The sequence below is a fragment of the Leptolyngbya sp. FACHB-1624 genome (assembly GCF_047649235.1).
In the GTDB taxonomy this organism is placed as follows: domain Bacteria; phylum Cyanobacteriota; class Cyanobacteriia; order Leptolyngbyales; family Leptolyngbyaceae; genus Leptolyngbya; species Leptolyngbya boryana.
The window spans coordinates 2,076,177-2,306,862 of the sequence record NZ_CP180258.1; the positions used below are offsets into that span (position 1 = coordinate 2,076,177).

Here is a 230,686-nt window from a genome sequence, read left to right on the forward strand (position 1 = left end):
TCTCGATCGAGCCTAGACTGCTCCAGACAATAGCGGCAATAATAGAGTAAGAGAATTGCGTTCATTTCTTATGAGCATTGAAGAAGTCCTACACCATCGTCAAATTATTCACTCCGATCCAGAAATTATGAGCGGAGCACCTGTCTTTGTTGGAACTCGTGTCCCCATTCAGACTTTCTTTGATTATTTAGAAGGTGAAGAAGGTCTTGCTGAGTTTATGAATGATTTTCCCTATCTACAACCTCAAGCAATGCAAGTGTTAGAAACGATCGCCAAAGTTATGATTGAGCAAGAGCGAAGCACCAGTGCAAATCCTTCTTGATGAAAATCTTTTGAGCAAAAAGCTAAAACGCCCTTTGACTGATGCGGGCTACACTGTCCAGAACGTTGATGATATGGGATGGAGAGGCTTAAAGGATCGTGAGATTTTAAATTTAGCTGAGGCATACCCTTTTGATGTCTTTATCACTGCCGATAAAAACCTTTGTTACCAACAAAATCTGACTCAACGAGCGCTGATACTCATTGTGCTGAACTCAAGTAGTACCCGACCTGATCATCTCGTTCCGCTTATCCTAAAACTTATTCCTCTACTTCCAACGATTGCGCTTGGTACTGCTATCGCAATTAATGATGCTGGTGAAGTCACTCAGATTCATCCATAGGAACGAGTCCTCTATTTCCAATCATCGATCGTGTCTTCTCGATCGAGCAAAACTTCCTCATACTCTGGCATTCTCAACTCTTCAAGCGGTTCTTCTCTCATCTCAAGCTGTAAAGGGCGAACCACTCGCATCACCGCCTCTTGCATAAATGCTTTGATAAATTCATCGCGTCGATTTAGTTGGAACTGTCGCTGCACGACTTCTGTTACACCGCCATCTCCCCAATCTTGATCATTGCGGAAGTACTCAATAAAAGCTCTGCCTGCAATCCGCGTCAAGTAAGCCGCACTCACCCCTTGAATCGCTCGACCGAGTAAAAAACCGCCGACGCTTACTTGCAATGCTGTACTCACAAGCTCGATCGCACCTTTTACAATCCCCAATCCGACCATCGTTTTTGCTAACGACAAAGCCATCTCTTTCGCCTGCTCTGTCGAGATCTCACAGCCATAAATCCGACCAATCTCAACAATCATTTGAGCATTGACTGCAGCCGTTGCTAGTAAATCCACACCGGGAATCGCAGTAACAGCAATTACGCCTGCGCCAATCCATTGATATCGATCGACCAGTTTTTCTGCCTGTCTGCGCCGCTGCTGATCAATTAATCGCCGCGCCTCTTCTCCCAAGCGCTGAGATTGAATCAAGATATTTTCGGCGAGTAAATCCTCACCTTCGGTTCGTAAAATCTCCGCGACTCGCTCAATCAACATCATGACTTCTGGATCAGGCTGTAACCATTCGCCCTCTTCAGTTTGCATCATCGGTGGATTCGCTGCGATCGCCACAACATCCTCCGCGCGCACAACTCCCCGAACCCGCTCTCTTAACCGAGCTAAAATCGCTTCTAAATCCTCTTGCGTATAGAGATCAGCTTTGTTGAGAACCACAATCGATCGCTTGCCAATTTCTGCTAAGCCTTTCAATGGGTCATACTCCGACTGGCGCAAATCATTATCCAGCACAAATAGTAAAAGATCCGCCTCAGTTGCATAACGCCGCGCCAAAGTTTCGCGATCAGTTCCCGCAACTCCAGCTTCGAGAATTCCAGGAGTGTCAATGAGAATCACTTCTCGATCGACTCCCTTTACCTTTAATCGATACGTTGCACTCACATCAGTTGTCCCCATCGGTGCGCCGACTTCACCCACAATTTGCCCCATCAATGCATTGACGAGTGAAGTTTTACCCGACGAACCTGTGCCAAACACAACCACCTTTAATTCGCCTCGCGCTAAATTCTGCTCAATCTCTTTCGATCTCAGAATCAATTCACGCCGCGCCACTTCATCTTGAATCTGCGCCATCTGCTGCCGTACAGCCTGTAGATTCTCCTGCGCCGCCTCGGATTTGACCGCTGAAACTTTCGGCAGCGATCGCCGTTGTTTTTTCCGCTTTGCCTGCTTTGGCAACCAGAAAAAATAATACGCAAACGCTGCAATCAGCCCAACCAGCAAAATCATCACCAACCCGATCAGCGCATTTGCCAGCAACGGATTCCCGATCGCCCAAGTTAACTGAGTCAGCGAACTGACAAGCCAAATGATCAATCCCAAAATGACAGAAACGCCGACAATCAGTGTTACCAGTCGAGATAAAGGCATAGCGTTGGTCAAAACGTGAGGGGCAACCTTTATTCTGACGAATATTCTGATGAATTTTGCCAATTCAATGATTCTGAAGCAATCCTAACGATACAGAACCACCTCTTGATTTCCTCAGACAAATTTTTTATCGTCAAAAAGTTCGTGCGCTTTCAAAATAGAAACGCTTCAAGGAAAACTTTATGAGTCTATTTGATCAAATCATCAGTGCAGTTGCGAATCCGCAACAACAAGGTTCAACCGACCAGCTTGGCAATATTCTAGGCATTGCTCAGCAAGTGGCTGGCAATCAAGGTATCGATTCTGGCGCAACTCAAGCGGTCATGTCGCTCCTCGGCGGACATGTTCGTTCCTCGTTACAAAACCAAGGAAACGACCAAGCTTACTCGCTGGTCAACCAATTTGCTGGACTCGGCAACAATCCCCAAGCTGTGAACGCGCTCTTTCCTGGCTCTATGCAGCAGCAAGTCGCCGAAAGCATCTCACAACATACAGGCATCGACTCCAACTTGATAATGTCGATGCTGCCCGTACTGGTGCCGCTCGTTCTCAACATGCTAAAAAGTGGAGCGCCCGCACAACAGCAGAGCGCTCAGTCGGGTAATCCCGTCCTGAATGCTTTTCTCGATGCCGATCGCGATGGCGATGTTGATATTGGCGACATGATGGGGATGGCTGGTCAATTTCTCAGCCAACGCGGGTAGAAACGCGAAAGCGGACTGCATCACGTGAATTCAGTCCGCTTTGGGTCTCAAGATTAATAATTATTTCTAGCGCCGCGTGGACCGCCTCCAGCCGCACCTGCACGAGGCTCACGCGGTTTTGCTTTATTGACTTTTAGCTCGCGACCTAACCACTCTGCGCCGTCTAGTTCAGCGATCGCGGCATCTTCTTGAGCATCATCTGCCATCTCGACAAAGGCAAATCCACGTTTTCTACCTGTCTCGCGGTCTGTCGGAAGGCTAACTCGGCTGACTTCGCCGTATTCTGCAAACACTTCCTTCAGATCTTCTTCAGTTGCCTGAAAAGACAAGTTTCCAATGTAAATAGTCACGTTACTCTCCAAACCATTCGTGTGAGGGGCAAAGTCGGTGATTGTCAATTCAGCAGGAATCGATATCCTCTCCCCCAAATCGCGATCGCCAAACTTTCGTTGTTAGAGTATTATACCTGACCCTCTCTAGAATGAGAAGCACAAGACCTGCCATTCGTCTACCTGTAAAAATAGGAATTTTTATCAAGTCGATAAACAGAGTCGTTAATTCTTATGCTAGAGAAGGCAACGAACTATTTCTAGATGTAATTTGCTCTGAGAAACTTGTCTCAGAAAGTTGACAAAACGTTACAATGTTAGAGAACCTTGAAAAAGAGTCAGTGCTAGTTCGCTGAATCTAGGGTGATCGAGTTTATATGTTGTGGTGAATCTTAGCGATCCTTTGCAAGAATAGCCACTTCTGTCTGTAACGCAGGCAACATAAGATTGGTTTAAGAGTAGAAAATTTCTGCCCTTAATCTTGTCTTAAATCTATAGGTGTACTCTGTGGGAGATACCTATAAATCATGTTGCCCTGCGTTTTATTTATGGCATTTTCTCACCGAAAACTTCATTTGGGAGTGTCGATGACCTCCCTCGCTGCTCTGATCATGGGACTCGCGGCATGTGCGCCTCAGACAGCGAATACTCCTCCTCAAGGTGCAACAGGCAATGCTCCGGCTGCACCCGCCGCTGCTCCGGGAGGTGCAACTTCAATTAATGGTGCTGGCGCGAGTGCGCCCAGCTTGCTCTACCAGCGTTGGTTCCAAGAGTACAACAAGAAAAATCCAGGCGTTCAGATTAGCTACGATTCGGTCGGAAGTGGTGCAGGGGTGAAACGCTTCATTGATCAAACGGTCGATTTTGGCGCTTCGGATGATCCACTCAAAGACGAAGATCGCTCGAAAGTTCCTAGCGATCGGGGTAAAGCGGTACAAGTTCCATCGACGGGTCTGTTTATTGTAATGGGCTACAATGCACCGGGTTTGACCGATCTAAAACTGACTCGTGAAGCTCTGTGTGGCATTGTCGATGGTTCGATCAAATCCTGGGATGACCCCAAGATCAAGGCAAACAATCCATCCGCACCAAGCCAGCCTCTGACCTTTGTTCACCGTTCTGATGGCAGTGGAACGACCGCAATTTTTACCAATCACATTAAAGCAGCTTGCCCTAACTGGAAAGCAGGAGCAGGCAAATCTGTAGAGTGGCCGACTGGAACGGGCGGGAAAGGAAACGAGGGAGTCACGGCTCAAATTCAGCAAACCGCAGGAGCGATCGGCTATATCGAGTATTCCTTTGCTAAGGAAAATAACATTGCGACTGCAAGCTTACAGAATAAAGCAGGTGAATTTATTGCTCCAACCCCTGAATCGGCAGCGAAAGCGTTCGTTGGGGCTACAGTTCCCGCTGATTTTGCGATGAAGGTTCCTGATCCAGAGGGCAAAGAGGCTTACCCGATCGCAGGCTTGACTTACTTGCTGTTGTACGAAAATCCCAAGGATCCAGCGAAAGCGAAAGCATTCAATGAATTCGTTAAATGGGCGTACAGCGATGGCAAAGCATTTGCAACAGAGCTAGGATTCATTCCTCTGCCAGAGGATTTATCGACAAAAGCTGCGGCTGCATTAGAGACAGTGAAGGTCGCAGGGAAATAAGATGAAGTTAGGGGAGCATATAGAAAAATTGCTCCCCGGCTGATTCCCGTCCCAATCCCGTGATATTGTTGCATCACTTTTTGTTGTATTACTTTCTCTGAATAGGTTTTTTATGGCTTCGCCTGCTGATCGATCTTCGCGCATGTCTTGGAAACGCTCAGATGCGTCCCGATGGATTGACGATGGCTTTGTTTGGTTGACGGCTGCTTTTGCGCTCGGGATTGGCATCCTGCTGTTGACGATCGCAGGTCGAGTCGGAACGGATGCATTTCCAGCTATTCAGAAATTTGGATTCGGGTTTCTCACGACTAGTCGTTGGAGCGTGAATGATGAAGTGTTTGGAGCGCTAACTCAAATTTATGGAACGCTGATCACCTCGTTTCTAGCGCTGCTCCTAGCGGTTCCGGTGGGAATTGGAGTCGCGTTATTTCTGAGTGAAGACTTTTTGCCGCCGCAGGTCAAACAACCGATCGTGTTTATGGTGGAATTGCTGGCGGCGATTCCCAGTGTGGTGTACGGATTGTGGGGTATCTTCGTGTTGATCCCCGTTCTGCGCCCGTTCGGAATTTGGTTAAATGCAGCTTTTGGTTGGATTCCCATTTTTAGTACAGCTCCTGCGGGACCTGGAATTTATGCAGCAGGCATTATTTTGGCAATTATGATTTTGCCGATTATTGCTGCGATTTCCCGAGATGCCTTGGTCGCCGTTCCGTCTGAATTACGCCAAGCTGCGTATGGATTAGGAGCAACTCGATGGGAGACAATATTCAGGGTTTTACTGCCAGCTGCCTTTTCGGGCATTGTGGGTGGAATTATGCTGGCGCTGGGTCGTGCCATGGGCGAGACAATGGCAGTCACCATGGTGATCGGAAACGTCGATTCGATCCGAACTTTCTCGATTTTGTCGCAAGGCTCAACGGTTGCTTCTTTGCTCGCGAACCAGTTTGCTGAGGCAAGTGGACTGCAGGTTGCCTCGCTGATGTATGCGGCACTGATTCTCTTTATCTTGACGCTGATTGTGAACGTGCTAGCCGAGTGGATTGTTCGCCGCTTTAGCATGAAGCTCTAGGCAGATTTAGGACTCTCACTATATGACTTCTCCAGAATTTTCAACTTCATCTGCCGCAAGAAGCTTAAAGCGATCGCCAACTTCCCCGCGAACGCTATTTTCTTCAGGAATGACCGTTCTCGCCTTTGCGTGTGCCGGACTTGCCTTGATTCCGCTAGCAGCGGTCATGATTTATGTCTTGGCAAATGGTTTGTCGCGACTCACGCCTTCTGTCTTTCTGGAGCTTCCCCCTGCACCAGGGCTAGCTGGCGGTGGATTTGGGAATGCGTTTGTCGGAACGTTGTTGACGGTCGGCATTGCCTCATTGATGGCAATTCCTTTCGGGATTGTTGGTGCAATTTATCTTTCGGAATTTGGGCGCGATACGAAGTTTGCAGAAACGGTAAACTTCTTGACCAACGTTTTGAGTGGAGTGCCCTCGATCGTGATTGGGGCATTTGCTTATGCGCTTGTGGTGCTGCGAACTGGAACCTTTTCTGCTGTAGCTGGCGGCTTTGCTTTAGCAGTATTGATGCTGCCAACCATTGTTAGAACCTCTGCTGAAGCCTTAGAGTCGGTTCCAAATGAATACCGTCAGGCTGCAATTGGGTTAGGATCGACAAAGATGCAGACAACGCTCAAAATTGTTTTACCTGCTGCAATTCCAGCGATCGTGACTGGGATTATGCTTGCGGTAGCGCGTGCCGCAGGAGAAACGGCTCCAGTGCTGTTTACGGCTTCCTTTAATCGATTTTGGAATACAACCTTGTGGCAGCCGACAGCAACGATGTCGCGTTTGGTGTTTGACTTTGCCACATCGCCTTTCAAGGCTCAACAAGAGCTAGCTTGGGCAGGTTCTCTCGTCTTGGTTGCACTCGTGTTAATCACGAGTATCCTGTCTCGGATGGTAATCAAACGTCGCTAAGTGCCGATTTGCAACGCATTCAACTTTACTTCCTTATATAAACGGTATGACTTCCAGAACTCAAGACGCTCGCACAACCGAATCAGTCTTTCGCACGCAAGATGTGAACATCTATTATGGGAATTTCTTGGCGGTGCGCGATGTGTCGATCGAGATTGCCAAAAACGCAGTCACTGCGTTTATCGGTCCTTCGGGATGCGGTAAAAGTACGGTACTGCGTTGCTTCAATCGCCTGAACGATTTGATCAAGTCATTCCATCTGGATGGCAAGATGTACTACCACGACCAAGATCTGTATGCGAAGGATATTGATCCGGTCGAGGTGCGCCGACGGATTGGGATGGTGTTCCAGAAGCCGAATCCATTTCCGAAGTCGATTTATGACAACGTTGCGTTTGGACCTCGCTTGTTAGGCTTCAAAGGCGATATGGATGAGTTGGTCGAGCGATCGCTCAAGCAGGCTGCACTCTGGGACGATGTGAAAGATAAGCTAAAAGCGTACGGAACCGATCTGTCTGGTGGTCAACAACAGCGGCTTTGTATCGCGCGTGCGGTTGCGGTGCAGCCGGATGTCATTCTGATGGATGAACCCTGTTCGGCACTTGACCCAATTTCGACGCTGAAGGTTGAGGATCTGCTGCAAGAGTTGAAAGAGAAATATACGATCGTGATCGTGACTCATAACATGCAGCAGGCTTCTCGTGCGTCAGACTACACGGCATTTTTCAATGTGGAAGCGAATGCGAAGGGGCATAGAACAGGCTACATTGTGGAATACGATCGCACAGAAAGAATCTTCCAAAACCCCCAAGAACAAGCAACTCAAGCTTATGTAAGCGGTCGTTTCGGTTAATCCTTCGTCTAGCCGTCAAACTCAAAAAGAACTCCAAGTTGTTAGAAAACCTGGAGTTCTTTTTGATTTAGAGTTCAACTGCGGAGTGGTTAGAAGATGAAAGCAGTATGTCTCAAGCTCTTGCGGGATCGCTAAATCGAATTTTGAGATAGTCCTCTTCCATTTTTGCTCCAGACGGCTGCAGGGCTGCTAACGCTTGCGGCAACACCAAATTGCGCCGATGATTCCCGATGCGCACATTCAGTTCATCGCCTGTCTTGCTCAATTCAATCTGAGATTTCTCAATCCCAGGCAAATACAGCTCTAAGCTGTACTGATTTTGCTCTTGAACAACTCGCAAGGTCGTTTCTTTGTAGTAAACCTGTGACGGATCTTCGTTGTTGGGATACAGCGTTTCTTTTAAGCGATCGAGCGCCTCTAATCCACACATTTCTTGCGAATATAACGGGACTTCCTTAATTGGCAAGGGCGTAAAATTCGAGTGAATCTCTTCGCGATATTGTTTTTGGTTCTCTTTCCACTGTTGGAAAAAGGGATCAGTCACTGATTCAGGAATAATCCGGTTTGCCACGACTAAATCTGTCGCAACGTTATACAAACTCAAATACGCATGAGCGCGCAGTGATTCTTTAATCACCATTTTTTCGGGATTCATCACTAATCGCACGGTGGTCTGCGTGGGATCAGTGAGCACTTTTTCTAACGCTTCAATCTGCTCGTAAAACTCGTAAGGTGCATCCATCACCTCTTTGTCCGGCAAGGAAAAGCCAGCGATCGGGCGAAAAATTGGTTCAACCAGCGGACGCAACGCGACCGAAATTCCCTGAAACGGCTTATAAAACTTCCGCATATACCAACCGCCGACTTCCGGCAAACTCAGCAATCGCAATGCTGTTCCCGTCGGAGCCGAGTCAATAATCAGCACATCAAATTCGCCTTCGTCATAGTGCCGCTTCATCCGCACTAATCCAAAGATCTCATCCATTCCCGGCAAAATCGCCAACTCTTCTGCCTGAACGCCTTCTAAACCGCGCGCCTGCAAGACTTGGGTGATATAGCGTTTGACTGCTCCCCAATTGCCCTCTAATTCCATCAGCGCGTCGAGTTCTGCTCCCCAGAGATTTGGGCGAACTTGTTTTGGCTCATGTCCCAACTCCAGATCAAAGCTATCGGCGAGAGAGTGTGCTGGATCAGTACTCAATACTAAAGTCCGGTATCCCAATTCGGCACAGCGAAGTCCTGTTGCTGCTGCGACCGAAGTTTTACCGACTCCGCCCTTCCCTGTCATCAGAATTACGCGCATTTAATCGAGTCCTGTCTGAGAATTTCTTTACATTCTTTTACTTAATTCTAGCGTCGATCGACAGTTTCTCCGAACTAAAAACCCCCGATCAAATAATTGATCGAGGGCAAATTCAAGGCAGTTCTTTGAGGGGTGGCGTAGAAGTTCCCGCAAAAACCTTATGTACGTGATTATACAGTGGCATTAGCGCAAATACGTAACCGTATTTACAGAAACTACACATTAAATCGGAACAGCATCACATCGCCTTCTTGGACGGTGTATTCCTTGCCCTCGCTACGAACTAGCCCTTTCTCTTTAGCAGCATTCATCGAACCGAGTTCGACTAAATCTTTATATGCCACTGTTTCTGCTCGAATAAATCCCCGTTCAAAGTCAGTATGAATTACACCTGCGGCTTGGGGAGCGAGCATACCAGCACGAATTGTCCAAGCGCGGGTCTCTTTAGGACCCGTTGTAAAGTAAGTCTGTAGTCCAAGCAATGCATAAGTTGCGCGGATTAACGATTTCAATCCGCCTTCTTCAACGCCTAACGAGGCAAGAAAGTCAGCGCGATCTTCTTCAGGCAGTTCGATGAGTTCAGATTCGACTTGTGCCGAAATGACAACGACTTGAGCATTCTCTTGGGCTGCAAGTTTCCGCACTTGTTCAACCCATTCATTTCCGGTGGCTAAATCATCTTCCGAAACGTTACAGGCATAGATGACAGGCTTATGCGAGAGCAATCCTAGCGGTTTGATAATTAGTTCTTCTTCCTCAGTCAGAACCACTTGACGAGCCGATTTTCCCTCGTTCAAGGCAGCACTTAGCCGTTCTAGAATTTCGACTTCTTGTTGGGCTTCTTTACTGGTACGAGCTTGTTTGCGACTGCGCTCGATTCTACGATCGATTTGATCTAAATCCGCTAGTCCCAATTCTAAGTTGATCACTTCGACATCTCGTGCTGGATCAACTGAGCCAGAGACGTGAATAATGTCATCGTCATCGAAACAGCGGACGACATGCACGATCGCATCGACTTCACGGATATTTGCCAAAAACTTATTTCCCAAGCCTTCACCCTGAGATGCACCTTTGACGAGTCCCGCAATGTCTACAAACTCAACGCGGGCTGGAATAATTTCTTCTGATTTTGAGATGTCAGAGAGAACTTTCAAGCGATCGTCTGGCACAGCGACCGTCCCGACATTGGGTTCGATCGTACAAAAGGGATAGTTGGCGGCTTGGGCTTTTGCATTGGCAACGACCGCATTAAATAAGGTTGATTTTCCAACGTTGGGCAATCCAACAATCCCGGCTCTTAACATGTTTGTGTGTGAAATAAAAGGATAGATCGGTTACGACGGAGTCGGAACAGGGTCAGGCATCGGCTCCGGTTCAGTTCCAGGAACAGGTTCCGGAGTCGGATCAGGTATCGGTGCGGGGATCGGACTCGGTTCTGGAGTCGGATTTGGCAACGGCGATGGAACCGGATTCGGTGGCGAATAAACCATAAGATATCCTAACGATAATTTGGCTTCTCTAACCTAGAAAGTCAGAAATCAAGATTCATCTGTCATTCGGTCAGCGTTTGAGGGTGGAGTCAGATCACGATCGATTGGTGAACAGATTTATAATGTCCAGTGTCCTTCTTCATGAAGCGCAGTGCAGCAGTCTCAAACCGAAACGCAGCTAAACATTCAGGTTCCTGAGAAAATTCGGCAGGCGCTAGAAGCCTATGCGACTGCAAATCAATTTCCGATCGAACTCGTGATTGAGATGGCGTTAGCTCAATTCCTGGATATTGATGCGGTGACGTTTGACGATTGCAATCCCGTCATGAGTCCTGGACAACTGCGCGAAGAACTTGAAATGCTCAAGCGTCACAAGAATGCAGTTTGATCGACTCCCATTACTCGAAATCTTGGCAGAGTGTGCTGAAAGCCAAAATGCTGCGTTTCATACACCGGGGCATAAGCGTGGTCAGGGGAGTTTCAAGGCATTTCAGCAACTCGTTGGCGATCGCACATTACAAGCCGATTTGCCCGAATTGCCGGAACTCGATAATTTATTTGCGCCTCAGGGTGCGATCGCGCAAGCTCAAACTTTAGCTGCCCAAACTTTTGGGGCTGAGCAAACCTGGTTTCTTGCCAATGGCTCAACTGCGGGCATCATTGCGGCGATTCTGGCAACCTGCAATCCAGGCGATAAAATTCTTCTGCCTCGAAATGTGCATCAGTCGGCAATTTCTGGCTTGATCTTGTCGGGTGCGATGCCGATTTTTTTACAGCCTGAATATGATGCAAATCTAGACATCGCGCACAGTGTTACACCTGAAACAGTTGCGATCGCACTTCAAACTCATCCTGATGCCAAAGCGATTCTTATCGTTTATCCAACCTATTACGGGGTCTGTGCGGAGATTCAAGCGATCGCAAATCTTGCCCATGCTGCGGGAATTCCGCTTTTAGTTGATGAAGCACATGGCGCACATTTCGCCTTTCATCCTGATTTGCCTATTTCAGCCCTATCAGCAGGCGCAGATCTAACAGTGCAATCAACGCATAAAACGCTCTCTGCGCTCACTCAAGCCTCGATGCTGCATGTTCAGGGAGAGCGCATTGATCGAGATCGGATTGCTCGATCAATGCAACTCGTTCAATCCACGAGTCCAAATTATTTACTCTTAGCTTCTCTGGATGCGGCACGGGCACAGATGGCAATTGAAGGAAAAGAGTTGATGGCAAGAACTTTAGAGCTTGCCGATCAAGCTCGATCGAGTATTGCAGAAATTCCAAATCTTTCAGTTTTTCAGCCCCCAGAACCATTTCAATTCGATCGAACTCGTCTGACTGTTACCGTTTCTCAACTCGGAATCGATGGATTTACAGCAGACGAAATCCTCCACCAAAATCTGGGTGTAACGGCTGAATTACCCTCGCTTCAGCATTTGACGTTTATCATCAGTTTAGGAAATACAGAAACGGACATCGATCGATTAGTGCAAGCCTTGAAACAGCTTCCTTCTGGGTCATTTTCGCCGATGCAAATTTCTGAATTTGATTTGCCTGAAACGGTCATGTCTCCGCGAGAAGCGTTCTTTGCAGGATCAGAAACAGTTGAAACTCATCTGGCAATCGATCTCGTCAGTGCTGAATTGATTTGTCCTTACCCGCCTGGCATTCCAGTCTTGCTACCAGGAGAGCGAATTACAAAAGGCGCGATCACGGCTCTCAAAACTGTCCTTGCCGCAGGGGGATTTATTAGCGGCTGTAGCGATTCCTCTCTCAACACCTTAAAAGTCTTACGCTAGATTTCAATTTCTGAATCACAATTCCTGAATCACAATAGGGTTAAGCCTCTTGCCTCGCGTTTATTATGTCTTCTCCTCTCTGGTCTTATGTGACTCCCGGTATTCCTGATGAGCTATTTGAAAACCTACCTGGAATTCCCATGAGCCAGCGTGAAATTCGACTGCTCATGCTGTGTCAGCTTCGGCTCAAATCAAATTCAGTCTTGTGGGACATTGGAGCCGGAACCGGAACCATCCCTGTCGAAGCGGGATTACTTTGTCCTCAAGGGCAAATTATCGCGATCGAGCGCGATGAAGATGTTGCTAATCTCATCCAGCGCAACTGTGATCGCTTCGGAGTGAAAAACGTCAAAGTCGTTGAAGGCAGTGCGCCTGACTGTTTGAAAACGCTGAAGCAAATGCCCGATCGAGTCTGTATTGAAGGCACAAAATCCATCAAAGAAACCCTTAGCGAAGTCTGGAAACACCTCAAACCTCAAGGTCGAATCGTCGCCACTGCTGCAAACTTAGAAAATCTCTATAAAATTTCAGAAAGTTTCGCTGAGCTTCACGCCCGCAATATTGAAGTTGTCCAATCCGCAATCAATCGCTTGGAAACCCGTGGTACAAGCCAATCTTTCGTCGCAGTTGATCCAATTTTTGTATTGAGCGGCGAAAAACTTGAATAAAAAATTCCACATCCTGGACACGTCACTCTGATAAAGTGATCCAAATGACTCTTAACCTTCTTAACCAAAATCTTATCCAGTCCCAGATTCAGGAGTGTGCCAGATCAGTTGACTTAAGAAGGGACAGTTAGACCAAGTTCTTGTCGTGAACGCTAAACAGTCTTATGCCTTGGTCTCGCATCTTTAGTGGAATTGTAGCGATCGCGATCGCGTTGGTGATGTTTCTGCTGGGCGGCTGGTATTTCACCGCTTTTTTTGGCGTAATTATTTACTTGGGACAACTCGAATATTTTGAGCTTGTCCGCGCCAAAGGCATCGCTCCTGCTGGAAAAACAACGCTCGTTGTCACTCAGATCCTATTGTTCATCTCAAATCTCAATCCTTCGCTTGCCGATGCCATCTTTCCGGTAGCCGGAACGTTGATTTGCTTCTACCTGCTATTTCAGCCAAAATTCGCCACGATCGCGGATATCTCCGCTTCGATCATGGGACTCTTCTACGTAGGATATTTGCCCAGTTTTTGGATTCGATTGCGATCGCTTGGACAAGCCGATCTCAGCAATCTTCCACTGGACGGGTTCTGGATTTTGTCCTGGCAGGGGTTTGAGAACTTACCTCAAGGCTTAACCCACACCCTACTCGCTTTCGTTTGTATGTGGGCAGCAGATATCGGAGCCTACACCGTGGGTCGTTGGATTGGTAGAACTCGCTTATCGGATATCAGCCCGAAGAAAACGGTTGAAGGCGCAGTGTTTGGAGTTTCTGCCAGTGTTGCTGTAGCAGTTATTGGCTCTTGGTATCTCGATTGGTCAGGATGGCCAATTACCGGAGTTATTTTCGGCTTGTTGATTGGAATCGCCAGTCTACTCGGAGATTTAACCGAGTCGATGATGAAACGCGATGCAGGCGTAAAAGATTCAGGGCAACTGATTCCAGGACATGGTGGAATTCTCGATCGCGCAGATAGCTACGTCTTTACAGCACCGCTCGTCTATTATTTCGTCACCTTAGTTTTGCCGCTGCTTCCTAAGACTTGATGCTCAATCGTGCTCAGCCCTGTCGTTCATCACAATCAGTCTGATAGGGAGATAGGGAGAAATTCAAGATTTCTGCTCCCTATCTCCCCACTTCCCACTCCCCAAATGGCTAGGGAAGCACCATTAATTTACCAATACAAGTCACCTTGTCAGGTTCGATCGTCAATTCGTGAATCTCCGTCTCGCTGCCTAAATTAAAGGTATACCCGTCTAGATCTGAAAGCGGTAAGCCTCGTTTGGCAGTTGCATGAGGTAGCCATTGCGGATTGACCAATTTCAATAAATTGGGTGCAGCTAAATCAAAACCTGTCCGAATTGCGATCGGCGTTGCATTTCCACTATCTGAGATCAAATCTGCCCCTAACACCACGAGATTGGAGCGCAGTTGAATCGAGAGATTCTGCAAATTCAATTCGCGATTGCTACTGACTCCTGCGGCACCTGATCTCAGAAGAGTCTGTAAAAATTCAATCACGCCAGTTCTCAGTAAAGGCGCATTCAGAGACGAACTCAGATCCGTCGCTTCTAATAAAACTGATCCCTGAACAGAGATCGGCTCAAGCAGTCGTAACGGCTTGCCTCGGACAATTTGACCAGCGTTTACGCGAATATTTTGCCCTGTCAGTTGAATCTGGCTGAATGCAAGACCTTGATAAATCGCATTTCTCGCGGTCAGCGCAAGTTGAGGAATACAGCCTGAGAGAATTTGCCGATCTCCTGATTCAATCTGAACTTGTAACTCCTCAACTTGCTCGACTTGAGATCTTAACCAGAGTCGAACAGCCGGAGCCAAAACTTTACTGATTAATCGAGTTCCTGTTGCAGCAGTCTCAATTTCATTCGTATCGCGATCGCTCAAAGTCATATGTCATTCAGTAAAGAGGCTTTAGAGCAGTGTACAGGAAAGCCCCTGCGAACTGCATTTGTCATCAAATTTTGACATTTTGCGATCCCAGAACGCTAAAGTGATCCCAAATTGTTATGATTTAATGACATTACGATCCCTGAATTGCCTGAAAAATCGTAAAAGCCTGATCAATCAAGCGCTTTCACCCCTTGATCCTGGGAGAAGATTCCGGCACTATGTAAGGCATCTTGCGATCCCCAAAGATTAAGAGAAGTTAAGTTGGGTGATCCCCCGACCGCTTGAGATAAGGACAATCAACACAATCACGGAGAAGTGATATGGCTACAGAACGTCCCCCTCTCACTGAAATGACCTTGCGGCAATTGCGTCGAGTTGCTAGCGAATATGGCGTATCTCGCTATAGCCGAATGCGAAAAGACCAGCTTCTCGCATCGATTCAGGAGATTGAACGGACACGATTTTCGACCCCTACCCCGTCCCCCCGTACCATAGAGGCACAAGAAGCTGTGGAAGCAACTAAATTCGATGTTGGACAAGACGACGCTCAATCCTTCACGGCAACGACTTTAGCAACGGTTGATGCCGATCTAATGGATCTTCCAGAAGGATATGGAGAAAGCCGCATTGTATTGATGCCCCGCGATCCTCAATGGGCATATACATACTGGGACATTCCCAATGAGCACAAGCAAGACCTACGTCGCCAAGGTGGACAGCAATTAGCACTGCGTGTGTACGATGTCACTGACGTAAATTTGGATTACCAGAGCCCGCACAGCGTTCAAGAATATCCCTGTGATGAGATGGCGCGGGAATGGTATTTGCCTGTTCCGGTCAGCGATCGCGATTATGCGATTGAAATTGGCTACCGGGCGGGAGATGGTCGCTGGTTAGTTCTGGCACGCTCCGCATCGGTGCGCGTTCCTCCGGTTTACCCGTCTGACTGGATCGAAGATCATTTCATCACCTTGGCTTGGGATGAAGATCTGCGCGGCAAGACGCTTCTGGAATTGGTTCCGCCGACTAAGAAGCAAGCAATGGGCACAGGCGTTGGCGGTGCTCAAAGCAATCCGATTTACGACGAAATCTTTGGCATGGCGCAAACGACCGAAGCAATGCGAATTGCGGGATCGCTCTACGGTTCGATGCAGCACTCTGCTTCTGTCTCGCATCTAGACACGATCAGTTCTTACGTCTTCCCATCGGGTGTAGGCATGTGGGCATTGCCGACTGCTTCGGGAGTCAATATGTCGGGTGTTGGGTTCTCAGCGTCTGCCCCGCCAATTCGTCCCCGGAAATTCTGGTTGATTGCGGATGCGGAATTGATCGTATACGGTGCAACTGAGCCAGATGCAAGTGTGACGATCGGCGGTCGCCCCATCACGCTGAATCCCGATGGTACGTTCCGATTCCAAATGTCCTTCCAGGACGGTTTGATCGACTTCCCGATCATGGCGGTTGCCGCAGATGGCGAACAAAATCGCGAGATTCATATGAAGTTCGAGCGTGAAACGCCTGCGCGTCGTACGAATACGAAAGAAGAAGCGATCGAAGAATGGCTCGTCTAATGTAATGCCAAGAGGTGAGCAGCGCTTCGGCTCACCTCGTTCTCAGTTCTCCCTTCCAATCGATCGAGTACTCGATCGATTTTTTTTATGGGCAGAATCCTGATTACATTAGAGGGATGAGACACGACGCTAAGTGGTTAGTGTTCTGCATTCTCTAGTTATCTGTGCTCTATTGATGAATTTGATGAATTATGACGTTAGATGAATTGTCTTCGACGTTGACTGTTCTGTTTGGGGATCAAGTCCAGGCGTTGGCTCCAGGTTCATTTCAAGTTGAAACTCCCCAGTTTCGATTATTGATATTACTTTCAGAAGATGAGTCTTGGGTCAGGGCATTGCTCCCGATCGCACCTGCTCAAGATGCGGAACCTTATTTAGAACAGCTACTCGAATCGAATTTTGATGTCACGCAAGAGGTGCGCTATGGGTTGCATCAAGGCGTACTTTGGGCAGTGTTTCAACATGCGATCGCGGGATTGACGACCAGAGATTTCCAAGCTGCACTTGAACGAATGATCGCGTTACAGCAGGCAGGATTAACAGATCTGTTCAATGCCTTTGTGGAGAAGCAGATCCGACAAATTGTGCAGGCAGCGAAGCTCCAGGGGCAATCCTTGGAGGCAACGATTCAGATGCTCGATCGCTTTTATCAAGAAGGAATGATGGGTGATTTGGCGATGGGAGCGCAGTCGAGAGAACAAACCATAGACGCTTGGCAGCGTCAACTGCGACGACTCTGGGATGAGGGAGAAGACGTATGAATTTAGTGGAAGTGTTGCGCGAAGATTATGCGAGATTTCCAGCTAACCAAACGTACAGCATTTATGCACAGGATGTTTGGTTCAAAGATCCGATGAATGAGTTTCGTGGCATTGATCGCTATCAAAAAATGATCCAGTTTATTGAAACTTGGTTTGTGGATGTCCAGATGGATTTGATCTCGATCGTACAAACCGAGAATGAAATCAAGACGCGATGGATTTTGAGTTGGAATGCGCCTCTACCCTGGAAGCCCCGGATGAGGATTCCAGGATGGAGTGAGTTGCACGTGAACTCAGATGGTCTGATTTCAGAACATGTGGATTATTGGGAGTGTTCTCGCCTAGAGGTGCTGAAACAGGTGTTCCGCAGTTAATTTTCTAGTTAATCCTCTGGGGGCGGTTGCGTATTCAGCGCTTCTTCAGCGGTTTGTGCAGGCAGCCCAGAGGATTGACCAGAAGCATCTGTGGAGGTTTCTGATTGCTTGGATTCGGGTGGCATTTTTGTCGCCGAGACTGGGGATGGTATTTCTGTATTCGTCGCGATCTCGGCTGGTTTGGGATCGCTGACCTTGATGATGCGCTGCCAGTTAATCGCACCAGAAGGTTGAACAGTGACTTGAATTGTTTCCTTGGGTTGATCGGGTTGCTTTGCCGGTTTGTCTTCTGGTTGATTGGAACGAACAGTTTTTTCAGATTTCTCTTCATGCTTGAGGAGCTGACATTCAAAAGTTTCGCCAGGTTTGACGGGTCGATAAAGATTTGTTCCCCCACAATCGATCGCAGCTCGACCCATTTCTTTTTGCAGCCCTTGCTCAAATTCGGTTTTCAGTTGTGCCATATTGAGCAAGCCTTTGACGCTGGTTGCGTCCCAAGTGATACTGCCTTGGTCGTCTCGCTGTTGAACAGAAATCGCAAATCCAACCTTTTCGTCGAGGACACCGACACATTCAAAGGTGCTCGCTGCTTTTGGTTTGATATTGGCAGGACAAATGACGGATTTTACAGCGCTTCCACCTTGTTTTGTGATGCCAGATTTGATGATTTCTTCGATTTTTGCAGTATCTAAGGTTTTTTCACAACCTGCCAGAGTCACAAAGAGAGCTACAAAAGGAATGAGTTTGAGAACGCGAAAGTGATTCATAGTCTAACGTTTGGGTAAACCGATACGAGAATCTAAATTGAGCGATCGAGCGAGTCTGAGTAAGATAATTTCCGTATTGTCGATATAGGGAGGACGAGCCATTGTGAATGGGTAATTATTGTCATTTGCAACCAGAATGGTGTTGGCATCAAGCACAAGCAGATTTTCGATCGTGACGAATGGAAACTGAAACTGTTTGTTTTTATCTCGATTCAGATCATTTGGATCTTCAATATTTAATAAGTCAGCAATCTCTTGTTTTTCAACCCATTGATTTTTGTCTTTTTTGGTTAAATCAATTTTGTATATTTTTTTGAATTTCGCTTCTTTTCCTTGTTTTGCGTCTCGTTCGATGACTAAATATTCATTTTCATTGATGACAGTCATATCACCCGGTGCATGTTCTGAATTTTCGAGCTTGTAATAACCAGCTAATCCGTTAAATTTCCCCGTTTGTGCATCCACTTGATAAATTCTCAACACGCCTTCAGGATCACCTTTCACAGTTCCTTCAAGCATTGGATAAATTTTGGTGAGATCGGGATTGATCGCCATCGCTTCAAATCCCTTTGATGCAGCGAGGTTGGGCTTGTCCGAACTTTGAGGCGATCGTACCCATCCTCCTTTGAGATCGGGAGTCGAAATCGGTGGAGCTAGAAGCTTGCCGTATTGATCAAAATGCAATAAATAAGGACCGAATTCATCCCCGATCCAAACTGAGCGATCGCTGGCAATCACCAAGGATTCAGGATCGAAATCTGCACCCGTGAGCATACGGCTCTCTTCGTTGACCAACTTAAAGGGCACTTTGCGATCGTGATCGATCAGTTGAAAAAATTTGAGTGGTTTCACTTCTCCGTTTCCGCCTCTGCCTCGGAAATTCGGTGTGACTTGATAAAGTCTGAGTAAGAAGTCTGAGCTGTTCTCTTTTGATCCAAATCCGTTGTCTGTCAAGAACCAGAAAGAATCGCGATCGGCAAATTGCACCGCGCTCAATCCTTGAATCGGTTGTCCATTAAAACTGCCCGTCCGCCCGTTTGCTGAGATTTTTGCACCTGAATTTGCACCCGGAACAAATACATCCGCAGGCAAAGCAGCAAATCCAACTAAGGTCGTCAGATTTTGAGCGGTTACAGCAGATCTGAGAAAAAGAATGAGCAATACGATTGCTAAGAACGGTGCAATCCAGCTTTTGTGAAACAGTTTTCTCATAAGCAGTAGCATTTCATAGCAACATTAAGAAGTGAGTATGAAAAGAACAACGATCGGTTAAATCGATCGCTGTTTTCAAAGGAGGCTTTAGAAGTATAAAAAGTCTCTTTGCTCACCTTGCCATCTCACCCTGGAATGAAATTCGGGGCTAGTGAAGTGAAGTCTGTGCAACTTTCTAATACAAAGGTTTGAGCAATCCAGTTCTCGTCAAAGGACTTCGCACTGCTAACCTGGAATTTCAGGGCAGGTGAATGCGTCTCAATGATTACTTTCAAAACATTCTCACACCCCCTGATTAGGTTTGATTCGTCAGAAATTGATTCAACGCTTCCAGCATTTCCACGAGTTGCATGATGAGCAGGGGGGCTTGTGTTAAATCATTTTGCAATGCCTGAACTTCTAGCATTGATGCAACTGATTGCATTTCATATAAACCCACATTTGCACTTGCCCCTTTAATGTGATGCGCTGCACGAGAAAGGTCGATCGCGTTTTCGCTGGCTAATGCAGTTTTTGCAGCATTGAGATGCTGATGCGAATCTTCTGCAAAAATTTGCAATAATTCTCTCTCAAACGCTTCATTTTCGTCTGAGATTTGATGGAGATGCTCCCAATCGATCGCTAAAGTCATAGTCTGTTTTACTACTTGTTGTTCTAACAACTCACCCCAGTAGGTCAGCTTTTCGCTTAGCTTCTCTTTGGAAATTGGCTTACTCAAATAGTCGTCCATTCCCGATTCTAAGCAGCGATCGCGATCTTCGAGCATGGCATTTGCCGTGAGCGCAATAATGACACTGCGACGCGGATATTGCTGAGATCGGATCAAGCGGGTTGCTTCATAGCCATCGACAATCGGCATCTGACAATCCATTAACACAAGGTTGTATGGAATTTGATGCAGCATGTCGATCGCTTCTTTGCCGTTTGCCGCAACGTCAGCAGTGTAGCCTAAATGTTTCAATTGATTCAAAGTCACTTTCTGATTGACAACATTGTCTTCTACCAAGAGAATTTTGAGCTTTGAGTTTGTTTTTTCAGACAACACCGGAATTGCTGTGTTTTTCTCGATCGCGTCCACGTTCTGCATCGTATTCATCATGCAGTCAAGCAACCGGGATTGTTTGACTGGCTTGATCAGATACGCGGAAAATCCAAGCTCTTTCATACGTTTCGCACCGCCCCAGCGATGGGCAGAGGTGAGCATAATTAACCGGGTATGTGCGAGTGTTGGATCGGCTTTAATCTGTGCGCCTAACATTTCGCCATCAATCTCAGGCATTTGCATATCAAGAATCGCAAGATCGTAAGGCATTCCAGCATGAGCGCGATCGCGTAATTTTTGCAGAGCGATCGTTGCATTCTCCGCCTCTTCGACCTCAAGCCCCCACGCCGAAACTTGAGAGCGAACAATCGTTCGATTCGTTTCGTGATCATCGACAACCAGCAATCGCAAATTGGCTAAATCTGGAATTTGGGTCAGAGCATTGTCATCACTATCTTGTGCAACAAGCGGTTGAGATTGCCTTGCAAACGTCAAGGAAAACCAGAATTTGGAGCCAGTATTTGGCGCGCTTTCAACCGAGATCGAACCACCCATCAATTCGACGAGTTGCCGCGAGATTGCTAATCCTAGCCCGGTTCCCCCATATTGCCGAGTCATTGATGCATCAACTTGAGCAAAGGGTTGAAAAAGCCGTGCTTGAGCCTCTTGAGGAATTCCAATTCCCGTATCGCTGACACAAAAGAGAATCGTTGCTTCGCGAGCAGTTTGAGAGTCTAAAATCGCTTCGATCAGGACTTCACCCCGTTTGGTGAATTTAATCGCGTTCCCAACAAGATTCGTGAGAATTTGGCGTAATCGGCTAACATCGCCGCGCAGCGCGATCGGTAAATCATGATGAATCAATGTTGCAATCTCTAATTCCTTCGCAAAAGCAGCAGGTGCAAACAGATCAGCGACTTCTTCAATACAAGTCGTGAGATTAAAATCGAGCGTTTCTAGCTCCATTTCTCCCGCTTCTAGCTTCGAGAAATCGAGAATCTGATTCATCAGGGTCAGTAAGTTATCGCCGCTCGCCCGAATGGTTCCGACAAAATCTCGCTGAGTCGGATTCAGGTCTGTATCTAAGAGCAATCCAGTCATCCCGAGGACAGCATTCATGGGGGTCCGAATCTCATGGCTGATGGTGGCAAGAAACGTACTTTTCATCTGGGAAACTCGTTCTGCTGCGGCTCTTGCTTGCTCTAAAGCTAAATTTTGCTCGGTTAAGCGCGATCGCTGCTGTTGCTCTTGATCGAGCAGCCTTGCCTGCATTAAAGCGATCGCCACTTGATTCGCGAGCTGCACTAAAAACTCGACTTCAAACGCTTGCCATTGACGCGTGCTTTCGCACTGATGCGCAATTAACAACCCCCATAATTGCGGTTCTACTGCATCGTCTTGATGCTGCAAAATTGGAACGACTAAGGTCGCTTTGACTTCAAGCTGTTGGAGTAATCGCAGCTGATACGGCATCAGGTCAGCAAGTTCAGTATCATCGACCACGATCGTTCCGCCCTGCTGATACCATTTCCAAGGTCCCTCTCTGAAGCAGGCTTCCTCAAAGTGTGCACCCAGTGCCGAACTCCAGCCCGCACGAACAGATTCAACGACCACTGTTCCTGATAGCTCTCGCTCAAATCGATAAATGATCACTCGATCAGTTTGCAAAAACTGCCGCACTTCTGCCACAGTCGTTTCTAGAATTTCATTCAGATGCAACGATTGCCGAATCTTCAACGTAATGGCTGCGAGTAATTGCGATCGCGCATTTTGCCGTTGCGCTTCTTCTTCGGCTTGTTTGCGCTCAATAAATTGTCCAACTTGTGCCGCGATTGCCACCATCATCGCGGTCATCATTTCTGCATCCGGCGGGCGTACCCGATGACTAAACAGTGCAATGACACCAACCGTCTGCTCTCGGCTCAGAATCGGACAGCCCATTGCCGCATGCAGTCCGACTCGAGCCGCAATATGCGATCGTAAAAACATTTTGTCATAGACCACATCGCTCATCCAAAGCGGTTGCCCACTGCTCCAAACTCGTCCGGGCAACCCATAACCCGGTGCAAATACCCATGATTCCGAGGAATTTGAAAACTCATGAAACTGAGCGGCTAATCGACTCCAATGTGCCTGACAGCGAATCACGTTGGCAGTGCGATCGGCAATCCACAACTCCCCAAAATCCCAATTGGTATGTTCACAGATTGTCTGCAGCAATCGTGGTGTTGCTTCATTTAACGATGGCGCTTCCGCGAGAACGCGTGTCACAAGATGCTGAAGCTGGAGCTGAAGCTGCATTCCTGTGGATCGCCCTTGTGCAGCCCTTTGCTCTAGTTCAAAGATTTTTCGCTGCTGCTCTAGTAATGTCACAGCTTGTTGAGCCAGCGATCGCAACGCCGTTTTCTGCTGCGCATCTAAACTCTGGGGCACATAATCCATCACGCAAAGCGTCCCCAACGCGTACCCCTCTGCATCAATTAATGGCATTCCTGCATAAAATCGAATGGGGGGAGTAGCCGACGATCCTAAAGGATGACAAATAAACCGTTCATCTCCAGACGCATCCACGACGACGACGACATCCGATTTCGTCAATGTATGGTTACACATGGATTTACGGCGGGGCATTTCAGTCGCATCGATTCCGACACTGGACTTAAAGACTAAGCGATCGGTATCCATCAACCCTAACAGTGCGATCGGAACGTCACAAATCTGTGCTGCCAAGTGAGTTAGGCTATCAAACAGTTCCCGACAGGACTGGTCTAGAATGCCGTACCCGTAGAGGGTGATGAGTCTCGCCGCTTCTTGTTCCGGGGATGCGATCATAATTTTCTTCGCGGACAACTGGCGGTTTTTTTATACCAGGTCAAACAGTGCGCAACTGTATTAATCGCTATTAATCGCTGCGATACAGATATGAGAGCCGCACTAAAAAATGGTCAATCTTTCAGGAGCCAAGTCAATCCACTGAGTATGGTAAACCAGAAGACCCAAACGGGAACCTGGAAATATGTGAGGACTTCTGAAGGAAATAAGATTACTTTAACCACGCTAAGCCCTAGAAATGGTAGCACAGCCAAAATGAAAAATGGCATGACTCTCCTGACTCTGAATGTATCAATAAATGCTGATTTATATGGCGCTACAGGACGCTTGCCACCGGCAGTCTGAAAAGCGAACACTCACTGACGATCGCCCCTCTCTTCGGTTCTAGAATACAAATTAGATGCGGTTAAGAAACGATTATTCACACTTCACGCAGGGAATTTTACAATGATCAGGCGACTTTTGAGCGGAGTGCTAGTGAGTGCGATCACTCTTACTCTGCCTGCACTGGCACAACCCAATAACTTTAAAACTTTGACCATCGACGATCAAACTTCATCGGGAATGATGATGGGATCGACTGGAGGAACAACTTCCCTACCTGCCGTTGTCAGCAACAGCGATCGATCCGAACGCAAATGTCTTGGTTTTGGCGATCCGAATCCCGATCATACGATCGTGCTGAAAAAACCAGTCTCTACTCTGACGCTTCGAGTCGATAGCGGCGGCAGCGACACCACTTTACTGATGTCAGGACCGGGTGGAGTACGCTGTGCCGATGCTGGCTCTAAAAAAGATGCTCGCTTACGAGAGAAAGACTTGCAACCCGGCACTTACCAAGTCTGGGTGGGAACCGTAACTCCAAACACCAATCGAGAGTATCGTTTAATCGTACGGACGGGCAATTAAGATTTATCGGGCGTTTGTTACAAAACTTATACCGTCTCTCATCAGCGCACCCGCTATCTTTTATGATGAGAAGTCGATTCAGCAGCGATCGAGTTCTACACACTTTTTAATAATTCAAGTGTAGGAACCCGAATCGTTTTAATCTTAAAAATGAACTGGTTGACCCTGGGCGGTGTTTGACTTCTGATTTTGGATTTTAGATCTTGGATTTTGAATTTTTGTTCAGAACCCGATCCCTAAATTCCATCAGCCTCAGCATGTGGATGAAATCATATATAGTCAATCCAAAATCGCCAATCCAAAATCTAAATTGGCTGTTCCAGGTGAAGCTCTGGTCAGATTTAACACAGTAACGATCCGTAAATGGGAGCTTTAGAAATCCAATGAGTGTTAAGGCAAGTGGTGGAAGCTCGGTTGCGCGCCCGCAACTATACCAAACAGTACCAGTTGCAACGATTTCACAGGCAGAGCAACAAGACCGCTTTTTAGGGCGGGGCGAACTCGATGAACTCGTGCAGTATTTCAAATCTGGGCAAAAACGTCTAGAAATCGCTGAAATTCTGACACGGAACTCTGAACTGATCGTCTCGCGATCGGCAAACCGCATTTTTACAGGCGGCTCTCCGATGGCATTCCTTGAAAAGCCCAATGTTGACGCAGAACCTGTGAAAACGGTGGCAGGCACAACCCTGAATACCGAAGAAGGGATGAAACTGGGAACTGTCACTTATGCGGAAGGCTCCGGCGGCGGATTATTTGGCGGCATTCGGAACTTCTTCCTAACGCCGAGCGCAGGTGCAATCCCTCCAGGGTTCCGTCCAATTAACGTGGCACGCTATGGCCCGAGCAATATGGCGAAGTCGCTCCGCGACTTAAGCTGGTTCTTACGCTATACGACCTATGCGATCGTGGCAGGCGATCCGAGCATCATCTCAGTCAATACTCGCGGGTTGCGCGAAATTATTGAACGAGCATGTTCCGGTGAAGCAACCATCGTGGCACTGCAAGAAATGAAAGTCGCAGCCGGAATTTATTTCCGGGGGGATGCAGATGCAAAAGCGATCGTCGATCAGTACTTCGATGTTCTGATCACTGAATTTAAAGCGCCCACACCTTCAACCAAACTGCGTCAACGTCCTTCTCCCGACCAACAGGGCTTACAACTGCCGCAAATCTACTTCAATGCAGCAGAACGCCGTCCGAAGTTTGTGATGAAACCAGGACTGTCGGCGAGCGAGAAAAACGAAGCAGTCAAGGCAGCTTACCGCCAGGTATTTGAGCGGGACATCACTCGCGCTTACTCATTGAGCATCTCTGACCTCGAATCGAAGGTGAAAAACAGCGAAATCTCGATGAAGGAATTCATCCGTCGCTTGGCAAAATCACCCTTGTACCGCAAGAACTTCTTCGAGCCGTACATCAATAGCCGCGCTCTTGAATTGGCATTCCGTCACATTCTCGGTCGGGGTCCTTCTTCGCGTGAAGAGGTGCAGAAATATTTCTCGATCGTATCGAGCGGTGGTTTAAATGCCCTCGTCGATGCTTTGGTCGATTCGCAAGAGTACAGCGACTACTTCGGAGAAGAAACTGTTCCGTACCTGCGTGGCTTAGGTCAAGAAGCTCAAGAATGTCGCAACTGGGGTCCGCAACAAAACCTGTTTAACTACAGTGCACCCTTCCGCAAGATTCCGCAGTTTCTCACCACGTTTGCCTCTTACGATCAGCCGTTGCCGGATCAGCACGTTTACGGTTCTGGAAACGATCCACTAGAAATCCAGTTTGGTGCGATCTTCCCGAAAGAAACTCGTACTCCTAGCGCAAGCCCTGCTCCATTCGGCAAAGATACACGTCGAATCTTGATCAATCGCGGACCTGGCATCAACAACCAGCTCAGCAATCCAAGTGCGCGCGGTGTTGCTCCTGGCACGCTTGGTCCAAAAGTCTTCAAATACGACCAAAGTCCTAGCTTTACCAAGTCATTTGGAAAGCGGTCTACTGGCACAAAAGGCATTAGTACCAAATTCTCAGAAAGCTCCACCCAAGCGGTGATCAAAGCGGCTTATCTGCAAGTTTTCGGGCGCGATGTCTATGAAGGACAACGCCTCAAAGTCGATGAAATCAAGCTGGAAAACGGCGAAATCACCATTAAAGAATTCGTCCGTCGCTTGGCGAAGTCACCGCTATTCCGCAGTCTGTACTGGGAAAAACTTTATGTGATGAAAGCGGTGGAATACATTCACCGTCGCCTGTTGGGTCGTCCAACCTACGGTCGCCAAGAAACCAACAAGTACTTTGATATCAGTGCGAAGAAAGGCGTTTACGCGTTAGTCGATGCGATTCTTGACACGGAAGAGTACAACGTAACCTTTGGCGAAGATACCGTTCCTTATGAGCGCTATCTCACCCCCGCAGGTGTTTCTCTGAGAATGAACCGCGTCGGTTCGATTCAAGACAAAGGCACCAAGATTACGAAAGAGGAAACGCCTCTGTTCGTTCAATTGGGAACTTCGACTGGTCTACGGACTCAACCCGATGTAGACTTCCGGATCAACCAAGGGGTCAGCAAGAAGCGCGAACAAACGAAAGTCTTCAAGCTTACCCAACTCAACGACAAGGCGAACCTCAAGACTGTGATCGGTGCGGCTTATCGTCAAGTCTTCGAGCGCGACATTGCTCCGTATGTGATCCAAAACGAATTCTCGGTCTTGGAAACTCAACTCAGCAATGGCGATATCACCTTGAAAGAGTTTATTGCAGGGCTTGGTTCTTCCAGTCTGTATGTCAAGGAGTTCTACACGCCTTACCCGAACACGAAAGTGATCGAGCTAGGAACGAAGCATTTCTTAGGACGTGCTCCTCTGGATCAAGCTGAAATCCGCAAGTACAACAAGATCTTGGCGACTCAAGGCTTGAAGGCGTTTATCACCGAGATGGTCAACACCGTCGAGTACAACGAAGCGTTTGGTGAAGATGTGGTTCCATACAACCGTTTCTTAACCTTGCCGGCTGCGAACTTCCCGAACTCTCAAACCTTGTACAACAAGCTGACGAAGCAAAACGACAAGGTTGAAGTTCCGAGCTTTTCGCCCACGAATTCGCGCCTGGATATTTCCACGATGCCGTTGACTTCTAGCGCGATCGCGGCAAATGGCAAAGATGTAGCTCAAGTGGGTCGTTCTTCGACTCCCTTCGTCCCGGCAGAGTTGGACATGCGCCGTAAGCCTGCTCGCATCTACCGGATGAATCCTGGCATGATGCAGCACGAGAGTGAGATGGTGATCAATGCCATTTATGCTCAAGTGATGAATGTACCAGCGGATCAAGTTCCGGTTGAGTTTAAGCGATCGGATCTCGAAGCTCAGTTGCAGCAGGGCGAAATTTCAGTGCGGGAGTTTGTTCGCGCATTGGCAAGTTCACCGAGCTATAGCCAGCGCTTCTATACTCCCTATCCGAATGCAAAAGCGATCGAGCTATTGTTCTGTCATTTGCTAGGTCGGGCGCCGATCAGTCAGGAAGAACTGCACGAATACAATCAGATCTTATCGGGTCAAGGATTGAGTGCTGTTGTAAATGCGATCGTCGATGGAACTGAGTATGCTCGCTTCTTTGGCGAAGATGTCGTTCCCTACAAGCGCAATCTAGATGTGACTTCGATCTAATTTGCTCTAACTAAAGTCGGTTGAATGATAAAGCCCTCGATTGTTCTGCAATCGAGGGCTTCCTTTTGTGAGCAGCTTGTTTATCTACGATCGCGCTTCTACATCAAACTTTTCTTGACTGAAACGATCGCGACACATCCTGCATTTCTGCGTTCAGACTGGTACGATAGACAATCAAGCTAGGGGTGCCCGACTGGGCTGAGAACAAACCCTTAGAACCTGAGACTGGGTAATGCCAGCGAAGGGAAGCTCATTAATCAGAGGAAAAACTAATGCGGACAGAATGGATCGCAAAACGCCGAGGACAGAAGAATGTTTCTCAAATGCACTACGCTCGCAACGGAGTCATTACCGAAGAAATGCACTATGTCGCTCAGCGGGAAAATCTTCCTGTTGAATTGATTCGCGATGAAGTCGCACGCGGTCGGATGATCATTCCGGCGAATATCAATCACCCCAATTTGGAGCCGATGGCGATCGGGATTGCTTCAAAATGTAAGGTGAACGCGAACATTGGGGCATCGCCCAATTCCTCGAACATTGATGAAGAAGTAGACAAACTCAAACTCGCGGTCAAGTACGGTGCTGATACCGTGATGGATTTGTCTACCGGAGGCGGAAACTTAGATGAGATTCGGACTGCGATCATCAATGCTTCTCCTGTGCCGATCGGAACTGTGCCGATTTATCAGGTTCTCGAAAGTGTGCATGGAGATCTCGATCGCTTAACCCCAGATGATTTTCTACATGTGATTGAAAAGCACGCTCAACAAGGCGTGGATTACATGACCATTCATGCGGGATTGTTGATCGAATACTTGCCGCTCGTCAAATCCCGAATTACTGGGATTGTTTCTCGCGGTGGTGGAATTATTGCGCGCTGGATGTTGCAGCATCACAAGCAGAATCCGCTCTACACCCACTTTGATGACATTATCGAAATTTTCAAGAAGTACGATGTGTCGTTTAGTTTAGGAGATTCACTGCGTCCGGGTTGTACTCACGACGCGTCGGATGAAGCTCAGCTTTCGGAACTCAAAACACTCGGACAGCTGACTCGCAAAGCTTGGGAACATGATATTCAAGTCATGGTTGAAGGACCAGGACATGTGCCGATGGATCAGATCGAGTTCAATGTTCGCAAGCAAATGGAAGAGTGTTCAGAAGCACCTTTCTATGTTTTGGGTCCATTAGTCACCGATATTGCTCCAGGCTATGACCATATTACTTCCGCGATCGGGGCTGCGATGGCAGGCTGGTATGGAACAGCAATGCTTTGCTATGTGACTCCGAAAGAGCATTTAGGCTTGCCGAATGCGGAAGATGTTCGTAATGGGTTGATTGCTTATAAGATTGCGGCACATGCGGCAGATATTGCACGGCATCGACCGGGAGCGCGCGATCGCGATGATGAGCTTTCGGCTGCACGGTATAACTTTGACTGGAATCGGCAATTTGAACTTTCGCTGGATCCAGAGCGAGCCAAGGAATACCACGATGAAACATTACCAGCAGACATTTATAAGACTGCTGAGTTCTGCTCGATGTGTGGACCGAAGTTCTGCCCCATGCAAACGAAAGTAGACGCTGATGCGCTAACTGAACTTGAAAAGTTCTTGGCACGGGAAAAACAGCCCGTTCGCTAATTGCTTGTTGCTCAGTCTTGCTCTCTAAACTCACAAATCTTAGGAATTTAGAGGGCAAGCTTGCTTTTTAAGCGATCGCGGCAGGTTGTAGTAGCCGATGCGAAGGTTGGCGAGTTCGATTCAGACTTTCATTTCTAATCGTATTCATTGCATGTATCCGTTGGTGAAATGAAGCCGGAAAGTATTCACGACAGTGGCTACAATACCAATTCTTCTCTCCATGCAGTACATGGGAGAGTAAAGTATGAGAGCAAATAAAACATTGATTTGAAGCGTTCATGCTAAGCCAAACCCAACTCGTTGCTAATGCTATGGGTAGCTTACTAGGTCAAGAGTTCATCACAAATCTTCCACGCGATAGAACAGGCTTTTAAGAAAAGCTTAAATTTACTATGGCAGTCCTGTCTGCTGCGCGGAAGTGGAATTGAGCGTCGCCGTACCAGTCTTATAGGTGTGACCTGGTAGTTACCATGCCAAAATTTCTGCAATTTGTTCTGCTAAATTTAACGGCTCAAATGGTTTTGCAATCATGCCGGAAATCGGTAGGGGATTGTTTGGATCAGCCGCGATCGCAGGTAGCTTGGCAGTCAAAAGAATAACTGGAATGGCTGCGGTGACTGGATGTTTCTTCAAGTGTCGTAAGAGCATGATTCCATCCATGTCCGGCATCATGATATCTAGTAAGATTGCATCTGGCTGTTCTGTTTCAGCCTTCGTCAATCCGTCTGCCCCTGATGTTGCAACGATCACTGTCCAACCTCCAAGTTTGCTCAGACAGGCTTGAATGACCCGAGCCAGTCTTCTTTCATCATCAATCAGCAGAATCCGCTTGGCTAACATAAACTCTAAGCCAGATTGAAGTGGATATTTCTCTCTTTGCGAAGTATCTTCTCCATTATCTTTTACATCTTCCCTGTATCGGATATTTAGCTTCTTAAGTATGGAGCAATACAAAGCTGTCGAGAACATAGAACCGTTGCTATCGAAAGTCTTGCTGTCACTAAGACTTCTTATAGATAATTTACCCCTAATGGAACTGTACGATTGCATCGTTTCATGCGGATCATAAATTCATCTTCAAAATTCACCCTCATGTTCTGAACGTTGTGCAGCATCGTGATCGTTTACCCTCGTTCACTCACATCTTCAGCTTGGGACAACCTTGTAATGAAGCAACTTGTCATCTGTGTTGAAATATCTTGGCTAGAAAGATTGGCAAGAGCCTTAACAGAATAATTCGCGTTCATGATCAATTCTAAAAAGCCTTTTATTGTACTTTTTAAATTTGAACAAATTTTGGAGAAATCCTGAGTTTATTTGTAGACGCAATTCGTCTGGAAAATGATAATCTTATTCCTGTTTAGAAAAACGATTTAGAGCCAGCAGAATTACTTTAGGAAATCGATCATCCGCCTAGAATTATCAATTCAATTACTCACCAGCCTAAATCGTCTGAGTTTGCTCTCATCCAAGGATTTCTTCTTTCCAAATCGCAGCAGAAAAACCAGGCGTTTTGTTCCCCTCTTCGAGGCTGAGAGGGAATCTAGAGACAGCAACGCATTCGGGAAATTCTCGGTGAATCAACGCTCATTCCTTTTTGAAATTGATACTCCTATCACTTCACAGATTAACTTAAACCCCTCTGTAGATAGATATGATTTTTGCTTAATCACGAGAGATTTTGATATGCATTCTTACGTTGCTGTTAATTGTATGACTGAGATCAAGCTCAGATCGAACGCATCTTAGAGGAAAGAGAGTGCTGAATCAATTTATCTTTGCTGAACTGGCATTCAAACTTTGATATAAGCCTAGAAAGTATGTCCTGTTTTCATTCGTTTCCTTGTTGATGAGCACAATGACGCAAAGCCAACAGACGGTTCTAATTGTTGATGACTTTTTTCAAGATCGGCAAATGTATCGCCGTTACTTAACGAATGATCCAGGAATAACCTACACAATTTTAGAAGCAGAATCAGCTTTCGATGGGTTGAAGGTATGCGAGTTGCAGCAAATCGATGGAATTTTGCTTGACTTTCGGCTGCCAGATTTAGATGGGCTTCAGTTTTTGGCAAAGCTGAAAGCTCAAGGGGGCAAAACTTTTCCGCCGATCGTGATGATCATCGGGCAAGAAGATGAATCTATCGCGGATCAGGCGATGAAAAGCGGTGCAGAAGATTATTTAGTCAAGAGTCAGATTACGCCAAACCGCTTGAGATTGACCCTTCAAACTGCGATCGAACATACTGAACTGAGACGAGCACTCCAGCAAACACAACAGGCTTTGCGAGACAGCGAGGAACGCTATCAGGCGATCGTACAAGATCAAGCCGTTTTGATTTGCCACTTTCTTCCCGATGGAACACTGACCTTTGTCAATCCTGCTTACTGTCGCTACTTTGGGACGACTGCCGAAACCTTGCTCGGGCAGAATTTTTTGCACCTGATCCCCGAAGGTGCTCGTGAGCAGATTCAGCAACAGATTGATGTACTCAATACATTAACTCCAGATCGTCCGACTCTGATTCAAGAACATTTAGTTTGCAGATCGAACGGGGAGATAGGCTGGCAGCAGTGGACAAATCGCGCCATTTTCAATTCAGCAGATCAAATCATCGAATTTCAAGCCGCAGGACGAGACATCAGCGAGCAAAAAGCGACTGAATTGTCCTTGCAGCAAGCAACCGAACGCTTTGAGCTTGCCGTCATGGCGACCAATGGTTTGATTTACGATTGGAATTTCAAAAATAATACCGTTTACCGTTCACGAGGCTTGATGGATCTGTGTGGCTATTGTCCTGAAGAAGTCGATCCTTCGCTGCAATGGTGGTGGCAACAAATCCATCCTGAAGACCTGGCTCGATTTGATTTCAGTAACTTAAATGAGCACTTAGAAAGCCTCGATCGCTATTGTGTAGAATATCGAGTGCGCCATCGCAACGGGCATTATCTGTGGGTTGAAGATCGGGGTTTAGTCGTCAAAGACATCACAGGTCAACCGATCCGCATTGTAGGAAGTACGATTGATATTAGTAATCGTAAGCAAACCGAAGCAGACTTGCGAGAGAGCGAAGCTCGACTCAAACGATTGGTTGATTTGAATCTAATCGGCATTGAATTCTGGGATGCAGATGGAACAGTTTTAGATGCGAATGATGCTTTTCTCAATTTAGTTGGCTACACGCGTGAAGACTTACATGCTGGGAAAGTAAACTGGAGAGCTTTGACCCCGCCAGAACAGATCCAGCTTAGCGATGCGTCGATCGAGAAAATGCGCCAGCAAACCTCGGACACCTTAGAGAAAGAATACATTCGCAAAGATGGTAGCCGCATTAGTGTGCTTTTGGGGGGGGTGATGTTTGAAGGATCACACCATCGCGGCATTAGCTTTGTGGTCGATTTAACCGAACAAAAACAGCTCCAGCGCGAGCGAGAAATGTTACTTGCCGAAGCTCAGAACGCTCGGGCTGCGGCTGAACTGGCAAATCGAACCAAAGATGAGTTTCTCGCGATCGTCTCTCACGAACTGCGATCGCCCCTGAATGCGATTCTGGGCTGGACAAAACTGCTGCGTTCTCGTCAGTTTGATTCTGCAAGAGTTGAACAAGCGTTAGAAACGATCGAGCGCAATACGCAAGCTCAAGTCAAGTTAATCGAAGATTTGCTCGATGTGTCTCGCATTCTGCGCGGTCAACTCCGCTTAGATTGTGTGCCCATACATTTAGCCCCAATTATTACAGTTGTCGTTGCAAACGGACAGCTTGCAGCAACCGCAAAGCAAATTCGACTCTGTTCGACCATTGAGCCAGAAGTCGGACGGATTTTAGGAGATGCCAATCGGCTGCAGCAAATCCTGACAAATATCGTGACGAATGCGATTAAATTTACCCCCAACGGCGGACATGTTACCGTCTCGTTAGAACAGGTCGGCAATGATGCTGCCGTCAGTGTAACCGACACAGGACAAGGCATCAGTGCTGATTTTTTGCCGTATATCTTTGAGCGATTTCGACAAGTGGAAAATAGCACCACCCGATCGAAAGATGGATTAGGGCTAGGACTTGCAATTGTGCGGCATTTAGTTGAATTGCATGGCGGAACCGTTCAGGTTGAGAGTCCGGGGCTAAATCAAGGTGCAACGTTTACAGTCAGGTTTCCACTGATTGATCAGGTTGCTCAACCGACCTCGATTGAGCCGAATCCTACGATCGCAGACTTGAGCAAGGTCAAGATCCTCATTGTCGATGATGTCCTTGATACTTGTGACTATCTTCAGTTTGTCCTGAGCGATTTTGGAGCAACCGTTGCCATCGCTCATTCTGCGGCACAAGCGTATGGGATATTTCAACAGTTTGTGCCAGATGTACTGCTGAGTGATATTGGTATGCCAGAAGAAGATGGGTATTCGTTGTTGCAACGAATTCGACAATTACCACAAGGTCAATCTGTCAAGGCGATCGCGCTCACTGCTTTTGCTAAACCCGAAGACTGCGATCGCGCCTTGGGGGCTGGATTCCAAGCCCATTTAGCGAAGCCTGTAGAACCCGATGACCTGATTAATGCGATCGTGAAGGTATTCAATCATGCCTGAGTCGTTGCAAGTTGGTTGACGGTTTGAATCAGCTCGTCAGGATTCAGAGGCTTGACTAAATGCCGTTGAAATCCAGCCAGAATCGCTTGTTGCTGAGTCGCTTCAGAGGCATAAGCCGTCAGTGCGATCGCGGGAATCAATCGCGCGGCATCCGAGCGCGCTCGTACCGATTCAATCAATTCAAATCCATCCGCACTCGGCATACTGAGATCCGTCACAATCAAGTCGAATCGAGCACGATTCAGTGCAGTCATTGCCTCTGACACAGAATCGACAGCCGTGACGGTCGCACCACAACTTTCCAAGAGAAACTTTAGGAAATCCAGCCCATCCTGCTCATCATCCACAGCTAAAATATGCAGTCCAGCCAAGCTAGGTAACTCATCACCTTTGAAGTCGGTTGGGTGTAAATGAGCCTGAAATCGAGGCTCAGCGATCGGCAGCTTGATAATAAACACTGAGCCTTGCCCCGCCCCGCCACTGTGCACTTCAATCGTTCCGCCATGCAGTTCAACTAAATGCCGAGTAATTGCTAATCCGAGTCCTAGCCCGCCAATTTTGCGCGTACTAGAAGCATCTTCTTGCCGAAATGACTCGAATACATAAGGTAGAAAATCTGAGGTAATGCCTCTGCCCGTATCTTGAACAGACAAAACTGCAAAATTTTCTGCATCGGTTAAGGAGATCTCAATCTGTCCTGCTTCAGGTGTAAATTTAATTGCATTCGTGAGCAAATTCCACACGACTTGCTGTAAGCGAGTCGCATCACCCCGAATCATCATCGAAGCATCAGCCTCAAACTGCAGTTTAATTCTTTTGTTATCTGCCATCAAACGAACCGTATCGAGTGCAGAATGCACCACAGCGATCAGATCAATGATCCCCCACTTGAGGCTTAATTTGCCGCGCAGAATGCGAGACACATCGAGCAAATCATCGATCAATTGCACTTGCAACGCTGCATTCCTAAAGATCGTATTGAGCGCGCGTTGAGCAACCTCGCCTGAAAGCTTGCCTTCACAGAGCAGTTTCGACCAGCCTAAAATCGGGTTAAGCGGGGTACGGAGTTCATGAGAGACGATCGCCAGAAACTCGTCTTTAACGCGATTAGCAACTTCAGCGCTTTCTTGAGCGAGTTTGCGGTTCTCAGCTTCAGCTAAAGCGCGATCGCGCATTTGACGATACTCTTGCACCTGAAAGGTCAAATCGGTGACATCTTGAATCGACAGCATTGCATAAAATCCGTCTCCTTGAGTCGCGGGAATCGAAGTCACGGTGGTATGTTGAATCCGCTGTCTGCCATCCGAGAACGCAGTTGGAATGATGTATTTGTGAAGCTGTGAGGAGAAAATTGTCGGTGGTCCTCCCTCAAAAATCGGAGCGAGGCGATTGGTATAAAGCGATTGACGAAAGTGAGGAAAAAAGTCACAAATCGCTTGCCCCTCAATCCGCTTGCGCCCAATCTGCGTCCATTCTTCTAGCGCACTGTTCCAAAATACGACTTGATAGTCCGATCGGAGCACACAAATCCCGAGTGGCATTTGATCGAGCAGACTAAAGCGATCGTCGAGGTAGGACATGAGATCAAACGGCTCCTTTTTCTGAAGATTGCGAGATTAGCGCAAGTTCGCGATCGATACACGCTAGTAGCTCACTAAAAGAAGTCATCTCAAAAATTAAAATAATCTCACCCACAATTTCAAGCTGTTTAATCTCAAATCGAGCCTGTGCAAGCAAAAAAATGGTATCAACTTTGAAGAGATGGTTCGACAGTAACAAGTGCTCCATCGTGTCTTCATGGTAAGACGGGAGAGCATAGCTCATATGCTCACTGAGTAAGTTACTAATCGATCCGAGAATGCCATTGATGACGATATTGCCTACTTCGGTCAGAGTGCCAATCTTGACACCATCGAGGTCTGGAGAATCTCGGTCTTCGCCAGTCAGGAGTGCGACTAGGGCTGAAGCACTTTCGGTCGGAAAGAGCAGTTCGGCACTCCCACTAAAGCTACCACTAAAGCCTAATCTCACTGCAGAAAAGTGATGCGGATCGAGTCGTTGGGCGAGCTTTTGCTTAAGAGCTGCACCCTCAAACATCTGGAGCATCGGAACACAGAGCTGAATCGGAGTATCCAGCATTTCATTGAGCATTCCAGCCGCCCGCCCGATGCCAATATTAATGAATTCTTGCAAAGCATCTAACTGCTTCTCAGTGATTAAAGTCATTCATTGCTCCTCAGCACTGCAAAAGTTGTTGAACCGTCTGGCGAACTTCAGCTTCTTTTGCGGGTTTATTCAGAAATGCTGCGGCTCCAAGTTCGAGTCCACGCTGCCGAGAAGAATCTTGAATGTCTGCACTGACGATCGCGACCGGAATCGCACAGCCCTCTTCCCGAAGCTTCTGTAAAAATTGAAACCCATCAATGTTGGGCATCAGTAAATCGACGAAAATACAGTCCGGTTGATGCTGACTCACCATCTCTAGTGCTTCTTGTCCATTGGTTGCTTCTAGAACCGTGCAACCTTCTGCCTCGACGTATTTCCGCAGCATTCGGCGCGAAAAGGCTGCATCATCCACAATTAACACTGATACCAAATTCGATGTATCCACAGTCTACTTATGCCTCTTGGAAGGAGATAATTCAGCAAATATTTACAATTCTAATTTTTCTATAGAATGCTGCTCTGCACAGAGCAGCTCTAAGACGTCAACATCTGTTTCACGCAGCCATGACAAAATCGTTGTGTGGTGAATGTTCGTAACTTGTTCAATGCTACGAGCACTCATGCCCTGAAAATACATCCGAATGCAAAAGTGCTTCACCTCCTCTGAGTATCGCATCTGCTTGTAAGTCTCAAGAAATTGCCGTCCACAGTCCTTGCATTTGTAGCACTGGATCTGACTGCGGTATCCATTGCGCTGTAACTGATGCGAACCACAGTTTGGGCATTCCATGGCGATGCTTTCAAATGAAAATATCATTAGTGTTCAGCGTTGTCTACTGCTTAAACATCTATCTTAAGATAGATCCTGACAGATAAGGATGCTGCTTAGGATGTTGAAGGATAAAGCTGGAGTACGCTTGAAAATATGGAGTCTCTACATGAAATCGATGCAGAGGATTTAGCAGCTTTTCTGGTTGAGAGTTACGAGATTTTGAACCAGTTTGAGCAAGATGTTTTGGACTTAGAACGGCATGCGCTTGATCCGGATCGCCTCAATCGGCTCTATCGTGCCCTCCATACAATTAAAGGCAATTGTGGTTTTTTGCCTTTACCGACGCTTGCCGCGATCGCTCATGCTGGAGAAACGCTTTTAGAAGGAATTCGCACCGCCGAGTTTAAAATGACACCTGGTGTAGCAACCGTTTTACTTGACTTAACCGATACCATTCGGCAACTGCTTAAAACGATTGAAACGACTAAAACCGAAGGAACCGCAGACTATTCGCGTTTCATCACCAAGCTGACAGTACTCTATAGCTCAGAGCACCAGGCTGCAACTCGTTCAGGAGTGCTAGAAGATTCGGACTCAACAAGCTTAACTACTCTTGATTCAACGATTCGCGTGCAGGTTGACTTGCTGGATCAGGTCATGAATCTCGTTGGGGAACTCGTTATTGCCCGGAATCGAGTGCTACAACTGACTACGGATAGCAGTGATGTAGCCTTGATGGCTACGTGCCGACAGATTGATTTGATTACCAATGAACTGCAAGATAGTATCATGCGGGCGCGAATGCAGCCAATTAATACGCTTTGGCGCAATTTACCTCGATTAGTGCGAGAGCTAGAGATCGCCTGTGGTAAAGAAATTGCACTCGAACTCGAAGGCAGTGAAACGGAACTCGATCGCAATATCATTGCCGCGATTAAAGATCCACTGATGCATCTCGTTCGCAATTGTATTGATCATGGGATTGAGCCACCGGAGGTGAGAGTTGCAGCCGGGAAATCGGCTCAAGGATCGTTAAAGCTGAGAGCTTCGCAAGAAAATGGGAAAGTGATCCTAGAAATTCGAGAGGATGGGGCTGGAATTGATCCGGCTCAACTGAAAGCGCGATCGCAGCAGCTTGGACTGATTAGTGCAGCGCAAGCCGAATCGATGCGCGATCGCGAAGCGCTCGATCTGATTTTTATTCCTGGATTCTCGACCCTCAATGAAGCGACTCATCTTTCAGGTCGTGGCGTTGGTATGGATGTTGTGCGGCGGAACATTGAATCCGTCAATGGTTCGATTGAAGTTGAAAGCCAGGTCGGGCAAGGAACTACCTTTCGCCTGAACATTCCGCTTACTCTAGCCATCATTCCGACCTTGCTTGTGAAAAGTGGCGGGGAACGATTTGCAATTCCTCAGTCGAGTGTCCAAGAACTGATTCGGATCGAAGGACGCGATCGCATCGATCAGCAGATTGAAACCTTATTCGATGCGCCCGTTTATCGACTACGAGGACACATTCTTCCCTTGGTCAATCTGGCTACTGTGCTCCAGCTTCCGATGTCTTCGAGTGATCTGCTTTACTTTGTTGTCATTGACGCAGAGAGCTATCGATTTGGGCTGATTGTCGATCAAATCGAAGATACCCAAGAGATTGTCGTAAAGCCACTGAGCAAACAGATAAAGTCGCTAGAAGTATTTGCAGGTGCGACAGTGTTAGGAGATGGCAGTGCAGCATTGATTCTGGATGCAGTCGGAGTGGCACGATATGCAGGAATTCAGCCCTCATTCAACCAGATCATTGCTGCTGAACCAACCCCGGAAAATCGGCAATTGATCTTGATTGTTCTAGGGCATCACAATACTCGGATGGGCATTGTTCTCACTCAGTCAACTCGGCTTGAAATGATTGCTAGCCAAAAGATCGAAAAAGTCGGAGAACAATATTTGATGCAGTATCGAGATCGCGTTGTAGCGCTCATTGATCTGCAAGCTGTGTTGAGCCGAATTCCTCGATCGAGCCATGAATTCGAGGAATCTATTGCGGTCGTTGTCATCGAGCGTGAACACAATCAGGTGATTGGATTGATTGTGGATCAGATTCTCGACATTGTAGAAGAATCGCTCACGGTGACTGGAGCAGCGATTCGTCCGGGTTCGTCCTGCTATGCCAGTGTGCAAGGTCAAATTACTGAGATGTTAGATTTAGATGCGATCGTCAAGCTAGCAAATCCCTACCTCGTCTCTGACGAGAGCTGGAGGTAAACTGTAGTGACTCAACAGATCTGCACCTTCTATCTCAATGGTTCTTACTTTGGCATTGAAATTGAGGATGTTCAAGAAATTATTTGTCAACCCTCACTCACCCGAATTCCCCTCGCACCGCCGGAGATTTGCGGATTGATGAATCTCCGTGGGCAAATCATTCCAGTCGTTGATTTAGCTTGTCGTTTAGCCCTGAGATCGACACCCTGCGTCAGAAGCGATGAAACCATCTACAACATCATTGTTCATACGATCGAGGATACGGTCAGTTTCGTTGTGGATGACATTGGAGATGTGCTGCACTGTTCGAGCAGCACATTTGATCCACCTCCGAGTAATTTGAATCCTCAGATGCGAACTTTTCTAAAAGGAGCATACAAACTTGAGCAAGATTTTTTACTCGTTCTCAATACTGCAAAGATTTTAGATTAGGAGAGAGCAATGGTTTCTAACTCATCACAAAAGCAAGATTCGATAGTTGCAATGAAAGCAACACTGCTCGCAGCAATGCAGGCAGTCAATGCAGGCGATCTTTCAGTCCGGCTTGATGAAAGTAACGGACTTGAGGAGATTGCTCAAGAATTTAATCAATGGGTCAGCCATCATCAGCACTCTGCTCAAGGCATGAGTGAAGTAGAACGAGTCCTCAGCGCGATCGCACAAGGAAACCTGAATGCAAGAATTGCGCTAGAAATTGAGGAGCAACCACTTGCAGGCGAAGTGCTGCAAGTGGCAACACAGGTCAATGCCATAGCAGATCAACTCCAGTTAGTCGCAAGTGAAGTCACCCGTGTTACCCGCGAAATTGGAACACAAGGCAAGCTCGACTCAGTTGCAACCGTCAAAGATGTATCCGGAGACTGGCAAGCCCTGATTGAGAGCGTCAATCAGATGTCGAGTCAAGTCAACGAGCAGATTCGCAGTATTGCTCACATTTCGCGTGCAGTTGCTCAAGGAGACTTCGCAAACCAAATTACAGCAGAAAATGTCGGAGAGTTTCGGGTGCTCACTGATGATATCAATCAAATGATTCAGAACCTGCGGGACTCATTAGGTGAAATTGGAGAAATTTCGGCAACTGTTGCAAGCGCATCAGAAGAATTAACAGCCGTGAGCCGAGAAATGACAAGTAACGCCGGACAAACTTCTGAACAAGCGACTTCTGCGTCTGTCTCAGCAGAACAAGTCAGCCAGAACGCTGCCACCGTTGCGACCGCGATCGAAGAAATGAACCTGAGCATTCGCGAAATTGCTAAAAATGCAGCAGCAGGGGCACAGGTGGCGATGGATGCAGTAAAAACCTCGGATCAGACGAATGCCACGATTACGAAACTCGGTCAAAGCAGTGTTGAAATTGGTAAGGTGATCAAAGTCATTACCTCGATCGCTCAGCAAACAAATCTCCTCGCCTTGAATGCCACAATTGAAGCAGCACGAGCAGGCGATGCAGGTCGAGGATTTGCCGTTGTTGCCAGCGAAGTGAAAGAATTAGCGAAACAAACTGCTCATGCAACAGAAGATATCAGCCAGCGAATTGAAGCGATTCAGACCGATACAAAAGGTGCAGTCGAAGCAATTACTCAGATTACCGCAGTCATTAATCAAATTAATGATATTCAAAATACGATCGCGAGTTCTGTAGAAGAACAAACAGCAACGACGAATGAAATTGCTCGCAATGTTACAGAAGCTGCACAGGGAAGCTCTGATATTGCGAAAAATATTGGGGTTTTGGCAGACAATGCTCAAATGACAACCACTGGAGCAGACAACACAGCCCAAGCAGCAACGGAACTAGCACGAATGGCAGTCAACCTGCAAAACATTGTTCAGCAGTTTCGAGGTCTAAGCAGTTGAACATTTCTAGGGAAGAGAATTTGCGACAATACAGGCTCACTCAACTGTCAGCTGTGCTCTTAGAAAGCATCTGAGAACAGGTTATAGTCAACATCAAATCGGCACTGCCCTTTATCCTGTGAGCATGATGCAAAAAATTCGAGTTTTGATTGTGGATGATGCGGTCATGGTGCGAAGCCGTTTGAGTAAAATCTTAGCGACCGATCCGCACATCGAAGTCGTAGGAGTTGCAGCGACAGGACGAATTGCTCTTGCAAAACTGCCACAGCTTAAGCCCGACGTGATCATTCTCGATATAGAAATGCCTGATCTCAATGGGCTACAAACTTTAAGTCATATCCGCAACCTTGACCCAAAGATCCCTGTGATTATGTTTAGTGCAATGACTCTCAAAGGAGCATCTATTACGTTAGACGCACTCGCTTTGGGAGCCTCAGACTATGTGACAAAGCCAGACCACATGCTCAATACAGGAGATGTCACTCAATATCTAGAAGCAACTCTAATTCCAAAAATCAAAGTCTTAAGCCGCAGAGAAAGCACGAAACCTCCGATCGCATCTTCCCTACCTGCGGTTTCTACGCCCTCAAATAGAACTAATGCCCTCGCTGAGGTTGTCGCGATCGGAGTTTCAACGGGCGGACCGAATGCACTCGCTCGGATACTTTCAACCTTACCTGCTGATTTTCCAGTTCCCATCCTGATTGTGCAACATATGCCACCCATGTTTACAAAGCTACTCGCCGAACGACTGACGGCAAAATGCCCTTTGTCTGTGCGCGAAGCAACGATGGGCGCATGTTTGAAGCCCGGCACGATTTGGATTGCACCCGGAGATTATCATCTGAGCGTGCAACACACTCGATCAGAGGTGCAGCTTGTATTGGATCAAACTCCGCCTCGCAATTCTTGCCGTCCGTCGGTCGATGTTTTATTTGCATCCGTCGCAGAGACTTATGGCGATCGTGCTTTAGGTGTCGTTTTAACAGGCATGGGACAAGATGGGCTACAAGGTTGCTACAAAATTCGCGCATCGCATGGGCAAATCTTGGCTCAAGATGAAGCGAGCAGTGTGGTTTGGGGAATGCCGAAATTTGTAGTGAATGCAGGACTTGCAGATGCAGTGTTCGCGATCGATGACATGATGCCCGAGATTTTACGCCGGGTCAGTCGCGCGTCCAACTCGATGCGGAGCACCACCTAATGCCCAATTCTTCGTTTGATTTTGAGTATCTTCGTCATTTGGTGCGAGAGCAGTCTGGAGTTGTGCTAGAGCCACACAAAGACTATCTCGCTACCTTATATCTGAGTGAACTTGCGACTCAAGCTGGATTTGCATCTCTCTCGCCATTCGTTGAATATCTGAAGACAAGTCCTTTGAGTCATGTGCATCATCAAGCTATCGAAGCTTTAGTGATCCATGAAACGTCTTTTTTTCGCGATCGCTATCCTTTTGAAGCACTGCAATCTTGTGTGCTTCCGGCGCTGATTGCAGCGCGAGCCATGCAGAAAACCATTCATATTTGGTGCGCAGCTTGCTCAACCGGGCAGGAACCCTATAGCGTTGCGATGTTGATTCGAGAAAATTTTCCAGAACTTTCCACTTGGACAGTTCGGATTATTGCGAGTGATTTTTCTCAGCAGGCTTTGGATCGAGCCGAGCAGGGACGGTATAGCAGTTTAGAGGTCGAGCGAGGATTAACGCCTAAGTTGCGCGATCGCTATTTCTACAAGACTGAGCAATCTTGGCAAATCATTCATGAAATTCGACAGATGGTTGAGTTTCGACCCCTGAACCTGATTCAATCTTGGAGCGTCCTGCCAAAAATGGATGTTATTTTTCTCAGAAATGTTCTGATTTACTTTGATGTTGAGACCAAGCGATCGATTTTGAACAAAGTTCAGACCTATTTACAGCAGGATGGCTACTTGTTTCTAGGCGGCGGCGAAACTACTTTTCAGTTGGATTCTCGATTTGAAGCAGTTCAAGGTAAAACGAGTCTGTACCATCGTCTCCGAAGTGCATGAGCCGTACTCTGCTTTTATCTTTTCTGTCTATCTGTGATCCAACAAAGCAGCACGGGGACTGTATCTTGGTAAGCGTACTGTAACAGTTGCTCCTTGCCCAATGCCAGGGCTTTCTATCGTAACCGTGCCGTGATGTAATTCAACGAGATTTTTGACGATCGCTAGTCCCAAGCCTAAACCATCTTTCGACCCCATATTCTGCTGACCTTGCTTAAAGCGCTCAAAAATTTGCGGCAAGATCTCAGGCGCAATGCCCTTTCCCGTATCTTGAACTCGCAGCATCACTTCAGACTCGATCGCAGATAGAGAAATCTCGACTCGTCCCCCCGCAGGTGTGAATTTAATTGCATTTGTCATCAAGTTAACGACAATCTGCTGAAGACGATGAAAGTCCCCTGCAATGTGTGGTACAGCAGCGAAGTGCATTTCGATCTGAATCGGCTTAGCCTCGGTCATGGGGCGAACGACATCTAAAGCCGATTCAATCACTTCGATCAAATTCACAGCCGCAATTTGCAGATGCAATGTTCCTCGAACCATGCGAGAAATATCGAGCAAATCTTCGACGAGTTGCACTTGTGCTTGAGTATTGCGCCAGATTGTATCAAGCGCTTTTGCCATTGTTGCTTCATCGAGCTTGCGAGTTTGTAAAAGCTTTGCCCAGCCTGCGATCGAGTTAAGAGGCGATCGCAGTTCATGAGCAACGACAGCGACAAACTCATCTTTACTTCGATTCGCTGCTTCAGCTTCTTCCCGCGCGGCTTGCGCTTCCATCAGCAGTCGAGTTCGATCTGCCTCAATCTGCTTGAGGTCATGAATATCGGTTGCTGTTCCAAACCATTTGATGATTTTCCCCTGAGCATTTTTCAACGGTGTCGCTTGATGCAAATGCCAGCGATAAATGCCGTCTACTCGTTGTATCCGCCCTTCGGCTTGATAAGAGTTGCCTTCTTGCTGTGCCTGTTGCCAGGCTTGAGTGAGAATAGGAACATCTTCAGGATGAACGATCTGCTGCCAGCCATCGGTTTGAGCTTGCTGTAGCGTCAATCCAGTGAACTCCGTCCAGCGTTGATTCACATCGAGCATTACGCCCTCCGCAGTTGCAATCCAAACTAACTGCGGAATCAGACCGGATAGATACCGATAGCGTTCTTCACTTTGGCGTAGCGTTTCTTCGACTTGTTGGCGTTCGGCTTGGTGCTGTTTCGCTTGAGTCACATCGATCGCTGCCAAAATTGCATAATCTGGGCGAGGCGTTTGACCCGAACGATCGAAGAAGATTTGTTTTCGCACACTTAGCCAACGCACCGCGCCATCTCGCCCCCGAATCCGATATTCATGAGCAAACCAACCAGCTCCAGCGGGATGCATCGCTTGTGCAATCAGGCGAGCCAGTTCATCGCGATCGTCAGGATGAACGTTCGCATGAAAGCGATCGCGGGTGACGGTTAAATCTGTAATCTCAATTCCATAGAGAACTGCCGCTTCGGGAGAAAGCGTGACTGTATTCGAGACATAATCAAATCGAGCCAAGGCAACGCCCGCGACTTTGATACCGAGTTGTAATTGTTGCTCTGATTCTTGAAGCTGGTGCTGATGATATTTGAGATCGTTTTCGTACCGCAGTTGCTCAGATTCCGCCTGTTGCAGTTGTAATCGTAATCGAGCACTCTCGATCGCGCTTCGTATGGTCAACTGCAAGAGTTCTGGTGTGAGATAATGTTTTACTAGGTAATCTTCTGCTCCTCGCTTCATCGCTTGTACTGCAAGTCTTTCATCTCCTCCATCTGTAATCATCACCATCGGTGGGCTTCCATCCTTACTCTGCGCGTGCAGTGCTTGAATCATCTCAAGACCATTCCCATCGGGTAGCACATACTCTAAGAGAATCACATCGATCGCTTGGGTTCGACATACCTCTAATGCCTCTGCGATCGATTCAGCTTCCAACAAGCGATAGGCGTACTCCGAATCCGACATCAAATACTGCCGATATCTCTCTCGATCCGGCAGGCAATCTCCAATGAGAAGCAGCGTTTGAGTAGAACAGGTCATACGATCGATAAAATTGACAATGCGACGATAATCTGGGTTATCAATGCTACTCAGGCTCAGAGTGATGCGTTGAGGTAGGACTGATTGTCTTCACACAAACTCTCTAGAGAATGACCACTCCTCTTAACGATGAGAATACTCCTGAAGGGAGAGAAGTGAGAAATGTCAAAGGAATGTTCAAAAGATTGGTTTGAGAAGTAATAGAGTTTATCCGTTATTTTTGATTTTTGAAAGCCCAAACACATTTGTATCGCATCAGCGCGAAGTTCTATCGTAGGACTAAACCACTATGCACTGAAAGTACATAGGTTCCTTCAGGGCTGAAAGCCCAAGTTAACTCATTCCAGCAAGAAATTGTCGTTGTCCTGATTTGATGGATTTCGATGATGTTCCAGATACTCTTGCACTAACTCCTCCGTTAAGTTCCCGGTACTCCAAGCTCCGTACCCAATCGCCCAAAAATGCTTCCCCCAATACCGCTTCTCCAATTCTGGGTATTCCTGCTGTAGCAATCGTGACGTGCGACCCTTGATCCGCCTCACGAGATCACTAATAGATTTTGAGGGTGGATACTCAATGTGCATATGCACATGATCCTTACTCACCACACCCTTGAGGATCTTGACATCTTCAGCATCACAAATCTGGATAATTAGTTCTCGACACCGTTTCTGAATCTCGCCTTTGAGAACTGGATATCGATACTTTGTCACCCAGACTAGATGCACTGTCAATCGGGTTACCGTATGGCTACCTCGGCGTTGGTCACTCATGATAGTTTTTCTCTCAAACCTATCACGTTCGCCTATTTCAGCCATCGGGAGGTGTGTAGCAACTAAAGTCTCCCACTGAAGTGGGTAGTTTCGACTAGCGTGCTGGGACAATGAAGGCGATTTGACGACAACCTCTACGCTGTGAATAGGCTAATTTTTTAGTTAAAATTTTCCGATCTAAAACATAAGGGAACAATTATGCATAAACCATTTCAGTGGGGTTGGCTCAGTAGCGCGATCGTATGGATTGGACTGCTATGGCTCAGCTTCCCAGCACAAGCAGCTCCCTTCGGAAATTTAGATGACAACTTTGTGATGAATGCTGTCGATCGTGCGGAGAATGCGGTCGTGCAGGTCAATGTCTCTCGAACTTTAGGGGGTGAAGTTCCCACAGCATTACGTCCATTTTTAGGAAATCCGCAAGCAGCGCCAGGTCGGGTATTGCGCGGGTTAGGTTCGGGATTTGTGATCAACAAAGTCGGGCAAATCCTTACCAATGCCCATGTTGTAGATAGCGCAGATACAGTCACCGTAACATTTCAAGATGGGCGTGTTTTAGAAGGCAAAGTGCTCGGAAAAGACCCCGTCACAGATGTTGCTGTGATTAAAGTAGAAACTGATAATTTGCCCACAGTGACATTAGGTGATTCGGATCAAGTTCGGCAAGGACAGTGGGCGATCGCGATTGGGAATCCGCTCGGGCTGCAAGAAACCGTGACCGTCGGTGTGATTAGTGGAACAGAGCGATCGAGTGTCGATATTGGTGTTCCAGATAAACGTGTCGGCTTTTTGCAAACGGATGCAGCCATCAATCCGGGTAATTCTGGCGGTCCATTGCTCAATGCTCAAGGCGAAGTGATTGGCATCAATACAGCTATCATTCAGGGCACACAAGGATTAGGCTTTGCGATCCCAATTAACACAGCCAAAACAATTGCAGAACAATTAATCGCAACAGGAGCAGCAACGCATCCTTACATCGGAGTGCAATTAGTCGCGCTAGATCCGAATGTCAAGAACTATGTCAATCAGTTACCGAATAGCCGTCTAAAAGTTGAGCAAGATCAAGGGATCTTAGTCGTGCAAGTTGGTCAAGGAACACCTGCTGCAAAAGCTGGACTCCGTGCCGGAGACGTGATTGAAATGATTAACGATCAGCCTGTTCAACAAGTCAAAATGATTCAACAACAGGTCGATGAAGCCGGAATTTATGGCAGATTAAATGTCCAAGTCAGACGAAAAGATCGCACCGTTGCGATCGCGATCTCACCTGAACAAATGCCAACGATGGAACCTCGGTAATCGGTTTTATCGCAGTCCTCAAAGGGTTGCAAGTTGGGAGAATGGGGGCAACAGAAGTTTGCTGTTAAATTCTTCATATTCAGTAATAATTGGTTCATAATAGAAGAACTTCGCTCCCGTTCTTTTTTCTTGCTTACCATAAGCTAGGAGTTCCGTTGTGAGTCTGAAACCGCTGATGAAACCTGGTGGTGCGCGCGTGGTGTTGATTGGGTCTGCGATCGCACTCGCTTTAACTGGCTTTGGCATTTTCTCTTATTCAATTTTTCGTCCCACATCGCAATCGTCTGCTAGCCCATCCCAGCAAGAACAATCCTCTCAACCCGATGCAGTCAGCGCACTAGGACGATTAGAACCAGAAGGCGGTGTGATTAAAGTTTCGGCTCCGAGTGCGTCTGCTGCGGGCGGATTTGGCGGATCGCGAATTGAACGAGTTTTAGTCAAAGAAGGCGCAAACGTTAAAGCAAATCAGCCCTTAGCTGTTCTCGATACTTACCAATCGCTGTTAGCCACTGCCATGCAGGCAGAAGCACAAGTCAAAGAAGCTGAATCGAGATTGGCACAAGTGCAAGCCGGAGCAAAACGAGGCGATATCAACGCTCAACGGGCAACTGTACTGCGCGCACAGGCAGAATTGCCGAAAGCAGAAGCAGAGTATGCGCGAGTCGATGCAGAATTTCAGAAAGCAAAGTGGGATTACGATCGCTTTTCGACACTCTTCAAAGAAGGAGCCGTGAACGAATCAGAGGTGAGAAATCGTAAGCTGGCTCTGGACACCACAGAAAAACAGCGACAACAAGCTTCCGCAGCGGTCGCACAAGCACAGCTTGAGTTTGAAGGGGCAAAGCAAACGTTAGAAAGTGTTGCCGAAGTGCGCCCAACCGATGTACAGCAAGCAGCAGCAGGCGTACAGGTTGCGATGGCAAACTTTCAGCGAGCAAAAGCAGATTTAGATAAAGCGATCGTTCGTGCGCCTGCTGAAGGTCAAGTCTTGAAAATTCATAGCGATCCAGGCGAAGTTGTTGGAAATGAAGGAGTCATGGATCTCGGTCGCACCAATCAGATGTATGTTGTTGCTGAAATCGATGAGAATTTTATCCGTCGAGTAAAACCGGGACAACGTGCGAAAATCACAGGGTTTGCTTTTCCGGGAGAACTCACCGGAACTGTCGATCGCGTTGGCTTACAAGTGCGTAAGAACGAAGTTTTGAACACTGATCCGGTCGATAAAACCGATACGCGAGTCGTAGAAGTCAAAATTCGCCTAGACAACAGTGAACCCGTTGCAGGATTGACGAACTTGCAAGTGAAAGTTGTGATCGAACCATAGGGGGAGCGGTTAATGTTTGCAATTCCTCTAGCTTGGTTACAACTTAAGCGCGAGAAAATTCGGTTGCTTGTTGCATTAGCTGGAATTGGCTTTGCCGTCATTCTGATGTTTCTGCAATTGGGATTTCAGGATGCCTTATTTGATAGCGCTGTCACACTACATCAGAACATTGAAGGCGATATTTTCTTGGTCAGTCCACAATCGACTTCCTTGATTGCCATGAAAAGCTTTCCAGAGCGGCGGCTCTATCAGTCGTTAGGCTTTGCCGGAGTGAAGTCGATTAGTCCGATTTACATTGGGTTTGGAATTTGGAAGAATCCGTATTGGCAGGGTCTACCGACCCCTCAGACGCGCAGTATTTTGGTGCTTGGAACGAATCCAGGAGATACGTTATTTTCAGTTCCAGGCGTAGAAGAGAATCGATCGAAGATTCGTCTGACTGATGTCGTGCTATTTGATAGTGCGTCTCGTCCTGAGTTTGGGCCGATTCCAGAAAAACTTCAGGCGCTCAGCCCATCTGACCCACCGATTCGGACTGAAGTTGAAAGTCGGCAGATTGAGATTGGAGGCTTATTTCGACTGGGGGCTTCCTTTGGCGCAGATGGCAACTTAATGACAAGCGATCTCACTTTCCATCGCATTTTTCCGAGCCGTGATCCGAGGCAGATTGATATCGGGGTAATTAAGCTCGAACCAGGAGCAGACTTGTATGCAAGTTTAGAACGGTTCAAGAATTTACCAGGAGAACGCCGAATTGACCCGAAAAAACAAGACAATCGCGAGGATTTTGTCATTGGTGATGTGCGTGTGATGTCGAAAGCAGCATTTATCGCTTTTGAGATGAACTACTGGAAAGACAGTACTGCGATCGGGTTTATTTTTACCTTGGGAACTGCGATCGGATTTATTGTCGGAACAGTGATTGTTTACCAAATTCTCTATACGGATGTCGCAGATCATTTAGCTGAATATGCCACGCTCAAAGCAATGGGCTATAAGAATCGCTATCTGTTATCTGTTGTGTTTCAAGAAGCAATCATCTTATCAGTCATGGGATATATCCCTGGCTATGTTCTTTGCATTGGCTTATACCATTTAACTCGCAATGCAACTTCATTACCGCTCGCGATGACGCTCTCAAGAGGAATCTTTGTCTTGTGTCTGACCATCTTAATGTGTGTGATCTCTGGAACGATCGCGGTTCGTAAAGTCCAACAAGCTGATCCGGCTGACATTTTTTAACCTGATATTTTCCAACTATGGCAAGCGATTCCATCATCAAGATTCAAAACGTCAATCACTACTATGGTTCTGGACGATTACGGAAGCAGGTTTTATTTGATGTCACAGCCTCGATCGAGCCTGGCGAAGTTGTGATTATGACCGGGCCATCTGGTTCTGGAAAGACAACGCTTCTCACTTTAATTGGAGCATTACGATCGACTCAAGAAGGCAGTATGCAAGTCTTAGGAGAAGAATTGAGAGATGCACCTGAAAGTAAACTGGTTGAGCTACGGCGCAACATTGGCTATATCTTTCAAGCCCACAATTTGCTGAATTCTTTGACCGCTCGACAGAATGTCCAGATGTCGATCGAGCTTCATACGGATATTCCAAAAGTCAAAGCCTATTCGATGGCAGAGTCGATGTTAGCGGCAGTTGGACTTGGAGAGTGGATCAATCAATATCCTCATGAGCTTTCGGGAGGACAAAAGCAAAGAGTTGCGATCGCCAGAGCTTTAGTGTGTAATCCAAAAATTGTTCTAGCAGACGAACCCACTGCGGCACTCGATAAAAAATCAGGTCGAGATGTAGTCGAGATTATGCAAAATCTAGCAAAGCAGCAGGGCGCAGCAATTTTGCTAGTGACGCATGATAACCGCATTTTGGATATTGCCGATCGCATTATCAATATGGAAGATGGCCAGCTTTCCTCGATCTCAGTTGCGCCAGTCTGACTGCCCTAAAAATTGTCCAGCGCTCAAAGATAAATTTAAGGATTTCGTCGGTTTTGCTACGATACTTCGCCAGAATCTGAAGTAAACATAATGAAAATGCTATCGTAGTCTCAATTCGATATAAAGCGCTTGTTCTTAAAATGCCGATAAATCCTCCCCTTAATCATCGCCAGCAGCAAGTTCTCTGGGCAACGGTCAGGCATTACATTGCCACTGCCGAACCTGTCGGATCAGGCGCATTAGTGAAAGAGTTTAATCTCAGCGTTAGTTCTGCGACGATTCGCAATGCGATGGGACACCTGGAAAAAGTTGGGCTATTGTTTCAGCCGCATACTTCAGCAGGTCGGGTGCCCTCGGATTCGGGCTATCGAATTTATGTGGATCAACTGATTCAGCCATCGTCAGCAGTCTCGATGCAATTAGAGCAGATGTTGAGCGATCGCTTAAATTGGGACAAATGGAGCTTTGAGTCTGTTTTAAAAGGGGCAGCACAAATTCTATCAACGCTGAGTGGATACATCGCGATCGTCACGATGCCGATGACGCACACGACGCAACTCCGCCATTTACAACTGGTTCCTATCGATGCGAGTCGCATCATGTTGATTGTGGTGACCGACACGTATGAAACCCAATCTGTCTTGATGGAACTGCCACCGTCTGAAGATGATCCAGAAGTCATCGATCGCGAACTCAAAATTCTCTCGAACTTTTTGTCTGAGCAATTGCGCGGTCGCTCTTTGACCGAGTTGCAAACTTTAGATTGGGGCGAATTGGGGCGAGAATTCGATCGCTATAGTTCTTTACTCACGTCTGTCCTGACAGATTTACTCAATCGTCTCGCTCAATCGGCGCTGCCGTCTCAATTGATGATTAGCGGCGTGGCTGAAGTATTGCGTCAGCCCGAATTCTCAGAACTCAATCAAGTGCAAATGATCCTGCATCTATTAGAAGAAGAACAGGATCAGCTTGTGCCGTTGATTTTTGATCAACCCGATTCAGAAGGTCGGCGCGTCTCGATCCGAATTGGTTCTGAAAATCCACTTGAACCGATCCGCGCCTGTTCGCTGATTTCATCGACTTACAATCGTGGAACGGTTCCAGTTGGAAGTATCGGTGTTTTGGGGCCGACTCGAATGCTGTATGAAGATACGATCGCCTTAGTTGAGGCGACCGCTGACTATCTTTCGGATAGACTCAGTTAACATTTTCTTCAGAGGTTTGAGCTTATGAGAACACAGCGAGTTTCAGACATGACGATCGAAGAACTTAAAACATTCGTGACTCAAATTGTGGATGAAAAACTGCATCGCGCCCCGGAAGACGATCGTACTATAGAAGAAGTTTTGGCAGCAATGGATCAGATCCGCTGGACTCCGCCACCCGATGCAAAAACGACTTCAGAGATGATTCGTGAGGATCGAGATCAATAATGTCTGCTTACGTCGTCGATGCTAGTGTTTTGATTCAGTATGCAATCACACAAGAATACACACCAGCAGTAAGAGTTTTGATTGCGCGGATGTATCAGGGAGATCGTCTATATGTGCCTGAGTTTTGTCTTCTAGAGTGTACAAACGTGATTTGGAAGGCTGTTCGGTTTAATGATCTAGCACCCTCGATCGCATCTCAAATTATTACAGAGTTGCAACGCCTACCATTGCAAATCGAGCCAGTCATCTCGCTATTGCCCAACGCGCTGCAAATTGGATTAACGTATCAACTTGCAATCTATGACTCGCTCTACATCGCGCTTGCTGAGCAATTGGATCTTCCCCTAATTTCGCTAGATGAGCTTCAGGTGAAAGCTGCGGCTGCAAAGGGTCTTACAATCAAACCCCTTGCAGATTTCTCGCCCATTTAAGAAAAATGTGGAGTGGTTAACCGCATTAATTTTGCAGAGCAGGGAGATGGGAAGAACCCAAACTTAGATTGCTCCCTGTCTCCCCATCACCGAGCGATAACAACCTTTACATCAACCGACTGTAGCGAGCCATTCCAGTGAATTGCAGTTGTTCGACTGAGCTAATCACTATTTTGGTTGCTCGCCAGTTGTAAGTTCCATGAATGTAAATCTGCAAATAGATTTCATTAACAATGCTACGCTTCTGAAGTCCCGTTGATTTAAAGGATGTCCTTTCTTCTTAGAACTTTTCTGAGAAAAATGTGACAGATTGCCGCGAATTTGTACTATTAGTTCAATTAGTCCATCAACACTCATCGTCTTCTTTTCCATTTCCAAAAATTCTTTAAGTTCCTCTAAATTTTCAGAATTCTTCTCGTCTTGAAAGAAGTGTATTGTTTCTTCAAAAGCGCTTCTGATATGCTTTGATGATTTCAATAGATTTTCCACATCTTTATTTTTTGTTTTTCCTTGTCCATACAAATCATCTAGATAAAAATAGAAATTAATAAAGGAACTTGTATATCTTTTTGAGCTAAATTCATTGCATCCTTCTCGATAGAAAGACATTGGTAAAACTAGGTTTCGATGAAGCTGACGGTTCTTTATCAGAGATGCCAACATTTCTGGAGCCATTTCCATATAGCATTTATTTTCATGAGACTCTCGCTGGAAGTCATTTGTGATAAATGCCAAGTCTTTTGCTTCTTCTAGTGTTTCAGCTATCCATCCTCTTTTAGGGCTTTCCCAATAGATTTTTTTGATCCCCAACCAAAAGCTACCGAGAGCTTCGAGGTGCTGTGCGAGATCTATTAGGGAAAATAACAAGGATGAATCTCGTAATTTTATTTGAGTAATTTGGCTCTCTATATCAGAGCTAACTTCAGGCAAAAAGTCTTGATAATTGTTCACTCTTAAAGCGATATTAAGAGTCTCTACTACTTTATTTTGATCCAGTATTACGTCAAGAATAAAATGGTCAATTTCTAATCTATATGGCTGATGATAAACAGAATCAGCATCAACTTTGACAGTGATTTGATATAGCATTAGGCTCAGACTTTACGTGCATTACCTATATACTTTAACGCCCTAGCAGAAAAACAGCTTTATAGTGAATAGATCTCATAGATAGATTTCGGATGCTCTATCACGGGTAGTTTAAGCAGTCAAACAATTGTCGAACGATTTATTGTGGTGAACCAGTAGGTCATTTGCCTTGAATATAACTATTCTTCAATTGCTCTATGCACAATTATCAGGACATCTTACCTTTTCGGTAATAGCGATATTCATGCCCAATGACCCACTAGTAGTCCAGCATGAGCATAGTGAGTAGATCAGGATTAGCACAATCGAAAATCGATTAGAAACTTTGAGCTCTCTAAAACTCGACATTCTGAGGCGTGCGCGGGAACGGGATTACATCGCGAATGTTTGCCATTCCAGTCATAAATTGCACCAATCGCTCAAATCCCAAGCCAAACCCGGCATGGGGCACAGTTCCATATCGACGCAGATCTAGATACCACCAGTAGGTTGCCGGATCTAAGCCTTGCTGAACAATCCGCCGTTCCAACACATCTAACCGTTCTTCGCGCTGCGATCCGCCGATGATTTCGCCAATTTTCGGCGCGAGAATGTCCATCGCTCGAACGGTCTTGCCGTCATCACTCAGCCGCATGTAGAACGCTTTAATCTCAGTCGGATAATCGGTGACGATCGTTGGCTTTTTAAACAAATCCTCTGCTAAATAGCGCTCATGCTCGGATTGCAGATCTAAGCCCCATTCAACCGGATACTCAAATTTCTTGTCGGCTTTTTCTAAAAGCTCGATCGCTTTGGTATAAGTAATCCGCTCAAACTGATTGTTGATAATATTTTCAGCCGTTGACAACACTGACTGATCAATCAGCTTATTGAAAAACTCCATATCTTCAGGACAATGCTCCATCACATAGCTGAAGATGTATTTCAAAAAGCCTTCGGCTAAATCCATATCTCCGTCGAGATCGCAGAATGCCATCTCAGGTTCAACCATCCAGAATTCTGCTAAATGTCGCGAAGTATTCGAGTTTTCTGCCCGGAAGGTGGGTCCAAATGTATAGACATTGCTGAATGCCATTGCCATGATCTCAGCTTCGAGTTGTCCACTCACCGTCAGATAAGCAGGCTTGCCAAAGAAATCCTGACTGTAATCAATCTCTTTTTGATCATTCAGCGGAGGCTGTTTCAGATTCAAGCTCGTCACAGCGAACATTTCACCTGCACCTTCACAGTCACTCGCCGTAATCACAGGAGTATGAACCCACAAAAATCCGCGCTCTTGGAAAAACTGATGAATAGCAGTCGCGCAGGCATTCCGCACTCGGAACACCGCACCTAAAGTATTGGTGCGCGATCGTAAATGTCCAATCTCTCTTAAAAACTCAAACGAATGCCGCTTCTTCTGCAACGGATAAGTCTCAGGATCAGCCTCGCCATAGACTTTCACCGACTCAGCTTTTAATTCAATCCGCTGACCTTTGCCAGGAGACGGAACCAGCACGCCCGACACTTCCACCGAAGCTCCGGTACTGATGCGTTTGAGACTTGCCTCATAATCGGACACGTCTTGATTAATCACAACTTGCAGCCCAGCCATTGAAGAGCCATCATTCACTTCAATAAATGAGAAACCTTTTTGCTCACGCTTTGTTCTCACCCAACCTTGAATCGTTACAGTTTCGTCAGGTTGACCAGCGCGGAGAAGTTCTGCAATACGTCGAGTCATAAATCACTTGGGGCTAGACAAACTAGAAGGAGTCGAAGAAGAATTTGGCGTTGGATTTTTCAGAGTTACGAAGGCAAGCGACCAACCGATCGCAATTCCCAGTCCTCCGAATCGCACCGCCAACCAGAATATTTCTGTCAAGCCAGACCACGAAAACAATCGGCTTTCCAGATTTAATTCTAGTTCTTCTAATTGTTGCTCAATTTCCCGTAATTCGGTTTTCAATTTTGCCGATTCTTTCTGAGTTTCTAGCTCAGCTTTTCGCTGTTGATCTTGCTGAACTTGAGCATAGCGATCTTTGAGGGCATTGAGCGATCGCTCAACATTTTCCAAATTTTGCTCAAAATTGGTTTCTTCTGATTCTGATTGCGAAGCCGACATGCGCCAAAATAAAGGAAGAACGCTTCATTTTACTCACATCTCATCATGTCAGAAACTCTTTCTTCTCCAGCCGCTCTCTCTGAAGCAACCACCCTCGAACTGGCTCAAGCCCTAGTCGAACGCTTAAGCATTACCAATCAAGATTGGCATCGCCTCAAATCGAATCGCAAAGCCAGAGCACTCGAACAATCAGCAGTTGCATTAGTCTACCTGCTCAAAGAAAATCCAGAAGAAGCCCTCCCTCGCTTGCAGCAAGCAGTCGGCTGGCTCGATCGTTCGATTTCTGCCCCGCCTTGTCCGTCTCATGGAAATCGGCATTAGTGCAACTCAGGCACGATCGCATTTCCGCTTTCTTGATCAAACAAATGAATTTTGTCGATCGGCAACGCTAGCCGTAGCGCTTCACCCAGTTTTACCGCCCGATCAGGCGTAATTCGGACTTGCATCGTGTCAGAGTTGTCTGCCAACCGCACCGATAAAACGGTTTCGTGTCCCAACGCTTCGATCAGATCAACCGCAACTAAAAGGGTCTGATCCGTCGAGTCACTCAAACTGAGATGTTCAGGACGAATTCCGAGCGAGATCATTTGCGCGTCATAGCGATTTAGCACAGATGCCCACTGCTCCGGCAAAGTCAGTTGAAATAACGCATGATGCAGCGTGAGGGGGGCGCGAACTTGCACTGGAATAAAGTTCATTGGCGGCGAACCGATGAATTCAGCCACGAAGCGATTGGCAGGAGTGTTGTAAAGTTCCAGCGGAGTCGCCAGTTGTTGAATTTGTCCGGCATTCATGACGGCAATACGATCGCCCATCGTCATCGCTTCAGTTTGATCGTGCGTGACGTAAATTGTCGTTGTGCCTAGCTGTCGCTGGAGTTTGACAATCTGGGCGCGGGTTTCGGCTCTCAGTTTTGCATCTAAGTTTGAGAGCGGTTCATCCATCAAAAAGACTTGCGGATTTCTTGCCATCGCACGACCAAGGGCAACTCGCTGTTTTTGTCCGCCTGAGAGTTGTTTTGGAAGACGATTCAGTAACGGCTCAATTTGTAACATCCGAGCCACGAGTTTGACGCGTTCTTGGACGGCTTGTTCTCGATCGCTGACATAGCGCATTCCGCTCGGTAATTTGCGCGTCACACCGACTGCAAGATTCTCTGTCCATTTCGATCGCTTGCCATCGAGCTTCGTGCGACGCAATCCAAACGCGAGGTTGTCATAAACGCTCATATGCGGATAAAGCGCGTAATTTTGAAACACCATCGCGATGTCACGCTCTTTGGGAGGCAAATCGTTGACAATGCGATCGCCGACGCGAATTTGTCCAGCGGTCAGTTCTTCGAGTCCTGCAATCAGTCTCAGTAACGTGCTTTTGCCACAGCCCGATGGCCCGACAAGCACCATAAACTCGCCGTCTTCGATGCGGAGATTAATCGATCTCAAGACCGCATTTTTTTCGCTCTGATCGCCCTTCTGATAGGACTTATAGATGTTTTCGAGAACAACTTGAGCCACGATCGTTTGCCCTAATTTCGTAGATGCAAGTGTAGCGTATTCCAGAGAGCGAGAAAGTTACAAAATCAAATATAGCTCTGCCCCTGTCACGAGGCATAAGAGGATGTTTGAAACGTATCGTTCATCGCACTCACCCGCCCCGGAATGGAATTCCAGGGCTAACGGTGCGAAGTCCTTAAAAGGACTGCATCGCTCAAACCTCTGTGTAGTCCAGTTTAGTGGACTTCGTTTTACTAGCCCTGGAATTCCATTCCGGGGCGGGAGAACAACGTGAGCGAAGAGTCTTTTTATACCTTTAAAACGTCCTCTCAGCGTTGAGCAAAGTTATACATCACTTACATTTCAATTTCATCGAATTAATCTGAAATTGAATCGTTGAAATCCGATGTTTTCCAGATAACTCCTGCGCTCCAAACAGATAGCCTTCCTCTTTCAACTCATCTACCGTTCGCCAAAAAATTTGATTATTTCGAGAAGAATTACTTCCGAACAAATCCAAATTCTTAAACAAATACTGCTTAGAAATTGAAATGAATTGTCCATCTGTGAGCGTGTCCCATTTCATGCGGCTCGCCAGATAGATCAGAAGCTTTGTTTTATAGTCGCATTTTGCATTACTTCCAAGTCGCTGAGTAATGTCAAACTGGTTTGGAAATAAGACACAATCTCCGTTTCTTGTGCCATCAAAAAATTCCAAAGAGATCGTGTAAGAATCAGCCAATTCATACGTATAATCAGCTGCTTTTGTAATATCAAAGTCTCTAGGAGCATGATCCACCTCGTAATCTTTAATTCTCAGAATGCTTTTAATCATGACCTTTGCGCCACGATTCAGACTTGTCTTCTTGAAAGATTGAGCTAATACCAATTCAGTTCGATGCAGCGCAACCAAATCGCGATTTAACTGCGATCGCAATTTCGATGCAAACCCGCCATCTTTCGTCCGCGTATATCCCAAAATCTCCAATAAATCGTTCGATCGAAATTTAACTGTCCCATTATTTCCCTGCTCGGCTGCCAATTTATAAAGGTAAAGAATGATCGAGATTTGGCGTGGATTTAGGAATGTCATCAACGCCATGAACATTCTTTGAATTCGGCGATCGTGGATTTTTTCTAATCCATTACTCACGCCTTTATTCACACAAGCTGACCAATCCAGATTGGCATATTCCGCTTTGATGTCTGCTAATTCTTCATCCGACAAATTCTCTAAAGGAACGCGCCGAATCACCGAAAACTCGCTGTCATCTTGAGCATCCTCCTCGACTCGCATTTCCAAATAATAGCCATCGACATCCGATCGCAAAATTGGTAATCGCACATCTGGATTTCGCACAGATGCCCCTGCTCTAGGCAAGACCATCAAAAGTTGACTATCGACTGGAAAGGCTGCTTCTAGTTGTTTCATCGCTCGTGAGAATGAGAACCCCACATATAGTGCCTCACCCTCTGAATTTTGTCTAGTGGTAAAACGCTATATCTGGGGTCTTACCGACCAATGATCCACGATGACCCCCACCAGTAGTAGTGTTTTTGCGGAGTCCTATAACACCTGCGTCTGATTTCGCGCGCCGCCTCTGCAACTCCCGCGTCCAAAATCCGACCCCCGAACCCCAAAATTCTACCGCTTCAATTCTACGCGATCTCCCCGAATTTCAAACCTCCCCACTCCCCACTTCCCACTCCCTATCTCCCTAACTCCCCCGTACATTCTCTCTATAACTCCCCCGTCTTTCTGATCCACCCCCTCTTGAGCGGATCAAAAATCGGTGTTAATCTCTTCCTCACGTCAGCGATGTCTACCACCATCCAACTGACCGACCTTGTTTGTCTGGAGTTAAGAAAAAAGATTGTGCGATTCGAGTGTCTACCACCACTCCGCCAAGCTTTGATTCTCTAAAAAAACACAAAAGCAAAACCCCCAAAGCCTTCCTACCACAGTCAGCTTAAGGGGTTGATAACCTTGTTTGCCCAAAAAAGATTGGGCTGATTTCTATGTCTGAACATCGTATCATGTGCAGTCGTTCTGCGCTACTTTTCCATGCATTTTGTTTGAACCCGTTCGCAACTCAGGAGCAAAACTGATGGTGACTTACCTCAGAATTGCTCCTTCAGGAGCAGCGGCACAGTTGGCTGGCGACCTTCATCCGGATCATGAACAGGAATGGTTAGCAAGCGGAGTCGATCGAGAAATTATTCGCCGCAATGTGCGATCGCTCGAAGATACCGAATGCAATCCCTTTACTCGTGAAGCAGAATACCCGATCGCGGAATTGCTGAATTGGCGGGTGACTCGGTTTGGTAAACAGACACGCGCTTCGATGCGCGGCTGGTGGGTGAGTGGAGTTGATCCGCTCAATCATTGGCAGCGAATGGATTGGGGACGGTTTAAGCCAGACGCGGATACGCCAGTTCTCGACCAGAAAAAAGGCAAACCTGCAAAATATCTCAGTCCAAGTTTGGGCAAAGGCTCTAGCCGATTAGTTCTGCTCGATGTTCCGCCACAGATTTGGCAGAACATTTCACAGCGGTTTAATGTGCCGATCGCAGATTCGACGAATTTCTGGGAATGGGTTTGGCAAAATAATTTACCGATCGTTCTCACGGAAGGTGAGAAGAAAGCAGGATGTGTGTTGACACTAGGTTATCCCGCGATCGCATTACCTGGAATTTTTAGTGGCTATCGCCGGGAAACTCGGCAGCTCATTGCAGAACTCGCATATTTCGCTAGCAAAGAGCGGTCTATTCACATCTGTTTTGATTACGAAACGAAACCCAAAACATTACAAAATATTTTTCTTGCAACTTCTCGACTAGGACAACTTTTAACCAATGCTGGCTGTCAAGTTAAAGTTATTACACTGCCAGGCGCTGAAAAAGGCGTTGATGATTTCGTTGTCGCTCGTGGTGCTGATGCATTTACAAACTTATATGAATCAGCGATCGAGCTTGAATTCTGGCAAGCATCCAAACTATGGTCATTAACTTATTCTGCTTCGCTAAAATTAAATCAGCCGTTTTTGGGTGATTTGCCTTACCCAGAGTCAGGTTTAGCTTGTATTAAAAGTGCTAAAGGAACGGGCAAAACGACGGCTCTACAGGCATTAATTAAAAAATCAGCCGGAAGAAAAGTTTTAGTCATTACTCACCGGATTCAACTCGGAAAAGCAATTTGTCAAAGTATTGGCATCGATTGGATTGATGATGCTTTGAAATCTGAAAATCAACATAGCTATGGTTTGTGTGTTGATTCATTGCATCCGAATTCGAGAGCACGGTTTAATCCGGCGGATTGGGAAGGCGCGATCGTCATTCTCGATGAAGTCGAGCAAGTGCTTTGGCATGCTTTGAATAGTGCAACTTGCTATCAACAGCGCGTCAGAATTTTAGAAACACTGCGCGAACTCGTTGCAGTTGTGCTCGAAACGGGTGGATTGTTAATTGCTCAAGATGCAGATTTATCTGACGTGAGTATCGATTACCTGCGAGGCTTAGCTGAAAGTGCGATTCAGCCTTGGGTCGTTGTGAATGAGTGGAAGCCTGAACTTGCTTGGAATGTTTCACTCTACGATACAAAAAATCCTGCACCACTGCTAGATCGCTTAGGCACTGTTCTGCAAGAAGAAGGAGCTGTGTTTGTCTGTCTCGATTCTCAAAAAGTTCGCGGGCGCTGGAGTTCTAGAAACTTAGAAACCTATTTGCGCTTACAATTTCCCCAAAAGCGAGTTCTCCGAATCGATAGCGAAACCGTTTCTGATCCAGATCATGCTGCTTATCACATTGCTGAGCGGATTAACGATGTCGTCGGTGATTACGATGTTGTTTTAGCAACTCCAACGATCGGAACTGGCGTATCGATCGACATTCGCAATCATTTCAAAGCGGTGTTTGGTATTTTTCAAGGAGTTACGCCAGATTCTGAATCGCGTCAGGCTTTAGCAAGAATTCGTGAGCCAATTCCTCGGTATATCTGGGCAGCGCATTTTGGGCCAGGCAAAATTGGTAATGGTAGCTGTAACTATCGCGATGTTGCACAATCTTTGACCAAATCAGTTCAGTACAACATTGCATTACTCAAAGACATTGATTTCGATCTCGATGAGCAAAGTGATCCGATCGCACTTCGGACTTGGGCAAAGATGGCAGCACGAGTCAATGCGTCTCTGTGGCGCTATCGTCGAGAGTTTCGCAACGGTTTACTGCTGGAAGGTCATCAAGTCACAACCGTCACAGATGATTTGGAGAAAATCTTCGGACAGTATAACGATCAAATGTCAGGTGAATTACTCGCTGGAACCTTAAAAGTTCCAGGGTTTGAATATCTCCCAGTTCGACATGATGCCCAAGAGTGCGATCGCATTGCTCAAGTCATGTCCGCAATTCGCACACGCAATCAAACCGCAGAAGCGATCGCGGTTTCTGATTCTCCCGAAATTACCGCAGAAGAATACTACGAACTCAAAGAGCAGGCAAATCAAACCGTTCAGAAACGCCATAGTAGACGCAAACACGAACTACAACGCAAGTACAACGTTGAAACGATCACTCCTGAAATCAAACTCAAAGATGATGATGGATGGTATACCCAATTGCGGTTGTATTACTACCTCACTCACAATCCTGAATATGTGCGTTTACATGATATGCAGGAACTTGAAGATCATCTCGAACGCGGTTACGGAAAGATTTCGATTCAGGATGTCAAACTTTTAACCGCGCAAGTTGAAGCACTACGATCGCTGAGAATTCTCGAATTTCTCAAGCCCGAAGAGAAGATTCTCGCAACAGATGACTTAGTGCAATTTGTGGCGAAGACTGCACTAGAGTGCCGTGAAGACATGAAGGCATTGTTTAAGTTCACTGTCACTGAGAAACTTGCTCCGATTGCGATCGTCCAAACCTTGCTTGGCAAGATCGGAGTGAAGCTGACTTGTACAGGTCGAGCCGTTGCACCCGATGGACGACGAGGTGGTTTGCGAATTTACAAGTATTTTCCACCGCAAGACGATCGAGCTTCGATCTTGGCAGAGTGGGAAAAACGAGATATCTCGATGCTGCAAACGTTGATGGAAATTACAGGATGTAATGACTTCTCAGAAGTCGAGGATTGGATTGGGCAGTCGGCTTAAGAAGGATAGGGAGATAGGAGAGATAGGGAGAAAATCAGACATAATGCTTACTCCCCACTCCCCACCCTTTCCACCTACTAGCAAGACAACCAAATACAGGGTATAGTATGTGTGTATCAACTTACTCTCGTCTTCTATGGACAGCAATCAACTTCTGCAAGCGATTCTTGACGAACTGCGCTCCTCCAAACAAAATTTAGGCTTTAGTCATCCTCCAAAGCCGCGCTATATCTACGCGAATCGCCAATACAGTGATTGTCTGTGGTACTTCTGGAACGGTGCAAAATCAGAACACGAACCGATCGAACATCACGCCCTTACCGGAATCATCGAAAAACTTGAAGTCGAAGAGAAAGAATTTCGCGGCAAACCTGACTATAAAGTGAATTTGCACATGCGTGCCGATCGCGCTTATGTCATCCAATCTGGGTATGACACCCTGTTCGCCCGTGGCTTAGTGTTTATGCTGTCCAAACTTCCGGTCGAAGCCTTTCGGCAACCGATTACGATCGCGGTTGAAGCTGGAGATACAGAACAAGTTCTATTCTGTCGCATCTACAATCCTGTAACCGGACAAGCCGTATTTGCACCTTATCCAGAACAAGTCGATTGGAATGCCACGACCCAACGCGCAATTACAAAAATCCGTGAAGCCCACAGCAAAATTAGTGAAGCAGTCTATAAAAACTAGATGAATTCAATATCGAGTCTTAATAAAGTTTGAGTAATTTCCACAAGGCGCTAAAACCCCCTTGTTAGAATTGCGGGTACTTAACCGATCAGGGAATTCGGCGCAGGCTACCACTTGTTCTTTCGCGTCGCAGTCCTCTTTATGGCTCTTACTTCCAAGAAAATCGTGGGTTCCTCGTTGATTGATTCGCCTCGTGCTAAAAAACTTTGTCGGATTGTTGGTCTTGCTTGTCTCATCGCATTTGCAGTCGATTTTTTCGTCATTGTCCTGCCGCCAAATTTTGGGTTATCGCAGTGGCGATTAGGAACGCTTCAGCAAATTGGCGATCGCAGTATTGTGATTTTGTTCGGAGTCGCATTGCTCATGTATGGTGCTGAGCAGCGGAAAAGGTTGCGATCGCTCGCATTGTTCTGTTTTACGATCGGCATTCTCTTTTTGCTGTCTTGTGCTGTCGTTGCCCAAGATAGTCTAGCGCTACAGCGACAAGCGAATGAGCGAATCAGTGCCCAAGTTTCACAACTCAATTCTAGAATTCAATCCATTCAAGCCAATCCAGAAGCAGCAGCAAAAGTGACTCCTGGACAACTAGAGCAAGCTGCCCAGCGTATCAGTGCTCAAGCAGAATCTGTGAAACAAACTGCAAATAATAGCATTCTGAAAAGTGGGATTCTCAGTATCGGTAATTTAGCTGTGATTGGGACGGCACTCCTCGTTCTCGGACGATATGGGTTGTACCTCTTTAGAAGCTGAGAATGCGCCGAGAATTCTCTCTCTTCAAATCGAGTCTGCGATCGATTCATAACTGGATTCTGCTCGCTGGTGCAACTTTTGGGTTGGGAGTGTATTTTCCAACCTGGCTTTATGGGTGTGCCACAGTCGTGTTGAGCGGAATGCCGCACTTAATTCTCAATGTCTTGCTCATTGGTCTTGCAGTTCAGCAACTCAGGCGATCGCGCTCCCCTGTGCTGGACATTCCACCTGAAGATCGTTGGCTTGGAAGTAGCTTAATCTTGGGGGCATTAGGGATTTTCTATCTGTACTATCCCGCTCTGACTCCACAATCTCTAAGCTGCATGATCATCTTAATCGGTGGAGTTTTGAGTTATCAGGGCTGGCAATTTCTCCGAAAGCAGTGGTTGGCGATCGCGCTCTTAATCGCAAGCTTGCACCCGAATCTAATCCGAATCGCGCGGCATCTTTGGCATTTCGCTTTTTCTCCCGAAGCCCTATCGAAATGGATGGCTTGGGGGGGAGGTGGACTACTCAAAGCGATCGGGCAGCCTGTGTCAGTTGAAGAACAATATGTGGTCTTGCCTGCGGGGGTGGTTGAGGTTGCCCAAGGTTGTGATGGCTTTGAGATGGCATTTGTGATGCTGCTAACAGCAATCATTCTCAGCATTGCATTTCGAGTGCGATCGCGGCAAATGACTGCATTGATTGTGATCGGCATTACCTTAGCCTTAGTTCTGAATGTGTGCAGAATTGCTGTCATGGTTTTAGCTGCGGTGTATTGGGGCAAAGATGCGTTTGAGTTTTGGCATGGTACGGTGGGGGGACAAATTTTTTCAGGAATTTTGTTCACGATCTATTACTATGCAACTCAACCACTGTTGAATGCTCAAAAATCCCAATCATGCTGAAACAGACTGTTTCAATGTATACGCGCGATCGCGTGCGCTTAGATGCGGATGTGTACTATCCCGATGCAGAAGGAGAGTTTCCGGTTCTATTAATGCGACAACCCTATGGACGCGCAATCGCTTCAACAGTTGTGTATGCTCATCCCAGTTGGTATGCGGCTCAGGGTTACATTGTGGTAATTCAGGATGTACGAGGACGCGGAACTTCAGAGGGAGAATTTAAGCTATTTGAGCATGAGATCGAAGATGGATTTGATACAGTCAATTGGGCAGCGAATTTGCCTCGGAGTAATGGCAAGGTTGGGATGTATGGATTTTCTTATCAAGGCATGACTCAGTTTTATGCTGCCCTGAACTGTCCAGAACCCCTAAAAACCATTTGTCCGGCAATGTTAGCGCCTAATTTACAGCACGACTGGGCGTATGAGAATGGGGCATTTTGTTTATTCGCGAATCTGGGATGGGCGATTCAATTGGCAGCAGAAACGGCTCGATTGAAAGGCGATGAGGTTGCTTTTCTAGAACTATCTCAAGCAGCAAAAAACATGCCTTTGAGCGATCGCATTCCAGCTTATCCAGAGGTGATGCAGAAATACGCACATTATGATGCTTACTATCAAGATTGGCTCAATTCAGAAGAGGCGTACTGGCAGAAATTGACACCCGATGTCAGTTCGATCGAGCTACCCATGTTGCATATTGGAGGCTGGTTTGATACTTATATGCGGGGCACATTGCGATCGTATCAAGCTAGCTCTAAAAAGTATGCACAGCATTTAATTGTTGGTGTTTGGGCACATTTGCCTTGGGGGCGGAAAGTTGGCGCGATCGATTATGGAGCTGATGCTGTAAGTTTTTGCGATCGCGCTCAGATTCGCTGGTTTGATCACTTTCTCAAAGGAGCAGAGCTAACTGATCTGGCAGTGCAATTGTTTGAGATGGGAAGCAATCAATGGCGATCGTTCTCTGAATTTCCAAAATGTTCAGAAAAATTGCTTTTCCTCAACAGTAGCGGTCTAGCGGGCATGGACGATCGAGAAGGCAAGTTAACGACGCAACAATCAAATTCAGCGATCGATGTGATTGTGCATGATCCCTGGCGACCTGTTCCAGCTTTGGGAGGGCATGTTGCTTATCCTTGTGGATCGTTTGAGCGTAGCGCGATCGATGCGCGGAGCGATGTTTTAACTTACACGACTGATCCACTGGAAACGGATTTGCACATCGCTGGAGAGGTTGTCATTGAGCTTAATGCTAGTTCAGATGCGGAAAGCTTTGATCTGTGTGCAGTGCTATCAGAGGTACAGCCGAATGGTAGCGTGATGAACTTTTCCCAGGGATACTTACGCAGTGAACGTTCTGAGCGAACTGCTTATCGAATCGTACTGCAACCGACTTGTATTCGGATTCGTCAAGGTAGTGCCATTCGGTTGAGTCTAAGTGGGGCTTGTTTTCCAGCTTATGCTGTCAATGCTGGAATTGGGAAAAAGCCGAAAGATGCAAGAGCGATCGAGTTTCAGATCATCACGATCGAGCTTTATTCAGGAGAATCTTCTCAGATCCGTTTGCCGATTCTGCCTGAATAAATTGAGTCTCATCCTTTGAATCGCTGAATCAAATGATCTCCTACTCGCAACGCATTTGCAATGACGGTAAGACCTGGGCTAACGCTGGAGCTAGACGGGAAGAAACTACTATCGACTACGTACAGATTATTAACCTCATGAGCGCGGCAATTCAAATCCAACACAGACTGAGTTGGATCAGACCCAAACCGACAGGTTCCCGCCTGATGAGCCACAACAGAAATGGGCATATCACTGCGGGGATGAGCATTACGGCTAAAGATTGAAGGTCGTGCTGCTTCTACATTTTTCAAGACATCGATCCAGCGATAAACTAAGCGATCGTGTGCCTCAAAATTATTCACCTTGTACTCAACGCGCAGTTTATCTCCGACAAATCGCACCCGATTGTCTGGATCAGGTAAGTCTTCGGTTTGCAACCACCACCCGATCGAACGAGTCGCTAACTGTCGCAATCCAAAATTAGGTAACAGACTTTTAATCGCAGACAAAATCGGCGGTGCTTCAGAAAAGAGAACATCTCGCAGAATGCCGCCTGAGTTTTGGATATGTCCCATCGGATACGCGAAATCTTTGTCGCCCCAGTAAAAATCATTCACCCCAAGCGTTCTTGGAAATAGCCCAGAGTTCTGTGAAGCCATTAATTGCACAACAACGGATAATTGCTGCTTCATCAAATTACGTCCGACCATGCCGGAGCCATTTGCAATGCCATTCGGATGCTTCTCGTTTGCAGACTTTAAAAGTAATGCAGCAGAGTTAATTGCACCACAAGCGACGACAACAATGTGGCTGAGAAACAGATAGTACTGATCCCCAACTTTCGCCTGCACCCCTTTAATTTCGCTTCCCGATGGATTGGTATGCAGCCAAAGCACTTGCGCCGAAGTCTTCAGCGTCACATTTTCGTATTTCAGAGCAGGAGTGACTCCACTATCTTCGGAATCAGTTCTACCTTGATCGCCCAATCCGAGCGGCAAATAAAAGGGATGCAAGTTTTGCTCAGCCAGCGTTTCGGAAATGCTTTGAATCGGAAAAGGCTCGTGGGCAATTTCTGGAAATGGATAGTCTTCGCGATGAGACGGTTCTGTTGGGTCGTCGCCTGTTTTACCATGCACCTGATAAAGCTTTTCTGCTTCGGTGTAGTAAGGTTCAAAGTCAGCAGCTTTGAGTTCCCACTCAGGAGAAATGCCATTTTGGTGCTGAACTGCTTCAAAATCGCGATCGCGCATTCGCATCAACACACCGTACCAAGTCTTCGTATTTCCCCCAACTCCGTAATTGGTTTGCGGATAAAACGGTTCTCCTGCTTCATCTGTCCAGGATTCAGGCGCATGATATTGCTCGCGTTTGAAGACTTCAAGATCGACTAACTCTGAACTTTCTTTCTCTTGAAAGTCTCCTCGATCGAGAACAAGAATCTTCAGTCCCGTGGGAGCGAGCTTCCGCACTAAGGTTCCGCCACCTGCACCTGTGCCGATAATAATCACATCATAAAGCTGATCATCAATAATCATGGAAATTCCCTCTTATTGCCAAACGTAGATCAGAATGAACAGCACAATCCAAATGACATCGACAAAATGCCAAAACAGCGAGGTTGCTTCGACTCCAAACGAGCCATTGTCATAGTTACCGGGAATAAACGATCGACCGAGCATGAGCGTCTGTAACAACAGCCCGGTCAACACATGAAGTCCGTGAAATCCAGTCAGCAAGTAAAACGTGCCGCCAAACAAACCATCGGTCAGACCAAACGATAAGCTACTCCATTCCACAGCTTGCCCGTACAGAAAGTAGCCGCCCATTGCCATCGTTGCGATCAAAAATAGGCGAAAGCCCCACAGTTTTTTATCATGCAAGTATCGCTCAGCCACATAGATGACAAAGCTACTCGACACCAGCACGATCGTGTTAATTCGAGGAGCATCCACATCTAACCCTGTGACTCCCGGCGGATACCAATCTAAAGTCTGGGTTTTGTAAATAATGTAGCCCGCAAAAAAGCTAAGAAAAATTACGCTTTCCGACAATAAGAACACAATAAAGCCGAATTTACTATTTCCCGCTTCATCGTGTTCTTGATGCGATCGCACTTGAGCTTCAACATCTTGGGCAATGGCTCTTTCTGTCATAGCCTCACTCCTGTTCTGTAGAAGATTCAACCAAACCCGGCATCGGATTGATTGAATCTGGATTTGGATTGTTGGCGACTAAAGGTTCAGTCCTACCATAGCCATAAGGGCCTGCAATCACGATCGGGGTTTCTTCAAAGTTCTCAACTGCTGGAGGCGAAGTCGTCAACCACTCTAACCCGTAAGCTCTCCAAGGATTGTCCCCCGCTTTCTCACCTCGAATCCACCCACTGACCATATTGAGAATAAACGGCACAACAGACACACCGAGTAAAAAGCTGCCCAAGCTTGCAATCACATTCCAGTAAGCAAACTCTAGATCATAGGAAGCCACTCGACGCGGCATTCCCATAAATCCAAGCGGATGCATTGGAATAAACGTCAGCGCAATTCCGAGATAGGTCAGAACAAAATGCAGTTTGCCTAAGCCTTCGTAGTACATTCGCCCCGTCATCTTCGGGAACCAGTGATAAAACCCAGCATAGATGCCCATGCCAATCGCCCCATACAACACATAATGGAAGTGGCCCACCACAAAGTAAGTATTGTTGAGGTGAATATCTAAAGGCACTGAACCTAAGAAAATGCCCGTAATTCCGGCAAACACCCAGTTACTAATTCCGCCTAGAGCGAATAGCATCGGTGTCGTAAAGCGGATTTTACCTCCCCAAATAGTGGCAACCCAGCCAAACACTTTAATGCCAGAGGGCACAGCAACCAGCATCGTGGTTACCATGAAAAACATGCGCATCCAGCCTGGAGTCGCACTCGCAAACATATGATGCACCCAGACGAATGCGCTGATAACGGTGATCAAAACCGAGGATGCAGCAATCACGCGATAGCCAAACAATGGCTTACGCGCGTGAACCGGCAGCACTTCTGAGAAGATCCCAAACACAGGAAGTACCATCACATACACCGCAGGATGAGAATAGAACCAGAAGAAATGCTGGTACAAAATGGGATTGCCACCACGTTCAGGAGCAAAAAAGCTCGTCCCTACCGTTAGATCCAGCAGCAACATAATTGCGCCGCCTGTCAGTGCCGGGAGTCCATAAAGCTGAATCAATTGCGCAGCTAAAACCGCCCACACAAATGCAGGGGTTTTAAACCAAGTCATTCCGGGAGCACGCATTCTGAAAATCGTCGTCACGAAGTTCACGGCTCCCATAATCGAGGAAACCCCAGAAATCGCAACCGCCAAAAGCCAAAGAAATTGCCCGTTAATCAGATTTCCGGTTGGATTTTGCAAGCTGACGGGCGGATATGCCCACCAACCGGACTGAGACGGTCCTCCCGGAATGAGAAAGCTGACCATCATCAGCACCCCTACGATCGGGATCATCCAAAATGAAACTGCATTCAATCGCGGGAATGCCATATCTCGCGCGCCAATCATCAGAGGCACGAGATAATTTCCTAACCCGACGAGCACTGGAAATGTCCACAAAAACAGCATGACCGAACCATGCATCGTGAACAGTGCATTGTAGACCGTACGATCGACTAAATCTGCCTCTGGGGTAATCAATTCACCCCGCATCACCATTGCAAACAGCCCGCCGACTAAGAAAAAGAAGAATGAAGTCGCAATGTACTGAATCCCAATCACTTTGTGATCGGTACTAAACGTAAAAAATCGCTTCCAGTTATCCGGTGCGCCTGGATAAGGTTGTCCACGGACGACTTGGGGAGTGTCGATCGAGATATTTGCCATAATTCAATAATCCTCATCAAGTCGCTGGGCTAGTCGGTTCATGCTGGGGTGAATAGTTCACAATCGGTGGCGGTGCAGGCGGTAACGTTGCCCAACCCCGAACAGCAGTTTTGTCTTTGGTTTTCCGTCCCTGGGCTTGTCCGCGCGCATACTCATCTGCGGCTGGATTAAACGCAGGAGCGGGAGTGCGAGTTGCCGCATCAGCTAGCCATTGCTCATAATCCGCTTGAGACTGAACAACCACATCAGCTTGATTCGCAGCAAAGTAAGTTCCACTGAGCATCGAGTCGCGTAAGCGATACTGTCCGACTCGAACCGGAGTCAGTTCAAAATCAATGTCATGATTGGGAACGACATCCTGCTTGAGCCGAAAGGCAGGAATGTAGAAACCATGCAGGACATCTTCAGAATGCAGCGTGAATTTCACTCGTCGATCGATCGGCAAATGCAATTCAGTACTCGTCACATTCTGCTCTGGATATCGAAAGATCCAAGCCCATTGCTTCGCTGTCACATCAATATGCTCGACCGGAGCCGTTTGCAGAGCATTCTGGATTTCTTTTTGAGGCGTATCATCAAATGGCTCGGCATATGCAGCTTCTACAACCTTCGGCATGTGCAGATGCACGAGTTCCATCGGACCTCGAACTGCCATCTTTTCATACGTTTGATAGCTCGCAAAGGCAAGGCTCAGCACTAAGACCAACGGCACGGCTGTCCAGATGATTTCTAGCCAAGTATTGCCTTCGATCGGAGGCGCATCGCTGAGATCATATTTTGCCGCTCGATGAAAGATCAAAGAATAGACAAAAGGTCCCATCACACCGAGATAGATAAACGTGCCTAAGCCAGTAAACAAGCTAAATAAATCATCAAAGAGCTTCGATTCAGCCGCCGCTTCTGGCGGAAACCAAGAGTAAGACTGTTTTGCGGCCCACAAACTTATGAATGCGATCGCCACAGCATAAATCGTCAGGATAAGGATTGCGCGAAGTTTCATCGTCAGTTTCCTAAGTACTATTGCAAAACCTGATTCGGATTTTCGCCTAGATGGAGTAGTTGATCAGCCGTGACATGAATGCCAAACTCTCCGCCTAAATGCGCACCGAGTGTGCCTTGCAAAAACATCAGCAGAAAGATACCAAGCCCTGCAATTAGATAGCTCCACTGCACCTGCCGCGCCATATCTTTACGCCAGAGAAATCGTTGGTATCCTCTCCAAACCGTCATCCCGACAATGAGCGTCAAGATCAAAATGCCTCCCACACCGTGGAGCACCATTGTTTTTAAAGCCTGCAACCCCCAAGCGCTTTTGACATCCGCCAAAGGAACAGCCAATGAAATTTCAAAGTAGCCCGCTACAACCGTAAAAAATGTCACCACAGCGGCTGCAAGCATGTTGTACCAGCCGACATCAAACAGCCCAGAGCGAGTGGCAGGAATCGCTAAGAATTTGAAGATGGACTTCTCGACTGGATAAAATGCGCCAACAATATCAAATGCGATCGCGGCAATAAACAATCCCAAAGTCAGATGCACAAACAGGGGATGAATCGGCACAACATAGGGCAATCCATTTGCACCGAGCCGACCGAATTGCTCAATTAAGTCTGGATTCATTACAATCCTCCTTCTCGAATTGCATCGACGACCGGAATGCTGTGCAATCCATAGATCCAGACAAGCGCTGTACCTAAATAAGTCTGAATGCAAACGATTAAAAGCGTGAGGACGCTCACGACCATGTAAGCCGTTGGCAATTGCTCTTTTTCACGCAATCGAATCACATACCGCCATCCTGTGACTCCCGCTAAAATTCCCGCGAGCGACCATCCCAACAAGGTATGTAAATTGAGTGTATCTGCGGCGGCTTGATAGGGTTCTGCGAGACCCGCTTCAATTTGACCGAAAATAATTGCAATAAAAATAGAAACAGTTGCAAAAGCGAGATTCCACCAGGAGACCTCATACAATCGTGTATTTTTTGTAAAATATCCCACAATGTCGCAGAAGAATGCGAAGAAGATCATTGCAAGAACAAAATGAATCACAATCGGGTGAATGGTATCTGGATAAGGTAAATTGTGTTCGTTAAGAGGCGGAAGATATTGAAACACAGATTTTCTAGCTAATAATGAACAGAATCGTCATCGGAGAAATACACCTAGAAAGATAGCGTGACCCGCAATGGGCACGTCTCTGTCGAAAGGAGTAGTCCTAAAGACATAATCACGCTGAATTGAGATCGGGGATTCATCACGCTTTATACTAAGAGAGGACTTTACATTCGTTCACCTTGGGAATTGATCTTCGTAGCTACGTTTATATCGATCGCTTACAGCCGCAACATGCCGCGTATTTGGGAACGGAGTCTTTGGGCTTCTTACCTTTGCCGGGTGATGCATCGCTTTGGATTGAAATTTCGCCGGGGATCGAGATTAACCGGATTATGGATGTCGCGCTGAAAGCGGCTGTTGTCCGTCCTGGGGTGCAAGTCGTAGAGCGATTGTATGGATTAATGGAAATTCATGCCAGCAATCAAGGCGAAGTCAATGCAGCAGGACGAGCCATTTTAGCGGCATTAGATGTGCGTAAGCAGGATTGCCTGAAACCCCGCGTGATCTCAAGCCAGATTATTCGCAATATTGACGCGCATCATACGCAGTTGATTAACCGGACTCGGCGCGGCAATATGATTCTGGCAGGGCAAACCTTGTATGTGTTTGAAGTTGAACCTGCGGCGTATGCGTCGCTGGCGGCAAATGAGGCAGAAAAAGCGGCACTGATTAATATTTTGCAGATCTCAGCCGTGGGAAGTTTTGGACGGCTATATCTGGGCGGTGAAGAACGCGATATTATCGCAGCCTCGAAAGCGGTGATTGAGACGATGGAAAATCTGCCTGGTCGCGAATATTACGACGATCGTAAGGAGTAAGCGATCGTGGCGGTGATGACGCAGGTGATGACATTGCAGAGAGGCGCGATCGCGTGGTCAAATTGGCGATCGCAGTATCCCACTCTACAGCCGGATTTAAGTGATGCAGAGTTATCAGGACTAGATTTGCAAAGCGCAGATCTGCGTGGAGTTGATTTCTGTCGTGCCAATTTGACTGAGGCAATTCTCAATCAGTCGGATCTGAGTGGATCTAAGTTCAATAAAGCCCATTTGCATCAAGCGAAATTGATCGGTGCAAAACTGCGACAGGCTGAATTTATTGATGCGAATTTGGTTGAAGTCGATTTTCGGGCAGCGGATTTGACTGAGGTAAATTTAATTGGCTCTGATCTGAAGGGCGCAAATTTGAGTGATACCGATTTGATTCGTGCAAATTTGATTGGCACTGAATTAAGAGGCGCGAGATTGAAGCAGGCGGATCTGATGCAAGCCGAATTGTGTCGAGCCGATCTGAGCAATGCCATTTTACTAGGCGCAAATTTAGCCGATGTGAATTTTGCGGGGGCAAATTTGTTTGAGGCGGAGTTGAGCGGAACGCATTTGTATCGAGCGAATTTTCGGCAGGCAAAATTAGTGCGATCGCATCTGATTGGAGCCTATCTATTTGGGGCGGATTTCACGGATGCAGACTTATCGGGGGCAGATTTGTCTTGGGCAAATCTGAGTAAGGCGAACTTTGCAGGGGCGAATTTGACGCATACAAATCTTCGGGGCGCAATTCTAACGGGCGCGATTTTACCTTAACCGCTTCAATTTTTGTTGCAACAACAGCCAAAAGAAAGGCAAATCATCGACGAGATATCGTTTCCAAAGCCGTTTCGGCTCAGACATTAAGCGGTAAAACCACTCTAAACCGCGATCGCTGACCCATTCCGGCGCTCTGGGTTTAACGCCTGCCTCAAAATCAATGGAAGCCCCAACCGCCATAAAAATATCAATGTTCGGCAGTTGATCCTTATATTTCGCGATCCAAATCTCTTGTTTCGGTGCGCCGACTCCAATCACCAGCACAGTCGCAGCAGAACGATTGATCAACTCCACGATCGCTTGACATTCCATCTCATCTTTCTCAAACCCGAAAGAGGGCGAATGTGCTGCCACAATAATGTCTCGTCCAATCTTTGCATTGATTCTGACTTGAGCTTGTTTCGCGACACCCTCGGCACCCCCAAGCAGAAAAATGGTGATGTTCGGGTTGTCTTTATGGTGTTCACAGAAAGTCGGGAACAGTTCAGAACCAGAAATCTTTGCCTGCAAAGGTGAGCCTAAGAATTTTGAAGCATATAAAACAATTTGACTGTCACAGATTTTGTAATCTGCAACCTCATAGGCTTGTTTGAATTCTGGATCTGTTTGCAGTTTCATCAAATGATCGACGTTCGGCGTGAAGATCACGCCTCTCGTTAATCGATTCAACAATTCAGCTTTTGAGATATTGTCGATTTCTACGTCTAAAATCTCAACTTTCTGCCGAATCTGAGCGCGATTTTCGCGGGTGATTTGCTGGGCAGTAGAAATCAGTACCGACTTACGAAAATCACGATAAAGTTTCTGAACTTCATCGCGACTCACACCTTTCGGATTGGTTTGAGTCATATAAAACAGACGAACGACTTGCTAATTTAATTATTCGCGTCTGCTTTTGTAGCTGAGGACACTACATCAGATTTTTAGATAGAAATCATACAAGCTACACAAATGAACTACAGACGGGCACGGTTTCCGTTCCGGTTTGGCAAACGGGTATACATTTCCCTGTTATCGAGGCTTAGCCCTTCCTGTGACAGATTCCACCTAGACCTGTTTAAACGAGCCGCTTGCTTGACGCGACATCTCCTCATTTGCGTCTTCTGAAAACGCGGATTTTCCGTCTAGTTCGTTCAGCAATGCTTGAGCAGTGGCGATCTGTTCTGCACTGAATCCAGCTTCGGCAAGGAATTTTAGGAAAGCACGATCGCGATACCGAGAATCCATATTCATTGCTTGCAGATAAATTTGCTTGGCGGAAACGCGATCGCCTTGACCTTGATATGCAATTGCTAAAGCAACCCAAGGATGCGGATTATTCGGCTCTAATTCAGCGGCGCGCTTCGCACATTCGATCGCCCAGTCGTACATGGCAAGCCGTTCGTAAGACAGGCTGAGATTGTAGAACGGAATTTCGTTGTTCGGATTGAGCATGGTTGCCCAAGTATGGGCTGCCACAGCTTGAGCCAAATCGCCATTCACCAAGTAAGCAATGCCGAGCGCATTAAAGGTTTCAATGTTGAATGGATTGTAGAGAATCGCACTTTGCAGCATGTCGATCGCTTCTGTGCGCCGATTGGCGAGATGCAATGTCCAACCGAGTCCAATTCGACCCGCGAGATTTTTTTGATCGAGTTCGACTGCTTTTTGAAAAGACTCGATCGCTTGCGGAAATTGTTCTTGAGTCCGGTACTGAATGCCTCGCTGTCGATAATCTGCCGCTGACTGTGCCCAGGTAGCAGGCGCAGTGAGAACTACGGCAATCAGACTGAGTAAGAAAATACGCATAGAGTTTAACGCGCGATCGCGGCTTCGATTTGAGCAGGAATTGACCGACTGTCTGTGGGCAATTCTGCCACGATTAAGTACCCGGTTGGTTTTGCTCCTAATAAATTCAGTAACCGTGGGACATCGCTGGTTTTGAGTCGTCCTTGCTCGTCGTAGAGTTCAAGTGCAGAAAGACACCCAATCGCAGGATTCCAGCCTGCGCTGTCAGGATAGCGCTGATTGTTGGTAAAGAATCCTGGATCTTCACCGCTGCCATGAATTCTAAATTCACTACGTCCCGCCAGTCCAGCCCAGTAGCTTCCTTGAATCGGAAAATAGTTGCGCCAACTCGGGGGAAGGAGTGCGTTGTAGCCTGGAAGTTTTCCAGCCAAGGTTCCTTTGCGTCCGGGAATAAATTCTCTGACTCCTGGCTCAAACGGTGCGAATAGTTTTGCTAACGGAAAAAAACCATAAGCACGAAAGAAATCAGTATCAGGTTGGGGAATGATTCCTTCAATACGATAAATTCCTTGAGGCGTATACCCGCGTGAAAAATTCCAAGAGAGATTATGCAGCGATCGCGTTAACAAAGGAATCGACCACAATCGCCCATTTTCTCGGACAAATTGCCCGCGTCTGTCTTTGAGAAATGCTGAACAGAGTTGAGCGCGATCGCGACTACAAAAGACATAAAGCTGCTGCTGATTTGGTGCGATCGACCAGTTCAGTAAATCTCTAACGGGAGGTGTTCGATTCGGTGCTGCTAAATCCTGAAAGGTTGTGTAGAGACTGACATTCTCAGACCAGCGGGGAAAGCGTTGAGCAATTTGATTGATCCATTGTTGCTGCTCTTGAACCGTTGCGCCGCCTTTGACTAATGCGGAGAGAGAAAGGGCAACCCAGCGAGGATTTGAACTTTGCGCGATCGTTTGAGTGAATCGTTCTCTTAAAGTCGAAGTGGGATTGGTTGAGTAGAGTTGAGTTCCAACCTGGAGCGCCATTTCGACGATGCGAGTTTGGGGAGGATTGAGTTTTTGCGAGGTAAGGGTGAGAATTTGAGCGATCGAGTCTTGGACATACGCATCTTGAGGTTCGATCACCGCCGTTGCCCAAAGCACTTGCCGCCAGCGTCTTTCGGTCTGCGCGTTAATGGGATTGCGAGTGAGATCGTAGGCAGCAGGCGAAATCAAATTGAGTTGGTCTTGGCGCTGCCGGATTCGGGCTTCGGCAGTAGCGAGGGGAACCGTTTGGCTTTGAGCCGGGAGAGCATTGCCAAGGAAGAGGGCAAAAGCAGCGATGAAAAGCGAATTGCGAGGATTCATAGACCAGTTTGTAGAATACGCCCACCGAATAGAGTCCGGTGGGCAATTTGAGCAATCTGGGCAATGGATTTGACGCACCTATCAGGTAATCACGGTCGGTTTGTCCATGCCCGTTAACGATTTAATCTGAGCAATTGTATCCGCGATCGCAATTAATTCACCCAATGCAACTTGAGGATCATCATTGTGTTTCGTCGGATCAGCTTCGTACCGTTCCACATACAGTCGCAAAGTTGCGCCTTGTGTTCCCGTGCCCGATAGTCTGAACACAATCCGCGACCCATCTGTAAAGCCAATCCGCACGCCTTGTTTCTGGCTGACACTGCCATCAATCGGGTCGGTATAGCTAAAGTCGTCACTGTATTCGACTTCGTAACTGCCGAATTTCTGACCTTTGAGCGTCGGCAATTTGTCGCGCAGTTGAGTGATCAGTGTGTTCGCTCGATCGCTATCGATCGCTTCATAATCATGCCGCGAATAGTAATTTCGTCCGTAAGTCTGCCAATGCTCTTTCATCAGTTCTTCAACTGATTTTCCGGTCACTGCCAGAATGTTTAACCAGAACAAGACCGCCCACAGTCCATCTTTCTCGCGAATATGATTTGATCCGGTTCCAAAGCTCTCTTCACCGCACAGAGTTGCTTTACCTGCATCGAGCAGATTGCCGAAGAACTTCCAACCCGTCGGGGTTTCATAGCAATCAATTCCGAGCTTCGCAGCAACACGATCGGGAGCTTGAGAAGTCGGCATCGATCGCGCAATTCCCGCCAGTCCATTCCGGTAGCCGGGAACTAAGGTCGCATTCGCAGCCAGCACTGCCAAACTATCACTGGGAGTCACAAAGAAATTGCGACCGAGAATCATATTGCGATCGCCATCGCCATCGGATGCGGCTCCAAAATCCGGTGCGTTCTCACCAAACATGACTTCGACTAAATCATGTGCGTAGACCAAATTTGGATCAGGGTGTCCACCGCCAAAATCTTCCAGCGGAACGCCATTTTGAACCGTTCCTTTCGGTGCGCCTAAGCGTTGTTCAAAAATCGCGTGAGCATACGATCCGGTCACGGCATGAAGTGAATCCATGCACATACGGAACTTGCCCGTTGTGAACAATTGACGAATTCGATCGAAATCAAATAGTGATTCCATCAATGCAGCGTAATCAATCACCGAGTCAATCACTTCAACGGTCATGCCTTCAAGCGTTGAAGTGCCGAGAATATCGAGATTGATATCCGGAGCATCGACAATTTTGTATTCGGTGATCGTCTTACTGCGATCGTAAATTGCGTCCGTGACTTTTTCCGGTGCAGGGCCGCCATTGTCGATGTTGTATTTGATGCCAAAATCGCCATCAGGACCACCCGGATTGTGGCTGGCGGATAAAATAATGCCACCAAACGCGTTGTATTTGCGAATCACAGCCGAGGTCGCAGGCGTTGAAAGAATTCCGCCTTGACCAACTTTCACCCGACCAAACCCATTCGCCGCCGCCATTTTCAAAATAATTTGCGTCGCCTGACGATTGTAAAATCGACCATCACCGCCGACAACTAAAGTCTGTCCTTTGAAATCACCAATGCTATCGAAAATCGCTTGGACAAAATTCTCTAAATAGTGGGGCTGTTGAAAGACTGAAACGAGTTTCCGTAAACCTGATGTTCCAGGCTTTTGATCGGAAAACGGTTGCGTTGCTACGGTTTTACAGGTCATTCCAGAACTTCCTTCCTTTTTTCGCTGGCATGTCTGATTGTGCATCAATTCTGCACCAACACAAAACTATCCGGAGGTAGCCACTCTCTTCAGCCGGATGATGAGCGAAATTTCAGCGATCGACGCTCCGCCTTTTTCACAATTATTTATTAATCTGAGGTGATTTTTCTTGCTACCTTATCAGCACATCCGTTCTGCGGTCATGTTATGCAAACTGAAGATATTCAAATCAGAATTGAAGACGATCGTACTGGCTTAGAGATTGAAACCCTAAAACGTGCGATTTTAGATAACCTCTTCTATATTCAAGGCAAGTTTCCTGAGATTGCCACACTGAATGATTACTACATGGCACTGGCATATACGGTGCGCGATCGCTTAATTCACCGTTGGCTGATTAGTTCTCAGACTTATACGAAAGTTCAACCTCGCGAAGTGTGCTATCTCTCGGCTGAGTTTCTCATGGGACCGCATTTAGGCAACAACTTGATTAATCTGGGAATCTACGATCGCATGCGGCAAGCGGTTCAAGAACTCGGATTGAATTTTGAGGCATTGCTCGAACAAGAAGAAGAACCAGGACTCGGCAATGGCGGTTTAGGACGGCTCGCAGCGTGCTATCTCGATTCGATGGCGACGTTGGATATTCCGTCGGTTGGGTATGGCATTCGCTATGAATTTGGCATTTTTGATCAAGATATTCACGACGGATGGCAAGTCGAAATTACAGATAAATGGCTAAAAAATGGCAATCCTTGGGAAATTGCCCGCCCAGAATGGGCATTCGAGGTCAAATTTGGGGGACGAACCGAGCGTTACACCGATGAAAAAGGGCGGAGTCGGGTGAAATGGATTCCCGATCGTATGGTGCAGGGTGTGCCTTACGATACGCCGATTCTAGGCTATGAAACGAGTAGTACGAATACCTTGCGGCTTTGGTCAGCCCAAGCAGTCGAGTCATTTGATTTCAGAGCCTTTAATGCAGGCGATTACTATGGGGCAGTTGGTAACAAAGTCTTTTCTGAAAATCTCTCGAAGGTTCTTTATCCGAATGATGAGCAGATCCAGGGTAAGCAGTTGCGCTTAGAGCAGCAGTATTTCTTTGTGTCCTGTTCGCTGCAAGATATGATTCGGACACATTGCGATCGCCGAGGATTACCGATCTCGATATTCCACGAGAAATTTACGGTGCAACTGAATGATACGCATCCCGCGATCGCAGTTGCAGAATTAATGCGATTACTGCTCGATGAACATGGCATCGAGTGGGATCAGGCGTGGCACATTACACAAAATACAATGGCGTATACGAATCATACGCTGTTACCTGAAGCGTTGGAGCGCTGGGCAGTTGGGCTGTTTGGGTCTTTACTGCCTCGGCATTTGGAAATTATTTATGAGATTAACGGGCGATTTCTCAATGAAGTGCGATTGAGATATCCGAAAGATGACGATCGCATTCGGCGCATGTCGATCATTGATGAAAGTGGCGATCGCTATGTGAGAATGGCGCATTTAGCAACATTGGGCAGCTATTCGATCAATGGAGTTGCTGAACTGCATACTCAATTGCTCAAGCAAGATGTCTTGCACGATTTTGCCGAGATGTATCCGGAGCGCTTCAACAATAAAACCAACGGGGTAACACCGCGCCGATTTATGGTGCTGAGTAATCCGAGATTAACAAAACTGATTACCAGTAAAATCGGCGATCACTGGATTAGAAATCTACAAGAACTCCGCAAACTCGAATCCTTTGTAGAAGATTCAGAATTTAGAAATGAATGGCGGCAAATCAAGCAATCGATTAAACAAGATCTCGCAAACTATATTCAAGAGCAAAATGGCATCGAAGTGAATGTTGATTCAATCTTTGACATTCAAGCGAAGCGATTTCATGAATACAAGCGTCAGCACTTGAATGTATTGCACATTATTACGCTTTATAATCGTCTCAAAGCGAATCCTAATCTAGACATTACGCCCCGCACCTTTATCTTTGGTGGCAAAGCTGCACCTGGCTATCAGATGGCGAAATTAATCATTAAATTGATTAATTCGGTTGCAGATGTCGTGAATTCTGATCCGGATGTTCGCGATCGCATTAAGGTCGTTTTCCTCAAAGATTACAACGTCAAATTTGCACAGCGCGTTTATCCGGCTGCTGATTTGTCTGAGCAGATTTCAACTGCTGGAAAAGAAGCTTCTGGCACAGGCAACATGAAGTTCTCAATGAATGGAGCCTTAACGATCGGAACCCTTGACGGCGCGAACATTGAAATTCGTGAGGAAGTCGGAGCCGAGAATTTCTTTTTGTTTGGGCTAACGGCTTCAGAAGTTTCCCAAATCAAAGCGAAAGGCTACGATCCGATGCAGTACTACATCGCCAATTCAGAATTGAAGGCTGCTATCGATCGCATTAATTCTGGCTTTTTCTCCAAAGGTGATGCAGCACTTTTCAAACCGTTGGTCGGTTCATTGATGTATCAAGATCCCTATCTGCTCTTTGCGGATTATCAATCTTATATTGACGTTCAAACGCAAGTGGGCGAGGCTTATCGCGATCAAGACCACTGGACGCGCATGTCCATTTTAAATACAGCGCGGATGGGGAAATTTTCCAGCGATCGCTCGATTCGCGAATATGTGAAAGAAGTCTGGAAGATCGACCCACTGAAAATCTGTCCTCCGAATGAACCCTGTTCGATTCATTGTCCTGATACTTTGATGTAAAAGTTATTCTCTGAATCATGGCATTAACGCTCTACTTCATCCGCCACGGTGAAACGGTCTATAGTCGCAGCGGCGGATTCTGCGGCTCGCTCGATCCCGACCTCACCCCTGAAGGACTCGAAATGGCAGAAGCCTTTGCCGCAGCCTATTCCCATCTCGACTGGACAGCCGCCTATGTCAGCCCGATGAAACGCACGATCGCGACTGCAAAGCCGCTCTGTGACGCAGTTGGACTAGAAATGCAATTACGAGACGGATTAAAAGAACTTCAATTTGGTGAATGGGAAGGCAAAACTCAAGACGAGGTTCGGAAAAATGATTCAGAGAACTATATAGACTGGATGACAGAACCCGCCTGGAATCCTCCCCCTGGCGGAGAAACAGCAGTCCAGATTGATAGCCGATCAGAACTCGTCATTTCTGAAATTACCGCAACTCATAAATCAGGCAATGTCTTAGTTGTCTCACATAAATCCACGTTGCGGATTGTGCTGTGTGGATTGCTCGGCATTGATTTAGGGCGATATCGCGATCGCATCGACATGCCTGCGGCTTCTGTCAGTGTGGTGGAATTCGGCAAATATGGGCCGCAATTGAAACGACTGGGCGATCGCTCTTTTATGAGTGAAAGTTTACGATCGCGCCCAGGAACATGAATAAGCAAGCATAAAACGATGCTTGCTCATTTCCTTTCATTCAAAAGTTTAATCATGTCCAAGGGTTCGCAATGCCAAACTGTGGCTAAACTTGAAAATCGTAGGCTTCAGAACCCACATTATGCTGCACGAACTCATGCACGATACAGACAATAATGGATACAAATCCTTCGAGCTACCCGGCGCACGTCCGCACTACAATCCCGATCGCCCTGGACAAGTTGAGCATATTGCGCTCGATTTGATTTTCGACATCCCGAATCAAAGCTATCGAGGCACTTGCAAGATTCGGTTGAACCCAGTTCGCAACCAGATCGATCGATTAACGTTAGATGCAGTCAATCTCAATATTGAAAAGATTACGATCGACAACGTTTCACAGCCGTTTGACTATGACGGAGAGCTATTAAACATTCAGCTAAAACAGCCGACTAAAATTGCAGAAAGAATCGAGTTAGTCATTGCCTATCACGTCGAGAAACCTCAACGCGGTATCTACTTCATTGCTCCAGACGAACATTATCCGAATAAGCCGACTCAAGTTTGGACGCAAGGCGAAGATGAAGATTCGCGGTTTTGGTTTCCCTGCTTTGACTATCCTGGACAGCTTGCTACTTCTGAAATTCGCGTCGAGATTCCAAAACCTTTTATCGCTGTTTCAAACGGTGATCTGATTGCTACTGAAGACAAAGGTGACACCCAAATCTTCCATTGGTATCAGCGAGAAATTCATCCGACTTATCTGATGACGTTAGCGATCGGAGATTTTGCCGAACTACGCGATGAATGGAACGGCAAACCTGTCACTTACTATGTCGAGAAAGGACGAGAAGATCAAGCTCGTCTGAGCATGAGTAAAACGCCTCGCATGATTGAGTTTTATAGTCAAAAGTATGGCTACTCTTATGCTTTCCCCAAATATGCTCAAGTCTGCGTCGATGACTTCATTTTTGGAGGGATGGAGAATACCTCGACAACATTACTCACCGATCGCTGTTTACTCGACGAACGTGCCGCGATCGACAATCGCAGTACCGAATCTTTAGTTGCTCACGAACTTGCGCATCAGTGGTTTGGCGATTTGATCGTGATCAAGCACTGGTCACATGCGTGGATCAAAGAAGGCATGGCTTCTTACGCAGAAGTTATGTGGTTCGAGGAAGAATATGGGCGAGAAGAAGCCCTGTATTACTTACTGGGTCAAGCGAGACAGTATTTAGATGAAGACTCCTCGCGCTATCGGCGATCGCTCGTAACTCATGTGTATCGAGAAGCGATCGAGCTTTACGATCGACATATCTATGAAAAAGGGTCGTGTGTCTATCACATGATTCGAGCAGAACTTGGTGATGAACTGTTTTACAGCGCGATCGCAACTTTCCTCAAAGACAATGCTCATCGCACCGTAGAAACGATCGATTTACTCAGAGCGATCGAGAAAACAACCGGGCGCAATCTTACCTTCTTGTTTGATCAATATGTCTATCGCGGTGGACATCCCGATTTCAAACTTGGCTACAGCTATGACGCAGATAGCAACCTAGCAAAGATTACGGTGACTCAAACTCAACCCGACTTATTTGATCTGAGAATCCCGATCGCGCTTCGCTACATTGATGGTGAACCGAAACTCTTGAAAGTTCGAGTGCATGAAAAAGAGCAAAGCTTTTACTTCCCCTGCGATCGCAAGCCTGATTTCATTAGCTTTGATGTCGATAACTATCACCTTAAAACAGTAGCTCTAGAGTATCCGCTGCCAGAACTCAAAGCACAATTGCATCATGACCCTGATCCTGTTTCCAGAATTTATGCAGCACAAGCGATCGCGAAAAAAGGCGGACTCGAAGCAGTCAAAGCACTTTCTGATGCTTTGCAAAACGATCCATTCTGGGGAGTTCGTGCTGAAGTCGCAGAAAGCCTAGCCACGATCAAACTCGATCAAGCCGTTGAAGCTGTGCTTGCTGGATTGAGCGATCCTGAAGCACGAGTGAGAAAATCGATCGTCACAAGCCTCGCTCAAATTGCAACGCCGGAAAGCTACAAAGCACTCGCTACAATCGTTGAAAAAGGCGATGCGAGTTACTACACCGAAGCTGCCGCACTTCGGAGTTTCGGGAAAGTAGCTGCATCAGGTCTGAGTGATTCTTCAGAAGCAGACACGTTAAGCTTGATCGACTCCGTTCTCAAGCAGCGTCAAGGTTGGAATGAAATTGTTCGAGCAGGCGCGATCGGAGCACTGAGCCAACTCAAAACGTCTGAATCTGCCCTGAATCTCATTCTGGACTACACGCAACCCGGCGTACCTCAACCTCTGCGTCTTGCTGCAATTCGAGCACTTGGCGCAATCTCAACCGGACAAGACAAGCTCAACTTAGAGCGCATTCTCGATCGACTGAAAGTTCTCTCGCGTGAGACATTCTTCCTAACTCAAGTCGCGGTTGCAGTCGCCCTAGGACAAATGGAAACAACAAAAGCGATCGCAGTTCTGCAATCGCTTGCGGATCAAACCCCTGATGGTCGCGTTCGCCGCATTGCCGAAGAATCCATTCAAACGGTGCAAAAAAATGCAGGTTCTGACAAAGCTCTCAAACAGCTTCGAGAAGAACTCGATCAACTCAAGCAAGAAAACCAGGATCTCAAGAGTCGCCTAGAAAATCTAGAAGCCAAGGCAAAGTAGCAACATCAGAAAAGCCCTTCTCGGGCTTTTCTAATTTCGATCGAGTTGATTTCTAAATCCCGAGAAAGTCCTAACTTGCTAGAACTTGACTAACGTGAATTCGGAATAAGGGATTTCGCTCTTGTGCCGATGCGAATTCCATTCGCCAGTCGCCCAAACGTTAACCCGAACTGACGTTGACTACGTTTAACGCCCCAACTCTCTAGATCGTCATAGACTGACTCGGAACTCCAAAATCGATATAAAGATGTGAAGTGCTTAATAGGACACCCCCCGGTACTTGCGCATCGGAGGTTGTTGCGGAGAAGGCACGTCAGATGCAGATGAATCCGGAACTTCAATCGCCGGAGAAGCATAGGGGACTCCTCGATACTTGCGTATCGGAGGTTGTTGCGGAGAAGGCACGTCGGCTGCGGGTGACTCCGGAACCTCGATCGTCGATGGCTCTACCGGAATCGCCTCAGCCTGCTCCAACTCTGCCAACTCAGGTTGCACCACTTGTGTCGCTTGATCAGGATCGAGAATACTCGTCTCGGTCACTGGCAGTATGCTAACCGTGTCTTGGGGTGGTTGATTGAGCGAGATCACTTCGGTAACATGTGCTGCGATCGGAGCAGCAGGGGAGGGCTTCACTTCTCGCCAGGTCATATAGCCTGTTTCCATCTCAACCACGAGGCAGAAGGTTGTCTCGTCATCTTGCTGCCGCAACTGCTCAATGACACGCTGATAGACACGTTGAGACACATTGAAATCTTCAACAAACGTTCTGCCTTGAAAGAGCAGCCGATTATCTTCTGTCTTGGGCAACGCTTCTAACTCATGTGGACTGAATTGAAATACTTTCATAAGCAGCTACTTACAAGCGATTCAAGGTACTTGTGACCATCCGAAGCTAACACTATCTTCGGTTGTGCTGATGCTGACCCTGGAGCTAGGCTTCCAAAATACAATTGCAAGGCTTAAATTCAATGCCTATTACGATGCTGTATTCGTTAGCGTATCACATGAAAAATGGTATGTATATCGGACTCTTCCCAAGTTTGAGTGAAGGTGGCAACCCATGCAAGTTGAAACCTTAACCCATTCATCACTTGCTCTCGTTGTACTCACCCATAAGCGATGAATTTACATGCTCCCGTCTCCTCCCCACTCCGCAAAATGAATGCCATCAACTAGCATCCAAAACTTAACCCCAAGGAGGGATAGCCGACAGCGCAATTTTGTGTGTGCAAAGCCTGACATCCCCATGCCATATCCGTACGCCACGTTACATATCCGCGAAAGAATGTTTGATACCATACATCCTTGGTGAATTTCATTTGGTGTGAGGAAAAATGGCAAATTCTATTCGACACTGGAAGCTGTGGTTAGCAGCTCCAGTCGCGTTATGTTGGATGCAATCTGCTCAAGCGTCAGAAAAAGTCCAAGTTTCTAATTCAGCGATCGAGGCAGCGAATTTACACGCGATCGTCGATAAAGCAAAATCCGATGTAAAAGATGCAACTCCGGGTTTTGAGCGTGTTCTAAGCGTTTCCGAACTCAATGCGCCTGATACTCAAACTCCGGCTGAGATGGCTCAAGTCACCTCAGTCTCTCAACTGACCGATGTTCGCCCGACTGATTGGGCATTCCAAGCCTTGCAGTCTCTCGTCGAGCGCTACGGCTGTATTGCAGGCTATCCCGATAAAACTTATCGCGGCAACCGCGCACTAACCCGCTACGAATTTGCAGCAGGTCTAAATGCTTGTCTCGATCGTGTCAACGAACTGATCGCCGCTTCAACTGCTGATCTGGTTAAAAAAGAAGACCTTGACGCGCTACAAAAGCTGCAAGAACAATTCGCTGCCGAACTTGCAACCTTACGTGGTCGCGTGGACTCTCTCGAAGCCCGCACCACTACCCTTGAGAAACAGCAATTCTCAACTACGACAAAACTGTTCGGAAACGTCTGGTTCAATATCACAGGTGCAGGTGCAAACCGCGATGTCGTCTTTGAAGGTCCTGCAGGTAGCGGAAACAATACAGAAGGACGATTCTTTGCAACGCGAACGAATGGACAGCCGACTCGAGTTGTCGCTGAAGATCCAGAAATTACAGCAAGTTTCTTGGCTTGGTTAACGTTAGTCACGTCATTTAGCGGGAAAGATCAGTTAGTTACTCAGCTAGCATCTGGTAACGGTCGATCGCCCTACAACCAATACGCTTCAGCAGGCTTTTACAATGCCAGCGGCGTTCCTTTCTTCGATCAAACGGCTGGGACAACCAATGGAGTCAGCGACATCATTATCCGGGACTTGTTCTATAGCTTCCCGCTCAATGATGCAATTAAAGTGACGGTCGGCCCTCGCATCAACTGGTATCGCCACTTTGATGGCAACCGCTTCTTGTCCATCTTTGGCTCTGGAGCAAGCTTTGATACCTCGAATAGTACTCAGTCGAATACAATCGACCGCGGTTCCGGTGCAGTTGTAGAATGGCAACTGAACAGGCAACTCAAGCTTGCGGTGGGCTATCTGGGTGAGAACACTGAATTTCTTCCTTCCCAATTTGGCTTCAATACCTCTAGCTCTCCCAGATTTGGACTCTTTGGCGGCACGAATACTGCATCTGCGGAACTCACCTATTCTCCGAGTAGTAATATTAACTTGAGCCTGCAATATAACTATTCGCGAATTCAAGCCTACGGTGGACAAGTGGGAGGCGCGATCGGTGAACCAATCCCTTATGGCTATCTGGATGCAGGTCCCGGTTTCTCAGAAGGTGGAATCGGAGGCGGTCTACGCTATGCTACAGCCAGTATGTTCGGCGTGAATTTTGACTGGTTGATTACGCCTGGAATTGGGCTGTTTGGACGCTATAGCTTTGCGAATCTCACCCTGAATCCGATCGATGCCAAAGTGAGAACACAATCGTTCCAAGTTGGGGCAGCTTTCCCAGATTTGGGTAAAAAAGGCGCGCAAGCAACAGTGGCATTTGTGATGCCGATGGACATTACGAGAGGTCGCCAATTCTTCGCTTCTGGGGGTGGAGACGGCGGAACGCAGTATGAGCTAGAAGCCTCATATTTCTACCCACTTTCGGAAAAAATCGCGATCGTGCCGACGTTCTATGCGATTTTCAATCCCAACAACTTTGAAAGCAACCCAACCGTGTTTGTCGGTAATATTCGCACCCAGTTCAGCTTCTAGAAGTCTCTAATGCAATGACTAAAATCCCCTCAATAAATGAGGGGATTTTTTTAGCCTAAGCGGTTCAAAACATAGCGCTAAGAATATGATTTCTCGTTGCTATCGGATACAGTGTCGATCGCGTGCCAGACCCATACGAGTAGTCCGCTGCATGAGTGGGAAGAACTCAGACTCAGATTGCTCCCTATCTCCCCATCTCCCCATCTGATCAAAATAAACTCCTAGTCTTGCGGAACCCAAACAGAAACCGAACCTCCATTACAGCGGAATTCGCCCCAACCATGCTCGTTTGTCGTCACAGGCTCACCGACATGTTCAGTAATATCAATGTAAGTGCGATTGGGTTGTCCCACTTCCATATACTTACTTCCGCCTTCACCATTGCTGAGTAAAACTGCCACACCACCCGGATACTCTTCATTACCCAAGCGCGTCCAACCGACTAAATTCGGATGATCAAAGTAATCATATTGGTCGCCATAAGCAAACTCTCGCCGCGCTACTAAGAACTTGTCAATCAGCCAGCGATGGCTATCCATCCAAATCTCATACTCATTCCCATCATTGCCTCTATCTTTGTAACAGGCTCCATAGTAATCAGGATAAAAGATACAAGGATAGCCCTGTGCTCTGAGTAAAATTAACGCATATGCTAATGGCTTAAACCAAGATTCAACCGGAGACTCCAGCGACTGTAACGACTGAGAATCATGGTTATCAACTAACGTTACTGCAAGTGCGGGTTGCTGCTGTACCAAAGTATTATCAAAAATTTGGCGCATATCATAACTATCTCCTGCTTGGCTCGCTGCATGGAAGTTATAGTGCAACGGCGCATCAAACAGTGCGACTCGACCATCCGTGACATCTAAGAAGTAGTGCAACGCATCGACTTCAGCAGACCAGTACTCACCAACTGAGAATAAATCCCTTTGAGCATAATGCCGCACATGCTCAAACCATTCTTTGAAAAACCCTGCTTTCACATGCTTCACTGCATCAAAGCGAAACCCATCGACACCCGTTGTATCGATATACCATTCTCCCCAACGCTTGAGTTCTTCGCGCACCTCAGGATTGTCCATATCCAGGTCACAGCCCATGAGATAGTCGAAGCTACCTTTCTCAAGGTCAACATTCGCATCAAACTGCTTGCCTTTAAGCAGGTAGATTGCATTTTGGTCTGCTTCATCTGCATTGTAATCGATCGCATCAAAGTGCCACCAATGCCATTCCATATCCGAGTACTTGCCATTACGTCCTGGAAAGGTGAAATGTGTCCAAGCTCGAATTGGCTTGTACTCCCCAATCACTTCTCCTCGATTGTCTGGATTGAACGGGGTTGCTTCTACTTCTTCTTCTGCATCTGCACCCATACGATGATTGAATACCACATCAGCATAGACCTGCAATCCCGCATCATGAGCTGCTTTAATTGCTTTTAAGTATTCATCTTTGGTTCCATACTTAGTCCGAACGCTGCCCTTTTGATCAAATTCACCCAGATCATAGAGGTCATACACGCCATACCCAACCTCGTATCCTCCACCCAACCCTTTGTAAGCAGGAGGCAACCAGAGCGACGTAATGCCAGCATTTGCTAGTTCTTCAGCATTCTCGGTCAATTCATTCCAGAAATTTCCATCCGGTGAATTATACCAATGGAAATATTGCATCATCACGCCATTTGGTTCAGACATAGATTTTTTTGTTGAATTGCTTATCATGTCTGCATTCTAGGCTGCGACTCTTCTGAAAGCTATCTATCCCAAGAGAAATTTATTTCGTTAATTCGTAGAGTTGCACTCTACCTAGGGTGAGATCTTTCAATCAAAAAAAGCGCGATCGCAGTAAGCGATCGCGCTTTTTTCCCTAAATTTGAACCTTAAACTTTGAACCTTAAACGTCGGAACCTGAACTACTTTGATTTGCGACAATCCCTAACACTGAAATTCGAGCGGTCTGCAAGGTATCTAGCATCTGCCGCAGATCTTCACGATCGGTTTTTCCTAATCTGGTTACGACTAACATACCATCAGTGTGATTTGCGAGCAGACTACTATCTGCAAAGTTCAACAATGGGGGAGCATCAAAAATCACGAGGTCATACATCGCTTTGAAATAGTCATTCAGGCGCTGCATTTTCTGAGAGGACAGCAATCGTGTCGGATCAAGTGGTATTTTTCCACCAACAAGCACCGAGAAATTCGTTGGCTCTACTGCTGCACGATCGACATTTCCTGCCGTTGCCAATGCATTGATCCGCTGTACGACATCTTGAGGATTTAGATTTCTCGCAATCAGTTCTGTTAACCCTTGCTCATTTGAAACTTCTAAGCGATCTGCAATTTGAGGACTCCGCAAATCCGTGTCCACGAGCAAGACTCTTTGACCCATCGCCGCCGCCGCCTGAGCGAGATAAAGTGCCACGGTAGTCTTGCCATCTCCCGCAGTTGGAGAACTGACCACGAGCGATCGCACAGGATGATCAGTATTGAGCAAACAAAGATTCGTGTAGAGCGATCGAAACGATTCTGTAAATTGTGAATATTGACTGAGATCGTACCTGGGGTGATCGCTCTGCATCGTTTGTAAAATCTGCGGCATCGCACCCCGTCCCAAAGGATTTGTTTCGTGCGGAACCACGCCCAAAACTGGCAGTTTCGAGAGCTTTTTCACATCAGTCACTGTCCGCAACCGCTTGTCAAAGCGTTCAGACATTAAAGCCGCCGCAACCCCTAACAGCAATCCTGCGATCGCGCCTAAGATCAAATTACGTTCTCGCGATTCCTTGGGACTTGTCGGAAGTTCAGGTGGCGCAATCAGTTGCCAAGGAATTTCTTTCTGTGCTGCCTCAATTTGTAGCGTTTCACGAGTTTGCAGGAGGCGATTTAAACTTTCAGTCGCAACCGTGCGCTCGCGATCGAGATCTGTAAACACGCGTGAGAGCACAGGAACTCGTTGAACTTCTCCATTCCAGTAGGCTTCTGCTTGATTGAGAACCTGCTGTCGTGTTGCTAAGACGGATAACTCGGTTCCTAGCTTTGCTACTTGATTGCCTAACACACGCTGAGCTTCTTGACGCAATACGGGCAATAAACTATCTCGCTGCTGGCGAAGTACCCGAATCTCAGCATTATCGTCCTGAAATCGAGTCGATTCAATCGCGAGTTTACTCTCTAACTCACGCAGCTTATCCAGAACTCTTTGATAGGCTGCATCACCTGCTAGGGCGGACATTGCTCCTTCACGCTCTTGCAGGCTATTGTACTGCCGCTGCATTTCGGCAACTTGCTTATCGGTATCGAGTTTTTGCTGAGAAAGTGACTGAATTTGACTACTGACCTGTCCAGCTAAAGACTCTGGCGCAATAAAGTTGTTCTGCTGTCGGAAAGCTTGCAGTTGTCGTTGTAAGCTATCGACTCGTCTGCGCGTCTCTGCAATTTGGCGATCCACGAAAGTAATGCCATAACTCAAATTACTTTCGCGCTCTTTCTGGCTGTACCTTAAATAGCCGTCTGCTACTTTCTCTAAAATAAATTTGGCACGCTCAGGATCTGGACTCACATAAGCCACTTGGATCAGCTTGGTATCCTCTAGGTGCTCGACCCTAAGGTTGGCTATGAGTTCACCATAAGAGATGTCGGGATAACGAGTGTTGATCTGAGCGACGATCGGTTGGAGCAGCTTTGGACTCTGCAACACTTGAACTTGAGTCGCATAGTCGATCCCATCTTTTTCGTTGGTGGTGAGGGGTTCACGAGTCTGCTGAGTTTGCCGATTCACTGGCTCGATCAAGAGTTGAAATCCACTCTCATAAGTCGAAGGCTGATTCCACGTGATTGCCCAAGTTGCTGCGGTGGTTGCTGCCGTCACACCAGCAATCAGAACGAGCCTGCGCAGTAATACGTCAAAAAGCTGTCCGGACTCCTCTCCCACTTCGGAAGATACTGAGTTTTGCAAATACTCAGGGAGTGGCGACTTTTTGCCATTTTGGGAGATCGCTGAGGGGATGGTCTGGTTTTCCATTGAGACACCTAGGGAAAAGTCGGAGGTCGGTTCCAAAAGTCAAGCAAATCTGGCACAGGTGACGGGTGAAGGCAGCTTATAGCCCGAACAAGAAGCGGAAAGGCAAGACTTGGAATACGGGTCTGAGAATGTTTTCGAGCGTATCCCCTGTTTTGGCTGCACCACTACGATCGACAACGAGCACATCGCCATTCTGTAACAGCGGATTGCCTTGCTCATCAATGCCGCGCGATAGATCGATCGAGACGTCACGACGTGTGACGCTGCCATTCGCATTCAAGCGCACTAACTCAACTCGACGGCGATTCGCTTGACGCGTAAATCCACCTGCGGTCAGCAAAGCTTGGTTGAGCGGCGTATTCATAGGTACTTCAATTTGCCCGGGTCGGGTGACTTCACCGACAACCGTAACCTTGACTAAGCCTGCAAAGCTCGCATCTCCGAGTTCTCTTGCCTGTTCAGGATTGATTGCGAGTGCAGTTGGAATAGTGATGGTATCGCCTTGCTGAAGAACGAGATCTTGATTTAAATCGCCGGACTTGAGCAATTGCCACAGGTCAACACTGATTGACTGGGGGGTGCCAGTGCGCGTAGTCCGACTGACTTTGACTTCTTTGAGGTTGGCTAACTGCTTGATGCCTCCCGCTTCTCGAATCGCGGCTGAGAGAGTCGGAGTTTTATCTTTTAGAGTGTAAGGTCCCGGACGCAACACTTCACCTACGATCGCAATACTGACAGGCTGAGTCGAACTGACGCTAAAGTTCGCATCTGCCATCTGAGTTGCTTCTGCTAAATTCACAGTATTGGAGGCGGGAATGAACACTGAATCGCCGTCTCGAAGGGTGAGATCTTGACGAATGTTGCCTGTGGTGAAGAGTTCCCACATATCCAAGCGAATTTGCTGGTCGGGACCGGATCGCTGAGGACGACGCACAATCACCTGCCGGGCATTTGCCGATCGATTCATCCCACCCGCTTCTCGAATCAATTTTGTGACCGTGGGAAACTTACCGTCGGTGGCGGTCAAAGAGTAGGTTCCAGGTTTGCTGACTTCACCTGCGATCGCGAGATTTAATGGGCGCGATGCCATTAGGCTGAGATCGACGACCGGACTTTTGAGCAAACGCGCATATCGAGCCGCGATCGCGCTTTGCGCTTGCCGCAGGGTTAAGCCGCTGACCGAAAGGCTGCCCGCGCGATGCAGCGTGAGTGTTCCATTCACGAGAACCGTATATTCTTTGCTGTACTCCGGGACATTAAAGATTTCAACGCGCACTCGATCGCCTGCACCCAACGTGTAGGAATCGGCGTCGGCGGCATCGGCTGATGCGGTGTTCTGAACGGTTTCAAATGTGAAAGATGGAGAGGTTGTGGGAGGTAGAGGGCTGCTTTGAGCAAGTTCGGGAGGCAAGGGACTGCTTTGAGCAATCGGTGCGATCTCAGCACTGGCAAGTTTCGGCAGCGGGGTTGCAGTTTTGGCAATGAGAGCCTCTGACTCGATAGGATTAGTACGCTGCAACTGACGATGGATATAAGTTGCAGTATCAGCACGGCTCACAATATCGCGAGGGCGGCGCAGAGTCGCAAGAGACTTGGAGCGGTTCGAGGCTTGATTGACGACTGCCCTAAACTGCGCGTCCGTAATCTTCTCATTTGGACGGAATGTGCCATCACTGTATCCCTTCATGATTCCTTGCTGCATCAGGGCTGTAATGTGGGCTTGGGCACGGTGTCCTTGAATGTCTTTTGCAACCTTATTATTTTGAGTATTTTGAGTATTGTTTGCCGCTGTAACTTTCTGAGGAGTAGGTTCTTCGTCTACACCGGAAGCCGCAGCGATTCGCGGTGGTGGGGGAGGCGCTGTGTTCGCGAGATTTAAGGTGGCATCGACGAGTGCATCGATCGGCAGTTGATTAACATCGACAACGCGCAGCCGATTCGGGGTGACACTCACTTGAGGAGGTTGCCGCAGAGTCGGAGTGGCAAAGTTCAGCTGAGGTGCCTCTTTCAGAGAATTTTTGGGTGAGGACGAGGCGGCAGGATTCGGAACGAGGGGCGGGGTTTCAGCAGAAAACAAACTTTCTGGTTGCGAAAGTGCCATAGCGCTGCTGGGCAGTGAAGCAGGCACAGCAGTAGGATTGCGCTTTGACTTGGCATTATTAGGAGTAGCGCTCGGTGTTTTTGCATCAGAACGTGTCAGTTCTTGGGCAACGACTGCTGCGAAAGCCCCTAAAGCAAGGAGCGAAATACGAGTAGGGGTTAATTTCAACTTCATAAGCTCACGGGGTTGAACTTTGCTACACCAACATTGAGGAAATTGAGAGGGAGCCTTCAAAACGATCGCGACCTCTACAGATGCACACGACTACTGATACAGTGATTCTTCGGATAGATCAGGATAAATTTCTACTTGTTATAAAAACCACATAAATAGTTTTCCTGATGCTCCGTGTCTGTACGAGATTGATTTGGGTATATACCCGGTAAATTTGAGGAATAGAGCAGGAAAACCTGGATGATTCGGGAGCCAAAATTACTCAGTTTCAATCAGGGTAAGACAAATCAGCAGGTTCCGCCCGTGAATAAAAACACGGAGATTTCCGTAGAATCCTCCGTGTTTTTATTTATTGATGAACTTGAAATGCGTGAGCACAGCCAGGGGTTGGGGTTGCTCAATCAGGTGTAACTGCTGCCCGTAGCGATCGACAAAATTCCTCAATAGATTTCAATCCTTCTGCAGGCGTTCCTTCCGAAAGTCTTTTCACAAAGGCACTGCCGACGATCGCAGCATCTGATCCCCAGTTCATCACCTGTTTGGCTTGTTCGGGCTGAGAAATTCCGAATCCGACTCCGATCGGTTTATCGGTGACTTGCCGCATTTCGGCAATCAGATCTTTGACGCGCGATTCCATTTGTGTTCGCATTCCGGTGACACCTGTGGTACTCACCAGATAAATGAATCCTTGAGACTGCTCGGCGATCGCCATAATCCGTTCTTTTGGACTCGTCGGTGCAACGAGCAATGTCAATTCAATGCCATATTCTTTTGCAGGTTTCAAGAGCGTTTCAGCTTCTTCTAAGGGCAAATCGGGTACGACTAGACCTTTTGCTCCAACTTCTGCAATATCTTTCAAAAATTTCTCAATTCCCCGGTTCAGAATCGGGTTGTAATACGTAAACAGAATAATCGGCGCACGCAGGTTCGGAGCCGATTGTTTGACCAGTTGGAGGACATCTTCTAGACGGGTTCCTTGGGCAAGCGATCGCGTTGCGGCAGCCTGAATCACCGGACCATCTGCCAAGGGATCGGAATAGGGTACGCCCAATTCAATTAAATCGGCTCCGCTGCGATCGAGAATTTCCAGCGCTTTGGCAGTGGTTTCTAAATCCGGATCTCCGGCAGTTAAAAAGGGAATCAACGCACACTGAGCCTGATTCCGAAGCCGCTCAAAGCATTCCGACACTGAAGACATCTCAACCCTCTAGATTTGACAACTTCAGTAGCGTACTGCAAATCTGGGTCGGAATTTCAAGACTTTTCCTGTTCAATTTCGGCTTGAAGTTTTTCTAATTCTTCAGGCGTTAATTCTTCGAGTCGTTTTTGCAGGACAGCTTCTTCATAGTCGCGCAGTTGCTGGTTGTAAGTCATATTTTTCGACAGGACGCGGGTGAGATAGCTGATCAGCCATCCGATTAAGCCGCCGACGAGTAAAACCTGACTCCAAATTCCGGCGCTAAATTGATCCAGACCTACGCCCTGAAAAATCAGGTACGCAAGTCCGCCCGCAAGAAATACGCCAAATGTTATCCCGATCGCATCAATCCGCCGCATTCTACGCCTCGATTTGTCGCGCTTTCGGTCTGAAATTCAAAAATGGAGCAAGAACCAGCATTCCTGGGAAGAAAAAGAAGACTAAGAAATACATGAAGCCCCGCTCGATCGAACTGGCAACGTACCATCTCGATTTGAGGTAGAAAAAGATCACTAAGGGCACAACGAGTAGATAAGCGCCACCGAGAGCGAGGTATAGAAGTGCTACGTCCATCTATTTCAACCGAATACTAACGTTTCTATCCTACCGCTTTTCTTCGATCGCGCTTCGTGATCCCCATAGTGAAATGTAAAGTGCGATCGTTTTACAAATTTCTATGCTAATTGTGCGATTCTAGTGATATCCTTGGAAAGCTTCCGATTTCGAGTTTGAAATTCAGGACGCAAATCTTGGGGGCGTGGCGGAATGGTAGACGCTACGGACTTAAAATCCGTTGACCGCAAGGTCGTAAGGGTTCAAGTCCCTTCGCCCCCATTCTTCAATTTTAGAAACTGAATAGAAAGCTGCAGGTTTTACGCACAGAACGATTAGACCTATCGATTTTGTCAGAGGCTCTAGACGGAGTTGCCTATATGATCTAAAGTCCATAGAAATTTGGAAATTCAGATCATGACAAAACTCAAGGTAGGATTGCTGTTTGGTGGGCGTTCTGGAGAACATGAAGTGTCGATCGCATCGGCTCGATCGATTGCCCAAGCCTTGAGTGACCCTGCCAACGTGGAGAAATATGATTTGATGCCGTTCTATATTCAGAAGGACGGGCAATGGCGCTCTCCTGATATTGCGCGATCGGTGCTGGAGTCTGGGGCGCTGGAGTGTGACGATCAGGCGACGAATCTCTGGAAGTTTCCTATTGAGGCAGAACAGGTCGATGTTTGGTTCCCGATTTTACACGGGCCAAATGGAGAAGATGGCACAATTCAAGGCTTATTGACATTGATGCAAAAGCCGTTCGTCGGATCAGGGGTGATGGGATCTGCGGTTGGCATGGATAAGATCGCTATGAAAATGGCGTTCGCTGAGGTGGGACTGCCGCAGGTGAGATATTTGGCAGTGAGTCGAGCAGAGGTATATTCCAATCCTTGCGTCTTTCCTAAATTGTGCGATCGCATTGAATCGGAACTGGGCTATCCCTGTTTTGTCAAACCTGCGAATTTAGGATCGTCGGTGGGCATCTCGAAAGTCCGCACACGGGCAGAATTGGAAGCGGCTTTGAATAGTGCCGCGAGTTATGATCGACGAATCATCGTCGAAGCAGGCGTAGTTGCGCGAGAAGTGGAAGTGGCAGTGCTCGGCAATGATCAAGCCAAAGCTTCCGTTGTGGGTGAGATTACGTTTGATAGTGATTTTTACGATTACGAAACAAAATACACAGCGGGTAAATCTTCGCATACAATTCCAGCGAATCTGCCCGATGAAGTCGTAAGTTTGATCCAGGAACGCGCTTTGCAGGCGTTTCATGCGATCGATTGTGCAGGACTCAGCCGGGTCGATTTCTTTTATGTCGAATCGACTGGAGAGGTCTTGATTAATGAAATCAATACTCTGCCTGGATTTACTGCAACCAGCATGTACCCGATGATGTGGGCTGCATCGGGAATTCCTTATCCAGAGCTAGTCGATCGCTTGATTCAGCTTGCATTGGAGCAATAAATACGCTGGAGGTGTGAATCCGTGAAACGAAAATTTTTGGTCGTCATTCTTGTCCTTTTCGCTTGCATTGGAGGAACGATGTCCCACGCTGGAGCCACACCTTCAAATCAGCAAATTCTAGCCATTCTCAAACAACGAGTTGAACAGGAAAAACAAATGCCTGGAATCGTTGTTGGAATCATCGATCGCAAAGGTCGCCGTCTGATTCAGTACAGCCTTGCCGATTCAAAAGTAGACGGCGATACTCTCTTTGAGATTGGTTCGATTAGTAAGGTCTTTACAGCGATCGCGCTGACCCAGATGGCAGAGCGGGGAGAGCTAAAACTTGATGATCCGATTTCTAAGTTTCTCCCAGTCAAAACGCCAACTCGAAACGGTAAAACAATTTCGTTGTTGAATCTAGCAACGCATACGTCTGGTTTACCACGCTTACCGGATAATCTCGCTCCCAAAGATGAGAGCAATCCCTATGCAGATTACACTGTCGAGCAACTTTATACTTTTCTCCGAAACTATCAACTCACGCGAGATATCGGCACACAGTACGAGTACTCGAATCTAGGAGCAGGTTTACTGGGTCATATTTTGAGTTTGAAAGCAGGCGTGAACTATGAAACCCTAATTAAAACTCGGATTGCTCATCCTTTGAAGATGAATGATACGGCAATTCAACTGACTCCAAAACAGCAAGCTCGTTTTACGAAAGGACATAATACCTTTGGTAAACCTGTTTCTTATTGGGATTTGCCAACCTTAGCAGGAGCGGGAGGATTGCGATCGACGACGAATGATCTTTTAAATTTCTTAGCTGTAAACCTACAATTACAACCCTCTGCGCTGAATGCCACTCTGCAAAAAACACATGTTCCTCAACATTCGACACCAACGCCAGAGATGCAAATCGCGATCGGGTGGCATGTTCTCAACCACAAAGGAACAGAAATCATCATGCATGATGGTGGGACAGGTGGATTTCGCAGCTTTATTGGCTTTGTGAAGAACAAAGGAATCGGTGTAGTCGTCCTCTCGAACTCTGAAAATGATATCAATGACATTGGATTACATCTTTTAGATGAGCGCATTCCTTTAGCAAAGCGTGAAGCGCCAAAGCAACGAAAAGCGATCGCAATTAATCCCAAACTGTTAGATGCTTATGTGGGTCGCTATCAATTGGCTCCGGATTTTGTGCTTGCGATTACGAAAGAGCAAAATCGCCTGTTTCTCCAAGCAACAAAGCAACCCAAGGTTGAACTGTTTGCAGAAGCAGAAACACAGTTCTTCATTACAGAACTGGATGTTCAAGTTACGTTTGTTCGCAACCCACAAGGCAGTGTGAATCAACTGATTTTGCGCCAAAATGGGCAGAATCTTCCGGCGAAAAGACTAAATTAACAAGGATTGCGGTAGATTATTGCAGGTCAATCACCGGAAAACTTCGCTATGAATCGTGAAATGCAAGTCAAATTCTCCAAAGTTCTTCGGTACTTGCGCTATTACCCCCAAGATTTGTGGCGAGTTTTGCAATTTTGGGTTGTTCATCTTTTGAAAAAGCGAGATGAGAGCAACCACACCTATGTAAAGCATCTCTATCAGTATTTTTTGAAAAAGCGCGATCGCCAATCTGATATCGATTTCTACACATCACAACTCGATCAAGGTAAAGTCTCGCGCTTAGGTCTGCTATTTTCCTTTTTGATGATTCCTGCAAGTTGGGAACAAAAGTTCTTTCACACCCAGGGGAACTATGCTCATCATCAAGCCCGACTCACACTGATTCAAACTGCGCTCCCTGCGGCTGAGAGAATTTTGGATCTCGGAGGAGCAGGTCTTGAGCCACAGGGAAGCTTACTGACAATGGGTTATCCGCATTGTCCTAAGCAAATTGATATTGTTGACTTACCGATCGAGCAACGGTTTTTTCAATCAGATACCCCTCTGATTCAGCAACATACAACCGAGCAAGGCACTCAGATTTACTATCACTACATCTCGATGACTGACCTCTCGACGTTTGCGGATCAAACGTTTGATTTAGTGTGGTCGGGACAGAGCATTGAGCATATTACGCAAGCAGAAGCAGATCGGGTGATTCAAGAAGTGTATCGAGTCCTCAAACCAGGCGGATACTTTTGTTTAGATACTCCAAATCGTCAGCTAACTATCTTGCAAGTTCGACAAGGCTTTATTCATCCAGAACATAAGTTTGAGTATACGCCGAGTGAATTAGCTGAAAAATTAAGCGATCGAGGATTTCATGTCATTGAGCAAAAAGCAGTTTCTCCGATGCCAATGAGCTATGAAACAGGTCGATTTAGTCGATTAGAGTTAATTCATGCAATTGGCTTGGGAGATGTGCCAGAGCTAGGATACTCGTTCTATCTCAGCAGTCGAAAATAGAATTCGCTATGATCGTAGATACTCTTTGAAAGGGTCAACTATGGCTCATTTAGCAAATCGGCGATCGCAAAACGCTGCAGGCGATTTTTACGTTGATAGTTCGTGTATTGATTGTGATACTTGTCGCTGGATGTCACCGGAGATTTTTTCGCGTGAAGGCAGTCAATCGATCGTGTTTCATCAACCAGCGAATGAAACAGAACGACTCCACGCGATGCAAGCCTTACTCGCTTGCCCAACAGGTTCAATTGGAACGGTTGAAAAACCGACGGATATTAAATTTGCACAAGAAAGCTTCCCAATTTTAGTCGCTGAAAATGTCTATCATTGCGGCTATCATGCGGAGAATTCTTTCGGGGCTGCGAGCTATTTGATTCAACGTCCTGAAGGGAATGTTTTAGTCGATTCTCCAAGGTTCTCGCCACCGCTAGTAAAGCGTATCGAAGCAATGGGCGGAGTGAAATATCTGTATTTGACGCATCGGGATGATGTGGCGGATCATCAGAAGTTTCGAGATCATTTTCAGTGCGATCGCATTCTCCACCGTGATGAAATCAATCCCGGTACTGAAAGTGTAGAAATTCAACTCACTGGAACAAACCCCTTTCAGCTTGATTCTGAACTGCTGATCATTCCCGTTCCAGGACATACTAAGGGACATACTGTTTTGCTGTACAAGAATCAGTTCTTGTTCTCTGGCGATCATTTAGCTTGGTCAGCAAAACTGAATCATTTGGTTGGTTTTCGAGATGTTTGTTGGTACTCTTGGGATGAGTTAAAGCGATCGATGCAAAAGCTCAGTGACTATGACTTTGAATGGGTACTGCCGGGACATGGTAGACGCTATCACGCCGATGTAGAAACCATGCACCAAGCGATGCAAACATGCTTGAATTGGATGGGATTGAATCAAGACACGGGGGACTGGGATGATTGAACAAGAGCGGATTGACGAGATAATTCAGACGCTGAAACAAGACTTACCCACCTTGTTTGAGAAAGATATTACCTATGACATTTACAGTTCCGATATCTTTTTCAAAGATCCCGTCAATACGTTCAAATGGAAGTTCAATTACCGAATTATCTTCTGGACATTGCGCTTTCACGGAAAGCTATTTTTTACAGAACTCTTCTTCGATCTACACAAAGTCTATCCAAAAGATGAATCGACGATCCTAGCAGAATGGACAGTTCGAGGAACTTTGAGAGTTCCCTGGAAAGCGCGATTGTTCTTTAATGGCACATCAACTTACAGTGTGAATTCTGAAGGGCTAATCAACAATCATTTAGATACTTGGGATCGCCCTCCAGGTGAAATTCTCAAACAGTTTTTTCAGCGAGGCGAATCATAATCTTGACGCACAAAGGGCTGCCCCAATCAATCCGACCTGTGGATTGAGCACGATTTGAATGGGAACTTGTTCCATCAGCGATCGCATTCTTCCTTTCAGTTGGAACGATCGCACAAAGCTTCCTTCTTCCATCAAGGGCAACACTTTCGCAGCAATTCCACCTGCAATGTATAAGCCACCATAAGGAAGCAATTTCAAAGCCTGGTTGCCTGCCTCTGCACCATAGGCATCAATGAACATTTGCATGGTTTTTTCAGACAGATGATCGCGCTGTTCTAATGCGGCTTGAGAAATGGCAGCAGCCGGATCAACGGTTTTTTCTCGTCCGATTTCCGAATTCCAAGTATGCATAATCTCTGCAATCTCTGGAGATTCTTTAGCAAAATCGCGATCGCGCAAAAATTGATAAATGGCAATGATGCCCTGTCCCGAAACAATTCGTTCGACCGAGATGCGTTCAATATTTAACTTATCCAGTAAGTAGCGCGACATCTGAAATTCTAATTCCGTCCGAGGCGCAAAATCGGCATGTCCACCTTCAGATTCAAACACTTGATAAGCCGTGCCATCATGCACTAAATAGCCCTGTCCTAAGCCCGTTCCTGCCCCAATCACAGCAATCGGAGCGTTTTCCTTCGGCTGACCTTGTTGTAAGACATGCAGATCTGTCGGCTCTAAGGCGAGAATCCCATAACCGATCGCGGCAAAGTCATTAATCAGGGAAACTTTCGGAATCGAGAGTTGTTCAGATAAGCGATCGCCTTCTAACATCCAGCCAACATTCGTGACTTTACTGGTATTGTTCACAACTGGACCAGCAATTCCAAAACAAGCCTTTTCTGGCGCAAATAATTGTCCGGTTGCCTGCTGTGCTTCTTGCAAGAATTTTTCCACCATCGGCACGAGATCAGGAAAGTCACGACTGACATAGCGTTGCTCAAATAAGCTACTTTTCGCTGTTTCCGTCTGATCTACTTGAGCTTCCACCAGTCGCAAAATTGTTTTCGTTCCACCAATATCGCCAGCTAATAACAGCGCCATTTTTACATTACTCTCCGATCGCAACCTTTTTAAGTTATGCCAGATCGATCGCTTTTTGTGATCTCCCAGGCGAATAGAATAGAAAATGGCGCATAAAAAATAAACGATGATGTCTTCGATTGCGGATCTCAGAAAGGATTACACCAAAGAAACGTTAAACGAAACGGATGTTGATCCGAATCCTTTTCAACAATTTCAACACTGGTTTGATCAAGCGGTGAAGGCAGAGTTGCCAGAACCGAATGCAATGACTTTGGCAACCGCCAGCAAAGATGGCATTCCTGCGGCTCGGATTGTGTTGTTGAAAGCCGTTGACGATCGCGGTTTTACTTTTTTCACGAACTACAACAGCAACAAAGGAAAAGAGTTAGAAGCGAATCCTCAAGCAGCTTTGGTGTTTTTGTGGACAGAGCTAGAACGCCAGGTGCGAATTGTCGGCAGCGTTGAAAAAGTGTCTGCTGAAGAATCGGATGGCTATTTTTTCAGTCGTCCGCACAACAGTCGTTTGGGAGCTTGGGCATCGGAGCAGAGCGAAATTATCCCGAATCGGGATGTTTTGGAGCAGAAATTAGCGGCGTTGAAAGTGGAATATGAGAGCCAGGAAGTACCGCGTCCGCCGCATTGGGGCGGATTTCGAGTGATTCCACGCGAGATTGAATTTTGGCAAGGCAGACCAAGTCGATTGCACGATCGCTTACTCTACCGTCGTCAAGGAGATCATTGGACGATCGAACGGATGTCTCCTTAATACAAGAATGCGATCGTGGCTCAACGCTAAAATTAAGAGCCACGATCGCAAGTCTCTCTATCGTTCTAAGAGGATGTTTGAAAAGTATCGTTTCTGGCACTCACCCGCCCCTCGACTGGAAGTCGGGGCTAACGGTACGAAGTCCTTTGAAAAGGACTGGAAACTTGATGCTGAAAGTCTTTTAGTCCCTTGAGTGGACTTGCTTCTGTTAGCCCGGATTTTCAATCACGGGCGGGATAGCAACGAGAGCGAAGAAACTTTCTATACTTTTAAAACATCCTCTAAAGCGTTCTGAGCAAAAGGATTCAGCGTTTCCAATACGTTGCATCGGCTTCTGCTATCAATGGAGTGTAACCTTTTGCCTGACGATGAACTTGAGGCATTCCAGTCTGATTCACCTTCTCATTCAACAATGCCTGCTGTATGTTTCAATCTGAGTCTATGCCGGAACAGCATAGGCTCGATTCTGAAGCAGATTCACGATCGCAGTTTTTTCGAGCAAGCCCACTAAGATATTGTTTTCTTGAACAACGGAAAGTGCAGTCAACTTGCGTTCTTCCAACAAGGTTGCCACTTCTGACAAGGGACGATCGCTCTGTACCATGAGAGATGGGTCAAGCGGTTTTACGAGGGTTTGAACCAAAGTTTCAGACCACAGATCACTCGGAATCGCTTTCAAATCCTCGATGGAAAGCGTACCCAGCAGTTGACCCTCTGCGTTTGTGACTAAAAACTTCTGCCACACCCGCTGATCCAGAATCCGCTGATCGGCAAACTCTCGTAATGTTGACGAAGCAGCAACAACCGGGCTATTTGTGCTGACGGCATCGGATGCTGTCAGCCCTGCTAAGCGATCCAACACCACGCCATACTGAGCAGCTTGGCTGGCATTCTGAAGCAAGAACCAACCAATCAAGATATTCCAGAAGTTCAGCCCACCGCCAAATACAACCAAGGGTAGCAGTCCCGATGCGATCGCTAACCAACCGATCAATTGACCGACCCGACCCGCAACCTTCATCCCCTTGTAAGGGTTGCCCGTCACTTTCCAGACTAAGGCTTTCAGAATGTTGCCGCCATCCAGCGGTAAACCCGGAATCAGATTAAAGAGCGCTAACGCGAAGTTCACCGAAACCAACACGCCCAAGATTGCAGCAGGTGCCCCAGAGATGCCCGTACCAACTGCCAAAAGGGTTGCCAAACCAGCAAGGAGCAAACTGACTAAAGGCCCTGCGATCGCAACTTGAAATGCTTCAGCGGGAGTTTGCGACTCTTTGTCTAAGCTCGCTAATCCCCCGAATAGAAACAACGTGATCGATTTGACACCCACACCTTGCTTCAGCGCCACAAAGCTGTGACCGAGTTCATGAGCCAGCACAGAACCAAACAATAGCAGTGCTGTGAGCAATCCTAATCCCCAAGACAGCCCCGAAGGCAAATTGGGAAATTGGGCTGCCAGTCCTGAGCCATAGCTAAAAGTGACTAAGCCCAACACTAAAAACCAGGATGGGTTGGCATAGAAAGGAATTCCAAACAAACTGCCGACACGAATGTTATTCATATCGGGTACCTCCGATGTAGCAGACGATTTTGATCGCCCTGGGTTCTGTCTTCTCTAATGTAACGAAGTGTAAAACGCTTTTTAATTTTTCCATTGCCGTAATTACCGTCTTCTTCGGGTTCGTTTACACCACAGCGATATGAAGAGACATGGATCGAACTCTGGAAGTTTGCACGCAGAAATCTTCTGAAGGAAACTTAAGGTCATAAAGGCATATGCAACTTCAGTAAGCATATTTCGGAATCCGCAGCAGCACCTTAATACCCATATGCTTGTGTCGTCCGCGATGCTCTCTCAGAACTTTCACTGTCGCGTCTCTGCCGGGAATTTTCAAGTTCTTCCCGTTGCTTGGTGTAGTTATACGATCGATGCAACGATAGATAACTTGTCCTTGACGTTGCTGGTTCCATCTCATTTAATAGCAATTTAAGGGCTGGGAGTCTTCTACATCTCATGAGGAACCGCCGATTTTTCTCTACTAAACGTCGCTCCTACTTTACGATCGTCATCGTTTTGCTCCTCAGTGGCATTCTTCTACGATCGCTCCCCTATCTCGCGCCGATTCGAGCTTCTGACATTGCCCAAAACGATCAAGCCATCGAATTCCAAGACCGCAATGGTTTGCCGTTAGGAACCTTGCTCACTCGCGATCAAGACCATACTGCGGTTGTTTCACTCAATGCAGTTTCACCGAATTTGGTTCAAGCTATTCTAGCGGCGGAAGATCAAGGATTTTATCATCATGGAGCGGTAGATCTCAAAGCAGGGATTCGAGCGATTGCAGAAGCAATTCAAGCGCGTCGGATTGTTAGCGGTGCTTCCACAATTACGATGCAGCTTGCACGAATGCTGGAACCAAGCCCGCGTACAGCTTGGGGAAAGATTCAGGAAATTTGGCTGTCCTGGCGGTTATTTGCCGGAATGAGTAAAGATGAAATCCTTCAGGCATATCTCAATCGTCTACCGATGGGTGGCAATATTTATGGGGTAGAAGCCGCAGCAAGAGTTTATTTCGGTATTCCAGCGCGGGATTTGAATTTAGCTCAGGCGAGTCTATTAGCAGCCTTACCGAATGATCCGAATGATCTCAATCCCTATGAGCATTGGGAGCATTTGAAGAAACGACAGCAGTATGTGTTGGATCGGATGGTGCAGGATGGTTACATTACTCAAAGTCAGCGCGATCGCATCTTTGCTGAAGCAGTAAAGCTACAACCTCGGCAGCAAGGCATTCTCGCTGCACCCCATTTTCTATTTTGGAGTGCCAACCAACTGCCCAAAAACCATCCCGCTCAAATTCGGACAACGCTTGATTTACCTCTTCAGCAATTTGTAGAAGCGCAAGCTCGACAAGTCATTGAGACTCTAGCAAGAAATAATGTTCATCAAGCAGCAGCGATTGTTCTTGATAATCGAACCGGAAATGTTTTGGCGTATGTTGGTTCGATCGATTATTTTGCTGCCTCACAAATGGGGCAAAATGATGGCGTACAAGCGCTACGTCAACCCGGTTCAACGCTCAAACCCTTTCTCTATCAACTAGCATTAGAAAAACGAATCATTCAACCGAATACAGTGCTAGCAGATGTGCCGACGCATTATGCCATTCCAGGAGCAAAGCTCTATAGTCCAACTGACTACAGTGAAACGTTTCAAGGCCCAGTTCGTGTCCGCATTGCTTTAGCAAACTCCTTAAATGTGCCAGCGGTGCGAGTGTTAGAAAAAGTGGGAGTCGCGATATTTCTCGATCGATTGCATCAATTGGGTTTTGCTCATCTGAATCAATCACCTGACTATTATGGCTTGGGACTGACTTTGGGAAGCGGTGAAGTTAGCCTTTGGGAATTGGCACAGGCGTATTTATTGATGGCAAGGCAGGGACAATCAACCATGCTTCATCCCCAGTCCTATAGTGCTTACTCGACATCAACTTGGTCACTGATTACGAATATGTTGAGCGATCGATATGCGCGTGCCAGATCCTTTGGCGTCGATTCGGTGCTGAGTTTGCCGTTTCCGGCAGCCGTGAAAACGGGAACTTCATCGGACTTTCGAGATACATGGACGGTTGGGTTTACAACAGACTATACGGTTGCAACCTGGGTTGGTAATTTCAATGGTGAACCGATGCGCCAAGTTTCAGGTGTCACAGGTGCTGCACCACTTTGGAGCCGCATTATGCTCCATCTCCATGAACATCGAGAACCTGCTGCTTTGCCATTGCCTAAGGATCTGGTGCAACGTCCGATCTGTGCGTTGTCAGGATTGCGTCCCACGGCTGTTTGTCCCACGATCGTGCAGGAATATTTCTATCCTGAAGATCTCACAGCGTATCAACAACATCCAGATACGTTTTATCAAGCCATTTCAAACGATCAACAGCAGTACCGCCTGAATTTGCCAGCAGAATACAATGAATGGCTCGCGATGCAACAAGAACCGATACTGTCTCCTGGCACGTTAAGAATCATTTCTCCGCGCAATGGCGATTATTTTCTAGTCGCGCCTGAGATGGGATCAGGTCAGAACTTGCAGTTTAGACTCGCTGAAGTACCCAAACAGCCTGTAGAGTGGTGGCTCAATGGCGAGAAGATTGCTACTCAAACCTCTAATACGTTCTTTTGGAATCTACGATCGGGCGATTGGACATTGCAAGCTCGGAGTGGAGCCTCAACAGATCAAGTTCGCTTTCAAGTGGGAGTGGCAGAGAAACCATCGACTCGTCGGGGATTTTCCCTCACTGAAGCGAGCCGTTAGTTAAGAATTATAGGAATTTCAGCAATTCCTCGATCGCGATCAGCTACTAAAGAAATAGCAATCGCTGCTTGTGTGAGGGGTAGACAATGACCGTTCGCAGGCTTTTGACGACTTGGAAATATTTTTTGTTGGGGCTGGCACTCGTTTTAGGAATTACAGCCTGTAATCGATTGAACTTGGTTACGCAAGCACAACCGCTTTCGACAGTAGAAGCATTACCCACACCCAAACTTCCAGATTGGATTGAGCAAATTAGCCCCACAGGTGCAACCAATCTGCTTTCACAGATTCGGATTCGGTTCAAAGAGCCATTAATCCCGATCGAGAGTTTAGAAAGTTCCGATCGAAGAGACATCTTGAATCGCTTTGAACTCACACCGACACTTCCCGGTCGATTTCGTTTTCTCACACCAAAAATGATTGGCTTTCAAGCAGATGCAGCGTTACCAACTGCAACAAGAGTGAGAGTAACCCTGAAAGCAGGACTTACAGATCTAAAGCAACACAAGCTCAATCAAGATTTTGCTTGGACATTTAACACACCTGCGATTCAACTCACAGATTTACCTAAATTACCAAGCGATTCATCAACACCAATCGAACCCATCACACTCAACCCAAACTTAGAAATCACCTCAAACACAGAGTTAGCTCCAGAATCGGTTAAAGCAGTCCTGATACCTGAAGGTAGCCAGCAAAGAATACCACTTCAAATAGAGCTGAAAAAAGAACAATCCCAAGAAGCAGATCAATCCTTTGAGAATCCGCAAGAAAAATTCAATTCTGCGATGCGGGATTGGATTTATGTTTTATCCCCTCGGCAAACCTTAGAGAAAGCAAAACGCTATCAACTTGAACTTGCTCCCGGAATTCTTCCCCGTCAAGGCAATCTCGCGACAACCTCTCCCTTTACAGGAGAGGTCATGACCTATGCACCCTTAGCATTCCAAGGAATTGAATACAGCGATCGACCAAATGAAGGAGGAGCCTTTGGACGGTTTGTGCAAGGATTTGCTCAACTCAAGTTCAATAATGCTTTAGTGGCAGAAACCGTAGCAAAAAATGTCACTATCCAGCCATCTCCAAAAGAACCTGCGCGTTGGCTCAGAGCCTATGATAACGAGCGTGTCATCAGCCTGAATCCTTGGGCACTCGCACCCCAGACAACCTATCAAATTACGATCGGTGCTGGTCTAAAAGACAAGTTTGGACAAACGCTAGAGAAACCTATCACGATAGAGTACAAAACTGGAGAAGTAGCAGCAGATTTTTGGGCACCCTCTGGACTCAATATTTTTCCTGTAACCAAGAGTGTGCAACTCAACTTATCAGCCGTCAATCTCCCAACTTCCCAATACAAGGCTGCTTATCGAGTCGTACAGCCTACAGACTTGGTTTACACCGATTCTGCTGAGCCGCAAGGAAACGGAAAAGATCTCCTGTCAAAATCTGATACTTGGAAATCGTTTAAGATTCCAGTCCAAAAGAAAAATCAATCGACTGAGATTGCGATTCCACTCCGCGAGAAGCTTGGAAGTAAGACGGGAATGCTCGCCTATGGCGTCCAAGCCCAGACCTACCAATACATCGAGAAAGACAATGAGAAATGGCGTGAACCCACTTTTTATGGATTAGTGCAACTGACAAATTTGGGTGTCTTTGCTCAGTGGTTTCCCGACTCAGGAGTGGTTCGAGTTCATCATCTATCCGATGGTTCTCCGGTGAATGGCGCGAAGATTGAGATTTATCGATCGCAGTTAAGCGCAAAATCTAGACCCGAACCTCAACCTTGTGCAACCGGAACAAGCGATCGCGCTGGAACTCTAATTCTCAATGCACAAGCAATTCAAACCTGCATTCCCGATAACAAAGATAGTTTTGCAGAACCTCCCGAACTCTTGACCATCGTGCGTGAAGGACAAGACTGGGCATTTTCTCGTGCGCTCAAGTGGAGTGGGAGCTATGGCTATGGCATCTATGCTGGATGGGATAGCGATCAACCAGAATCGCGCGGTACGATTTTCTCCGATCGACAACTCTATCAACCGGGTGAAAAAGCTTGGTTCACAGGCATTGCAACTTATCTGAAAAATGGTGTCCTTCAACAGGATAAGAATATTCGCTACACCGTCACCCTGATTGATCCCCAAGGAAATAAAACAACATTAGGGGCACAAACGACAAATGAGTTTGGTACTTTTTCTCTAGAAGTCCCGATCGCCTCAGATCAAGCATTAGGAAACTATACAATTCAAGCAAAAGGGACAACCGGAGCCGAAATTTCCGGTGAGTTTCGGGTCGCAGAATTTAAACCTCCGAATTTCAAAGTCGATCTATCGCTCGATAAAGAGTTTGCGAAGGCAGGTGAAACCATCAACGCTCAAGCTCAAAGCAACTATCTGTTTGGTCCAGCGGTAGAAGGGGGACAGGTAGAATACTATGCAACTCGCCAGAAGGCAGAGTTTGCTCCCAAAGGCTGGGAAGAATTTTCATTCGGACGGAAATGGTTTTATCCAGAAACAGAACCCACGATCCAAAGCGATGTCTTACAGAACAAAACTGCGCTAGACGCCCAAGGAAAAGGACAACAATCGGTCACAGTTGCATCGAATTTACCCTATCCGATGACCTATCGCATTGATGCTCAAGTGACGGATGTCTCAAATCTAGCGGTTGCAAATTCTAAAACCTTTACAGCCTTGCCGAGCGATCGCTTAATTGGTCTTAAAAGTAATTTTGTGGCGGATGCTGGCAAGCCGTTCAATCTCCAAGTGATTGTTACTGATCCGAAAGGAAGTGCGATCGCGGGACAATCCGTGAAACTGGAACTCCAACAGATGATTTATAGCAGCGTAACTCAGGTCATTGAGGGAAGCCAAACGCCGAAAGATCAAGTGGAGTATAAAACTGTCGGTCAAGCAGAACTCCGATCAGAAAATTCAGCGCAAACGGCTACATTAACACCGCCAGAATCAGGCTCTTATCGCATTCGAGCAAACTTTACAAACGCGAAAGATGATTTAACCGCAACGGATTCACAAATTTGGGTCACAGGAGAGAATCCAGTCCTTTGGGGTGGACGCTACAGCAATAATCGTCTCGAATTGCAACTGGATAAGAAATCCTATCGACCGGGTGAAACAGCCAATGTCGTGATTCAATCGCCCTATCCCGAAGCAGAATTATATTTTGCGGTTGTGCGTCACAACACAATCTACAAAACTGTCACAAAAGTCCAAGGCGGCGCACCCCAGATTCAATTCAAAGTTACGCCAGATATGATTCCCAATGCTGCGGTTGAGGCAGTTCTGATCCGGCAAGGCAAACCTGTTGAACAAGTTGAGCCAGGTCAGCTCGATAAACTCGTTCGGATTGGATTTACGCCGTTTACGACCAATTTGGATGAACAGTATTTGAAAGTGCAAGTGACGCCACAACAAGCATCTATTCAACCGGGTGCAGAAGAAACGATTCAGCTAGAAGTGAAAAATACTCAAAGCAATCCGGTGCAAGGTCAATTCACGGTGATGGTTGTCAATGAAGCGGTGTTGCAACTCACTAACTATCGCCTACCCGATTTGGTTAAGACAGTCTATGCAGAACAAGCCATCTCAACTCGCTTTGCAGATAATCGCCCGGATGTTGTTCTAGAACCCTTAGCTTCCCCGATCGATAAAGGTTGGGGCTTCGGAGGTGGGCTTTCCAGTGGAGTGGGTGACACACACATCCGCAAAAACTTCAAACCGTTAGCTTACTATAATGGCTCAGTCTTAACCGATGCGAATGGCAAAGCGATCGTGAAAGTCAAACTCCCCGATGACTTAACCACATGGCGAGTGATGGCAGTCGCGATCGATCAAAAAATGCACTATGGCAATCATGATGCAACCTTTATCACAACGAAACCCCTCATCGCGAATCCTGTGCTGCCCCAATTCGCGCGCGTGGGCGATCGATTAGACGCAGGAGTGGCTATCACAAACAACACTGGACAATCAGGTACGTTAACAATTAACGGAGCAGTGAGCGGATCACTGCAATTAACGGGAGATCGATCTGCGAATTTACAAACTCCAATCGAATCTGGAACAAAAGCTTATCGCTTTCCCATGACTGCAAACAATACTGGCACAGGAAAAGTCCAATTCCTAACTCAGTTGAACAATACATCAGATGCCTTTGAAGTTCCGCTAGAAGTAAAACCACTAGAAATTACTGAGCAAGTCGTAGAAACTGGAACAACAGAACGGCAAGTACAAATTCCAATCCAGATCGATCGCAATGTGGTCAATAGCACAGGCGGATTAGAAATTTCGCTTGCTAGTACGTTGATTCCTGAACTTAAAGCGCCTGCACGTCAAGTTTTTGATCAAGAGCAACTCCCATTTTTAGAATCAGCTGCTAGTCAGTTAGCGATCGCAGCCAATCTCCAAATTCTCTCCCGAACTTACGGACAAACATTTAATGAGTTCAATCCGCCGGAACAAGCAGCCCAAGCCCTAGAACACTTACAAGCGCTCCAACGTCCTGATGGTGGATTTGCTTTCTTTCCTGGTGCAGAACAATCTGATCCCTTTGTTTCACCCTATGTAGCACAAGCGCTCTCAAAAGCCGCAACTGCTAAGCTTCCGGTGAATACAACATTAGTCAGCAAACTAAAAACCTATTTGCAAAAGATCCTCGCAGATCCAGGGCAATATGAGTTTTGCACAGAACAACGTTGCAAAGACCAAATCAGACTACGATCGCTGATTGCACTTGCCGAACTTGGAGATCAACGTAATGATTTCTTAGCTGATTTATATGAACGTCGGAAGCAGTTTGACGATATCGATCGCATTAAGTTAACTCGTTACCTCTCTCGCTTCCCAGACTGGCAAAAAGAAGCAGATATGCTGGTCAAACAAATTCAGAAAACCATCTATGAGACAGGACGAACTGCAACCGTAAATCTTCCTCAGAAGTGGCAATGGTTTAGTTCTCCAGTAACAGCCCAAGCAGAAGCCTTGCGGCTGATGATCGATCGCAAGAGTTCAGCAGAAACCCTAGATAAATTACTCTCTGCCTTACTGGCTCTGAGAAAAAATGGTACTTGGGGATGTAGTTACTACAATGCTCAAGCGCTCACCGCTTTAGCAGAATATAGCCAACGCTTACCCAAACCTCCCAACTTTAGCGCGATCGCGCAACTCGACGGAAAACCTCTACTCTCTCAACAGTTTGCAGGATACAAACAACCGAGTGCGAATACAACGATCGCAATGTCAGACCTACCACGAGGGCAGCATAACTTACAAATTCAAAAATCTGGTCAAGGAACGCTCCACTATCTAACAGCATATCGTTATCGACTGGAAGGAAATCCCCTTGGACGATTCAATGGATTGCGAATCACAAGATCAATTCATCCTGCAAATAAGACAGAAACCTTAATGCAAATGGGATTGCAAACGATCGAAAAGCCTTGGCAGATAAAACCTGGACAAGTGTTGGATATTGAATTAGAAGTCATTACGGATCATCCCATTGATCATCTAGTGATTACAGATCCACTTCCCGCAGGTTTGGAAGCGATTGATACGAGTTTTCAAACCTCAACTCCTTATTTTCAGACAAAAGCAGATAGTTGGGAGATTGACTACCAAACGATCTACCGCGATCGCATCATGGCTTATGGAAACCATCTTGAAGCGGGAGTTTACACACTGCATTACTTAGTCCGCTCGATAACCCCTGGAACCTTTGTTTATCCAGGAGCAGAAGCCCATTTGCAGTATGCACCAGAAGAATTTGGGCGGTCTGCATCAGCAATGGTTGCAATCCCAACTCAGTAAGGTGGAAAGGACACTTTGTCAAAATATCGCATGTTTGGGCGCACTTGAACAATTGTCTCTGCGTTTATAACGACTAACGTATCTTGCCTGAAAGCCAATCAGCACATCATGGCACAAAGCCAGTAATACGGTCATATTCCAACTTGGGACTATTTTTGGACTGACGACACAACCAGGTTCAAACCCGCATTATCGTTCAGTCCAATCCAGTACTTCAATTCAATTTAAAATGGCTCAATCCCTCTCTTAATTTGAAATTAAGCCATTTCGCTTCAGTGTGAGTTGATTTTCATCGGTCAGCTTCGATATCTTTGTCTAAAGCGTTTGTCCGGTAAAGAAAGATGTCGATCGATTTAATTGTCTTCAGCGTCACGATTGATCCAAGTGCGATCGCGGGAGCTTGTCTTTGGGCGCTGGCGCTGTATTTGGGATTTTCACCTGTCGGGGATTGGGTGATCGAACAGTTAAATCGTTGGTTTAACTATGCCGAACGATCGCTGTATTCGTCGATCGAGGAATTTGAACGAACGAGAGCAGCTAGAGAAGCTCAAAATGCTTTTTATGCGTCGATTCTGAGCATTCTTCCTTTTTTGGGAGCAGGCGCGCTGTGTAACTTTGGCGTTGAAGCAGGTTTAGGTAAAAGTTGGGCAATTAGCGTCGGAATTTTAGCGTGTATGGGATGTGGAATTTACGAATTAGGTCGGCGCGATGGTCAAAAATCAGATTAATTCTTGATGAATTTCAATGCCTCGACGCTGCATTGCGCGATCGAACAATTCAGTAGGCAATGCTTGCTCGATCGCCCAAACTCCTGGTTTTTTCAATTCACCAGAGAGCAGCATTTCTGCAACCGTTCCCGTCCCAATTCCTGCCGAAACCGCAGTATCCAAGTGCGTCAAGGTTGAAACACAGCGAGTCGGTTGACCGTTCTTTTCTCCGGTCACTTCCGATCGAATTGCCACCCCAATGCCACTAAAACGATCGCTCACATCGGTCATAAAATGGCTGACATACGATAAAAATTCGATCACGGCTTTCGTTTGCAAAAGCTTCGGATGCCACCAGCGAGCCACGCTCCAAGTCAGATAGTTATAAAACTGGGGAACCGTGGCGAATTTTGTAACCACTGTTTTCACTGGGAACGTATCGGGAAGCGTAAATGCTTCTGGCATATCAAACCAGTAAACCCCGACTTTGCCGTATTTCGGGAAGTCGATTACTTCTCGATCACTATAAGGCTTCACCGTTTTCCAATCGCCATCGATCCAAGCTTCAAACGGGCGCTGTAATCCAAGAAATGTCGTTCGCATCACCGTGACACCTGCACCCCCAGAACCTGCGACCACATAACTTAAATGAATTTTCTCTGCATGATCAAGCTGTTCAACATCACGCCGCACCATGCTATTAGAAATACCAGGGAAAATACCTGTGTTAATCACAGCCGTCACATCAGCAGATTCAGCATTGGCACGATATGCTAATGCCTTGCGCGTGAAAGAAGGATGATCACTGACATCAATATAGTTAACGCCTTCGTCAATGCAAATTTGCAAGACGCTGGCATCGCGATAATGAAACGGTCCGGCACAATGAACGACTAGATCGGCTTGCGAAACTGCCGCTCTCAGGTCTGAGGGAGCCGTTAAATCGATCGCTTTAAATTGAGCGCGATCGCCCAATTGCTGACAGATTGAGTTGCCTGTAACCAGATTGCGTCCAGCGATCGTAATGTTGGCTGAGGTATGCGCGATTAGGTCTTCGGCAACTTTACTCCCGATGCGCCCACTGCCACCGAGGATCAGAACTTGCTTGGTCATGAGGCTTCATAACATCTCCGCTTTTCATTGTAGGAGAGATGAGGCACGTCACGTCTCTGCTTTTGAGGGTAGAAGAAACGATTTGTTAGCAACCATGCAATGCAGAGTGCTGGATAAGCCGTCGATCTCTGAATAGGTCTTTCTTTGGCGCAAAAATTCATCCAAAAGACTTCTTAGAAATGATTTTGCAGAGTTTCATGAAATTTAGAAGATGCAGAGCGTTTGATGGAGTCCACCCCAGCGATCGTAAAGAGTCAGCAATTCATCTGCCATGCGATCGCGATTAAATTTCTCGATCGCAGTTCGTCTTGCATTTCGTCCTAGCTCTTGCCGCATCTGCGGATTCCGAATCAGTTGAATCAAAGCTTGTGCAAGTGCTTGAACGTCTCCAGGCGGAACTGCGATCGCATCTTCATAATTGTTGACCAATTCTGCAGCCCCTCCCGCATTTGCAACAATCACTGCTTTTCCAAATGCCATCGCTTCTGCAATCACTAAGCCGAAAGGCTCTGGTTGGGTACTTGCATGAACAACAATATCTAGGTTTTCATAGATAGAAACTGTATCTGGCTGAAATCCAACAAACTCAACAACCTGTTCTAGCCCTAGCTTTGCAACATTGGTCTGTAGTTCTTCTAGCGAAAACTGTGAGCCTTGGGTGCTGTAGATAGGCGCACCGACAATCTGAAATTGAATCGACACCCCTCGAATTTCTGACATCACTTGTGCAGCAGCTTTCAGAAAAATGTCATGCCCTTTCCAGCGTGCAAACGTCGCGACTAAACCAATCCGTAAAACAGGCGATCGCTTTCCTTCAATCCGAAAGTATTGATGATCAATCGCCGGATAAATCACTTCAATCGGGACTTGCATTAAAGCTTGAGCATCATTTTTCACGGCCTGAGAAAGCGCGATCGCTCCAGTTGCAGATCGATTCAACCTCTGAAGAACTTTCGCCATAATTGGGCGCGTGCTATAAAAATCTTGAATATGCCAGATCACTGGGCAATTTAGCTGACCGAGTAATCCAAGTAAAGCATGAGCTTTAACTCCGTTTGAGTGAATCAGATCCGGTTGAATTCTGCGAATGAGTTGCTTTAATCTTTTTAAGTAGCTGAGAATAGCACTCAGCGATCGCATAATTTGTAAGAATGTTTTGGCTTTCTTAGCAAATCGGAATTCTCCTTTGAGATGGCTATCTCCAATCCGACTCATCACAGTAGGCATCGATAGACAAATCACTTGCACACCGAGCGCCTCTGCTGCCTCAATCAAAGCACCCGATGATCCGACAATTAAAGTAATCTCAGCATTCGGTTGCCGCGATCGCAAAGCCGCGATCGAACTCAGTAAAATTCGCTCTGCACCACCAATAAACCCAACTTGATTAAAGAACAGTAGTTTCATCGTGCTCCTAATTGTAAGTAAGCTTGAGTAATGGCTTTCGTGTGAGTTTGCCAAGAGTATCGACTGGCTTGAGCGAGTCTCAATGACTTCTCTGGTGTTCGTTGCCCGACCAATACCGCATCTACCGTTTCTACCCAAGTAGCAATCTCACCGACTGGGCAATAAATGGCTGCTTCTCCCCCCACTTCTCGCAACACAGGTAAATCGCTGACAACTGCGATCGCACCACAAGCTAACGACTCAATCACAGGCAAGCCAAAGCCTTCTGCCTGACTAGTGACGAGAACAGCCGCAGAGCGACGATAAAGTGCAGCAATTTCATAAGTTGAAAGGTTATGAAACTGAATCAGACGAGAGCGAATCTCTAGACGATCGAGTTGTTCATTCTGCTCTGAAGTCCAGTCTCCGCCGACTTTGACTAATCGCAAATTGGGATGTCGATCGCGCAACTGTGCAAACACATCCAGCAAAACATCAATTCGCTTCCGAGGAATACAGCTTCCCACATGCAAAATGAACGGAAAGTCTGCTAGTTCTGGAAACAGCGATGGTGCTGTCTCAATTGGAGAAAACTCTAGAGAAATGCCATAAGAGGCTTGAATTAGACGATCAGGGTTGACTAACTGATAATGTTCAAGTTGCTGTCGAACCGAAGCCGTCGAATAAAAGACGATCGCTGCTTTTTGCAATCCATCTAAAATTCGCTGAGACATTGCTCGATACCAACCGGGTCGAGGTTCCTGTCCTGGTTCAATCAACGATCGAAATGCATCAATATCATGACAATACACTCCTGTTCGCTCTGCGGGAAGCTCGTGCACTAACTGAGCATAGCTATGATCACACACATGAAAAATATCAAATTGCGATGCTAGCCTTTTCACATAGTTTGGATAATCCCAAAAGCGATTCAGTAAGCGATCGCTATTAAAGGCAACTTTTCGACCTCTTAACTTCGGGAGACGAGCCACTCGATGATGAAAAGGAGGACGGATCGGATCAAGTTGCCATCTGCGATCCATACGCCAATGGCTCAACAGCATTTGAGCACAGAGATCCATACTGTGCCATTGTTCTTCGGGATAGTCACAGAGTAAAGCAGCACGCATGAATTTAACCTTTTACTCCCAACTTTGCTAAAGTCTCCACACTTGTCTCTGCTGGAATCAGTAAAACATCTTGCAAAGTGGGTGTGATAGTTTGGACAGGAATAAAACAATCTCGCCCGATTTGCTGATAGAAGTGATAGTTCCAAGACGAGAAAAATTCTGCAACATCTAGGAAAGAGTAGCCAAACTGCTGACACCAGTCAGGGTTAAACTCACCATAGATAATCGGGCGATGAGTCGCTAGAAATTTTTGTCCGCCTCTCAGAAACTCAAGTTCGGCTCCCTCAATATCTACAACCAGACAATCTTGCTCATTCTGATAGTCCGTCAGCAATGGAATGAGGGCTGAAGCTAAACGATATTTTCCCCGAAAGTAAGGTAAAGCTCTAAGCGGTGCTGCAATTGAATTACGAACAATAGACCTAAGCATTTTCAGCATCCTCTCGACTCTCAACAGTATCTATTTTTTGCAGTACAACACAGATCCGGTAAGAAGCTTGACCATAATCGATCGAGTCATCCCAACTGGCAATCCGCTCAAATAATTGGCGAATGGGATGCTCACTTAAGTTCTTTCGATAAAAGAACCAACTCAACCAATCCATCAGAGGATAGAGAAACAAGCCGCCTCGCCTGACGCTGATAACTTTCCAACCTGAACCTGCAATTGCGATTAATGCTTCTAATGTGAAATGCTCATGCCATTCAACTTGACAACCCCGACGCTCATACACACTATCGCGGAGTCCACGTTGAACCACCCAGCGATAAAGTGTTGGTAAACGATAGCGAATGTTGTTCGAGTCCATCCAGGCAAACCAACCCTGATGTGGAGTACTTACAATTAGCTGTCCGCCCTGTCTCAGTACTCGTCGAATTTCTTGCAAGCTGTTCGCTCGTGATTTAGCTGGAATATGTTCTAAGACTTCCAAGCAAGTGATACAGTCAAAGGATTCTGCAGCAAAAGGTAAATCTTCTGCTGACGTATGATGCAGATCAATTCCAGGTAGTTGACGTTGTGCGATCGCAAGTGCGGTTTCATTAATTTCAACCCCTGCAAGCTTCAATCTCGGCATTGCTTGCTGACAGGTTTTGAGAAAAGCACCAACATTACAGCCTACATCTAAGAGCGATAGACTTTCCGGGCGAATCCAAGTGGTTGCTTGCATCGGTTTGATTAGTAAAGTGAGATCAGCGAATTACTTCTTTCTAAAATCGAGTCGAAAAACTCTAAATGTTGTCGTGCAACGACTGACCAGCTATAGGTCGAATGTGCCCTATCGAGTCCTTTTTTTGAGAAGACATTTCTTTGGTCTGGATCATTCAACAACATCGAGATTGCCTGTACCCAAGCTGTCTGATCCTTTTCTTTAACAACAATCCCAGCATCGCCAATCACATAAGGAATTTCTCCACTATCACTGCCAATTACCGGGATTCCAGTAGCAAATGCTTCAATTAACATTCTGCCAAATTGCTCACGCCAGCTTTTTGTCGTCTGGCTTGGCGCGCAAAGCAGATCCATCGCATTCAGATAGTGCGGAACTTGATCATGTCTCACGGTCGTACAGACACGCACTCGATCGCCATAACGCGCACCCCAAGATCGTAAATCCGCTTCCATTCCTCCCGTGCCAACAAACAGAGCACGCCAAGGCTGCGAAATTTGATCGAGCGATCGCATCAATAGCTCTAGCCCTTTCTCAGGTACAAACCGCCCTAAAAAACCAATCACAGGCACATCCCCTGTGTCCCATTCCAACTGCTGTCGAACCTTCTGCCTTGCAGCAAGATCGGGTGCAAATAGCTCCACATCAACGCCATGCGGAATATGTCGAGTTGGCAGATCATAGTGACGACGCTGCTTTAGTGTATTTGCGACGGTCTGACCTGCATAAATCCAAGCTGTCGCACGTTGCATCGAATAGGTTTCAATCCAATTGAACGGGGGTGGATAGGACTTTGGATTGTTCTGGCAGGTGAAATAGACAAGTGGCGTTTTAGGCTGAGTCCATCGTGCAACCTGCCCTCCTGACACCACATAAGGCTCTTGCCAGCAATGAACTAGATCCCACTTTTGCTGAAGAATTTCTCGGAGGCGATCGTGATACATCATCAAATGGGTTGGCTGTTGCCAACGCATCGAAACTCCCTCTAGCACACAGCGATCGTCTTGATCTTGCCGAAGTTGTAAAGGTCTTAAATCGCCTTTTAATGCTAAAGGTGAAACGATCGTAATATCCCAGTCTGATCCACTAATGCGCGCCATCTCATTGGCGAGGCGGCGATTGAGCGGAACAATGTAGGAATGTCCAATGGTCAGGAGTTTACGAGAAGAAAACTGCATTCACTTGCAAAATTTAAGGTAAAACTAAGGCTCGTCGATCGCTGGTTTAATCACACTGAACTATCTAATTTTTATGCAATTCTACCCACCGTAGAAACACTCAATCTAAATTCTAATTCTGCAAAATCACAGCAATTTTATGCAAACTCTCAAGGAAATAATCACGATCGTGCCGAAGTTGCCGCCAGAGATCGATGGATTAGGAGACTATGGTTTTCGGCTGGCTCAACAGCTTTTCGCGGATTATGGAGTACGAACTCGCTTTATCGTAGGCGATCCAAATTGGAGTAGTAATACGCTTTCCCACTCTTCAACGGTTTCAGTAAGATCACCGCAAGCCCTATCCGCATTATTACCTCCTCTAGATCAGGTCGTTTTTCTCCACTATGCAGGACATGGGTATGCGAAACGAGGCTGCCCATTTTGGTTAGTTCAAGCGCTCACAGAGTGGTGCAAGATGGGCGGACGCTTGATAACAATGTTTCACGAACTCTATGCCACGCGTCCACTTCTAAGTAGTGCATTACTAACATCACCTCTACAAAAGAAATTAGCGATTCAGTTGATGCAGATCAGCGATCGGGTTTTCACAAATCGCCAATGCTACGCTGAAAAGATTCAAATGCTCAGCCATCATCGAGAGGTTACAACGCTCCCTGTTTTCTCCAATATTGGAGAGATTACCCATCCGATACCGTTGCAAGCGCGATCGCGAGAATTAGTGATCTTCGGCAGTTCCAGTACGCGCCAGCGAATTTATCAGCAGACATCACTGCTCAAGCGAATCTGCCAAAGCCTAGAAGTTCAGACGATTCTGGATATTGGAGCGGATATCAAACTCAAATCTGATTTGCCGATTCGTCAACTCGGAATTCAACCCGCAGAACAGATTAGCCAGATTTTGAGTCGTGCGAGCGCAGCAGTAGTAGACTATCCAATGGATTCCTTAGCAAAATCAGGTATCTTCGCGAGTTATTGTTCGCATGGTCTTTTACCGATTGTTATCTCATCTCGCTTGCATAATCAAGACGGGCTTGAAATGAATCGTCATTACTGGCTAGCAAATTGTAAGTTAGATCTCAATCAGGCACAAGCGATCTCAACAGCAGCATATACCTGGTATCAAACTCATTCTCTGAAAGTTCAAGCTCAATCGATCGCTCAATCCTTAGAATTATTTATCAAACTCTAGCAACGGCTAAGTGCTGCCAATGCGATCGCAACTGCACGCCCCCTGAATCCCGGAGCAGAATATTTGGAGTCTGTAAACCTGGCAAAACCTCTATCTGCCAGCATCCAGGTAAATAGTCCAAGATTCTGCCAGACTCCAACCGAGCAACCAGATCAAGCAGATAGCGACCTGGCTGAAGAGGAAGGTTTTCTAACTGCATTTGAATTGTGCCAGTATCTCGTGAGAAGTTCCAGAAACGACCAGACACTTCACTATCGAGAGTCATTAGTCGAGTTCCTGCAAGTGAATTGAAGCCGATTCCAAATGCAACTTCCTGAATGGGTTGGTAGGCTTCGTACTCAAGTTGAATCGTCAACGTCTCTCCATACAAAATCTCTCGACCCTGATTGAAGGTTATGGCTAACAGTCGCAGTTTATCTTCGGCACAATACTTTCGCTCTGCTGTGCGAAGATCAATAACTGGATTGGTAGACTGAAACGTAGAGCCTAAGTATTGATCAGCCACGGTGCGAATTGAGCCAGATAGGACAATCTGCCCATCTCTAAGCCAAATGGCTTGATTGCAAAGGTTCTGCATCACAGCAATGTTATGGCTGACAAATAAAACAGTTCTGCCTTCTTCTGCAACTGTATCCATCTTGGTTAAGCACTTCTTTTGAAACTGTGCATCTCCAACTGCTAGCACTTCATCCACAATCAGAATTTCTGGTTCTAAGTGAGCAGCAACAGCAAATGCAAGCCGCACATACATTCCAGAGGAATACCGCTTGACAGGCGTATCTAAAAACTTCTCAATTTCTGCAAACGCAACGATTTCATCAAACTTGCGTTGAATCTCGGCTTTGCTCATGCCTAGAATCGCGCCGTTGAGAAAGATATTTTCACGTCCTGTCAGTTCAGGATGAAATCCAGTTCCAACTTCTAATAAGCTCGCAACTCGTCCCCGCAGGCGGATCTTTCCGGTTGTCGGTCGAGTAATTCGACTCAAGAGTTTCAGTAAAGTAGATTTTCCAGCCCCGTTGCGCCCGATGATGCCGACACGATCGCCTTGTTGAATTTCAAATGACACATCTTGCAGTGCCCAAAATTCCTCGCGATCGCGAGAAGATTGAGACGATCGGGTCAAAGGATTGAACACTGAGCGCGCACGCTTGACGAGTACGTCTCGCAACGCCACATAGTGCTCTCCTTTCTGATGCCGCAGCATATATTTCTTACCGAGATTTTCAACTCGAATTGCTGGGCTAGACATGCATCAAACTCCTTTTCATCAATTCTCAACGTCTAGAAAACTAAATGATATCTGCGAAGGATTCTTCCATCTTGCGGAAATAGCGGATTCCGCTAATCAGCAGCAGCAGCACCAAAGTTAGAGATGTGATAAATCCAGGTAAATGCAGTGTTGCATTTTCACCCAAAATCGCCCAGCGAAATCCATCTATCACGCCGACCATCGGATTGAGTGAATAGAGCCAGCGCCATTGTTCTGGGACAATATTACTGCTAAATCCCACAGGCGACACATACAATCCAAATTGAACGATAAAAGGAACAATATATCGAAAATCTCGGTACTTCACATTCAATGCTGCTAGCCATAACCCTGCACCAATCGCAGCAGCAAAAGCAATGAGAATAAAAGCCGGAAGGGTCAGAATCCGCCAGTTGGGCACAAAGTTATACCATGCCATTAATCCGAGTAAGACCATTCCGGAAATCAGGAAGTCTACAAAGCTGACAATCACACTGCTCATCGGAACAAGCAGCCTAGGAAAGTAGACTTTGGAGAGCAGATTTGAATTGGCAGTTAAGCTATTGCTAGAGTCGCTTAGAGCATTGGAGAAGAACTGCCAAGGCAGCATTGCAGAGAACACAAGAATCGGATAGGGCACACCTTGAGCGGGAAGTTTTGCTAATCCACCAAAGATCACTGAAAAGACGATCATGGTTAACAAGGGACGTAACAGTGCCCAAGCAATGCCGATCGCAGTCTGTTTATACCGGACTAAAATATCTCGCCAAGCTAAGAAATACAGGAGTTCACGGTACTTCCACAAATCTCTCCAATATTGTCGATCGATGCGCCCCGCTTCCAGCGTTAACTCTTCTAAGTGCATTTCTGTTGATTCCTGATTTAGAGCAAGTTATATTTTCAGCAGGATTACGGACTGAGATGACTGAATCATTCAATCAGCGAGTTCGTATAAAATCGCCTGTAGAATTACTAGATTATTCAGTTAAATAATCGATTGTAGTGAATCGTATAGCTTAATTCGGTTGAGCGAGTTCCAATCGGCTTTGCTGGAATGCCCCCAACGATCGTAAAAGCTGGAACATTGCGCGTCACAACAGCACCAGCGGCAACAGCACACCCTTCGCCTAACGTTACGCCTGGCAGGATCATAGCGCGTGTCCCAATAAACACATAGTCTTCAATCACAACAGGGCGTACTTGTCCTAAGAATTCAGAGCACTGCAAGTTATGATCTGCGGTCAGAATACAAACCTCAGCAGAAATAGAGACATTTCTACCGATCGTGACTCCACCCCGTGTGTCGATACGACATTTCTGATTAATCACCGAATTATCGCCCATGATAAAACCATTTTTGGCATCAAAGCAGGTTCCTAAGAAAATAAAGCTTCCTTGCCCAATCCGGAATCTCAAAAAATGCCGATAGTAGAACAGCCGCAGATGATGAGAAGGGAGCTTATTAAGAATATGATTTGCAACATACAAAACTGCTTCTACTGCAATGTACTTCAACCCAATCAAGAACTTAAAGGCGGTTTTCTGAAAATCTGGGGCTAAAGCAACCATGATATTGGTAAAAGAAGAACACTTTCGGTTTAATACTGCATGAAAATTTGAACAGGATCTTTTTTTTAGGATTTTAGAGTACGTTATATTTTCAGCAGGATTACGGACTGAGATGATTCATCATTCAATCAAGAAGTGCGTGTAAAATCGCCCGTGAGATTACGACTTGCACCCTCTATATTGCAGTTCATTCCGTGAAACTACGAGCAATTGCTCAAGCCGAGAGGCTGATCTTTGCTCGATCGCATCACCTGCTCATAAAACTGCATCAATTTTTGCATATGATTTTGCAGCCCAAAGGATTGTTGTGCCATGCGCCGACCATTTTCGCCAAGTTGCTTTGCCAAAGCCCAATCAGTTGCTAGACGTTCTATATGATTAGCTAATCCTGCAATATCGTTTGGCTCAACAAGCAATCCTGTGACTCCATCCAAAACGCCTTCAGGAATGCCTCCAACCCGGCTGGCAATCGTCGCTCTCGCATTGAGCATCGCTTCATAAGCGACAAGTCCAGCAGGCTCGTGCCAAACCGATGGAAAAATTAAAGCTCTCGATCGCTGAATCAGTTGATAACTTGCTTCCATATTGAGCCAGCCATGCAAGGTGACTCGATCTGCTAAACCAAGCTGTTGAATCATCGTTTGCAAGGTTGCAGTTTGATTGCCAACTCCTGCAATATCGAGATGAACTGGCACTTTAACTTGTGCGAGCGCGCGAAGCAACCAAACTACTCCTTTTTCAGGAACTAAGCGCCCTAAAAACGCGAAGTGAGGAATTCCGATTTGAGGTGGCTCTTGAACATGCGCGACTTCTGTTGCACACACGTATAGTGTGTGAATTAAATGAGGTGGATAACCTTCGGCAATCATGTGTTCTGTGACAAACTCGCTATTCGTCAAAACTGGAATTTTTGCTAGAATTCGCTTCTCATTGAACAACGTCTGGAAGTTCTCCGCTAATCGGTGGGGACGGATACTTCCACAGTGATCAATCAGATGCCCCCACAAACACCCCTGCAAACTATAAGCGCGATCGCAAGGAGTTCCTTGTCGCTTTAAGTATTTACTTCCGCTTGGACAGTAAGCCTGATGTCCATGCATTGTTCTAATCGTCACAAAGTCTTCGGGAGGCGCAAGACTCACACTAGCATGAAGATGTAAAAGCTCCACTCCTAGACGTTTTGCTTGTTCGTATAGCGATGCTTCTGTCTCTGCTGCGATCGCTGAATTGTGGTCTGATGGACTTGTGTACTTAGAAAAGTAATAGACAGTATGACCAGCGGCTTGTTGTGCCCCTGCAATCCGTTTCAGATAGACCTCGACTCCCCCTTGACCTTCAAGATGATGAATGTAATGTCCAATAATCATCTCAAGCTCTCGAACTGTTCCAAAATTACCTTAGCCTGTTCAGCAGGCAAAATCAGAATGTCTTGATGTCTAGATTCAAGCTGGCTGAAATCTTGCACTTCTAGCTGAAATTTTCCGTGAGCCTGAGGGTGGATTGCGACTGCGATCGCATCTTCATACAGCAGTGCTTGTAAAGAGAGGTTGTGCTCCTTCAAAATTTGATCGGTCAGCGTTGAAAGCTCCATCAAAATCACAGGTCGATCGCGTTTGAGGGTTTCTGAAAGTCCTTGAAGTACAAAAGGTTCAAATCCTTCTACATCAATCTTGATTAGAGCAACTTCAGAAACTTCAAGCTCAGTCAAAACTTGATCACCTTTGCGAATCGGTAGAGCAATCGGAATATTCTGATTCCAAGATGCACCCGCTACGAAAGAACCTGTTCCCGTATTGTGAGAAGCAGGTTCGTAGTATGCTAGCTCGATTTCCTGTGCCCCTAGTCCAAAGGGGTGAATTTGCCAAGTGTGATCGGCGTAATTCTTCCATTTTGCAAGCAGTGATTGAAAAATTTTAGGATGTGGCTCAAAGCTATGAATCGAATCGACTTTGCCCAACATCAAATTAGAAGTAAAGCCGACGTTTGCACCAACATCAATAAAATGAACCGAACGGCGAAATTGAGCAAGGCAAGTTGCTATCGTAGTCAAAATTTGAGCATTTTGGGGTTCATAAGGCTGCGAAAAGAAGACTTGATAATCAATGCCAAATTTGAGATTACCTGAGTAAGGTTTGCCTTGCTCTAAGACAGTAAAATCATAGTCAAAAATTGCATCCTGCGGGACAGCCCAAAAGAGTAGATTACGCCCTCTCTTCACCCAGTAGCGAAAAAGATGGCTCACAGAATGCAAGATGCATTTCTCAACGGTGTTTGGAGTACGAGTAATCGCCAGTTGCATAGGAATTAGATGAGAGAGAGTAACGAAGATTTTTGTAAGCTTTTCAGCTGGTCGAGCAGTGCTTCCCAGTCTCCAGTTGGCACAATATAACCATTGATCCCTGGCTGGATATGTTCTTTCATGCCTGTGTCTTCTGTGACAATAGCTGGCACGCCACACGCGATCGCTTCCATTGGAGCATAGGAAAATCCATCTTCATACGAAGGATGAACATACACACTGGCACGCTGCAAATGGGGTAACGGATCACCGGGAGCAATCCGAATCCGACAGTCTCGTTTTTGCCAGGCTTCTAAATAGAGCCGCATACCCCGAGTCGTTGAGCCGCCGATTAAAATCAGTTCCGTATCACACCCTTGAAGGCGAGAAAAGGCTTCGAGCAGCACAGGAATTCCCTTCGCCACGCTCAGCGTTCCCGAATAGACAACCCGAAACTTTCCGTCGTTACAAGGTTGAGCAGGGGGCACAAATCGAGGATGGACAGAGAACTGTCGGATATTTAACTTAGATTCTGGCACGCCTGCTCTGAGAAACGACTCATAACTATAACTAGAGGCAACATGAATAATATCTGCTTTCTCATAAGCCTGCAGAATTTTTTGGCGATGTGCATCATTCAGCCAACTTGCTTCAATACCAAAATCTCGAATTGCTTTGAGATGTTGCCGAGCCACATTGTTGATATGACTGTTATCTGCTTGCAGTGCGAGAACGCGATATCCTAGCTGACGCGCGCGTTTAAAAGAATGAAAAGCTTGTCCAGCACACCCTGTCTCAAATTCATCTGCTGGGCGAAGTGAGGCAGCAACAGCGCGATCGAACCAATCATTAAAGTAATAATTAATCCAACCTGGACTAAACCGAAGCGGAGGACAACGAAACAAGAGTTTGCGGCGATTTGAGATTTCAACGGTTCTTCCAATGGCATCCTCTGCTTTCGGACGCGGAGTATAGTACTCGATCAAGCGATTCTGCGATCGCGCTTCTTCGACAATAAATGAGAAGTGTTGTCCCAGTCCTCCCACATCATAAGGAGCAGAGCAGGCTACCGTTTTTTTCATCGAAGTGTCCTCGGCTTTTATCGCATAGAATACTGAGTCTGAACCGTACTGGATGTCGGAGTTTCAACCGCATCAACAATCTGCTTTGCCATGTGATCCCATGTCTCCCGGTGCAATTGGGGGATAACTTGCGTATGCAGAATTTGCTGGTAGTAATTTTGATGACTTCGCCAATGATACAACTTATCAATTAGATGTGAAACATTGTTCGCATCGGTTAAAAGTAAATCTGTTAATCCTTGGGTATAGCGTTCTGCGACTCCAGCCGTTGCAGTCACAATTGCTGGAATTCCGCAGCATAGCGCTTCATGCACGCCTAATCCATAAGCTTCGTACCGTGTCGGTGCAATCAAGCAATCTGAAGCCCGTAATAGATCCGGTACATCAGAGCGAAAGCCGAGAAACTGAATGCGATCGCTCAATTGCTGATCTCGAACCCGCTGCCTCCAGCGCGGCAGTTCTGCACCTTGCCCAACGACGATCAAATCACTATCCCAAGTTGGGTCTTGGCACAACTGTTGCCAGGCTTGAAACAGAACATCAAAGCCTTTTCGTCGATCGCCTAATGCACCGATAAAAATAACGATCGAACGATTTAAAGGCAAATTGAGCTTTTGACGCAGGAATTTTACTTCTTCAACACCGGCAGCGTAGAACTTCGATGAATCAGACCCATAGTAAACTGGGCAAATTTTAGCGGGAGTTGCGAGCTTATACCGAATCAAATCAGAGACAGTTCGATGCGAATTTGCAATAATAATGCGGGCATTTTTCAAGCTGCGTTTTTCAGCTTGACAGTAAATTGGATGAGTCAACGCACACTTCAATCGCTGTACAAAGCTAGCTTGGGTGTTCGGCTGATAGGCAGCATGAACATAATGTACCCAGTTCACATCACTCCAACGGCAATTTCCACCATTGACTAAAACGCGCCCACCTTGGGCTGTGATGCGCTTTGCCCAGAATTGCCCAGCCGCATTGAGAAGAAACTCACCTAAAAAGTAAGACTTTGCAATTTTAGGAACCCGATGCCAGAAAACGTTTGGATAGTTTTGTAACTGGGAGTCAACTCGATGCGCGACAAGATGAACTTCAACCGATTGACGAGCTAAGTAATCGGCCAGAGCATAGTTGGCGCGATCCATTCCGCCTGTTTTTACAAAGTCGGCGGCAACGAGCAGAAAAGATTTCATGGTTGTCTCCGGAAAAAGATTACTTGCCATGTTTGATGTGCGTTGCTGCTGATACACAGAGGGCTGAATTGATGAGCCAAAAATCCATTCCGGTCTGGCTCATAAACGGAACATAGTTAAACGTAATAGCGATCGCGCCAATGTTGTGAGCAAGAATAATCGCGCCCCAAAGCTGTAGAGATGACCTGCGATCGCTAATAATTCGCCAGACTGCGACGCACGCTGCAATGAGCGCACCTGAATAAGCAATAACTAAAGGGATGCCGCCATCGAGTACCCAGCCTGTCCACTGAATTTCTGCCCAGATCGGCTGAGTCAATGGATTCAATTGATTCCCAAAATAGTTATTCATCATCCCCCATCGCGCTAAGCCTGCGCCCAGCGGGTATTGTGGGATGATCTTAGTGATTGTTTCTTCTAGAAAAATACCTCGGTTCTGATACAGTACTGCATCAGGTGGCTCAGTAATCAGGGACAAAAATCGTTCACTGGTGACTGATCCTCCTACACTCATTGCCCAAGTTGTGGTTGCGATTGCAATGAGAATGCCAGCGCCGATCATCGCTGTCAGGTGCCAGAGTCGCTTCAGTTGCAATAGAATTAATGCGGTCACAGCTAAGCAGACAAGCGCGAGAATGAAGATTGAACGGATTTGCGAAAGATAGATACAAAATAGACCGATCGGCACACTGATTACGCCCAGCAGCCGAAAAATCAGATGCCCTTGCTGCAAAGCAATACCTGTACCCAGGAGTAAAGCGTAAAATCCAGAGGTTGCTGCACCTCCAGGCAAATCCGTTAGCCCGGTTGGGCGATAGAGTGTCAATCCATTGGCGATTACGATTTTTAAGTGTTCACCTCCGAACGCGCCTTCTTCAATATTTGAAGAAATGGCAAATTGAAAGATCTCGGGATAGTAAACTTGTAGCACTCCGACGATCGAGCTTAGAACATGAAATCCCCAGAGTAGATAGACCAGCCAAAGAAAATCACGCTCTTTGAGATCGAGCCGACTCACCCAGAACAAAGGTGCAAGAATCGCTAAGTACATCAGGCATTGAGCAGCTCCGGCTGGAATACTACTCAAGTAAGGATGCCAAAAGAACTGCAACATCATGATGCACATCACAGCGATCGCCCAAGGTTTAGCCGGATGCTTTAATCCAGTCTTCGGAATTCTCCATAAAAAAGCTAAGCTTAAGCCAAATACGGCAATCCGAACCAGTGTTCTGAACTCTGCAATAGCCGGAATCAGAAGTGAGACTTGGAAGATGAATTGGCTCACAATAAAAGCGTGTAACCAAGAAAACTTCGGGATCTGAAATCGGACTGAAGAAGATGCGACTGGAGAGTACGTAAGTCGCGAATATTCTTCCTGATGTTTCACAGCTTTACTATTCATAAGCTTAGGAACTTCCTAACATATTGAGCATTCTGCAGGGACTAAGCTGTTAGAACAGCAATAAGTCATCATGTCAGATCCGAATCGGTATGTGATGTTTGTCGGTTCAACTTGAGCAATTAGACTGTCTCAACTAAATCCGAGTTGTAGTTACGGCGGACGTATTCGTGATACTTATGCGCTAAATGCGTACCAGGCTTGAGGCAATTTGCAACGATACCTAAGACTGGGCTACCCGACATTTGCAAGCCCCGCAGCGATTCGATTAAAGCCGTTCGACCTGTATTGCCAAGCCCAACGACCAGTACACTTCCATCCACTTGACCGGATAAGATCAAGCTATCTGAGAAGCCTAGCACCGGAGGTGCATCGTAGATAATCAAATCAAATTCCTCTTTGAGGCCTTCCATGAGCGTCTTCATCTTGCTCGACGACAAGAGACGACTTGCATCCATCTGAGCCTTGCCCGCCGTTAAAACAAATAGGTTCTGCTCCATTGCAGACTGTTGGATCAACGTATCTAACGGAGCATCTGAGGTAAGATACTGGCTTAAGCCTTGTTCATTCGGAACTCTTGCATAGACATGCACTTTCGATCGATACAGATCCGCATCCACGAGCAAAACCCGCTGACCCATCGTTGCAGCCGCAAGTGCCATATTCATTGCAACGGTTGATTTACCATCACTTGCTAGCGCTGAAGCAACGACGATCGAATGCAATGGATTTTGCAGATTCGTCATTGAAAGGCTGAGATTCAAGCTCCGAAATGCCTCGCGGAAGATAGCAGCATCTTCGCTTAAGTCGATCGAGAACGTTTGAGCAGGTTTACCCGCATTTTCAGCCAAAGCTCCACTCGGTAGATTCCGTAACGAAGACATTGCGGGCAAGCTTGGTTCATGCAGGTTCTTGTAGAACGGAATGACGCTTAGCAATGGAATCTTTGTATCCTGTTTGAGGTCTTCCGCAGAATAGAGAACATCATCGAGTTTATCGACGAGGAGTGCTGCTAAAACACTGAGAAACAGGCTGCCGAGAGCGCCTAATGCCGCACTTTGAGGAATGCTTGGGAAAATCGGTGCTGGACGTTGGGAAGGGGCAGAAATAATCTGCCAGGGCTGTGTATTTTGTGCCGCTTCGATTTGCAATGTTTCACGACTGGCAAGGAAGCGATCCAAGCTATCATTCGCAACCTTGAGTTCTCGCTGTAGATCGACATCTTGACGAATCAGAGACGGAATTGCCTTTAAATTCACTTGCAACTGCCGAGCCGTTGCTACGAGGGAGCGATCTCTCGCCTCTAGCGCATTGATCTCATTGCTCACTGTAATCAACTGGCGGTTGAGTTCAATTAACGTTCCACTCAGGTTGCCTTGAGCTTGTTTCACGCCAGTTGTACTCAAAGTTTGTCTTGCTTCTCGTTCCATTTGAGCAAGAATTCCCTGGCGCTTCTTGATCAACGCTTGCACAGGAGGAGCATCTGGAGTGAGGCGCTCTGCGTTCATTGACAGCTGAGTTTCAACTTGCTGGAGTTGCGATCGTAGTTCTTGAAACGCTTTCGATTCACTGAGTGCAGAAGCCGCGATCGCAACTTCAGGAGTATTGCCGACCTGCTTTCGCAACGTTGCGTAAAGTGCTTTGGACTCAGCCAGCTTTGCTTGAGTTTGCTTTTGATTCGTTTCAATCTCACTACTGAGAGTAATCAAGTATTTTGCGCGATCTTCTGGATTCACAATCTGGTTTGATTCTCGAAACCCTTGGAGTTGACTTTGAATCTGATTGACTCGGGTGTAAAGTCCAGGAAGCTGCTTTTCGACAAACTTAATTCCTTGCTGAAGATTGCGACTTCTTAATTGCTCCCCATAATCCAAATAGTTCTGCGACAGCTTCTCAACCACGGATAGCCCTTGATTCGGATCGTGATCGAGATAGCTGACTTCAAGAATTTCAGTATCTTTGAGGCGAGTCACAGAAAGTGATGTGAGAAACTGATCAAACTTAAGATTCGGATATTCTTTTTGCAGTTCTTTGAAAGCAGGCTGTAACACCTGAGAACTTTTGAGTACTTGAGTTAGAGTCGTAAAATTCGTACTAGAAGTAAGTTCACTCAGCCCCATACTGGCTTGCTGTCCCAGCATTTTGCCTTTATCTGCCTCAATCAATAGCCGGAATGTACTCATATAGACAGGCTTGCGCGAGACTGACCATGCCATAGTTGCACCCAATAGAATTAGAGCAACGACTGCGACAAAGAGCTTTCTTCGCTGGACAATATCCCAGATTTTCTTGAGATCAACTTCGGAACGGCTCTCCGTGTTTTTCAGGCTAAAAAGGTGCAGCGGAGTTGCGTGCTCTCGCTCAGATTGATACAGCTTGGATAAAGGATTAGTACTCATGAACTCAAGTGGGTATTCCGTGATGCTACTTGCGTATTTTCTGCTGGCAGTGCAGAACACCATCAGGTTGCGCCCAGTATTTCACGCCATTTTGATTCCAGAGTCCGTAATGGTACTGAATCTCACGTTTTGAGCAGTACTGATAATCTAGGGATATTACAGGGTGGAAATTCCCTAGAATCGTTTACCTTAACGTTTGCCTGTACCTTCTTCTAATTGTCACATTTGCCATTAACTTCAATATGAATAGGGCTTTAACTCGCTTGTGTCTAGGCTTGTCAATGGCAATGATTCAGCCGATCGTTGTGTTGGCTCAGACTCCAATGCCACCCTCTAGAACGCTGCCGCTCCTGCAAGCAGGCGTAACCCCCAAATCTGAGATTACGTCAGCGATCGGAAGTAGCTACAAGTTAGGCGCAGGAGATTTAGTGCGGCTCGATCTGTTTGATGTTCCTGAACTCACGCTGGAACCACGCTACACAATTCTACTAGACGGTATGTTGAATCTACCGTGGGTAGGCAGTGTATCAGTTCAGGGATTGACGCTGAATCAAGCTTCAGAGCGCTTAAAAGAGCGGTATCAAAAATTTATCAAGAATCCTGTCGTTACAGTGAGTTTGGTTGCGCCCCGCCCTTTGAAAGTCGGCATTATTGGTGCAGTCAATCGTCCGGGATCTTACATCGTCAATACGATTGGGAGTGAAGTGAACCAGGCAAGTTTGAGCCAGCGAAGCTCGGCTGAGAGTGGGAGCCAGTGGCCGACCGTTTCTAAAGCAATTCAAACTGCGGGTGGGATTGCTCAACTGGCAAATGTCAAAGAGATTGAAGTGCGCCGTCCCACAGCAGATGGTACGCCGGAAACAATCAAGGTGAATTTGTGGAAGTATCTGAGAGAAGGTGAGCTAGCACAAGATATCCCACTCCAAGATGGCGATACAGTGTATGTGCCCATTGCAGAGAAGATTGATCCAACTGAGGCAACAAACATTGCAATGAGCAATTTTTCGCCTGAGCAAATTCAGGTGAATGTGGTTGGTGAGGTTGTTCGACCAGGGGGTGTTGCTGTACGTCCGAATTCGACGTTGATGCAGGCAATTCTCGCAGCAGGCGGTGTTGCACCGGGGCGAGGTAAAAAGACGAAGATTGAATTAGTGCGTTTGATGCCGGATGGATCAGTGAATCGACGAGAATTTAAGTTTGATGTTGCGATCGGATTAGATGAGAATTCAAATCCAGCAATTCATCAAAACGATGTGATCATTGTGAATCGTAGCAGTACAGCAAAAATTTCTGATCTGTTAGGAGCAGTTGTTAGCCCAGTCACAGGAGCTTTTGGATTGCTACGACTCTTGCTAGGTAATTAGTCTAGTCGTTCGCCACAATAATATCTGCTCATGAACTTCAGGATTGCTCTCGAATCCTGAAGTTCGCTGGTGTTTCGGTTTTGCTCAACAGATACAACCCAGATTTTCGCGGATGCAATATAGTCGATGATTTGATGGTGCATCCACAATAAATTCAAATTGATCATTACACCAAGAAATTATCTAGAAACGTTCTCTTTTCTTCTACAAGCTAAACGAATCCCCGCACATCTACGTAGCTCTCTAGTAAAAGAAACTCTGTAAAATTCAAGTACTAAAATTGATTCGATTTAGTAAGTTTGCAACTATTTCTATCGACCCAGCCTTGGCGACTCATCCTGATCATTGCGGTTGCCCCTTAAGAGTTAGTCGAATGATTGTTCTGGGAGAATTCTACCTGTCAATTTGCTCAGATTTCTTATTGATCTTGTCACACCTGTATTGTAATCATGTCGTACATTCAAATCTCAAATCACATTGAAGCCCCCAGTGTTAGTAGATCTGTACGGAATCCGCATACCCCGCTGCGAATTTGTCATCTATCAAAGTACTATCCACCTCAACCCGGTGGGATTGAAACGCATGTGCGTGCTATCGCCACTTCGCAAGCTGCACTAGGGGCGAAGGTTGATGTTTTGTGCGTGAACACTTGCGATCGCGAAGGTCGAGAAGCTCAGCAAACTCACACGATCGAAGAACTCGACGGTAATGTACGCGTGATTCGACTAGGACGACTGTTGAATGTTGCACGCGTTGATGTTTTTACAACCTTCTCTCAATATTTTGATAGACGCAGGGCTGCCTATGATATTGCTCATCTACATACGCCGAATCCCGCAATGGGAATGCATTGGGCATTAGCAAATTCAACGATTCCGCTGGTTGTGACGCACCATAGCGATATTGTGAAACAGCGCGTACTCAAGCATGTTGTCAATCCGATGCTCAAGCATATTTACCATCGGGCGGCGCGAGTTTTGATTGGTAGCCCAAATTATCTAGCAGGATCAGATTTTCTACGTCCCTATCGCGATCGCGTTGAAGTTCTTCCCTTTGGGATTGATTTATCCATTTATCGCCAGCCGACTCCAGCCGCGATCGCTTACGAGAGACGATTAAGGGCAATGCATTCAGGTCCAATTTGGCTGTGTGTGGGGCGCTTAGTTTATTACAAAGCCTTGCATGTCGCAATTGCCGCTTTACGCGACGTTCCTGGCACCTTAATGATTGTTGGAAAAGGCGAGTTAGCAGACGCCTTGCAGCGTCAGGCAATGGACATTGGCGTGGGCGATCGCGTGGTATTTAAGCAGCAGCTTACTCAAGATGAACTGGTTGGAGCGTATCGGGCATCGACTGCTTTATGGTTTCCGTCGAATGCGCGTAGTGAAGCATTTGGGTTAGTGCAAGTAGAAGCGATGGCAAGTGGGTGTCCGGTAATTAATACTGCAATTCCAAAGAGTGGAGTCACTTGGGTGAGCCGAGGTGGAATTGAAGGATTAACGGTTCCGATGAATGATGCAGAGGCATTAGCAGAAGCTGCTAATCGGTTGTTAAGAGAGCCTCAGTTACGGGGAAAATTGTCGATCGCAAGTCGCACGCGATCGCTGCAATTTGATCAAGATCTGATGGCACAAGAGAGCTTGAGAATTTATGAGCGAGCGATCAATCGCAAGGAAACAGCATTCGTATAAGTTGCAATTTCAGACAGATAGCTTAGCTCAAAGAAGGCTATATTATTTTGATTTTCAGAGGTGCATCCTTCGCAGAAATAGCGTTACATATAAAATTGTTGGATGAGGGGAACCATGTCTAGTCTTGCTGAACAGTTACTTTCTCAACAGCCAAATTGGGATCAAAATCAGGACTTTCTGCATCAGATTGATGCAGATCGAGCGGGTCACTCTTCGATTGATCAGATCGAACAGGACATTGCCCAAATTTGGAAACAGGCGCTATCCGTCGAGCAGATTCAGATTCACGACAATTTCTTCGACTTGGGTGGAACCTCAATGCTGGCAATCGATGTACTCGAAGAACTCGAAGAACTGTTTGACCGAGATTTGAGCCTTGCCAGTATTTTTGAAGCCCCTACAATTCAGCAACTTGCACAGAAGATCAAAGCGTGTAGCCCTTCTGCGTGGTATTCTCTTGCTCCGCTGCAAACCAAGGGTTCTAAGCCCATTTTGTTTGGTATCCATGTGCTGGAATATCGCAGTCTGTGTCAGCATTTAGGATCTGATCAGCCTGTCTACGGACTGCGCTACGGGATTGCTCAAGAGTCGATCGAGCATGTTCCAGATTTACCCCGTCAGATCGAAGCCTTAGCAGGTCATTACATCCAAGAAATGCGATCGCTACAGCCTCAAGGACCTTACTTTTTGATGGGCTTTTCTTTGGGCGGCAGAATTGCGCTGGAGATGGCGCAACAGCTAATCGCGTCTGGGCAGTCAGTCGGTTCGCTGATTGTTTTTGATACTTTTCTCAGCAAGCGCTTGAGATGGAATTCGTTCAAGCAGACGATCACTAGGCTTTCGGAGCTTGAACTGAGTGAAATCATCCGCAGAACTCGCGCAGCATTGTTTCCTCGTGTCCAACCTTCTCCTGAGAGAGCTTATAAAGCGTATCAAGCACATCCACTTGGAGAATCTCATTTTTTCGAGCCGTATTTGCCAAAACCTTATCCGGGTAAAGTCTTACTCTTCCAGGCTCAAGAGCGCGAAAGTGGAGTTTTGCAATCTCGAGAAGCACCGGAAATACTTTGGAAAAGTATTGCTTTAGGAGGGTTAGAGGTTCATGAAATGCCTGGGGATCATGGAGCAATGCTGGCGGAGCCATATGTGCAACAATTGGCTCAGATTTTGAAGCAGAGCTTAAATCATCATTAGCCAAGACTCAAGCTTTCATGCCCTAAACAAAGTACAAGGTTGCACTTTGCTTTCTCGGCAGACTCGCAACCGAGTTCTCACTTGATAATTCGTAAGCCTGGGACAGTTTGGGCTGCTCGATAGAGCCGTTGATCATGCAGCCTGAAGCCCGCGATCGCTGAGCAAAAGCTGGCGTGACGCGGGCAATTAAACTATGCGATCCAAAGCGGCAATTACATCAACTGTTTGCAATTCTCGATGCTCAGGTCAAACATCATGACAGCAAGAGAGCGACTACCGCGACATTGCCAGCGGTCGAGCTTTGATTTTCTTCTCACGCGCCCAACTCGATAAAGACCAGAGATACAAAAACGCAACTCCCGCAACAGCAGCACCCAATGCCCATTTCGTGCCCTTCTTGACCAGATTCTGCGTCTGTTGGGCGACGGTTGCTTTGAGTTGGGCTTCTACCTGCTGAGCTTGCGCTTCCACGCCTTCTAGCTGCTGCTTGCGAAACTGAGGAACATTAAAGTTCTCTACGGAGCCAATTGTCGATCGCTGGACTAACGCTTTTACTTGTTCATCTGACAACTTGCCTAATTGTTCTTGAGCCGCTTTGGTTCGATCGCGCTGTTGTGCGAGTTGATTCACCAGCTTGGCGTTGTTTTGATTGTAAATTCGCCAGCCTGAGCTAACTGTGAGCGGAACTAGAAGCAAGTAAACGATCGCATAAATTAAAAGCGCCCACGACAAGGGCTTCAGCGCAAACCGCTCGACCTTATGGCGACTCGTTTCCTCACCCAAAAAAATCAATCCGAACCCAACTAGCGGAAAGCCAACTCGCTCGACCAAATTTCCAACCGTATTGAACTCCCAATCCGAGTTAAACACTTGAAACGGATATAACAAATCGACGAGATCGAACACACATAAGACTAAAATTCCATAGCCTACGATTCGCAAACCTGCGATCGCCTTTCCGGCAGAAGACGACTCAAACTGCATAATCACTCTACTTTGCTAACGTTTTGGAAATCTTGGCGACCACCAAGCATAAATCTCTTGCCAAACTGCGACTAATTGCTGATGAACGGCATCCACCGACTGATTCGCAATGGGTGCTGAAATTGTAACCCACAAACATCGGGAATCACGCAAATCTTCTGTGCCTAAAATCACCGGGATAGCTCGATCAAGCTTCAGATCGTACGTGTTGCGATTCGCGAAAAATTGCGCGTGCGTCACGGTACTCGAACCGCGAGGATTGATACAAGAACTGAGATAAGCAGTCTGTTCATGCTCAAATCGATCGTAAAAACCAGTCTGTCCTTGCTGCTGCTGAGATTTCACAACAGCTTTTTGAGAATCAATCCCATAGGCAGATCGATAGCTCGCAATATCTCCATCTGATTCTGGCAGGTAGTAAATTTTTACTTTGAATGCCTGATTGTCTTGTTGATAAGTATATTCATAGCCTTTGATGTCTCCCCAATCTCTAAGCAAGCTTTTCGTTTCAATCGCCTGTCCTGCAACAAATTGAGCTTGATCGAGTTGTACTTGATTGGGAAACTCAAACACTGAATCTTGACCAAGATTCGGATCAATCACAATTCTGCCAGCAACTAGAACAATGCTGAAGAGAGTTAGCCTGAATGGCACAAGAGAGAAAATCATAGAAGATTAGCGAGATGAATGCTCTAGAGACTTCTCTGAGTGAGAAATTTCTGGCTTTGGCTGCTCGATTAGAGACTGACAGTAACCACTAAAGATGAACATCGAAATCATCGAAAAGAACTGCGCACCTTGACTGCCATGCCAGTAATCAAATCCTGCTGTATTGTGACTTGCAACTAAATGTGCTAACAGCATGATTCGGAACCCATTCACAATGAATGCAGAAAGAATCGCGATCGCCAGAACCCAAAACTTTTCTCTGTGACGAGTGGGATAAACCATTAAAAAAAAGAATGCCACTTTCAACGAAACCAGAATTGCTTCTAAGCCTGAACACCCTGGATAGACATTCACCGTTCCCGTTGGCAACGAGAGTAAGGTTCCCTGGCGCTCGACTAGAAATCCGCAATACCACATCAGCGTAAAAGAATACTTTGCCGTGAGCAGGCTAGAGTTGATGAGGCGATCAACTAGAGTCAACGCTTGCTCTAACGGCAACGCGATCATTGCAACCATCCAAAACTCGCGTTGATAGTGCTTGAATTGCTGAAATCCTACTGCGATCGCAGCCATTGCAATCCCAATCAGCAGCGAATTCAAGCCAAGAATACTACCACTCGCGCTGGTCAGATTCCATCCGCGCACAAGTAAAAGTGCGATTAAGAACCACCCGAACAGCTGCGCCCCCCTTTCCCGTCTCAAAACAATGAGATCGCGGCGTTGCCAAAGCCGATAGAACACCGCAGACCAGCCGATCAGTTCGATCGAAACATAGTTCAAATTGCCCGTAAATCGCCAATACATCAGCAGATGGAGGCTGATTAATGCGATCGCGACTCCAGCAAACTCAGCCTTCACGTCGCTGAGCATCTGAATGAGTTTCAACCGATAGCGCAGGAAATACATGAGTAGGATTAAAGAGGTAGAGGCAAACTGCTAGGATTTGCGAATGGCAGTTGCCAAGCAAAGATCCAAGAACATTGAATTCACGATCGCTCAGGTTTAACCACCAGTCGCCAAGGTCGCTCGAACTCGACGCAGGATATCGCCAAGGGTTTGAAACTCAGGATTCTGCGATAGAGCCAAAAGCGCAGTGCCACTCGTTTCATTCACCACTTTGTTGTAAGACTGAATTGCTGTTCTCAGCGCATTCATATTGAATCCTGTACAAGCTAAAGCACTCGCCTCGCCACAGCCTCCAAATACGGCTTCACTTGCGATCAGCATTTCTGCCAAGCCCTGAGACAGTTGCAAAATCTCAGCCGACGTTAAACTCGTATTCCCAAGTGACAGTACCATACTTTTCGCAGCTTGCAACGTCAATGGAGACGCATTCGCAATATCCAGTGCAGCAAGCACACCTGCTAGTACCGCTGCTACTTTAGAATTTGGAGCAAGAATCGTTTCAGTCATCTGCTTCCCTGTAGCATCTTTCAGAGCAGGAGAGGTCGATGTAAATCGCAACTCAACCTGACCCTCTGACTTTGATAGAATCTCAACTCGAAGATCGCGCGCCACACCTTGACGATCGTTGCCAAAGATTCTAAAGCGACCATTCTGATTGCCCAAGGTATCCACATAGCGAGTAAACCGAGTTGCAATCTGGCTCGGTATACTGCTTTCACCCTCTAGGTTGAAGCGCACAAATCCCGGAGCATCTTGCTCAACTCCTGGCTCATTCGGCGGAACTGCGGACTGAGAAATCACGGTTCTGAGTTCTCCGATCGTTTCGTTATATCGATACAAGCGACCTGTTGAAACCAGAATATTCGCGATCGTTTGTTGAGTTGGATTACCAGATCTGAGCGCCTGCAAGATGCGAATGATCTCTTGAGTAAACTGAGGTGACGGGTTCGGAGGCACAATCCCAGATCCAGGAGTCAGTCCGTTCGATCCAGGGGGAGTGTGAGCAAGACTGGGTGATACGATCGCGAAAGTAAAAACTGCGCCCAGTGCCAGCGTGCGCTTCCAAGAAACTAAGGTTTGATGCATAAGAATTCACTAAAATTTAGTACCGATAGCCTGCGTAGTTGAAACCGTAACCAATCCCGAAGGAGAACAAGGTATTGTTATCGTTGCGACCCAAAACATTGCCGACAACAAAGGTCAAGAACAGCGGAGTTGTCTTCAGGGGCACATAGGAAACACCCAAATTGAGATCTTGTCCTGTCCAACTTGCGATCGCGGATGCCTGTGGCACAACCCGCAGTCCAGCACTTGCAAAGACTCCCACTCCTCCTCGGCGATTTTCAATGTTCTCAAAGCTGCGGAATCGTCCACCGCCAACTCCTAGCGTTAATGTCAAAGGTAAAGAGTTAACTTGATCTGCAGGACGCAAATCGAAGATTTTACTTGCAACACCATAAAAGGTCGAGACGGTATCCCGATTCGCTTCACCCCAAACGATGCCTTCATCTAAACCGATTGCGATCGCGGCTTTTCCAGGGAGCGCACGATGGAGTTTTAGCCCGATATCGCCATTTCGTCCGAAGCGTCGCAAACTGCCAATGTTCGCATTAACTTCTAAACCGAGGGCACGCTCAGAGTCGCCTAATCCAAATCCAGCACTCAGCGCACCATCCGATTCGTTGATTCTCGGTCTGCGGTTAGAAAATGCGAGTCCAATGAATGCATCCCCAAAGTTTGCGCCAAAAGCACTGGGAACACCAACAGTTGAACCGGGAGAATAGGCAGGAATCCGCAGTTCGGTCAAAGGTTCAATCGTTAAGCGCTGACGTAAGCTCTCTGTATTTTCGCTGGCTTGAGTGATCGAGCTTTCTGAAATTGAAGGCTCTGCAAGTAATTGGCGAGCGCTAGCTTGAGATTGAGTGTTGAGAAAATTTTCTTTAGTGACACCTGCTAAGCGCGTCGTTTCGGGCTTAGAGATCGGTGTTGCGGGTTTAGAGATTGGTTTTTCAGGCTTAGAAATTGGCGTTTCGCGCTTAGAAAACTCAATTTCACTTGCTTCAGCCGTAGGAGTAGATTTAAGCCAAGACGCATCCTTAGGATGTTCTAAATCGGGCTTTTCAGCTTGGCGATCGTCCGATTTGAGATTGTCCGATTTGACAATGACTTTTGCTTTGAGGTCGAGAGTAGCTTTGCTATCTGAGGTAGCTTTTGCCGCGAAGCTCATCCCCCCAAATCCAGCAAGGATGAAACCGAATGCGAAACATCGAATCCAGAGGACTGATATCGGAGGGCGTGGACTTGAGTAGGAGATTTTCATAAACTGGGGCTTTCGTCTTTATCTGACTGAGAAAGAATCAAGGAGATCCGCACCGACAGTCTATAGAGAGTCTCTCTACGTATACTCCGTAAATTTGTGTATCTTTTTTGTAAAAATCTGCAAAAGGTGAGTGCTCTTACTGAAAGGGTTGATTCAGTGAGTTTATCTAGCTTTCTGGAATCGAGGTCATGATTTTGTAGTTAAATTTACAAGCTTTTAGATAGACTGCTCTCATTTCAGGTTGCATCTTCAGACTTCGCTACTTTGCTCTATCTACGCTTGTCATCCCATCGATTTCTGGGTTGGCAATGATGAAAACACAAATTCATTCTTTTTTATCGATCGCGCTACTCATCGGGACTTTAGTTGTTGCTCCTCTCCCCGTCTCGATGCCTGTCTATGCTCAGACAGATACGATCGCGCAAGCAATTTCAACTTACAAAAAAAGCAATCAGCGTTGGATTGAAGTCGATCTTGCACGGCAACGTGTATATGCCTGGGAAGGAAAAAAACAAGTTTATGCAGTGATTGTTTCGACCGGGAAACCAAGCACTCCAACTGTGAAAGGCGTGTTTAAAATTCAATCTCAGCATCGGTTTGCACGCATGCGGGGAGAGGATTATGACACTCCAGATGTCCCGTATACGATGTACTATTATCGCGGTTATGCGATTCATGGCGCTTACTGGCATCACAACTTTGGAACCCCTGTCAGTCATGGCTGTGTGAATGTTGCAGTCGATCACGCGAGATGGCTATTTTACTGGGCAGAGGTTGGAACACCTGTCATTGTTCATTAATTCATTGACGAGTCTAGAATCACTCTTGCTTCGTATGTCTTAAGTCAGGACACTTTCACAGCAAGAGTGATTTTCTATGTCTTAGGAGAGGTTTTCTTAATCTTTTATTAACCCTTTTTTAACTTCTTGTACAATCTCTGCATCGGATGGGTTTGCATCTCTGAACACAAAGCACCGTAGCTGAAGACTAGAAACTGTCTTCCTACATGAGTGTATTCAGCATTTAATCCGGGTGTATTGCGTCAGAAATATTAAACTGTGAGGAAGATAGGCATGACAAAATTGAGAACGCCAAGTTGGGCGAACAAATTGTTCTATCTTCTAGTCCTGACCGATCTTGGGTTCATCTTGCTACACTTTTTGGTCTTTATTTATAGTTCGCGGCAATGGAGTCCGACTTCTGATGTGCATTTCTATTCTGTTGAGCGCGATCGCGGAATGCCAGAATTTTTCCAATATACAAAGGAATTTTGGTGTGTGCTGATACTCGGCTTTATCGCATTGAGAAAGCGGGTACTAACCTATCTAAGCTGGATGTTTCTATTTTTGTATCTATTACTCGATGATTCACTCAGCATTCATGAAAATCTAGGGCTATATGTCGGGAATCAGCTAGGATTTACCACCCTGTTTGGTCTACGGAGTGCAGATTATGGAGAGATCCTAGTATCCGGCGTGATCGGGCTATGCTTGCTAGCAGGCATAGGGTTTGCGTATCGGATGGGAGATCAGGTGTTTAGAAAAAGCTCGAAAGTCTTAATCAAAAGTCTCTTGGCGCTGGTCGTATTCGGAATTGTGACAGATACTATCCATATCGTCACCCCGGATCAGTTCAATAAGATGATTGGACTACTAGAGGACGGAGGTGAGATGCTAGTTATGAGTGCAATGACCGCTTTTATTTTTATGCTGCCCGAACAAGTACAGCAGCACAATCTCAATCTCACCTCAGTCGCTACACTGCCTCCGCGAGTCGTCGAGCTTGAATCTCAAGATAGATCAGTAAAGCGTTGATATCAGCAGGATTGACTCCGCCAATTCTGCTCGCTTGTCCGATCGTTAAAGGACGCACTTTCGATAGCTTCTCTCTTGCCTCTTTTGAAAGCGTTTCGATCTCGTGATAGTTCAAGTTTTCCGGCAACTTGCGATTCTCTTGCTTACTCACTTGATCGATCTGATGCTGTTGGCGCTGAATGTAGCCGGAGTATTTGATATCAATCTCGGCTCCTTCTTTCTCAAAACGATTTAGCTCAAGATTGCCTAAGCCGTACTGCTCTAAATCCGCATAGTGAAATCCAGACCGACGCAGCAGTTCAGCTAAGGTAATTGATCCTTTGATCGCTTGCTGCGTTCCTTGCGCGATCGCTTTACCAACTTCATCGAGTTCCTTAATGCGAGTTTCATGCAGTCGTTCTTTCTCGGCAGCAATGTTTTCTTGCTTTTGCGTGAACAATGCCCAACGTCGATCGTCAATCAATCCGATCTCACGTCCTAAAGGCGTTAAGCGCTGATCAGCATTGTCTGAGCGCAGAATTAAGCGATACTCCGATCGAGAAGTCAACATCCGATACGGCTCACGCAAATCTTTCGTACACAGATCATCAATCAATGTGCCAATGTAGCTCTGTTCACGCGGGAAAATCACCATTTCTTGCCCCTGGCACAATCGAGCCGCATTAATTCCGGCAACTAACCCTTGGGCTGCTGCTTCTTCATAGCCTGTTGTGCCATTGATCTGCCCCGCACAGAACAATCCGTTGATTTTTTTAGTCATCAGTGTCGGATAGCATTGTGTCGCAGGGAGATAGTCATATTCAACGGCATAAGCAGGGCGAAGCATGGCGCAGTTCTCTAGACCCGGCAGCGATCGCAACATTTGTAGTTGGATTTTTTCAGGCAATCCGGTCGAAAAGCCTTGAATATACAATTCTGGGATGTCTCGCCCTTCAGGTTCGATGAAGATCTGATGGCTTTCTTTATCTGCAAAACGCACAATCTTGTCTTCGATACTCGGACAGTACCGCGGTCCTTTCGCATCGACCCAACCACCATACACCGGCGAGAGATGCAAATTTTCTCGAATAATCCGATGTGTCTCAGCAGTCGTGCGCGTTAAATGACAGTCCATCGTTTCACGCTCGACCCACACCTCTGGATCGAAGCTAAACCAACGCACATCTGGATCGCTCGGTTGCGGTTCGAGCAGGTCAAAATTCACCGATCGACGATCGACTCGTGCCGGAGTCCCCGTCTTCAGCCGTCCGGTTTCAAATCCGAATCGATTCAGCGTTTCGGTTAAGCCGATCGCAGCAAATTCTCCAGCACGACCTGCATCCATCGACTTATTGCCGACCCAGATTTTCCCACCCAGAAACGTTCCTGTCGTCAGGACAACTGCCTTGCACTCAAAAGCTACGCCAAAGTAGGTTTCGACTCCAATCACTTCATCATTCGCATTCAGCACCAAATCAGTTGCCATGCCTTCGCGAATGGTCAAATTTTCTTGATTTTCGACGATCGTCTTCATCACTTGGGCATATTCACGCTTATCCGTCTGCGCCCGCAATGCCCACACTGCTGGCCCACGCGACGAATTCAAAATCCGCTTCTGCAAATAAGTCCGATCTGCCATTTTCCCAATCTCGCCCCCCAAAGCATCCGCTTCGTGAACAAGCTGAGATTTTGCTGGCCCTCCCACGGCCGGATTACAAGGTTGCCATGCGATTTTGTCCAGATTGAGCGTCAGCAGCAATGTCCGACAGCCCAAACGCGCCGCTGCCAATGCCGCTTCACAGCCAGCATGTCCGGCTCCAACGACAACAACATCATAAGCATCGAGAAAATCCACAGGCGCGTTCATAAGTCACAAGACATAGCGGTGCGTTTTCTATTTTAGGGCTATACCTGGAACTCAGGCAGGATACCGGGAATGTTAGAAGAATCTAAACTTGAAATAAACTGCTGCCCGAATCGTCATGCTTGAGCTATCTCCCCCAAAACAAAAGCTGTTAGATTGGCTTGAAGATTACATCGATCGCTATCATGCTGTGCCGTCTTATGGCGAGATGGCAGCCGCTTTGGGCTACAAGTCAAAAGATACAATTCGATTTCATTTAACGGATTTGAGAGCGGCAGGCTATGTGGCTTGGAAAGAAGGATCGGTGAAGTCGCTCGTGATTTGTAAGCCGCGATCGCGGACGATTCCGATTCTCGGGGTGATTGCAGCCGGGGGGTTAGTCGAAACCTTTCCAGATTCAGAAATTGACGAGTTTGTTGATATTTCCACCTTGCCGCATTTTGTGGGAAAAAGACGCACGCAGATGCAAGAGTATTTTGCCCTACGGGTGAAGGGAGATAGCATGATTGGAGCCGCGATCGCGGATGGCGATGTTGTGATTCTGCGAAAGACATCTGAGCCGAAGTCGATTCAAAACGGTGAGATTGTTGCAGCTCGGTTTGAAACGCAAACGACGTTGAAGCATCTCTTTTGGAGTGGAGATCAGATCATTCTGCAACCTGCGAATCCGAGCTATCCAGTCATTGAGAAACGTGCGGAAGATGTTGCGATCGAGGGAATCTTTGTGGGCTTAGTCCGAGGATTAGTCTAGTTTCGCTCTCCAGGCAGAGATTTACAAAAGGCAGAACTGAAAGAATAGGGCTGTATTGCACTTAAATCATTGCACTTAGGCTTAACTTCTATGACTTTCAGTTTCTTTGATCTGATTTGGATATTCTTTATTTTTTCCTCCTTGCAACCGCTCTGGCAGCGCAAACAGATTGAGACAAAGCGATATCGCACCCTAAAGCAGATTGAGCAGAAACATAACAGTCGAGTGATCTTGCTGGTGCATCGCCAAGAATCGATTAGCTTATTAGGAATTCCGTTATCGCGCTACATTACGATCGAAGATTCCGAACAAATTCTCAGAGCAATTCGGTTAACTCCGCCAGATGTCCCGATTGATTTGATTTTGCACACGCCAGGTGGATTAGTTTTAGCAACAGAACAGATTGCAAGAGCGTTGATTCGCCATCCTGCCAAAGTCACAGTGCATGTGCCTCACTATGCAATGAGTGGTGGAACCATGTTGGCATTAGCAGCCGATGAGATCGTCATGGATGCGAATGCTGTCTTAGGACCAGTCGATCCGCAGTTAGGAAATTTCCCGGCTGCTAGCATTCTCAAAGTTGTCGAAGAGAAGCCGATTTCTGAAATTGATGATCAGACCTTGATCATGGCGGACTTGTCGAGAAAAGCGATCGCTCAAGTTCAGCGCTTTGTCAGAACCTTACTCAAAGATTCTGTGCCCCAGCAGAAGATTGCGCCAGACCGGATTGAATCTGTGATTGATGCCTTGACCACTGGGAAAGTGACTCATGATTATCCGATTACGGTAGAGGAAGCTTCAGAAATGGGCTTACCGATCAGTGTAGGTCTGGGTCGAGAGATTTATGACCTGATGGAACTGTATCCGCAACCTCAAGGAGGTCGTCCTTCGGTGCAGTATATTCCACTGCCTTATGAGCGGCGACCTTCATTGCCTGAGCCAAAAGGTAGACCTCTACCAGAAGGCGCAAACATCCATTGAACCACTCCCACGGCTAGAAGCACGTGGGATTCAGGCTTCAAGCAGAGATTGCAGGCTGAGCCTGTCTGACATCTCCTAAGCCTATGGACGGTTTCTCGCCCATTTTGATATTTTTAGCGGCGCTTTCATCCCGGTCATGCAGCGTATTGCATTCGGGACAGCGCCACTCTCTAGTTTTCAAATCCAGCGATTCTAAAACGTGCCCACACTTAGAACACATTTTGGAGCTAGGAAACCACGGGTCACGATACTCCACAAGTTTTCCTTTCTTCTGAGCTACCCATTCCAGAATGCTCAGAAATTCACGCAACGCAAGATCCTGAATCTTTCGCCCCCAAAGACGCTGCATCCCTTTGAGGTTCAACGTCTCAAAATAGAGAACGTCGAATTGATTCGTCAACTCATGAGCGAGTTGCCAAAACCAGTCTCGTCTTTGGTTGGCAATCTTTTCATACTGTCGCACCAAATGCTTTCTGGCTTTCTCTCTCTGTTTTGATCCTTTCTGCTTGCGCGATAGTTGCTTGCAGGCTTTCCGAATCGCATTTAAGCCTTGCTTGAAAAAGAGCGGTGATTCAATCTTGAATCCTTCTGAGCAGGTGAGGAACGTCTTCAAACCGAAATCAAATCCAGCGATATTACCCGTCTCGAATTGGGTCTCTGGTTCAGCAACGCTATCAACCACCACAACCATGAATAACTCTCCTAATGGAGTGCGCTTAATGGTTAATGTTTTGACTTCTCCCTCTATTTCTCTGGAGTTCCAATACTGAAATACACGGCTTCCAATCTTGATACGATTTCCGCCTAAGAACTTGTATCCTGCTTGTTTCAGGGTGAACGATTTGTACTTCTTGGCTTTCTTAAAGCCCGGTGGCTTAACTCCTTTCTTGTGGTGCTTAAAGAACAGTTGGTAGGCTTTCTCAATGCGTTGACAGATATCCTGTACCGCTTGAGAGCCGATTCGTTGCCAGTGAGATTTACGTTTTCTCAACTTGGCAATATGGCTTTGAAGTTTCGCGCAATTCAAATGCTTTTTCCACATCCGGTAGTACCGTTTATGGAGTGCAATACAGTGGTTATAGATATTTGCCGCAATGTTGATGTCTTGCTTCAAATACCGATTCCGCTTGTGTTGGTAAAGCTTGAATTTCAACGTCTTCATAACTACTATCTTCGCATACCTGAACAGCACTTAAAAGTGCAAAGCGTTACATCCCACCCATGAATGAGGTGGGCTTTACTTGCCACCCTGTAAAAAAACTAAAGCGATGATCCTTGTCGAGAATCATCGCTTTAACTTTTGAATCAACCAAACTTCAGTAAATTGATGCTAATCACTTGAGCTATAGCGTTCGCTTTCCATGAATCACTGTCACGATCGTCACTTCATCATCAGCCACTTGATAAAGAATGCGATAACTATAGACAATTTTTTCTCGCAGCAGTTCATCCCCGAATTCTGGGACAGTTCGCCCTAATAGCGGAAATTTTTCTAAACTGCGGGTTGTCTTGAGAATCTGATCGACAACTGAACTGGCCTATGCCGGAGAATCTCTTGCAATGTATTCTGCGATCGCATCTACATCTGCGATCGCTTTCGGTGACCAAACTACTTGATAAGCCATTTATTTAAGTGCTGCTCAGCAAGCTCTTGAGAAACAGTCCCTTGAGTTTTTGCAGCTTCCAATCCTTGCTGAACTTTCGTTAAAACATAGAGATGGTACTGGATATCCTCCAACGTACAATCATCTGGAAGTTGAGTCAGGAGACTAGAAATCGCTTCTTTCGGAGTCGTCATAAAATTCAATCCAAAATTCAACAACCAAATTCATCTTAATCCACTCGTTCTAACTGCCACAAAATCTGATTTCCCTCGCGTCTGACTCGTGACACGACCCAATTTCGCCACACCCAATGATCCCCCCGGCTCGTCACAGCATTCGCATTAATATCCATCAAATCCGCCAGTTCAGAACTTGAAATCAAATAGCCCTTACTGGCAATCTCATCTGCCATATGTAACATATCAACCAAATTCCGTAACTGTTCGACTCGCACTTCACGCGGAACAACCTCGATCGCATCGATTGAACTAGGAGTCTCAGACATCACAACCTCAGCAGCATTAGGGGTAAGGGTCAAGGAAACCTGAAAATCAGGCATTTTCAACTGAGGCATCTTACCTTGAGAAAACGCTCTCGCAATCACATCACAGCGTTCATTCCCTGGATCACCGGAATGCCCCCGCACATAACGCCATTCCACTTTAGGGGAATCGAGTTCATCCAACTGTTCCCAGAGATCCTGATTCAGTACAGGCTTGCCCGCCGAAGTCTTCCACCCTTTCTTCTTCCAACCAGGTAGCCACTTCGTAATTCCATTTTTCACATACTCACTATCGGTATACAGAGCAATCACCTTCGACTGTCCAGAATCCTTAAAAAATTTCAATGCCGCGATCGCAGCTTGCATCTCCATCCGATTATTGGTCGTCTCTGGCGATCCTCCACCTAACTCCTGCACTGTACCATTCTCGAAGTAGACAACTACTCCCCAACCTCCTGCACCGGGATTGCCGGAACATGCGCCATCGGTGTAGATTTTCTGAATTAAGGGAGAAGTCATAGGTAGAATTCCAAAGCTAACCTAGACTACCGCATTGTTTCACAATTGACAGGGTGAAGGTGAAAACGTGTCCGCAGCATTCAATTTCTCGATCGTGCTAGAAACCGAAAATCTTGAGACGGCTGATTTAGCCGGATTATTGCGATCGCTTGCCAGTTTGGAAGCTCAAGATCCGCCTCCAACAGCCGCGAATGAAGTGCTGCTCATCGACAGTGGCGATATCCCCGAAACGCTTTTGGCTCAGTTGTGTCAGCAATATCCCTGGATCAAAGTGTGTCCTGCCCCACCCGGAACCGAATACTATCAAGCCAAAATGCTCGGTGCAGAACTCGCCACCGGAGAAATCATCGTCTATTACGACTCTGATTGCATCTATGCACCAGACTGGATGAGAAAAATATTGGATCCCTTCTCACAGCCAGAGATTCAAGTTGTTGCAGGTGAAACTACGACGAATGGAGTGGGAATCTATGGTACTGCAATGGCATTAGGATATATTTTTCCACAGTATTCAGGACGTACAGAATTAACGCCTGGAAAAAGCTATTTTCTCAACAATGTGGCATTTCGGCGCTCGTTTTTACTGAGCCATCCTATCCCCACAGATTTGCCCCTTTATCGCGGAAATTGTGCCGTTCATGCCCATGAATTAGTTCAATCTGGTGTAACAATTTGGCAACAGCCATTAGCGCAAGTACTTCACTCTCCCCCGAATGGGTTAGATCATTTCTTTTGGCGATTTCTATTAATTGGGCACGACTATTATTGGCAGAAAAAACTAATTCCAACGGCGACAAATGCTGAGCCTACAATGTCTGGCATCAAAGGAAAACTGGAGATCTTTATCGACCGGATTCGGAAAATGCGCGATCGAGATATCCGGCATCTTGTCTTTCTTCCGCTCTCGCTCCCGGTTGTCTTAATCTCATCTTTTCTGATCTATATCGGATACTCGATCACAACACAAAGACCCCATTACTTACTTAAAAAATTCAATCAGCATTTAAACCTAAAATAGTGGCGATTTCTAGACACTAAAAACAAGTAGAAACAGGAATATAAAATGTATTCGGTATACATGCAAAGATCGCAAAAATAGGATGCAAAAACAGCTATTTTTTTAGTCAAAGGGTTCAAGTTTCTGCAATAATTCTCATCTATGGAAAAACGAGAATTGCGGACTTTCTAGAAATCGAAGAGAAAGCAGTCTCAGGGATAGCAGTTAGAGAAAGGCGAGGACGGCAGTTTGTATCCAGGCAACGACGAGATAGCTCAATCTTCAGTCTCCGGAGAACTCGATCGGATGGCTCCACTCGCCCGCAGACAATCTTTGCAGGCGCAAGCCTACCAAGCGTTGCGCGCTGCCATTTTATCGGGAGAGTTACCCTCTGGAACCCGGCTCGTCGAAACGCAACTTGCCAAACAACTCCAAGTCAGTCGCACTCCGATTCGAGAAGCCATTCGCCAACTTCAGCAAGAGAACCTCGTCACTAGTGATATCGCTGGCACGCTGCGAGTTGCGACCCTATCGATGCAGGATGCGGTTCAACTTTATACCTGCCGGATTGCTTTAGAGCAACTTTCCGTTGCAGGCGCGTGTGAAAATGCGACTTCTGAAGAATTAGACAACCTGCATCAATTAGTGCTGACTGCTGAACAAAGCGATCGCGAAAACTCCACCCATGCTCAACTGCTCGATTTAGACTATCAATTCCATCGCTCCATTGCCCGCAGTTCCAAAAATCTTTGGCTCGTCTCGCTGCTAGATCAAGTGTTTGACCAAATGGCATTGCTGAGAATTCAAACCCTACAAAAGAATCCCAAGGTGCTCGAAATCCGCAAAGAGCATCGCGATATCTACACCGCGATCGCGTCTCGTTCTCCAGAACAAGCCACTCAAATGGTTATGACTCATCTAAATGCAAGCCGCGATCGCGTGCTGCGCGAAATCGAACGGATGCGTCAAAGTTCTTGAAATTGCTCAAACTTGACGCATTTCATTCGCATTGAGTACAGCAAAGCTGCGACTGATCAATCAATTTGGCTTGACCCGCATCACAACGAGCGTCATATCATCGGTATTTTGATTCCCCATCCCGATAAACTGCTGCACACAGTCAAACAAATACTTCAAAATCTGCTGCGGATCATCAAAATGCTGACAAGCCCACCGGAACGCGCTCGTCAGATTCTCCTCATCAAACCGATGACCATACTGATTCGCGGCATCCGTAAATCCATCCGTGTAGTAAATAATCGTATCTCCCGGATTCAACTGAATCTGAGCATCCTGAAACTGTGTTTCAATATCCAAGCCAATTAGCATTCCCATCGTGTCGAGTCGCACGATGCGATCGCTGTCAGCTTGCCAGAGTAATGGTGGATTGTGGGCTGCATTGCTATAAGACAGCAGTCGAGTTTTCGGATCATATTCCGAATAAAACAGCGTGACGAACCGATTCGAGTTCTCCAAATCGGCATACATGACCTGATTCAAATGCTGCAAAATTCGAGCGGGAGAATGCCCGTTCAAGACTTCTGCTCTCAGCATTCCGCGCGTCATGGTCATAATCAGACCCGCTGGAACGCCTTTGCCCATCACATCCCCGATCGTGACGCTCCACTTTTCCTGAGAGTTATCAGGATTGGTCTTACGAGCCTCACCGTAGCTAGCTGGAATAAAGTCGTAATAATCGCCACCGACTCGATTTGCCGTTTTACAAAGCGCGGCGAGTTCAATCCCCTCGATCGCAGGACATTGACGCGGCAACAATCGCAATTGGATATCGGCTCCGATCTCTAATTCTCGATCGAGTCTTTCTTTCTTCTTCAATTCGACCGTCAGTTCATCGTTCTCGATCGCAACTGCCGTTTGATCCGCGACGAGTCGCACAAGTTTTTGTCTCGTCTCTGTCCAGGCGTAATCCGGTTCACGGCTAAAGACATAAAGCCGCCCCCGCTCCTGATTTCTCACCAGAATCCCAGTTCCAAAAATCTGAATTTCGCCGCCTAAGTGTCGCGTCAACTGATGATCTAACATCGCGACGACTTGGGACGATCGCGCTAAGGCTTCTCCAGGGGGCAATCCGGTCAAAGAAGCCGTCGTCTGGCGAGTTGCTGTCTCTAAGCCTTTGCGTAGCTCTTGACCCCATCTTGCATCCTGACAGTGGAGCCGTTCTAATTTCACTTGTCCATTCGGGCGGAACAAAACGAGCGCACCGCCGTCAGCATCAGTAACTCGACTTGCCATCAGCGGAATAAGTTCCAGAAATTGATTCAAATTGCTGAAGCTACGGAGGGCAAATCCAAGCGAACTCAGTAAGTCTTGAATTTTGTGCTGCTCCCGATTCAGGCGTGCCACCAGTTCCTTAAGGGCAAACACTGGTGTTACGTCAGCAGACCCTGAGTTATTGCGCTCAGGCGGTTGAGATGAAGGACGAGGAAGGGGCACAGCAGTCATTCGGGCGATTAAAGTGAACGAAGGGAACCAACACGATCGTTGATTGTGAAAACCAATCTTAGCGGACAGTGCTACATTTCGCTGCCCCCCTTTACAGAGTTTTGCGAGGTGCTGACCGCTTGAATCGATCTGCGTTTTGCGCGATTAGGAGAAAAGCTCATCTGATCGAACAAAACCGCGATCGGGGTTGTTGGCACTGATTATACACAGTTCCCTGTTTTACGACATGTTTACAGTCGATAACTTCCAGAAATTCAGCAAAGTTAGCAATTTAAAGCGGATTGAGCCGCATCCAAGAAAATTGGATAGGGAGATAGGGAGCAATCTGAATCTCGGTTCTCCCGATCTCCCCACGCAAAAATCATCCGCTAATCAACGCCTCAACAAATTCATAGCTTGAAAAAGGTCGTAAATCCTCAATCCCTTCTCCAGCCCCAATAAATCGAATGGGCAATCCCAATTGTTCCACCACAGCTAAGGCAATCCCGCCCTTCGCTGTTCCATCCAGTTTCGTCAACACGACTCCACTTAACTGGGCTGCCTGCGCGAAAACTTCTGCTTGTCTCAGCCCATTCTGTCCCAGGGTCGCATCCAAGACGAGTAGTGATTCCACTTTCGCGCCTGCTGCCTTCTTGTCAATAATTCGACGTACCTTGCTCAATTCATCCATCAGATTCTTCTTATTCTGAAGTCGTCCGGCTGTATCAATCAATAGCAGTTCGGTTCCACGCGCCTGCGCTGCACTGATGGCATCAAACACAACCGCTGCCGGATCAGTATTTTGTCCAGGATTCGAGATCACTTCTACATTACTTCTCTGTCCCCAGACTTTTACCTGTTCGACTGCTGCCGCTCGGAACGTATCCGCTGCTCCAATTAAGCACTTGTAGCCCGATTTGCTGGCAATGTGAGCGAGTTTTCCGATCGTGGTCGTCTTCCCTGCGCCATTGACCCCAGTCATTAACCAGATATTGAACGTATCTTTCTCGGGGGCAAAGAAAGCAGAGTGCGATCCCTGCAAGGGTTGATCTAACAAGTCTCTAAGAATTTGTTTGAGATACGCGATCGCTTGATCGGGCGGCAATGCATCCTGCCTCAATTTCGCTTGCAGGGCTGAAATAATTTTGTCAGTAGCCTCAACGCCTGCATCGGCTTGCAGAAGCAGCGATTCAATTTCAAAAACTGCATCTTCATTCAGGGGGCCTTGACCGACGATCGCTTTGAGTTGATTAACCAAACTCCGCCGCGTCTTATCCAACCCTTGCCGGAGCCGCTTCAGCCAGGTAATTTCTTCGATCGAGACATCTTCTGCGCGCCGTCCCATCGCAGAAAGCACTTCTGCCGACCAGAGGAAGCCTTCATCGATTACAAACTCAGGCGGAATTTCGGGTGCGGTTTGAGTCGCAACAGGCTGCGGTTCGGGTTCAACTTCCTCGATCGCATTGGCTCTTAGTCGTTCTAACCGAGCTTGTCGATCGGCTTCGGCAGCTTGTGCCCAGAATGGGACTGCTGCGGGTTGGGGTTCTGCTTCCGGTTGAACGGCTTCAACTTCCGTCTCTTCTACGACATCTACTTCCGGTTGAACAGCTTCAACTTCTGTCTCTTCTGAAACAGGTTCTACTTCCGGTTGAACGGCTTCTGCAACGGGTGCTTCATCGAATTGCTCAATTGTTTCCGATTCGGCTGATGCGATCGTGTCTTCAGCAAGTTGTTCGATAACTTCGGTTTCAACGGATTCAACTGAAGTTTCGCCAAGTTGTTCGATAACTTCGGTTTCAGCTTGCTCGATCGAGTCAGAAACTTCGACAGGCTCAGATTTTTCAGCCGTCGCCGCCTCAGCTTGGGCTTTTTCTTGTTGCTTGCGGCGGAAATTTTCGACGATCGCTCTTGCATTGGCAATCCGGGCATCTTCTTCTGAAGTGTCACTTTGGGCTTCTGATTCAGAAGGCTCCGCAGTTGGAGTTGGTTCAACGGGAGCAGATTCGGGCTGCTGCTGTTCTTCTTCTTTTTTGCTGAATCGATTGAACCAATTAAAAGCCATGTCCAAATTCCCAGATTGCTAGATCTAAATTTAGCGGAAATCAGCCACTCACGTGTGTCTCACTGCCATGAATCGCGTCAGTTACTTTCCGCAGAATTCCATTAATAAACTTATGTCCATCCTCGTTGCTGTAACGTTTGGCAAGTTCGACGGCTTCATTAATTGCCACTCGATTTGGCACTCCCAAAAACATCATTTCAGTGGTGGCGATCCGTAATAAGTCTCGATCGAGTGTGGCTAAGCGATCCAAATTCCAATCCACTAAAATGTCATTCAGCAACTTATCGACTGTTTCTCGCTCAGCGTGGAAGCGGGTAATAATTTCCATCGTGTAGGCTCGAACCTCAGTCTGATTTGCCAGTTGAATAAATTCAGGCAGTTCGATCGCACCTCCGAGTCGGTTAATTGCCGTTTGAGCCAGGGTGATCGCTTCTTGCACCATTGCCCGAGCGCTATCGATATTGCCAGCCCGAGTTTGGCTATTGAGCAATTGGCTATCGCCTCGTTGTAATTCTGCTGCCGCCGTTTCTAAGTTGTCGCGCGCTTCTTCTGCAAGGGTACGAACGGATTCGACAACAAGTTCTTGAATTCTCTGACTGTTAATTTTCTTTGGATCAGAAGAGATCTGACTCAAGCTTAAAAGTGCGAGTTCACGGGCAATGCGACGGGCTTGCATGGCAGGCATTAATGAAATTGGCTCACGTATCTTAGCGCAAGTAGGTCTCTTGCTGTAGCCATTTGAGGAGTTGCGCGATCGATTAAGTTGAATTGCGTTATGTGCCCTGTTCCTCATGCTGGGCTGCTTTCGGCTCGATTTCTCGATTGTGTTCAATATTACGTTCATACCATTGCATTAAAGGCGTTGACGTGATCCCATGTAATAAAACAGAAATGACGATCGTCCAAAAGGTAATCCAAGCAATTTGCTCGCCATCTTCCCCTTTCAAGCCATTGCCAAATGCATAAGCGAGATAGTAAATCGATCCCACTCCGCGAATGCCGAACCAACCGTAGAGCCAGCGCGTTGCCGGATTGACATTTAAACCGATCGTACTGATCCAAGCCCCAATCGGTCGAATCACGAAAATCAAGCTCAATGCAATCACAAATGCATCTCCTGCAAAGGCAAACATCGGCTGAAATCGCAGCATCGATCCCAGCAATAAAATCGTGCCAATTTCTGCTAACTTCTCTAAGCGCTCAATAAAGTGAAGTTGATTTCTTGTATATTCAGAATTCCGTCTTCTCCGCATTGCCATTCCAGCGACAAAGACGGCAAGAAATCCATACCCATTTACCACTTCGGTTACAGCATAAGCAATAAAGATTGTGCTGAGTGCAACGAAATCTTCCATCAAATCATCTGGAGTCCGAAACGGTTCTAAGCGTTTATCAACGAGTTTGATTCCCTTCGCAATCACAAAGCCGACGGCTAATCCTGCTGCAATCGCCCAAATCACATCGACTAAAACCCATTCCCGAAACCAGTTTTGCCAATTGCCTTTTTCTATCCAATGAATCCCAAAATAAACAAATGGAAAAGCTAATGCATCATTTAACCCACCTTCTGAAGTAATCCCAAACCGCAATTCATCACGATCGCGAGAGTCATAAAGCTGAACTTCAGACGCTAAAACGGGATCAGTCGGCGCTAAAATTGCCCCTAAAAGAATCGATAATCCCCAATCTAATTTCAGAATAAAGTGCGCGATCGCGGCAACTGAAAAAATGGTAATCGGCATCAATAAACCAATCAGCCGAGTCGTCGATCGCCATGCAAAGAAACGCATGGGTCGATTCATTTTCAACCCGCAACTAAACAGCGAAATTAAAACAACCAGTTCTGCAACTCGCTCTAAAAATTCTGCCTCTGGGCGAACCTGAATCAGATTAAATCCATACGGACTCAGCACAATGCCAACGATTAAATAAATCAGCGCATAAGACAGAGGCAACCGCGCAATCCAACCTGATCCCAAAGTTACGATTAACAACAAAACTCCAATCACTAAGAGATCGAGAATATAGACATTCACAAGTTCATCCCCAGTTCGCATTTATGCTCACTGTACTTGTGTTTTAAGCTAGACCTATTGATCTGATGATAGATCCCGTCTCTCCCTCAAGGCTTACGAATGTATCCCCATTTTTCATTTAATTGCACTCGCGCTAAGCCTTCTTTAAAATCTCCTGCTTCATCAAATTGAGGCGCGATCGCAATTTTGCCCGTTGTGTCGATATAGCCCCACTTTTCTTTAATTTTCACGGGCGCTAATCCATCTGAAAAACTTCCAGCAAATTGATATTGAGGTGCGATCGCAAACTTGCCAGATTTCTGAATATATCCCCAGCGATCATTCTGCTCAACGAGTGCTAACCCATTTGAGAAATCAGACGCAAATTGATATTGAGGCGCGATCGCAATTTTCCCACTCGTATCGACAAATCCCCATTGATTTCCGAGTCGTACCCGACCCATCGAATCCGAAAAATTAAACGCGCCATCAAACTGAGGTTGCACAACAAATTGCCCAGTTTGATTGATATAGCCCCATTTCTGACCGATTTTGGCAGCAGCAAGCCCATGAGAAAACTGCCAAGCGTCATCGAATCTTGGTGAGATCGCAGTTCGACCCGATGAATCGATATAGCCATATTTCTCGCCACTCTTCACGGCTGCCAATCCGCCAGAAAAGCCCGAGGTCAATTGATATTGAGGCGCGATCGCAACTTCTCCAGTCGATTTGATAAATCCGTAAAGCCGTCCCATCTGCACGACTGCAAATCCTTCTCGAAATCGCGTCACCCGTTCAAATTTCGGCGGAATTGCTACTTCTCCCTGACGATTCAGAAACCCATACTGATCCCCCAATTTTACCACCGCCAAGCCTTCCGAAAAGGGCGAATACGCTTCAAACTCTTGTTTCGGCGTAATACTGACTCGTCCCAAACGATCGATATAGCGGAATTCCCGCCCCAATTGCACCAGCGCGGTTCCCTCAGCAAAATCGGTTGCACTGTCAAATTGATGATCGATCTCGAAGAGATCACTGGCGATCGCACGTTGTTCGATCGTCAAATTTGGCGGATGGCTGCAAACACTAACCGTCGCAAACCCCAACGTCGCAAGCAATAAAAAACGCAGCATCATGACCCAGAACCGTCATAGATTCTCCTAAGTGTATCGACCCCACAGATTTTGGAACATATGCGATCGCATTGCATCACATCGGTTATCCAACAAATCAGGAATTCGTCGAAATTTTTCCCTAAATCCGAGGACGTTGAACCGCTGCCATTCTCGACATTGAAGCCGTTGCTGGTTTACGAGGCAATTGCCCATTATTCTGATGCACCGGAGGCGCGTTCAAAATCTCCAAATTCAACCGATACCCCACATTCCGCACCGTCTGAATCAAATTCGGTTGCCTCGGATCAATCTCCACCTTCTTACGCAAAGACAGGACGTGAGTATCCACAGTTCGAGGATTATCAATCTCATCAGGCCAAGCTCGTTGCAGCAGATCTGCCCGACTCAAAGCGGTTCCGCCTGCCTGAGCCAGCACATAGAGCAAACTAAACTCCTGTGGGGTCAACTCAATCAACTCACCCTTAAATCGCACCCGCCGATGCACCAGATCAATTTTCAGATCCCCGAAATCGAGATTGACCGGAGGAGCCGCCGTCCGCTGTCGTCGCAACAACGCCTCCACTCGCGCCAAAAACTCCTGCATCCCGAACGGCTTCGTCAGATAATCATCTGCCCCCGATCGCAACCCTGCGACAATATCAGATTCAGTTGTCCGGGCAGACAGCATCAGAATCAGCGCCGTCTGCTGCTGACTCAACCAGCGACAAAACTCCAACCCATCGCCACTGGGCATCTCAGAATCAAGGATCATGAGATTGGGCTGCCGCACCAGAAACATCTCACGCGCTTGGTGCAAATCAGCCGATTGGTGGACTTGGTAGCCCGCCTGCTGAAGATGCCATCCTAGCAGCGATCGAAGGTGCGGATTTCCTTCAACGATTTGTATATTAATGGCTCCCACGGGGGCAACTTGACCTCAAAATGCTTGAGTTAAGGGTATCAAAGCTTCTTAGTTTTGATTTGTAACGGGTGCTACCCATATGTACTCCGCCTACACAACGTTCCGTATCGGAGTATGTCTTTCTATAGAATTTCGATACAAACTGAGAGAATAGCGAGGGTAATGTTAAGCTAAAGTCATAGCTCAGTGAGTGGAATGCCAAACGGCATCTGTTGTTTTCGCGTCATCGCATATGCTTCAAGATTCTTTGACGATTCGCTATTATCAACGCCTCTCCGACGCTCTCGTCGAACTCTGGAACCGGGGCTATCGTTACGATGACCTGCGTCTCTACTTAGACGGGTACTTGTCCGCGCTCCGACATGCTAGCGTGCTAGAGCCGTACCAGATCAATCGTCTGGAAGAGGAGATTACTCGCTACATCTATGATCCGTCGAATTTCGACATGGTGATGCCAGAGCCAGACTACCGATAGAAATGGGAAAAGGGGTGCGTGTGCGCCCCTTTTTGATTTGGTTGGTCAGTCGCAAAGGTGAGAGTAGGGAGTGGGGAGTAGGGAGTAAGAATTAATCTTCCCCACTCCCCATCTCCCCACTCCCCACCTCATTACGAGGCAAGCGCAACTTCTACAAGCTGCTGCAATTCGCCACTCTGGTACATCTCAATCATGATGTCCGAACCGCCAATAAATTCCCCATTCACATACACTTGGGGAATCGTTGGCCAGTTCGAGAACTCTTTCACGCCTTGACGGACTTCAGGGTCTTCTAGCACGTCTACAGTCGTGTAGGGGACACCCAGCGTATTGAGAATTTGCACAACGTTATTGGAAAAGCCGCACATTGGCATGAGTTTGCTGCCTTTCATGAAAACGACAATTTTGTCGCTATCGACGATCGATTTGATGCGGTTTGAGGTAGTCATAAGTAAGTTCAAGGGGTAAGAGAGTTAGTTTTTGGTTGCCCATTCTTCGGGCGTGAACGTATTCAGTGAGAGAGCATGAATGGCTTCGGTGGAGAGTGCCTGTTGAACCGCACCATACACAAGCTGATGCTGTTGAACGCGACGCTTCCCAGCAAAGGCTGAGGAGACGACTGTCACCTCGAAATGCTCCCCATCAGGACTGTTTGCCTGCACTTGGGCATCCGGCAATCCTGCTTTGATCATTGCCTCAACCTGATCCGGGCTAATCATTGGGGTTCCTCGATGTAATCGTTTCGCGAATTTTCCTGATTCTTAGTCTAACGAGCTTTGCGCCACTGCTGGATCGCTTTCTGTGCCTCGGCGTAAACTTGAGGTCGATCTTTTGGAACGAGTTGAGCGGCTGAAATTGCTTGTTGAAACTCTTTCTGCTCTGCTCGTTTGCGCGCAATTTCTAGAATATTGCGACTCCATCGATCGATGTCTTGTTGCGCTTCAGCATAGAGGGGATCATTCGGTGGGATTGCGCGCGCCCGATCAATCGCGCGACTTGCATCTGATGCTAGCGTGGGTTTGATTAACGATCGGGCTTCATTCAAGATCTTTCCAGAATCAGGACTCGGTGATGCCACAGCTTGAGGCGCAGGAGAAGGTTGAGTATTCGCCGTTTGCTGCCCGCCCATAAACGCCGACCAGTTGCGGAACAGCACGCCAAGCAGCAACACTAATAAGAGCGCACTCCCTCCAAACAACAACCGTTCCCAAAACATTTGATCGGGGGCATCCGACTCTTCAGGCACTGGAGAAGCCGCAGGTGAAAGTTCTTCAGTCTGTTCTGATTCAGGCAGAGTCAAATCTGCTTGGATCGGCTCGTATTCGTATTCACTAGGGTTCAGCGCAAAACTGTCGGGAATTTCAGTTGCAGTCGCTCCCATCACAGTCGGCTGGAAGCCATAGTTGGAACTCGCCTCACTTTCTAAGGCATTGAGATATAAATCACCTTCTACAGAAAATGGATTAGTCGTTGCAGGAACCCAAGATTCGGTTTCAGACCAGTTGACTGGCATGATCACTTGATAAAGCTGCTCTGGATCAGACACAACCAGAATTGGATCTTGGCGCGGGCGATCGTTGTGATCACAAAGCTCAGGCAATCTCAGTTTCAAAAAGTCTTCTAACGTCGCTAAGGTTGAGCATTGATGCGATCGCAATCCTTCGAGCAATGTCTGAGTAAACAGACCATGATTTAACGCAGGCGCTTCGTGAGAAAACTGTTCAGGACGACAGGATAAGAACGTCGGAATCCCTGCCTCGCGTGCCAATGCAACCGTTTGAGTCCCAACTTTCTCATGAGAACCGGAAGCGGCTCGATTGATATCGAGTAAAACGAGAATTTTTTGAGTGGGCAAAGTTTTCAAAGTTTGAAACAGCGATCGCACTGAGAACCCTGTTTCTTTAATTCGGGAAACATCGCCATCAATGGGTAATAAATAATCTTCTCCATCGACACAAATTCCGTATCCGCTGAAAAAGCACCAAAGCGAATCTTCTGGCTGAAGCTTATCTTTTAGACTCGTTGTCCAGTACTGCAAATTCTCATGCGTGGGATGAGTGGAGTGGTCAGCAAAATCTGGAGATGTATCCGTAATCAACAGACATTGTTCCGGTGAAAACCCTGCATCACCAACTAAGCTTTCACAGAGAAATTGAGCATCCGACTGGGCAAAATGAAGAGGTTGAAGGAACTGGTAGTGATTTATCCCAACGGCGATCGCCCAAAAATTGCTCATTCCAACACCTCATCTGTAATTGAAGACTATATATGAACCGCTTGCGCTACCACATCATAGAAAAAAATTGCTTTTCTGCAACAAAGAACTAACATGAATCCCAACTCTCTTGATTTCGATTGCTTTGTTCGTTTTGTCACTCTTTGTCCTATGAAACTTCGTAATTCTTTGCTTGTAGGCTTTTTCACGTTTGGGTGCGGTGTCACAGCTTGGGGAATTGATATGGTGCTAGCTCCAACTCCCGCACAGGCTTATACCGCACGGATTGATGTCACGCTTGATCGTGCCTCCAATGAACCCTATGAAGCGATCGTGCGGCGCGCAGAAAATGTGGCGCGAGCAGCGATTCAAAGAGGATTCGATCAAGATTTGCTTGCTAATGAGGTTTCGGTAGTCGTCGTCGGGCGCAACGGCGGTATGGCATCACCTGTGGTGTCGGTTTGGGTGACGCGATCGCAGTGGCAAACTCGTCCTGATGCAAAGCGCTGGGCAACCTATTACCGCGGATCTAAAGCGTTGTTAGGGTTCTAGATCGTTATCCATCAAAAATTTCCTGAGTGTTTGAGTTGCTTTTCGACAGGGAACTCTTTCAGAATATTTTGTTTCGTTGCCCCCATGAAGCACTCTTACACTCAGCATTTTTTCGATGCTAAACCTCTAGCTCGCTCTGAAATGATGGGAGCCTAGAGTCATGAAGATTTCTCGTAAGTTCTCAAGCTCCTCGATCGTAATTACAACCGTGATGGCTGTGGTGTTGGTCGGTGGACAATATTGGGTGCGCCAAGCACAAGAAGATATCTTTGAGAAGCGGCAGAAATTGAGCGATGGATTAGAAGAAGTTCATCAAATGCGCGCAAATCTCAAAGGGCAAATCAGTCAACTCAAAGATGTCGTTTTACTTGATAGCCAAGACTCAGATTTAAAGCGAGAACAGCAGAAATTTTTCAAAGAGATCGGCGAATTTGAGAGGGCTTTCGGCTCAAGCCCTGAAGTTGATCAAATCAGAACTCAATTCAAATTATTAAAGAATCTCAGTGCTAAAACACTGCAAGAGCCTGATGCAAAGATAGAACGTGTTCGGACAGATTTCAGAACAATTCGCGAGTCTGAGAACGCAATTAGCGCTGACTTAGATAAGATTCTCAAAAAATTTCTGCAAGAAGATACGGAACGTCGCAAAGAATTAGGTCGATTAAAACGAATCGATCAAGTTGTCACTTATGCAGCCCTAGCACTGATTCTTCTCGTATTAGGAGCACAATATTGGCTGATTTTGATGCCTGTCATTCGTTCGATCAAACAACTGCAATTTGGTGCATCCGAACTCGCAAAAGGCAATCTCAACTATCGATTGAATTTTAGAACAGGCGATGAAATTGAGCATCTAGCCAACGAATTCGACCATATGGCAGATCGGCTGCAAGACTCTTATGCTGCTTTGCTCGATCGCAGCAGAGAAGTGACTGTCACCAATCAGAAATTAGAAACTGAGATCACAGAGCGGAGCATCATCGAAATGGATCTGAGAGAATCTGAAGCACATTTGCGACAACAAGCACTCGATTTAGAAGCAACGATTCAAGAATTACAGCAAACTCAATTACAACTGGTTCAAAGCGAAAAGATGTCCAGTTTAGGACAACTTGTTGCGGGGATTGCACACGAGATTAATAATCCTATCAACTTCATTCATGGCAATGTAAAGTATGCAGAAGGTTATGTCAAAGATCTCGTTGAACTTGTAGAGATATGCCGGGAGAAATGCCCTGAAATCACGTCTGGATTTGAGAATAGCCGAGACATTGACTTGGATTTTGTTCAGCAGGATCTCAACAAAATCATGTCCTCTATGCGAGTTGGAACAGAGCGAATTCGACAGATTGTCCTATCGTTAAAAACCTTCTCTCGCATGGATGAAGCTGAATTCAAGAAAGTCAATATTCACGCTGGGATTGAGAGTACTTTGCTGATTTTGCAGCATCGATTAGAGAAGCACAAGTGCGAACCCATTCAAATTATTAAAGACTATGATGATCTGCCTTTGATTGAGTGTTACGCCGGGCAACTGAATCAGGTCTTTATGAACGTGATTGCGAATGCAATCGACGCACTCGAAGACAAAATTATACCGAATCCTCAGATCAAAATTCGGACTTCTGTTCTCCATTCTGGATGGGTTGAAATTACCATTTCTGACAATGGGTGTGGCATTCCTGAACATGCGCGATCGCGGATCTTTGACCCATTCTTCACCACGAAACCTGTGGGTCGAGGCACTGGCATGGGAATGTCGATTAGCTATCAAATCATTAATCAGAAACACGGTGGCAAGCTAGATTACGTCTCAACTTTGGGAGAAGGCACAGAATTTATCATTCAAATTCCGATTCAGCAGACTGTCCCGATTGCGTCCTAATCCTTAGAAGCTTAGAACAGATGAGATCGATAAAGAGGCAGGGAACTCTAAGGAGCACATAGAAGCACATAAGAGTCTGCCGAAGCAAGGAGAATTTGATGAAATCGAAGGTGCAACTGGTCAGTCACAGCTTGATCTTGACTGGCGCTTTGACATTGGGCATTTTGGCAGTAGGCATTGGGCGATCGCTCTCTTCTTTCCAAAAAGACGACTCTACAATGGGCGGAGGTTCGATCTCATCAAATACTGCGAATCCGATGCAGATTTCTCAAGCAAAAACGATTCGTCCCACTTCTGGATTCAATCGAGAGCAGATTGATTACTTTATGGAAGTCGCCATCGGGTCAGAATACAACCAAGAATCGATTCCCAAAATTCGCAAATGGAGCGGCAATATCCGCATTCAAGTACTAGGGAAACCGACCCAAGCCGATCTTAGAACTCTAGAAACCGTAATCAGCGAGCTAAATACCCTAGCAAATGGCGCAATTCGGCTGCAATTCGTCGATCGCAATCCCAACATCAGGATGCATTTTGCGCCAGAAACGCAGTTCAGGCAGCTTGAGCCTGCCTATGTTCCAGTCAATTTCGGCTTCTTCGTCACCCGTTGGAATCACCGCGGCATCATCAATTCCGCCAATATCTTGATCACCACGACAGGTGTCACCCAGCAAGAGCGATCGCATCTCATCCGAGAAGAATTAACTCAATCGCTTGGGTTAATGCGCGATTCTTACCGCTATGCCAACAGCATGTTCTATCAGCCTTGGACAGATATCACTCGCTTCTCAGAAATCGATAAAGCCCTGATCCGAATGCTGTACATGCCCGAACTGAAGCCAGGCATGACCAAGGCAGAAGTTTTGAATGTCTTGAATGCAGCCCAGGCGCGATCGCGCTAGTGTTTCCGCAATTCCACAGGACAACCGCCGAATTCATCCCCCAGCTGCGAGATTAACGATTCCGAAATTGCCGCAAAGAGTACAAATCTACGCGCTTTCTCTGTTGCATCTTGTTACAAACACTTTCCGAAATGTGCGTTTTCGTTCACATTGAGGAACTATAACCCTGAGATAAGGAGTTTCAAACATGCCTTTATCCGATACTCAAGTTCTGGTCGCACTCGTCATTGCTCTCATTCCGGGAGTTTTGGCGTTCCGGTTATCAACCGAGCTTTATAAGTAAGGTCTAACCCCATCGCTGGAAACTTGCCCCGATGCCAATTCGCAAATATGAGAAAAGAAAGCTGTAAATTCAGTGCTTCATTTCTTAATTCAGCGAGTAGACTATTTAGGCAAGTTTCCAGCCTGAAAGGGATTCCCCCAGACAGGTTGGATTAGAAAACTGCTCAATAAAGTGCACGAAAATGGTTGGCAGTTTTGCCCCATTTTCCGGGTTGTTACCCACGCTTAGTTCACTCGTACGCCTTGATTTTGGGTTCCAGATTTGTAATCTTGGGTTAGCTCTACCGCCAGTAAATCAATTCTTTGACCTACTGAGGGTTCGATCTTCTTCGTAATTCATGACGCGAAGAACATCTATCAGGCTTCAACATTGCTCACACGTCACACCGTTTTGAGTGAACTCTGATCCGTGCTTGAGTCGTTTCCGATGCTGTCCCGTCATATGAATCCATGAACGCACTTCCTCTACCACAGCCGCCTGAATCCCGAAAACCTCGCCGCTCACGCGCTCAGCAACCGCTCCGCCGTCAAGTACGTTCTCGGGTGCTCGCTGCCGAAGCTCTGATTAAACTTAGTGTTAATGCTTTAATTTCTACTGCTGCGATCGCAGCCCTAACGCAGCTTATTCCTTATGGGGTCACCCAACAGGCAAAACTGAAAGAAATACAGACCGAAGTAAAAACAGCAGATACGCGAGTCAGTCGCCTAAAAGCTGCCTTTAATCGTAATTTTGATCCTCATCAAGCTTCTAAAGTTGCCCAAGAGCAAGCCAATGTGATGCCGCCGGATTCACGGATGGTGGTTCTGGGTGATGTTGAGCCACCGGCACAAACTGCACAAGCGGCTCCGGCTCAAAATCCCTGAATGACGCTCTATAGCGCTCCTGTTTGATTTGTAAAATCCTGCAACTTGAGGGTATGGAGAAATTGCTCCCTATTCCCCAATTTTGCAACCGATTTAGGACTGGCTAGAATGGTTTAGGACGACTCTAGTTTAAGCAAACCGCCGAGATGAAAACCATTTCGGCGGTTTTTACGTGAAAAAATCGCACCCTCCGTCTAGGATGCGATTCGTTGTGATAGGGCTTTCTAAATCTTCACTTCAGCCTCAGAAGTCGTCGGTTCTACCGTATGAGTGAATGTGATGCCTTCAGGATGGGTAGAAAGGGCAAATGAGGACTCGCGATGCCATAGAGGAATCCCTGAAAATTCCCATTCGGGTTCAAAGATTGGAGTCGCCAGCGGACAGGCTTTCCATCCGCTTCGCACTGCAACATTAAGCTGGTCACAGTGCCCGCCACGCCGTCCTTCGGGTGAGTAAAATCGGCAGTGGCGACAAGTTGAGGTGAAGGCATCGTTACTTTTCATTGTTTCGGACGAGTGATTACTATTGTGAAAGAACGCCTTAGATTTCTTAACAAAATCTTCAGTTTTATTCTTGATGGAAACGAGTAAGCAACATTAAGTGAAATAAGTTAACTAATCTCAATTAATTTAATTTGGTGAGACTAGCCGCGATCGAGTATGCGATCGCTAAGAAGACGCACTTTCTGGTTCTTATTGTGAATTAAATTCAGAGTGCAGTTAATCTAGAAAAATCTCTAAAATCGTTGATACAACTTAGTTTCAGAGATTAGTTTTGAGAAACGCCTTTCATATTGTCTTTATATTTTGGGGATCGCTCGGCAGTTATCAGAAAAAAATTCTTAAATCTCAAAGAAACCCATTTTGTTTCACGAAAAACGCTTTGGGGATCATAGAGAATGCAGAAAAAACCCTTTTATACAGATTTAGATGTCTCAAGAATTATGAGAATCTAAAGACAATTTTTTGATTCAAATCTATTTTAATTTCTCAAAAAACAGATGATCTAAGTGTCACCCTCGAGGTCAATTTAAACTTCTAAAAAGAGGAGGAATTTCACTTCAGTATTTGGACGGTATACAAAATAAAAAAAGTATGAGGCTAGGCATTCCTCGCGGCGCAGAGGCTACAGACCGTCCAACGCTCAAGTTCACCGGGCGGAGTTGGACTCTTGCAGTTCGGGCAAAGAGGTAAGTGTTGCGATCGACGCTGAATCAAAGCCGACCAACGTTCAAATGCGGTACGGCTGTCATTAAAGAGCGGCAACTGAGTTGTGACTTGAGACGCTGCGGGCAGTTGACTGGGATGATTTTGCCAGAGGTCGCCTTCGATGACAGGTTGACTTTGGGGAGTTCTCCATTGCACCGTCGAGAAACGAATATCGCTCAAATCAATGGCGAAGCGATCGCGAATTTGCTTCAAGATGCTAGGTCGTTTGAAAACTAGAGTTTGTGTCCAGACGGGGCTGGAAGTCGCGACTTCTAGGATGTTGCGCTGAATCGCAATGGGTTGAGCTTGGGCTGCGAGATCTGCACCAATCAAATCTGTCCAGTGTTCGAGAATTCGCCGAAGCTGCTGGCGTTCTGGCGAATGATAGTGTGGCTCGATCGCACCTAAAATCGATTGAAGTTCTTGAAACGACATACTACTGACCGCAGGCTTTAGATCTATTGTGACTTGCAAAGCAAGATTTTTGCGTCGAATTGAAAACTCTGAACTACACTGAAATCTCAGATTTTCAGTTCCTGGTGTTCACGATATTTCACGGCTTTCAATCGAGGAGTCTATCCCTTATGCGTCCTGATCGAGCAACCTCAAAGAGTGCTCCGAGTGCGAAGTTACAAGAGGCTTTAGGCTGTTTGGATCTACGTCTCGAAGATGAATTGACCCGCTATCGGCGACAACGGGCTGGTTTAAGTGTTGCCCCGATCGTGCTCCGTCCAAAGCAGCCCGCGAAAAAACCACTGGATTTAATGTCATTCGGCAGTACTCCCCCAACAGAAACACCAACGCTGACCGAGCCACCGAAAGCAATCTCATTTGATTTAGGAGTTGCAGCGATGCATGAGCTTGCAACTGAAGAAGGTGATGCAAGCGAGAGTGCCGACAGTGCAATGATTCCCTATGCCGCAGAAACCGCAGGCGAATCGCTCTATGACATAGCCGCAGAAGCATCAACGCCACCCGACGACTATTTAGAGTCCTCTGAGCATTTGCTCAAAAGCTTGAAGCGAGAAGAAGCGAAAGTCGAAGTTGAAAGAGGCTTTCTACAGAGCTTATCAACGCCTTTCGGCATTGGCTCAATGCTGACGCTGTTAGTATCAAGCGCGATGTTAGGTTATGTGATCATGAATCCTGCGATCGTCAGTGGACTCTGGCAAAATCTGAGCACTCAGGAAGTTGCTGAAACGACCAGTGAATCGAATTCGAGCGAGTCTCCAACCGGATTAACCGAGAATTCACCCAGACTCGATCGCGATGAATTCTCGGAATTAGGACTCGACAGTCTATCTACCTTGCGAACTAAACCGACACCAATTCCCACAGTCGCTGCTTCTCCGACTCCAACTCCAACTCCCGGCGCACCAGCTGCCTTAGTTGCCCCAACGCCAAGCACATCACCATCACCCACTGCTGCTCAATCTGCAGTCTCAGCAGGCTCCTCAGTGCTATTGCCATCTGTCAGCGTCAGCAAATCGCCCGCAACGACTGCTCCTGAAAATAACGCCTATCAATATAAAGTTGAGGCTCCATTCACAGGTGATCAATCTTTAGCCGCAGCTCGTCAAGTTGTCCCGGATGCGTTTGTCCGTCCTGATGGCAAGATTCAGCTTGCAGCATTCGGCGACCAGGCTGAAGCACAACGTAAAGCTCAAGAACTGAAAAATCTTGGTCTTGCAGCAGAAGTCAAACCCTAAGAAGAGCCACGGCTCGGTAACGTGCGGTAGGATTGAGTGAAGTGAAAAGAGGGGTTTACCCCTTCATCATTCTGCGGAGATGCTGCTATGGGATTGTTTGACCGAATTTGGCGCGTGATTCGTGCAAATTTAAATGACCTGGTTGGCAAAATGGAAGATCCAGAGAAAATTCTGGAGCAAACCGTTTTGGACATGCAGAATGACCTGATTCAGCTTCGCCAAGCTGTCGCACAAGCGATCGCGACTCAAAAACGCACTGAACGCCAAGCGTCTCAAGCCCGAACGAATTCAGAGGAATGGTATCGTCGCGCCCAGTTAGCGCTGCAAAAAGGCGATGAGAATTTGGCACGAGAAGCATTAGCACGACGAAAAAGTTACGTAGAAACTGCCAGTGCAATGGAAGCGCAGTTAAGCCAGCAAGGCGCGATCGTCACTCAGCTGAAGCAGAACATGATGAAGCTTGAGAGCAAGATTTCAGAAGCGAAGACGAAGAAAGATATGTACATTGCGCGCGCGCGATCGGCAAAAGCGTCTGAGCAATTAAATGAAATGCTGAATCGAGTCGGCACGGGTAGCGCCATGAATGCATTTGAGCGGATGGAAGATAAAGTCTTACAGCTCGAAGCGCGATCGGAAGCAATGGCAGAATTAAGTGGAGATAGCTTGGAGAAGCGGTTTGAGGCATTAGGTCAAGGTGACGAAATCGATGCTGAACTCGCCGCAATGAAAGGTCAGATCAATCAGGGGGCATTGCCGCAGAGCCAGCCTGTTGATCCGGAATTAGAGAAATTGCGATCGGAGATTCGGCGATCAATGTAAGAATTTAGGTCGATTTAGAGATCAGCGATCGTGGGAATGCTAAAGAGGCATACGTTAATCGATCCTGATCATGAGTTCTGCCAATTCGAGAGAAGAAGAGTTGCGTCGGCGTGAAAAAGAGCTTGAAGAACGCGAACTAGCGATGCGACTGCGTGAGCTTGAAGCAGAAGTGAATCAGCCCCCATTCCATAAAACCGTTAAACATCAGCCCCCAGAAACGCGATTTCAGCGCTGGAAACGCAATGCGATTAAGATTGCCAGTTTTGTTGGCATCGTCATCGGCGTGATTGCAGCGATTCGGATTGCAAGTGCTTTGGCGACTATCTTCATTGTGGTTGCGATCGCGTTTGCGCTCTACAAAGTTTTTATCGAAGGGCAAAAGTTCTAATGCGAATTGAAACAACGAATTTTCTCGACGATCTCGATCGAGTGGCGCAGAATCGAGCTGCGATGGCAGATGAGATCAGCGCGATCGCGGCGACATTGCAGCAGGTTGAGACTGAAAGTGCAGGCGCGTCTGGTCAGTTAGGGCTAGAACGCGAGATCGAAGATTTGACAAATGCAGGGGAGATTCTGAAAGCAGGTGTATTTCGCCTGTTAGTCCTTGGGGATATGAAACGTGGGAAAAGTACGTTTCTCAATGCGTTACTGGGTGAGAACTTATTGCCTAGTGATGTGAATCCTTGCACAGCTTTGCTAACCGTGCTGAAATACGGGACTGAAAAGCGCGTGACGATTCATTTTAATGATGGTAAGTCGCCGTTGCAAACCGATTTCAGAACGTTTAAGGAGCAATATACGATCGCTCCCGAAGAAGCAAAAACATTAGAACAAAACAATCAGCAAGCTTTTCCAGATATTAGTCACGCAGTCGTTGAGTATCCTTTAGCGTTACTTGAGAAAGGCGTTGAAATTGTTGATAGTCCCGGATTGAATGATACTGAAGCCCGGAATGAACTCTCACTCGGCTACATTCACAACTGTCATGCAATTTTGTTTGTGATGAGATCGACGCAGCCTTGCACCCTTGGAGAACGTCGATATCTGGAGAATTACATTAAAGATCGCGGATTGTCTGTCTTCTTCTTGATCAATGCTTGGGATCAGGTGAAAGAGAGTTTGATTGATCCAGATGATGCTGAAGAGTTGGCGCAGGCTGAATCGAAATTGAGACGAGTTTTTCGATCGAACTTAGCCGAGTATTGCAACATTGATGGTTACGATCTCTATGATGAGCGGCTGTTTGAAATCTCTGCAATTCAAGCATTGAGACGACGCATCAAAAATCCGGATGCCAATCTAGATGGCACTGGATTCCCTGAATTTCTCGCAGCGTTGAATACGTTCTTGACGCAGGAACGGGCTGTTTCTGAGATGAGAAAAGCAAGAACTTTGGCGCGGCAAGCTCAGCATCGAGTGCAAGAATCGATCGACTTGCGGATTCCGTTATTAGACCAAGATCTTCAAGAATTGAAGCAACGCATTGATTCGGTAGAACCGGAGTTTCAGAAGCTTTCAGAGATTCGCGATCGCTTTCGAGATGAGATTCGCCAGTTAGAAGATAAAAAAGCACGAGCGATCGCGGATTCGTTTCGGACGTATCTCATGGGCATGGAAGCGACCTTTGAACAGGATTTTCTCAAATATCAGCCGAATGAGCTGCAGTTTTTTGATTTCTTTAGTGAGTCGAAGCGAGAGCGCTTTAATGCCAAGTCTCAGCAAGGTTTTCAGCAGTATCTGAATGATAAGTGTGCAGCTTGGGCATTAACAGCAGATCAAGAACTGAAAGCTGCATTCTCTGAATTGTCTCAGCGCGCTGAACAACACGGAGCAAGCTATAGCGAAGTGACAGCACAAATTAGTGAAAAGATGACTGGGATTCAAGCTCGATTGCACTCTAGTGAGAAAGAAGAGAGCGCACCCAGTTGGGCAAAATGGGCGATGGGATTGTTCTCGTTGTCGCGCGGAAATTTGGCAGGAGCAGCACTAGCGATTAGTGGATTTGATTTTGGAACCGTGACGCTGAATTTAGTGGCGACGGTTGGCGTTGCGTTTTTGTTTGGCTCGATTTTAGGCCCATTTGGAGTCTTGCTTGCGGGTCTTGCGATCGGAGCATTTCAAGCCGATGATGCACGCCAACGGTTTGCAAAAGCAGTGAAAAAAGAATTAGTGCATCATTTACCGAGCGTTGCTCAGGAGCAATGGCAGCCGATTTATCATTCAGTGCAGGAATGTTTCGAGGCGTATGAGGACGGAATTATTCAACGGATTGACGATGATATCCAATCGAGAAAATCCGAGCTGGATAATTTGGTGCGTCAGAAAGAATCACGACAGATTGATCGAGATGTGGAAGTCGATCGATTGATGAAGGTACGATCACAGATTGATCAACACTGCGATCGGGTGGAATCAATTTATCGATCGTTGTTGGGATAGAGAAAGTTTCGACTGCGCTCAGCGTTCTAGTTTTAGAATCCTCACGTATTGAGCGCGGTCGAAATCGAACACAGAATATAGAATCGCTTTTCTCCGCAGAATCAACTCTGCCCCTAACTTTAGGGGAATCAAACTCTGAAACTCAGAGAAATCGATTGAGTGATAGATATGTCAATAGAATCACAAATTGAAATTATCAAATCCGCGATCGGCACACTCGAACTTCCCCCTAACCATTCCATTCGACAAGACCTAGAACTCATCTGTCAACGCGACTCCGACAATCTCCGAATCGCCGTCTTCGCCCCCTTCAATTACGGCAAATCTACTTTATTGAACGCAATCTTGGGTGAACGCACTTTACCAATTGACCTGATTCCAACCACAGGCGCAGCAATTCGAGTCCAATACGGTGAGACGCTACAAACCACGATTCAATTCAACGACGATCGCACGATTACCGAAACCGGAACTGACCTTCTCAAGCAGTTTGCCATTTTAGATAACGATCGGCGGATGCGCGAAGATGTCAAATCTGTTGAAGTATTCTGTCCCCATCCTTTTCTCAAAACTGGGATTGAATTCATTGATCTACCTGGAACCGACGATCGCGAAGCTCAAGATACTTTAGTCAAAAATCAACTCCTGAGCACAGATGTGATCATTCAAGTGCTCGATGGTCGGAAGCTAATGACATTAGGAGAGCGAGAACAGCTTCGAGATTGGTTACTCGATCGCGGTATTACAACCGTCATTTTCGTCGTCAATTTCCTAAATCTGCTCGACCCTGATGATCAAAAGCAAGTTTACTCTCGCCTCAGATTTGTAGCAGAAAGTTTTCGATCTCACTTACCGCCCGGAATCAGTAATCTCTATCGAGTCGATGCACTCCCAGCGCTACGCGCTCGGTTGAAAGGTGAAAGTTCTGCCGCACAAGCATCAGGATTGCCGATTTTTGAATCTGCATTACAAACGATCGCCGCTCATTTCCAAAATTCACGCACCACTCAGACGGCACGAATTCAAGCGATCGCGGTTCAAATCAAACAACAACTCCAGCAGAAAATTAGCGATCTAGAATCAGAAATTCGTACTGAAACAGAAACGCTCAATCAACGATTTCAAATTCAGCAAAAAGCACAAGGATTGATTCAAAAAGGCTTTGAATCGAGCTTACAAGAATTCCGCGATTGGTTAACTCTCGATCGACTGCTCTCGCGATACCAGCTCGAAGCAAGCCTCGCCTTGCAGACTCAAACTTTTAGAAGCTGGGAAACTGGAGCCTTTAAGCGAAGCGCGATCGACTACCAGCAAGAACTCGTGAAATGGGTACATCAAGCTTGCGAATTCTTTGATCAACCTCGCCCAAAACAACTTGTCCTCACATTTCCACCGATCAAGCAAGAACTCGTTGAGATCCAGGAATCGGGTGACGACTCTTCCACTCTCGATTTGCTATTTGGTCGGAAGATCGCTTCTGTAATGCGAGAAAGTGCCTCATTTTTATTTGATGATCAACCGATGAAAAGACCTAATCCGCAGCACTTATTAGAAGCCTATCAAGAACTCATCCAAACCTATTTCACGCATTTTAGTCAGTTAAATTTAGCCGCGATCGACCAATACGAACAATCCGCAACCCCTATCTTGCAGTTTGAACTCAAACCCATTGCATCTGAAATCCCAAAACATCATCAGTTGCAACTGTTGCGATCGCAATTCGCTAAGATCTTGGAGACTTCTGAATCGCATCACGAAGGCTAAGGATATCAATAAAGTTATCTGCAACCGCTACTAAGCGATCGTGCGTCATCGATCGCAAAGAAATCACTTCAACCTTTGTCCCTACATGCGAAACAGCATTCACCGCATAGGCTAAATCTCCATCACCACTGATCAAGATCTCCGTATCGCAATCCTGTGCAAAGCGCATCATATCGACCGCAATCTCAACATTCATACTACTGACGCGCTTCGACCCTGATGGATTCAGAACAACATCTTTCGTCACCACACGGTAGCCATTTCGCCGCATCCAAGTGAGAAATGCATGTTGGCGGAGATTGCTCGGATCAACCCCCGTATAGAAAAACGCATAGATTAAAGTACTTTGCTGCTGAAGATAGTTCAACAATTTTGCATAATCAATTTCAACTCCCATTTGTGATGCTGCATAGAATAAATTTGCACCATCAATAAACAGCATCAATCGACCTCGATGCAAATGGATTGGGGCATCTGTTTCGTCGAATTCTTCAGGAAAAAGTAGCGGTAACTGTTCAGAGGAATTTTCCGGGGCTTGGGGAAGGGATGATTCCACACCGTCCGGTTCTCGTACTAACTGGATCATGAATCGCGTTCAGCAGATAATTTCTCCTAAGGCAAAATAAGACATTATTTTGCATCAGGTGAGCTGTTCATATCAAAGGACTTGCCCAGGCAGATGCCGGCGGCACTTAGAGTTCAGAAAGCTTGGGTTTTGCTAGGAGACCGATTTGGAACCCTAATAGTATTCGTATTCAGAGCATCATGTTTCGTCGCAAATTCCGCCGCAGTTTGTTAGAAAGTTTAAGAAAACTGCTTTACATTCTGCAATAAATTAATTTTTTAGGGTCGAAGTTTAATTGTGCTGCGATCGCGCTTTCGCTGATAGTCACGCACTTGCTGCTTTGCTCCACCGCGATCATACCGTTCTGCATCGCGAATAATACCGTCGCCTGATTCGCCTGAAACCGTCTTGTTATTTCTGCCAAAGGGGCATCCATGTTCCATCTGATCTACCTCCGAGCAACTAGGTTTGGAGGCTCTCTTATAGAATTGAAGCCTTTTTTATCCATGACATTTGAATCTTAAAACATTATAAAGAATTTTGCAAAACTCGCTTACTCTTCACATTTGGTTTATTTCTGAACTAAGAAGAATAAATGTAACGAATCGTGTTTCGTGCCTTCATAATCTCCTGCAATCTTGGAAAGCACGGTAAAACCTAAAGATAGTCTTGAATTTTCCAGCAGGTGACGCAGCGTAGGGTATTGCTCCTGATTCGCACACTGGCTAGGTCGAAGCCAAAATACCCCACGCTCCTCACCGAAACTGATTGTGATATAGAAGCTGGAATTCGAGCTTAGTTTATACAATTCACCATAATTTTTATGCAACTTGTGCCACGTGCAAACCGTCGGGCATCTTCACCCAAACCGGAAGATGGTTACGACTCAGGCGATTTATTCTCGCCGTCTGGTTCAAAGGATTCGCTCAGCAGCGATCGGGTTGGAATTTTTATTGATGGCTCGAATCTTTTTTATGCTGCAATGCAGCTTGGATTAGAGATCGATTACTCGAAGTTATTGAAATATCTAGCAGGCGGGAGAAGGCTGTTACGCGCTTATTTTTACACGGGAGTCGATCCGGGGAATGAGAAGCAGCAAGGCTTTCTGTTGTGGATGCGTCGCCATGGGTATCGAGTGGTGACGAAAGACTTGATTCAACACCCAGATGGATCGAAACATGCCAATTTAGATGTTGAAATTGCGGTCGATATGCTGGAATTGGCGCAGTACTGCAACACAATGGTTTTGCTCAGTGGAGATGGAGATCTAACCTATGTTGTGAATAGTGTCTCGTATCGGGGTGTGCAGGTTGAAGTTGTGAGTTTGCAGTCGATGACGAGCGATAGTTTGGTCAATATTGCCGATCGCTATGTCGATCTTGCTAAGATTAAGCCTTTGATTCAGCGCGATGAGGTGAGCGATCGAGTTCAGGTTGCGACTTAATTCACACGGCACAATATACAAAAGACATACAAAAGGGGTGTAGCAATCTAGCACCCCCGATTACTGACCCATATTGTTCTTCTACACTGTATGTAAGAGTACGGTGATATTACATTAGTCCAAAGAGAGATTAATTTGCAGCGATTTCTCTCTATCGTTAAAGTGGATTTTTGATTCATTTGCTAGGTTTATCACTAGTGCTTGGAAATCCTGGAAATGAGACGAACTATTTTGAACTCGAAGAAAGCAATGTGGCTGATCCTTGCTTTTTTCTTATCCGCGATCGCGGTTACGCTTCCAGTAATGCTGCCTCAATTCCAACGCGCCGTTCAGCCCATTGATCGACTTTATGTATTTGGCGATAGTCTTTCAGATGTCGGGAATGTGTTTCGGGCAACGAACGGTGCAGTGCCAGCCCCACCGTACTATCAGGGTCGGCATTCTAACGGAAAGGTTTGGGTTGAAGAGCTAGCCGACAAGTTAAATTTAAGTGCTGATCGCGTTGGCAATTTTGCTTGGGGCGGAGCAACCACCGGAGAAGTGGGGATGAATCAGGTTCCAGGCATACTCGCTCAAGTTCAAGCTTTTCTCAAAAACCAGCCCAGACTTAACCCGCAAGCTTTGTTTGTCGTTTGGGCAGGTTCAAATGATTATCTCTTTAGTACAGAAACGCCGACTGTTTCGATTGATAATCTCAACGAATCGCTGCAATTACTTTTAAACCAAGGTGCAAAACGATTATTGGTTGCGAATTTACCAGATCTAGGAAAGCTGCCTGCAACACGCCAGCAAGAGAACGCTCAGAGGTTGACCAACTTTGCGATCGCATATAATCAAGCACTCAAAGTAACGCTTGAAAAGCTCGAACAACCAGGTCTAGCCATCTCCGAACTCGATGTATTTCATATCTATCAAACTGCATTGAACGATCCAAACCAGTATGGCTTTACGAATGTGACGAATGCCTGTTTAGAGACTGCGACAAACTGCGATCGCTTTCTATTTTGGGACGGAATCCATCCGACTGCTACCGCACATAAAGTACTTGGAGCTTTAGCATTTGAGCAAGTGCAACGTGAAATTGTCGATCAAAGCGCCCGAACTTGATGTAGTACCCGAACTTGATTTTCTACAGAGATGCATCATAATCGAAGTAGAGTCACTTAAATCTATGTCTCCCGCTTCAGTTCCAGCCTGTACTGGCTGTGTTAAGGTTCTCAATGATCAACAATCTGTGATTCAGCATCAAGAATCACCCGAGCATGGTTGTGCTTCCGTCGCTCCCAAGCAACAGAAACTTTGTACAACCATTGAAAACGGTCGTGTTGTGGTGCGCCCGATTGAGCCACTGCAGGACTCAATCCGACCCACAGATTAAAGCGGTTCGGAATCATGAAAGTGCGCGTAATCGATAACCCGATGTCCATCCGGTGTTTTATGGACAATATCAACAAACCGATGATTCCATAGAATCTCTTGGGGCACGTAGCTATGTCGATCGTGCAGCACTTGAGTCACTGTTTCATCAATGCCGCTTAAGTTAACTTGGATGACACAATTGCTTTCAATCATCTCTTCAGGCGTTATGCCATAAAGCGGGCTGAATTGATCAATAGGATGCAGCACAAGCCAAGTCAGCGCAAATCCAGGCGTTTGACTTCGTACTAACGCTAAGTCATGAATTCGCCGGATATGTTGTCCCTCTGCGGTCTCTTCATCTCGGAAAAGATAGGCTCGCATCTGGGCTTCTAAGATCAGATTGCGCCGTTTATTGGCAGCGCGAAAGCTTAAAGTTGGAACACCTTCATGCGGTGTAATCACCGCAATCTTGCTAAACACAACTCGTGCCGTAGAGCGAGAAAAGCGAGCAAAAGCAAGTCCAGCGAGAATGGCGATCGCAAGCAGACCGCTGATTGCTTCGATCGTGACTAACGTATTCGAGTAAAACGTTTGGGGATACATTGCTCCATACCCAATGGAAGCAAAGGTTTGCACACTGAAGAAGAAGTAATCCCAAAATGCTCCCGGTGTCGCATTGGCAACGCTATCTCCGCCGAGCATATAGAGTAGAGCGAATCCAACATTAATACCCAGATAGATCACGAAAATGAAGGCAGCAACTCCAGTCCAAGGTAGCGTTAAGACCAAATGATAAGGATCACGCCAATAGGAGAACCAGGTATTCATGCCCTCAATTTGAAACCGCCCATTTTCAACATGGATTTTGACTTGATGAGAGCGTCGAGTTCGAGATTTCATAGCTCGCTAGAACAGTATCAATCAAAGGATTATAAGCTGATCGAGGTTAAGCCAGTTTCGACTTCCTTTTGATTGATTAAAAATCAGAGAAACTGTATTGTTTCCTGTTTGCAGCGCGACATTAGGAAGCGTAACTGTACTCCAAACTGCCCAATCTCCAGTTCCCGGAAAGAGTTGAGTATTTACGATCGCTCTGCCATTGACAAAGATGAATCGCGCGGCATTTCCTGCTGCTGCGGCATAGCGAAAAATCAAATCGAATCGTCCAGCGCTCGGCAAGGTGAAATTGAAATCCACCCATTGTCCATCTCGATTCCAGCCTGCGACATAACCTCCTGCTTCATAGCCCGCATACACTGCTTCTAGCGCTAAATCGTGCAAGGTAGCCGTTTCGGCTTGCAAGACAATTGGGGTACGGCTGGCGACGATCGACGCATTCAAAGCATCCATGGCTGCACTTTGCCGAGCCGCATCGGCTTGATCAAATTTCTGTGCCCAACATAAGCCAAATTGATTCCTAGGATTGCGCGCTTCTGCCCAGATTGAATCGGCATTGCGCAGAATGAAATCGCGATAAGTCAGCTTGTGAATGGTTCGATACAGATCAGAAAGATTGCGAATGAAGATACCTTTGAATTGAGGTCCATCTAATCCACAATTGGGTTCACAAGGTTCTTTAAGTACGCCATTTGGTGCAAGGTTTTGAATCGCAGCATCCGCGATCGCTTCAGCAGTTTTTAGTAATGCTCGATTGTTCGTACATTGATATAAATCAATCAACCCGCCTAAAATCACACCTTGGTTATAAGTCCAAGTCGGCTGACCATTGTTCTGACATTGAGCATTCAGCCCATCATTAATCAAGTGGCGAGCGTTGATCATGCCCGTTTTACTAAACCAAGTCCAAGTGCGCTGTGCCCAGTCGAGATATCTTTGATCGCGCGTTCTCAGGAACAATCGAGCCGCGATCGATAGGAATAATTCGTTGGAAATCGCATTCTTATATTTATGTTCTTTATTCCACCAAATTCCGCCACCGCAGGTGTTATCCCATCCTTTCGTCATGTCTGTAAAGATCACGCGCGCTGCCTCTAGATAGCGGACTTCCCCAGTTAGGTCAAAAGCTTTTATCCAAGTCAGCGCCCACCAGCCCTGATCATCATAGAACTCATTTAAGAAACGATTGCGTTTGTTTTTTTCAAATGTATTAAAAATGTTTGTGCGGTAAGTTAGCGAATCTGTAAAGGTGCAGTAATCGATTGTTGTTTCTAAAACATTGGCAGCATTCCACCACCCTGTGGTCTTCCATAATCCGGTTGCAGGATTGTAGAACGTCTGTAACGTCGCCATTCCGGCATCTGCTCGTTCGCGATAAGTTGTAGCACACATGAGTTTCCCCCAATCTCCTACCGTGTGTTATAACGCAATCGCTCTGATTAAAATCAGGAGGAAGGAAGAGGATCATCTATATCCTGCCAAAGCAATTTCAAATACGCCTCATCCTGTTTCGTTCGCAGTACAGTGCTCAAAAAGTGAGTGTTTGCTTTTACCCATGCCGCTAACCTTCAAGCCCAAACGCAAAAAAAATCGAATCTCGGCTGTGATGATCAGCGCGATCGCGCTTTTGATCCTGGCGGCAGTCGGATATTGGTATGTATTTATCGCAGGTGCGCCCCAGTTAGATACGCCTCCACCTGAAGAAGTTGCCGGGATAAATTTTCAGGTCAAAAGTTTTTATAGTAACGCCATGGCAGAACAGCGGCAGTACGGAGTTGTTTTACCTCCGGGTTATGAGAAGCACCCGAAACGACGGTATCCTGTGATTTTTCTGCTGCATGGCGGACATGGAGACGAACGAGATTACTACATCAAAGCCGGGATCACTGCAACACTCAAAAATTTGTACCAAAAGCAGAAGCTCCCTGCGGCTTTAATGATTATGCCGGATGGGAATGATCAGCGGGGAACAAGTCCATTTTGGGATTCGGATTATTTTGATGGCGCGAATGGGAAGGTGGCAACTTATATTGCCGAGGATTTAGTGAAAGAAGTGAAAGCGCAGTTTCGGACGATCGAGGATTCGCACTATTGGGCAATGGGTGGACTTTCTTCGGGAGCTTGGGGCGCGTTTAATATTGGGTTAAGACACTTAGACAAATTTACGATTTTCTTTAGCCATACCGGATACTTTATTGACAAAAGTGGTGCTGAAAATAGTCCTCAACTGTTCGTTACACAGATTTCTCAAGCTGAGCGTCGGAGAATTCGAGCTTATCTAGATGCAGGTGAAGGGGATGAGAAGTATCTAGATGCCACTCGCGATTTTCACAAAGTTCTCGATCGCTTAGGAATCTATAACGAGTTTCGTGTATTTCCTGGTGGACATGGAATTGTTGGACAAGATGTCGGTTGGAACTATTGGAGAAAGCATCTCACCGATTCACTCAGTTTTGTTGGACGACAGTTTCAGCACATCCATACGCAAAAAAAACATCAACACTTTTAATCTCATGCAGCAGACTTCTTCAGGCTATACAGCCTACTCCAGCAATGTCGATCGTAAGACGCGCATCGGCATTTGGTCAGCCGGGATTTTGACGGGTGTGATGGGATTGGTGAATTTATGGTCTGCGATCGTGCCGAGCTATCCAGAGCGAACCGCTTGGTTAAAGCATTTTCTTCCGTTTTCGGTGCGGGCTGGAGGACATTTGTTTGCGGCTTTGGCGGGGTTTGTTTTGTTGACCCTAGCTGCAAATCTGTTGCGACGCAAAAAAGTTGCATGGTATCTCACGGTTGGTTTGCTGATTTTGTCGATTCTGAGCCATTTGATCAAGGGCTTTGATATTGAAGAAGGGATTCTGGCAACGGTTCTATTGATTCAGCTATTTGTATTACGCAAAGCTTATACTGCGAAGTCCGATCCTCCGTCGATCGCGCAAGGGATTCGCGCGCTCATTATTGCGATTTTATTTACTTTGGCTTATGGAACGATCGGGTTTTATATTCTCGATGGTTACTTCAATGTCAATGGACAGCCGATTAACTTCAGCTTTCGGGAATCGATTTTACAGACGCTAGCGATGTTCTTTACAGCAGATAATGCGGGATTGGAACCGAGGAGACGCTATGGCGATTTCTTTGCAAATTCGATCTATGCCGTGGGTCTCGTCACGATGACGTATGCGTTGTTAATGTTGTTGCGTCCTGTGTTACTTCGAGGCGATCCCGCAACGTTGCACGATCGTAAAAAAGCTCGTCAAATCATTGATGAGTATGGTCAGACTTCACTCGCTCGGTTATCGTTGCTGCCCGATAAATCGTATTACTTCAGTCCGTCTGGTAAGAGTGTGATTGCTTACGTGGCAAAGGGGCGGGCTGCCATTACGTTAGGAGATCCGATCGGACATCCTGAAGACTTGCAAGAAGCGATCGTGAGTTTCCGAGAATTTTGCAATCAGAATGATTGGTTTCCCACCTTTTACGAGGTGCTGCCTGAGACGTTGCCCATTTACCAATCTTTAGGATATCGCTGGGTGCAGATTGGGGAAGAGGCAATTATTGATTTGCATACGTTTAATCTCAAAGGCAAAGCAAATCAGGACTTTAGAACAGCGATTAATAAGCTCTCGAAATCGGGTTATCGCCTTCAGGTCTATCATCCGCCGATCGCGGATTCATTAATTACGCGATTAAAACCTGTGAGTGATGAATGGTTAAAATCCAAGCAAGGGTCAGAAAAGCAGTTCTCGATCGGCTGGTTTAATCCCGACTATTTGAAAGAGTGCCATATTGCGGTAGTTGAAGATGGGAATGGGGAAGCGATCGCGTTTTCTAACTTACTCTCTGGCTACAATCGCAAAGAAGTCACCGTAGATTTGATGCGCCATGTGAATCGGGCAGAGAAAGGCACGATGGATTTTCTGTTTGCAGAGATGCTCAAGCATTTTCAGCAAGAAGGGTATGACAGTTTTAATTTCAGTTTGTCGCCTTTAGCGGGAGTGGGAGAGGCTTCGGATGCTCAGCGAGTGGAGAAGGGATTGCATTACTTTTTTGAGCATTTGAATCAGTTTTATAACTTTAAGGGACTGCATCAGTTTAAAGAGAAATTTCGTCCGCGTTGGGAGCCTCGGTATTTAGTATTTCCCAGTCGGAGAATGCTGCCCGATATTGCAGTGGGATTAGTACGGGCAGATTCGGGCGATCGATTGTTGGATTACTTGAAGCCAGGGAGTTAGGGTGTCGCTGCGTGGGGAGTGGGTGTAGCCCCCTAAATCCCCCATTCTGGGGGACTTTGAGAGGTATAGTAATCTCAGATTCGAGAGGAATGTCTCTAACTGAGAGAGGATCGAAGCGCTAATTGTTCTCTGCGTTTAAGAGTTTTTTCAGAGCGGTGGTTCTGGTGCGGGTTTGGGCGCTTTTGCGAATCCGTTGGCTCTTGCGAGTTCCGCCTGCCATTTCATATTCGCGACTATCATTGCCATATTTTGTGGCGACCCCTTGTAGGAGTTGATCGAGCAGGTTGCCCATGTTCTTTTCGAGTTGCTCGATTTCTTGTTTGGCACTGTCGAGTGCGGCAAGGGTGGAGTTGTATTCGTTGAGTTTGGTGTTTAACTCGTCGATTTGTTGTTCGAGGGTGACGACACTGCGATCGCTACTGACACTGAAATAGGGATCGATGGCTTTGAGTTTTAAGATTCGCAATTGTCCTTTTTCGAGGATGCGTGAGGTGCGTTGTAAGCGCGGCATGGTGAAATGCTCCTTGTCAATCTAGAGAATAGTTTTAGTTTGTCTTTTTAGAGCAGATATTCGGTTGAGTGAATCGCGCAAAAAATTATATTGATTTCATAAAGTTTTAATGCGAAAGGTCGTGAATTTTCGAGTCGGCTTAAGGTGACTCCGTATCGTTACCGAGAAAATTAACCCGTTCATTGCGACAACTAACCCATTCGTGACGAACGGGTTAGCGTTCATGGTGAATGTTGCGGTTTTCACAAGGAATGAGATCGCATTCGTGGCGACAGGGAACCGATTCGTCGTGAGGGCAAACCTGTTTACGATGACGGGGTTAGAAGATACGGCGATCGCGTTAATAGTTGCCGCGAATTTGATTAATTCTGTAATGTTTCGGAAACTGGCACACAGGAGCGGGAGAATTAGTTACAACAAAAATGTAATCTTCTGGCTGTAGCTTATGGATGCTTTGACCTTGACTGGAGCAGCGATCGCGAAAATTGCTTTCGATGAGTTTGTCAAATCTGGAGCGGGAGAGGTTGCCAAGAAAACTGTCGGTGGGACGATCGAGAAATTACAGTCTGTGATTAAGGAAAGGTTTAAAGGGAAGCATCCGAAAGCGGAGGAAGCGATCGACAAAATTGAGAACGAGCGATCGCCTGAAGCTTTGACTAAGCTGTCTGTTTATTTAGAAGATGAAATGGATGATCCGGTTTTTGCTCAAACGTTACAGCAGCTAGCACGTCAGATCACCAATACTCAAAATACTGCGGAGCGCCAGTACATCAATCAAGGGCGAGATCAATTCAACATTGAGAACATTACTGGCAATCCTAAGTTGGGTGGGTCTTAGCTGTGGCGCGGAGATATGACAATCAAGGACGCGATCAATTCAATATTGAGCATGCGCGGGATGTCTATGTTGGTGAAGCTCGATCGAGAAAACGTCCTGATCGAGAAATGACGTGGCTCAAAGCATTTGAAAAAGAAGTTGAGGGTCGATTAGCAACCTCGCTGCACAATCAAATTTTGATTAATCTCGGCAAGCAGGCACAACCAGAACAGGTGCATCGGCTCTGGGATATGGAGATCAAGAGCGGACAGATCACCGAAACGATCTCGCCGGAGATGCCGATCGTAGAAGTCTTCGATCGTCCGACGATTGCGGGCAAGTTGTTGATCTTAGGAAAACCAGGAGCGGGGAAAACAACAACGTTATTAGAGCTTGCAAGAGCGTTAGTTCGGAGAGCGATCGCTGATCCAAGCGAACCGATGCCGTTTTTGTTGAACTTATCGTCTTGGAAAGATCCGAAGCAAAGCATTCGAGATTGGGCAACTAGAAAACTGATAAGGGGTTGGGGTTCTGCCAGGATAAGTTCTGATCTAAGTGAACGATGGCTAGAAGCTCAGAAGTTTTTGCCATTGTTTGATGGGCTTGATGAAGTTGAACCCGAACTTCAACCTGTCTGTATACAGGCAATTAACGAATTTCTCAACAGTGCATATTGCCCTACTCACATTGTTGTATGTAGTCGCCAAGAGGAATATGAACTACATCCTGACAAACTGAATCTTAACGGTGCAATTCATCTGCAAGAACTGAATGACGAACAAATTGAAAGCTATTTAATAAAGATCGAACGTCCTGCTCTTTGGCAGGTTTTAAATGCAGATGTAGAACTGCGTAAACTCGTTCGCCAACCCTTACTATTAAGCATTACTTTGATAGCGTACCGTAATGAGATTACTCAAAGTTGGGAATCGCTACGTTCTACGCAAGAACGAGTTAAGTTCTTGCTTGATTCTTATGTTGACACAATGGTAAGCAAACGTATCAATAGCCAAATGTTTGATTTAGGGAGAGAACCTTCTACCAGACAAATGAAATCATGGATAGCTTTTTTAGCACAAGACATGGCAGAAGAGTCGCAAACTGAATTTTTGATTGAAGAGATTCAGCCTTATAGGCTTAAGAAAAAGACACAGCAATGGCAATACTGGTTAACTCTTTTTGTAGTCGCTTCTTTATGTAGCGGGCTTATTATTATGATTAGCCTTCTACCCTATTCACAATCACCTAATTATGTCAAAAACTTATCCAGTATTCAGAATGTTCTATTATTTAGCTCATTAATTGGATTTATCGCTTCAACTGAATCTAAAGCTGATGCAGCGAGGTTAATTATTTCCCCTATTGTTGTTCTTTTTTGCCTGTTATTCAATCGTAACCTTCTACTGAAGTCTCCGAAACATCTTCCTGTTTTGCACTCTATCGATTTATCATCTAGACTACGTATAGCAATTCCTTCAATTCAGACAGTTATAGAAGACTGCATTGAGCCACTGAAATGGCAGTCAAGATTACTTTCAATATTCTTTTTCACACCATTAACGCCAATCATTACTCTGACACACGTTTTACTTATACTTACATCTTATCTACTAAACTTTAGAAGATTCAACAGAATTTTGAGAATAAACCTTAGAAAAGTCAACCATAAAGTTGAGCTTATCCTTAGGGAAAGCTCTGATTCTCCTTACACACACCATTTTTTTCTAATAGGATTAGCACTAGGATATCTGCTGCTGCTTAGATCTAGAGGCAATCAAGCAATAAATAAATTTTTTGATTTGGTTAGAATACCGCTTGGCTTCCTGTTCTTTCTTCTATTCCTTCCGATTAGTTTTATCTCTCTACTTTTCTCAGAATCCATTGAAAAGGCAGATGTTCCTAACCAAGGAGTACGTGAAAGATTGAAGATAGCAATATTCTTTGCTTTTCTTCAATCTATCTACCTCTATTTTCTTTTCGCTTTCAAGGGGATGCACCCCCAATGGACTTATTTTACTTCTCTGCTAGTAGTCTGTCTCTTTATCTTCACATCTTTACCATTGATTAAGCACTTTACTCTTCGTTTAGTACTATGGTTTAATCGGCTTGCACCTTGGAACTACGCCCGCTTTCTCAACTATGCTACAGAGCGAATGTTCCTCCAGCGCATCGGCGGTCGCTATCGCTTCATCCACAAACTCTTACAAGACCACTTCGCCGCCATGAGCGATTTGTAATGATAAAAGCCATTCGATCCTAGATAAAATGAGAGAACAGTTCAGGCTGAAATATCAATTATGCAAGTGAAAGACTTAACCACTGACGAACTGAAAGCCTTGATTCGAGAAACCATTGAAGAGATCTTAGAAGAATATCTGGAAGACCCAGATCAAGGCAAAGCGCTAAGACCCGAAGTGAAACAGCAGTTGCTTGAATCTCGCAAACGTAGAGAGAATGGTGAGCGGGGAATTCCAGCCGAGGAAGTCGCCCAGCGATTTGGTCTAACCTGGCAATGAGCTATACAGTCGAATTTGAACCAAACGCAATCGAAGACCTCGACTGCCTAGATAAAACGATTCGAGAACGCATCCTGACCAAGATTAACTGGCTGTCGAACAATTTTGACCAAATCAAGCCACAAGCCCTGACAGGAGATTTTTCTGATTTCTTCAAATTTAGGGTCGGAGATTATCGAGTGCTATATGATTTCAGCCGAACAGAACAACTCATCACAGTGATTCGGATTAGACATCGTAGTGAAGTCTACTCATAGATTTCATCCGTAAGCACGATTCAATAAATTTCAACCCGATCGCTAACAAGAAATCAATTTAGCGTACAGTGATCAAGGGTTCAGATCCCCTTCCTTGTCCCTAGATTTCTATGTCGATCGATTCCCTACCCGAACAACTCCTAGACTGCGCCAAACGCTCCGGAGCTGAGTGCGCCGAAGTCTTTCAATCCCAATCTCTCTCTCGTCCCGTCTTCTTTGAAGCCAATCGCCTCAAACAACTCGAAAGCACCGAAGCCGAAGGAACCGCCCTGCGACTCTGGAAAGACGGACGACCCGGCTTAGCGGTCGCCTATGGAGCCGTCGAACCTCAAGCCCTCGTCGATCGCGCGATCGCCATCAGCCAACTCAACGACCCCGAAGAAGTCGAACTCGCCTCAGAATCACACTTGTCTTACCCGGATGTCGGTCAATCCGTTCCAATTGAACAATTAGTCGAATGGGGCAACCTCGCGATCGCACAAATTCGCGATCGCTATCCCGACGTACTCTGTTCAAGCGGCTGGGACTGTGAAGCAGAAACCACCCGCTTGATCAACTCCAACGGCTTAGACTGCGGCTACACCGACACCACCCTCAGCGGCTTTCTAGAAGTGGAATGGATCAGAGGCGATGACTTTCTCAATGTCTCAGACGGACAAACCGAACGCAATCACCTCGATCCCATCGCGATCGCGCAACAAATTTTACAACGCTTAGAGTGGGCGAAAGAAAACACCACCCCTCCAACTGGGCGCGTTCCGATTCTTTTCACCTCAAAAGCGATCGACATGCTTTGGGGCACAGTCCAAGCCGCCTTGAATGGAAAACAAGTGATCGAAGGCGCATCCCCTTGGAGCGATCGCATTGGCAGCCTTGTCACTTCAGAACGCATCACACTTTCCCAACAGCCCAAAGCAGGCCCGTTTAGCTGCCCGTTTGACGACGAAGGAACCCCGACGAGAGCGATTACCTTTATCGATCGCGGCGAATTGCAACTGTTCTACACCGATCTCACAACCGGAAAAAGTTTAGGCAGTGGAACCACTGGAAACGGCTTTCGTTCAGGATTAGGAAGCTATCCAACTCCTGGCTTATTTAACTTGCTCGTAGAACCAGGAAAAAAATCTTTAGACGAGCTAATTGCTTCGATCGACAATGGCTTGATTCTCGACCAAATGCTGGGTGGAGGAGCCGGAATTTCAGGCGAATTCTCCGTCAACGTAGACCTGGGATATCGAATCGAAAAAGGACAAATCGTCGGACGAGTCAAAGACACAATGGTTGCCGGAAGCGTCTATACAGCACTGAAGAATCTCGTTGAACTCGGCAACGATGCAGAATGGAATGGCTCGTGTCATACCTCATCTGCGATCGTTGAAGGACTCTCCTGCACAGGACGCGCTTAACGACAAGCAACTCCTGTATAGGGATCAACCGGAATCGGAGACGAAATCGGGCTACCATAAATCACACTGCCGCAACCCTGACGGTAGGAATTATTGGGATAGGGATTATTGGGATACACCGGATTCAGAATGATCGTGCGAACCTTCGGAGCCACGATCACCGTCCGCGTTGGAAATCCTGGCGAATAATATTTAGGTTGTCCATAGTTGTAGTAGGAATTATCGATCGTACTGCGAATCACAACTCCACTCCCCCCGTAAGGATAGTAGCTACGGCGGAATCCTCGGGGATGTTGCCCAAATGAGGGATGTGTGACAATTGTTACTCCAGAACTAGAAGAGCGAATTCCAAAATCAGCACGCGCTGGCAACACTGGAGCCAGCAAAATTGCACCAGCAACCAATCCAGAAATCAGTCTGTACATAACATCACCAAGCAAATGTAGAGTTTACTGAGGTCGATGCACCGAAGCTGAAACTTTTGCGATCGCATTCCCCGCGATCCAACCCGTCGTCCAAGCGCTCTGAAAATTAAAGCCACCTGTTACCCCATCAATATCTAATACTTCGCCCGCAAAATAAAGCCCTGAGCAGCAACGACTCTCCATTGTTTTAAAGTTAATCTCTTTCAGATTCACTCCCCCGCAAGTCACAAATTCTTCCTTAAAGACTCCTTTGCCCGAAATCTGATAGCTACCCTGCATCAGTTCTTGAATCAATTGATTCAAAGTCTTATTCGAGAGTTCTGCCCAGCGTCGCTCTTTCTGAATGCCTACCGCTTCAGTTAGCCTTTCCCATAGTCGCCGTGGCAGCATGACCGGACAATTTGCCGCGATCGTTTTCTGAGGAATCTGATTCCTCACGGCTGTCAACTCTTGGCGTAACTGGTCTGGATTCTGCTTCGGCAACCAATTGATCGAAAATCTTGCTTGATAGCGAGCATCATGCAATTCCCGCGCTGCCCAAGCCGATAGTTTAAGCACGGCAGGCCCACTGACTCCCCAATGCGTGATCAGCAATGCTCCAGCCTGTTCAAACTTTGCTTCTCCAACTTGTAATCGCAACCGCACCGGATCAACTGAAACACCTGCAAGATCCGTCAAGCGATCGTCTCGAATGTTAAACGTAAACAATGATGGAACCGGATCAATCATTGAATGTCCAAGCGATCGTGCAAATTGATACCCATTTGGATTACTTCCAGTCGCGATCAGCACCCGATCCGCCGTTAACACTTGCTCAGACCGCAGCGTAATCAGGAACTGATCTTCTACTTTTGCAACTGCTTTAACCGGAGATTGCGTATAGATTTTTACTCCTAACTCGGCTGCTTGATTCAACAAGCAATCTGCGATCGTGCGAGCATCATCCGTAATCGGAAAAATCCGCCCATCTGTTTCTGTTTTGAGCTTCACATTGCGATCGGTAAACCACGCGATCGTATGTTTCGGCTGAAACTGTGAAAATGCCCCTCGCAGTGCCTTCCCCCCTCTTGGATAATGCTGCACAAGTAAGGCTGGCTCAAAGCAAGAATGCGTCACATTACAGCGACCACCTCCAGAGATGAGGACTTTTGACAAACAATTCTGTCCAGCTTCGAGCAAAGTCACCTCTGCTCCTGCCTGCGCTGCACAAATCGCCCCAAAAAATCCTGCAGCCCCACCGCCAATTACAACGACTTTCACAACTTTTACCCAATTAGAATCTTGATCTTAGCGAGATCTTTCGCGATTAAGATTTTAGAGGTAATTTGTTTATGATTTATGCAAACTCAACATCGCGAAAGCACGATCGCACGATTACGATCTCTAACCCATCTCCTAGACAATGCCCTACCAATTCCTGGAACAAAGTATCGCGTTGGCATCGATCCTTTGATTGGATTATTTCCAGGCGGAGGAGATGTCGCAATGTCACTCGTCTCAGTTTATATCGTTGTAGAAGCGGCGCGTTTGGGCATTCCCCGTGCTTCTCTTGCACGAATGATGTGGAATTTGATTTTAGATGCTCTTTTAGGCATCATTCCGATGGCAGGCGATTTTGTTGATCTTGCTTGGAAAGCGAATTCTAAAAATTTGGCTTTGATTGAAGCCCATTTAGCTCAATCCAGACAGCAAGAAAAAGCAGACTATCTATTTGTTGCTCTATTAGTTGTCGTCTTTTTATCGATCGTGCTTGCACTCAGCGGTTTAACAATCTTTCTGATCGGATCAATTTGGAATGCTATCTTCCGATAAAGGTGCAATAATGATGCGGCTGTTTTTAGATTGTCCCAATGCCACGCTCACCCAGACCTCTCACGCTTGATGCATTAGAACCCACTGAATTCAAGTTTGATCTTCCCGATCCAACGAATGATCACATTGAAGAACTTGAATTTCAGCAAAAAATTGATCAAGCCTGGCTCGTTTGCGATCGCTTCGATTTGCAAACTGATATTTGGCGTGGACGAATTCTCAGAGCCGTTCGCGAACACTACGTACAGCGAAGCTCATCTGAACAACTAAAACCTGGACGCAGCTTTTTAAACTGGTTAAGCGATCGCGAAATTAGTAAAACTCAAGCCTACAGGCTCATCGAGCTTGCAGATAGTGCAGATACTCTCTTAGAAGGCGGACATATTGAACCTGAAGACATCAATCACTTCAGCAAACAAGCCTTTGTAGAAACAGCGCAAGCAGAACCAGAAGTTCAGCAGCTTGTCAGCGATGCCGTCAAACGAGGAGATCGCATTACTCGTCGAGAAGTCCGACAGCTCTCAGATGACTGGACAGCGATGAGTTCAGACTTATTACCTGAAGAGATTCGCGAAAAAGTTGTCGATCAAACTATCCCGACTCGGTATGTTGCACCTTTAGTGAAACATTTAGAAAAGCTCCCTGAAGCCCATCAATCATCAATCCGCCAAGCGATCGCGGAACAGCCAGATCTCGACACCTTAAAGCAAGCTACTGGAGAAGCCAGATCTTTGTCTCGCTATCTTGAAGCAGCCCCACAAGTTCAAGCATTAAACGACGAATCGATCGACATTGAAAATGCTTTAGATGAAGCAATGCGACTCGGTTGTTTGAATTCTGCCGCAGAACTCGTAAATCAAGCTGCACAATTAGAAACTGCGATCGTCAAACTCTACACAACTTGGAAACGAGTTAATTCTCTATCTGGGAAGCTCTACGAAGATACAGGCGCTAGCACCCCCCATCTAAGAGCAATGTTGAAATCTTTAGAACGGCTCTCAAGTGATTCACTAGAGTTTTACTTCGGTGATCCAAGAGGCGATAATTTCTCCCATACGATTCGCGTGAAGCTAGAGGACGATCGCGAAACCAGTATCGACTAACAACTCCGCAACACACGAGCTATCCAAAAAATAATTTGAGTGCGACTTAACGATTTTTCGATCGCACTCAAATGAATGCATATTGAAGAAACAAGAATTTTTTTGAAGACCTAAGTCAAAAAGCTCTCTAAACAAAACGTTAGAGAGCTTTCTTTCTAATGATACCCTGGCGGTTAGCTATTTTGACAGGAGGCTACCCTCCAACTATCGTCGCCGCAAATGCGTTTCACCACTCAGTTCGGGATGGATGAGTGTGGGTCCACATCGCCATCACCACCAGGAAACTCGTTGAGTCTGGCTCAAATTCACCAGAACCCAGAAGGCTGCATAGTTTTTGATGTCAGTTTTGAATGTAGAAATCTCAAACACCAAGGCTTAGATTCAATCTGATTCAAGAGGTCAAGCCCTCGGTCTATTAGTACTCCTCGGCTGCATACATTACTGCACTTCCACCTAGAGCCTATCAACGCGTGTTCTCCGCGTGACCTTACTGGTTTAACACCATGAGAGTACTCATCTTGAGGTGGGCTTCCCACTTAGATGCTTTCAGCGGTTATCCACTCCGCACTTGGCTACCCAGCGTTTACCGTTGGCACGATAACTGGTACACCAGCGGTGCGTTCTTCCCGGTCCTCTCGTACTAAGGAAGACTCCTCTCAATACTCTTGCGCCTGCACCGGATATGGACCGAACTGTCTCACGACGTTCTGAACCCAGCTCACGTACCGCTTTAATGGGCGAACAGCCCAACCCTTGGGACGTACTACCGCCCCAGGTTGCGATGAGCCGACATCGAGGTGCCAAACCTCCCCGTCGATGTGAACTCTTGGGGGAGATCAGCCTGTTATCCCTAGAGTAACTTTTATCCGTTTAGCGACGGCCTTTCCACGCAGCGCCGTCGGATCACTAAAGCCGACTTTCGTCCCTGCTCGACATGTTCGTCTCACAGTCAAGCTCTCTTGTGCTTTTACACTCTACGGCTGATTTCCAACCAGCCTGAGAGAACCTTTGCGCGCCTCCGTTACCATTTAGGAGGCGACCGCCCCAGTCAAACTGCCCACCTGAAACTGTTCCCTCCCCGGATTACGGGCGAAGGTTAGAATTCTAGCCTTAACAGAGTGGTATCTCACCGTTGGCTCCTCAATCCCCACAAGGATTGAATCATAGCCTCCCACCTATCCTGCGCAGTTAAAGCCCGAACCCAATTCCAGGCTACAGTAAAGCTTCATAGGGTCTTTCTGTCCAGGTGCAGGTAGTCCGTATCTTCACAGACAATCCTATTTCGCCGAGCCTCTCTCCGAGACAGCGCCCAAATCGTTACGCCTTTCGTGCGGGTCGGAACTTACCCGACAAGGAATTTCGCTACCTTAGGACCGTTATAGTTACGGCCGCCGTTCACCGGGGCTTCAGTCGCTAGCTTCAGGACGAATCCCTGACCAACTTCTTTAACCTTCCGGCACTGGGCAGGCGTCAGCCCCCATACATCGTTTTGCAACTTAGCGGAGACCTGTGTTTTTGGTAAACAGTCGCTTGGGCCTCTTCACTGCGACCACCTCTCGGTGGCACCCCTTCTCCCGAAGTTACGGGGTCATTTTGCCGAGTTCCTTAGAGAGAGTTATCTCGCGCCCTTTAGTTTTCTCAACCATCCTACCTGTGTCGGTTTCGGGTACGGGTAATTTGAATTATCGTGATCCGGGATTTTCTTGGAAGCCTGACATCACACACTTCGAGTCCGTAGACTCTCGTACTCACACCTCAGCTCAAGTCGTTTCCGCCGACTCTCATCACCTCGAATGCTTGAACCCCTAACCAACATGGGGCTGTGTTAGCCTTCTCCGTCCCCCGTCACAATCCAAATTGAGTACTGGAATCTTCACCAGTTGTCCATCGACTACGTCTTTCGACCTCGCCTTAGGCCCCGACTCACCCTCCGCGGACGAGCCTTCCGGAGGAACCCTTAGGATTTCAGGGCATTGGATTCTCACCAATGTTTGCGCTACTCAAGCCGACATTCTCACTTCTGCTTCGTCCACACCTGCTTGCCGCTGATGCTTCTCACTACAACAGAACGCTCCCCTACCACTCACATAAATGCAAGTCCATAGCTTCGGTAAACACCTTAGCCCCGTTCATTTTCGGCGCAGGAACGCTTGACCAGTGAGCTATTACGCACTCTTTTAAGGATGGCTGCTTCTAGGCAAACCTCCTGGTTGTCTCTGCATTCCCACCTCCTTTATCACTGAGGTGTTATTTTGGGACCTTAGCTGATGGTCTGGGCTGTTTCCCTCTTGACGATGAAGCTTATCCCCCACCGTCTCACTGGCAATCTATTCATCTGGTATTCAGAGTTTGACTCGATTTGGTACCGGTCTCCCAGCCCGCACCGAATCAGTGCTTTACCCCCAGACTTAAACAATTACCGCTGCGCCTCAACACATTTCGGGGAGAACCAGCTAGCTCCCGGTTCGATTGGCATTTCACCCCTAACCACACCTCATCCGCTGATTTTTCAACATCAGTCGGTTCGGACCTCCACTTGGTGTTACCCAAGCTTCATCCTGGACATGGTTAGATCACCGGGGTTCGGGTCTATAAATACAGATATCGCGCCCTATTCAGACTCGGTTTCCCTTTGACTTCGGCATCTCCGCCTTAATCTACCTGTACCTATAAGTCGCCGGCTCATTCTTCAACAGGCACACGGTCAGACGTTCAATCGTCCTCCCATTGCTTGTAAGCAGATGGTTTCATGTTCTATTTCACTCCCCTCCCGGGGTTCTTTTCACCGTTCCCTCGCGGTACTAGTTCTCTATCGGTCACACAGGAGTATTTAGCCTTTCGAGGTGGTCCTCGATGATTCACACGGAATTTCACGTGCTCCATGCTACTCGGGATACAGCTAGCTCAGTTAAGTTTTCAACTACAGGACTTTCACCTTCTCTGGTGTAGCTTCTCACTACTTCGTTTAACCGCTCTGATACACGTTGCTGTCCCACAACCCCAGATGATAAATCACCTGGTTTAGGCTGTTTCCAGTTCGCTCGCCGCTACTACGGAAATCGCGTTTGCTTTCTCTTCCTCCAGCTACTAAGATGTTTCAATTCGCTGGGTTAGCTTGCTCTACCCTATGGATTCAGGTAGTCATGTTAAAGGTTGCCCTATTCGGAAATCTTCGGATCAATGCTTACTTCCAGCTCCCCGAAGCATATCGTCGGTCGTCACGTCCTTCATCGCCTCTGTGTGCCTAGGTATCCACCATCTGCCCTTTGTAGCTTGACCACTAATTATTTCAATCAGTTTTAGTCCTTTACATTGGTGTCTGTGTATCTCTACCTGACATCATTACTATGCAGTTTTCTTGGTTCTTGTACTGGATATAATCCAGCAGGCTCTCTACATCTCGCAGATGAGTTGCTGTCGCATATCCTCAATCGCTCAATTCAACAAAAAATTCAACAGAGTGATTCAATCAATCGGTTGGTGGAGGTTAGCGGACTCGAACCGCTGACATCCTGCTTGCAAAGCAGGCGCTCTACCAACTGAGCTAAACCCCCTTGTCTTAATGGAGTGGGCCATCCTGGACTCGAACCAGGGACCTCACCCTTATCAGGGGTGCGCTCTAACCACCTGAGCTAATAGCCCCCATCCCTGAACCGGGATAGTTTAGAAGCACATCGAAATTTATGGAAAGCTTCGAACGACCTAGTTGACCTTTCTCATCCTAGCTTTAGCTAAGTGAGAGGGTAGGTCTCCTTTTAAGGAGGTGATCCAGCCACACCTTCCGGTACGGCTACCTTGTTACGACTTCACCCCAGTCATCAGCCCCACCTTCGGCGTCCTCCTCTGCAAGCAGTTAGAGTAACGACTTCGGGCGTGACCAACTCCCATGGTGTGACGGGCGGTGTGTACAAGGCCCGGGAACGTATTCACCGCAGTATGCTGACCTGCGATTACTAGCGATTCCGCCTTCATGCAGGCGAGTTGCAGCCTGCAATCTGAACTGAGCGTCGGTTTATGAGATTGGCTCACCATCGCTGGCTGGCTGCTCTTTGTCCGACGCATTGTAGTACGTGTGTAGCCCAAGGCGTATGGGGCATGCTGACTTGACGTCATCCACACCTTCCTCCGGTTTGTCACCGGCAGTCTCTCTAGAGTGCCCAACTGAATGCTGGCAACTAAAAACGTGGGTTGCGCTCGTTGCGGGACTTAACCCAACATCTCACGACACGAGCTGACGACAGCCATGCACCACCTGTCTCTCGGCTCCCGAAGGCACCCCTAACTTTCATCAGGGTTCCGAGGATGTCAAGCCTTGGTAAGGTTCTTCGCGTTGCATCGAATTAAACCACATACTCCACCGCTTGTGCGGGCCCCCGTCAATTCCTTTGAGTTTCACACTTGCGTGCGTACTCCCCAGGCGGACAACTTAACGCGTTGGCTACGGCACGGCTCGGGTCGATACGAACCACGCCTAGTTGTCATCGTTTACGGCTAGGACTACAGGGGTATCTAATCCCTTTCGCTCCCCTAGCTTTCGTCCCTCAGTGTCAGTGCAGACCCAGTAACACGCTTTCGCCGCTGGTGTTCTTCCCAATATCTACGCATTTCACCGCTACACTGGGAATTCCTGTTACCCCTATCGCACTCTAGTTCATCAGTTTCCACTGCCCTTATGCGGTTAAGCCGCACGCTTTGACAGCAGACTTGATAAACCACCTACGGACGCTTTACGCCCAATAATTCCGGATAACGCTTGCATCCTCCGTATTACCGCGGCTGCTGGCACGGAGTTAGCCGATGCTGATTCATCAGGTACCGTCATCGATTCTTCCCTGATAAAAGAGGTTTACAACCCAAAAGCCGTCCTCCCTCACGCGGTATTGCTCCGTCAGGCTTTCGCCCATTGCGGAAAATTCCCCACTGCTGCCTCCCGTAGGAGTCTGGACCGTGTCTCAGTTCCAGTGTGCCTGGTCATCCTCTCAGACCAAGTACAGATCGTCGCCTTGGTGTGCCGTTACCACTCCAACTAGCTAATCTGACGCGAGCCAATCTCTAGACAATAAATCTTTCACCCTAAGGCACATTCGGTATTAGCAGTCGTTTCCAACTGTTGTCCCCAATCTAAAGGCATGTTCTCACGCGTTACTCACCCGTCCGCCACTATCTCCGAAGAGACCGTTCGACTTGCATGTGTTAAGCATACCGCCAGCGTTCATCCTGAGCCAGGATCAAACTCTCCATAGTATATAGAGTAAGCTTGTAGCTCAATTCAGTAATTTATCCGGTTATCCTTCCGGTCTCTAACAAAAGAGATATTTTTCTGACGAAGGCTTTCCTTTCTCTGGCTTCTAAACTATTCTGTTTTATAGGTTCAGTTCTGCGGTTCGGAGCCTCGCTTCAGCGCGCTTCCCTCACCGCTTTATTAATGTATCAAGCCTAATTGGGTTTGTCAACAAAGTCTTGCAAGTTTTTTGAGAGATTGGGAAAAATAGGGGATTAGCCTTAATTTGATAGACTTTCTAGAATTTTTGAGTAAAGGGTTTGGGTGAAAATTCGAGCAGTTTGTTTGTCGTTCTCTTGGCGATAGTCGTTTATGTAGAGAGGCGGATTGATTCGGATCGAAGCTTTTGCACCTGCTGAGGCGGTTGGGGAATAAAAAAGAGCGATCGGTAAAATTGGTACCCTTATTTCTCCGCTTGCCTCTGCTTGAAGGACTAATCGCGCTAATCCAGTCTTAAACTCGCGCAGGGGCTGGTCTCGCACAATTCCGCCTTCTGGGAAAATGACAAGTTTGTGTTTGGCTTGAAGAAGTTCGATCGCACATCGCAAACTGGAAACGCTAGGACGAGCAAGATTGACTGGGAAAGCTCCGAGGCGTTCGATCGCCCAGCCTTGGATTCCTGTAAATTGATTCGCGTTTGTCATGAATCGCAGGGGTTCTTGACTCAAGAGCGATAGAACTAAAGGATCCCATCGGCTGAAATGCTTAGAGGCAAGAATACAAGGTCCTTGCTGAGGAAGATTCTCTCGCCCTTGAATTTCGATCGAACTAAAGTACAGTCTGAGAAAAGTCCGATGAATTGGGAAGAGTGACCAGTAAAGCCAGGGTTTGACAGTAGCGGTGGTGGACACAATTTATCGATTTAGGGTGCGAACAGTGAGCAATTGGGGGGGCGTTGCATCGGGAGGATAGAGAAAATCGACTTCGACAGAGCGACGTTCCCCAGGCGAGAGCGTCAAAGTCAGAAGCGGATCACCTTTTTGACCTCGGCGTTGAACGAGATGGATAAATCGGGTTTGAGGGGTTGAGCGATCGTCTAAATAACGCAGCCGAATTGTACCGCGAAAGAAAATTTGAGGCGCAGGAGCCGTGAGGAAGACAACTTCATTCCTACTTCTATCTTGTTTGAGCGGAGTTTCGATCGAGACTTGAATCGTTTGAGCTTGACGCGTAGAATTTCGCAGGGGAAGGGTCAAACTGTAATGAATTCCATAATTTCCATTTGCAAGGTAGGCAGTATCGGGATAGCGCACCAGCATCGGAGCACTTTGAATCTGACCTGTTCCAAATGTGCCTCGTTCCAGCGTACTTAAACCATAAGAAAAGGCGCGACCGGGTTTGGGGATATTGAGAGAGTTCGAACGAGAATCATCTGTTATGTTGGTGCGCCATTCTGAACCTTTGGCAACACCAGCGACCCGACCATAAGTAATGTTAGTTGTTTTGGCGTTAGGAGGAGTGGGAGGAATATCTCTAGGTCCTGCAACTCCAGCATTCACTAGAAGATTTAGCCATTCTTCGATCGTCGGAACTCGCTCAGTTCGATTGGCGTTTAATGGCGCGAACATTGCTAGGGTGGCAACATAGACTGGTGCATTACTATTGAGACGCATTAACGTAGAGCGTCCGTTTGAAGTTGGAGTGACTGTACCTGCTGGAATTGGGAGATTCATCAGCATTTGTGCCTGTTTCGGCGGGATCATCATTCCCGTTGGAATACTGCCATTCCTGCGCCCACGAAGAATATCATTTACAACTCGGCTGCCCGGCCCGGCAAAGACTGTGCCTAGCGGATCTTCAACAGAGGCAGGGAGATCAACAAACAGAGCATCGGGGCGAGTGAGATAGCTGGCAGCTTGAGAGATATCAATTTGAACTGGGCGATCGTTGGGATTGTAAACCACGATGCCTTGGAAGAGCGATCGTGTTTGACTGGGATTGCTGGCTCTAGAAATATGATGGGCGAAGATATCAAATCTGCCGTTGAATGCGTAATTTAGATGAGCCGAGGGAACCCGCATTCCTGCAGATGGAAAAGTTGAAAGGAGAATCCCTTCTGTGAGAACAACTTCAGGACTATTGCTATTGAAAACCGGAACATCATCAAGTTTGCCAGGCAGGGGACGAATCTCTTGAGATTCAATGAATTCTTGATTGGGAATTCCCTCCTGAAATGGGAGAATTTCTTGGTTAGTCGGTTGTGGGGCAATCATCGGGGCGGGAGTGGGAACCCGTGGGGGAAGTTGGGCGAAGGAGGAGAAAAGCAGGCTCGAAAACATGGACTTGCTACCGACGAACTTAGAAACGTCAAAAATGCTACCCCTATATAGCCCCATTTCCGACAATCTTTGCCTTAATAAAGCATAGAAATTATCGCAGCCTTACAAAAGAACCTCCCAGAAGTATGGTGAAGCTTACCTCTAAAACGCGATCGCAGTCACAATCACAATCTCTAAAACTGTCATTAGGATTTTTTGTATTCGTGACTAGCGCTGATTTTGTCAGTACAGAAGTTTTTGCCCAACCGATCTTGCCGTTCAGTGCAGCCAAGAGTTTGGCACTTCCAAAAAACAGTGATTATTGTGAAGGGCGGCTCAAAGATGGTTGGCTCCAGGGCACGCATGTTTGCCAATTTCCCAGCGGAAATCGATTTCAGGGAAATTTTCAGCGGCACGATCGAGAGGGACAGGGGGTGTTCACCTATGCAGATGGCACACGCTGTGAGGGAAATTTTCAGAACAATCTGCTCAATGGTCGTGGGATGTGCCAGTTTGCGAGCGGAAATCGCTATGAAGGCGAGTTTCGACAGAATATTCGAGAGGGACAGGGGGTGTTTACCTATGCAGATGGCACGCGCTGTGAGGGAAATTTTCGCTCGAATTCGCTGAATGGATTTGGACGGTGTACGTTCTCCAGTGGAAATCGCTACGAAGGAGCATTTCGTGACAATGTGCGGCAAGGGCGTGGCGTTTTTATTTATGCAAATGGCACACGCTGCGAGGGGGAATTTCGGCAGAATGCGATGACTGGATTTGGAGTCTGTTTGTACCCAAATGGCGATCGCTATGAAGGCGAGTTTCAGAATAATCAGCGCAATGGACGTGGGGTTTATATTTTCTCAACTGGAGCGCGATCGCAAGGAGTTTGGCGAAATGGAAATTTACCACAGGTCAGACCATCTCAGCCTAGACCACAACCCCGACCCCAAACGCGACCAAACCGCCGCCCAACTCGATAAATATTGATTTTGCGGCGATCAATGTTCCAACATTTGGCGAAAGTAAGCGAAAATTTGAGAGGTTTTCACTTGAGGCAATCCCAATGGCATATCGCTTACTATTTGTGTGCTTAGGCAATATTTGTCGATCGCCCTCTGCCGAAAACATCATGAATCAACTGATCCGCCAAGCTGGATTAGAGTGTGAAATTACCTGTGATTCGGCAGGAACATCGAGTTATCACATTGGCAGCCCACCTGATCGCAGAATGAATGCTGCGGCGAAACTCAGAGGCATCGAACTTGTTGGACGTGCAAGACAATTTGAACGCGCGGATTTTGAAGAATTCAATTTGATTCTGGCAATGGACATCGATAATTTTGAAGCGATTCGATCGATCGATCCTGCTGGAACCTATCAAGACAAAGTTCGCTTGATGTGCGACTTCTGTACCGAGCATTCCTTAAGAGAAGTCCCTGATCCTTATTATGGTGGGACGGAAGGATTTAACTTTGTGATTGACCTGCTTTTAGATGCGTGTCAGGGATTGTTAGATTTTGTGATTCAAGAACAGAACTTAACACCTACGTCTGCACGGTAGATGAAGCGATCGTGATAGACTGAGAGCATTCAACACAATTCCGACCGAAATACCGGGAATAAATGCTTACGGCAGCTTGATTTGATTCAAGTGCCGAATTATTGTCTTTAGCCGATCCACCAATTGCAATGGTCATTTCTTCTACACCTCCCTCCGTCCGCAAACCCTCCAAAGTTGAAGGCATCAAAGAGCGTAGTAACTTCTTACGCGAACCCGTCGCTTCAGAATTGTTGCTGGACACGAACGCTTTTTCCGAAGACGGCATTCAACTGCTGAAATTTCACGGGTCTTATCAGCAAGATAATCGTGATAATCGCGTCAGAGGACAAGAAAAAGATTACTCGATGATGCTGAGAACTCGCTCTCCTGGCGGGTTTGTTCCCCCTGAGTTGTATTTGACCATCGATCGGTTATCAGATGAATATGGCAATCACACGATTCGGGTCACGACTCGCCAAGCGTTTCAACTACACGGCGTTTTGAAGAAGAATCTGAAAGCGACGATTAGCGCGATCGTCAAAAGTATGGGATCAACGCTGAGTGCTTGTGGTGACGTGAATCGAAACGTCATGTCTCCGCCTGCACCGTTTAAAAATCGCCCAGAGTATGAATATGCTCGGACGTATGCGAATAACATCGCTGATTTTCTCACGCCGCAATCAGGTGCGTATTACGAAGTTTGGTTAGATGGGGAAAAGGCGATTACGGGTGAAGAAGATCCGGAAGTCGTCGCAGCGCGGAAGCGGAACATTAACGGCTCCAATATTGAAAATTCGCCTGAGCCGATTTATGGAACGTACTATCTGCCTCGGAAGTTCAAAATTGCAGTGACAGTTCCCGGTGACAATTCTGTTGATTTGTTCTCGCAGGACATTTCTTTGGTTGTTTTGACGAATGATCAAGGTGAGTTAGAAGGCTTTAATGTCTATGCCGGAGGCGGGCTTGGGCGGACTCATGGCAAAGAAGAAACTTTTCCTCGCATCGCTGATCCCATTGGATATGTTGCCAAAGCAGATGTTTACGATTTGGTAAAAGCGATCGTTGCGACTCAGCGGGATTATGGCGATCGCTCTGATCGGCGTCATTCTCGGATGAAATACCTCGTTGAAGAATGGGGCGTTGAGAAATTCCGTTCTAAAGTTGAAGAATACTTTGGTAAAGCGATCGAGCCGTTCAAGCCTTTACCTGAATTCAAGTTTCTCAACTATCTGGGCTGGAATGAGCAAGGCGATGGAAAACTGTTCTATGGCATCTCGATTCAGAATGGTCGGATCAAAGATGAAAACGGTTTCCGGCTGAAATCAGCGCTCAAAAAGATTGTGACAAAGTTCAATCTGCCGATGTTACTGACACCGAGCCAGAATGTTCTGTTATATGACATTGAAAAGAGCGATCGCCAAAGAATCAATCGCATTCTGCGCGAACATGGGATCGAACGTCCTGATCAGATTGATCCTTTAGTTCGTGATTCTATGGCATGTCCTGCATTACCGACGTGTGGACTGGCAACCACGGAAGCTGAACGAGCGAGTTTACCAATTTTGACTCGAATTCGGTTATTGCTCGAAAAAGTAGGCTTACCGAATGAGTCATTTATCTTCCGCATGACAGGCTGCCCGAATGGCTGTGCGCGTCCGTATCTCGCAGAATTGGCACTGGTGGGAACGGGTCCAAATATGTACCAAGTTTGGCTAGGTGCGGCTCCCAATCAAACGAGATTGGCAAAGGTCTTCATCGAGAAGATGAATTTGGATGATTTAGAAGCGGTATTCGAGCCTGTGTTTACGTACTTTAAGAAAGAGCGGCAGGCAGGGGAAAGCTTTGGAGATTTCTGCGATCGTGTTGGTCTAGATGCGATTCATCAATTCACCGGAGTATAGCTTCAACGAGTGACTTCAACTCGGAAGACAAAAGGGGCGTTCATTACGCCCTTTTTTACTGACCTGAATCTAGGGCAATTCTAAACTCCGCCAAATATACCAACTCGCGATCGTACAATACGGGTTCCAAGCCTGTCCGACTTGCAAAACTGTCTTTTTATCTGGTAATTCTTCTAGCTGATAAATCCGCCGAATTCCCGCTCGAATCCCCAGATCATCAACAGGCAAGACATTCCAGCGATGCAGTCGAAAAATCAGAAGCATCTGAACAGTCCAACGTCCAATCCCTTTGACTTTAATCAGTGTTTGGATAATCGCTTCGTCTTCTAATTCTTCTAATTCTTCTAGCGTTGGCAATCCGGTTTGAATATTTTGTGCCAGATCCTTGAGATAAACAATTTTTTGGCGTGAAAATCCAACTCCTCGTAGCGTTTCATCTGGCGTTTCTAGAATTGCTTCTGCTGTAATGGCGCGATCGCGGTAAAGCTCAAGAAACCGATGATAAATTGCCGTTGCAGCTTTTGTTGATAGCTGTTGATAAACAATTGATCGCGCAAGTGAGTGCAACAAATCTCCTGATTGCTGAGTCAGTTTGCACTCTCCCACTTGATCAATGACTGTTCCCAGTCTCGGATCAGCAAGCTTTAAAGTTTGAATTGCGATCGCATAATCATTCATGCACGACAATGGCAGACTTAATCGCTCTGGAAACGGCTTTTCCATCTTTATCTACTTTGCCATAGAACGTTTGATCTTTGTAGATCAACAATGACGATGAACCCCCATCTAAGTTCAAGGCTTGTTCAACACCCAACCGTTGCAAAAATCCAGTCATGGCTTGTACAGACATCCCGGAATTTTGCGGTGCATCTGGCTTTTGGGCTGCCATAACTAAAATGACTGAACCATCTTTTAAGATCCCAATCGCACTTCTCGCATTGCGCTGCGTGACCCCAATCGAATCTCTTCCGACCATCTCATCGACAAAGCCCTCTTGTTTCGCGGTCAATCTGGGTAACAGTTGAGGACCAGCGCCAATGGCATCGATCAACTGACACCCCGACGGTGCGACTGCCGAACGAGCCGCGATCGCATATTGAATCTTCTCGCCGCATTTGTACTGTCGAAACTCCGATCGCTCTAGGATTTGAGGCAAATACGGCTGGAGATCGGGATTCTTCATTAAGCGATCATTGGTGTTGGGATCTGAAACAACTTTGCCGTTTTTCGTAATATAGGAAGTCGTTTTTTCATTTTTCGGGTCAAAGAACCCACCGTTTAGGGCTGCGATCGCATTCATCGATTTGCCAAATTGCTCGATCGGTTCCAACTTTGGAGAAAGCGCGATCGACACTTTAAATTGACTTTGAGGTGCGATCGTCACCGTATGAATTTCGCTATTAGGCAAAGAATAAACTTGATATCTAGGTACACCCTGAGTAACGCTTGCCGATGGAGATGCAAAGACGGTTGGTTGCTGGGTGGGAGCCACTTGAGAAGAAACAGAAACCTGAGAAGAAACGAGAGAGTGAACAAACCACAATCCTAAGCTACCGCAGCCAAATATTGCCAGACTTGCAAGCCACAGCCTTTTCACGATCGAACTCCTGATGATGTTGATGACCGAATAACACAAGCAATCTCTCTATTAGAACGCGAATTGGCAAAGACGAGCGAGAAACAGGTCATGACTCGCTCAAGATAGTACAAACATCCAAGAAACTACGGAAATGAATTGCGCCAAGTTTAACGAAGTTCAATCTTCGGATAGAGTTAGTCCGAGATTTTACGGCTCTAAAGCTATGACTGTAGGTAGACCGCTTTGCATATGCTCTCGATCTAGAATTATTTCACTATAAGTAAATCTGCAATTGAACTGAAAAGTTTATACGTCTGTAGGAGCAGCCAAAATGGAGAAGATTCGAGTTGTATTGATTGAAGATCATGATTTGACTCGCTTTGGGATTCGAGCACTTTTGAGAGAGCAAGGTATTGAACTTGTTGGCGAAGCGCGGGATGCTCGATCAGGGTTGAATCTGATTCGCTCAACTCAACCGGACGTTGCGATCGTCGATATCGGTTTGCCAGATATGACTGGCATCGAACTGACGCAGCAATTTAGAGCCGATGGAGAAGCTCCAAATACCAAAATCTTGATCATGACGATGCATGATGATGAAGAGATGGTGTTAGCTGCTTTTGCGGCAGGCGCAGATTCTTACTGCATGAAGGATATTACAGGCTCACGGTTATCTGAAGCGATTCACACAACTGCCTCTGGAAACGCCTGGATCGATCCCGCGATCGCGCGAATTGTCCTAAGTCAAGTCAAGCTGGCTCGACCGACTGAAGCGACCACGACAGTTACCATTAACAAACTTTCTTTTGAAGATAGCGGCATGATTTCTGAATATCCGCTAACGACTCGGGAGCTAGATGTACTGGAACTGATCGTAGATGGGCGAAGTAACGCTGAGATTGCAGAGAAGCTTTACATCACAATTGGAACGGTCAAAACTCACGTTCGCAACATTCTCAATAAACTCTGTGTGAATGATCGGACTCAGATTGCAGTTCGCGCACTGCGAGCAGGATTAGTGAAATAAAGCCTTAGAACTCCAAGCTTTTGCTAAGCTCGGAGTTCTCGCCATTAGGGAGCATCTCGATCGACAACTTCATCTTTGAGCGAAACGGCATGACTCGAAGGCGTAATCGGTCTACCTCGATACTTAGAATATACTTGCGTAAACTCAGCTCCAAACAGCAAAATCTGTGCTGAATAAAATACCCAAATCAATATCACAACCAGCGATCCAGCCGCTCCATAGGTCGAGCTAACACCGCTATTACCCAGGTAAAGACCGAGTAAGAACTTACCTAGATTGAACAATAAAGCTGTCACTGCCGCACCAACCCAAAGGTTCTTCCAAGGCACATGCACATCGGGCAAGAATCGATAGATTGAAGCAAAGAGCAGTGTAATAATCCCAAACGAAATCACAAAATTGAGGATTTGCCCAATCGCGATCGACCCCGGTAGAAATGCTCCAAAGTACGCGCTAATCCCGGCTAGAATTGCAGACAAGACTAACGAAACCAGCAATAAAAATCCAATCACTAAGACCATTGCAAACGAGAGAAACCGCGCTTGTAGAAAGCTTTTCACTGCCCGCCCTGGCTTCGGTTTTACTTCCCAAATTGTATTGAGTGCCGTTTGCAACTGTCCGAACACTCCAGAGGCTCCAAAAATTAGAACTACAATCCCGATAAAGGTTGCAACTCCTCCTCCTGCTCCAGGCTTACTGGCATTTTCGATCATCGATTGAATGAACTCTGCGCCATCTCTGCCCACTAAACCTTGAATCTGCCCAACAATTTCGCCTTGGGCTGCCTCTTGTCCATAAATTGCACCTGCAATTGCGATCGCAATGATCAACAGAGGCGCGATCGAAAACATCGTATAGTAAGCCAACGCCGCCGCTAACAAAGGAACATTATCTTCATTCCACTCTGTCACCGTATCTCGCAGCAAGCGCACAATCGTTTTGAATCGCATAGGAATAGACGTTTAGATATATCTATGTGCCAACTTATAGTAAGACAAAGATTCATTTCATCGCCCACAAGTACGAGTTTTGCGCAAATCCACCTTGAGACTGAGGAAGTTCTGTCAGCGCTCCTAACCTCAGAAAGGTACGACTGAATCTCCAGCCTGTTAAGTTAATCACATGGTTTTCAAAGAGTTAAATTACACGGAAGATAACTATGAATATTCTAGCTTGGATCATTTTGGGACTGTTGGCAGGTGCAATTGCAAAAGCAATTTATCCCGGTCGTCAAGGCGGTGGAATTCTGGGAACTTTGATTCTCGGTATCGTTGGTGCCTTTATTGGTGGAACGATCGCAACGCTGCTTGAAACTGGAACATTTGCTTTCGCTGCAACTAGCTTGAGCTTGACGGGCGTTTTCTTGGCAGTTTTGGGTGCAATTATTGCGCTCTTTATCTACTACAAGTTCGCAGGTCGCGCTTACTAAATCTCACTGACTAAATCTAAGGAGAAATCTGCTACCAAATATAAGGAGAAATTTGCTATGAGTCAGGATAGAACGATCTCAACCGATAGCCACGATCGCGCTCAAAGCGATGCCTATGATCCGCATATTATTCCAGCTGAAACGGCTGCTCGCAAGGAGCGCGAAGGTTCTCAGTTCAAGACCGTTCCAACCGAAGAACGTGAAGCTTCTGCTTCAACGGATGATCAAACAGATTCAAAAAGCATTGAAACAACAGGAGGCTACACTGTTGATCAAGAAGGCTTACTGAACAACTATGCGATCGAACCTGAGATGTACTATGAAGTTCCTGGTGATGCCCGTCAGGCTGAAGAGGAGCAACATCAGCAGCGAGTCGAAGAATATCGCGAAATCAATCAGGATGAAGAAGGTAAGCTGACGATGGAACACGATCAGCGTGGGCGAGGAACAGGGGCGATTTAGTCCAGCAAACGCTTTCTCTATAATTCCTAGCGATCGCGATCCTGTTTGAGTCGTCACTGCTAGAAAGGGTGGAGAGTAGGGAATTAGAGCATCACTCTAAACTCCCTACTCTTCACTCCTTACTTCACAACTGATTTGAAGCTGCTGAAGGCGTAATGATCACGCCTTTTTTCATAGCTCTTTTTTCAATTGAAAGAAGCTATATCCAGAAGGATAATCATCAACTTGAGCAAACATTTCATAGCCAAGCTTTTCATAAAACTCCTTGGCTTGAAAACTAAACGTATCGAGTAGCGCTTCGGTGCAGCCCCTGCGTTTCGCTTCCTGCTCTGCTAAATGCATCAATTGGCTTGCAAACCCTTGTCTCCGAATTGATTCTTCAACCCATAGCGCCTCAATCAATAGCCAATTCCAGCGAGTTAAACTCACTAAGCCTGCTTTGACTTTATCGCGATCGTCTAACAAGAAAATTTCAATTGGCAATCCTCGTAATGCACTTTGATCAAAGTAGCCATTCGCTGATGTCGTTTCAGGATTATATTGCCGCAACTTAGATCGCACATAGTTACGGTAGGAAGGATGCTCCTGAGTAAACAGTGCAAAATGATACGTGTCATTTCGCTCGATTAAAAGCGCTGGAATCTTCTTTCGCAGCGCAGCATCAAACGCTTGCACATGAGCTTCAATCCCCGTAATTGCCGTTCCCACAACAACTGCATATGCACCTAAATCGATCGCTTGTCTTGCAAGTTCCGGCGAATTGACTTTGCCCTCACAAATAACAGGTACATTTGATTTCTCAAGAATCTCAGCTAACAGATCAAAAGCTGGTGGTGAACAGCCTTCTGTCGCTGGCGTAAATCCGTACATGGTCGTGGCAATCATGTCTGCCCCAGCTTGAATCGCTGCGATCGCAGATTCCAAGCTATCAATATCCGCAACCACAAGCTTACCGAGTTCCTGATGAATCCTCTGGATCAAGATTTCAATGGGTTCAGGTCGATCGCGCAAGGTCGCATCGATCGCAATAAAATCGGCTCCAGCTTCTGCTAGTGCTTGAGCCTGTTCAAACCTAGGCGTGATATAAACTTCATATCCTGGAATCTTCTGCTTCCAGAGACCCAAGATTGGAGCCGAAATCCGCTGCCGGACAGCAGTAACTCGTTCTGGCGTATCAATCCGAACGGCAACTGCATTTTGGGCAACCACAGATTCTGCGATCGCAGCAATGATCGTCGGGTGATTTAGGGGTGAATCTGCGGGTGCTTGGCAAGATACGATTAGCCCAGATTCAAGGGGTTTTAGAAGTTGGGCGATATCGCGAGGCATAAATTGAATGACCACCTGTGAAGACATTACATCAATGTGAAGACATTACATCAAGACGTGGATATGGTTTTGTGATTACCCTGATTACAAACTACCTTGCATTGTGGAGGTATAATCGAAAACCGTCAACAAAGATAGACACTAGCGTATTAAACACTAAATTCATCTATCTTTGTGATGAAATCTGCGGTTTTTAATCGTCTATCCATTAAAATCGGCAAGCAGAATTCTAATTTGCGACTCCGGCTTACAGCTTGACTGAGCATTAAAATGCATCAGGCATCCAGGGAAGCGGACTCGAAAAGAGAGAGGTTGCAGTCTCGATCGCAGTTGCAGTTCCGTTCAGTTGGTATGAGCAAGCAAGTTGCTCTGCGGTTAACAATCCTGTGTATAGGGGAGAGAGTGCATTAATGCTGAGCTGTAGCTCACCTTTGCCCCCTGGGGTCAAGGTTCCTTTTCCTTTGGCAATACTCAGCGTAAATAAGCCATGATTGCTTGAAAATAGGGAATCGTGAACATTGAGATGGAGTTCAGTTTCGATTGAATTCGGATAGCTCCGCTGCTCTAGTGCTTGTTTAAGGTGCACAATCCGTAGCATCCATCGACTCAGCGATTTGATTTTAGCAGTTTGATCCGGCAGACATAAACTAAGAACATCAATAGGTGAGCTTTTCCATTCAATGCGATCGATTTGCGATCGATGATGTGATAAAAACGCCCAGAACTGCCGCATCGCAGCAGGTGACAGTAAAACCCAATCTTTGACAATCAACCGTCCTTGGTTTTGCTGAAAGGTAATATAGCCTTCTTCTCCAATTTGATAAGCATAGGTTGGAGATTTTGCATCAAAGCTATAGAGATTCGACCAAATGACAGAATTGCGATCGAGAAACCCTTGATTTCGTTGGGCTTGCTGGTTGTATAGTGTAGCAAACAGAGGAGAATCTAAACTTAACGATCGAACTGGCAATTCTTGCGAGTGAAGTTGAATGCTCGCCGTATCCACTTCCCAAATGCAAAAAGCTCCAGCTTGCTCATATCCGACTTTTCGGTACAAAGGTTGAGCCGCAGAAAATAAGACAGAGAGAGGCACTTCTCGATCATGCAGTTCTTGCAACGTCGATTTTAACAGCGCGATCGCACTACCCTGTCCTCGCCATTCTGGAGCAATGCCCACGGCTGCGACCCCAACCATTGGCAAGTTCACTCTGTTGTACCATTGCCCTAGATTGAGCAATCCCAATCCTCCAATCACGTCTTGACCTGCCAATAAAAGCCGAGTATTCTCGGCTCCAATTCGACTGAGATACGCAGGCTCATCTGAAAGGGGCGCATCAAAGCACTGCGACAAAATTCTGCCAAACCGTTTGAGATCGCTGAAATCTTCAGCAGGATGAAAAGTGAATTGCATTCGCTCAACCAAACAGGATGCAACCTTACTTTACCAATTTCAAGTTTCAGGGAAAATCAAACGACACTTGGCTTCAAGAAAAAACACACTCAAGCGATACTGCCCCGCTTTCGAGTTTCTTTGTAGGACGTGCCGACATTGCGCAATCCAGCTTTGATCATTTGTTGTTCAAGGAGGGCAAAGAATCGAGCGCGATCGCCACCTCGTACAACAGCCTGATTATGCGCTTCTGCTAGTGCTACTGGATATCCATATCCTTTCTGCACCTGACCCAATACTAAACTCAATGCAGATTGCAACATATCCTCATCGGCAGCGACCCAAGCGGGAACTTCCACCCGCGCAATTTCACTGCCAACATTCACATAGCAGAAATGAATGGCATGATCGCCATAAAACTCCTGAATTCGAGCCGAACTCTTCCATAAGGGGCTACGCTGTCCCGGTTCTAGCCTAATTGCCCACAAAGCTGCATCTTTAAGTGGATCGAGGACTTGGCAAGGCGCACGATCGACAACTTCACTACAATGTGTCATACAGTCCGGTGCTAAGTAAGGACAGCTTTGCAGTCTTAAGAAATTCAAAGCTTCTCCGCTGCGAGAAGCACTGATATAACCGACTAGCGGCACGGAAATCGCTCTTAATTGATCCCATGCGGCTAAGATGGGAGCCAAAATGCGATCGCGTGCTTCAGCAGGTAACTGTTCCAAAAACCAGTAGATCAAAGAACCATCTGTGAGCGCGAGTGTTGGGGCTTCCATTTCATCAGTTAGAGCTTGTGCTAACTCTGCTAGAATTTGCGCTTCTAAAGCAGTTCTTTGATAGCCCATCCACTCCTCGGTGCGAATTCCCCATTGCCTAGAAACATAGAGATCTTCAGGGCGATAAAAGACCTCAGGCAAGCTATCGAGTAAAGGCAACTTGCTTTGCCCATAGTGCAAAATGATCCGTCCCACATTGATCAAATAGCAATAAGCAATTTCATGATGACTGGGTGCAATTTGAGAACCATCAGTGGCAATCACCGTATGAGCAGCCGGAGGTGCAGCAATCTCAATGCGAGTGTCGAGGGATTCGAGTGGCATCGCTGCGGTGAAATTTAAGCGATCGCGCCATAGTTCTTGCATTTGCACGAGATCTGCTTGTCGCTCATTTGCTTGCGCCATTAGCAATTGTGCTCGATCGAGGCGTTGTCGAGTTGCCGTTGCTTCGAGGGTCAACTGTTGGCTAATGCCTTGCATTTGTTGAGCGAGTTTTGTCAGATCTAACATCTCAAAAAACAGATCACTTGCACTAGAAGCATAGCGTTTTTTTGAGATGCTGCATCCTACTGATTCAGACCAGCGATCGCTTCTAGAATAGAAACCAAGAACAGTTTGACTCAATTCATAGGAAGATCGCCGATGTACGGAGCCGATCCGAAAGACAAGCACCCGATGAAGGGATTTCCCCAAATCTGCTTCATTCAAAATACCGTTCAGAATCCAAATATCATCATTGGCGATTACACCTACTACGATGATCCAGAAGACTCTGAAAACTTTGAGCGCAATGTTCTCTACCACTTTGACTTTATTGGCGATCGCTTAATCATCGGTAAGTTCTGCGCCATTGCAACAGGAGTCAAGTTCATCATGAATGGCGCAAATCATAAGCTCTCTGGCTTCTCAACTTATCCGTTTAACATCTTTGGCAATGGATGGGAGACAGTCACACCAGTTCCTCAAGAGCTTCCATATAAAGGCGATACGGTGATTGGCAATGATGTTTGGTTGGGTTATGAAGCGATGATTATGCCAGGAGTTCAGATTGGAGATGGCGCGATCGTGGCTGCGAAATCGGTCGTCACGAAAGACGTTCCTGCTTATACGATCGTTGGAGGCAATCCCGCAAAACCAATTCGACAGCGATTCTCAGATGAAGTCGTGCAAGAGCTATTGTCGATCGCTTGGTGGAATTGGGATATCCAAAAAATTACTCGCAATCTAGACAAAATTGTTTCAGCCGATTTAGATGCCTTGAGAGCTTGTGGATAAGCTAACATCGGAATTGAGTTTTTCAGGACTAGCCCATGTCGATTATTGTTTCGCCAGCAGATCTTGAGTTTTTCCGCGAACAGCTTTCAGATCACCCGACTGCTTTAGCAGCTTTAGACGTGATTGAAGATTGCGACGGAGATCTTGAAGATGCAGCAATTGCTCTGGCGATCAAATCAGGACAGCTTCCTGAAGAAAATGAGCGCTGGATCGATGGATTGGCAAAGCGCTGGCGGCATATTCTCTGTGAGGCAGATATTAAAGAAAAGTTAGAAGATGGTTTGTCCGGCGAGTTGGTGGATACAATCGTGTCTCAAACTCAGCTACCCATGCGGCTTGCGGTTCCAGTTGCAATTTACGTCCTGAAAACAGGGGTTCAACCGTTTTGCCAGCCGATGGGAGAGAAGATTTTTTAAAACTCAGCTTCGTCAGTCAAGGTTTCGATGAGCAAATCTACCTGACGCTGACGCTCTGCCAGAAATGTTTCACACTGCCGCAAATACTCTACAGCCGTCGAAAACTCTTCAAACACAGCCGCTAATTCCAATTCGCCGGATTCAATTCGCGTCAAAATCTCCTCAACTCGTGCCACGGTCTGCTCATAGTTCCAAGTGTCCGTAGAGAGTTGATTCAATGTTTTAGAAGGGTTGAAGCGAGAAGAATTAGCCATTCGTCATTTGCAAGTGGGCTTTCCTTATTTATAGTTGTTCTGGATTTGGTTGGGCTGATGTATTCAATACACTATTGACGTACACCTCAATTTCTCCTTGTCCGAGTTGAATTGTCAAGTTATCTCCAATTTTTACATCTTTGGCAGATCGCACAATTCCTTTCGCAGAACGGACGACCGCATATCCTCGCTGCAAAACGGCTTGCGGATCAAGCGTTGTTAATTTTTCTTGAAGCATCTGACAATGCTGCGATGCGGATTGAAATCGTCTTTGCGTCGAATGAATTAATCGCTGCTGCAACCAGGATACGACTTGCATTTCCTGTTTTAATGCCCGATCGAGCTTCAAGCGAGACATACGATCGCGCAATCCCACCAATCGATCCTGAGCGATCATCATGTACCTCGCCATGGCTGAGCTTAATGCCTCAGATCGCTCTAAATGAATCTCATACAAATCCGCCAAACAAGGCACTGCCTGTTCTGCTGCCGCCGTGGGTGTATGTGCAAAAACATCAGCCGCTAAATCCGCCAACGACTCGTCTCTTTGATGCCCAATGCCCGCAATCACTGGAATTGAGCAGTTTGCGATCGCTCTCACCACATTTTCGTCATTAAAACAAGCCATATCTTCGATCGCACCGCCTCCTCGTGATAGAATTAGTACATCCGCTCTGCCATCTCGCTCCACTCGCCTGATCGCATTGACGATCGAGCTGGGAGCCTGATCACCTTGCACTAATGCAGGGGAAAACAGCACCCGAAGACCTGGATACCGTCGTTTGAGCGTTCTTTGAATGTCTCCCCAAGCGGCGGCTTGCGGTGAAGTCACCACCGCCACAGTTTGAGGATGAGATGGAATTGGGCGTTTGCGATCAACATCAAACAGCCCTTCTGCTTCTAGACGGTCTTTGAGTTGACGCGATCGCAAAGCACGCAGACCTTCCCCACCCGGAAGTGCCTGCCAGACCACCAACTGATAACTGCCCCGGTGCGGCTGTACATGCACCCGACCGAGCACAATCAACTGTTCTCCCGGCGCTGGGATCGTCGTCAACTTATGCAATTGACTACTCCAAACCACACACTGAATCACCGCCTTGGCCGCTGGATCTTGCAGCGTAAAAAACAAACCGCTGCGATATCGAGTTGCACTCGAAACCTCTCCGGTTAACCAAACCTGACGCAGTTGATCATCCTGCTCGATCAGCGATTGAATGTAAGCCGTTAAATCCGCCACAGATAGGGCGGAATCCGGAACCAATAAATTCGGCAGTTTCGAGGTCATACTCGTTACCCTAGAGAGAGCAATTCCAGATCTCCATGCTACAAATTTTGGGAATAAGATGATAGATCAAAGCGCATCGGGTACAATTGCCCCCTTGATCAAGTTTGGATTCATTCCCTCCCGTTTGCCCCACATATTTTTCACACCTACTTTCTGAGGCGCTAATGGCAAGTAAAACAACAACAACAGAAACGACCGATAAGCAAAAAGCCCTAAATCTCGTGCTCACCCAGATCGAGCGCAACTTCGGGAAAGGCAGTATTATGCGCCTAGGCGATGCCACCCGAATGAAAGTAGAAACGATTCCAACGGGAGCCTTGACGCTGGATTTGGCGCTCGGTGGCGGCTTGCCGAAAGGTCGAGTAATCGAGATTTACGGTCCTGAAAGTTCGGGTAAAACGACGCTGGCGCTTCATGCGGTCGCAGAAGTACAAAAATCGGGTGGGATTGCAGCTTATGTGGATGCTGAACACGCGCTCGATCCGAGCTATTCAGCCGCTTTGGGCGTCGATATTGCAAATCTCTTGATTTCTCAGCCGGATACAGGTGAATCGGCACTAGAAATTGTGGATCAGCTTGTGCGATCGACTGCCGTTGATGTGGTCGTCGTGGACTCGGTTGCAGCGTTGGTTCCTCGGGCTGAAATTGAAGGCGAGATGGGTGATTCGCACATGGGTCTGCAAGCCCGTTTGATGAGCCAAGCCTTACGGAAAATCACCGGAAACATCGGCAAATCGGGCTGTACGGTGATTTTTATTAACCAGTTGCGGCAAAAGATTGGCGTGACCTACGGTAGCCCAGAAACGACCACAGGCGGTCAAGCTCTGAAGTATTACGCTTCGGTACGACTGGATATTCGTCGAATTCAAACACTGAAGAAGGGAACCGAAGAGTTTGGAACCCGTGCGAAAGTGAAGGTGGCAAAAAACAAGGTTGCGCCTCCGTTCCGAATTGCGGAATTTGACATCATTTTTGGTAAGGGAATCTCTACGCTTGGATGTTTGGTCGATTTGGCGGAAGAGACCAATGTGATTGTCCGTAAAGGCGCATGGTATAGCTACAAGGGCGAGAATATCAGTCAAGGTCGAGATAATGCCATTAAGTATCTCGAAGAGCGTCCAGAGATTGCCAAAGAAGTTGAAGTGCAGGTGCGTGAGAAGCTAGAGATGGGCGCGCAGGTGTCAGCGAATTCAGTGGGTCAAGTGGATGAGCATGAGCTAATGGATGATGACGAAACCCTAGATGAAGAATAGGAATTTGGGCGATCGAGCCTAAACAGAGTGGTTGAAAAGTATCGACAGTTTCTTCGCTCCAGTCTATCTTGCCCCGGAATGGAATTCCAGGGCGGGTAGAGGCGACGAATGATCCTTTCATCAAACATCCCCTAAGCATTATTAGAGACAGTTGAAGGTTCAATTGTCTCTTTTTTATTTGTTTCTCTCGCTGCTGTCGATCGCAGTGCTTGTCCTAGCACTTGAATTGCAATCCCTGGTTGAAACAGACTTGAAGCAGGTTTAAGCATGTGCATGACTTCTAAGAACGCTTGATAAATCTCTTTTTTCTGCGTCATCAATTGACCGAGATGATCGAAATACAGATCGAGCAATCGATTCAGTCCTTGGGACTTTAGCCCTTCAGCACTGCTGTAGCGATAATCCTGATTAATCGCAAACGTCCAAGGCTGATTTTGTACCTTCGCGACCTCTTTTTGAATTTTTCGAGCCAGACCTTTTAGTGAACTCGATCGATGTTGTGTGAAACACCGATCCAAAGTCTGAGCGCTGAGTGCTGCAACCGTCATGCCCTGTCCATAAATTGGATTAAACGTACAGGCTGCATGTCCGAGCACGACAAAATTCTCAGGCTGGCGCTGCATTTTCTCATACCGTCGCAATCGATTTTCAGTTTTCCGAAACCCGTAAATGGGCGTTAAGGGTTCTGCATCTTTGATTGCCTCATAGATCTCAGGACTGACCAAAGTTTTTGCAAACTCTAGAAACTCCGCTTCGGTCGTGGGCGGATAATCTCGTTCTGCACCAGCCAATCCGACTGACCAGCGATCGCCTTCGATCGGGAACAGTGCGCCTCCTCTCGTTGCACCTTGAGGCGCACAGGTAATAAAGATACCTTTCCAATCAGCTTGAAAGTCCGTAGGCAGGCGGTAGATGCGACTCGAATACCCAATGAAGGCATTGACAAACAGTTCTAAGGGAGGTTCATATCCTAAAGCTTTTAGCCATTGCGGCGTTTTGGAAGTTTGTCCACTCGCATCCACAATCCAATCGGCAGATAGAGATTGATCTTGAATTTTAACGCCGGCGATGCCTTGTCCATCTTCAGCTGCAATCAGCCCTGTTACCTGAGACTCCGGTAGAAATTGCACATTCTCGACTTGCTCTAATCGTTGCCGAATTGTCCAATCCAGTAAGTCTCGGCTCATTGAGATTTGGACTAAGTTCGATTCGTACCGGGGGAGCCACCCAAACGCACTAAACAATGCCACATCACCTGAAGGATTTAAGGACACTGCGCCAGCTTGAATCAACTGATCGCGTAGTCCTGGAAACAATGCTTCGAGAATTAACTGTCCGCGCATTAACAGAACGTGTAAGTGCCGAGATTGAGGCATACCATTTCGGGGCTGAGGTGCATCGGGAAACCGATCTCGTTCCACGATCGTCACTTGCTCGAAGTGATTTGCTAAAACCCTGCCTGCTAACAATCCTGCCATTCCACTGCCAATCACGATCGCATGTTGAAATCTGCTCATTTTAGAACTCCAGCCTTATTTTTAGCGATCTGCGTATATGTCGTTTTTCACCGGGATAGAATTAATTCTAAAAGTACAGAGGAGCGATCGTGTCAGATCACATTGGTTTTCTAGAAAATTGGCAGGATGCTTTAGTGTTTTGGTCTTTCGTTGCGGTGACAGTGTTTGTAACTTGGCGGATTCTCGTGAGTAAGCCGAGAGATTAGGACTGACAAATGCATTTGCGATCGTGAGTTCTTTGATATCATCATCGCGGGATTAATTCGACACTATGACGCTTACCGTTCAAGATATTGGCGAACAAGGATTATTAAAACGAGTTCAAGCTTTTTGTCCTCGTGCGGTCGTGGGAGATGATGCTGCGGTTCTGCCGACTGAACCTGGAAAATCGATTGTGATTACTTCCGATGTTTTAGTCGATGGCGTGCATTTTAGCGATCGTACGACTCCGCCTGAAGCCGCAGGTTGGAGAGCGATCGCGGCAAACCTCTCCGATTTGGCTGCAATGGGGGCTTCACCGCTTGGCATAACGGTTGGATTAGGCTTACCCAAAACAACACCCGTAGAATGGGTGGAAAAGCTTTATCAAGGCATGGCGGATTGTCTAAATCAATACGGGGGAGCCTTGGTCGGTGGAGATTTATGCCGATCGCCTGTGATTACTGTCGCGATTACTGCATTTGGTCAGGTTGATCCGAATCGTGTGATTCAGCGATCGACCGCTCAGCCCGGAGATGCCATCTTTGTGACCGGATTTCATGGGTCGTCCCGTGCAGGATTAGAAATGCTCTTACATTCTGACCCTGCACCAGAGAGAGCCTCATTAATTCGCGCACATCAATATCCAATTCCGCGATTTGATATTCCTCAACTGACGAGCCGCGTGTCTGGAATGGATAGTAGTGATGGCTTAGCAGATGCAGTCCTACAAATCTGTCGGATGAGTGGAGTCGGAGCAAAGCTCGATCGTGCTTTAATCCCAATTGATCCAGCTTTGAAACAGTGGGTTACTCCTGAAAAAGCAATGGAATGGGCATTGTACGGCGGTGAGGATTTTCAGCTTGTTTTATGTTTGCCACAAGAAGAAGCGAAGCTTTGGGTCGAGCAAGTAAGCGGCTCAGCGATCGTGGGTCAAATTACTTCTGATTTAGCAGTGCGATTGATTGATAGTTCCGGGGAATTTAGCGATCGCACTTTGAGCTTAGATCAAGGATTTCAACATTTCCAAAAGTAAGCGATTAACAAGAGTAGGGAGTGGGGAGTTGTTTCTTTGCTAGCTCCCTACTCCCCACTCCCCACCTAATTCAGCACTACTCTAGCTTCGGACTACACCAAAAACGACAATTGCTGTTGTTGTTGAGCGAGTACTTTCAGCAGATCTTGAGTCGTAAATGGTTTTTGTAAGAATCCTTGAAAGCCACGTCTTTCAGCTTGAGTCACAATTTCAGTGGATGCAAGTCCGCTCATCGCGATCGCATAAATTTCTCCGTTCACTCGCCGTAGTAAAGGTAACGTTGCCCACCCATCTAATGTCGGCATCATCAGATCCATGATCACAGTTTGAATCTCTGAATGTTCGGTCAACAATGCGATCGCTTCTGTCCCCCCTTTTGCGACAACAACCTGATACTCATGAGCCAATAGCATCGCTTGTAAAGTATCACAGACTGCCTGCTCATCATCCACGACTAGTACCCAAGCTTGCTGACCTGATAGAGACTGTAGTGTCTCCTCTGAAGGACACTCTTTTGAGCAATCCGCAGGCAGATAAATTTTGAACTGGCTCCCTTGATTAAACTGACTTTGAACATCTACGAATCCATGATGGCTTCTAACAATGCCTAGTAAAGCAGAAAGTCCTAAACCTGTACCTTTTCCGATCTCTTTCGTCGTGAAGAATGGATCAAAGATCCGATTGAGATTTTCTGGCGAAATGCCCGTTCCGGTATCTGTGACAGTGATGACCACATAAGAACCCACGTGAGCATCAAGATGTAACCGCGCGATCGCATGATCAATTTCAATGTTCTCAGCTTGCAGCGTTAGAGTTCCACCTTCAGGCATGGCATCCCGCGCATTCACACAGAGATTCATTAGAATCTGATGAATCTGTGTTGCATCACCTGTGATCGTGCAAAGGTCAGAAGCAATGTTGGTGTGAATGTCGATCGATTTAGGTAAAGTCTGCTGAATGATTTGCTGCACCTCACGGAGAACATGACTCAATTGCAAACTGACGCGATGTCCTTCGACTCCTCTTGCAAACGAGAGAATTTGCTTCACCAAGTCCGCGCCGCGCCGCGCGCTCGTTTCAGCCGTCTTTAGGAGATAGCGATTGCGATCGTCGAGATTGGGAAGCTTCAGCGGCAGAATCTGAGTCACTGCCAAAATGGGCGTGAGAATATTGTTGAGATCATGCGCTACTCCACCTGCTAAAGTTCCTAAGCTTTCGAGTCTTTGCGCTCTGAGAAATTGAGCTTCGAGCTGCTTTTTCTCGGTAATATCCATTTGAATGCCAAGCATTCGCAGCGGTTGAGCGACAAGGCTACTTTGTACCGCAATCCAGCGCAGACTTCCGTCAGGGTGCAGAATTCGGAATTCAGTATCGAGAGCCTGCTGATCTTCGATCTCAATCTTAGTTCGATCGTCAGGATGAAGTAGCTCAATCCAATGCTCATAGCTCCCAGCAAAACTTCCCGGAGCTAGACCATAAAGTGCTTCAGCCTCGGCTGTCCAATTAATCTCGTTCGTTTGTAGATTCCATTCAAAGGTTCCAGTTTTCGCAGCTTTTTGAGCGAGTTCTAATCGGGCTTGGATTTTTTGACATCGTTCAATCTCTTGCTTGAGTTCTGCGGTACGTTCTTGAACGCGTTGCTCTAAGATTTCATTTGCCTCCCGCAATGCTTCTGCGGCTTGTTTTCGCTCGATCGCATATCGCATCGAGCGAATCAATGTATCCGGATTGAGTTGACGCTTCATCAAATAGTCTTGAGCGCCATGTCGAACTGCATTGATTGCTAGATCATCATCATTGGTATTCGTCAGAACAACGATCGCAACACTGGGAAACTGAGAGGTTAAATTACTCACAGAATCGAGTCCAGTGCTATCAGGTAAAGTCAAATCAAGTAAAACAATATCAAAATGAGTCGATTTTAGCTGTGCGATCGCATCTGACATGCGCTGTACTGGGACAAGCTCAAATCGAGTCAGAATCGTGCTTTTGAGAATTTCTTGGAGCAGGCGCACTTCTGGAGCACTATCCTCTACAAGCAGCACCTGCACAGAAGGCTTCTCTAACCAGTTCTGATAGGTAATGTCGCAGTCTCTAACCAAAATTCCTCAATCCCCTGAATAATCTTAAATAGTTGGGGTAAATTTCGAGATTTAGCAATGTAGCAATTGACATGCAAATCGTAGCTTTTATGAATGTCTTCTTCATTGCGCGAAGTGGTCAGAACAACCACGGGAATATGCTTGAGCAAAGGATCAGCTTTGATCTCTGCTAGCACTTCCCGCCCATCTTTTTTTGGTAAGTTCAGATCCAACAGAATCAAATCCGGGTAAGGATCTTGAGCCTGAAGGATCTGCATCGCTTCCATGCCATCGCGAGCAACAATCACATCACATTCTGTCGCTGTGCTTTTCAGCGCTTCTTGGATGAGCCGAATGTCGCCTCGATTATCTTCGATGAGAAAGATGCGTTTTCTTTCCGGCATCTCGTCCTCCGACGGGAATGGTGAAGTAGAAGGTTGCGCCTTGATTGACATTGGATTCGACCCAAATCCGACCTCGATGGCATTCGACAATCTTCTTACAGATTGCTAGTCCCATTCCAGAGCCAGGATATTCATCGCGGGTGTGCAAGCGTTGGAAGATCACAAAGATGCGATCGCTAAATTGCGGATCGATGCCAATGCCATTGTCGCGCACTGAGAACAGCCAAGTATCTTCTTGCCGTTGCGCGCCGATATGAACCTTCGGTGGTTCTGCGCCTCTAAATTTAATCGCATTCCCAATGAGATTCTGGAAGAGCTGCATCAACTGAGTTCCATCTGCCACAATTTGCGGCATCGGATCATACGTTACAGTCGCTTCCGTCTCGGCAATGCGTCCTCTGAGGTTGCTGAGCGCATGAGTCAGCGCCGCTTCAGAATGCGTCAGTTGCCATTCAATGCCTTTGAGATCAACTTTCGAGTAGACCAAGACATCATCAATCAACGTCTGCATTAAGCTCACACCTTCGACAGCAAAATCGATGAACTCAGTGGCATCTTGATCCAGCGCATCGTGGTAGCGCATTTCGAGAAGCTGCACATAGTTCGCGACTTGATTGAGTGGCTCTTGCAAGTCATGCGAAGCAACATAGGCGAACTTCTTCAATTCAGCATTCGATCGCTCTAAATCCTGAGCTAGGAGTGCGAGTTCTTCAGCTTGCTTGAGGACAATGTTGACGATCGCTTTTCGCAATTCCAATGTAGCTTGAATCTCGACAGGCTTCCATGACAAGGAATTGAGCCGAACTGTCTCTTTCCAAAGCTCAAAGGATTTGCGGGGGCATAAACGACGATCGTCTCCGGATTCTTTAAGCTCATACGCATGATTTGGATCGCCTCCCCAGTTCACAGTTTGAATCACTTCTGGACGGAACCAGAGGACATAGCTCCGCTTAGAAATTGGAATCGCGAGTAATCCACTCGCCACATGCTTAAATCGCTCCGCATCAGAGTAAATCAGCGGCAGAGATTGAGTGTAAAACACCTCGTCATCATTGTTCTTCGCAAGCCATTGAACCAGATAATTCAGTTCTTCTTCAGAGGGGGTTTGCCCTAAAGTCGTCCAGCGTCCACCAAAACAAATTGCTGCACCTGTTGCATCTGCGAGATCGAGTAAATTCGGCTCGGATTGTGTCAGACCCTCAATAAAGTTACTTGCTTCAGACATCGCTTCAACCAGTGCAGATTGTACCTGTGCAAGGTGCATTCGATAGGTATAGTCTGCCGTTTCTTCGCGAGTCGAGATTTCTGCAAAGATCACACGTCCTAAAAATTCGCAGGCTTTCCGCAATTCATACGGCACAGGTTTGGGAGTGCGATGATGACAAGCAATCAAGCCCCAAAGCTTTTGGTCTTTCATCAAGGAGATGGTCAACGATGCTCCAACTCCCATATTGTGCAGATATTCAGTGTGGCACGCGTAAGGACTGCGAAGAATGGACAGGGTTAAATCGGTTGGCTGGTAGGTCAGTGGATTATTTGCCGGATAGAGGGCAACAGGTTCGGCGTGAGCATCTGGAATCACGCGAATCCAGTTAGACAGGAACATTTTCCGAGCGGGTTGAGGGATGTCAGATTCAGGGAAATGTAGCCCAAAGTAGGATTCAAGTTCTGCAATTTTTTCTTCTGCAACCACTTCGCCATGTCCATCATGGTCAAAGCGATAAAGCATCACTCGATCGAATCCGGTGACTTTGCGAACTTCGCGGACAATAATTTGACAAAAATCCTGAAGATTAGACGTTGCTTCGAGCTGGCTAATCGAAGCTTTTGCAAGATGATAAAAGCTCAGAAATGGAATGTTTTCCTCTGTCAAAGCAGGTTCTAACTCTAGAACTAAAAAGCCGTCTGCGCTGCGATGGAATACGGCATCAAATACAGCATAGTCATCGCCATTTCGTTTGATCCAAATTCTCGTTGGATTAATAAAGTCAAGGTTGTCTGCGGATAATCCAGCTCGGATTCGTTCAACTTGGAAAGAGTCGAGAATTTCATCGATCGCTTTTCCGAGCAATGATTCAGCATCCATTTTTAACAGAGAAGTCGTATTGCGGCTTGCCTGTAAAATAATTAACTCTGGCTCCTTTAACACGAGCAGGATGCCATGAGGTTGAACCTGGGTAAGGCGATGAATGGAAGGTTGCTTCAAGCTGATTAAACTGCTTGATTGAGTATCTAAATTTAAGTCAGTCATAATCTTTTCCTGCCTCTGTGAATTGCCACATCTACCCCTACGTTCCACGTCCGAGCATAGCGCAGGAATTTCAGCAAGATCGTTAATTAAAATCGCCAGTTTTTTTAATTAGATTTCTGAGCTTATAAAATTTAGGACTCTGCAATCAAAGCACAAACAATCCTGAGCGCTCACTCTCCTGGTAAGGTTACAATTCCTAACCAAAAATCTTTAATTCGCTGAATAATTTCAGTCAATCGATCGCGTTCTGAAGATTCGATTACATAGCTATTTCCTTGCAACACATAGCTTTGAAAGATGTCTTCTTTCTTCTCAGAAAAGGTCAGCACGATCACAGGTATTCTTCTAAACTGCGGATCGGATTTAAGTTCTTTCAAGACTTCATGACCTGTTTTTCCAGGCAAGTCCAAATCCAGCAAAATTAAGTCAGGGCGAGAAGCATTTTCGTAAATGCCTCGGCGGTACAAGAAATCGATCGCGCTTGCACCATCGGCGATCGCTTCGACTCGACAAGGAACTTCATCCTGTTGAAAGACATTTTGAATCAGGATCGCCTGCTCTGGGTTTTCTTCTAGCACTAAAATCAAGCGTTCCAACAGATCTTCCTCCAAGGCTGTGTGATCACTTTTAGTATGAAAAGTGCGATCGACGAAAAACTCTCTTGATTTTGTTAATCTTTCAGTCTCGACCTGATTTGTCGAAATCACTCGAAAAAATTGAGGAATGATGGCTTTAGGCTTGAAGCAGAAATTAAGCCCCTTCAGAAATTTTGATTATGCTGACTCATTCTCGATCGCTATTTACAATTCTTCTCCTCACAACGACGTTCGTTGCAGTTCCACTCGCTTCAGTTTCTCTCGCGGCTCCAGTGCAACCACCACCAAAAGAGATGTCAATGGCTCGCATGGGTCTTGCAGGCATCAAACTGGGTATGAAAGCGTTTCAGGTTGAACGCAAACTCGGCAAGCCACCCCAAATGGCATCTCAAGCTTCAACCTGTTGTGGAACCTTGCTCTACTGGAAATATCCAGAACTGGAAGTGCATTTTGAAGTCCCAATGGGCGTTCGTCAAGAACCGAATGCTACAGTTTATTCGATTACAACGCGTAGTTCAAAGTTCGCAACATTAGAAGGAGTGCGCGTCGGCGATCGCCGAAACAAAGTCTTACGAATTTACGGAACGCCCAGTGCCGACGAAGACAATGCAGTGTTTTATGCCAACGATCAGTACGCTTCGTCCTTAGTGTTTCGATTTGAAAACGATCGCGTAGTGGAGATCAGCGCCGCCTCACAGTTAAATTAACTTTGCTTGGAACTATTGTGATGAAGAGTATTCATCAATCAATATCGTTCACCTTTAGGACAATGAAATTTTTTAACCAGGGTATAGGACTTGCAACATTTTTGTTCCTCACAACAGCGATCGCGGCTCAAGCACAACAGCCTGCACAAGCTCGGATCTATGAGTTTCAGTGTCGCGAGGGCAAGCAGTTTCGAGCAAGATTTATTGGCAATCGTGCGATCGTGACTTTCGAGAATCAATCTCTGAACCTGCGCCAAGTTCGCACAGGTTCTGGAATTCGATATCAAGCTGGCAAGTACACCTTTTCTGGCAAAGGAGATCAAGCTGAACTGACGCACAACAATCGACCATTTTATCAAGCTTGCACCGGAACAATGATCTCTCCAGCCTCTACAACCGTTTCTGGCAACGTCACTTATCGAGAGCGGATTGCTTTGCCGCCTGATGCGATCGTGCAAGTCACTTTAGAATCGGTTGACGCACCAATCGAAGTTCTTGCAGAACAAACTATCGAAACGAAAGGCAAACAAGTCCCGATCCCGTTTTCGCTCAATTACAATACTTCTAGCATTCGTGAAGACATATCTTATGTCATTCGTGCCCGGATTTTAGTCGATCAGCAGCTTCGTTTTGCTGGAGATGTCGCTTACCCAACTACACCGCATCAGAAGCCTGAAAAAGTTGAAGTAATTGTCCGTTCAGTAACGCCCACTCCAAGATAGGTAACTTAAGGAACTGGAATCCCTGGAATATTCACACGAATCCGATATACAGAGCTACAAGCCGTAACATAGAGGCTGCACCAATCAGCATCACCCCAGGCACAGTTAGAAGGCTGCTCTGGAAATACGATCGTGCCCAGATGAGTTCCATCCGGTTCAAACACCCAAACTCCCCCAGGTCCAGTCGCATAGAGATGCCCGGCTTGGTCAACCTTCATGCCATCCGGATTCCCAGATACTCCCGGAGTACTCATCGCGCAAAAAACTCGATCGCCTGTTAGAGAACCATCCGCTTGCACATCAAATGCACGAATATGACAGCGTTCCGACGAATCATCAATATACAGCGTCCTTTCATCTGGAGATAATGCTAAACCATTCGGTGCAATGAAATCTTGAACAACCAGTTTCAGCATTCCATCAATTGATAGATAGTAAACTCCTTGAACAGGTTGTTCTTGCTGCTCAGGTTGAATTCCATAAGGTGGATCAGTAAAGTAGATTGAGCCATCTTGTTTCACAATCACATCATTAGGACTATTGAGTTTCTGGTTACCAAAGCGATCGCATAACACGGTAATCGTTCCATCTAACTCCGTCCGAGTCAAACGACGGCTTCCTTCCTCGCAAGTGATCAATCGTTTTTGTCGATCGCGCGTCAAGCCATTCGCGTTACCACTAGGCTCCCGAAAAACCGTTAATTGTCCATCTGCAAATTTGTAGATCCGATTAGCAGGAATATCGCTAAATAGTAAACATTGTGAATCTGCACACCACAGCGGACCTTCTGTAAATTTCAACCCGGATGCAATACAAGTGACACGGAAATTCTTAGGAAACAGGGTTTTGAACGATTGTGTTGTTGCCTGTAAGCAATTTCCTGGCAAGTATTTTGCGATCTGCTGTTTGATCTTTAATTTTATTGTCATCACTTTAACTGCATGAGGTTTGTACACAGCATTATCAACGATTCGATTCCTAAATTAAAAGCTCGTCGTAGTTAAAAAAAGAACAAAGCATGTTCCGAGTACTATTTAAAGAAATGTCTTAGAAATGTGCATCAAGAGATTGAATCAGTCTCTGAATATCACAAGATGCCAACAATAAAAGTATCTATACTGCCGATTATGTCTAGCTTTCATAATCGACAATCCACTAGCAGCGTTTGATGAAGTTTTGATGAAGTCTTGATTTTTTTCCCCTGACGCTCGATTGTGACGCTGTAAAAACTGCAACAAGTCACCTGTGTAATTCATATCAGCCTCAAAATGAACATAAGCTTTCAGGTCAATACACCGCAAGTCGTTTGTGAAACGATTGATGGAGAAGTCGTCATTGTTAATTTAGAGAAAGGATACTACTACAGCTTGCTTAAGACAGGCGCAGAAGTTTGGAGTGGTCTTGAGCAAGGCAGCGATCGTCTTCACCTCATTGATCAACTCACGCAAACCTATGCAGCAAGCTACGAGGATATTGCAACAGCCGTCGATGAGTTTCTAGACCATCTAATACGTGAAGAACTGATCTTGAAAGTCGAAGGCACGACGCTTGATTCGCCAAATCCCACCACAACGATTGCACCTTCTGCCTCCAAACCTCAATTTGAAAAACCGATATTGGAAAAGTTCACCGACATGGAAGACTTACTCCTACTCGATCCAATTCATGAAGTCGATGTAGAAGTAGGCTGGCCTAACGCCAAGTCTGCCTAACGCTCATGAACAATTCACCAGAGAAGCACAAAAAACACATCTTCCAGTTTGGATTCTATCGTCTCACTTTCACACAAGAGCTTCTGTTAAAAGCAGCCCTTTTGAAGGGTCAATCTGCACTCACCGCTTGGGAGCAGTGGAAAGCTCGCGTCGATATTGAAACCTTAGACTCAACATCCTTTACACTCCTGCCGCAACTATACCAAACTCTATTGGCGCACGGTGTCGAAGACCCTCACATGGCAAGGCTGAAAGGGATTTATCGGCGCACTTGGTATGCTAATCAACTTCAGATCCGATCGCTTCATACCATTTTGGCAGCCTTGGCAGAAGCTGGAATTGATGCGATCGTTCTCGGAGATGCTGCCCTCAATTTTCACGCCAGCAACTTACCTGTCTCCAGTTTCCATTTGCTGCTCCGCCAAGATCAGCTAGATCCTACCTTCAAGACCCTTACCGCTCTTGATTGGGAAGCCCCTGCACCGACTCCAGGGCAGGTGTCAATCCAATTCAAGGCGCAACAGCAGAGTCTCTATATTCAGACACGTCTATTTTGGGCATTCCCTCAAGATGAGACAGATGAGCAGGTTTGGCGGCGAGCCATCTCGCTTCCTAACGCTGGATTCTTACTCGATCCAACCGATCAGCTTTTAGAAATCTGTGCAAGAACATTCTTGAAGGCAAGAGGACAAACCATTCAGGGTCTCGCAGATGCATTTTTACTGATCCAGAGATTTGGCGACGATCTGGACTGGCAACGATTGATCACTCAAGCACAACGCTATCGTATGATCTTGCCCCTGCGAAACACGCTGACGCTCTTGCACCAAATCCTTGAGTTAGATGTACCAAACTGGGTCCTGCCTACGCTGGTGCAGATGCCGCTCCTATCTGAGGAATTGTCCACCTATCAAGTCTTAGCAGGAGAGTGGCAACCGTGGCTGAGAGCGCAAAGCTTACCTGTGATGCGACCTTTAGAACAGTATTTATTTCAGCTTCGGCATCGCCCATTTCCAGGTAGACAAATTCTGAAAACGCTTCTTGTTCCCCGATACTAAGTCACTCTTATGCAACTTACTTCAGCTCCACCCGCTTTGAGATTAGAAGAACAGGAACAGCTCGTCTACTTTCAGATGGTTCATGCAGGATTTGAGCGAGCCGCTCAAGCTGTTGGAATCGTGAAGTTCTTCTATCTAATTGGAGGATATACGATTTGTCTACAGTTTGCAGGAGACGGATTAGTTCCCTATCTCACACCTGCACTTGCTCACTTAGTGACTTCACCTGTAGCAGATCCAGATCTCACGATTTGTATTTGGGATAGTGCTTCTACCTCAACGCAATTGCCATTACTGATTGGCAGTCTCATCGAACTGCTTGAGATCAATTGGACGAGCCACTTAGGACCGCGCAAAGAAGTCAAAGGATACGATGGCGATCGCATTCGCTCCAACTTTCACATCGGACCGAACATTCTGAGCGTGCTCGATCGCAAGCAGAATCTTGCCTGTTACTGGATTAAAGATGCCGAAAATATTCCCTACTGGGAAAAGGGTTCACCTCTGCAAATGATTCTAAATTGGTGGACAACCGATCGTCACAAACAATATGTTCATGCTGGAGCAGTTGGCACTCTAGATGGAGGTGTCTTGCTTGCAGGGAAAGGGGGGTCTGGCAAATCTTCTACTGCGCTCGCTTGCATCGATAGTCCACTCGTTTACGCCAGCGATGATTATTGTCTGCTTTCGATGGAGCCGACTCCCTATGTTTATAGTCTCTACAACACTGCCAAACTGAAGGGACAAGAAGATTTAGAGCGATTTCCTCGGTTGGCTCCTTGGGTCAATAATCGCGATCGCCTAGATTCAGAAAAAGCAATGCTCTTTCTGAATCATCACTGCCCTGAAAAAGTCGTCACAGGCTTTCCGATTAAAGCGGTATTAGTTCCACAAGTAACTGGAAAATCAGACACGCATTTGCGCCCGACAACAGCAGCAATGGCATTAAAAGCACTTGCGCCCAGCACAATGTTCCAATTAGCAGGTAGTGGAAAAACGGCATTCCAGATGATGTCTAGCTTAGTCAAGCAAGTTCCTTGCTATGCTCTGGAACTCGGTACGGACGTAGCCCAGATTCCCGCTGTGATTGCGAATTTACTGACATCACTTTAAATGAGGCAGTGAGATGAGAACTTTGCAGCAAAAAATGATTGATGGGCTGATCCGATTTACACCCGCTCTACTTCCACCCCAGCGACAATACTATAACGAAATGAATAACGATCTTGGATTGCTGAATATGTGTTTCCAGGCAAGCGAAACGGTTATTTCTTAGAAATCGGAGCCGCAAATGGTAAAGCAGCCAGTAGCTGTTATGTGTTGGAACAAAAGTTCGGATAGACAGGGATTTGTGTTGAACCGAATGACTATTTTTTTGAACAGCTTGTTGACAATCACCCCAATAGCACTTGTGAGAAAGTTTGCCTCTCAAATCGAGTTGGCAACGTCATCTTCATAGAAGGCAGCGAAGATACAGTAAGCCACTATCTGAGTGGGATTAAATCTAATCTGGAACAGGTCAAGCAGGTTGCATCAAGACAGTTACTAGACCCTAAGCAATACCAATCATGAGCACTTCTCCTTTAGTAAGCGTGATCATCCCCACCTGTAACTACGGAAAATTCATCGCAGCAACGTTGGATAGCGTACGCGCTCAAAGTTACCATCCGCTCGAAACGATCGTGGTCGATGACGGTTCAACGGATCACACTGCTGATGTAGTCCGTGCTTATCCAGAAGTGCGTTACTTCTATCAATCAAATCAGGGAGTATCGGTAGCTCGTAATCGCGCGATCGCAGAGGCTCAAGGAGAATTCATTGCGTTCTTAGATGCAGATGATGTCTGGCAGCCCAATAAGCTCAGTATTCAGATTGCCTATATGTTAGAGAATCCGGATGTTGGCATCACCGCAACGAAAATCAAAAATTTTATCGAACCAGGAACTCAGCTCCCATCCTGGTTTCAACCCGAAATTGGGCTTGAAGATCACAAGAGTCCCATTCCTAGTACGCTGGTCGTTCGCAGAACTGTGTTTAGTCAAATTGGGAATTTCTCGCCTGATTATCGTGCCAGTGAAGATCTCGAATGGTTATGTCGAGCCAGAGATGCTCAAATCCCTATCATCACACTTCCTGAAACACTGATTCTCAGGCGGCTTCATGGCGCGAATTTGTCCTGGCAAGCATGGCGTGAAAGCGTTCATCGTGCCATCAAAATCCTGAGAGCATCGCTTGCCCGTAAAACACAGCGACTCGCTGATTAAGTCAATTTAAGAGCGGTCAGCAAGCGTTCAGCGTCATCTTGAGGGTCATATCCTAGCAAGGCTTGAGCATTGCTGATATCCCAATAGCGGCGAGTATTGCCGGAAATAGCGTAGAAAATCTGAAAGCCGAGATTATCTTGCTCTAGCGATCGCTGTACCAGTTGAGCCAGATCCCGTGGACTACACCAGACTGCCAGCATGCGATCGTTAGGGCTGTAAAGTTTGGGTTCGGCTACAAAGGCTCCGATGCGAAGGCAAACGATCGACATTTCATATCGATCGACAAAAAATTGCCCTAACGTTTCACCAAATGCCTTGCCAACTGCATACAACGAATCAGGGCGAACCAGTTGATCAGACGTAATCTGAGGTTCTTGCTTCACTTCTCGCCAGCCAGAAACATGATTCGTGCTGGCATAAATGATTTGCTTGACTCCAGCTTGGCGAGCTGCTGCAAAGACGTTATATGTGCCACCAATACCGCTCGTATAAACGTCTTGCCAAGGCTGATCGATACGAGGATTTGCTGCAAGATGAATCACAGCATCGACTCCTTGCATTGCCTTAAGCACTGCTCTAAAGTTTTCGATGTTGACCACTCGCATATCTTGCACCTGGGGAATACGTTTACGATCGAGACAACGAAAGTGATAGGTTTCCCCAAGATAGTGCTGCAAGGACATCCCAATCGTTCCGGCTGCTCCCGTCAATAGAACAGTTTTCTGATCCGACTTGGGGCGAGGTTGAAAGAAGTTGCGCATGTTTAGATTTCCTGAGTCGTTTGAGGGAGATTAGACTGCCGCCGTCGATCCAGCATCGTTTTGAGAATATGGAGACGTTGATTCGCGTGCTGACGTTCTGTAATGCCACTGTTCGTCTCATGCAGTCGCCTATGATAAACAATGTCGGGCAACATGAGCTGTCTCAACTGTTGTTCGACCGCGCGGGCATACCAACTTATATCGATTCCTGTTTTTAACTCGGTTTCAAACTCACCGACTCGCAGGAATGCCGATCGCTTAATCAGCATCGCGCTGGAAATATAAGCAGCACTCGGCTGCTCCGGACAGCGAATGCGTTGCCGAAACGTTTCGTCTAGCTCTGGACTATAGAACTGTTGAACATAGCCAAACACAGCCTCCAAATTTGGATCAGATGTAAAGGCTTCCATTTGTTGAGATAACTTGTCTGGCATCCAAATATCATC

Annotated in this window: 200 protein-coding genes, 3 tRNA genes, 3 rRNA genes, 2 pseudogenes and 1 riboswitch (1 of these 209 running past the window's edge); of the genes and pseudogenes, 102 read left to right on the forward strand and 106 right to left on the reverse strand. The window is 46.6% G+C overall.

Annotated elements, in window-relative coordinates; translation table 11 throughout:
- The first annotated feature begins 70 nt into the window (after positions 1-70).
- Positions 71-322 (forward strand): DUF433 domain-containing protein, encoded by a 252-nt coding sequence (locus ACMUEV_RS09585; protein WP_190652957.1) that lies wholly within the window; start codon positions 71-73, stop codon positions 320-322.
- Positions 306-665 (forward strand): DUF5615 family PIN-like protein, encoded by a 360-nt coding sequence (locus tag ACMUEV_RS09590; protein ID WP_190652958.1) that lies wholly within the window; start codon positions 306-308, stop codon positions 663-665. Before ACMUEV_RS09585 ends, ACMUEV_RS09590 begins: the two co-directional genes overlap by 17 nt.
- An 11-nt stretch (positions 666-676) precedes the next feature.
- Here the strand turns inward: ACMUEV_RS09590 and ACMUEV_RS09595 are convergent, their stop codons facing one another.
- Complete coding sequence (locus ACMUEV_RS09595) at positions 677-2,269, reverse strand: DUF697 domain-containing protein (protein WP_190652959.1); 1,593 nt, start codon at positions 2,267-2,269, stop codon at positions 677-679.
- 182 nt (positions 2,270-2,451) lie between these two features.
- Here ACMUEV_RS09595 and ACMUEV_RS09600 point away from each other — a divergent pair, with 182 nt between their 5' ends.
- Positions 2,452-2,973, forward strand: a complete 522-nt coding sequence (locus ACMUEV_RS09600) for a DUF937 domain-containing protein (RefSeq protein WP_190652960.1) — start codon at positions 2,452-2,454, stop codon at positions 2,971-2,973.
- 53 nt (positions 2,974-3,026) lie between these two features.
- On the opposite strand, the gene ACMUEV_RS09605 is transcribed toward ACMUEV_RS09600, so the two are convergent.
- Positions 3,027-3,323, reverse strand: a complete 297-nt coding sequence (locus ACMUEV_RS09605) for an RNA recognition motif domain-containing protein (RefSeq protein ID WP_017289321.1) — start codon at positions 3,321-3,323, stop codon at positions 3,027-3,029.
- A gap of 527 nt (positions 3,324-3,850) precedes the next feature.
- Here ACMUEV_RS09605 and pstS point away from each other — a divergent pair.
- The 4 genes from pstS (at position 3,851) to pstB (ending at position 7,786) form a co-directional block, all read left to right on the forward strand.
- Positions 3,851-4,960, forward strand: coding sequence for a phosphate ABC transporter substrate-binding protein PstS (gene pstS / locus ACMUEV_RS09610; protein WP_017289320.1), 1,110 nt, complete (start codon positions 3,851-3,853; stop codon positions 4,958-4,960).
- Between the two features lie 112 nt (positions 4,961-5,072).
- Complete coding sequence (pstC, locus tag ACMUEV_RS09615; RefSeq protein WP_190652961.1) at positions 5,073-6,029, forward strand: phosphate ABC transporter permease subunit PstC; 957 nt, start codon at positions 5,073-5,075, stop codon at positions 6,027-6,029.
- 22 nt (positions 6,030-6,051) lie between these two features.
- Positions 6,052-6,933, forward strand: a complete 882-nt coding sequence (gene pstA, locus ACMUEV_RS09620) for a phosphate ABC transporter permease PstA (protein ID WP_017289318.1) — start codon at positions 6,052-6,054, stop codon at positions 6,931-6,933.
- 46 nt (positions 6,934-6,979) lie between these two features.
- Positions 6,980-7,786, forward strand: a complete 807-nt coding sequence (gene pstB / locus ACMUEV_RS09625) for a phosphate ABC transporter ATP-binding protein PstB (protein WP_017289317.1) — start codon at positions 6,980-6,982, stop codon at positions 7,784-7,786.
- 112 nt (positions 7,787-7,898) lie between these two features.
- Here pstB and ACMUEV_RS09630 read toward each other — a convergent pair whose 3' ends face one another.
- The 3 genes from ACMUEV_RS09630 to ACMUEV_RS09640 form a co-directional block, all read right to left on the reverse strand.
- On the reverse strand, positions 7,899-9,089 hold the full coding sequence (locus ACMUEV_RS09630) for a TRC40/GET3/ArsA family transport-energizing ATPase (protein ID WP_017289316.1): 1,191 nt from the start codon (positions 9,087-9,089) through the stop codon (positions 7,899-7,901).
- Between the two features lie 215 nt (positions 9,090-9,304).
- Positions 9,305-10,396 carry a redox-regulated ATPase YchF gene (gene ychF, locus ACMUEV_RS09635; RefSeq protein ID WP_190652962.1) on the reverse strand — a complete coding sequence of 364 codons (1,092 nt, stop codon included), beginning with the start codon at positions 10,394-10,396 and terminating at the stop codon, positions 9,305-9,307.
- A gap of 30 nt (positions 10,397-10,426) precedes the next feature.
- On the reverse strand, positions 10,427-10,582 hold the full coding sequence (locus ACMUEV_RS09640) for a hypothetical protein (RefSeq protein ID WP_017289314.1): 156 nt from the start codon (positions 10,580-10,582) through the stop codon (positions 10,427-10,429).
- Positions 10,583-10,733: 151 nt separating this feature from the next.
- Between ACMUEV_RS09640 and ACMUEV_RS09645 the strand changes: the two genes are divergently transcribed.
- From ACMUEV_RS09645 to ACMUEV_RS09660, 4 genes are all read left to right on the forward strand, one after another.
- Positions 10,734-10,970 (forward strand): hypothetical protein, encoded by a 237-nt coding sequence (locus ACMUEV_RS09645; RefSeq protein ID WP_017289313.1) that lies wholly within the window; start codon positions 10,734-10,736, stop codon positions 10,968-10,970.
- A complete protein-coding gene (locus ACMUEV_RS09650; RefSeq protein WP_190652963.1) occupies positions 10,960-12,381 on the forward strand; it encodes an aminotransferase class I/II-fold pyridoxal phosphate-dependent enzyme in 1,422 nt (473 codons plus the stop codon). The genes ACMUEV_RS09645 and ACMUEV_RS09650 overlap by 11 nt, the downstream gene beginning before the upstream one ends.
- 65 nt (positions 12,382-12,446) lie before the next feature.
- Complete coding sequence (gene cbiT, locus ACMUEV_RS09655; protein ID WP_190652964.1) at positions 12,447-13,049, forward strand: precorrin-6Y C5,15-methyltransferase subunit CbiT; 603 nt, start codon at positions 12,447-12,449, stop codon at positions 13,047-13,049.
- Between the two features lie 164 nt (positions 13,050-13,213).
- The gene (locus ACMUEV_RS09660; RefSeq protein ID WP_190652965.1) at positions 13,214-14,086 is read left to right on the forward strand and encodes a phosphatidate cytidylyltransferase; all 873 of its coding nucleotides are present in this window, start codon (positions 13,214-13,216) and stop codon (positions 14,084-14,086) included.
- Positions 14,087-14,195: 109 nt separating this feature from the next.
- On the opposite strand, the gene ACMUEV_RS09665 is transcribed toward ACMUEV_RS09660, so the two are convergent.
- Positions 14,196-14,951, reverse strand: a complete 756-nt coding sequence (locus ACMUEV_RS09665) for a DUF2993 domain-containing protein (RefSeq protein WP_017289309.1) — start codon at positions 14,949-14,951, stop codon at positions 14,196-14,198.
- 320 nt (positions 14,952-15,271) lie between these two features.
- On the opposite strand from ACMUEV_RS09665, the gene ACMUEV_RS09670 reads away from it, so the two are divergent.
- The 3 genes from ACMUEV_RS09670 (at position 15,272) to ACMUEV_RS09680 (ending at position 17,657) form a co-directional block, all read left to right on the forward strand.
- Positions 15,272-16,522, forward strand: coding sequence for a DUF4912 domain-containing protein (locus tag ACMUEV_RS09670; RefSeq protein ID WP_190652966.1), 1,251 nt, complete (start codon positions 15,272-15,274; stop codon positions 16,520-16,522).
- A 191-nt stretch (positions 16,523-16,713) separates the two neighbouring features.
- Positions 16,714-17,283, forward strand: coding sequence for a hypothetical protein (locus ACMUEV_RS09675; protein ID WP_190652967.1), 570 nt, complete (start codon positions 16,714-16,716; stop codon positions 17,281-17,283).
- Positions 17,280-17,657: a DUF2358 domain-containing protein gene (locus ACMUEV_RS09680; protein ID WP_190652968.1), complete on the forward strand. Its 378-nt coding sequence runs from the start codon at positions 17,280-17,282 to the stop codon at positions 17,655-17,657. Before ACMUEV_RS09675 ends, ACMUEV_RS09680 begins: the two co-directional genes overlap by 4 nt.
- An 8-nt stretch (positions 17,658-17,665) precedes the next feature.
- Here ACMUEV_RS09680 and ACMUEV_RS09685 read toward each other — a convergent pair whose 3' ends face one another.
- The 3 genes from ACMUEV_RS09685 to ACMUEV_RS09695 all read right to left on the reverse strand — a co-directional run bounded on the left by ACMUEV_RS09685 (position 17,666) and on the right by ACMUEV_RS09695 (position 23,510).
- Entirely contained in the window at positions 17,666-18,424 is a 759-nt protein-coding gene (locus ACMUEV_RS09685; protein WP_190652969.1) for a DUF4333 domain-containing protein, read from the reverse strand.
- A 3-nt stretch (positions 18,425-18,427) separates the two neighbouring features.
- On the reverse strand, positions 18,428-19,636 hold the full coding sequence (locus ACMUEV_RS09690) for an esterase-like activity of phytase family protein (protein ID WP_190652970.1): 1,209 nt from the start codon (positions 19,634-19,636) through the stop codon (positions 18,428-18,430).
- A gap of 295 nt (positions 19,637-19,931) precedes the next feature.
- Positions 19,932-23,510: a response regulator gene (locus ACMUEV_RS09695; RefSeq protein ID WP_190652971.1), complete on the reverse strand. Its 3,579-nt coding sequence runs from the start codon at positions 23,508-23,510 to the stop codon at positions 19,932-19,934.
- A 447-nt stretch (positions 23,511-23,957) separates the two neighbouring features.
- On the opposite strand from ACMUEV_RS09695, the gene ACMUEV_RS09700 reads away from it, so the two are divergent.
- The 3 genes from ACMUEV_RS09700 (at position 23,958) to thiC (ending at position 29,724) form a co-directional block, all read left to right on the forward strand.
- The gene (locus tag ACMUEV_RS09700) at positions 23,958-24,419 is read left to right on the forward strand and encodes a hypothetical protein (RefSeq protein ID WP_017289301.1); all 462 of its coding nucleotides are present in this window, start codon (positions 23,958-23,960) and stop codon (positions 24,417-24,419) included.
- Between the two features lie 383 nt (positions 24,420-24,802).
- Positions 24,803-28,078, forward strand: coding sequence for a phycobilisome rod-core linker polypeptide (locus ACMUEV_RS09705; protein WP_190652972.1), 3,276 nt, complete (start codon positions 24,803-24,805; stop codon positions 28,076-28,078).
- Between the two features lie 171 nt (positions 28,079-28,249).
- Positions 28,250-28,342, forward strand: a riboswitch (TPP riboswitch).
- Between the two features lie 8 nt (positions 28,343-28,350).
- Positions 28,351-29,724, forward strand: coding sequence for a phosphomethylpyrimidine synthase (gene thiC / locus ACMUEV_RS09710; RefSeq protein WP_190652973.1), 1,374 nt, complete (start codon positions 28,351-28,353; stop codon positions 29,722-29,724).
- 465 nt (positions 29,725-30,189) lie between these two features.
- Here the strand turns inward: thiC and ACMUEV_RS09715 are convergent, their stop codons facing one another.
- On the reverse strand, positions 30,190-30,564 hold the full coding sequence (locus ACMUEV_RS09715) for a response regulator (protein WP_190652974.1): 375 nt from the start codon (positions 30,562-30,564) through the stop codon (positions 30,190-30,192).
- A gap of 1,018 nt (positions 30,565-31,582) precedes the next feature.
- Between ACMUEV_RS09715 and ACMUEV_RS09720 the strand changes: the two genes are divergently transcribed.
- Positions 31,583-34,315 carry a PAS domain S-box protein gene (locus ACMUEV_RS09720; protein WP_190652975.1) on the forward strand — a complete coding sequence of 911 codons (2,733 nt, stop codon included), beginning with the start codon at positions 31,583-31,585 and terminating at the stop codon, positions 34,313-34,315.
- Here ACMUEV_RS09720 and ACMUEV_RS09725 read toward each other — a convergent pair.
- The 4 genes from ACMUEV_RS09725 to ACMUEV_RS09740 are packed head-to-tail and all read right to left on the reverse strand — an operon-like array spanning position 34,306 to position 37,298.
- The gene (locus ACMUEV_RS09725; protein WP_190652976.1) at positions 34,306-35,895 is read right to left on the reverse strand and encodes an ATP-binding protein; all 1,590 of its coding nucleotides are present in this window, start codon (positions 35,893-35,895) and stop codon (positions 34,306-34,308) included. The genes ACMUEV_RS09720 and ACMUEV_RS09725 overlap by 10 nt on opposite strands.
- Positions 35,896-35,899: 4 nt before the next feature.
- The gene (locus ACMUEV_RS09730) at positions 35,900-36,541 is read right to left on the reverse strand and encodes a hypothetical protein (RefSeq protein WP_017289295.1); all 642 of its coding nucleotides are present in this window, start codon (positions 36,539-36,541) and stop codon (positions 35,900-35,902) included.
- Positions 36,542-36,551: 10 nt separating this feature from the next.
- Positions 36,552-36,926 carry a response regulator gene (locus tag ACMUEV_RS09735; protein ID WP_017289294.1) on the reverse strand — a complete coding sequence of 125 codons (375 nt, stop codon included), beginning with the start codon at positions 36,924-36,926 and terminating at the stop codon, positions 36,552-36,554.
- 42 nt (positions 36,927-36,968) lie between these two features.
- Positions 36,969-37,298, reverse strand: a complete 330-nt coding sequence (locus ACMUEV_RS09740) for a transposase-like zinc-binding domain-containing protein (protein WP_415354764.1) — start codon at positions 37,296-37,298, stop codon at positions 36,969-36,971.
- Positions 37,299-37,406: 108 nt separating this feature from the next.
- Between ACMUEV_RS09740 and ACMUEV_RS09745 the strand changes: the two genes are divergently transcribed.
- The 5 genes from ACMUEV_RS09745 (at position 37,407) to ACMUEV_RS09765 (ending at position 43,403) form a co-directional block, all read left to right on the forward strand.
- Positions 37,407-39,518: a chemotaxis protein CheA gene (locus ACMUEV_RS09745; RefSeq protein WP_017289292.1), complete on the forward strand. Its 2,112-nt coding sequence runs from the start codon at positions 37,407-37,409 to the stop codon at positions 39,516-39,518.
- Between the two features lie 6 nt (positions 39,519-39,524).
- On the forward strand, positions 39,525-39,950 hold the full coding sequence (locus ACMUEV_RS09750) for a chemotaxis protein CheW (protein ID WP_017289291.1): 426 nt from the start codon (positions 39,525-39,527) through the stop codon (positions 39,948-39,950).
- Between the two features lie 9 nt (positions 39,951-39,959).
- Entirely contained in the window at positions 39,960-41,375 is a 1,416-nt protein-coding gene (locus tag ACMUEV_RS09755) for a methyl-accepting chemotaxis protein (RefSeq protein WP_190652977.1), read from the forward strand.
- A gap of 124 nt (positions 41,376-41,499) precedes the next feature.
- On the forward strand, positions 41,500-42,579 hold the full coding sequence (locus ACMUEV_RS09760) for a protein-glutamate methylesterase/protein-glutamine glutaminase (RefSeq protein WP_199329683.1): 1,080 nt from the start codon (positions 41,500-41,502) through the stop codon (positions 42,577-42,579).
- Complete coding sequence (locus ACMUEV_RS09765) at positions 42,579-43,403, forward strand: CheR family methyltransferase (protein WP_190652978.1); 825 nt, start codon at positions 42,579-42,581, stop codon at positions 43,401-43,403. Before ACMUEV_RS09760 ends, ACMUEV_RS09765 begins: the two co-directional genes overlap by 1 nt.
- A gap of 27 nt (positions 43,404-43,430) precedes the next feature.
- Here the strand turns inward: ACMUEV_RS09765 and ACMUEV_RS09770 are convergent, their stop codons facing one another.
- Positions 43,431-45,458 (reverse strand): ATP-binding protein, encoded by a 2,028-nt coding sequence (locus tag ACMUEV_RS09770; RefSeq protein ID WP_190652979.1) that lies wholly within the window; start codon positions 45,456-45,458, stop codon positions 43,431-43,433.
- 338 nt (positions 45,459-45,796) lie between these two features.
- Positions 45,797-46,231, reverse strand: coding sequence for an IS200/IS605 family transposase (tnpA, locus tag ACMUEV_RS09775; RefSeq protein WP_017291904.1), 435 nt, complete (start codon positions 46,229-46,231; stop codon positions 45,797-45,799).
- A gap of 198 nt (positions 46,232-46,429) precedes the next feature.
- Between tnpA and ACMUEV_RS09780 the strand changes: the two genes are divergently transcribed.
- The 7 genes from ACMUEV_RS09780 to ACMUEV_RS09810 all read left to right on the forward strand — a co-directional run bounded on the left by ACMUEV_RS09780 (position 46,430) and on the right by ACMUEV_RS09810 (position 52,682).
- Entirely contained in the window at positions 46,430-47,533 is a 1,104-nt protein-coding gene (locus tag ACMUEV_RS09780; protein WP_190648193.1) for a trypsin-like peptidase domain-containing protein, read from the forward strand.
- Between the two features lie 157 nt (positions 47,534-47,690).
- Entirely contained in the window at positions 47,691-48,860 is a 1,170-nt protein-coding gene (locus tag ACMUEV_RS09785) for an ABC exporter membrane fusion protein (RefSeq protein ID WP_287455889.1), read from the forward strand.
- Between the two features lie 12 nt (positions 48,861-48,872).
- On the forward strand, positions 48,873-50,102 hold the full coding sequence (gene devC / locus ACMUEV_RS09790) for an ABC transporter permease DevC (RefSeq protein ID WP_190648192.1): 1,230 nt from the start codon (positions 48,873-48,875) through the stop codon (positions 50,100-50,102).
- Between the two features lie 17 nt (positions 50,103-50,119).
- Positions 50,120-50,818 (forward strand): DevA family ABC transporter ATP-binding protein, encoded by a 699-nt coding sequence (locus tag ACMUEV_RS09795; RefSeq protein WP_017289283.1) that lies wholly within the window; start codon positions 50,120-50,122, stop codon positions 50,816-50,818.
- Between the two features lie 146 nt (positions 50,819-50,964).
- Positions 50,965-52,023, forward strand: coding sequence for a heat-inducible transcriptional repressor HrcA (gene hrcA, locus ACMUEV_RS09800; RefSeq protein WP_197693342.1), 1,059 nt, complete (start codon positions 50,965-50,967; stop codon positions 52,021-52,023).
- Between the two features lie 24 nt (positions 52,024-52,047).
- Positions 52,048-52,251 (forward strand): hypothetical protein, encoded by a 204-nt coding sequence (locus ACMUEV_RS09805; protein WP_242044249.1) that lies wholly within the window; start codon positions 52,048-52,050, stop codon positions 52,249-52,251.
- Positions 52,251-52,682 (forward strand): type II toxin-antitoxin system VapC family toxin, encoded by a 432-nt coding sequence (locus ACMUEV_RS09810; RefSeq protein ID WP_190648189.1) that lies wholly within the window; start codon positions 52,251-52,253, stop codon positions 52,680-52,682. The genes ACMUEV_RS09805 and ACMUEV_RS09810 overlap by 1 nt, the downstream gene beginning before the upstream one ends.
- A gap of 168 nt (positions 52,683-52,850) precedes the next feature.
- Here ACMUEV_RS09810 and ACMUEV_RS09815 read toward each other — a convergent pair whose 3' ends face one another.
- From ACMUEV_RS09815 to ACMUEV_RS09825, 3 genes are all read right to left on the reverse strand, one after another.
- Positions 52,851-53,771, reverse strand: a complete 921-nt coding sequence (locus ACMUEV_RS09815) for a hypothetical protein (RefSeq protein ID WP_190648186.1) — start codon at positions 53,769-53,771, stop codon at positions 52,851-52,853.
- A 334-nt stretch (positions 53,772-54,105) separates the two neighbouring features.
- Positions 54,106-55,494: an asparagine--tRNA ligase gene (gene asnS / locus ACMUEV_RS09820; protein WP_190648184.1), complete on the reverse strand. Its 1,389-nt coding sequence runs from the start codon at positions 55,492-55,494 to the stop codon at positions 54,106-54,108.
- Positions 55,495-55,497: 3 nt separating this feature from the next.
- Complete coding sequence (locus ACMUEV_RS09825) at positions 55,498-55,875, reverse strand: hypothetical protein (protein WP_017289278.1); 378 nt, start codon at positions 55,873-55,875, stop codon at positions 55,498-55,500.
- A gap of 45 nt (positions 55,876-55,920) precedes the next feature.
- Here ACMUEV_RS09825 and ACMUEV_RS09830 point away from each other — a divergent pair, with 45 nt between their 5' ends.
- Positions 55,921-56,196, forward strand: coding sequence for a DUF6439 family protein (locus ACMUEV_RS09830; RefSeq protein WP_190648182.1), 276 nt, complete (start codon positions 55,921-55,923; stop codon positions 56,194-56,196).
- Here the strand turns inward: ACMUEV_RS09830 and ACMUEV_RS09835 are convergent.
- Both ACMUEV_RS09835 and ACMUEV_RS09840 read right to left on the reverse strand, forming a co-directional pair.
- Complete coding sequence (locus ACMUEV_RS09835; protein ID WP_190648180.1) at positions 56,193-57,389, reverse strand: ATP-binding cassette domain-containing protein; 1,197 nt, start codon at positions 57,387-57,389, stop codon at positions 56,193-56,195. The genes ACMUEV_RS09830 and ACMUEV_RS09835 overlap by 4 nt on opposite strands.
- Positions 57,390-57,720: 331 nt before the next feature.
- A complete protein-coding gene (locus ACMUEV_RS09840) occupies positions 57,721-58,800 on the reverse strand; it encodes a hypothetical protein (RefSeq protein ID WP_017289275.1) in 1,080 nt (359 codons plus the stop codon).
- A 676-nt stretch (positions 58,801-59,476) separates the two neighbouring features.
- Here ACMUEV_RS09840 and ACMUEV_RS09845 point away from each other — a divergent pair.
- The 5 genes from ACMUEV_RS09845 to ACMUEV_RS09865 all read left to right on the forward strand — a co-directional run bounded on the left by ACMUEV_RS09845 (position 59,477) and on the right by ACMUEV_RS09865 (position 66,438).
- Complete coding sequence (locus ACMUEV_RS09845) at positions 59,477-62,521, forward strand: plasmid replication protein, CyRepA1 family (RefSeq protein WP_190648178.1); 3,045 nt, start codon at positions 59,477-59,479, stop codon at positions 62,519-62,521.
- A gap of 136 nt (positions 62,522-62,657) precedes the next feature.
- Positions 62,658-63,212, forward strand: coding sequence for a hypothetical protein (locus ACMUEV_RS09850; protein WP_017289273.1), 555 nt, complete (start codon positions 62,658-62,660; stop codon positions 63,210-63,212).
- 141 nt (positions 63,213-63,353) lie between these two features.
- Positions 63,354-63,962 (forward strand): HpsJ family protein, encoded by a 609-nt coding sequence (locus ACMUEV_RS09855; protein WP_190648176.1) that lies wholly within the window; start codon positions 63,354-63,356, stop codon positions 63,960-63,962.
- Between the two features lie 2 nt (positions 63,963-63,964).
- Positions 63,965-64,852 (forward strand): cyanoexosortase C, encoded by an 888-nt coding sequence (gene crtC / locus ACMUEV_RS09860; RefSeq protein WP_190648174.1) that lies wholly within the window; start codon positions 63,965-63,967, stop codon positions 64,850-64,852.
- Complete coding sequence (locus tag ACMUEV_RS09865; protein WP_190648173.1) at positions 64,846-66,438, forward strand: CocE/NonD family hydrolase; 1,593 nt, start codon at positions 64,846-64,848, stop codon at positions 66,436-66,438. The genes crtC and ACMUEV_RS09865 overlap by 7 nt, the downstream gene beginning before the upstream one ends.
- A gap of 8 nt (positions 66,439-66,446) precedes the next feature.
- Here ACMUEV_RS09865 and ACMUEV_RS09870 read toward each other — a convergent pair whose 3' ends face one another.
- From ACMUEV_RS09870 to ACMUEV_RS09895, 6 genes are read right to left on the reverse strand one after another with little or no spacing between them, the layout of a single operon-like run.
- Positions 66,447-67,955 (reverse strand): GMC oxidoreductase, encoded by a 1,509-nt coding sequence (locus ACMUEV_RS09870; protein ID WP_190648171.1) that lies wholly within the window; start codon positions 67,953-67,955, stop codon positions 66,447-66,449.
- 12 nt (positions 67,956-67,967) lie between these two features.
- Entirely contained in the window at positions 67,968-68,573 is a 606-nt protein-coding gene (locus tag ACMUEV_RS09875; protein WP_190648169.1) for a heme-copper oxidase subunit III, read from the reverse strand.
- A gap of 4 nt (positions 68,574-68,577) precedes the next feature.
- The gene (locus tag ACMUEV_RS09880; protein ID WP_017289267.1) at positions 68,578-70,293 is read right to left on the reverse strand and encodes a cbb3-type cytochrome c oxidase subunit I; all 1,716 of its coding nucleotides are present in this window, start codon (positions 70,291-70,293) and stop codon (positions 68,578-68,580) included.
- Between the two features lie 16 nt (positions 70,294-70,309).
- The gene (locus tag ACMUEV_RS09885) at positions 70,310-71,293 is read right to left on the reverse strand and encodes a cytochrome c oxidase subunit II (protein ID WP_190648167.1); all 984 of its coding nucleotides are present in this window, start codon (positions 71,291-71,293) and stop codon (positions 70,310-70,312) included.
- 17 nt (positions 71,294-71,310) lie between these two features.
- Positions 71,311-71,913 (reverse strand): DUF2231 domain-containing protein, encoded by a 603-nt coding sequence (locus tag ACMUEV_RS09890; RefSeq protein WP_017289265.1) that lies wholly within the window; start codon positions 71,911-71,913, stop codon positions 71,311-71,313.
- Complete coding sequence (locus tag ACMUEV_RS09895) at positions 71,913-72,410, reverse strand: DUF2231 domain-containing protein (RefSeq protein ID WP_017289264.1); 498 nt, start codon at positions 72,408-72,410, stop codon at positions 71,913-71,915. The genes ACMUEV_RS09890 and ACMUEV_RS09895 overlap by 1 nt, the downstream gene beginning before the upstream one ends.
- Before the next feature lie 179 nt (positions 72,411-72,589).
- On the opposite strand from ACMUEV_RS09895, the gene ACMUEV_RS09900 reads away from it, so the two are divergent.
- Positions 72,590-73,228 (forward strand): microcompartments protein, encoded by a 639-nt coding sequence (locus tag ACMUEV_RS09900; protein ID WP_017289263.1) that lies wholly within the window; start codon positions 72,590-72,592, stop codon positions 73,226-73,228.
- A 15-nt stretch (positions 73,229-73,243) separates the two neighbouring features.
- Complete coding sequence (locus ACMUEV_RS09905; protein WP_190648195.1) at positions 73,244-73,993, forward strand: pentapeptide repeat-containing protein; 750 nt, start codon at positions 73,244-73,246, stop codon at positions 73,991-73,993.
- Here ACMUEV_RS09905 and ACMUEV_RS09910 read toward each other — a convergent pair.
- The 4 genes from ACMUEV_RS09910 to ACMUEV_RS09925 form a co-directional block, all read right to left on the reverse strand.
- Positions 73,985-74,845 (reverse strand): WecB/TagA/CpsF family glycosyltransferase, encoded by an 861-nt coding sequence (locus ACMUEV_RS09910; RefSeq protein ID WP_190648165.1) that lies wholly within the window; start codon positions 74,843-74,845, stop codon positions 73,985-73,987. The two genes, ACMUEV_RS09905 and ACMUEV_RS09910, sit on opposite strands and share 9 nt — an antisense overlap.
- A gap of 198 nt (positions 74,846-75,043) precedes the next feature.
- Positions 75,044-75,784, reverse strand: a complete 741-nt coding sequence (locus ACMUEV_RS09915; protein ID WP_190648163.1) for a tetratricopeptide repeat protein — start codon at positions 75,782-75,784, stop codon at positions 75,044-75,046.
- 5 nt (positions 75,785-75,789) lie between these two features.
- Entirely contained in the window at positions 75,790-77,085 is a 1,296-nt protein-coding gene (locus ACMUEV_RS09920) for a hypothetical protein (protein WP_190648161.1), read from the reverse strand.
- Positions 77,086-77,166: 81 nt separating this feature from the next.
- On the reverse strand, positions 77,167-78,801 hold the full coding sequence (locus tag ACMUEV_RS09925) for an alpha-D-glucose phosphate-specific phosphoglucomutase (protein WP_017289258.1): 1,635 nt from the start codon (positions 78,799-78,801) through the stop codon (positions 77,167-77,169).
- Between the two features lie 207 nt (positions 78,802-79,008).
- On the opposite strand from ACMUEV_RS09925, the gene ACMUEV_RS09930 reads away from it, so the two are divergent.
- The 3 genes from ACMUEV_RS09930 to ACMUEV_RS09940 all read left to right on the forward strand — a co-directional run bounded on the left by ACMUEV_RS09930 (position 79,009) and on the right by ACMUEV_RS09940 (position 84,867).
- Entirely contained in the window at positions 79,009-81,534 is a 2,526-nt protein-coding gene (locus ACMUEV_RS09930; RefSeq protein WP_190648159.1) for a glycogen/starch/alpha-glucan phosphorylase, read from the forward strand.
- Between the two features lie 17 nt (positions 81,535-81,551).
- Positions 81,552-82,190, forward strand: a complete 639-nt coding sequence (locus tag ACMUEV_RS09935; protein ID WP_190648157.1) for a histidine phosphatase family protein — start codon at positions 81,552-81,554, stop codon at positions 82,188-82,190.
- 121 nt (positions 82,191-82,311) lie between these two features.
- Complete coding sequence (locus tag ACMUEV_RS09940; RefSeq protein ID WP_190648155.1) at positions 82,312-84,867, forward strand: M1 family metallopeptidase; 2,556 nt, start codon at positions 82,312-82,314, stop codon at positions 84,865-84,867.
- Positions 84,868-85,125: 258 nt separating this feature from the next.
- Here ACMUEV_RS09940 and ACMUEV_RS09945 read toward each other — a convergent pair whose 3' ends face one another.
- Positions 85,126-85,713, reverse strand: coding sequence for a hypothetical protein (locus ACMUEV_RS09945; RefSeq protein WP_190648153.1), 588 nt, complete (start codon positions 85,711-85,713; stop codon positions 85,126-85,128).
- Positions 85,714-86,201: 488 nt separating this feature from the next.
- On the opposite strand from ACMUEV_RS09945, the gene ACMUEV_RS09950 reads away from it, so the two are divergent.
- The gene (locus ACMUEV_RS09950) at positions 86,202-88,055 is read left to right on the forward strand and encodes an iron uptake porin (protein WP_190648150.1); all 1,854 of its coding nucleotides are present in this window, start codon (positions 86,202-86,204) and stop codon (positions 88,053-88,055) included.
- A 221-nt stretch (positions 88,056-88,276) separates the two neighbouring features.
- Here the strand turns inward: ACMUEV_RS09950 and ACMUEV_RS09955 are convergent, their stop codons facing one another.
- The 6 genes from ACMUEV_RS09955 to ndhL form a co-directional block, all read right to left on the reverse strand.
- Positions 88,277-89,755: an alpha-amylase gene (locus ACMUEV_RS09955; protein ID WP_190648149.1), complete on the reverse strand. Its 1,479-nt coding sequence runs from the start codon at positions 89,753-89,755 to the stop codon at positions 88,277-88,279.
- Positions 89,756-89,954: 199 nt separating this feature from the next.
- Entirely contained in the window at positions 89,955-92,084 is a 2,130-nt protein-coding gene (locus ACMUEV_RS09960; RefSeq protein WP_190648146.1) for a GumC family protein, read from the reverse strand.
- Between the two features lie 76 nt (positions 92,085-92,160).
- A complete protein-coding gene (locus ACMUEV_RS09965) occupies positions 92,161-94,359 on the reverse strand; it encodes an SLBB domain-containing protein (protein ID WP_190648144.1) in 2,199 nt (732 codons plus the stop codon).
- Between the two features lie 397 nt (positions 94,360-94,756).
- On the reverse strand, positions 94,757-95,557 hold the full coding sequence (trpA, locus tag ACMUEV_RS09970; RefSeq protein WP_190648142.1) for a tryptophan synthase subunit alpha: 801 nt from the start codon (positions 95,555-95,557) through the stop codon (positions 94,757-94,759).
- 56 nt (positions 95,558-95,613) lie between these two features.
- Positions 95,614-95,916, reverse strand: a complete 303-nt coding sequence (locus tag ACMUEV_RS09975) for a DUF3007 family protein (protein ID WP_017289247.1) — start codon at positions 95,914-95,916, stop codon at positions 95,614-95,616.
- Between the two features lies 1 nt (position 95,917).
- Positions 95,918-96,130 (reverse strand): NAD(P)H-quinone oxidoreductase subunit L, encoded by a 213-nt coding sequence (ndhL, locus tag ACMUEV_RS09980; RefSeq protein ID WP_017289246.1) that lies wholly within the window; start codon positions 96,128-96,130, stop codon positions 95,918-95,920.
- 178 nt (positions 96,131-96,308) lie between these two features.
- On the opposite strand from ndhL, the gene ACMUEV_RS09985 reads away from it, so the two are divergent.
- The 6 genes from ACMUEV_RS09985 (at position 96,309) to ACMUEV_RS10010 (ending at position 101,322) form a co-directional block, all read left to right on the forward strand.
- Positions 96,309-96,391, forward strand: a tRNA-Leu gene (locus tag ACMUEV_RS09985).
- 135 nt (positions 96,392-96,526) lie between these two features.
- Complete coding sequence (locus ACMUEV_RS09990; protein ID WP_190648141.1) at positions 96,527-97,570, forward strand: D-alanine--D-alanine ligase family protein; 1,044 nt, start codon at positions 96,527-96,529, stop codon at positions 97,568-97,570.
- 21 nt (positions 97,571-97,591) lie between these two features.
- Positions 97,592-98,962, forward strand: a complete 1,371-nt coding sequence (locus ACMUEV_RS09995; RefSeq protein WP_190648139.1) for a serine hydrolase — start codon at positions 97,592-97,594, stop codon at positions 98,960-98,962.
- A 48-nt stretch (positions 98,963-99,010) separates the two neighbouring features.
- The gene (locus ACMUEV_RS10000) at positions 99,011-99,967 is read left to right on the forward strand and encodes a methyltransferase domain-containing protein (protein ID WP_190648138.1); all 957 of its coding nucleotides are present in this window, start codon (positions 99,011-99,013) and stop codon (positions 99,965-99,967) included.
- A 40-nt stretch (positions 99,968-100,007) separates the two neighbouring features.
- Positions 100,008-100,904 (forward strand): MBL fold metallo-hydrolase, encoded by an 897-nt coding sequence (locus ACMUEV_RS10005; RefSeq protein WP_190648136.1) that lies wholly within the window; start codon positions 100,008-100,010, stop codon positions 100,902-100,904.
- Positions 100,897-101,322, forward strand: a complete 426-nt coding sequence (locus ACMUEV_RS10010) for a DUF2358 domain-containing protein (RefSeq protein WP_190648134.1) — start codon at positions 100,897-100,899, stop codon at positions 101,320-101,322. The genes ACMUEV_RS10005 and ACMUEV_RS10010 overlap by 8 nt, the downstream gene beginning before the upstream one ends.
- On the opposite strand, the gene ACMUEV_RS10015 is transcribed toward ACMUEV_RS10010, so the two are convergent.
- Positions 101,317-102,363: a glucokinase gene (locus ACMUEV_RS10015; RefSeq protein WP_190648133.1), complete on the reverse strand. Its 1,047-nt coding sequence runs from the start codon at positions 102,361-102,363 to the stop codon at positions 101,317-101,319. The genes ACMUEV_RS10010 and ACMUEV_RS10015 overlap by 6 nt on opposite strands.
- 106 nt (positions 102,364-102,469) lie before the next feature.
- Between ACMUEV_RS10015 and pdxH the strand changes: the two genes are divergently transcribed.
- On the forward strand, positions 102,470-103,111 hold the full coding sequence (gene pdxH / locus ACMUEV_RS10020; protein ID WP_190648130.1) for a pyridoxamine 5'-phosphate oxidase: 642 nt from the start codon (positions 102,470-102,472) through the stop codon (positions 103,109-103,111).
- A 439-nt stretch (positions 103,112-103,550) separates the two neighbouring features.
- On the opposite strand, the gene ACMUEV_RS10025 is transcribed toward pdxH, so the two are convergent.
- Positions 103,551-104,672, reverse strand: coding sequence for a site-2 protease family protein (locus ACMUEV_RS10025; protein WP_415354765.1), 1,122 nt, complete (start codon positions 104,670-104,672; stop codon positions 103,551-103,553).
- 453 nt (positions 104,673-105,125) lie between these two features.
- Between ACMUEV_RS10025 and pbpC the strand changes: the two genes are divergently transcribed.
- The 3 genes from pbpC (at position 105,126) to ACMUEV_RS10040 (ending at position 113,991) form a co-directional block, all read left to right on the forward strand.
- The gene (gene pbpC / locus ACMUEV_RS10030) at positions 105,126-107,429 is read left to right on the forward strand and encodes a penicillin-binding protein 1C (protein ID WP_190652690.1); all 2,304 of its coding nucleotides are present in this window, start codon (positions 105,126-105,128) and stop codon (positions 107,427-107,429) included.
- 86 nt (positions 107,430-107,515) lie between these two features.
- A complete protein-coding gene (locus ACMUEV_RS10035; RefSeq protein WP_190652689.1) occupies positions 107,516-113,263 on the forward strand; it encodes an alpha-2-macroglobulin family protein in 5,748 nt (1,915 codons plus the stop codon).
- A gap of 341 nt (positions 113,264-113,604) precedes the next feature.
- A complete protein-coding gene (locus ACMUEV_RS10040) occupies positions 113,605-113,991 on the forward strand; it encodes a hypothetical protein (protein ID WP_190652688.1) in 387 nt (128 codons plus the stop codon).
- Here the strand turns inward: ACMUEV_RS10040 and ACMUEV_RS10045 are convergent.
- The 6 genes from ACMUEV_RS10045 to ACMUEV_RS10070 all read right to left on the reverse strand — a co-directional run bounded on the left by ACMUEV_RS10045 (position 113,983) and on the right by ACMUEV_RS10070 (position 119,946).
- Positions 113,983-115,083, reverse strand: coding sequence for a saccharopine dehydrogenase family protein (locus tag ACMUEV_RS10045; protein WP_190652687.1), 1,101 nt, complete (start codon positions 115,081-115,083; stop codon positions 113,983-113,985). The genes ACMUEV_RS10040 and ACMUEV_RS10045 overlap by 9 nt on opposite strands.
- A gap of 204 nt (positions 115,084-115,287) precedes the next feature.
- Positions 115,288-116,490 (reverse strand): glycosyltransferase family 4 protein, encoded by a 1,203-nt coding sequence (locus ACMUEV_RS10050; protein WP_190652686.1) that lies wholly within the window; start codon positions 116,488-116,490, stop codon positions 115,288-115,290.
- Entirely contained in the window at positions 116,487-117,599 is a 1,113-nt protein-coding gene (locus ACMUEV_RS10055) for a glycosyltransferase (protein WP_190652685.1), read from the reverse strand. Before ACMUEV_RS10055 ends, ACMUEV_RS10050 begins: the two co-directional genes overlap by 4 nt.
- Before the next feature lie 4 nt (positions 117,600-117,603).
- Complete coding sequence (locus tag ACMUEV_RS10060) at positions 117,604-118,029, reverse strand: FkbM family methyltransferase (RefSeq protein WP_190652684.1); 426 nt, start codon at positions 118,027-118,029, stop codon at positions 117,604-117,606.
- The gene (locus ACMUEV_RS10065; protein WP_190652683.1) at positions 118,022-118,768 is read right to left on the reverse strand and encodes a class I SAM-dependent methyltransferase; all 747 of its coding nucleotides are present in this window, start codon (positions 118,766-118,768) and stop codon (positions 118,022-118,024) included. The genes ACMUEV_RS10060 and ACMUEV_RS10065 overlap by 8 nt, the downstream gene beginning before the upstream one ends.
- An 8-nt stretch (positions 118,769-118,776) precedes the next feature.
- On the reverse strand, positions 118,777-119,946 hold the full coding sequence (locus tag ACMUEV_RS10070; protein WP_190652682.1) for a glycosyltransferase family 4 protein: 1,170 nt from the start codon (positions 119,944-119,946) through the stop codon (positions 118,777-118,779).
- A gap of 139 nt (positions 119,947-120,085) precedes the next feature.
- Between ACMUEV_RS10070 and ACMUEV_RS10075 the strand changes: the two genes are divergently transcribed.
- Positions 120,086-121,138 carry a glycosyltransferase family 1 protein gene (locus tag ACMUEV_RS10075; protein ID WP_190652681.1) on the forward strand — a complete coding sequence of 351 codons (1,053 nt, stop codon included), beginning with the start codon at positions 120,086-120,088 and terminating at the stop codon, positions 121,136-121,138.
- Here ACMUEV_RS10075 and ACMUEV_RS10080 read toward each other — a convergent pair.
- The 9 genes from ACMUEV_RS10080 to ACMUEV_RS10120 all read right to left on the reverse strand — a co-directional run bounded on the left by ACMUEV_RS10080 (position 121,128) and on the right by ACMUEV_RS10120 (position 132,310).
- Positions 121,128-122,390, reverse strand: coding sequence for an ABC transporter ATP-binding protein (locus tag ACMUEV_RS10080; RefSeq protein WP_190652680.1), 1,263 nt, complete (start codon positions 122,388-122,390; stop codon positions 121,128-121,130). The genes ACMUEV_RS10075 and ACMUEV_RS10080 overlap by 11 nt on opposite strands.
- Positions 122,391-122,430: 40 nt before the next feature.
- A complete protein-coding gene (locus ACMUEV_RS10085) occupies positions 122,431-123,255 on the reverse strand; it encodes an ABC transporter permease (RefSeq protein ID WP_017289223.1) in 825 nt (274 codons plus the stop codon).
- Positions 123,256-123,371: 116 nt separating this feature from the next.
- The gene (locus ACMUEV_RS10090) at positions 123,372-123,959 is read right to left on the reverse strand and encodes an acyltransferase (RefSeq protein ID WP_017289222.1); all 588 of its coding nucleotides are present in this window, start codon (positions 123,957-123,959) and stop codon (positions 123,372-123,374) included.
- 200 nt (positions 123,960-124,159) lie between these two features.
- Positions 124,160-125,326: a glycosyltransferase family 4 protein gene (locus tag ACMUEV_RS10095; RefSeq protein ID WP_190652679.1), complete on the reverse strand. Its 1,167-nt coding sequence runs from the start codon at positions 125,324-125,326 to the stop codon at positions 124,160-124,162.
- The gene (locus ACMUEV_RS10100; RefSeq protein ID WP_190652678.1) at positions 125,323-126,258 is read right to left on the reverse strand and encodes an FkbM family methyltransferase; all 936 of its coding nucleotides are present in this window, start codon (positions 126,256-126,258) and stop codon (positions 125,323-125,325) included. The genes ACMUEV_RS10095 and ACMUEV_RS10100 overlap by 4 nt, the downstream gene beginning before the upstream one ends.
- 5 nt (positions 126,259-126,263) lie before the next feature.
- Positions 126,264-127,319, reverse strand: a complete 1,056-nt coding sequence (locus ACMUEV_RS10105; protein WP_190652677.1) for a glycosyltransferase — start codon at positions 127,317-127,319, stop codon at positions 126,264-126,266.
- A 17-nt stretch (positions 127,320-127,336) separates the two neighbouring features.
- Complete coding sequence (locus ACMUEV_RS10110; RefSeq protein WP_242044668.1) at positions 127,337-128,512, reverse strand: glycosyltransferase family 4 protein; 1,176 nt, start codon at positions 128,510-128,512, stop codon at positions 127,337-127,339.
- Positions 128,513-128,531: 19 nt separating this feature from the next.
- The gene (locus ACMUEV_RS10115) at positions 128,532-129,914 is read right to left on the reverse strand and encodes a hypothetical protein (protein ID WP_190652675.1); all 1,383 of its coding nucleotides are present in this window, start codon (positions 129,912-129,914) and stop codon (positions 128,532-128,534) included.
- A gap of 119 nt (positions 129,915-130,033) precedes the next feature.
- Positions 130,034-132,310 (reverse strand): GumC family protein, encoded by a 2,277-nt coding sequence (locus ACMUEV_RS10120; RefSeq protein ID WP_017289216.1) that lies wholly within the window; start codon positions 132,308-132,310, stop codon positions 130,034-130,036.
- A 242-nt stretch (positions 132,311-132,552) separates the two neighbouring features.
- Between ACMUEV_RS10120 and ACMUEV_RS10125 the strand changes: the two genes are divergently transcribed.
- From ACMUEV_RS10125 to ACMUEV_RS10135, 3 genes are all read left to right on the forward strand, one after another.
- Positions 132,553-133,674 (forward strand): polysaccharide biosynthesis/export family protein, encoded by a 1,122-nt coding sequence (locus ACMUEV_RS10125; protein WP_242044666.1) that lies wholly within the window; start codon positions 132,553-132,555, stop codon positions 133,672-133,674.
- A gap of 449 nt (positions 133,675-134,123) precedes the next feature.
- The gene (locus ACMUEV_RS10130) at positions 134,124-135,365 is read left to right on the forward strand and encodes a glycosyltransferase (protein WP_190652674.1); all 1,242 of its coding nucleotides are present in this window, start codon (positions 134,124-134,126) and stop codon (positions 135,363-135,365) included.
- A 114-nt stretch (positions 135,366-135,479) separates the two neighbouring features.
- A complete protein-coding gene (locus ACMUEV_RS10135; RefSeq protein ID WP_190652673.1) occupies positions 135,480-136,559 on the forward strand; it encodes an alpha/beta fold hydrolase in 1,080 nt (359 codons plus the stop codon).
- Between the two features lie 273 nt (positions 136,560-136,832).
- Here ACMUEV_RS10135 and ACMUEV_RS10140 read toward each other — a convergent pair whose 3' ends face one another.
- The 5 genes from ACMUEV_RS10140 to ACMUEV_RS10160 form a co-directional block, all read right to left on the reverse strand.
- Positions 136,833-137,543 carry an HpsJ family protein gene (locus tag ACMUEV_RS10140; RefSeq protein ID WP_190652672.1) on the reverse strand — a complete coding sequence of 237 codons (711 nt, stop codon included), beginning with the start codon at positions 137,541-137,543 and terminating at the stop codon, positions 136,833-136,835.
- A 15-nt stretch (positions 137,544-137,558) separates the two neighbouring features.
- A complete protein-coding gene (locus tag ACMUEV_RS10145) occupies positions 137,559-138,212 on the reverse strand; it encodes a cyanoexosortase A system-associated protein (protein WP_190652671.1) in 654 nt (217 codons plus the stop codon).
- 6 nt (positions 138,213-138,218) lie between these two features.
- Complete coding sequence (gene crtA / locus ACMUEV_RS10150; protein ID WP_190652670.1) at positions 138,219-139,118, reverse strand: cyanoexosortase A; 900 nt, start codon at positions 139,116-139,118, stop codon at positions 138,219-138,221.
- 96 nt (positions 139,119-139,214) lie between these two features.
- Complete coding sequence (locus ACMUEV_RS10155) at positions 139,215-140,204, reverse strand: hypothetical protein (protein WP_190652669.1); 990 nt, start codon at positions 140,202-140,204, stop codon at positions 139,215-139,217.
- A 16-nt stretch (positions 140,205-140,220) separates the two neighbouring features.
- Entirely contained in the window at positions 140,221-141,345 is a 1,125-nt protein-coding gene (locus tag ACMUEV_RS10160) for a hypothetical protein (RefSeq protein WP_190652668.1), read from the reverse strand.
- A gap of 401 nt (positions 141,346-141,746) precedes the next feature.
- On the opposite strand from ACMUEV_RS10160, the gene ACMUEV_RS10165 reads away from it, so the two are divergent.
- Both ACMUEV_RS10165 and ACMUEV_RS10170 read left to right on the forward strand, forming a co-directional pair.
- Complete coding sequence (locus ACMUEV_RS10165; RefSeq protein WP_199329654.1) at positions 141,747-142,238, forward strand: L,D-transpeptidase; 492 nt, start codon at positions 141,747-141,749, stop codon at positions 142,236-142,238.
- 273 nt (positions 142,239-142,511) lie between these two features.
- Positions 142,512-143,252: a hypothetical protein gene (locus ACMUEV_RS10170; RefSeq protein WP_190652667.1), complete on the forward strand. Its 741-nt coding sequence runs from the start codon at positions 142,512-142,514 to the stop codon at positions 143,250-143,252.
- Here the strand turns inward: ACMUEV_RS10170 and mnmG are convergent.
- The gene (gene mnmG, locus ACMUEV_RS10175) at positions 143,194-145,098 is read right to left on the reverse strand and encodes a tRNA uridine-5-carboxymethylaminomethyl(34) synthesis enzyme MnmG (protein ID WP_190652666.1); all 1,905 of its coding nucleotides are present in this window, start codon (positions 145,096-145,098) and stop codon (positions 143,194-143,196) included. The genes ACMUEV_RS10170 and mnmG overlap by 59 nt on opposite strands.
- A gap of 115 nt (positions 145,099-145,213) precedes the next feature.
- On the opposite strand from mnmG, the gene lexA reads away from it, so the two are divergent.
- Both lexA and ACMUEV_RS10185 read left to right on the forward strand, forming a co-directional pair.
- A complete protein-coding gene (gene lexA, locus ACMUEV_RS10180; protein ID WP_017289202.1) occupies positions 145,214-145,846 on the forward strand; it encodes a transcriptional repressor LexA in 633 nt (210 codons plus the stop codon).
- Positions 145,847-145,936: 90 nt separating this feature from the next.
- Positions 145,937-146,827 carry an SDH family Clp fold serine proteinase gene (locus ACMUEV_RS10185; protein WP_190652665.1) on the forward strand — a complete coding sequence of 297 codons (891 nt, stop codon included), beginning with the start codon at positions 145,937-145,939 and terminating at the stop codon, positions 146,825-146,827.
- Positions 146,828-146,864: 37 nt separating this feature from the next.
- On the opposite strand, the gene ACMUEV_RS10190 is transcribed toward ACMUEV_RS10185, so the two are convergent.
- The 4 genes and pseudogenes from ACMUEV_RS10190 to rnhA form a co-directional block, all read right to left on the reverse strand.
- Entirely contained in the window at positions 146,865-147,989 is a 1,125-nt protein-coding gene (locus ACMUEV_RS10190; RefSeq protein ID WP_190652664.1) for an RNA-guided endonuclease InsQ/TnpB family protein, read from the reverse strand.
- 181 nt (positions 147,990-148,170) lie between these two features.
- Positions 148,171-148,350, reverse strand: a pseudogene (locus ACMUEV_RS10195) (type II toxin-antitoxin system RelE/ParE family toxin); the annotation flags it as partial.
- An 86-nt stretch (positions 148,351-148,436) separates the two neighbouring features.
- The gene (locus ACMUEV_RS10200) at positions 148,437-148,625 is read right to left on the reverse strand and encodes a hypothetical protein (RefSeq protein WP_017289198.1); all 189 of its coding nucleotides are present in this window, start codon (positions 148,623-148,625) and stop codon (positions 148,437-148,439) included.
- Positions 148,626-149,023: 398 nt separating this feature from the next.
- Positions 149,024-149,452 (reverse strand): annotated as a pseudogene (rnhA, locus tag ACMUEV_RS10205) (ribonuclease HI); the annotation flags it as partial.
- Between the two features lie 67 nt (positions 149,453-149,519).
- Between rnhA and ACMUEV_RS10210 the strand changes: the two are divergent.
- Together ACMUEV_RS10210 and ACMUEV_RS10215 are read left to right on the forward strand one after the other, a co-directional pair.
- Positions 149,520-150,470 (forward strand): glycosyltransferase, encoded by a 951-nt coding sequence (locus tag ACMUEV_RS10210; RefSeq protein WP_190652662.1) that lies wholly within the window; start codon positions 149,520-149,522, stop codon positions 150,468-150,470.
- Between the two features lie 285 nt (positions 150,471-150,755).
- Positions 150,756-151,427 carry a GntR family transcriptional regulator gene (locus tag ACMUEV_RS10215; RefSeq protein WP_190652661.1) on the forward strand — a complete coding sequence of 224 codons (672 nt, stop codon included), beginning with the start codon at positions 150,756-150,758 and terminating at the stop codon, positions 151,425-151,427.
- Positions 151,428-151,487: 60 nt separating this feature from the next.
- On the opposite strand, the gene ACMUEV_RS10220 is transcribed toward ACMUEV_RS10215, so the two are convergent.
- The 6 genes from ACMUEV_RS10220 to ACMUEV_RS10245 form a co-directional block, all read right to left on the reverse strand.
- A complete protein-coding gene (locus tag ACMUEV_RS10220; RefSeq protein ID WP_017289194.1) occupies positions 151,488-152,912 on the reverse strand; it encodes a PP2C family protein-serine/threonine phosphatase in 1,425 nt (474 codons plus the stop codon).
- A gap of 361 nt (positions 152,913-153,273) precedes the next feature.
- Positions 153,274-154,953, reverse strand: coding sequence for a signal recognition particle-docking protein FtsY (gene ftsY / locus ACMUEV_RS10225; protein WP_190652660.1), 1,680 nt, complete (start codon positions 154,951-154,953; stop codon positions 153,274-153,276).
- Positions 154,954-154,993: 40 nt separating this feature from the next.
- Positions 154,994-155,629, reverse strand: coding sequence for a transcription antitermination factor NusB (gene nusB, locus ACMUEV_RS10230; protein WP_036046192.1), 636 nt, complete (start codon positions 155,627-155,629; stop codon positions 154,994-154,996).
- A gap of 97 nt (positions 155,630-155,726) precedes the next feature.
- On the reverse strand, positions 155,727-157,010 hold the full coding sequence (locus ACMUEV_RS10235; protein ID WP_190652659.1) for a cation:proton antiporter: 1,284 nt from the start codon (positions 157,008-157,010) through the stop codon (positions 155,727-155,729).
- A 65-nt stretch (positions 157,011-157,075) separates the two neighbouring features.
- Positions 157,076-158,104 carry a WG repeat-containing protein gene (locus tag ACMUEV_RS10240; RefSeq protein ID WP_190652658.1) on the reverse strand — a complete coding sequence of 343 codons (1,029 nt, stop codon included), beginning with the start codon at positions 158,102-158,104 and terminating at the stop codon, positions 157,076-157,078.
- Positions 158,105-158,222: 118 nt separating this feature from the next.
- Complete coding sequence (locus ACMUEV_RS10245) at positions 158,223-159,005, reverse strand: response regulator transcription factor (protein WP_017289188.1); 783 nt, start codon at positions 159,003-159,005, stop codon at positions 158,223-158,225.
- Positions 159,006-159,237: 232 nt separating this feature from the next.
- On the opposite strand from ACMUEV_RS10245, the gene ACMUEV_RS10250 reads away from it, so the two are divergent.
- Positions 159,238-159,480, forward strand: a complete 243-nt coding sequence (locus ACMUEV_RS10250) for a DUF6761 family protein (RefSeq protein WP_017289187.1) — start codon at positions 159,238-159,240, stop codon at positions 159,478-159,480.
- Between the two features lie 131 nt (positions 159,481-159,611).
- On the opposite strand, the gene grxD is transcribed toward ACMUEV_RS10250, so the two are convergent.
- Genes grxD through ACMUEV_RS10265 form a run of 3 tightly spaced genes read right to left on the reverse strand, consistent with a single transcriptional unit; the run spans position 159,612 to position 161,716 of the window.
- Positions 159,612-159,929 (reverse strand): Grx4 family monothiol glutaredoxin, encoded by a 318-nt coding sequence (gene grxD / locus ACMUEV_RS10255; RefSeq protein ID WP_017289186.1) that lies wholly within the window; start codon positions 159,927-159,929, stop codon positions 159,612-159,614.
- Between the two features lie 24 nt (positions 159,930-159,953).
- Positions 159,954-160,199 (reverse strand): BolA family protein, encoded by a 246-nt coding sequence (locus ACMUEV_RS10260; RefSeq protein ID WP_017289185.1) that lies wholly within the window; start codon positions 160,197-160,199, stop codon positions 159,954-159,956.
- Between the two features lie 47 nt (positions 160,200-160,246).
- Positions 160,247-161,716 carry a caspase family protein gene (locus ACMUEV_RS10265; protein WP_017289184.1) on the reverse strand — a complete coding sequence of 490 codons (1,470 nt, stop codon included), beginning with the start codon at positions 161,714-161,716 and terminating at the stop codon, positions 160,247-160,249.
- A gap of 150 nt (positions 161,717-161,866) precedes the next feature.
- Between ACMUEV_RS10265 and ACMUEV_RS10270 the strand changes: the two genes are divergently transcribed.
- The 5 genes from ACMUEV_RS10270 to ACMUEV_RS10290 all read left to right on the forward strand — a co-directional run bounded on the left by ACMUEV_RS10270 (position 161,867) and on the right by ACMUEV_RS10290 (position 166,180).
- Positions 161,867-162,247, forward strand: a complete 381-nt coding sequence (locus tag ACMUEV_RS10270; protein ID WP_036046185.1) for a hypothetical protein — start codon at positions 161,867-161,869, stop codon at positions 162,245-162,247.
- A 160-nt stretch (positions 162,248-162,407) separates the two neighbouring features.
- Positions 162,408-164,132 (forward strand): ATP-binding protein, encoded by a 1,725-nt coding sequence (locus ACMUEV_RS10275; RefSeq protein WP_190652657.1) that lies wholly within the window; start codon positions 162,408-162,410, stop codon positions 164,130-164,132.
- 98 nt (positions 164,133-164,230) lie between these two features.
- The gene (locus ACMUEV_RS10280) at positions 164,231-165,034 is read left to right on the forward strand and encodes a DUF2927 domain-containing protein (protein WP_190652656.1); all 804 of its coding nucleotides are present in this window, start codon (positions 164,231-164,233) and stop codon (positions 165,032-165,034) included.
- A 187-nt stretch (positions 165,035-165,221) separates the two neighbouring features.
- Positions 165,222-165,317, forward strand: a complete 96-nt coding sequence (gene psaM / locus ACMUEV_RS10285; RefSeq protein ID WP_071596177.1) for a photosystem I reaction center subunit XII — start codon at positions 165,222-165,224, stop codon at positions 165,315-165,317.
- A 449-nt stretch (positions 165,318-165,766) separates the two neighbouring features.
- Positions 165,767-166,180: a hypothetical protein gene (locus tag ACMUEV_RS10290; protein ID WP_017289180.1), complete on the forward strand. Its 414-nt coding sequence runs from the start codon at positions 165,767-165,769 to the stop codon at positions 166,178-166,180.
- Between the two features lie 224 nt (positions 166,181-166,404).
- Here ACMUEV_RS10290 and ACMUEV_RS10295 read toward each other — a convergent pair whose 3' ends face one another.
- Both ACMUEV_RS10295 and ACMUEV_RS10300 read right to left on the reverse strand, forming a co-directional pair.
- Complete coding sequence (locus ACMUEV_RS10295) at positions 166,405-166,683, reverse strand: hypothetical protein (RefSeq protein WP_086371001.1); 279 nt, start codon at positions 166,681-166,683, stop codon at positions 166,405-166,407.
- 597 nt (positions 166,684-167,280) lie between these two features.
- Positions 167,281-167,823: a DciA family protein gene (locus tag ACMUEV_RS10300; RefSeq protein ID WP_017289179.1), complete on the reverse strand. Its 543-nt coding sequence runs from the start codon at positions 167,821-167,823 to the stop codon at positions 167,281-167,283.
- A gap of 149 nt (positions 167,824-167,972) precedes the next feature.
- Between ACMUEV_RS10300 and ACMUEV_RS10305 the strand changes: the two genes are divergently transcribed.
- From ACMUEV_RS10305 to ACMUEV_RS10325, 5 genes are all read left to right on the forward strand, one after another.
- Positions 167,973-169,097: a hypothetical protein gene (locus ACMUEV_RS10305; RefSeq protein ID WP_190652655.1), complete on the forward strand. Its 1,125-nt coding sequence runs from the start codon at positions 167,973-167,975 to the stop codon at positions 169,095-169,097.
- Between the two features lie 87 nt (positions 169,098-169,184).
- Positions 169,185-169,916, forward strand: a complete 732-nt coding sequence (locus tag ACMUEV_RS10310) for a PspA/IM30 family protein (protein ID WP_017289177.1) — start codon at positions 169,185-169,187, stop codon at positions 169,914-169,916.
- Positions 169,917-169,986: 70 nt separating this feature from the next.
- Positions 169,987-170,304 carry a hypothetical protein gene (locus ACMUEV_RS10315; RefSeq protein WP_017289176.1) on the forward strand — a complete coding sequence of 106 codons (318 nt, stop codon included), beginning with the start codon at positions 169,987-169,989 and terminating at the stop codon, positions 170,302-170,304.
- Complete coding sequence (locus tag ACMUEV_RS10320) at positions 170,304-172,355, forward strand: dynamin family protein (protein WP_190652654.1); 2,052 nt, start codon at positions 170,304-170,306, stop codon at positions 172,353-172,355. The genes ACMUEV_RS10315 and ACMUEV_RS10320 overlap by 1 nt, the downstream gene beginning before the upstream one ends.
- A gap of 168 nt (positions 172,356-172,523) precedes the next feature.
- Entirely contained in the window at positions 172,524-174,119 is a 1,596-nt protein-coding gene (locus ACMUEV_RS10325) for a dynamin family protein (RefSeq protein ID WP_190652653.1), read from the forward strand.
- On the opposite strand, the gene ACMUEV_RS10330 is transcribed toward ACMUEV_RS10325, so the two are convergent.
- Together ACMUEV_RS10330 and ACMUEV_RS10335 are read right to left on the reverse strand one after the other, a co-directional pair.
- Positions 174,079-174,705: an NYN domain-containing protein gene (locus ACMUEV_RS10330; RefSeq protein ID WP_017289173.1), complete on the reverse strand. Its 627-nt coding sequence runs from the start codon at positions 174,703-174,705 to the stop codon at positions 174,079-174,081. The two genes, ACMUEV_RS10325 and ACMUEV_RS10330, sit on opposite strands and share 41 nt — an antisense overlap.
- A gap of 257 nt (positions 174,706-174,962) precedes the next feature.
- Complete coding sequence (locus ACMUEV_RS10335) at positions 174,963-175,127, reverse strand: hypothetical protein (protein ID WP_017289172.1); 165 nt, start codon at positions 175,125-175,127, stop codon at positions 174,963-174,965.
- A gap of 380 nt (positions 175,128-175,507) precedes the next feature.
- Between ACMUEV_RS10335 and ACMUEV_RS10340 the strand changes: the two genes are divergently transcribed.
- The 3 genes from ACMUEV_RS10340 (at position 175,508) to ACMUEV_RS10350 (ending at position 177,506) form a co-directional block, all read left to right on the forward strand.
- On the forward strand, positions 175,508-176,128 hold the full coding sequence (locus ACMUEV_RS10340) for an NYN domain-containing protein (RefSeq protein WP_017289171.1): 621 nt from the start codon (positions 175,508-175,510) through the stop codon (positions 176,126-176,128).
- Positions 176,129-176,344: 216 nt separating this feature from the next.
- The gene (locus ACMUEV_RS10345; protein WP_190652652.1) at positions 176,345-177,235 is read left to right on the forward strand and encodes an SGNH/GDSL hydrolase family protein; all 891 of its coding nucleotides are present in this window, start codon (positions 176,345-176,347) and stop codon (positions 177,233-177,235) included.
- Positions 177,236-177,299: 64 nt separating this feature from the next.
- Positions 177,300-177,506, forward strand: coding sequence for a hypothetical protein (locus ACMUEV_RS10350; protein WP_190652651.1), 207 nt, complete (start codon positions 177,300-177,302; stop codon positions 177,504-177,506).
- Here ACMUEV_RS10350 and ACMUEV_RS10355 read toward each other — a convergent pair.
- Together ACMUEV_RS10355 and ACMUEV_RS10360 are read right to left on the reverse strand one after the other, a co-directional pair.
- Entirely contained in the window at positions 177,503-178,387 is an 885-nt protein-coding gene (locus tag ACMUEV_RS10355) for an ion channel (protein WP_017289168.1), read from the reverse strand. The genes ACMUEV_RS10350 and ACMUEV_RS10355 overlap by 4 nt on opposite strands.
- Positions 178,388-178,408: 21 nt before the next feature.
- The gene (locus ACMUEV_RS10360; protein ID WP_190652650.1) at positions 178,409-179,776 is read right to left on the reverse strand and encodes a glycoside hydrolase family 76 protein; all 1,368 of its coding nucleotides are present in this window, start codon (positions 179,774-179,776) and stop codon (positions 178,409-178,411) included.
- A 163-nt stretch (positions 179,777-179,939) separates the two neighbouring features.
- On the opposite strand from ACMUEV_RS10360, the gene ACMUEV_RS10365 reads away from it, so the two are divergent.
- Entirely contained in the window at positions 179,940-180,893 is a 954-nt protein-coding gene (locus ACMUEV_RS10365; RefSeq protein WP_017289166.1) for an alpha/beta hydrolase, read from the forward strand.
- A gap of 4 nt (positions 180,894-180,897) precedes the next feature.
- Positions 180,898-182,622 (forward strand): phosphatidylglycerol lysyltransferase domain-containing protein, encoded by a 1,725-nt coding sequence (locus ACMUEV_RS10370; protein ID WP_190652649.1) that lies wholly within the window; start codon positions 180,898-180,900, stop codon positions 182,620-182,622.
- Positions 182,623-182,740: 118 nt separating this feature from the next.
- Here ACMUEV_RS10370 and ACMUEV_RS10375 read toward each other — a convergent pair whose 3' ends face one another.
- On the reverse strand, positions 182,741-183,133 hold the full coding sequence (locus tag ACMUEV_RS10375; protein WP_190652648.1) for a hypothetical protein: 393 nt from the start codon (positions 183,131-183,133) through the stop codon (positions 182,741-182,743).
- 445 nt (positions 183,134-183,578) lie between these two features.
- On the opposite strand from ACMUEV_RS10375, the gene ACMUEV_RS10380 reads away from it, so the two are divergent.
- From ACMUEV_RS10380 to ACMUEV_RS10400, 5 genes are all read left to right on the forward strand, one after another.
- On the forward strand, positions 183,579-183,971 hold the full coding sequence (locus tag ACMUEV_RS10380; protein ID WP_190652647.1) for a hypothetical protein: 393 nt from the start codon (positions 183,579-183,581) through the stop codon (positions 183,969-183,971).
- Positions 183,972-183,973: 2 nt separating this feature from the next.
- Complete coding sequence (locus ACMUEV_RS10385; RefSeq protein WP_190652646.1) at positions 183,974-186,187, forward strand: NACHT domain-containing protein; 2,214 nt, start codon at positions 183,974-183,976, stop codon at positions 186,185-186,187.
- A gap of 60 nt (positions 186,188-186,247) precedes the next feature.
- Positions 186,248-186,466: a hypothetical protein gene (locus ACMUEV_RS10390; protein WP_190652645.1), complete on the forward strand. Its 219-nt coding sequence runs from the start codon at positions 186,248-186,250 to the stop codon at positions 186,464-186,466.
- A complete protein-coding gene (locus ACMUEV_RS10395; protein ID WP_190652644.1) occupies positions 186,463-186,723 on the forward strand; it encodes a type II toxin-antitoxin system RelE family toxin in 261 nt (86 codons plus the stop codon). The genes ACMUEV_RS10390 and ACMUEV_RS10395 overlap by 4 nt, the downstream gene beginning before the upstream one ends.
- A 110-nt stretch (positions 186,724-186,833) precedes the next feature.
- Entirely contained in the window at positions 186,834-188,129 is a 1,296-nt protein-coding gene (locus ACMUEV_RS10400) for a TldD/PmbA family protein (RefSeq protein WP_190652643.1), read from the forward strand.
- On the opposite strand, the gene ACMUEV_RS10405 is transcribed toward ACMUEV_RS10400, so the two are convergent.
- Together ACMUEV_RS10405 and ACMUEV_RS10410 are read right to left on the reverse strand one after the other, a co-directional pair.
- Positions 188,126-188,554: a hypothetical protein gene (locus ACMUEV_RS10405; RefSeq protein ID WP_190652642.1), complete on the reverse strand. Its 429-nt coding sequence runs from the start codon at positions 188,552-188,554 to the stop codon at positions 188,126-188,128. The genes ACMUEV_RS10400 and ACMUEV_RS10405 overlap by 4 nt on opposite strands.
- Before the next feature lie 24 nt (positions 188,555-188,578).
- Entirely contained in the window at positions 188,579-189,814 is a 1,236-nt protein-coding gene (locus tag ACMUEV_RS10410; RefSeq protein WP_190652641.1) for an aminoacetone oxidase family FAD-binding enzyme, read from the reverse strand.
- 78 nt (positions 189,815-189,892) lie between these two features.
- On the opposite strand from ACMUEV_RS10410, the gene ACMUEV_RS10415 reads away from it, so the two are divergent.
- On the forward strand, positions 189,893-190,366 hold the full coding sequence (locus tag ACMUEV_RS10415) for a DUF4112 domain-containing protein (protein WP_190652640.1): 474 nt from the start codon (positions 189,893-189,895) through the stop codon (positions 190,364-190,366).
- A 38-nt stretch (positions 190,367-190,404) separates the two neighbouring features.
- Positions 190,405-191,469: a hypothetical protein gene (locus tag ACMUEV_RS10420; RefSeq protein ID WP_190652639.1), complete on the forward strand. Its 1,065-nt coding sequence runs from the start codon at positions 190,405-190,407 to the stop codon at positions 191,467-191,469.
- A gap of 164 nt (positions 191,470-191,633) precedes the next feature.
- Here ACMUEV_RS10420 and rrf read toward each other — a convergent pair.
- The 7 genes from rrf to ACMUEV_RS10455 form a co-directional block, all read right to left on the reverse strand.
- Positions 191,634-191,750: ribosomal RNA gene (rrf, locus tag ACMUEV_RS10425) — 5S ribosomal RNA — on the reverse strand.
- A 114-nt stretch (positions 191,751-191,864) separates the two neighbouring features.
- Positions 191,865-194,748 (reverse strand): 23S ribosomal RNA (locus ACMUEV_RS10430).
- Positions 194,749-194,947: 199 nt separating this feature from the next.
- A tRNA-Ala gene (locus ACMUEV_RS10435) sits at positions 194,948-195,023 on the reverse strand.
- A 14-nt stretch (positions 195,024-195,037) separates the two neighbouring features.
- Positions 195,038-195,111, reverse strand: a tRNA-Ile gene (locus ACMUEV_RS10440).
- 114 nt (positions 195,112-195,225) lie between these two features.
- A 16S ribosomal RNA gene (locus ACMUEV_RS10445) occupies positions 195,226-196,713 on the reverse strand.
- The 16S, 23S and 5S rRNA genes sit together here with 2 tRNA genes alongside, the layout of an rRNA operon.
- Before the next feature lie 258 nt (positions 196,714-196,971).
- On the reverse strand, positions 196,972-197,601 hold the full coding sequence (locus ACMUEV_RS10450; protein ID WP_190653324.1) for a lysophospholipid acyltransferase family protein: 630 nt from the start codon (positions 197,599-197,601) through the stop codon (positions 196,972-196,974).
- A 3-nt stretch (positions 197,602-197,604) separates the two neighbouring features.
- Complete coding sequence (locus tag ACMUEV_RS10455) at positions 197,605-199,029, reverse strand: DUF3370 domain-containing protein (protein WP_017289156.1); 1,425 nt, start codon at positions 199,027-199,029, stop codon at positions 197,605-197,607.
- A gap of 203 nt (positions 199,030-199,232) precedes the next feature.
- On the opposite strand from ACMUEV_RS10455, the gene ACMUEV_RS10460 reads away from it, so the two are divergent.
- The 3 genes from ACMUEV_RS10460 to sir all read left to right on the forward strand — a co-directional run bounded on the left by ACMUEV_RS10460 (position 199,233) and on the right by sir (position 202,449).
- Positions 199,233-199,988 (forward strand): MORN repeat-containing protein, encoded by a 756-nt coding sequence (locus tag ACMUEV_RS10460; protein WP_287455739.1) that lies wholly within the window; start codon positions 199,233-199,235, stop codon positions 199,986-199,988.
- Between the two features lie 83 nt (positions 199,989-200,071).
- Entirely contained in the window at positions 200,072-200,569 is a 498-nt protein-coding gene (locus ACMUEV_RS10465; protein WP_190653322.1) for a low molecular weight protein-tyrosine-phosphatase, read from the forward strand.
- A 128-nt stretch (positions 200,570-200,697) separates the two neighbouring features.
- Positions 200,698-202,449 (forward strand): sulfite reductase, ferredoxin dependent, encoded by a 1,752-nt coding sequence (gene sir / locus ACMUEV_RS10470; RefSeq protein ID WP_190653321.1) that lies wholly within the window; start codon positions 200,698-200,700, stop codon positions 202,447-202,449.
- A gap of 69 nt (positions 202,450-202,518) precedes the next feature.
- Here the strand turns inward: sir and ACMUEV_RS10475 are convergent, their stop codons facing one another.
- Both ACMUEV_RS10475 and ACMUEV_RS10480 read right to left on the reverse strand, forming a co-directional pair.
- Positions 202,519-203,172: a DNA-3-methyladenine glycosylase family protein gene (locus ACMUEV_RS10475; protein WP_197693252.1), complete on the reverse strand. Its 654-nt coding sequence runs from the start codon at positions 203,170-203,172 to the stop codon at positions 202,519-202,521.
- Positions 203,120-204,046, reverse strand: a complete 927-nt coding sequence (locus tag ACMUEV_RS10480) for a phosphodiester glycosidase family protein (RefSeq protein ID WP_347277632.1) — start codon at positions 204,044-204,046, stop codon at positions 203,120-203,122. The genes ACMUEV_RS10475 and ACMUEV_RS10480 overlap by 53 nt, the downstream gene beginning before the upstream one ends.
- 313 nt (positions 204,047-204,359) lie before the next feature.
- Here ACMUEV_RS10480 and ACMUEV_RS10485 point away from each other — a divergent pair, with 313 nt between their 5' ends.
- A complete protein-coding gene (locus ACMUEV_RS10485; protein ID WP_190653320.1) occupies positions 204,360-205,055 on the forward strand; it encodes a response regulator in 696 nt (231 codons plus the stop codon).
- Positions 205,056-205,099: 44 nt separating this feature from the next.
- On the opposite strand, the gene ACMUEV_RS10490 is transcribed toward ACMUEV_RS10485, so the two are convergent.
- Positions 205,100-206,005 (reverse strand): YihY/virulence factor BrkB family protein, encoded by a 906-nt coding sequence (locus tag ACMUEV_RS10490; protein ID WP_017289149.1) that lies wholly within the window; start codon positions 206,003-206,005, stop codon positions 205,100-205,102.
- A 209-nt stretch (positions 206,006-206,214) separates the two neighbouring features.
- On the opposite strand from ACMUEV_RS10490, the gene ACMUEV_RS10495 reads away from it, so the two are divergent.
- Entirely contained in the window at positions 206,215-206,484 is a 270-nt protein-coding gene (locus tag ACMUEV_RS10495) for a GlsB/YeaQ/YmgE family stress response membrane protein (RefSeq protein WP_017289148.1), read from the forward strand.
- Positions 206,485-206,541: 57 nt separating this feature from the next.
- Positions 206,542-206,946: a hypothetical protein gene (locus ACMUEV_RS10500; RefSeq protein WP_017289147.1), complete on the forward strand. Its 405-nt coding sequence runs from the start codon at positions 206,542-206,544 to the stop codon at positions 206,944-206,946.
- Between the two features lie 171 nt (positions 206,947-207,117).
- On the opposite strand, the gene ACMUEV_RS10505 is transcribed toward ACMUEV_RS10500, so the two are convergent.
- The 3 genes from ACMUEV_RS10505 to ACMUEV_RS10515 all read right to left on the reverse strand — a co-directional run bounded on the left by ACMUEV_RS10505 (position 207,118) and on the right by ACMUEV_RS10515 (position 210,957).
- Positions 207,118-208,302, reverse strand: coding sequence for a putative N-acetylmannosamine-6-phosphate 2-epimerase (locus tag ACMUEV_RS10505; protein ID WP_190653319.1), 1,185 nt, complete (start codon positions 208,300-208,302; stop codon positions 207,118-207,120).
- Positions 208,303-208,540: 238 nt separating this feature from the next.
- Complete coding sequence (eis, locus tag ACMUEV_RS10510; RefSeq protein WP_190653318.1) at positions 208,541-209,686, reverse strand: enhanced intracellular survival protein Eis; 1,146 nt, start codon at positions 209,684-209,686, stop codon at positions 208,541-208,543.
- Between the two features lie 89 nt (positions 209,687-209,775).
- Positions 209,776-210,957 carry a DNA double-strand break repair nuclease NurA gene (locus ACMUEV_RS10515; protein WP_026148761.1) on the reverse strand — a complete coding sequence of 394 codons (1,182 nt, stop codon included), beginning with the start codon at positions 210,955-210,957 and terminating at the stop codon, positions 209,776-209,778.
- A gap of 132 nt (positions 210,958-211,089) precedes the next feature.
- Between ACMUEV_RS10515 and ACMUEV_RS10520 the strand changes: the two genes are divergently transcribed.
- A complete protein-coding gene (locus ACMUEV_RS10520; protein WP_190653317.1) occupies positions 211,090-211,722 on the forward strand; it encodes a Vat family streptogramin A O-acetyltransferase in 633 nt (210 codons plus the stop codon).
- Between the two features lie 35 nt (positions 211,723-211,757).
- On the forward strand, positions 211,758-212,138 hold the full coding sequence (locus ACMUEV_RS10525) for a hypothetical protein (RefSeq protein WP_190653316.1): 381 nt from the start codon (positions 211,758-211,760) through the stop codon (positions 212,136-212,138).
- Here ACMUEV_RS10525 and xseB read toward each other — a convergent pair.
- Positions 212,135-212,392: an exodeoxyribonuclease VII small subunit gene (gene xseB / locus ACMUEV_RS10530; protein ID WP_017289141.1), complete on the reverse strand. Its 258-nt coding sequence runs from the start codon at positions 212,390-212,392 to the stop codon at positions 212,135-212,137. The genes ACMUEV_RS10525 and xseB overlap by 4 nt on opposite strands.
- A gap of 28 nt (positions 212,393-212,420) precedes the next feature.
- The gene (xseA, locus tag ACMUEV_RS10535) at positions 212,421-213,680 is read right to left on the reverse strand and encodes an exodeoxyribonuclease VII large subunit (RefSeq protein ID WP_190653315.1); all 1,260 of its coding nucleotides are present in this window, start codon (positions 213,678-213,680) and stop codon (positions 212,421-212,423) included.
- Positions 213,681-213,844: 164 nt separating this feature from the next.
- Between xseA and recA the strand changes: the two genes are divergently transcribed.
- Positions 213,845-214,933, forward strand: coding sequence for a recombinase RecA (gene recA, locus ACMUEV_RS10540; protein ID WP_017289139.1), 1,089 nt, complete (start codon positions 213,845-213,847; stop codon positions 214,931-214,933).
- A 131-nt stretch (positions 214,934-215,064) separates the two neighbouring features.
- Here recA and ACMUEV_RS10545 read toward each other — a convergent pair whose 3' ends face one another.
- The gene (locus tag ACMUEV_RS10545; protein WP_190653314.1) at positions 215,065-216,450 is read right to left on the reverse strand and encodes an NAD(P)/FAD-dependent oxidoreductase; all 1,386 of its coding nucleotides are present in this window, start codon (positions 216,448-216,450) and stop codon (positions 215,065-215,067) included.
- Positions 216,451-216,721: 271 nt separating this feature from the next.
- On the opposite strand from ACMUEV_RS10545, the gene thiL reads away from it, so the two are divergent.
- Entirely contained in the window at positions 216,722-217,684 is a 963-nt protein-coding gene (gene thiL, locus ACMUEV_RS10550; protein ID WP_017289137.1) for a thiamine-phosphate kinase, read from the forward strand.
- Positions 217,685-217,776: 92 nt separating this feature from the next.
- Here thiL and ACMUEV_RS10555 read toward each other — a convergent pair whose 3' ends face one another.
- The 4 genes from ACMUEV_RS10555 to ACMUEV_RS10570 form a co-directional block, all read right to left on the reverse strand.
- Positions 217,777-219,786, reverse strand: a complete 2,010-nt coding sequence (locus ACMUEV_RS10555) for a response regulator (RefSeq protein WP_199329709.1) — start codon at positions 219,784-219,786, stop codon at positions 217,777-217,779.
- A complete protein-coding gene (locus ACMUEV_RS10560; RefSeq protein ID WP_017289135.1) occupies positions 219,747-220,169 on the reverse strand; it encodes a response regulator in 423 nt (140 codons plus the stop codon). The genes ACMUEV_RS10555 and ACMUEV_RS10560 overlap by 40 nt, the downstream gene beginning before the upstream one ends.
- Positions 220,132-222,420 carry a sensor histidine kinase gene (locus ACMUEV_RS10565; RefSeq protein ID WP_190653313.1) on the reverse strand — a complete coding sequence of 763 codons (2,289 nt, stop codon included), beginning with the start codon at positions 222,418-222,420 and terminating at the stop codon, positions 220,132-220,134. Before ACMUEV_RS10565 ends, ACMUEV_RS10560 begins: the two co-directional genes overlap by 38 nt.
- 170 nt (positions 222,421-222,590) lie before the next feature.
- The gene (locus ACMUEV_RS10570) at positions 222,591-223,016 is read right to left on the reverse strand and encodes a response regulator (RefSeq protein ID WP_348251526.1); all 426 of its coding nucleotides are present in this window, start codon (positions 223,014-223,016) and stop codon (positions 222,591-222,593) included.
- A 179-nt stretch (positions 223,017-223,195) separates the two neighbouring features.
- On the opposite strand from ACMUEV_RS10570, the gene ACMUEV_RS10575 reads away from it, so the two are divergent.
- Both ACMUEV_RS10575 and ACMUEV_RS10580 read left to right on the forward strand, forming a co-directional pair.
- Positions 223,196-223,723: a hypothetical protein gene (locus ACMUEV_RS10575; protein WP_190653311.1), complete on the forward strand. Its 528-nt coding sequence runs from the start codon at positions 223,196-223,198 to the stop codon at positions 223,721-223,723.
- Between the two features lie 62 nt (positions 223,724-223,785).
- Positions 223,786-224,445 carry a YbaY family lipoprotein gene (locus tag ACMUEV_RS10580; RefSeq protein ID WP_190653310.1) on the forward strand — a complete coding sequence of 220 codons (660 nt, stop codon included), beginning with the start codon at positions 223,786-223,788 and terminating at the stop codon, positions 224,443-224,445.
- 5 nt (positions 224,446-224,450) lie between these two features.
- Here the strand turns inward: ACMUEV_RS10580 and ACMUEV_RS10585 are convergent, their stop codons facing one another.
- Positions 224,451-225,374: an SMP-30/gluconolactonase/LRE family protein gene (locus ACMUEV_RS10585; RefSeq protein ID WP_199329708.1), complete on the reverse strand. Its 924-nt coding sequence runs from the start codon at positions 225,372-225,374 to the stop codon at positions 224,451-224,453.
- Positions 225,375-225,713: 339 nt separating this feature from the next.
- On the opposite strand from ACMUEV_RS10585, the gene ACMUEV_RS10590 reads away from it, so the two are divergent.
- From ACMUEV_RS10590 to ACMUEV_RS10610, 5 genes are all read left to right on the forward strand, one after another.
- On the forward strand, positions 225,714-226,157 hold the full coding sequence (locus tag ACMUEV_RS10590; RefSeq protein WP_017289129.1) for a PqqD family protein: 444 nt from the start codon (positions 225,714-225,716) through the stop codon (positions 226,155-226,157).
- 5 nt (positions 226,158-226,162) lie between these two features.
- Positions 226,163-227,215 (forward strand): nucleotidyltransferase family protein, encoded by a 1,053-nt coding sequence (locus ACMUEV_RS10595; protein ID WP_190653308.1) that lies wholly within the window; start codon positions 226,163-226,165, stop codon positions 227,213-227,215.
- A 9-nt stretch (positions 227,216-227,224) separates the two neighbouring features.
- Complete coding sequence (locus ACMUEV_RS10600; RefSeq protein ID WP_190653307.1) at positions 227,225-228,328, forward strand: serine kinase; 1,104 nt, start codon at positions 227,225-227,227, stop codon at positions 228,326-228,328.
- A 13-nt stretch (positions 228,329-228,341) separates the two neighbouring features.
- Complete coding sequence (locus tag ACMUEV_RS10605) at positions 228,342-228,491, forward strand: hypothetical protein (RefSeq protein ID WP_199329707.1); 150 nt, start codon at positions 228,342-228,344, stop codon at positions 228,489-228,491.
- Positions 228,492-228,783: 292 nt separating this feature from the next.
- Positions 228,784-229,479 carry a glycosyltransferase family 2 protein gene (locus ACMUEV_RS10610; RefSeq protein WP_017289125.1) on the forward strand — a complete coding sequence of 232 codons (696 nt, stop codon included), beginning with the start codon at positions 228,784-228,786 and terminating at the stop codon, positions 229,477-229,479.
- On the opposite strand, the gene ACMUEV_RS10615 is transcribed toward ACMUEV_RS10610, so the two are convergent.
- On the reverse strand, positions 229,476-230,240 hold the full coding sequence (locus tag ACMUEV_RS10615; RefSeq protein ID WP_190653306.1) for an NAD-dependent epimerase/dehydratase family protein: 765 nt from the start codon (positions 230,238-230,240) through the stop codon (positions 229,476-229,478). The two genes, ACMUEV_RS10610 and ACMUEV_RS10615, sit on opposite strands and share 4 nt — an antisense overlap.
- A gap of 2 nt (positions 230,241-230,242) precedes the next feature.
- Positions 230,243-230,686, reverse strand: the 3' portion of a protein-coding gene (locus ACMUEV_RS10620; RefSeq protein ID WP_190653305.1) for a glycosyltransferase family 2 protein. Its footprint extends 273 nt past the window's final position; 444 of the gene's 717 nt are visible here — the last part of the coding sequence; the start codon falls outside the window, past its right edge; it ends in the stop codon at positions 230,243-230,245.

Bases quoted from the DNA above. Each gene is read 5' to 3' on its own strand.
- ACMUEV_RS09585 (WP_190652957.1), top strand. From the start codon at position 71: ATGAGCATTGAAGAAGTCCTACACCATCGTCAAATTATTCACTCCGAT.
- ACMUEV_RS09595 (WP_190652959.1), bottom strand. From the start codon at position 2,269: ATGCCTTTATCTCGACTGGTAACACTGATTGTCGGCGTTTCTGTCATT.
- ACMUEV_RS09600 (WP_190652960.1), top strand. From the start codon at position 2,452: ATGAGTCTATTTGATCAAATCATCAGTGCAGTTGCGAATCCGCAACAA.
- pstS (WP_017289320.1), top strand. From the start codon at position 3,851: ATGGCATTTTCTCACCGAAAACTTCATTTGGGAGTGTCGATGACCTCC.
- pstC (WP_190652961.1), top strand. From the start codon at position 5,073: ATGGCTTCGCCTGCTGATCGATCTTCGCGCATGTCTTGGAAACGCTCA.
- pstA (WP_017289318.1), top strand. From the start codon at position 6,052: ATGACTTCTCCAGAATTTTCAACTTCATCTGCCGCAAGAAGCTTAAAG.
- pstB (WP_017289317.1), top strand. From the start codon at position 6,980: ATGACTTCCAGAACTCAAGACGCTCGCACAACCGAATCAGTCTTTCGC.
- ACMUEV_RS09630 (WP_017289316.1), bottom strand. From the start codon at position 9,089: ATGCGCGTAATTCTGATGACAGGGAAGGGCGGAGTCGGTAAAACTTCG.
- ychF (WP_190652962.1), bottom strand. From the start codon at position 10,396: ATGTTAAGAGCCGGGATTGTTGGATTGCCCAACGTTGGAAAATCAACC.
- ACMUEV_RS09640 (WP_017289314.1), bottom strand. From the start codon at position 10,582: ATGGTTTATTCGCCACCGAATCCGGTTCCATCGCCGTTGCCAAATCCG.
- ACMUEV_RS09650 (WP_190652963.1), top strand. From the start codon at position 10,960: ATGCAGTTTGATCGACTCCCATTACTCGAAATCTTGGCAGAGTGTGCT.
- cbiT (WP_190652964.1), top strand. From the start codon at position 12,447: ATGTCTTCTCCTCTCTGGTCTTATGTGACTCCCGGTATTCCTGATGAG.
- ACMUEV_RS09660 (WP_190652965.1), top strand. From the start codon at position 13,214: ATGCCTTGGTCTCGCATCTTTAGTGGAATTGTAGCGATCGCGATCGCG.
- ACMUEV_RS09665 (WP_017289309.1), bottom strand. From the start codon at position 14,951: ATGACTTTGAGCGATCGCGATACGAATGAAATTGAGACTGCTGCAACA.
- ACMUEV_RS09670 (WP_190652966.1), top strand. From the start codon at position 15,272: ATGGCTACAGAACGTCCCCCTCTCACTGAAATGACCTTGCGGCAATTG.
- ACMUEV_RS09675 (WP_190652967.1), top strand. From the start codon at position 16,714: ATGACGTTAGATGAATTGTCTTCGACGTTGACTGTTCTGTTTGGGGAT.
- ACMUEV_RS09680 (WP_190652968.1), top strand. From the start codon at position 17,280: ATGAATTTAGTGGAAGTGTTGCGCGAAGATTATGCGAGATTTCCAGCT.
- ACMUEV_RS09685 (WP_190652969.1), bottom strand. From the start codon at position 18,424: ATGAATCACTTTCGCGTTCTCAAACTCATTCCTTTTGTAGCTCTCTTT.
- ACMUEV_RS09690 (WP_190652970.1), bottom strand. From the start codon at position 19,636: ATGAGAAAACTGTTTCACAAAAGCTGGATTGCACCGTTCTTAGCAATC.
- ACMUEV_RS09695 (WP_190652971.1), bottom strand. From the start codon at position 23,510: ATGATCGCATCCCCGGAACAAGAAGCGGCGAGACTCATCACCCTCTAC.
- ACMUEV_RS09700 (WP_017289301.1), top strand. From the start codon at position 23,958: ATGATCAGGCGACTTTTGAGCGGAGTGCTAGTGAGTGCGATCACTCTT.
- ACMUEV_RS09705 (WP_190652972.1), top strand. From the start codon at position 24,803: ATGAGTGTTAAGGCAAGTGGTGGAAGCTCGGTTGCGCGCCCGCAACTA.
- thiC (WP_190652973.1), top strand. From the start codon at position 28,351: ATGCGGACAGAATGGATCGCAAAACGCCGAGGACAGAAGAATGTTTCT.
- ACMUEV_RS09715 (WP_190652974.1), bottom strand. From the start codon at position 30,564: ATGTTAGCCAAGCGGATTCTGCTGATTGATGATGAAAGAAGACTGGCT.
- ACMUEV_RS09720 (WP_190652975.1), top strand. From the start codon at position 31,583: ATGACGCAAAGCCAACAGACGGTTCTAATTGTTGATGACTTTTTTCAA.
- ACMUEV_RS09725 (WP_190652976.1), bottom strand. From the start codon at position 35,895: ATGTCCTACCTCGACGATCGCTTTAGTCTGCTCGATCAAATGCCACTC.
- ACMUEV_RS09730 (WP_017289295.1), bottom strand. From the start codon at position 36,541: ATGACTTTAATCACTGAGAAGCAGTTAGATGCTTTGCAAGAATTCATT.
- ACMUEV_RS09740 (WP_415354764.1), bottom strand. From the start codon at position 37,298: ATGATATTTTCATTTGAAAGCATCGCCATGGAATGCCCAAACTGTGGT.
- ACMUEV_RS09745 (WP_017289292.1), top strand. From the start codon at position 37,407: ATGGAGTCTCTACATGAAATCGATGCAGAGGATTTAGCAGCTTTTCTG.
- ACMUEV_RS09755 (WP_190652977.1), top strand. From the start codon at position 39,960: ATGGTTTCTAACTCATCACAAAAGCAAGATTCGATAGTTGCAATGAAA.
- ACMUEV_RS09760 (WP_199329683.1), top strand. From the start codon at position 41,500: ATGATGCAAAAAATTCGAGTTTTGATTGTGGATGATGCGGTCATGGTG.
- ACMUEV_RS09765 (WP_190652978.1), top strand. From the start codon at position 42,579: ATGCCCAATTCTTCGTTTGATTTTGAGTATCTTCGTCATTTGGTGCGA.
- ACMUEV_RS09770 (WP_190652979.1), bottom strand. From the start codon at position 45,458: ATGACCTGTTCTACTCAAACGCTGCTTCTCATTGGAGATTGCCTGCCG.
- tnpA (WP_017291904.1), bottom strand. From the start codon at position 46,231: ATGAGTGACCAACGCCGAGGTAGCCATACGGTAACCCGATTGACAGTG.
- ACMUEV_RS09780 (WP_190648193.1), top strand. From the start codon at position 46,430: ATGCATAAACCATTTCAGTGGGGTTGGCTCAGTAGCGCGATCGTATGG.
- devC (WP_190648192.1), top strand. From the start codon at position 48,873: ATGTTTGCAATTCCTCTAGCTTGGTTACAACTTAAGCGCGAGAAAATT.
- ACMUEV_RS09795 (WP_017289283.1), top strand. From the start codon at position 50,120: ATGGCAAGCGATTCCATCATCAAGATTCAAAACGTCAATCACTACTAT.
- ACMUEV_RS09805 (WP_242044249.1), top strand. From the start codon at position 52,048: ATGAGAACACAGCGAGTTTCAGACATGACGATCGAAGAACTTAAAACA.
- ACMUEV_RS09810 (WP_190648189.1), top strand. From the start codon at position 52,251: ATGTCTGCTTACGTCGTCGATGCTAGTGTTTTGATTCAGTATGCAATC.
- ACMUEV_RS09815 (WP_190648186.1), bottom strand. From the start codon at position 53,771: ATGCTATATCAAATCACTGTCAAAGTTGATGCTGATTCTGTTTATCAT.
- asnS (WP_190648184.1), bottom strand. From the start codon at position 55,494: ATGACTCGACGTATTGCAGAACTTCTCCGCGCTGGTCAACCTGACGAA.
- ACMUEV_RS09825 (WP_017289278.1), bottom strand. From the start codon at position 55,875: ATGTCGGCTTCGCAATCAGAATCAGAAGAAACCAATTTTGAGCAAAAT.
- ACMUEV_RS09830 (WP_190648182.1), top strand. From the start codon at position 55,921: ATGTCAGAAACTCTTTCTTCTCCAGCCGCTCTCTCTGAAGCAACCACC.
- ACMUEV_RS09840 (WP_017289275.1), bottom strand. From the start codon at position 58,800: ATGAAACAACTAGAAGCAGCCTTTCCAGTCGATAGTCAACTTTTGATG.
- ACMUEV_RS09845 (WP_190648178.1), top strand. From the start codon at position 59,477: ATGGTGACTTACCTCAGAATTGCTCCTTCAGGAGCAGCGGCACAGTTG.
- ACMUEV_RS09850 (WP_017289273.1), top strand. From the start codon at position 62,658: ATGGACAGCAATCAACTTCTGCAAGCGATTCTTGACGAACTGCGCTCC.
- ACMUEV_RS09855 (WP_190648176.1), top strand. From the start codon at position 63,354: ATGGCTCTTACTTCCAAGAAAATCGTGGGTTCCTCGTTGATTGATTCG.
- crtC (WP_190648174.1), top strand. From the start codon at position 63,965: ATGCGCCGAGAATTCTCTCTCTTCAAATCGAGTCTGCGATCGATTCAT.
- ACMUEV_RS09865 (WP_190648173.1), top strand. From the start codon at position 64,846: ATGCTGAAACAGACTGTTTCAATGTATACGCGCGATCGCGTGCGCTTA.
- ACMUEV_RS09870 (WP_190648171.1), bottom strand. From the start codon at position 67,955: ATGATTATTGATGATCAGCTTTATGATGTGATTATTATCGGCACAGGT.
- ACMUEV_RS09875 (WP_190648169.1), bottom strand. From the start codon at position 68,573: ATGACAGAAAGAGCCATTGCCCAAGATGTTGAAGCTCAAGTGCGATCG.
- ACMUEV_RS09880 (WP_017289267.1), bottom strand. From the start codon at position 70,293: ATGGCAAATATCTCGATCGACACTCCCCAAGTCGTCCGTGGACAACCT.
- ACMUEV_RS09885 (WP_190648167.1), bottom strand. From the start codon at position 71,293: ATGAAACTTCGCGCAATCCTTATCCTGACGATTTATGCTGTGGCGATC.
- ACMUEV_RS09890 (WP_017289265.1), bottom strand. From the start codon at position 71,913: ATGAATCCAGACTTAATTGAGCAATTCGGTCGGCTCGGTGCAAATGGA.
- ACMUEV_RS09905 (WP_190648195.1), top strand. From the start codon at position 73,244: ATGACGCAGGTGATGACATTGCAGAGAGGCGCGATCGCGTGGTCAAAT.
- ACMUEV_RS09910 (WP_190648165.1), bottom strand. From the start codon at position 74,845: ATGACTCAAACCAATCCGAAAGGTGTGAGTCGCGATGAAGTTCAGAAA.
- ACMUEV_RS09915 (WP_190648163.1), bottom strand. From the start codon at position 75,784: ATGCGTATTTTCTTACTCAGTCTGATTGCCGTAGTTCTCACTGCGCCT.
- ACMUEV_RS09920 (WP_190648161.1), bottom strand. From the start codon at position 77,085: ATGAATCCTCGCAATTCGCTTTTCATCGCTGCTTTTGCCCTCTTCCTT.
- ACMUEV_RS09925 (WP_017289258.1), bottom strand. From the start codon at position 78,801: ATGACCTGTAAAACCGTAGCAACGCAACCGTTTTCCGATCAAAAGCCT.
- ACMUEV_RS09930 (WP_190648159.1), top strand. From the start codon at position 79,009: ATGCAAACTGAAGATATTCAAATCAGAATTGAAGACGATCGTACTGGC.
- ACMUEV_RS09935 (WP_190648157.1), top strand. From the start codon at position 81,552: ATGGCATTAACGCTCTACTTCATCCGCCACGGTGAAACGGTCTATAGT.
- ACMUEV_RS09940 (WP_190648155.1), top strand. From the start codon at position 82,312: ATGCTGCACGAACTCATGCACGATACAGACAATAATGGATACAAATCC.
- ACMUEV_RS09945 (WP_190648153.1), bottom strand. From the start codon at position 85,713: ATGAAAGTATTTCAATTCAGTCCACATGAGTTAGAAGCGTTGCCCAAG.
- ACMUEV_RS09950 (WP_190648150.1), top strand. From the start codon at position 86,202: ATGGCAAATTCTATTCGACACTGGAAGCTGTGGTTAGCAGCTCCAGTC.
- ACMUEV_RS09955 (WP_190648149.1), bottom strand. From the start codon at position 89,755: ATGTCTGAACCAAATGGCGTGATGATGCAATATTTCCATTGGTATAAT.
- ACMUEV_RS09960 (WP_190648146.1), bottom strand. From the start codon at position 92,084: ATGGAAAACCAGACCATCCCCTCAGCGATCTCCCAAAATGGCAAAAAG.
- ACMUEV_RS09965 (WP_190648144.1), bottom strand. From the start codon at position 94,359: ATGAAGTTGAAATTAACCCCTACTCGTATTTCGCTCCTTGCTTTAGGG.
- trpA (WP_190648142.1), bottom strand. From the start codon at position 95,557: ATGTCTTCAGTGTCGGAATGCTTTGAGCGGCTTCGGAATCAGGCTCAG.
- ACMUEV_RS09975 (WP_017289247.1), bottom strand. From the start codon at position 95,916: ATGCGGCGGATTGATGCGATCGGGATAACATTTGGCGTATTTCTTGCG.
- ndhL (WP_017289246.1), bottom strand. From the start codon at position 96,130: ATGGACGTAGCACTTCTATACCTCGCTCTCGGTGGCGCTTATCTACTC.
- ACMUEV_RS09990 (WP_190648141.1), top strand. From the start codon at position 96,527: ATGACAAAACTCAAGGTAGGATTGCTGTTTGGTGGGCGTTCTGGAGAA.
- ACMUEV_RS10000 (WP_190648138.1), top strand. From the start codon at position 99,011: ATGAATCGTGAAATGCAAGTCAAATTCTCCAAAGTTCTTCGGTACTTG.
- ACMUEV_RS10005 (WP_190648136.1), top strand. From the start codon at position 100,008: ATGGCTCATTTAGCAAATCGGCGATCGCAAAACGCTGCAGGCGATTTT.
- ACMUEV_RS10010 (WP_190648134.1), top strand. From the start codon at position 100,897: ATGATTGAACAAGAGCGGATTGACGAGATAATTCAGACGCTGAAACAA.
- ACMUEV_RS10015 (WP_190648133.1), bottom strand. From the start codon at position 102,363: ATGGCGCTGTTATTAGCTGGCGATATTGGTGGAACGAAAACAATTTTG.
- pdxH (WP_190648130.1), top strand. From the start codon at position 102,470: ATGATGTCTTCGATTGCGGATCTCAGAAAGGATTACACCAAAGAAACG.
- ACMUEV_RS10025 (WP_415354765.1), bottom strand. From the start codon at position 104,672: ATGAATAACATTCGTGTCGGCAGTTTGTTTGGAATTCCTTTCTATGCC.
- pbpC (WP_190652690.1), top strand. From the start codon at position 105,126: ATGAGGAACCGCCGATTTTTCTCTACTAAACGTCGCTCCTACTTTACG.
- ACMUEV_RS10035 (WP_190652689.1), top strand. From the start codon at position 107,516: ATGACCGTTCGCAGGCTTTTGACGACTTGGAAATATTTTTTGTTGGGG.
- ACMUEV_RS10040 (WP_190652688.1), top strand. From the start codon at position 113,605: ATGTCGATCGATTTAATTGTCTTCAGCGTCACGATTGATCCAAGTGCG.
- ACMUEV_RS10045 (WP_190652687.1), bottom strand. From the start codon at position 115,083: ATGACCAAGCAAGTTCTGATCCTCGGTGGCAGTGGGCGCATCGGGAGT.
- ACMUEV_RS10050 (WP_190652686.1), bottom strand. From the start codon at position 116,490: ATGAAACTACTGTTCTTTAATCAAGTTGGGTTTATTGGTGGTGCAGAG.
- ACMUEV_RS10055 (WP_190652685.1), bottom strand. From the start codon at position 117,599: ATGCGTGCTGCTTTACTCTGTGACTATCCCGAAGAACAATGGCACAGT.
- ACMUEV_RS10060 (WP_190652684.1), bottom strand. From the start codon at position 118,029: ATGCTTAGGTCTATTGTTCGTAATTCAATTGCAGCACCGCTTAGAGCT.
- ACMUEV_RS10065 (WP_190652683.1), bottom strand. From the start codon at position 118,768: ATGCAAGCAACCACTTGGATTCGCCCGGAAAGTCTATCGCTCTTAGAT.
- ACMUEV_RS10070 (WP_190652682.1), bottom strand. From the start codon at position 119,946: ATGCAGTTTTCTTCTCGTAAACTCCTGACCATTGGACATTCCTACATT.
- ACMUEV_RS10075 (WP_190652681.1), top strand. From the start codon at position 120,086: ATGCAAACTCTCAAGGAAATAATCACGATCGTGCCGAAGTTGCCGCCA.
- ACMUEV_RS10080 (WP_190652680.1), bottom strand. From the start codon at position 122,390: ATGTCTAGCCCAGCAATTCGAGTTGAAAATCTCGGTAAGAAATATATG.
- ACMUEV_RS10085 (WP_017289223.1), bottom strand. From the start codon at position 123,255: ATGCACTTAGAAGAGTTAACGCTGGAAGCGGGGCGCATCGATCGACAA.
- ACMUEV_RS10090 (WP_017289222.1), bottom strand. From the start codon at position 123,959: ATGGTTGCTTTAGCCCCAGATTTTCAGAAAACCGCCTTTAAGTTCTTG.
- ACMUEV_RS10095 (WP_190652679.1), bottom strand. From the start codon at position 125,326: ATGATTATTGGACATTACATTCATCATCTTGAAGGTCAAGGGGGAGTC.
- ACMUEV_RS10100 (WP_190652678.1), bottom strand. From the start codon at position 126,258: ATGCAACTGGCGATTACTCGTACTCCAAACACCGTTGAGAAATGCATC.
- ACMUEV_RS10105 (WP_190652677.1), bottom strand. From the start codon at position 127,319: ATGAAAAAAACGGTAGCCTGCTCTGCTCCTTATGATGTGGGAGGACTG.
- ACMUEV_RS10110 (WP_242044668.1), bottom strand. From the start codon at position 128,512: ATGAAATCTTTTCTGCTCGTTGCCGCCGACTTTGTAAAAACAGGCGGA.
- ACMUEV_RS10115 (WP_190652675.1), bottom strand. From the start codon at position 129,914: ATGAATAGTAAAGCTGTGAAACATCAGGAAGAATATTCGCGACTTACG.
- ACMUEV_RS10120 (WP_017289216.1), bottom strand. From the start codon at position 132,310: ATGAGTACTAATCCTTTATCCAAGCTGTATCAATCTGAGCGAGAGCAC.
- ACMUEV_RS10125 (WP_242044666.1), top strand. From the start codon at position 132,553: ATGAATAGGGCTTTAACTCGCTTGTGTCTAGGCTTGTCAATGGCAATG.
- ACMUEV_RS10130 (WP_190652674.1), top strand. From the start codon at position 134,124: ATGTCGTACATTCAAATCTCAAATCACATTGAAGCCCCCAGTGTTAGT.
- ACMUEV_RS10135 (WP_190652673.1), top strand. From the start codon at position 135,480: ATGTCTAGTCTTGCTGAACAGTTACTTTCTCAACAGCCAAATTGGGAT.
- ACMUEV_RS10140 (WP_190652672.1), bottom strand. From the start codon at position 137,543: ATGCAGTTTGAGTCGTCTTCTGCCGGAAAGGCGATCGCAGGTTTGCGA.
- ACMUEV_RS10145 (WP_190652671.1), bottom strand. From the start codon at position 138,212: ATGATTTTCTCTCTTGTGCCATTCAGGCTAACTCTCTTCAGCATTGTT.
- crtA (WP_190652670.1), bottom strand. From the start codon at position 139,118: ATGTATTTCCTGCGCTATCGGTTGAAACTCATTCAGATGCTCAGCGAC.
- ACMUEV_RS10155 (WP_190652669.1), bottom strand. From the start codon at position 140,204: ATGCATCAAACCTTAGTTTCTTGGAAGCGCACGCTGGCACTGGGCGCA.
- ACMUEV_RS10160 (WP_190652668.1), bottom strand. From the start codon at position 141,345: ATGAGCTTCGCGGCAAAAGCTACCTCAGATAGCAAAGCTACTCTCGAC.
- ACMUEV_RS10165 (WP_199329654.1), top strand. From the start codon at position 141,747: ATGATGAAAACACAAATTCATTCTTTTTTATCGATCGCGCTACTCATC.
- ACMUEV_RS10170 (WP_190652667.1), top strand. From the start codon at position 142,512: ATGACAAAATTGAGAACGCCAAGTTGGGCGAACAAATTGTTCTATCTT.
- mnmG (WP_190652666.1), bottom strand. From the start codon at position 145,098: ATGAACGCGCCTGTGGATTTTCTCGATGCTTATGATGTTGTTGTCGTT.
- lexA (WP_017289202.1), top strand. From the start codon at position 145,214: ATGCTTGAGCTATCTCCCCCAAAACAAAAGCTGTTAGATTGGCTTGAA.
- ACMUEV_RS10185 (WP_190652665.1), top strand. From the start codon at position 145,937: ATGACTTTCAGTTTCTTTGATCTGATTTGGATATTCTTTATTTTTTCC.
- ACMUEV_RS10190 (WP_190652664.1), bottom strand. From the start codon at position 147,989: ATGAAGACGTTGAAATTCAAGCTTTACCAACACAAGCGGAATCGGTAT.
- ACMUEV_RS10200 (WP_017289198.1), bottom strand. From the start codon at position 148,625: ATGACGACTCCGAAAGAAGCGATTTCTAGTCTCCTGACTCAACTTCCA.
- ACMUEV_RS10215 (WP_190652661.1), top strand. From the start codon at position 150,756: ATGGCTCCACTCGCCCGCAGACAATCTTTGCAGGCGCAAGCCTACCAA.
- ACMUEV_RS10220 (WP_017289194.1), bottom strand. From the start codon at position 152,912: ATGACTGCTGTGCCCCTTCCTCGTCCTTCATCTCAACCGCCTGAGCGC.
- ftsY (WP_190652660.1), bottom strand. From the start codon at position 154,953: ATGGCTTTTAATTGGTTCAATCGATTCAGCAAAAAAGAAGAAGAACAG.
- nusB (WP_036046192.1), bottom strand. From the start codon at position 155,629: ATGCAAGCCCGTCGCATTGCCCGTGAACTCGCACTTTTAAGCTTGAGT.
- ACMUEV_RS10235 (WP_190652659.1), bottom strand. From the start codon at position 157,010: ATGCGAACTGGGGATGAACTTGTGAATGTCTATATTCTCGATCTCTTA.
- ACMUEV_RS10240 (WP_190652658.1), bottom strand. From the start codon at position 158,104: ATGATGCTGCGTTTTTTATTGCTTGCGACGTTGGGGTTTGCGACGGTT.
- ACMUEV_RS10250 (WP_017289187.1), top strand. From the start codon at position 159,238: ATGCTTCAAGATTCTTTGACGATTCGCTATTATCAACGCCTCTCCGAC.
- grxD (WP_017289186.1), bottom strand. From the start codon at position 159,929: ATGACTACCTCAAACCGCATCAAATCGATCGTCGATAGCGACAAAATT.
- ACMUEV_RS10260 (WP_017289185.1), bottom strand. From the start codon at position 160,199: ATGATTAGCCCGGATCAGGTTGAGGCAATGATCAAAGCAGGATTGCCG.
- ACMUEV_RS10265 (WP_017289184.1), bottom strand. From the start codon at position 161,716: ATGAGCAATTTTTGGGCGATCGCCGTTGGGATAAATCACTACCAGTTC.
- ACMUEV_RS10270 (WP_036046185.1), top strand. From the start codon at position 161,867: ATGAAACTTCGTAATTCTTTGCTTGTAGGCTTTTTCACGTTTGGGTGC.
- ACMUEV_RS10275 (WP_190652657.1), top strand. From the start codon at position 162,408: ATGAAGATTTCTCGTAAGTTCTCAAGCTCCTCGATCGTAATTACAACC.
- ACMUEV_RS10280 (WP_190652656.1), top strand. From the start codon at position 164,231: ATGAAATCGAAGGTGCAACTGGTCAGTCACAGCTTGATCTTGACTGGC.
- psaM (WP_071596177.1), top strand. From the start codon at position 165,222: ATGCCTTTATCCGATACTCAAGTTCTGGTCGCACTCGTCATTGCTCTC.
- ACMUEV_RS10290 (WP_017289180.1), top strand. From the start codon at position 165,767: ATGAACGCACTTCCTCTACCACAGCCGCCTGAATCCCGAAAACCTCGC.
- ACMUEV_RS10295 (WP_086371001.1), bottom strand. From the start codon at position 166,683: ATGAAAAGTAACGATGCCTTCACCTCAACTTGTCGCCACTGCCGATTT.
- ACMUEV_RS10300 (WP_017289179.1), bottom strand. From the start codon at position 167,823: ATGTCGTTTCAAGAACTTCAATCGATTTTAGGTGCGATCGAGCCACAC.
- ACMUEV_RS10305 (WP_190652655.1), top strand. From the start codon at position 167,973: ATGCGTCCTGATCGAGCAACCTCAAAGAGTGCTCCGAGTGCGAAGTTA.
- ACMUEV_RS10310 (WP_017289177.1), top strand. From the start codon at position 169,185: ATGGGATTGTTTGACCGAATTTGGCGCGTGATTCGTGCAAATTTAAAT.
- ACMUEV_RS10315 (WP_017289176.1), top strand. From the start codon at position 169,987: ATGAGTTCTGCCAATTCGAGAGAAGAAGAGTTGCGTCGGCGTGAAAAA.
- ACMUEV_RS10320 (WP_190652654.1), top strand. From the start codon at position 170,304: ATGCGAATTGAAACAACGAATTTTCTCGACGATCTCGATCGAGTGGCG.
- ACMUEV_RS10325 (WP_190652653.1), top strand. From the start codon at position 172,524: ATGTCAATAGAATCACAAATTGAAATTATCAAATCCGCGATCGGCACA.
- ACMUEV_RS10330 (WP_017289173.1), bottom strand. From the start codon at position 174,705: ATGATCCAGTTAGTACGAGAACCGGACGGTGTGGAATCATCCCTTCCC.
- ACMUEV_RS10335 (WP_017289172.1), bottom strand. From the start codon at position 175,127: ATGGAACATGGATGCCCCTTTGGCAGAAATAACAAGACGGTTTCAGGC.
- ACMUEV_RS10340 (WP_017289171.1), top strand. From the start codon at position 175,508: ATGCAACTTGTGCCACGTGCAAACCGTCGGGCATCTTCACCCAAACCG.
- ACMUEV_RS10345 (WP_190652652.1), top strand. From the start codon at position 176,345: ATGAGACGAACTATTTTGAACTCGAAGAAAGCAATGTGGCTGATCCTT.
- ACMUEV_RS10350 (WP_190652651.1), top strand. From the start codon at position 177,300: ATGTCTCCCGCTTCAGTTCCAGCCTGTACTGGCTGTGTTAAGGTTCTC.
- ACMUEV_RS10355 (WP_017289168.1), bottom strand. From the start codon at position 178,387: ATGAAATCTCGAACTCGACGCTCTCATCAAGTCAAAATCCATGTTGAA.
- ACMUEV_RS10360 (WP_190652650.1), bottom strand. From the start codon at position 179,776: ATGTGTGCTACAACTTATCGCGAACGAGCAGATGCCGGAATGGCGACG.
- ACMUEV_RS10365 (WP_017289166.1), top strand. From the start codon at position 179,940: ATGCCGCTAACCTTCAAGCCCAAACGCAAAAAAAATCGAATCTCGGCT.
- ACMUEV_RS10370 (WP_190652649.1), top strand. From the start codon at position 180,898: ATGCAGCAGACTTCTTCAGGCTATACAGCCTACTCCAGCAATGTCGAT.
- ACMUEV_RS10375 (WP_190652648.1), bottom strand. From the start codon at position 183,133: ATGCCGCGCTTACAACGCACCTCACGCATCCTCGAAAAAGGACAATTG.
- ACMUEV_RS10380 (WP_190652647.1), top strand. From the start codon at position 183,579: ATGGATGCTTTGACCTTGACTGGAGCAGCGATCGCGAAAATTGCTTTC.
- ACMUEV_RS10390 (WP_190652645.1), top strand. From the start codon at position 186,248: ATGCAAGTGAAAGACTTAACCACTGACGAACTGAAAGCCTTGATTCGA.
- ACMUEV_RS10395 (WP_190652644.1), top strand. From the start codon at position 186,463: ATGAGCTATACAGTCGAATTTGAACCAAACGCAATCGAAGACCTCGAC.
- ACMUEV_RS10400 (WP_190652643.1), top strand. From the start codon at position 186,834: ATGTCGATCGATTCCCTACCCGAACAACTCCTAGACTGCGCCAAACGC.
- ACMUEV_RS10405 (WP_190652642.1), bottom strand. From the start codon at position 188,554: ATGTACAGACTGATTTCTGGATTGGTTGCTGGTGCAATTTTGCTGGCT.
- ACMUEV_RS10415 (WP_190652640.1), top strand. From the start codon at position 189,893: ATGCAAACTCAACATCGCGAAAGCACGATCGCACGATTACGATCTCTA.
- ACMUEV_RS10420 (WP_190652639.1), top strand. From the start codon at position 190,405: ATGCCACGCTCACCCAGACCTCTCACGCTTGATGCATTAGAACCCACT.
- ACMUEV_RS10455 (WP_017289156.1), bottom strand. From the start codon at position 199,029: ATGTTTTCGAGCCTGCTTTTCTCCTCCTTCGCCCAACTTCCCCCACGG.
- ACMUEV_RS10465 (WP_190653322.1), top strand. From the start codon at position 200,072: ATGGCATATCGCTTACTATTTGTGTGCTTAGGCAATATTTGTCGATCG.
- sir (WP_190653321.1), top strand. From the start codon at position 200,698: ATGGTCATTTCTTCTACACCTCCCTCCGTCCGCAAACCCTCCAAAGTT.
- ACMUEV_RS10475 (WP_197693252.1), bottom strand. From the start codon at position 203,172: ATGGAAAAGCCGTTTCCAGAGCGATTAAGTCTGCCATTGTCGTGCATG.
- ACMUEV_RS10485 (WP_190653320.1), top strand. From the start codon at position 204,360: ATGGAGAAGATTCGAGTTGTATTGATTGAAGATCATGATTTGACTCGC.
- ACMUEV_RS10490 (WP_017289149.1), bottom strand. From the start codon at position 206,005: ATGCGATTCAAAACGATTGTGCGCTTGCTGCGAGATACGGTGACAGAG.
- ACMUEV_RS10495 (WP_017289148.1), top strand. From the start codon at position 206,215: ATGAATATTCTAGCTTGGATCATTTTGGGACTGTTGGCAGGTGCAATT.
- ACMUEV_RS10500 (WP_017289147.1), top strand. From the start codon at position 206,542: ATGAGTCAGGATAGAACGATCTCAACCGATAGCCACGATCGCGCTCAA.
- ACMUEV_RS10505 (WP_190653319.1), bottom strand. From the start codon at position 208,302: ATGTCTTCACAGGTGGTCATTCAATTTATGCCTCGCGATATCGCCCAA.
- eis (WP_190653318.1), bottom strand. From the start codon at position 209,686: ATGCAATTCACTTTTCATCCTGCTGAAGATTTCAGCGATCTCAAACGG.
- ACMUEV_RS10515 (WP_026148761.1), bottom strand. From the start codon at position 210,957: ATGTTAGATCTGACAAAACTCGCTCAACAAATGCAAGGCATTAGCCAA.
- ACMUEV_RS10520 (WP_190653317.1), top strand. From the start codon at position 211,090: ATGTACGGAGCCGATCCGAAAGACAAGCACCCGATGAAGGGATTTCCC.
- ACMUEV_RS10525 (WP_190653316.1), top strand. From the start codon at position 211,758: ATGTCGATTATTGTTTCGCCAGCAGATCTTGAGTTTTTCCGCGAACAG.
- xseB (WP_017289141.1), bottom strand. From the start codon at position 212,392: ATGGCTAATTCTTCTCGCTTCAACCCTTCTAAAACATTGAATCAACTC.
- xseA (WP_190653315.1), bottom strand. From the start codon at position 213,680: ATGACCTCGAAACTGCCGAATTTATTGGTTCCGGATTCCGCCCTATCT.
- recA (WP_017289139.1), top strand. From the start codon at position 213,845: ATGGCAAGTAAAACAACAACAACAGAAACGACCGATAAGCAAAAAGCC.
- ACMUEV_RS10545 (WP_190653314.1), bottom strand. From the start codon at position 216,450: ATGAGCAGATTTCAACATGCGATCGTGATTGGCAGTGGAATGGCAGGA.
- thiL (WP_017289137.1), top strand. From the start codon at position 216,722: ATGACGCTTACCGTTCAAGATATTGGCGAACAAGGATTATTAAAACGA.
- ACMUEV_RS10560 (WP_017289135.1), bottom strand. From the start codon at position 220,169: ATGCCGGAAAGAAAACGCATCTTTCTCATCGAAGATAATCGAGGCGAC.
- ACMUEV_RS10565 (WP_190653313.1), bottom strand. From the start codon at position 222,420: ATGACTGACTTAAATTTAGATACTCAATCAAGCAGTTTAATCAGCTTG.
- ACMUEV_RS10575 (WP_190653311.1), top strand. From the start codon at position 223,196: ATGCTGACTCATTCTCGATCGCTATTTACAATTCTTCTCCTCACAACG.
- ACMUEV_RS10580 (WP_190653310.1), top strand. From the start codon at position 223,786: ATGAAATTTTTTAACCAGGGTATAGGACTTGCAACATTTTTGTTCCTC.
- ACMUEV_RS10585 (WP_199329708.1), bottom strand. From the start codon at position 225,374: ATGACAATAAAATTAAAGATCAAACAGCAGATCGCAAAATACTTGCCA.
- ACMUEV_RS10590 (WP_017289129.1), top strand. From the start codon at position 225,714: ATGAACATAAGCTTTCAGGTCAATACACCGCAAGTCGTTTGTGAAACG.
- ACMUEV_RS10595 (WP_190653308.1), top strand. From the start codon at position 226,163: ATGAACAATTCACCAGAGAAGCACAAAAAACACATCTTCCAGTTTGGA.
- ACMUEV_RS10600 (WP_190653307.1), top strand. From the start codon at position 227,225: ATGCAACTTACTTCAGCTCCACCCGCTTTGAGATTAGAAGAACAGGAA.
- ACMUEV_RS10605 (WP_199329707.1), top strand. From the start codon at position 228,342: ATGAGAACTTTGCAGCAAAAAATGATTGATGGGCTGATCCGATTTACA.
- ACMUEV_RS10610 (WP_017289125.1), top strand. From the start codon at position 228,784: ATGAGCACTTCTCCTTTAGTAAGCGTGATCATCCCCACCTGTAACTAC.
- ACMUEV_RS10615 (WP_190653306.1), bottom strand. From the start codon at position 230,240: ATGCGCAACTTCTTTCAACCTCGCCCCAAGTCGGATCAGAAAACTGTT.